General features: G+C 70.0%; 193 protein-coding genes, 3 pseudogenes and 1 riboswitch. Of the genes and pseudogenes, 117 read left to right on the plus strand and 79 right to left on the minus strand.

Translation table 11 applies throughout. The features are described 5' to 3' along the window. Positions 1-57: 57 nt before the first annotated feature. The 3 genes from EAO72_RS33485 to EAO72_RS33495 form a co-directional block, all read right to left on the minus strand. The gene (locus tag EAO72_RS33485) at positions 58-1452 is read right to left on the minus strand and encodes a maltokinase N-terminal cap-like domain-containing protein (protein ID WP_148020797.1); all 1395 of its coding nucleotides are present in this window, start codon (positions 1450-1452) and stop codon (positions 58-60) included. Between the two features lie 228 nt (positions 1453-1680). Next, the gene (gene treS / locus EAO72_RS33490; protein WP_148020798.1) at positions 1681-3387 is read right to left on the minus strand and encodes a maltose alpha-D-glucosyltransferase; all 1707 of its coding nucleotides are present in this window, start codon (positions 3385-3387) and stop codon (positions 1681-1683) included. Beyond that, positions 3384-5423, minus strand: a complete 2040-nt coding sequence (locus EAO72_RS33495; RefSeq protein ID WP_148020799.1) for an alpha-1,4-glucan--maltose-1-phosphate maltosyltransferase — start codon at positions 5421-5423, stop codon at positions 3384-3386. The genes treS and EAO72_RS33495 overlap by 4 nt, the downstream gene beginning before the upstream one ends. Before the next feature lie 766 nt (positions 5424-6189). On the opposite strand from EAO72_RS33495, the gene glgP reads away from it, so the two are divergent. After that, a complete protein-coding gene (gene glgP, locus EAO72_RS33500; protein WP_187285304.1) occupies positions 6190-8793 on the plus strand; it encodes an alpha-glucan family phosphorylase in 2604 nt (867 codons plus the stop codon). A gap of 103 nt (positions 8794-8896) precedes the next feature. Here glgP and EAO72_RS33505 read toward each other — a convergent pair whose 3' ends face one another. The 3 genes from EAO72_RS33505 to EAO72_RS33515 all read right to left on the minus strand — a co-directional run bounded on the left by EAO72_RS33505 (position 8897) and on the right by EAO72_RS33515 (position 15043). Continuing rightward, positions 8897-10927 carry a M4 family metallopeptidase gene (locus EAO72_RS33505; RefSeq protein WP_148020800.1) on the minus strand — a complete coding sequence of 677 codons (2031 nt, stop codon included), beginning with the start codon at positions 10925-10927 and terminating at the stop codon, positions 8897-8899. 346 nt (positions 10928-11273) lie between these two features. Next, on the minus strand, positions 11274-13160 hold the full coding sequence (locus EAO72_RS33510) for an ABC transporter ATP-binding protein (RefSeq protein ID WP_148020801.1): 1887 nt from the start codon (positions 13158-13160) through the stop codon (positions 11274-11276). Further along, positions 13157-15043 carry an ABC transporter ATP-binding protein gene (locus EAO72_RS33515; protein ID WP_148020802.1) on the minus strand — a complete coding sequence of 629 codons (1887 nt, stop codon included), beginning with the start codon at positions 15041-15043 and terminating at the stop codon, positions 13157-13159. The genes EAO72_RS33510 and EAO72_RS33515 overlap by 4 nt, the downstream gene beginning before the upstream one ends. A 177-nt stretch (positions 15044-15220) precedes the next feature. On the opposite strand from EAO72_RS33515, the gene EAO72_RS33520 reads away from it, so the two are divergent. From EAO72_RS33520 to EAO72_RS33535, 4 genes are read left to right on the plus strand one after another with little or no spacing between them, the layout of a single operon-like run. Next, positions 15221-16159, plus strand: a complete 939-nt coding sequence (locus tag EAO72_RS33520; RefSeq protein WP_261991709.1) for an ABC transporter ATP-binding protein — start codon at positions 15221-15223, stop codon at positions 16157-16159. Between the two features lies 1 nt (position 16160). Beyond that, positions 16161-16943, plus strand: a complete 783-nt coding sequence (locus EAO72_RS33525; protein WP_148020803.1) for an ABC transporter permease — start codon at positions 16161-16163, stop codon at positions 16941-16943. Positions 16944-16964: 21 nt separating this feature from the next. Further along, positions 16965-18239 (plus strand): sensor histidine kinase, encoded by a 1275-nt coding sequence (locus EAO72_RS33530; protein WP_261991710.1) that lies wholly within the window; start codon positions 16965-16967, stop codon positions 18237-18239. Between the two features lie 30 nt (positions 18240-18269). Continuing rightward, positions 18270-18920 carry a response regulator gene (locus tag EAO72_RS33535; protein ID WP_148020804.1) on the plus strand — a complete coding sequence of 217 codons (651 nt, stop codon included), beginning with the start codon at positions 18270-18272 and terminating at the stop codon, positions 18918-18920. Between the two features lie 16 nt (positions 18921-18936). Here the strand turns inward: EAO72_RS33535 and glgX are convergent, their stop codons facing one another. Continuing rightward, entirely contained in the window at positions 18937-21204 is a 2268-nt protein-coding gene (gene glgX / locus EAO72_RS33540) for a glycogen debranching protein GlgX (RefSeq protein WP_148020805.1), read from the minus strand. Between the two features lie 153 nt (positions 21205-21357). Here glgX and EAO72_RS33545 point away from each other — a divergent pair, with 153 nt between their 5' ends. Next, positions 21358-22590 (plus strand): L,D-transpeptidase, encoded by a 1233-nt coding sequence (locus EAO72_RS33545; protein ID WP_148020806.1) that lies wholly within the window; start codon positions 21358-21360, stop codon positions 22588-22590. A gap of 260 nt (positions 22591-22850) precedes the next feature. Then, a complete protein-coding gene (locus tag EAO72_RS33550; RefSeq protein WP_148020807.1) occupies positions 22851-24104 on the plus strand; it encodes a L,D-transpeptidase in 1254 nt (417 codons plus the stop codon). A 104-nt stretch (positions 24105-24208) separates the two neighbouring features. Here the strand turns inward: EAO72_RS33550 and EAO72_RS33555 are convergent, their stop codons facing one another. Next, a complete protein-coding gene (locus tag EAO72_RS33555) occupies positions 24209-24874 on the minus strand; it encodes a 4'-phosphopantetheinyl transferase family protein (RefSeq protein ID WP_148020808.1) in 666 nt (221 codons plus the stop codon). After that, complete coding sequence (locus tag EAO72_RS33560; protein WP_148020809.1) at positions 24871-25716, minus strand: metallophosphoesterase family protein; 846 nt, start codon at positions 25714-25716, stop codon at positions 24871-24873. Before EAO72_RS33560 ends, EAO72_RS33555 begins: the two co-directional genes overlap by 4 nt. A gap of 367 nt (positions 25717-26083) precedes the next feature. On the opposite strand from EAO72_RS33560, the gene EAO72_RS33565 reads away from it, so the two are divergent. From EAO72_RS33565 to EAO72_RS33585, 5 genes are all read left to right on the plus strand, one after another. Beyond that, entirely contained in the window at positions 26084-26524 is a 441-nt protein-coding gene (locus tag EAO72_RS33565) for a cold-shock protein (RefSeq protein ID WP_148020810.1), read from the plus strand. 126 nt (positions 26525-26650) lie between these two features. Further along, the gene (locus EAO72_RS33570; RefSeq protein WP_148020811.1) at positions 26651-27418 is read left to right on the plus strand and encodes an enoyl-CoA hydratase/isomerase family protein; all 768 of its coding nucleotides are present in this window, start codon (positions 26651-26653) and stop codon (positions 27416-27418) included. A 251-nt stretch (positions 27419-27669) separates the two neighbouring features. Beyond that, positions 27670-28185 (plus strand): ATP-binding protein, encoded by a 516-nt coding sequence (locus tag EAO72_RS33575; RefSeq protein ID WP_148020812.1) that lies wholly within the window; start codon positions 27670-27672, stop codon positions 28183-28185. A gap of 387 nt (positions 28186-28572) precedes the next feature. Then, a complete protein-coding gene (locus tag EAO72_RS33580; RefSeq protein ID WP_148020813.1) occupies positions 28573-29379 on the plus strand; it encodes a polysaccharide deacetylase family protein in 807 nt (268 codons plus the stop codon). Then, positions 29379-30569 (plus strand): YncE family protein, encoded by a 1191-nt coding sequence (locus EAO72_RS33585; protein ID WP_148020814.1) that lies wholly within the window; start codon positions 29379-29381, stop codon positions 30567-30569. Before EAO72_RS33580 ends, EAO72_RS33585 begins: the two co-directional genes overlap by 1 nt. A 52-nt stretch (positions 30570-30621) precedes the next feature. On the opposite strand, the gene EAO72_RS33590 is transcribed toward EAO72_RS33585, so the two are convergent. Continuing rightward, the gene (locus EAO72_RS33590; protein WP_148020815.1) at positions 30622-31260 is read right to left on the minus strand and encodes a GNAT family N-acetyltransferase; all 639 of its coding nucleotides are present in this window, start codon (positions 31258-31260) and stop codon (positions 30622-30624) included. Between the two features lie 142 nt (positions 31261-31402). Between EAO72_RS33590 and EAO72_RS33595 the strand changes: the two genes are divergently transcribed. Then, entirely contained in the window at positions 31403-31612 is a 210-nt protein-coding gene (locus EAO72_RS33595) for an EF-hand domain-containing protein (RefSeq protein ID WP_148020816.1), read from the plus strand. Between the two features lie 57 nt (positions 31613-31669). On the opposite strand, the gene EAO72_RS33600 is transcribed toward EAO72_RS33595, so the two are convergent. Beyond that, the gene (locus EAO72_RS33600) at positions 31670-32080 is read right to left on the minus strand and encodes an STAS domain-containing protein (RefSeq protein WP_148020817.1); all 411 of its coding nucleotides are present in this window, start codon (positions 32078-32080) and stop codon (positions 31670-31672) included. A gap of 234 nt (positions 32081-32314) precedes the next feature. Here EAO72_RS33600 and EAO72_RS33605 point away from each other — a divergent pair, with 234 nt between their 5' ends. After that, a complete protein-coding gene (locus EAO72_RS33605) occupies positions 32315-33286 on the plus strand; it encodes a CopD family protein (RefSeq protein WP_148020818.1) in 972 nt (323 codons plus the stop codon). Between the two features lie 167 nt (positions 33287-33453). Here EAO72_RS33605 and EAO72_RS33610 read toward each other — a convergent pair whose 3' ends face one another. Beyond that, positions 33454-34464 (minus strand): terpene synthase family protein, encoded by a 1011-nt coding sequence (locus tag EAO72_RS33610; protein WP_410090522.1) that lies wholly within the window; start codon positions 34462-34464, stop codon positions 33454-33456. Between the two features lie 897 nt (positions 34465-35361). Here EAO72_RS33610 and EAO72_RS33615 point away from each other — a divergent pair. Next, positions 35362-35646 (plus strand): hypothetical protein, encoded by a 285-nt coding sequence (locus EAO72_RS33615; protein WP_148020819.1) that lies wholly within the window; start codon positions 35362-35364, stop codon positions 35644-35646. Between the two features lie 136 nt (positions 35647-35782). Here EAO72_RS33615 and EAO72_RS33620 read toward each other — a convergent pair whose 3' ends face one another. Then, the gene (locus EAO72_RS33620; protein ID WP_148020820.1) at positions 35783-37129 is read right to left on the minus strand and encodes an SGNH/GDSL hydrolase family protein; all 1347 of its coding nucleotides are present in this window, start codon (positions 37127-37129) and stop codon (positions 35783-35785) included. A 500-nt stretch (positions 37130-37629) separates the two neighbouring features. Between EAO72_RS33620 and EAO72_RS33625 the strand changes: the two genes are divergently transcribed. Together EAO72_RS33625 and EAO72_RS33630 are read left to right on the plus strand one after the other, a co-directional pair. Next, positions 37630-38457, plus strand: coding sequence for an ABC transporter ATP-binding protein (locus EAO72_RS33625; protein ID WP_148020821.1), 828 nt, complete (start codon positions 37630-37632; stop codon positions 38455-38457). Next, the gene (locus EAO72_RS33630) at positions 38454-40958 is read left to right on the plus strand and encodes an ABC transporter permease (RefSeq protein ID WP_148020822.1); all 2505 of its coding nucleotides are present in this window, start codon (positions 38454-38456) and stop codon (positions 40956-40958) included. Before EAO72_RS33625 ends, EAO72_RS33630 begins: the two co-directional genes overlap by 4 nt. 71 nt (positions 40959-41029) lie before the next feature. Here EAO72_RS33630 and EAO72_RS33635 read toward each other — a convergent pair whose 3' ends face one another. Further along, a complete protein-coding gene (locus EAO72_RS33635; protein ID WP_148020823.1) occupies positions 41030-41623 on the minus strand; it encodes a TetR/AcrR family transcriptional regulator in 594 nt (197 codons plus the stop codon). A 142-nt stretch (positions 41624-41765) separates the two neighbouring features. Between EAO72_RS33635 and EAO72_RS33640 the strand changes: the two genes are divergently transcribed. Further along, positions 41766-42500, plus strand: coding sequence for an SDR family NAD(P)-dependent oxidoreductase (locus tag EAO72_RS33640; RefSeq protein ID WP_148020824.1), 735 nt, complete (start codon positions 41766-41768; stop codon positions 42498-42500). 28 nt (positions 42501-42528) lie between these two features. Continuing rightward, positions 42529-43152 (plus strand): NADPH-dependent F420 reductase, encoded by a 624-nt coding sequence (locus EAO72_RS33645; protein WP_148020825.1) that lies wholly within the window; start codon positions 42529-42531, stop codon positions 43150-43152. A 117-nt stretch (positions 43153-43269) separates the two neighbouring features. Here EAO72_RS33645 and EAO72_RS33650 read toward each other — a convergent pair whose 3' ends face one another. Together EAO72_RS33650 and EAO72_RS33655 are read right to left on the minus strand one after the other, a co-directional pair. Then, on the minus strand, positions 43270-44706 hold the full coding sequence (locus EAO72_RS33650; protein ID WP_148020826.1) for a tyrosine-type recombinase/integrase: 1437 nt from the start codon (positions 44704-44706) through the stop codon (positions 43270-43272). A 121-nt stretch (positions 44707-44827) separates the two neighbouring features. After that, a complete protein-coding gene (locus EAO72_RS33655; RefSeq protein ID WP_148020827.1) occupies positions 44828-45094 on the minus strand; it encodes a helix-turn-helix transcriptional regulator in 267 nt (88 codons plus the stop codon). A gap of 272 nt (positions 45095-45366) precedes the next feature. On the opposite strand from EAO72_RS33655, the gene EAO72_RS33660 reads away from it, so the two are divergent. Next, on the plus strand, positions 45367-45999 hold the full coding sequence (locus EAO72_RS33660) for a PDDEXK family nuclease (RefSeq protein WP_148020828.1): 633 nt from the start codon (positions 45367-45369) through the stop codon (positions 45997-45999). A 242-nt stretch (positions 46000-46241) separates the two neighbouring features. Next, on the plus strand, positions 46242-46568 hold the full coding sequence (cutA, locus tag EAO72_RS33665; protein ID WP_148020829.1) for a divalent-cation tolerance protein CutA: 327 nt from the start codon (positions 46242-46244) through the stop codon (positions 46566-46568). 50 nt (positions 46569-46618) lie between these two features. Here cutA and EAO72_RS33670 read toward each other — a convergent pair whose 3' ends face one another. Beyond that, the gene (locus EAO72_RS33670; protein WP_148020830.1) at positions 46619-47866 is read right to left on the minus strand and encodes a helix-turn-helix domain-containing protein; all 1248 of its coding nucleotides are present in this window, start codon (positions 47864-47866) and stop codon (positions 46619-46621) included. Positions 47867-48121: 255 nt separating this feature from the next. On the opposite strand from EAO72_RS33670, the gene EAO72_RS33675 reads away from it, so the two are divergent. From EAO72_RS33675 to EAO72_RS33770, 21 genes are all read left to right on the plus strand, one after another. Beyond that, positions 48122-48514: an ATP-binding protein gene (locus EAO72_RS33675; protein ID WP_261991829.1), complete on the plus strand. Its 393-nt coding sequence runs from the start codon at positions 48122-48124 to the stop codon at positions 48512-48514. 98 nt (positions 48515-48612) lie between these two features. Continuing rightward, positions 48613-49080: a hypothetical protein gene (locus EAO72_RS33680; RefSeq protein ID WP_261991711.1), complete on the plus strand. Its 468-nt coding sequence runs from the start codon at positions 48613-48615 to the stop codon at positions 49078-49080. Positions 49081-49210: 130 nt separating this feature from the next. Next, positions 49211-49465 (plus strand): hypothetical protein, encoded by a 255-nt coding sequence (locus EAO72_RS33685; RefSeq protein WP_148020833.1) that lies wholly within the window; start codon positions 49211-49213, stop codon positions 49463-49465. Positions 49466-49551: 86 nt separating this feature from the next. Continuing rightward, a complete protein-coding gene (locus EAO72_RS33690) occupies positions 49552-50244 on the plus strand; it encodes an HAD family hydrolase (RefSeq protein WP_261991712.1) in 693 nt (230 codons plus the stop codon). Beyond that, positions 50241-52088 (plus strand): hypothetical protein, encoded by a 1848-nt coding sequence (locus EAO72_RS33695; RefSeq protein ID WP_148020835.1) that lies wholly within the window; start codon positions 50241-50243, stop codon positions 52086-52088. The genes EAO72_RS33690 and EAO72_RS33695 overlap by 4 nt, the downstream gene beginning before the upstream one ends. Continuing rightward, positions 52085-53035, plus strand: a complete 951-nt coding sequence (locus tag EAO72_RS33700) for a thymidylate synthase (RefSeq protein ID WP_148020836.1) — start codon at positions 52085-52087, stop codon at positions 53033-53035. The genes EAO72_RS33695 and EAO72_RS33700 overlap by 4 nt, the downstream gene beginning before the upstream one ends. Before the next feature lie 8 nt (positions 53036-53043). Beyond that, complete coding sequence (locus EAO72_RS33705; RefSeq protein ID WP_148020837.1) at positions 53044-54762, plus strand: carbamoyltransferase family protein; 1719 nt, start codon at positions 53044-53046, stop codon at positions 54760-54762. Beyond that, entirely contained in the window at positions 54759-55811 is a 1053-nt protein-coding gene (locus EAO72_RS33710; protein ID WP_187285306.1) for a glycosyltransferase family protein, read from the plus strand. Before EAO72_RS33705 ends, EAO72_RS33710 begins: the two co-directional genes overlap by 4 nt. Before the next feature lie 96 nt (positions 55812-55907). Continuing rightward, positions 55908-56417: a P-loop NTPase family protein gene (locus tag EAO72_RS33715; protein ID WP_148020839.1), complete on the plus strand. Its 510-nt coding sequence runs from the start codon at positions 55908-55910 to the stop codon at positions 56415-56417. A gap of 31 nt (positions 56418-56448) precedes the next feature. Beyond that, entirely contained in the window at positions 56449-57300 is an 852-nt protein-coding gene (locus EAO72_RS33720) for a class I SAM-dependent methyltransferase (protein ID WP_148020840.1), read from the plus strand. Further along, positions 57297-58058, plus strand: coding sequence for a phosphotransferase (locus tag EAO72_RS33725; RefSeq protein ID WP_148020841.1), 762 nt, complete (start codon positions 57297-57299; stop codon positions 58056-58058). The genes EAO72_RS33720 and EAO72_RS33725 overlap by 4 nt, the downstream gene beginning before the upstream one ends. Continuing rightward, entirely contained in the window at positions 58055-58711 is a 657-nt protein-coding gene (locus EAO72_RS33730; RefSeq protein ID WP_148020842.1) for a histidine phosphatase family protein, read from the plus strand. The genes EAO72_RS33725 and EAO72_RS33730 overlap by 4 nt, the downstream gene beginning before the upstream one ends. Beyond that, positions 58708-59544, plus strand: coding sequence for an aminoglycoside phosphotransferase/kinase family protein (locus EAO72_RS33735; RefSeq protein ID WP_148020843.1), 837 nt, complete (start codon positions 58708-58710; stop codon positions 59542-59544). The genes EAO72_RS33730 and EAO72_RS33735 overlap by 4 nt, the downstream gene beginning before the upstream one ends. A gap of 34 nt (positions 59545-59578) precedes the next feature. Continuing rightward, positions 59579-60577 (plus strand): NAD-dependent epimerase/dehydratase family protein, encoded by a 999-nt coding sequence (locus EAO72_RS33740; RefSeq protein ID WP_261991713.1) that lies wholly within the window; start codon positions 59579-59581, stop codon positions 60575-60577. Positions 60578-60609: 32 nt separating this feature from the next. Next, positions 60610-61731, plus strand: coding sequence for an adenosylhomocysteinase (locus EAO72_RS33745; protein ID WP_148020844.1), 1122 nt, complete (start codon positions 60610-60612; stop codon positions 61729-61731). After that, positions 61728-62288: an NUDIX hydrolase gene (locus tag EAO72_RS33750; protein WP_148020845.1), complete on the plus strand. Its 561-nt coding sequence runs from the start codon at positions 61728-61730 to the stop codon at positions 62286-62288. Before EAO72_RS33745 ends, EAO72_RS33750 begins: the two co-directional genes overlap by 4 nt. 35 nt (positions 62289-62323) lie before the next feature. Next, positions 62324-63193 (plus strand): 3-deoxy-manno-octulosonate cytidylyltransferase, encoded by an 870-nt coding sequence (locus EAO72_RS33755; protein WP_148020846.1) that lies wholly within the window; start codon positions 62324-62326, stop codon positions 63191-63193. Between the two features lie 979 nt (positions 63194-64172). After that, the gene (locus EAO72_RS43490) at positions 64173-64304 is read left to right on the plus strand and encodes a hypothetical protein (protein WP_261991714.1); all 132 of its coding nucleotides are present in this window, start codon (positions 64173-64175) and stop codon (positions 64302-64304) included. Positions 64305-64750: 446 nt separating this feature from the next. Then, positions 64751-65182: a hypothetical protein gene (locus EAO72_RS33760; RefSeq protein ID WP_148020847.1), complete on the plus strand. Its 432-nt coding sequence runs from the start codon at positions 64751-64753 to the stop codon at positions 65180-65182. A gap of 244 nt (positions 65183-65426) precedes the next feature. After that, the gene (locus tag EAO72_RS33765; protein WP_148020848.1) at positions 65427-65966 is read left to right on the plus strand and encodes a hypothetical protein; all 540 of its coding nucleotides are present in this window, start codon (positions 65427-65429) and stop codon (positions 65964-65966) included. Between the two features lie 9 nt (positions 65967-65975). After that, positions 65976-67238, plus strand: a complete 1263-nt coding sequence (locus EAO72_RS33770; RefSeq protein WP_148020849.1) for an MAB_1171c family putative transporter — start codon at positions 65976-65978, stop codon at positions 67236-67238. 25 nt (positions 67239-67263) lie between these two features. Here EAO72_RS33770 and EAO72_RS33775 read toward each other — a convergent pair whose 3' ends face one another. Continuing rightward, a complete protein-coding gene (locus EAO72_RS33775) occupies positions 67264-68106 on the minus strand; it encodes a helix-turn-helix transcriptional regulator (RefSeq protein WP_187285307.1) in 843 nt (280 codons plus the stop codon). Between the two features lie 472 nt (positions 68107-68578). On the opposite strand from EAO72_RS33775, the gene EAO72_RS33780 reads away from it, so the two are divergent. The 14 genes from EAO72_RS33780 (at position 68579) to EAO72_RS33840 (ending at position 77879) form a co-directional block, all read left to right on the plus strand. Then, positions 68579-68905 (plus strand): transcriptional regulator, encoded by a 327-nt coding sequence (locus EAO72_RS33780; RefSeq protein WP_148020851.1) that lies wholly within the window; start codon positions 68579-68581, stop codon positions 68903-68905. Position 68906: 1 nt separating this feature from the next. After that, the gene (locus tag EAO72_RS33785; protein ID WP_148020852.1) at positions 68907-69926 is read left to right on the plus strand and encodes a hypothetical protein; all 1020 of its coding nucleotides are present in this window, start codon (positions 68907-68909) and stop codon (positions 69924-69926) included. Beyond that, on the plus strand, positions 69926-70630 hold the full coding sequence (locus EAO72_RS33790) for an ATP-binding protein (RefSeq protein ID WP_148020853.1): 705 nt from the start codon (positions 69926-69928) through the stop codon (positions 70628-70630). The genes EAO72_RS33785 and EAO72_RS33790 overlap by 1 nt, the downstream gene beginning before the upstream one ends. 115 nt (positions 70631-70745) lie before the next feature. Beyond that, the gene (locus EAO72_RS33795; RefSeq protein WP_148020854.1) at positions 70746-71312 is read left to right on the plus strand and encodes a WhiB family transcriptional regulator; all 567 of its coding nucleotides are present in this window, start codon (positions 70746-70748) and stop codon (positions 71310-71312) included. After that, positions 71309-72373, plus strand: coding sequence for a DUF2637 domain-containing protein (locus EAO72_RS33800; protein ID WP_148020855.1), 1065 nt, complete (start codon positions 71309-71311; stop codon positions 72371-72373). Before EAO72_RS33795 ends, EAO72_RS33800 begins: the two co-directional genes overlap by 4 nt. Before the next feature lie 102 nt (positions 72374-72475). After that, entirely contained in the window at positions 72476-72700 is a 225-nt protein-coding gene (locus EAO72_RS33805) for a hypothetical protein (protein WP_148020856.1), read from the plus strand. Then, entirely contained in the window at positions 72697-73362 is a 666-nt protein-coding gene (locus tag EAO72_RS33810) for a plasmid mobilization protein (RefSeq protein WP_148020857.1), read from the plus strand. Before EAO72_RS33805 ends, EAO72_RS33810 begins: the two co-directional genes overlap by 4 nt. Continuing rightward, positions 73362-75131, plus strand: a complete 1770-nt coding sequence (locus tag EAO72_RS33815; protein WP_148020858.1) for a relaxase/mobilization nuclease domain-containing protein — start codon at positions 73362-73364, stop codon at positions 75129-75131. Before EAO72_RS33810 ends, EAO72_RS33815 begins: the two co-directional genes overlap by 1 nt. 97 nt (positions 75132-75228) lie before the next feature. Continuing rightward, positions 75229-75633, plus strand: coding sequence for a hypothetical protein (locus EAO72_RS33820; protein WP_148020859.1), 405 nt, complete (start codon positions 75229-75231; stop codon positions 75631-75633). 164 nt (positions 75634-75797) lie between these two features. After that, a complete protein-coding gene (locus EAO72_RS33825) occupies positions 75798-76244 on the plus strand; it encodes a GNAT family N-acetyltransferase (RefSeq protein WP_148020860.1) in 447 nt (148 codons plus the stop codon). Positions 76245-76504: 260 nt separating this feature from the next. After that, positions 76505-76945 carry a helix-turn-helix domain-containing protein gene (locus EAO72_RS43870; protein WP_315986322.1) on the plus strand — a complete coding sequence of 147 codons (441 nt, stop codon included), beginning with the start codon at positions 76505-76507 and terminating at the stop codon, positions 76943-76945. Further along, entirely contained in the window at positions 76897-77142 is a 246-nt protein-coding gene (locus tag EAO72_RS43875; protein ID WP_315986323.1) for a hypothetical protein, read from the plus strand. Before EAO72_RS43870 ends, EAO72_RS43875 begins: the two co-directional genes overlap by 49 nt. A 279-nt stretch (positions 77143-77421) precedes the next feature. After that, positions 77422-77664: a hypothetical protein gene (locus EAO72_RS33835; protein WP_148020861.1), complete on the plus strand. Its 243-nt coding sequence runs from the start codon at positions 77422-77424 to the stop codon at positions 77662-77664. Next, positions 77661-77879 carry a LexA family protein gene (locus EAO72_RS33840; protein WP_148020862.1) on the plus strand — a complete coding sequence of 73 codons (219 nt, stop codon included), beginning with the start codon at positions 77661-77663 and terminating at the stop codon, positions 77877-77879. The genes EAO72_RS33835 and EAO72_RS33840 overlap by 4 nt, the downstream gene beginning before the upstream one ends. A 121-nt stretch (positions 77880-78000) precedes the next feature. On the opposite strand, the gene EAO72_RS33845 is transcribed toward EAO72_RS33840, so the two are convergent. From EAO72_RS33845 to EAO72_RS33865, 5 genes are all read right to left on the minus strand, one after another. Continuing rightward, on the minus strand, positions 78001-78231 hold the full coding sequence (locus EAO72_RS33845) for a hypothetical protein (protein ID WP_148020863.1): 231 nt from the start codon (positions 78229-78231) through the stop codon (positions 78001-78003). A 241-nt stretch (positions 78232-78472) separates the two neighbouring features. Then, positions 78473-78799, minus strand: coding sequence for an esterase (locus EAO72_RS33850; RefSeq protein WP_148020864.1), 327 nt, complete (start codon positions 78797-78799; stop codon positions 78473-78475). A gap of 90 nt (positions 78800-78889) precedes the next feature. Beyond that, entirely contained in the window at positions 78890-79102 is a 213-nt protein-coding gene (locus EAO72_RS33855; protein ID WP_148020865.1) for a hypothetical protein, read from the minus strand. An 87-nt stretch (positions 79103-79189) separates the two neighbouring features. Next, entirely contained in the window at positions 79190-79411 is a 222-nt protein-coding gene (locus EAO72_RS33860; RefSeq protein WP_148020866.1) for a hypothetical protein, read from the minus strand. Positions 79412-79478: 67 nt separating this feature from the next. Further along, entirely contained in the window at positions 79479-79820 is a 342-nt protein-coding gene (locus EAO72_RS33865) for an SPDY domain-containing protein (RefSeq protein WP_148020867.1), read from the minus strand. 218 nt (positions 79821-80038) lie between these two features. Here EAO72_RS33865 and EAO72_RS33870 point away from each other — a divergent pair, with 218 nt between their 5' ends. After that, on the plus strand, positions 80039-80305 hold the full coding sequence (locus EAO72_RS33870; RefSeq protein WP_148020868.1) for a hypothetical protein: 267 nt from the start codon (positions 80039-80041) through the stop codon (positions 80303-80305). A 655-nt stretch (positions 80306-80960) separates the two neighbouring features. Here the strand turns inward: EAO72_RS33870 and EAO72_RS33880 are convergent. From EAO72_RS33880 to EAO72_RS34020, 27 genes and pseudogenes are all read right to left on the minus strand, one after another. Continuing rightward, a complete protein-coding gene (locus EAO72_RS33880) occupies positions 80961-81803 on the minus strand; it encodes a winged helix-turn-helix transcriptional regulator (protein WP_148020869.1) in 843 nt (280 codons plus the stop codon). 24 nt (positions 81804-81827) lie between these two features. Then, complete coding sequence (locus EAO72_RS33885; protein ID WP_148020870.1) at positions 81828-82649, minus strand: hypothetical protein; 822 nt, start codon at positions 82647-82649, stop codon at positions 81828-81830. After that, a complete protein-coding gene (locus EAO72_RS33890; protein ID WP_148020871.1) occupies positions 82646-83311 on the minus strand; it encodes a hypothetical protein in 666 nt (221 codons plus the stop codon). The genes EAO72_RS33885 and EAO72_RS33890 overlap by 4 nt, the downstream gene beginning before the upstream one ends. Then, the gene (locus EAO72_RS33895) at positions 83308-83784 is read right to left on the minus strand and encodes a hypothetical protein (protein ID WP_148020872.1); all 477 of its coding nucleotides are present in this window, start codon (positions 83782-83784) and stop codon (positions 83308-83310) included. The genes EAO72_RS33890 and EAO72_RS33895 overlap by 4 nt, the downstream gene beginning before the upstream one ends. Then, complete coding sequence (locus EAO72_RS33900; RefSeq protein ID WP_148020873.1) at positions 83781-84557, minus strand: glycosyl hydrolase; 777 nt, start codon at positions 84555-84557, stop codon at positions 83781-83783. The genes EAO72_RS33895 and EAO72_RS33900 overlap by 4 nt, the downstream gene beginning before the upstream one ends. Then, positions 84554-85159, minus strand: coding sequence for a DUF4913 domain-containing protein (locus EAO72_RS33905; protein WP_148020874.1), 606 nt, complete (start codon positions 85157-85159; stop codon positions 84554-84556). Before EAO72_RS33905 ends, EAO72_RS33900 begins: the two co-directional genes overlap by 4 nt. 93 nt (positions 85160-85252) lie before the next feature. Next, a complete protein-coding gene (locus tag EAO72_RS33910) occupies positions 85253-86326 on the minus strand; it encodes a DNA cytosine methyltransferase (protein WP_261991715.1) in 1074 nt (357 codons plus the stop codon). After that, positions 86268-86690, minus strand: a pseudogene (locus EAO72_RS43880) (hypothetical protein); the annotation flags it as partial. The gene EAO72_RS33910 and the pseudogene EAO72_RS43880, both read right to left, overlap by 59 nt. Beyond that, positions 86581-87738, minus strand: a complete 1158-nt coding sequence (locus EAO72_RS33915; RefSeq protein ID WP_148020875.1) for a DnaB-like helicase N-terminal domain-containing protein — start codon at positions 87736-87738, stop codon at positions 86581-86583. The pseudogene EAO72_RS43880 and the gene EAO72_RS33915, both read right to left, overlap by 110 nt. Next, positions 87735-87974 carry a hypothetical protein gene (locus EAO72_RS33920; RefSeq protein WP_261991716.1) on the minus strand — a complete coding sequence of 80 codons (240 nt, stop codon included), beginning with the start codon at positions 87972-87974 and terminating at the stop codon, positions 87735-87737. Before EAO72_RS33920 ends, EAO72_RS33915 begins: the two co-directional genes overlap by 4 nt. A gap of 29 nt (positions 87975-88003) precedes the next feature. Next, complete coding sequence (locus EAO72_RS33925; protein WP_261991717.1) at positions 88004-88861, minus strand: hypothetical protein; 858 nt, start codon at positions 88859-88861, stop codon at positions 88004-88006. Between the two features lie 62 nt (positions 88862-88923). After that, positions 88924-90712: pseudogene (locus EAO72_RS33930) on the minus strand (type IV secretory system conjugative DNA transfer family protein). 137 nt (positions 90713-90849) lie between these two features. Next, a complete protein-coding gene (locus EAO72_RS33940) occupies positions 90850-92082 on the minus strand; it encodes an ATP-grasp domain-containing protein (RefSeq protein ID WP_148020879.1) in 1233 nt (410 codons plus the stop codon). Positions 92083-92157: 75 nt separating this feature from the next. Next, positions 92158-93420, minus strand: coding sequence for an MFS transporter (locus EAO72_RS33945; RefSeq protein ID WP_148022195.1), 1263 nt, complete (start codon positions 93418-93420; stop codon positions 92158-92160). A gap of 5 nt (positions 93421-93425) precedes the next feature. Next, the gene (locus tag EAO72_RS43500) at positions 93426-94697 is read right to left on the minus strand and encodes a hypothetical protein (RefSeq protein WP_261991719.1); all 1272 of its coding nucleotides are present in this window, start codon (positions 94695-94697) and stop codon (positions 93426-93428) included. Between the two features lie 741 nt (positions 94698-95438). Continuing rightward, positions 95439-97112 (minus strand): vWA domain-containing protein, encoded by a 1674-nt coding sequence (locus EAO72_RS33960; protein WP_148020880.1) that lies wholly within the window; start codon positions 97110-97112, stop codon positions 95439-95441. Between the two features lie 101 nt (positions 97113-97213). Beyond that, positions 97214-97987 (minus strand): annotated as a pseudogene (locus EAO72_RS33965) (AAA family ATPase); the annotation flags it as partial. Positions 97988-98182: 195 nt separating this feature from the next. Continuing rightward, positions 98183-98404 (minus strand): hypothetical protein, encoded by a 222-nt coding sequence (locus tag EAO72_RS33970; RefSeq protein WP_148022197.1) that lies wholly within the window; start codon positions 98402-98404, stop codon positions 98183-98185. A 342-nt stretch (positions 98405-98746) separates the two neighbouring features. Beyond that, positions 98747-99514, minus strand: coding sequence for a hypothetical protein (locus EAO72_RS33975; RefSeq protein WP_148020881.1), 768 nt, complete (start codon positions 99512-99514; stop codon positions 98747-98749). Between the two features lie 814 nt (positions 99515-100328). Then, on the minus strand, positions 100329-101009 hold the full coding sequence (locus EAO72_RS33985) for a hypothetical protein (RefSeq protein ID WP_148020882.1): 681 nt from the start codon (positions 101007-101009) through the stop codon (positions 100329-100331). 169 nt (positions 101010-101178) lie between these two features. Continuing rightward, a complete protein-coding gene (locus tag EAO72_RS33990) occupies positions 101179-102684 on the minus strand; it encodes an ATP-binding protein (protein ID WP_148020883.1) in 1506 nt (501 codons plus the stop codon). A 26-nt stretch (positions 102685-102710) separates the two neighbouring features. Further along, complete coding sequence (locus EAO72_RS33995) at positions 102711-103163, minus strand: DUF6238 family protein (protein WP_148020884.1); 453 nt, start codon at positions 103161-103163, stop codon at positions 102711-102713. 33 nt (positions 103164-103196) lie between these two features. Next, positions 103197-104669: an SCO6880 family protein gene (locus EAO72_RS34000; RefSeq protein ID WP_148022198.1), complete on the minus strand. Its 1473-nt coding sequence runs from the start codon at positions 104667-104669 to the stop codon at positions 103197-103199. A 135-nt stretch (positions 104670-104804) separates the two neighbouring features. After that, positions 104805-106196 (minus strand): SCO6881 family protein, encoded by a 1392-nt coding sequence (locus EAO72_RS34005; protein WP_148020885.1) that lies wholly within the window; start codon positions 106194-106196, stop codon positions 104805-104807. 27 nt (positions 106197-106223) lie between these two features. Continuing rightward, positions 106224-106913 carry a hypothetical protein gene (locus EAO72_RS34010; RefSeq protein ID WP_148020886.1) on the minus strand — a complete coding sequence of 230 codons (690 nt, stop codon included), beginning with the start codon at positions 106911-106913 and terminating at the stop codon, positions 106224-106226. Continuing rightward, positions 106913-107221 carry a DUF6112 family protein gene (locus EAO72_RS34015; protein ID WP_148020887.1) on the minus strand — a complete coding sequence of 103 codons (309 nt, stop codon included), beginning with the start codon at positions 107219-107221 and terminating at the stop codon, positions 106913-106915. The genes EAO72_RS34010 and EAO72_RS34015 overlap by 1 nt, the downstream gene beginning before the upstream one ends. Positions 107222-107316: 95 nt before the next feature. Beyond that, positions 107317-108462, minus strand: coding sequence for a C40 family peptidase (locus EAO72_RS34020; protein ID WP_148020888.1), 1146 nt, complete (start codon positions 108460-108462; stop codon positions 107317-107319). A 574-nt stretch (positions 108463-109036) separates the two neighbouring features. Here EAO72_RS34020 and EAO72_RS34025 point away from each other — a divergent pair. Then, a complete protein-coding gene (locus EAO72_RS34025; protein ID WP_148020889.1) occupies positions 109037-109783 on the plus strand; it encodes a DNA-methyltransferase in 747 nt (248 codons plus the stop codon). A 267-nt stretch (positions 109784-110050) separates the two neighbouring features. After that, positions 110051-110521 carry a hypothetical protein gene (locus EAO72_RS34030; protein WP_261991720.1) on the plus strand — a complete coding sequence of 157 codons (471 nt, stop codon included), beginning with the start codon at positions 110051-110053 and terminating at the stop codon, positions 110519-110521. Between the two features lie 878 nt (positions 110522-111399). On the opposite strand, the gene EAO72_RS34035 is transcribed toward EAO72_RS34030, so the two are convergent. After that, entirely contained in the window at positions 111400-112653 is a 1254-nt protein-coding gene (locus EAO72_RS34035; RefSeq protein WP_148020890.1) for an MFS transporter, read from the minus strand. Beyond that, positions 112650-114053 carry an NAD(P)-binding domain-containing protein gene (locus EAO72_RS34040; protein ID WP_148020891.1) on the minus strand — a complete coding sequence of 468 codons (1404 nt, stop codon included), beginning with the start codon at positions 114051-114053 and terminating at the stop codon, positions 112650-112652. The genes EAO72_RS34035 and EAO72_RS34040 overlap by 4 nt, the downstream gene beginning before the upstream one ends. A gap of 109 nt (positions 114054-114162) precedes the next feature. Between EAO72_RS34040 and EAO72_RS34045 the strand changes: the two genes are divergently transcribed. Genes EAO72_RS34045 through EAO72_RS34055 form a run of 3 tightly spaced genes read left to right on the plus strand, consistent with a single transcriptional unit; the run spans position 114163 to position 116175 of the window. Beyond that, the gene (locus EAO72_RS34045) at positions 114163-115224 is read left to right on the plus strand and encodes a flavin-containing monooxygenase (RefSeq protein ID WP_148020892.1); all 1062 of its coding nucleotides are present in this window, start codon (positions 114163-114165) and stop codon (positions 115222-115224) included. 42 nt (positions 115225-115266) lie between these two features. Then, the gene (locus tag EAO72_RS34050) at positions 115267-115641 is read left to right on the plus strand and encodes an ArsR/SmtB family transcription factor (RefSeq protein WP_148020893.1); all 375 of its coding nucleotides are present in this window, start codon (positions 115267-115269) and stop codon (positions 115639-115641) included. A gap of 12 nt (positions 115642-115653) precedes the next feature. Next, on the plus strand, positions 115654-116175 hold the full coding sequence (locus tag EAO72_RS34055; RefSeq protein ID WP_148020894.1) for a GNAT family N-acetyltransferase: 522 nt from the start codon (positions 115654-115656) through the stop codon (positions 116173-116175). An 18-nt stretch (positions 116176-116193) separates the two neighbouring features. Here EAO72_RS34055 and EAO72_RS34060 read toward each other — a convergent pair whose 3' ends face one another. From EAO72_RS34060 to EAO72_RS34075, 4 genes are all read right to left on the minus strand, one after another. Beyond that, positions 116194-117018, minus strand: coding sequence for a sulfite exporter TauE/SafE family protein (locus tag EAO72_RS34060; RefSeq protein WP_148020895.1), 825 nt, complete (start codon positions 117016-117018; stop codon positions 116194-116196). A gap of 72 nt (positions 117019-117090) precedes the next feature. Beyond that, on the minus strand, positions 117091-118158 hold the full coding sequence (locus EAO72_RS34065) for an ArsO family NAD(P)H-dependent flavin-containing monooxygenase (protein ID WP_148020896.1): 1068 nt from the start codon (positions 118156-118158) through the stop codon (positions 117091-117093). After that, positions 118155-119267 (minus strand): ACR3 family arsenite efflux transporter, encoded by a 1113-nt coding sequence (gene arsB, locus EAO72_RS34070; protein ID WP_148020897.1) that lies wholly within the window; start codon positions 119265-119267, stop codon positions 118155-118157. The genes EAO72_RS34065 and arsB overlap by 4 nt, the downstream gene beginning before the upstream one ends. Next, positions 119264-119572: an ArsR/SmtB family transcription factor gene (locus EAO72_RS34075; RefSeq protein ID WP_026328687.1), complete on the minus strand. Its 309-nt coding sequence runs from the start codon at positions 119570-119572 to the stop codon at positions 119264-119266. The genes arsB and EAO72_RS34075 overlap by 4 nt, the downstream gene beginning before the upstream one ends. 95 nt (positions 119573-119667) lie before the next feature. Here EAO72_RS34075 and EAO72_RS34080 point away from each other — a divergent pair, with 95 nt between their 5' ends. From EAO72_RS34080 to EAO72_RS34100, 5 genes are all read left to right on the plus strand, one after another. Continuing rightward, complete coding sequence (locus EAO72_RS34080; RefSeq protein ID WP_148020898.1) at positions 119668-120090, plus strand: arsenate reductase ArsC; 423 nt, start codon at positions 119668-119670, stop codon at positions 120088-120090. Next, entirely contained in the window at positions 120087-121061 is a 975-nt protein-coding gene (gene trxB, locus EAO72_RS34085; protein WP_148020899.1) for a thioredoxin-disulfide reductase, read from the plus strand. The genes EAO72_RS34080 and trxB overlap by 4 nt, the downstream gene beginning before the upstream one ends. Before the next feature lie 166 nt (positions 121062-121227). Continuing rightward, positions 121228-122001, plus strand: a complete 774-nt coding sequence (locus tag EAO72_RS34090) for a heavy metal-responsive transcriptional regulator (RefSeq protein WP_148020900.1) — start codon at positions 121228-121230, stop codon at positions 121999-122001. Beyond that, positions 121998-122312: a hypothetical protein gene (locus tag EAO72_RS34095; RefSeq protein WP_261991721.1), complete on the plus strand. Its 315-nt coding sequence runs from the start codon at positions 121998-122000 to the stop codon at positions 122310-122312. The genes EAO72_RS34090 and EAO72_RS34095 overlap by 4 nt, the downstream gene beginning before the upstream one ends. Positions 122313-122406: 94 nt before the next feature. After that, positions 122407-123414 (plus strand): arsenic resistance protein, encoded by a 1008-nt coding sequence (locus EAO72_RS34100; RefSeq protein WP_148020901.1) that lies wholly within the window; start codon positions 122407-122409, stop codon positions 123412-123414. Positions 123415-123591: 177 nt separating this feature from the next. Here EAO72_RS34100 and EAO72_RS34105 read toward each other — a convergent pair whose 3' ends face one another. The 3 genes from EAO72_RS34105 to EAO72_RS34115 form a co-directional block, all read right to left on the minus strand. Beyond that, complete coding sequence (locus EAO72_RS34105; RefSeq protein WP_187285308.1) at positions 123592-124527, minus strand: DUF5655 domain-containing protein; 936 nt, start codon at positions 124525-124527, stop codon at positions 123592-123594. A 337-nt stretch (positions 124528-124864) separates the two neighbouring features. Continuing rightward, positions 124865-125047, minus strand: coding sequence for a hypothetical protein (locus EAO72_RS34110; RefSeq protein ID WP_148020903.1), 183 nt, complete (start codon positions 125045-125047; stop codon positions 124865-124867). A gap of 59 nt (positions 125048-125106) precedes the next feature. Continuing rightward, complete coding sequence (locus tag EAO72_RS34115; RefSeq protein ID WP_148020904.1) at positions 125107-126126, minus strand: cation diffusion facilitator family transporter; 1020 nt, start codon at positions 126124-126126, stop codon at positions 125107-125109. 363 nt (positions 126127-126489) lie between these two features. On the opposite strand from EAO72_RS34115, the gene EAO72_RS34120 reads away from it, so the two are divergent. The 15 genes from EAO72_RS34120 to EAO72_RS34190 all read left to right on the plus strand — a co-directional run bounded on the left by EAO72_RS34120 (position 126490) and on the right by EAO72_RS34190 (position 139035). Then, positions 126490-126678 carry a hypothetical protein gene (locus EAO72_RS34120; protein ID WP_148020905.1) on the plus strand — a complete coding sequence of 63 codons (189 nt, stop codon included), beginning with the start codon at positions 126490-126492 and terminating at the stop codon, positions 126676-126678. Between the two features lie 72 nt (positions 126679-126750). Then, positions 126751-126897, plus strand: a complete 147-nt coding sequence (locus EAO72_RS34125; RefSeq protein WP_261991722.1) for a hypothetical protein — start codon at positions 126751-126753, stop codon at positions 126895-126897. Positions 126898-127159: 262 nt separating this feature from the next. After that, on the plus strand, positions 127160-127579 hold the full coding sequence (locus EAO72_RS34135; RefSeq protein ID WP_148020906.1) for a hypothetical protein: 420 nt from the start codon (positions 127160-127162) through the stop codon (positions 127577-127579). Between the two features lie 78 nt (positions 127580-127657). Then, positions 127658-127828 (plus strand): hypothetical protein, encoded by a 171-nt coding sequence (locus EAO72_RS42285; RefSeq protein ID WP_187285309.1) that lies wholly within the window; start codon positions 127658-127660, stop codon positions 127826-127828. 968 nt (positions 127829-128796) lie between these two features. After that, on the plus strand, positions 128797-129393 hold the full coding sequence (locus EAO72_RS34140) for a carbonic anhydrase (protein ID WP_148020907.1): 597 nt from the start codon (positions 128797-128799) through the stop codon (positions 129391-129393). A 48-nt stretch (positions 129394-129441) separates the two neighbouring features. After that, the gene (locus EAO72_RS34145) at positions 129442-130896 is read left to right on the plus strand and encodes a SulP family inorganic anion transporter (RefSeq protein ID WP_261991723.1); all 1455 of its coding nucleotides are present in this window, start codon (positions 129442-129444) and stop codon (positions 130894-130896) included. A 283-nt stretch (positions 130897-131179) separates the two neighbouring features. Then, positions 131180-131767 (plus strand): hypothetical protein, encoded by a 588-nt coding sequence (locus EAO72_RS34150; RefSeq protein WP_261991724.1) that lies wholly within the window; start codon positions 131180-131182, stop codon positions 131765-131767. Positions 131768-131852: 85 nt separating this feature from the next. Beyond that, positions 131853-132452 (plus strand): copper resistance CopC family protein, encoded by a 600-nt coding sequence (locus EAO72_RS44195; protein ID WP_410090555.1) that lies wholly within the window; start codon positions 131853-131855, stop codon positions 132450-132452. Further along, complete coding sequence (locus EAO72_RS34160; RefSeq protein WP_148020911.1) at positions 132442-134490, plus strand: cytochrome c oxidase assembly protein; 2049 nt, start codon at positions 132442-132444, stop codon at positions 134488-134490. The genes EAO72_RS44195 and EAO72_RS34160 overlap by 11 nt, the downstream gene beginning before the upstream one ends. Positions 134491-134516: 26 nt before the next feature. Further along, on the plus strand, positions 134517-135176 hold the full coding sequence (locus tag EAO72_RS34165; protein WP_148020912.1) for a DsbA family protein: 660 nt from the start codon (positions 134517-134519) through the stop codon (positions 135174-135176). Positions 135177-135196: 20 nt separating this feature from the next. Then, complete coding sequence (locus EAO72_RS34170) at positions 135197-135796, plus strand: carbonic anhydrase (protein WP_148020913.1); 600 nt, start codon at positions 135197-135199, stop codon at positions 135794-135796. 37 nt (positions 135797-135833) lie between these two features. Beyond that, positions 135834-136295: a DUF3093 domain-containing protein gene (locus tag EAO72_RS34175; protein ID WP_148020914.1), complete on the plus strand. Its 462-nt coding sequence runs from the start codon at positions 135834-135836 to the stop codon at positions 136293-136295. Positions 136296-136347: 52 nt separating this feature from the next. Further along, entirely contained in the window at positions 136348-137100 is a 753-nt protein-coding gene (locus EAO72_RS34180) for a cytochrome c biogenesis CcdA family protein (protein ID WP_148020915.1), read from the plus strand. A 634-nt stretch (positions 137101-137734) separates the two neighbouring features. Next, positions 137735-138382 (plus strand): DUF3105 domain-containing protein, encoded by a 648-nt coding sequence (locus EAO72_RS34185; protein ID WP_148020916.1) that lies wholly within the window; start codon positions 137735-137737, stop codon positions 138380-138382. Next, positions 138379-139035, plus strand: a complete 657-nt coding sequence (locus tag EAO72_RS34190; RefSeq protein WP_148020917.1) for a DUF305 domain-containing protein — start codon at positions 138379-138381, stop codon at positions 139033-139035. The genes EAO72_RS34185 and EAO72_RS34190 overlap by 4 nt, the downstream gene beginning before the upstream one ends. A gap of 74 nt (positions 139036-139109) precedes the next feature. Here the strand turns inward: EAO72_RS34190 and EAO72_RS34195 are convergent, their stop codons facing one another. The 3 genes from EAO72_RS34195 to EAO72_RS34205 are packed head-to-tail and all read right to left on the minus strand — an operon-like array spanning position 139110 to position 140799. Beyond that, a complete protein-coding gene (locus EAO72_RS34195) occupies positions 139110-139727 on the minus strand; it encodes a methyltransferase family protein (protein WP_148020918.1) in 618 nt (205 codons plus the stop codon). Further along, complete coding sequence (locus EAO72_RS34200; RefSeq protein ID WP_148020919.1) at positions 139724-140464, minus strand: cation transporter; 741 nt, start codon at positions 140462-140464, stop codon at positions 139724-139726. Before EAO72_RS34200 ends, EAO72_RS34195 begins: the two co-directional genes overlap by 4 nt. Beyond that, the gene (locus EAO72_RS34205) at positions 140464-140799 is read right to left on the minus strand and encodes an ArsR/SmtB family transcription factor (protein ID WP_148020920.1); all 336 of its coding nucleotides are present in this window, start codon (positions 140797-140799) and stop codon (positions 140464-140466) included. The genes EAO72_RS34200 and EAO72_RS34205 overlap by 1 nt, the downstream gene beginning before the upstream one ends. A gap of 265 nt (positions 140800-141064) precedes the next feature. Here EAO72_RS34205 and EAO72_RS34210 point away from each other — a divergent pair, with 265 nt between their 5' ends. From EAO72_RS34210 to EAO72_RS34220, 3 genes are all read left to right on the plus strand, one after another. Then, on the plus strand, positions 141065-141517 hold the full coding sequence (locus EAO72_RS34210; RefSeq protein ID WP_148020921.1) for a hypothetical protein: 453 nt from the start codon (positions 141065-141067) through the stop codon (positions 141515-141517). A gap of 153 nt (positions 141518-141670) precedes the next feature. Beyond that, on the plus strand, positions 141671-142777 hold the full coding sequence (locus EAO72_RS34215; protein WP_315986324.1) for a PLP-dependent cysteine synthase family protein: 1107 nt from the start codon (positions 141671-141673) through the stop codon (positions 142775-142777). Then, the gene (locus EAO72_RS34220) at positions 142774-144045 is read left to right on the plus strand and encodes an MFS transporter (RefSeq protein WP_148020923.1); all 1272 of its coding nucleotides are present in this window, start codon (positions 142774-142776) and stop codon (positions 144043-144045) included. Before EAO72_RS34215 ends, EAO72_RS34220 begins: the two co-directional genes overlap by 4 nt. Positions 144046-144100: 55 nt before the next feature. Here EAO72_RS34220 and EAO72_RS34225 read toward each other — a convergent pair whose 3' ends face one another. Beyond that, complete coding sequence (locus tag EAO72_RS34225; protein WP_148020924.1) at positions 144101-144826, minus strand: DUF1775 domain-containing protein; 726 nt, start codon at positions 144824-144826, stop codon at positions 144101-144103. A 1033-nt stretch (positions 144827-145859) separates the two neighbouring features. Here EAO72_RS34225 and EAO72_RS34230 point away from each other — a divergent pair. After that, positions 145860-146897 carry a C40 family peptidase gene (locus tag EAO72_RS34230; protein WP_148020925.1) on the plus strand — a complete coding sequence of 346 codons (1038 nt, stop codon included), beginning with the start codon at positions 145860-145862 and terminating at the stop codon, positions 146895-146897. Between the two features lie 40 nt (positions 146898-146937). On the opposite strand, the gene EAO72_RS34235 is transcribed toward EAO72_RS34230, so the two are convergent. Next, the gene (locus EAO72_RS34235) at positions 146938-147867 is read right to left on the minus strand and encodes a M56 family metallopeptidase (protein ID WP_148020926.1); all 930 of its coding nucleotides are present in this window, start codon (positions 147865-147867) and stop codon (positions 146938-146940) included. Then, positions 147864-148232, minus strand: coding sequence for a BlaI/MecI/CopY family transcriptional regulator (locus tag EAO72_RS34240; RefSeq protein WP_148020927.1), 369 nt, complete (start codon positions 148230-148232; stop codon positions 147864-147866). The genes EAO72_RS34235 and EAO72_RS34240 overlap by 4 nt, the downstream gene beginning before the upstream one ends. Positions 148233-148592: 360 nt before the next feature. On the opposite strand from EAO72_RS34240, the gene EAO72_RS34245 reads away from it, so the two are divergent. Further along, entirely contained in the window at positions 148593-149825 is a 1233-nt protein-coding gene (locus EAO72_RS34245) for an IS256 family transposase (RefSeq protein WP_148022200.1), read from the plus strand. A 789-nt stretch (positions 149826-150614) separates the two neighbouring features. Here the strand turns inward: EAO72_RS34245 and EAO72_RS34250 are convergent. From EAO72_RS34250 to gcvT, 5 genes are all read right to left on the minus strand, one after another. Further along, a complete protein-coding gene (locus EAO72_RS34250) occupies positions 150615-151508 on the minus strand; it encodes a hypothetical protein (RefSeq protein WP_148020928.1) in 894 nt (297 codons plus the stop codon). Positions 151509-152260: 752 nt separating this feature from the next. After that, positions 152261-153643 carry an L-serine ammonia-lyase gene (locus tag EAO72_RS34255; protein ID WP_148020929.1) on the minus strand — a complete coding sequence of 461 codons (1383 nt, stop codon included), beginning with the start codon at positions 153641-153643 and terminating at the stop codon, positions 152261-152263. A 167-nt stretch (positions 153644-153810) separates the two neighbouring features. Then, on the minus strand, positions 153811-155070 hold the full coding sequence (glyA, locus tag EAO72_RS34260; RefSeq protein WP_148020930.1) for a serine hydroxymethyltransferase: 1260 nt from the start codon (positions 155068-155070) through the stop codon (positions 153811-153813). Between the two features lie 19 nt (positions 155071-155089). Further along, positions 155090-155467 carry a glycine cleavage system protein GcvH gene (gene gcvH, locus EAO72_RS34265; RefSeq protein ID WP_148020931.1) on the minus strand — a complete coding sequence of 126 codons (378 nt, stop codon included), beginning with the start codon at positions 155465-155467 and terminating at the stop codon, positions 155090-155092. A gap of 102 nt (positions 155468-155569) precedes the next feature. Continuing rightward, positions 155570-156685 carry a glycine cleavage system aminomethyltransferase GcvT gene (gene gcvT / locus EAO72_RS34270; RefSeq protein ID WP_148020932.1) on the minus strand — a complete coding sequence of 372 codons (1116 nt, stop codon included), beginning with the start codon at positions 156683-156685 and terminating at the stop codon, positions 155570-155572. Between the two features lie 142 nt (positions 156686-156827). Further along, positions 156828-156922: riboswitch (glycine riboswitch) on the minus strand. 167 nt (positions 156923-157089) lie between these two features. Between gcvT and EAO72_RS34275 the strand changes: the two genes are divergently transcribed. The 10 genes from EAO72_RS34275 (at position 157090) to EAO72_RS34320 (ending at position 167974) form a co-directional block, all read left to right on the plus strand. Continuing rightward, positions 157090-157776 (plus strand): AAA family ATPase, encoded by a 687-nt coding sequence (locus tag EAO72_RS34275; RefSeq protein WP_148020933.1) that lies wholly within the window; start codon positions 157090-157092, stop codon positions 157774-157776. A gap of 103 nt (positions 157777-157879) precedes the next feature. Continuing rightward, on the plus strand, positions 157880-158650 hold the full coding sequence (locus EAO72_RS34280) for an enhanced serine sensitivity protein SseB (RefSeq protein WP_148020934.1): 771 nt from the start codon (positions 157880-157882) through the stop codon (positions 158648-158650). Positions 158651-158823: 173 nt separating this feature from the next. Continuing rightward, the gene (locus EAO72_RS34285; protein ID WP_261991727.1) at positions 158824-159630 is read left to right on the plus strand and encodes an enhanced serine sensitivity protein SseB C-terminal domain-containing protein; all 807 of its coding nucleotides are present in this window, start codon (positions 158824-158826) and stop codon (positions 159628-159630) included. Between the two features lie 394 nt (positions 159631-160024). After that, entirely contained in the window at positions 160025-161017 is a 993-nt protein-coding gene (locus EAO72_RS34290) for an ABC transporter permease (RefSeq protein ID WP_148020935.1), read from the plus strand. A 44-nt stretch (positions 161018-161061) separates the two neighbouring features. Further along, a complete protein-coding gene (locus EAO72_RS34295; RefSeq protein WP_148020936.1) occupies positions 161062-162822 on the plus strand; it encodes an ABC transporter substrate-binding protein in 1761 nt (586 codons plus the stop codon). Positions 162823-162912: 90 nt separating this feature from the next. Further along, positions 162913-163902, plus strand: coding sequence for an ABC transporter permease (locus tag EAO72_RS34300; RefSeq protein ID WP_187285412.1), 990 nt, complete (start codon positions 162913-162915; stop codon positions 163900-163902). Further along, positions 163899-164987, plus strand: a complete 1089-nt coding sequence (locus EAO72_RS34305) for an ABC transporter ATP-binding protein (RefSeq protein WP_148020937.1) — start codon at positions 163899-163901, stop codon at positions 164985-164987. The genes EAO72_RS34300 and EAO72_RS34305 overlap by 4 nt, the downstream gene beginning before the upstream one ends. After that, positions 164984-166309 (plus strand): ABC transporter ATP-binding protein, encoded by a 1326-nt coding sequence (locus tag EAO72_RS34310; protein ID WP_148020938.1) that lies wholly within the window; start codon positions 164984-164986, stop codon positions 166307-166309. The genes EAO72_RS34305 and EAO72_RS34310 overlap by 4 nt, the downstream gene beginning before the upstream one ends. An 18-nt stretch (positions 166310-166327) precedes the next feature. Next, the gene (locus EAO72_RS34315) at positions 166328-166987 is read left to right on the plus strand and encodes a trimeric intracellular cation channel family protein (RefSeq protein ID WP_148020939.1); all 660 of its coding nucleotides are present in this window, start codon (positions 166328-166330) and stop codon (positions 166985-166987) included. A gap of 120 nt (positions 166988-167107) precedes the next feature. Then, a complete protein-coding gene (locus tag EAO72_RS34320; RefSeq protein ID WP_148020940.1) occupies positions 167108-167974 on the plus strand; it encodes a thioesterase family protein in 867 nt (288 codons plus the stop codon). A 415-nt stretch (positions 167975-168389) separates the two neighbouring features. Here the strand turns inward: EAO72_RS34320 and EAO72_RS34325 are convergent, their stop codons facing one another. Then, positions 168390-169031, minus strand: coding sequence for a TetR family transcriptional regulator (locus EAO72_RS34325; RefSeq protein WP_148020941.1), 642 nt, complete (start codon positions 169029-169031; stop codon positions 168390-168392). Between the two features lie 87 nt (positions 169032-169118). Between EAO72_RS34325 and EAO72_RS34330 the strand changes: the two genes are divergently transcribed. From EAO72_RS34330 to EAO72_RS34340, 3 genes are all read left to right on the plus strand, one after another. Then, the gene (locus EAO72_RS34330; protein WP_148020942.1) at positions 169119-169298 is read left to right on the plus strand and encodes a hypothetical protein; all 180 of its coding nucleotides are present in this window, start codon (positions 169119-169121) and stop codon (positions 169296-169298) included. A 98-nt stretch (positions 169299-169396) separates the two neighbouring features. Further along, positions 169397-169783 (plus strand): DUF4190 domain-containing protein, encoded by a 387-nt coding sequence (locus EAO72_RS34335; RefSeq protein WP_148020943.1) that lies wholly within the window; start codon positions 169397-169399, stop codon positions 169781-169783. A 133-nt stretch (positions 169784-169916) separates the two neighbouring features. Beyond that, positions 169917-170927 carry a helix-turn-helix transcriptional regulator gene (locus EAO72_RS34340; protein ID WP_148020944.1) on the plus strand — a complete coding sequence of 337 codons (1011 nt, stop codon included), beginning with the start codon at positions 169917-169919 and terminating at the stop codon, positions 170925-170927. Positions 170928-171041: 114 nt separating this feature from the next. Here EAO72_RS34340 and EAO72_RS34345 read toward each other — a convergent pair whose 3' ends face one another. Continuing rightward, on the minus strand, positions 171042-174836 hold the full coding sequence (locus EAO72_RS34345; protein WP_148020945.1) for a S8 family peptidase: 3795 nt from the start codon (positions 174834-174836) through the stop codon (positions 171042-171044). A 648-nt stretch (positions 174837-175484) separates the two neighbouring features. Here EAO72_RS34345 and EAO72_RS34350 point away from each other — a divergent pair. Beyond that, positions 175485-176654: a cysteine desulfurase family protein gene (locus tag EAO72_RS34350; protein WP_148020946.1), complete on the plus strand. Its 1170-nt coding sequence runs from the start codon at positions 175485-175487 to the stop codon at positions 176652-176654. A 43-nt stretch (positions 176655-176697) separates the two neighbouring features. Here the strand turns inward: EAO72_RS34350 and EAO72_RS34355 are convergent, their stop codons facing one another. Continuing rightward, entirely contained in the window at positions 176698-177375 is a 678-nt protein-coding gene (locus tag EAO72_RS34355) for an N-acetylmuramoyl-L-alanine amidase (RefSeq protein WP_148020947.1), read from the minus strand. A gap of 61 nt (positions 177376-177436) precedes the next feature. Between EAO72_RS34355 and mnmA the strand changes: the two genes are divergently transcribed. Then, positions 177437-178573, plus strand: a complete 1137-nt coding sequence (gene mnmA, locus EAO72_RS34360) for a tRNA 2-thiouridine(34) synthase MnmA (RefSeq protein ID WP_148020948.1) — start codon at positions 177437-177439, stop codon at positions 178571-178573. Between the two features lie 91 nt (positions 178574-178664). On the opposite strand, the gene EAO72_RS34365 is transcribed toward mnmA, so the two are convergent. Next, entirely contained in the window at positions 178665-179291 is a 627-nt protein-coding gene (locus tag EAO72_RS34365) for a TetR/AcrR family transcriptional regulator (RefSeq protein ID WP_148020949.1), read from the minus strand. Positions 179292-179401: 110 nt separating this feature from the next. Between EAO72_RS34365 and EAO72_RS34370 the strand changes: the two genes are divergently transcribed. Continuing rightward, positions 179402-180232: an SDR family oxidoreductase gene (locus EAO72_RS34370; RefSeq protein ID WP_148020950.1), complete on the plus strand. Its 831-nt coding sequence runs from the start codon at positions 179402-179404 to the stop codon at positions 180230-180232. A 206-nt stretch (positions 180233-180438) separates the two neighbouring features. On the opposite strand, the gene EAO72_RS34375 is transcribed toward EAO72_RS34370, so the two are convergent. Both EAO72_RS34375 and EAO72_RS34380 read right to left on the minus strand, forming a co-directional pair. Then, positions 180439-181239, minus strand: a complete 801-nt coding sequence (locus EAO72_RS34375; protein ID WP_148020951.1) for an alpha/beta fold hydrolase — start codon at positions 181237-181239, stop codon at positions 180439-180441. A gap of 106 nt (positions 181240-181345) precedes the next feature. Next, complete coding sequence (locus tag EAO72_RS34380; protein ID WP_148020952.1) at positions 181346-181681, minus strand: DUF427 domain-containing protein; 336 nt, start codon at positions 181679-181681, stop codon at positions 181346-181348. Between the two features lie 78 nt (positions 181682-181759). Here EAO72_RS34380 and EAO72_RS34385 point away from each other — a divergent pair, with 78 nt between their 5' ends. The 10 genes from EAO72_RS34385 to gatB all read left to right on the plus strand — a co-directional run bounded on the left by EAO72_RS34385 (position 181760) and on the right by gatB (position 192789). Further along, entirely contained in the window at positions 181760-182299 is a 540-nt protein-coding gene (locus tag EAO72_RS34385; RefSeq protein WP_148020953.1) for an LOG family protein, read from the plus strand. A gap of 38 nt (positions 182300-182337) precedes the next feature. Beyond that, a complete protein-coding gene (locus EAO72_RS34390) occupies positions 182338-183027 on the plus strand; it encodes an SDR family oxidoreductase (RefSeq protein WP_148020954.1) in 690 nt (229 codons plus the stop codon). A 128-nt stretch (positions 183028-183155) separates the two neighbouring features. Beyond that, on the plus strand, positions 183156-184181 hold the full coding sequence (locus tag EAO72_RS34395) for a methionine synthase (protein ID WP_148020955.1): 1026 nt from the start codon (positions 183156-183158) through the stop codon (positions 184179-184181). 29 nt (positions 184182-184210) lie between these two features. Beyond that, on the plus strand, positions 184211-186421 hold the full coding sequence (gene ligA, locus EAO72_RS34400) for an NAD-dependent DNA ligase LigA (protein ID WP_148020956.1): 2211 nt from the start codon (positions 184211-184213) through the stop codon (positions 186419-186421). A 268-nt stretch (positions 186422-186689) separates the two neighbouring features. Further along, positions 186690-186992: a hypothetical protein gene (locus EAO72_RS34405; RefSeq protein ID WP_148020957.1), complete on the plus strand. Its 303-nt coding sequence runs from the start codon at positions 186690-186692 to the stop codon at positions 186990-186992. After that, a complete protein-coding gene (locus EAO72_RS34410; RefSeq protein WP_148020958.1) occupies positions 186989-189010 on the plus strand; it encodes a putative bifunctional diguanylate cyclase/phosphodiesterase in 2022 nt (673 codons plus the stop codon). The genes EAO72_RS34405 and EAO72_RS34410 overlap by 4 nt, the downstream gene beginning before the upstream one ends. A gap of 213 nt (positions 189011-189223) precedes the next feature. Continuing rightward, a complete protein-coding gene (gene gatC / locus EAO72_RS34415) occupies positions 189224-189520 on the plus strand; it encodes an Asp-tRNA(Asn)/Glu-tRNA(Gln) amidotransferase subunit GatC (RefSeq protein ID WP_148020959.1) in 297 nt (98 codons plus the stop codon). 5 nt (positions 189521-189525) lie between these two features. Further along, positions 189526-191028: an Asp-tRNA(Asn)/Glu-tRNA(Gln) amidotransferase subunit GatA gene (gene gatA / locus EAO72_RS34420; protein WP_148020960.1), complete on the plus strand. Its 1503-nt coding sequence runs from the start codon at positions 189526-189528 to the stop codon at positions 191026-191028. After that, entirely contained in the window at positions 191025-191267 is a 243-nt protein-coding gene (locus tag EAO72_RS34425; protein ID WP_148020961.1) for a hypothetical protein, read from the plus strand. The genes gatA and EAO72_RS34425 overlap by 4 nt, the downstream gene beginning before the upstream one ends. Before the next feature lie 13 nt (positions 191268-191280). Further along, positions 191281-192789 (plus strand): Asp-tRNA(Asn)/Glu-tRNA(Gln) amidotransferase subunit GatB, encoded by a 1509-nt coding sequence (gene gatB, locus EAO72_RS34430; RefSeq protein WP_148020962.1) that lies wholly within the window; start codon positions 191281-191283, stop codon positions 192787-192789. An 81-nt stretch (positions 192790-192870) separates the two neighbouring features. Here the strand turns inward: gatB and EAO72_RS34435 are convergent, their stop codons facing one another. Further along, positions 192871-194841, minus strand: a complete 1971-nt coding sequence (locus EAO72_RS34435) for a protein kinase domain-containing protein (RefSeq protein WP_148020963.1) — start codon at positions 194839-194841, stop codon at positions 192871-192873. 309 nt (positions 194842-195150) lie between these two features. Between EAO72_RS34435 and EAO72_RS34440 the strand changes: the two genes are divergently transcribed. The 4 genes from EAO72_RS34440 to EAO72_RS34455 all read left to right on the plus strand — a co-directional run bounded on the left by EAO72_RS34440 (position 195151) and on the right by EAO72_RS34455 (position 201779). Beyond that, positions 195151-197382 (plus strand): MMPL family transporter, encoded by a 2232-nt coding sequence (locus tag EAO72_RS34440; protein WP_148020964.1) that lies wholly within the window; start codon positions 195151-195153, stop codon positions 197380-197382. Positions 197383-197482: 100 nt separating this feature from the next. Next, positions 197483-198169 carry a hypothetical protein gene (locus EAO72_RS34445; protein ID WP_148020965.1) on the plus strand — a complete coding sequence of 229 codons (687 nt, stop codon included), beginning with the start codon at positions 197483-197485 and terminating at the stop codon, positions 198167-198169. A gap of 220 nt (positions 198170-198389) precedes the next feature. Further along, the gene (locus EAO72_RS34450) at positions 198390-198572 is read left to right on the plus strand and encodes a hypothetical protein (RefSeq protein WP_148020966.1); all 183 of its coding nucleotides are present in this window, start codon (positions 198390-198392) and stop codon (positions 198570-198572) included. Between the two features lie 57 nt (positions 198573-198629). After that, complete coding sequence (locus EAO72_RS34455; RefSeq protein WP_187285413.1) at positions 198630-201779, plus strand: helix-turn-helix transcriptional regulator; 3150 nt, start codon at positions 198630-198632, stop codon at positions 201777-201779. Positions 201780-201812: 33 nt separating this feature from the next. Here the strand turns inward: EAO72_RS34455 and EAO72_RS34460 are convergent, their stop codons facing one another. Continuing rightward, positions 201813-202124, minus strand: coding sequence for a DUF6191 domain-containing protein (locus EAO72_RS34460; protein WP_148020967.1), 312 nt, complete (start codon positions 202122-202124; stop codon positions 201813-201815). Positions 202125-202179: 55 nt separating this feature from the next. Continuing rightward, positions 202180-202835: PQQ-dependent sugar dehydrogenase (locus EAO72_RS34465; protein WP_148022204.1), on the minus strand; the 656-nt coding region annotated here is incomplete at its 5' end.

Consider the following 202835-nt stretch of genomic DNA (forward strand, 5'->3'; position numbering starts at 1 on the left):
TCTCCTCGGAGGGTGTGGGTGGGGTGGGGCGGCGGGCAGCAGGTGGTCGAGGCCGCTTCAGTCGGCGTCGGCCGCCAGGCGGTGGATCGCGGCCATCGGGACGGGCAGCCAGTCGGGCCGGTGCCGGGCCTCGTACAGCACCTCGTAGACCGCCTTGTCGGTCTCGTGGGCGCGCAGCAGCTCCGGTTCGTCGCGGGGGTCGACGCCCGCGGCCTTGGCGTAGCCGTCGCAGTACGCGGTCCGGCAGCGCGCCGCCCAGGCGGCGTTCCAGGGGCGGTGCGAGCGGGCCGCGTAGTCGAAGGAGCGGAGCATTCCGGCGATGTCGCGCACCGGTGGCTGCGGGCTGCGGCGCTCCGGGAGCGGGCGGGCCGGTTCGCCCTCGAAGTCGATCAGTGACCAGAACCCGTCGGTGCCGCGCAGTGTCTGGCCGAGGTGGAGATCGCCGTGCACCCGCTGGGCGGGCCACCCGCGGCCCCGCTGGCCCAGGGCCGTGACGGCGTCGAACGCGGCGCGCAGTCCGGGGACGTACGGCACCAGTGCGGGCACCGCGTGGGCGGCCGCCTCCAGGCGCCGCACCATCGCGGCGGCCAGTTCGTCGGTCTGGGAGCGGCGCAGCGACGGTGTGGGCAGCGCGGCGGCCAGTGCGGTGTGCACCTCGGCGGTGGCCCGGCCCAGGGCGTGGGCCTCGTGCGTGAAGTCGTCGCCCGCCGCCAGGGCGCGCAGCGCGAGTTGCCAGCCGTCCTCGGCACCCCGCAGATACGGCTGGAGCACGCCGAGCGTGAGGCGTTCCGGCGCGGCGGCCTCGAACCACGCGACCGGCGCGGGAACGCGTCCGCAGCCCTGACGGGAGAGCGCGAGCGGCAGCTCCAGATCGGGGTTGGTACCCGGGAAGACCCGGCGGAAGATTTTGAGGATGTAGGAGTCGCCGTACACGAGCGAGGAGTTGGACTGCTCGGTGTCCAGTACCCGGGGGGTCAGGGCGGCGGGGATCGGCTCGGCCCCCCGGCCGAAGCGCAGCACGCCGAGACCGCCGGGCGTGCGCAGCCGCTCCAGCAGCAGCGCGGCCAGGCGCCGGTCGTGCAGTCCCTCGTAGACGGTGCGGCCGGCCAGCGGTCCGTCCGTCACATGACCGATGAGCGCGGGCGCGAGGCGCGGGGGCAGGGCGGACCGTACGCCGAGCAGCAACTGGTAGCAGTCCGCCGGGGGCTGGTCCGCCATCGTGGGCTGATGGGCCCGTACCAGCAGGTGCAGGAGCCCCGGGCCCGTATCGACGGCGGCGGAGTCGACCGGCAGTATCTCGGTCGCCGAGACGAGCGAGAAGGCGGTGATGGGCCGCCCCTTGCCCGCGAACCACCGCTGCCGGGGCAGCCATTCGTGCAGCAGCGGTCCGAGAGACGGGAGCAGGGCTGTGCTGTTCGCCAGGGTGACCTGAGCGGATGCAGCCTCCGACATGGCATCGCGTCCTTTCCCCGGGCACACCACAGGATGCGAAGAGTGTCCCGGATTGCGGCTTTGGCTGTCCGGCTGTGCGGGACGTGTCGGGTCAGGATGGTCCGTACGGACTCGACTCGGGGTGATCGAAACGCCAGGAAGATCCAAGAACACTACGGAAGTGTTCGATATGGGAGGAAGCGTGCCCCGTGCGGGGCGGTGGAAACCGCCCCGCAGGTGCCGTTCCTCTCAGGCCGGCGGTGCGTCCTTGCGCAGCCGGAACCAGTAGAAGCCGTGTCCCGCCAGAGTCAGCAGGTAGGGCCACTGACCGATGGCGGGGAAGCGCACCCCGCCGATCAGCTCAACCGGATGACGCCCGTTGAAGGACCTCAGATCGAGCTCCGTCGGCTGTGCGAACCGCGAGAAGTTGTGCACGCACAGCACGAGATCGTCCCCGTGCTCACGGGTGAAGGCGAGCACGGCGGGGTTGGAGGACGGCAGCTCGTTGTACGAGCCGAGCCCGAACGCCGGGTTCTGCTTGCGGATCTCGATCATCCGCCGCGTCCAGTGCAGCAGCGAGGAGGGCGAGGCCATCGACGCCTCGACGTTGGTGACCTGGTAGCCGTAGACCGGATCCATGATCGTGGGGAGGTAGAGCCGCCCCGGATCGCTGGAGGAGAAGCCGGCGTTCCGGTCCGGCGTCCACTGCATCGGGGTGCGTACCGCGTCCCGGTCGCCCAGCCAGATGTTGTCGCCCATCCCGATCTCGTCCCCGTAGTAGAGGATCGGGGAGCCCGGCAGCGACAGCAGCAGGGCGGTGAACAGCTCGATCTGGTTGCGGTCGTTGTCCAGCAGTGGCGCCAGCCGGCGGCGGATGCCGATGTTGGCCCGCATCCGCGGGTCCTTGGCGTACTCCGCGTACATGTAGTCGCGCTCTTCGTCCGTGACCATTTCGAGCGTCAGCTCGTCGTGGTTGCGCAGGAAGATGCCCCACTGGCACCCCGACGGGATCGCCGGGGTCTTGGCCAGGATTTCCGATACCGGGTAGCGGCTCTCGCGCCGTACCGCCATGAAGATCCGCGGCATCACCGGGAAGTGGAACGCCATGTGGCATTCGTCGCCGCCCGCCTGGTAGTCGCCGAAGTAGTCGACGACGTCCTCCGGCCACTGGTTGGCCTCGGCCAGCAGCACCGTGTCCGGGTAGTTGGCGTCGATCTCCTTGCGGACCCGCTTGAGGAAGCCGTGGGTCTCCGGGAGGTTCTCGCAGTTGGTGCCCTCGCGCTGGTACAGGTAGGGCACGGCGTCGACCCGGAAGCCGTCGATGCCGAGGTCCAGCCAGAAGCGCAGCGCGGAGATGATCTCCTCCTGCACCGCCGGGTTCTCGTAGTTGAGGTCGGGCTGGTGCGAGAAGAACCGGTGCCAGTAGTACTGCTTGCGGACCGGGTCGAAGGTCCAGTTGGACGTCTCCGTGTCGACGAAGATGATCCGGGCGTCCTGGAACTGCTTGTCGTCGTCGGCCCAGACGTAGTAGTCGCCGTACGGCCCGTCGGGGTCGGTACGGGACTGCTGGAACCAGTCGTGCTGGTCGCTGGTGTGATTCATGACGAAGTCGATGATCACGCGCATGCCGCGCTGGTGCGCGGCGTCGACGAACTCGACGAAGTCGGCGAGGTCGCCGAACTCCGGCAGCACGGCGGTGTAGTCGGACACGTCGTAACCGCCGTCGCGCAGCGGCGACTTGAAGAACGGCGGCAGCCAGAGGCAGTCGACGCCCAGCCACTGCAGATAGTCCAGCTTGGCGGTGATGCCCTTGAGGTCTCCGATGCCGTCGCCGTTGGAGTCCTGGAAGGACCGGACGAGGACTTCGTAGAAGACGGCACGCTTGAACCAGTCGGGATCGCGGTCCTTGGCCGGGGTGTCCTCGAAGGTGTCGTGGACGGGCTCGTTGACGATCATGGTGTGGGTGACCCTCCGGTCGGCGGGGACGGTCGCAGGACCGCGATGTGCGCGGGCGTGACGCCCGGTTCCAGGCGCACATAGAAGGTCCTGCCCCAGTGATAGGAATGGCCGGTGAGCTCGTCGCGCACCGGCACGCTCTCGTGCCGGTCGAGGCCGAGTTGCGGCATGTCCAACGAGACGGTCGCCTCCTGGGTGTGGTGCGGGTCGAGGTTGACGACCGTCAGAACGATGTTCGAACCGGAGCGCTTGCTGTACACGATCAGGGCGTCGTTGTCGGACGAGTGGAAGTGCACGTCACGCAGTTGCTGCAGCGCCGGGTTGCGGCGCCTGATCCGGTTGAGTGTGGTGATGAGCGGAGCCAGTGACCGGCCCTCGCGCTCGGCGGCTTCCCAGTCCCTGGGCCGGATCTCGTACTTCTCCGAGTCGAGGTACTCCTCACTGCCGTTGCGGACCGGGGTGTTCTCGCACAGCTCGTACCCCGCGTACACCCCCCAGGACGGGGAGAGGGTCGCCGCGAGCACCGCCCGTGCCTCGAAGGCCGGCCTGCCGCCTTCCTGGAGATAACCGGGAAGGATGTCGGGGGTGTTCACGAAGAAATTGGGCCTCATGAAGGAGGCCGATTCACCGGACAGTTCGGTCACGTAGTCCGTGATTTCCTGCCGGGTGTTGCGCCAGGTGAAATAGGTGTACGACTGCTGGAATCCGACGGTGGCCAGGGTGTGCATCATCGCGGGGCGGGTGAATGCCTCGGCCAGGAAGATCACGTCGGGGTCGGTGCGGTTGATGTCGGCGATCACCTTTTCCCAGAAGATCACCGGCTTGGTGTGCGGATTGTCGACCCGGAAGATGCGTACGCCGTGATCCATCCAGAAGCGCAGGATGCGTACGGTCTCCGTGACGAGGCCCCGCAGATCCTTGTCGAAGGCGATCGGATAGATGTCCTGGTATTTCTTCGGCGGATTCTCCGCATAGGCGATCGTGCCGTCCGCCCGGTGATGGAACCACTCGGGATGCTGCTTCACCCATGGATGGTCGGGCGAGCACTGGAGGGCGAAGTCCAGCGCGATCTCCATGCGCAGGGTGCGGGCCGCCTCGACGAAGTGGTCGAAGTCCTCCAGCGTGCCGAGATCCGGATGGACCGCGTCGTGACCGCCCTCCGCGGAACCGATCGCCCACGGCACACCCACGTCGTGCGCGGCGGGGGAGAGGGAGTTGTTGGGGCCCTTGCGGTGAGTGGTGCCGATGGGATGGATGGGCGGGAGGTAGACCACGTCGAAGCCCATGGCGGCGACGGCGGGCAGCCGTTCGGCCGCCGTGCGGAAGGTGCCGCTGATGATCCGGGGTGGCTTCGGGGCCGCGGCCGCCTTGCCCGTACGGCCCTTGCGGGGCGCCTTCACCGGCTCCACCCTGGCGCCCTCGGAGCGGGGGAACAGCTCGTACCAGGAGCCGAACAGCGCGCGCCTGCGCTCGACGACGAGCGGCTGCGGGCGGGACGCGGTGACCAGCTCACGGAGGGGGTGCCGGGCCAGCGCGTCGCGCGCCTCGGGGGTGAGGGCCGCGGCCAGCCGGGCGGCGGCCGGCCGGGACTCGTCGCGCAGGCCGTCGACCGCCGCCAGCACCGCCTCGCGCCCGTCGCGCTTCGGCACGCCCTCGGCGGCCCGCTCGTACAGCTCGGCGCCCTCCGCCAGGACCAGCGCGGTGTCGATCCCCGCCGGGATCTTGATCTTCGCCGCGTGCAGCCAGGTGGACACCGGATCGCTCCAGCCCTCGACCTTGTACGTCCAGCGGCCCTCGGCGTCCGGAGTCACGTCGGCGCCCCAGCGGTCGGTGCCCGGAGCGAGCTCGCGCATCGGCGTCCACGGTCCGGGGCGCCCGCTCGGGCTCCGCAGGACGACGTTGGCCGCCACCGCGTCATGACCCTCGCGGAAGACGGTCGCGGTGACCTGGAAGGTTTCGCCGGCGACCGCCTTGGCGGGCCTTCTGCCGCAGTCGACCAGCGGGCGGACGTCGAGGACGGGAATGCGACCGATCATGAAATCACCTGGGGACTGGAGCTCGGACTCGGCAGGGCGCGAACCGGGCGCGGACGGCTGAACGCGTACGCCGCGATGGTGGGGTTCGGTCCTTTCTAGCTGCTCCGTCGACGACTGATGGGGTGTGGGCATGGCCGCTCCTGTCCGCGTTCACTCGAATGGCACTCGAATGGATGAGGTAGGGGGTCCGGTGCACGGGTGTGGACCGAATGCGTGTGTCGTCCGTACCGATTGCATACGAACCGGGAGCGGATCGCCGGTGGACAGCGGATGCATCGTGCGGGGACGGTTACGGATCGCCTTCCGCTCTCATCCGAATGCAGTCGTTCCGGGTACCGGAGAAGCCTTCCCACGGATCTCGGTAGGCCAATCCGGTGGTGTGTTAACTACTCGGGCGTATCTGTGAAGGTTCGAATGCGCCGGGCTCGACCGCGCGTACGCGGGATTGCGGGGAACCGGCGTACGCGGGGCGGTACCGGTGCCACAGGGCAGCTTTCCCTGTGGCGCGAAGCCCCACAAGGCCACACGAGGGGAGGGAATCGGCCATAACGCCTGTGACGGATGTGTCTGGATCTGCGGATGGTGCGGGACGGACCCGGGAGGGACCGGCGGTGGGGGCGGTCGGACCATCAGGGGTCGCACCACCCGCCCCGGCCGCGCGCCGTGGCTGCGGCGCACCGCGCACCGCTACCGTCGAGGGTGACGGAGCGGCGCACACAGCGGTGCGTCCGCTCGGATTCGTACGTCCCCTGTAAAGGTGGAATACGTGAAGGCCATTCGTCGATTCACCGTGCGTCCCGTCCTCCCCGATCCCCTTCAACCGCTCAGCGACCTGGCGCGCAACCTGCGCTGGTCCTGGCACACCGAGACCCGAGAGCTCTTCCAGGCCGTCGACCCGGTGGCCGGCCGGACGCCGGAGTGCGATCCCGTGCGCCTGCTCGGCGCCGTGTCCGCCGGACGCCTGGCCGAGCTGGCCCGGGACGAGCAGTTCCTGCACCGGCTCAGCGAGATGTCCGCCGACCTCCGGGAGTACCTGGAGGGCCCCCGGTGGTACCAGGAGCAACGTGCCCGGGGCGACGGGCTCCCCGCCGCCATCGCCTACTTCTCGCCCGAGTTCGGAGTGACGGCGGCCCTGCCGCAGTACTCCGGCGGACTCGGCATCCTCGCCGGAGACCATCTGAAGGCCGCCAGCGACCTGGGCGTCCCCCTCGTCGGCGTCGGCCTGCTCTACCGCCACGGCTACTTCCGCCAGAGCCTGTCGCGCGACGGCTGGCAGCAGGAGCGCTACCCCGTCCTCGACCCGAACGAACTGCCGCTCACGCTCGTGCGCGAAACCGACGGGACGCCCAGCCAGGTCGTCCTGTCCCTCCCCGGCGGCCGCTCCCTGCACGCCCAGATCTGGCAGGCCCAGGTCGGCCGGGTACCGCTGCTCATGCTCGACTCCGACGTCGAGGACAACGCCCCGCTCGAACGCGAGGTCACCGACCGCCTCTACGGCGGCGGCAGCGAGCACCGGCTGCTCCAGGAGATGCTGCTCGGCATCGGCGGCGTACGCGCGGTACGGACCTACTGCCGGCTCACCGGCCACCCCGACCCCGAGGTCTTCCACACCAACGAGGGGCACGCCGGCTTCCTCGGCCTCGAACGCATCCGCGAGCTCTCCGGAACCGGCCTCGACTTCGACTCCGCGGTGGAGTCCGTCCGCGCCGGCACCGTCTTCACCACCCACACCCCGGTCCCGGCCGGTATCGACCGCTTCGACCGCGACCTGGTCGCCCGACACTTCGGCGACGACGGCGAACTGCCCGGCGTCGCGGCCGACCGCATCCTGCACCTGGGCACGGAGACGTACGCCGGCGGCGACCCCGGCGTCTTCAACATGGCGGTCATGGGGCTCCGGCTCGCCCAGCGCGCCAACGGCGTCTCCACCCTGCACGGCGCTGTCAGCCGCGAGATGTTCGCCGGACTCTGGCCGGGCTTCGACCCGCCCGAGGTCCCCATCACCTCCGTCACCAACGGGGTCCACGCACCCACCTGGGTCGCCCCCGAGGTCTACCGGCTGCGCACCGAGTCAGGGGGCACCCCCGGCCGGTGGGACTCCGTCGCGCAGATCCCCGACCGGCAGCTCTGGGACCTGCGCCGCACCCTGCGCGAACAACTGGTCACCGAAGTGCGGGAGCGGCTGCGCGCCTCCTGGCTGACCCGCGGCGCACAGGCCGCCGAACTCGGCTGGATCGACGGCGTGCTGGACCCCGGCGTGCTCACCATCGGCTTCGCCCGCCGGGTGCCCTCGTACAAGCGGCTGACGCTGATGCTGCGCGACCGGGACCGGCTGCGGGCGCTGCTCCTGCACCCCGAGCGCCCGGTCCAGATCGTCGTGGCGGGCAAGGCGCACCCGGCCGACGACAGCGGGAAGCGCCTGGTGCAGGAGCTGGTCCGGTTCGCCGACGACCCACGGGTCCGCCACCGCATCGTCTTCCTGCCCGACTACGGGATGGCGATGGCCCAGAAGCTCTACCCGGGCTGCGACGTCTGGCTGAACAACCCGCTGCGCCCGCTGGAGGCCTGCGGTACGAGCGGGATGAAGGCGGCGCTCAACGGCTGCCTCAACCTGTCCGTCCTCGACGGCTGGTGGGACGAGTGGTTCGAGCCGGACTTCGGCTGGGCCATCCCGACGGCCGACGGATCCGCGCTGGACGAGGACCGGCGCGACGATCTGGAGGCGAACGCCCTCTACGAGCTGATCGAGGACCGGGTCGCGCCGCGCTTCTACGACCAGGGCGAGGAGGGACTTCCCGGACGCTGGATCGAGATGGTCCGCTCCACCCTGGGCACGCTGGGCCCCAAGGTGCTGGCCGACCGGATGGTCCGGGAGTACGTGGAGCGGCTGTACGCCCCCGCGGCGCAGGCCCGGCGCACGCTGGATCCCGCCGCGGCGCGGGAGCTCGCCGGCTGGAAGGCCAGGGTACGGGCGGCCTGGCCCCGGGTGGCCGTCGACCATGTCGAGGCGGTGACGCCCACCGCGCCGGGCGGCTCGGCCGAACTGGGCGCCACGCTGGCGCTGCGGGTCCGGATCAGCCTCGGGGCGCTGGAGCCGGACGACGTGGAGGTACAGGCGGTGGCCGGCCGCGTCGACTCCGCCGACGCGATCTCCGACGCCCAGGTCTTCCCGCTGAAACCGGCGGGCGGCCAGGACCTGGAGGGCCGCTGGCTGTACGACGGCCCGCTCGCCCTCGACCGCACCGGTCCGTACGGCTACACCGTGCGGGTGCTGCCGGCCCACCGGCTGCTGGCCACGGGTGCCGAACTCGGCCTGGTCGCCCAGCCGACGGAGGCGACGGGTGAGGGCGCGGGTGTGCTGATGCGCTGAACCGCACGCAGCCGCCCGGGAGGAGTGATCTCTCCCGGGCGGCTGCCGTATCAGGTGCGCGTCATGCGGTGGTGCTGCCTTCGGAAGGCCCTGAGGCCAGGGCTCAGAAGGTGAGCTTGAAGCTGTTGATCTTGCCGGTGTCGCCCGAGTAGACGTCCTGGACCTTCAGCTTCCAGGTGCCGTTCGCCACCTCCGAGGAGGCGTTGACGGTGTACGTCGTCTTGACGTTGTCCACCGAGTCGCTCGACGAGGAGTTCTTCAGGCGGTAGGCGGTGCCGTCCGGGGCGACCAGGTCGATGACCAGGTCACCGCGGTAGGTGTGGGTGATGTCCACGCCGACCTTGAGGGTGCTGGGGGCGTTGCCGGTGCGGCCGGTGACGGTGACCGAGCTGGTGACGGCCGCACCGCTGTCCGGGATGGAGACGGCCGTGGCGTTCTCGAAGACCGTGCCGCCGGGGTCGGTGCCGCCGGGACGGGTACCGACGTTGATGCCGGCCCAGGCGTTGGCGACGGCGGTGTACTCGGCGCTCGTCGTGCCGTACAGCTCGCCGGCCGCGGCGAGCGTGCCCGTGCGGGCGGCCGCGTAGTTGGTCGTGGAGGTGAACTTGGTGGTGAGCGCCTTGAACCAGATCAGCGCGGCCTTGTCGCGGCCGATGCCGGTCACCGGCAGGCCGTCGGAGGTCGGGGAGTCGTAGGAGACGCCGTTGATGGTCTTGGCGCCGCTTCCCTCCGAGAGGAGGTAGAAGAAGTGGTTGGCCGGGCCCGACGAGTAGTGCACGTCGACGTTTCCGATGCCGGAGTACCAGGCGTCCTTGGACGCGCCGTCCTTGCTCGGCTTGTCCTGGTAGCGCAGCGGGGTGCCGTCGCCGTTGATGTCGATCTTCTCACCGATGAGGTAGTCGCCCTTGTCGGTGGTGTTGTTCGCGTAGAACTCGACGGCGGTGGCGAAGATGTCGCTGGTCGCCTCGTTCAGGCCACCGGACTCACCGCTGTAGTTCAGGTCCGCGGTGTTGGAGGTGACGCCGTGCGTCATCTCGTGCGCGGCCACGTCCAGCGCGGTCAGCGGGGAGGCGTTGCCGCTGCCGTCGCCGTACGTCATGCAGAAGCAGCTGTCGTCCCAGAAGGCGTTGACGTAGTTGTTGCCGTAGTGGACGCGGGAGTACGCGCCGACGCCGTCGCCCTTGATGCCGTTGCGGCCGTGGACGTTCTTGTAGTAGTCCCACGTCTCGGCCGCGCCGTAGTGGGCGTCCGCCGCCGCGGTCTCCGCGTTCGAGGCGAGGCCGTTGCCCCAGACGTCGTCGGAGCCGGAGAAGAGGGTGCCCGTGCCGGACGTGCCGTGGTTCAGGTTGTACGTCTTGTGGTTGCCGCGGGTGGTGTCGGTCAGCGTGTACGACGGGGCGGTGCCCAGCGTGACCTGCCCGCTGTACTCCGTGTTGCCGACGCCGTTCTCGATGGCCTGCCACTCGTAGAGCTTCGCTCCGGAGGTGGCGTCGGTGATGACGTGGAGGGCGTTCGGGGTGCCGTCCTCCTGGAGTCCGCCGACCACGGTCTCGTAGGCGAGCTGCGGGGTGCCCGACGCCATCCAGATGACCTTGCGGGGCGCCTTGTCCGCCGCGGTCTTCGACGAACCGTCCGCCTTGGCGAGGCCGACGGCCTGCTTCTCGGCGGTCGCCGGGGCCACGTCCGCGGTCAGGTCGACGGCCTTGAGCTGCGCCGAGGTGGTCCTGGACGCCTTGGTGACGCTCTTGGTCGCGCCGGACTTCGACTCCTGGACGACCAGGTCGCCGCCGAGGACGGGGAGGCCGCCGAAGGTGCGCTCGTAACGGGTGTGCGTGGTGCCGTCGTTGTCCTGGATGACGTCCTTGACGACGAGCTTCTCCTGCGAGCCGAGCCCGAGCTTCGCGGCCGCGGCCGAGGTGCCGGCGCTCGCTTCGCGGATCAGCTCGGCCCGCTGCGAGGGCGAGAGCTGCTTGGCCAGTGCGCCGGGATTGGGCTGTGAGGCCGAGGGGGCGGCCTGGGCGGCACCACCGGGTGTGGCGGTGGCGGTGCCGGTCTGGACTCCTACGGCGAGGAGGGCTGCTGCGGCTATCAGAGCGCCGGTCGCGGTGGTACGACGGCTGAGCGTGGATCTCACGCGGACTCCTTCTGCGAGGGGGGTACCGGCGGCCGGGGAAGCCGTCCGGGCAGAGCAAGCAGTGCGCAGAACGGGGTGAACAGTGTCAGCAGAAGGCGTTGTCTGTCAGGACCGCGTCAACAAGTTGGCCGGAATTCGTCCGTTGCAGGAATAGTCGTGTTCGTTAAGCGGACGTTTCGCCGATCATTGCCGCGAGATCACACGGGGGCCCGGAAGCCCAAACGCGCAGGGGGAGTTGAGGTTGTGTCCGCACGTGACGTGTACGACGGGAACGTGAAGGGGCGCGCAGGTCCCACCAGGCGAGACGGCTGCGCACTGTGGCGCGTTCCGCGCCCCCGCGCCGCCCTCAGGCCAGGCTCTCCCGCCACGCCCGGTGCAGTCCGGCGAACCGGCCCGTGCCGCCGATCAGTTCGGCCGGGGCGCCGTCCTCCACGATCCGGCCGTGCTCCATCACCAGGACCCGGTCCGCGATCTCCACGGTCGACAGCCGGTGGGCGATGACCACCGCGGTGCGGCCGTGCAGCACGGTGTCCATCGCCCGCTGCACCGCCCGCTCGCCCGGGATGTCCAGGGAGCTCGTCGCCTCGTCGAGGATCAGGACCGCCGGATTGGCGAGCAGGGCGCGGGCGAACGCGACCAACTGGCGCTGACCTGCCGAGATCCGGCCACCCCGCTTGCGTACGTCCGTGTCGTATCCGTCGGGCAGACCGGCGATGAAGTCATGGGCGCCGATCGCCTTGGCGGCCTGCTCGATCTCCGCACGGGTCGCGTCCGGGCTGCCGATCGCGATGTTCTCCGCGACCGTGCCGGAGAACAGGAAGGCCTCCTGGGTCACCATCACCACCCCGCGCCGCAGCTCGGGAGTGGCGAGGTCCCGCAGATCGGTGCCGTCCAGCAGCACGCGTCCCTCGGTCGGGTCGTAGAAGCGGGCCAGCAGCTTGGCCAATGTCGACTTGCCCGCGCCCGTGGAGCCGACCACGGCGACCGTCTGGCCGGCCGGAATGGTCAGATCGAAGCGCGGCAGTACCTCACCACCCGTGCGGTAGGCGAAACGCACCCCGTCGAAGACCACCTCGCGGCCCGGATGTTCATCCACCGAGGCCGGCAGCTCCCGGGGCTCCAGGGCCTCGGGGACGGTGGGCGTCTGGGCCAGCAGCCCCGCGATCTTCTCCAGCGAAGCCGCGGCCGACTGGTAGGAGTTGAGGAACATGCTGAGCCGGTCGATCGGGTCGTAGAGCCGCCGCAGATACAGGACCATCGCGGCCAGCACCCCGAGGGCGAGGCTTCCGGACGCGACGCGGTAGGCACCCCACAGTACGATTCCGGCCACGGCGGTGTTGGCCACCAGCCGGGACCCGACGACATAGCGCGCGTTCTCCAGCATCGCGTCGCCGTTGGTGCGCCGGTGCTCGTGGTTCAGCTTCCGGAAGACCTCGTCGTTGACCGGCTCCCGGCGGAACGCCCGGACGGGCCGGATCCCGTTCATCGTCTCCGCGAACTTCACGATCACCGCCGCGATCGCCGTCGACCGCGACGCGAAGATCACCGCGGCCCGTCGCTGATAGAGCCGCACCAGCAGATACAGCGGTACGAAGGACAGGACGGCGACGGCACCCGTGCCGAAGTCGAGCCAGAGCAGCATCAGGGAGATGGAGACGAAGGAGAGGACGACACCGATCAGCTCCTGGAGGCCCTCGCTCAGCAGCTCCCGCAGTGACTCCACATCGGTGGTGGAACGCGAGATCAGCCGCCCCGATGTGTACCGCTCGTGGAAGTCCACGCTCAGCGCCTGCGCATGGCGGAAGATCCGGCCCCGCAGATCGAGCAGCACGTCCTGGTTGACCCGCGCGGACGCCTTGATGAAGGCGTACTGCATGGCGCCCGCACCGGCCGAGCAGAGCGCGTAGCCGAGGGCCACCGCGATCAGCGGCCCGTAGTCCTCGTCCCGGAACGCGGGCACCCCGCTGTCGATGGCGTACGCCACGAGCAACGGCCCCGCCTGCACCGCGGCCTGCTGGATCAGCAGGAACAGCGCGGCGACCACGACCCGGCCCCGCAGGGGCCGCAGCAACGACACGAGCAGCGCGCGGGTGGCGCCGCGCGGGGTGGGCAGGTCGTCGCGGTCGAAGGGGTCCCCGGCACGCTCGGCGGGTGCCACGGCCACCGCTTCCGGCGACCCGCTCTCCTCGCTGTCGCCCGGCTCCGTGGGACGTCCGGTCGTGGTGCTCGTCATCGGGTGCTGCTCTCCTCGGCAGGGGCGTGGGGGCCCGTAAGGTCATCGGCCATCGGGTCATCGCCCATCGGGCCCGGAGGGAACGCGTCCGCGGGTTCCCCGCCGCCCGTGACGCCCGCGCCGGACATCAGCCAGGCGTACTCGGCGTTGCTGCGCAGCAGTTCCTGATGGGTGCCGACCGCGCTGATCCGGCCGTCGGTCAGCAGCGCCACCCGGTCGGCGAGCATCACGGTGGACGGCCGGTGCGCGACCACGATCGCCGTGGTCTCCTCCAGCACACGCCGCAGCGCCGCCTCGACCAGCGTCTCCGTGTGCACGTCCAGGGCGGAGAGCGGATCGTCCAGCACCAGGAAGCGCGGCCGGCCGACGACGGCCCTGGCCAGCGCGAGACGCTGGCGCTGGCCGCCGGAGAGGCTGAGGCCCTGCTCGCCGACCTGGGTGTCGACGCCGTGCGGCAGATCGTGGACGAAGTCGGCCTGCGCGACGGACAGGGCCCGCCGCAACTCCTCCTCGCCCCCGCCGCCGGCGCCCATCAGCACGTTCTCCCCGACGCTCGCGGAGAAGAGCGTGGGCTCCTCGAACGCCACCGACACCAGCTCGCGCAACCGCTCACGCGGCATCGCGGTGATGTCCTCGCCGTCCAGCGTGATCCGCCCCGACGTGGCGTCGTGCAGCCGGGGAACGAGCGCGGTGAGCGTGGTCTTGCCGGATCCGGTGGCCCCGACCAGGGCCATCGTCTCGCCCGGCCGGATCCGCAGATCGATCCGCTTCAGGACGGGGACGGAATCCTCCTCCGCGTCCGGGTAGCGGAACCCGACGCCTTCGAAGACCATGCCTCCGGCCTCGGGCCGGTCATCACGGGCAGCGCTCCCGGACACCGAGGTGTCCTCCTCCTCCGCCACGTCCATGACCTCGAAGAACCGCTCCGTCGCCGTCGCCGACTCCTGGCTCATCGCGAGCAGAAAGCCGATCGACTCGACCGGCCACCGCAGCGCCAGCGCCGTGGACAGGAAGGCGACCAGAGTGCCCGCCGACAGACCGCCGTCCGCGACCTGGATCGTGCCGATGACCAGCGCGGCCCCGATCGCGAGTTCGGGGATCGTCGTGATGAGCGCCCAGATGCCCGCGAGCAGCCGTGCCTTGCCGAGCTCCGTGGTGCGCAGCCGCTCGGAGAGCGCCCGGAAGGCGAGCGCCTGGCTGCGGTGCCGGCCGAAGCCCTTGATGATGCGGATGCCGAGCACGCTCTCCTCGACCACCGTCGTCAGATCGCCGACCTGGTCCTGGGCCCTGCGCGCCACGACCGAGTACTTGGTCTCGAAGACGGAACAGATGATCACCAGCGGCACGACGGGCGCGAGCAGCACCAGACCGAGCGTCCACTCCTGGAACAGCAGGATCACGAAACCGACCAGGATCGTGGTGGTGTTGACCAGCAGAAACGTCAGCGGAAAGACCAGGAACATCCGCAGCAGCATCAGATCCGTGGTGCCGCGCGACAGCAGCTGACCGGAGGACCACCGGTCGTGGAAGGCCACCGGAAGCCGCTGCAGATGCCGGTAGAGGTCCGCCCGCATCGACGCCTCGACACCCGCCAGCGGACGCGCCACCATCCATCGCCGCACCCCGAACAGGACCGCCTCGGCGATCCCCAGAAGCAGCAGGAACAGCGCGCCGAGCCAGACACCGCCCGGGTCCTGATGGGCGACCGGCCCGTCCACGATCCACTTCAGTACGAGTGGGATCACCAGACCGATGCACGAGGCGACGATCGCGATCAGGGCCGCACCGGCCATACGGTTGCGGACCGGCTTCACATACGGCCACAGCCGCAGCAGGGACTGCGCGGCGGACCGGTCCTTGGGCGCTACATGTTCTTCGGGCATCAGGGGCGAGCCTACGGTTCACCACTGACATCGCTCACCTTTTTTTCTCCTCCGGGCCGAGGGGCGACGCCCCATGACCGAGGACGGTCGTAGTGCGGCATCAACCGATCGGAGGATGCCGGTTCGAGCGCGATGGCGGATGCCGCGCAGGGCCTCGCGCCCGCGATGCTCACAGGCATGGCAATCATCGAGGTGGACGGGGTGCGCAAGGCCTACGCGGGCCGCCCCGTGGTCGACGGCGTGACCTTCTCCGTGGACGAGGGGGAGATCTTCGGGATTCTCGGCCCCAACGGTGCGGGCAAGACCACCACCGTCGAATGCGTCGAGGGGCTACGGGTTCCCGACGCCGGTACGGTCCGGGTCGCCGGTCTCGACCCCGTCGCCGACCACGACCGCGTGACCCTCCTGCTGGGCGCGCAGCTCCAGGAGAGCGAACTCCAGCCGAAGATCACCGTGGGCGAGGCGCTGGAGCTGTACAGCGCCTTCTACCCGCACCCCGCCGACTGGCGCCCGCTCGCCGAACGGCTCGGGCTGCACACGAGACTCACCACCCGGTTCGCCCGGCTCTCCGGCGGCCAGAAGCAGCGCCTGTCCATCGCGCTGGCCCTCGTCGGCAACCCCCGGGTCGTGGTCCTCGACGAGCTCACCACCGGACTGGACCCGCGAGCGCGGCGCGACACCTGGCAACTGATCGAAGAGGTACGGGACAGCGGGGTCACGGTCCTGCTGGTCACCCACTTCATGGAGGAGGCCCAGCGCCTCTGCGACCGGATCGCGGTGATCGACCGGGGCAGACTCGCCGCCCTCGACACCCCGACCGGACTGATCGCCAGGGCCGGCAGCTCCACAGCCATCTCCTTCACGCCCTCCGAGCCGCTCCCCGACGCCGAACTGGCCGGACTGCCCGGTGCGCGCTCGTACGAGACCAGGAACGGACGGATCTCCATCAACGGCACCGACGAGACCGTCAACGCCGTCATCTCGCTGCTGGCCCGGCTCCGGATCACCGCGCGGCAGCTCCGCGTCGCCGAAGCCACCCTCGACGACGCGTTCCTCGACCTGACCGAGCACCCCGGCCCCGCGGACGAGCGCGGACTGACAGAACAGGCAGCCTGAGATGGCCACGGCGAACACCGTTTCCGCGCCCCGCACCGCCCCCTCGCACGCCTCGCTCGCGGTCGTGAGGTCCGAGGCCCGGCTCTTCCTCCGCGAGCCCGGCAGCCTGTTCTGGATCCTCGCCTTCCCGACCGTACTCATGACGATCCTCGGCCTGATCCCGTCCTTCCGGGAGCACGACGACGCGCTCGGCGGGCGCCGCGTCATCGACCTGTACGTTCCCGTGGCCGTGCTGCTCGCCATGATCATGGCCGGTCTGCAGGCGATGCCGCCCGTACTCACCGGCTACCGCGAACGCGGGATCCTGCGCCGCATGTCCACCACCCCCGTGCGGCCCTCCGCGGTGCTCGGCGCGCAGATCGTCCTGCACGGCGCCGCCGCGCTCGGCTCCGCCCTGCTCGTGATGGCCGTCGGCCGGATCGCCTTCGGAGTACGGCTGCCGGGACAGCCGTTCGGCTATCTGCTCGGGCTGCTGCTGGCCGTCGCCTGCGTGCTGGCGCTGGGCGCGCTGGTCTGCGCCGTCTCGCGCACCACCAAGATCGCGGCCGCCATCGGCTCGGTCGTCTTCTTCGTGACGATGTTCACCGCCGGTGTCTGGGTGCCGGTGCAGACCATGCCCGGCACACTCCGCCACATCGTCCAGGTCACCCCGTTCGGCGCGGCCTCCCAGGTGCTGGACCGCGCGGCCGCCGGCGCCTGGCCGAGCTGGGCGTACCTGGGCGTGGTGGCACTGTGGACCGTACTGGCGGCGACGGCAGCGATCCGTACGTTCCGCTGGGAGTAGGCGTTACGGGAGACTCCACCCATGAACGCGGGGGAGAGGAAGACCATGACCGGTGTGACGACGGCCGAGCAGTGGTGGGAGCGGTTCTTCCGGCACGGACCGTACGGTCTGCTCGCCCTGGCCACCGTGGTCTCCGCCGTGACCAGCGGGCTCATCATGTCCCGCACGGACGTGTACGTTGCCGCGGTGCTGCTCCCGGCCGCGCTCGCCCTGCAGTTCCTGTGGAGCCGGATCGCGGCCGAACAGGGATCACGCGCCGCCCGGGCCTACTTCGTCGTCCGCACCCTGCTGGCCTTCGGACTGACCTGGTGCAACCCGTTCTTCTCGATCTACGCCGTACTCGGCTACTTCGACGCCGGCCGGCTGCTGCCGCCCAGGGCCATGCGGGCCGGGCTGCTGGCCATCGCCGTCATCATGGCGGGGTCGCAGTCCGGCAGCGGCCTGCCGCCCGTCACTTTCATGAACTGGGTCGTCTTCGCCATCGTGCTGGCCGTGCACGTGAGCCTCACCATGGTCTTCGCCCAGATCGGCAACCGGGAGGCCGAGCAGGCGCGTACCCGGACCGACACCATCACCGCACTGGAGTCGGCCAACGCCCGGCTCGAACAGGCGCTGGCGGAGAACGCCGGGCTGCACGCCCAGCTCCTCGTCCAGGCACGTGAGGCCGGGGTGGCCGACGAGCGCAGCCGGCTGGCCGCCGAGATCCACGACACCATCGCCCAGGGACTCACCGGCATCATCGCCCAGCTCCAGGCCGTGACCTCCACGGCGGAGACCGACCCCGTCCTCGCCGGCGAGCACCTCGCGCGGGCAGCCGCTCTCGCCCGGCACAGCCTCGGCGAGGCGCGCCGCTCCGTGCACAACCTCGTCCCGTCGGCGCTGGTCCACGACGACCTGCCCGGCGCCCTGGAGAAGACGGTCACCGCCTGGTCGGAACGGACCGGGGTGCGGGCCGAGTTCACCGTCACCGGCACCGCCGAGCCCCTGCACGACGAGGTCGGCGCCACCCTGCTGCGCATCACGGAGGAGGCCCTCGCCAACGCGGCCCGGCACGCGGGAGCCTCCCGGGCCGGCATCACCCTGTCGTACATGGGCGACGAGATATCGCTGGACGTACGGGACGACGGCCGCGGCTTCGACCCCGCCGCACTGCCGCCGTACCGGGGCGCCGGCGGATTCGGGCTCGGCGGCATGCGGGCGCGCGCCGAACGCATCGCGGGCACCGTCGAGGTGGAGACCGGCCCCGGCCTCGGCACCGCCGTCTGCGCCCGGGTCCCGATGGTCCGGCAGGGCTGACCGCCGGCCGACGCAGTACGGTGAGCCGCTATGGCTCAGGAACCCGCACGCGTCATCACGCTGATCGTCGTCGACGACCACCCCGTCGTCCGGGACGGACTGCGCGGCATGTTCGAGTCGGCCGCGGAGTTCCGGGTACTGGGTGAGGCGGCCGACGGTGTCGAGGGCGTCGACATGGCCGTCCGGCTCGACCCCGACGTCGTGCTCATGGACCTGCGGATGCCGGGCGGCGGCGGAGTCGCGGCGATCACCGAGCTGACCCGGCGCGGCGCCCGTTCCAGGGTCCTGGTCCTCACCACGTACGACACCGACTCCGACACCCTGCCCGCGATCGAGGCGGGTGCCACCGGCTATCTGCTCAAGGACGCGCCCCGCGACGAGCTCTTCACCGCCGTCCGCGCCGCCGCCGACGGGCGCACCGTCCTGTCGCCCGCCGTCGCCTCCCGGCTGATCTCACGGGTGCGCGCCCCCGTCGCGCCCGGCCACGAGGCGCTGTCCGCGCGCGAGCGCGAGGTGCTCCGGCTCGTCGCCCGGGGGACGTCGAACCGGGAGATCGCGGCCGAGCTGTTCATCAGCGAGGCGACCGTGAAGACCCACCTCACCCATGTCTTCGCCAAATTGGGCGCCAAGGACCGGGCCGCCGCGGTCGCGGTCGCGTACGAACGCGGCATCCTCGGCTGACCGCTCTGCGCCGCGGCTACGACCTCACCCGCAGCAGCAGCACGGACCTCTCCGGCACCGTGAAGGGCGCGCCGCCCTCGTGGACCGTGCCCGGTGCGGCGGACTGGTCCTCCCGCGAGGTGTCCAGGACCAGTTCGTACGCGTCCGCCCACGGTGGTCCCGGCAGCAGGAAGTCCGCGGGCCGGTCCCCGGCGTGCAGGACCGCGAGGAAGCTGTCGTCGGTCACCTGCTCGCCCCGGGCGTCTCGGCCCGGGATGTCGCGGCCGGAGAGGTAGAGCCCGACCGTGGCGGCCGGTGCGTACCAGTCCTCCTCCGTCATCTCCGCGCCCTGCCGGGTGAACCACGCCAGGTCCCGCAGCCCGTCGGGTGCCTGGGCCCGGCCGGAGAAGAACGCCCGGCGCCGCAGCACCGGATGGGTGTGGCGCAGCGCGAGGACCCGGGCCGTCAGCTCGGTCAGCTCCCGCCACTGCGGCTGCTCCAGCAGCGACCAGTCCACCCAGCCGGTCTCGTTGTCCTGGCAGTAGGCGTTGTTGTTGCCTCCCTGGGTGCGGCCCATCTCGTCCCCCGCGACGAGCATCGGCACCCCCGTCGACAGCAGCAGCGTGGTGAGGAGGTTGCGCAGCTGGCGGCGGCGCAGCGCGTTGACACCGGCGTCGTCGGTCTCGCCCTCGGCGCCGCAGTTCCAGGCCCGGTTGTCCGAGGTGCCGTCCCGGTTGCCCTCACCGTTGGCCTCGTTGTGCTTGTGCTCGTAGCTCACCAGGTCGCGCAGGGTGAACCCGTCGTGCGCGGTGACGAAGTTGACGGAGGCGTATGGTCGCCGGCCGCCCCAGGCGTAGAGGTCGCTCGACCCGGTCAGGCGGTAGCCGAGATCGCGTACGTCCGGGAGGGCGCCGCGCCAGAAGTCCCGTACGGCGTCCCGGTACCGGTCGTTCCACTCGGTCCACAGCGGGGGGAACGCGCCCACCTGGTAGCCGCCGTTGCCGACGTCCCACGGTTCGGCGATCAGCTTCACCCGGCGCAGCACCGGGTCCTGGGCGATCACCGCGAGGAACGGGGACAGCATGTCGACGTCGTGCATCGACCGGGCCAGCGCCGCGGCCAGGTCGAAGCGGAATCCGTCGACGCCCATCTCGGTGACCCAGTAGCGGAGCGAGTCGGTGATCAGGCGCAGCACGTTCGGCTGCACCACGTGCAGGGTGTTGCCGCAGCCCGTGTAGTCCGCGTATCTGCGGGCGTCGGCCTGGAGCCGGTAGTAGCCGCGGTTGTCGATGCCGCGCAGCGACAGCATCGGGCCCAGTTCGCCCGCCTCGGCCGTGTGGTTGTAGACGACGTCGAGGATCACCTCGATCCCCGCGTCGTGCAGGGCGCGCACCATCCGCTTGAACTCGCCGACCTGCTCGCCCGCCGTGCCGCTCGCGGAGTACGCGGCGTGCGGGGCGAAGTAGCCGATCGAGTTGTAGCCCCAGTAGTTGCGCAGCCCGCGCCGCAGCAGATGGTCCTCGTGGGCGAACTGGTGCACCGGCAGCAGCTCCACCGCCGTCACCCCCAGGCGCTGGAGATGGCCGATGGCCGCCGGGTGCGCGAGACCCGCGTAGGTGCCGCGCAGCTTCTCGGGGATACCGGGGTGGCGGGCGGTGAAGCCGCGCACGTGCAGTTCGTAGATGACGGAGTCGGCCCAGGGCGTCTTGGGGCGGCGGTCCTCGGCCCAGTCGTCGTCGTCATGGACGACCACTCCCTTGGGGACGTACGGAGCGGAGTCCCGCTCGTCGCGCACGGTGTCGGCGACATGCTGCTGGGGCCAGTCCCTCACATGGCCGTACACCTCGGCCGGAAGGGTGAAATCGCCGTCGACGGCCCGTGCGTACGGATCGAGGAGCAGCTTCGCCGCATTCCACCGGGCACCCGTCCACGGGTCCCAGCGGCCGTGCACCCGGTAGCCGTAGCGCCGGCCGGGCCGCACACCGGGCACGAAGCCGTGCCAGATCTCATGGGTCAGCTCGGTCAGCGGGAGGCGGGTCTCGGTGCCGTCCTCGTCGAAGAGGCAGAGCTCGACGGCCTCCGCCCCGCCGGCCCAGAGGGCGAAGTTGGTGCCCGCGATCCCGTCGGGGCCCACGCGGAAGCGGGCTCCCAGGGGGGTAGGAGCCCCCGGCCACACCGCGGGCGCCCGCGGTGCGGGGCCGGTGGCCCGGCCGGATCCGGTGGCGGGCGCACGCTCCACCGCCGCCGTCCCGGACGGCCCCGTGGCCGTCCTCGGCACTGCCTCCTGCTCGGCTGCGCTCGACACCTGCTCGCCTCCCGCGGCTCATGGGACCGGCACCGGAAAGGGGGTGTGCGGCGTCCCGGCCGCGGCTCCCCGAGTGTGGTCGTCCTCTCTGTTCTGCCCACGCGGGGGCCCGCACTCACGTTTCCCCCGGACCGCCCGCGTCGTTGGGGGGACGTGAACCACGTAGCGAAGAAGGCAGGGGCGAGCCCGGCGACCGTGAAGGCCCGGTCGGGACTGCTCGCCGTACTGGCCGTACTGGCTGTCCTGACGGGCTGCTCGGGTACGGATTCGATCATCGGCGGGAAGTCCCGCTCGCCGCAGGAAGCCATCCGGATCACCCCGCTGGACGGGGCCGAGGACGTCGCGCCGGACACCCGGGTCGAGGTGAAGGTCCCCGACGGGCGGCTGGAGAGCGTCGAGGTGACCCGGATCGAGGACGCGCAGCAGCAGGAGGTGCGGGGCCTGATCGCCGAGGACGGGCGCTCCTGGTCCCCGCAGGGGGTGTCCGCCCGGCTCGGGCTCGCCGCCAAGTACAGCGTCGACGTGGTGGCCGTGGACGGTGCGGGGCACCGCTCGGCCCGCCACACCACCTTCACCACCCAGGTCCCCCAGCACCGCTTCATCGGGTACTTCAAACCGGAGAACCGGTCGACGGTCGGCACCGGAATGATCGTCTCCTTCGCGTTCAACCGGCCCGTCACCCGTCGCGCGGCCGTGCAGCGGGCGATCCGGGTGACGGCCGATCCGGCGGTCGAGATCGCGGGGCACTGGTTCGGCGACAAGCGGCTGGACTTCCGCCCGGCCGCCTACTGGCAGCCGGGCACCGAGGTGACCGTCGAGGTGGGGCTGCGCGATGTGGAGGGGGCGCCGGGGGTGTACGGCAGCCAGCGCAAGACGGTCCGCTTCACCGTCGGCCGGGAGCAGGTGTCCTTGGTGGACTCGGCCGCGCACACGATGGAGGTGCGCCGGGACGGGCAGCTCGTCTCGACCGTCCCGATCACCGCGGGCTCCCCGACGACGACCACGTACAACGGCAAGATGGTGGTCAGTGAGATGCACGAGGTGACGCGGATGGACGGGCGGACCGTGGGCTTCGGCGGCGAGTACGACATCAAGGACGTCCCGCACGCCATCCGGCTCACCGAGTCCGGCACCTTCCTGCACGGCAACTACTGGTCCGACGACGACATCTTCGGCTCGACGAACGTCAGCCACGGCTGCATCGGGCTGCGCGACGTGCAGGGCGGCAGCGGCTCCACCCCGGCCGGCTGGTTCTTCGACCGGACGCTGATCGGGGACGTCGTCGAGGTCATCAACTCCAAGGACAAGAAGGTCGCTCCGGACAACGGCCTGGGCGGCTGGAACCTGGACTGGAAGCGCTGGAAGGAGGGTTCCGCACTCCGCTGACACCCGCGGGCGTCCCCCTCGACGGCGCGGCCGCTCCGGCCGCGCCGTCCGGCGTACCGGCCCCGTGGCCGCGGCAGCACCTCCGACCAGGCGAAGTCCCGGGACGAGTTGGGACTGAACGGTGACATTCCGGGGGAGATCTGCCCGCAGTCGGTGTGATTATCTTTCGCTGAGCGCGCATGTGCAGCGTGCGGGGGTGGGAGCCTGCGGGCTTCCTGGGGCCTTGGCGGGGCCAGGCCGTGTGAGGGGAGACGACCACATTGAACGGGCAGCCGATATCGGGGGCATCGGCCGGGGCGGACAGCAGGCGGCGGGGGCGTGGGTCCACGGGTGTGCTGGCTCTGGTACTGGGTGCGCTGCTGTTGCTGGTGACGGCGTGCGGCGGGGGAGACACCGACGGCGGGAGCAAGGGCGGCAAGGCGGCCGGGGCGGGGACCGGGGACACCGCGGCCTCGCAGGCCGTCGTGAACATCGTGCCGAAGGACGGGGCCGACTCCGTCGCCACGAGCGGGGCGCTGAAGATCTCGGCCGAGCAGGGGAAGCTGGCCACGGTCAAGGTCTCCGACCCGAAGGGGGCGGAGGTCAAGGGGAAGATCGCGGCCGACGGGGCGAGCTGGGAGCCGGACCGGCACCTGGCATCGGCGACGAAGTACAAGGTCCACGCGGTCGCCAAGGACGCGAAGGGCCGTGAGTCGGCGAAGGACACCACCTTCACCACGCTGGTTCCGAAGAACACCTTCATCGGGCAGTACACCCCGGAGGACGGTTCCACGGTCGGCGTCGGCATGCCGGTCTCGATCCACTTCACCCGCGGCATCACCGACCCGGAGTCGGTCGAGAAGGCCATCGAGGTGACGGCCGAGCCCGCCGTCGCGATCGAGGGCCACTGGTTCGGCAACGACCGTCTGGACTTCCGTCCCGAGGACTACTGGGCCGCGGGTACCAAGGTGACCGTGAAGCTCGACCTCGACGGTGTCGAGGGACGTCCGGGGGTCTACGGCAAGCAGGCCAAGACGGTCTCGTTCACCGTCGGACGCCGGCAGGTCAGCACCGTCGACGCGGAGTCGCACCGGATGAAGGTCGTCCGCGACGGCAAGCAGATCAAGGACATCCCGATCTCGGCGGGTGCCCCGGCCACCACCACGTACAACGGCCAGATGGTCATCAGCGAGAAGCTCCAGGTGACCCGGATGAACGGTGACACCGTGGGCTTCGGCGGTGAGTACGACATCAAGGACGTGCCGCACGCGATGCGCCTGTCCACGTCGGGCACGTTCATCCACGGCAACTACTGGGGCGGATCGGGCATCTTCGGCGCGACCAACACCAGCCACGGCTGTGTCGGTCTCCAGGACGCGCGCGGTGCCGGTGACCCGAGCACTCCGGCTGCCTGGTTCTTCAACAACTCCCTCATCGGGGACGTCGTGGTCGTCAAGAACTCCCACGACAGCACGATCCAGCCGGACAACGGTCTCAACGGCTGGAACATGAGCTGGTCGGAGTGGACCGCGTAGGTCCCGGCCCGCAGGCCCCGCGACGACGCCCGGCTCCCGGGACCTCGATGAGGTCCCGGGAGCCGGGCGTCGTCGCGGGGCCGTGGAACGGGCGCCGTCGCCGGTCAGCCCGCCAGCACGATCGCGGTCAGGACGAAGCCCTCTCGCACGGTCCACTTCCCGGTGAACGCGTCATGGCGCCGTCCGGCCACCTCGGGGCCGGGCACCAGGAGACGGGCCGAGAACGTGCCCGCGTCCGGGTCGAAGTCGAGTTCCGCCTCGGTGAAGTCGAGCTCACGCCGGGTCAGTGGATACCAGGTCTTGAACACCGACTCCTTGGCGCTGAACAGCAGCCGGTCCCAGTGCACGTCCGGCCGCCGCCGGGAGAGCTCGGCGAGCCGGTCCTTCTCGCCCGGCAGGGCGACGACCTCCAGGATGCCGTCGGGCAGCGCCAGATGAGGCTCCGCGTCGATGCCGAGCGACACGACGACGTCGGTACGGGCGACCGCCGCGGCGCGGAATCCGGCGCAGTGGGTCATGCTGCCCGTCACGCCGTCCGGCCAGTCGACCGCACCGCGCTTGCCCGGCACCAGCGCGACCGGCTCCACTCCGAGCTCGGCCAGGGCGCGCCGGGCGCACAGCCGCACGGTGGTGAACTCGGCGCGGCGGTGCGGCACGGACCGGGCGATGGCCGCCGTCTCCGCCGGAAACAGCCCGCCGCCGTCCGTGGGCGGCAGATCACCGAACGCGTGCACCGCGGCCACCTCGGGGGGCAGGACGGCGTCGATCATGCGGGCCTCGATTCGGTGGAAGGCAGGATCTGCCGCAGCGGCGGGCGCGGCGACCGGGAACGCCACTCCCGCGGGTACCCGATCGACACCTCCTCGAAGCGGACACCGTCGTGCCAGGTGACCCGCGGGATGTGGAGGTGGCCGTAGACGACGGAGGCCGCCCGGAAGCGCCGGTGCCAGTCCGCGGTCAGTTCCGTCCCGCACCACTGCGCGAACTCGGGGTGGGTCAGCACCCGCGTGGGATCCCGCACCAGCGGATAGTGGTTGACCAGGACGGTGCGGTACCGGGGGTCGACGGCCGCGAGCCGTTCCTCGGTGAGGGCGACCCGGGCCCGGCACCAGGCGTCGCGCGACGGGTACGGGTCGGGGTGGAGCAGGTACTCGTCGGTGCACACGATCCCCGCCTCGTGGGCCACGCGCAGGGACTCCTCCTTCGTGTGGGTGCCCGGAGCGTGGAAGGAGTAGTCGTACAGGACGAACAAGGGTGCGACGGTGACCGGCTCGTCGCCGCCGTGCCAGACCGCGTACGGATCCTCCGGGGACAACACACCGAGTCCCCGGCACAGTTCGACCAGGGCGTCGTAGCGTTCCTTGCCGCGCAGCGTGACCGGGTCGGCGGGATGGGTCCACAGCTCGTGGTTGCCGGGAGCCCAGACGACCTGGCGGAACCGCTCGGAGAGGAGTTTCAGCGCCCAGGCGATGTCCTCGAACTTCTCGCCGACATCCCCGGCGACGAGGAGCCAGTCCTCGTCGGACTCCGGCTCGATCGACTCCGTGACGCTCCGGTTCTCCGGATGGGCGACGTGCTGGTCGCTGAGCGCGAACAGCTTTCCGTGGGTCACGGAGGTCAGTCCTTCCCTCGGGGGCATTCCTCGTACGGCGCCGCCACGCATCCTCGGATTCCGGATTCCAGAAATCGTGAAGTGCAGCTTCTGCCAGCCTAGTTGATGCGATTCGGCTGGTGTGCTGCCGTCCTGCGGAATCGGTCGTCCCGCTCTCGACAGCGGAATCGAAAGGCCCTGGCCCCGAGGTCCCGCAAGATGGATAGAGTGCGGGTGAGGTGCCGTGCCTCTCCGAGGCGACGGCATCCGGAGTGGTGGTCAGACGGTCGCACAGGCGTGTCCGGAGTGGGTGTACGGGGTCCGGGCGGCCTGCCGCGACAGGGGTGTCCCGGGCACGGGTCCGGGACTCGTTGAGAGGGTGTTTCCCATGGTCATTGGTCGCGTGGTGCGTTTCGACAGCGCGAAGGGTTACGGGTTCATCGCCCCCGACCATGGGGGCGAGGACGTCTTCCTGCACGTGAACGACCTCCGCATGGCCGAGGAAGCGCTCCGGCCCGGCCTGATGGTCGAGTTCGAGATCGAGCAGGGCGACCGGGGCCTCAAGGCGTCCTCGGTGCGCCTCGCCGCCGGCAGCGGCATCGCCGCGCCGGTTCCGGCGTCCGTCTTCACGCAGCGCTCCGAACCCCTGAGCAGGCAGGCCGCGGACGGCGACGATGTGCTGTGCGACGTGCTCAACGCGGAGGAGTACGTACGGGACGTCACGGAAGTGCTGCTGGAATCGGCCCCCGGGCTCACCGCCGCGCACATCCTCCAGGTGCGGCAGGGGATGCTGCAGTTCGCCAAGAACCACGGCTGGATCGAGGGCTGAACCGCTGGCCTCACGCCGCGGCCCGGGACCTGCGGTCCCGGGCCTTCGCGCTGCCGTACGGCTGTGACGAACCGCACCGGCCCCGGCCCGCCCGGGCCGGTGTTAGCGCCGGTTAACCTGCCTTCCATGACCGTAACCCTCGAAGTAAGCGGCGGCGTCGGCACGATCCGACTGGACCGTCCTCCGATGAACGCCCTGGACGTCGCCACCCAGGACCGGCTGCGCGAGCTCGCCGAAGAGGCGTCCCGGCGCGACGACGTGCGTGCCGTGGTGCTCTACGGCGGCGAGAAGGTGTTCGCGGCCGGCGCGGACATCAAGGAGATGCAGGCGATGGACCATCCTGCGATGGTCGTTCGGTCCAAGGCGCTGCAGGACTCCTTCACCGCGGTGGCCAGGATCCCCAAGCCCGTCGTCGCCGCCGTCACCGGCTACGCGCTGGGCGGCGGCTGTGAACTGGCCCTCTGTGCGGACTTCCGGATCGCCGGCGACAACGCCAAGCTGGGGCAGCCGGAGATCATGCTCGGGCTCATCCCGGGCGCGGGCGGCACCCAGCGCCTGGCCCGGCTGGTGGGTCCCGCCAAGGCCAAGGACCTGATCTTCACCGGCCGCCATGTGAAGGCCGAGGAGGCCCTGGCCATGGGGCTGGTGGACCGTGTGGTCCCCGCAGCCGAGGTGTACGAGCAGGCGCACGCCTGGGCCGCCAAGCTGGCGAAGGGTCCCGCGCTCGCGCTGCGTGCCGCCAAGGAGGCGGTCGACGCGGGACTGGAGACGGACATCGATACGGGCCTCACGATCGAGCGGACCTGGTTCGCCGGCCTCTTCGCCACCGAGGACCGGGAGCGCGGAATGCGCAGCTTTGTGGACGAGGGTCCGGGCAAGGCCAAATTCCTCTGACCGAACGCCAGTTGGGAACGCCAGGGCATGCGTTCATCCGTGTGGGCGGATTAGCTGTGCCTTAAGGCAACCTTAAGGCTCAGCCTCCCGTCGGTGCTGGCAAACCCGTTCGGACGGGGCATCCATGCAGGTCAGCGTAGGTGTGAGGCCTGGCATTCTGCCGCTGGCATATGCCTGGAGCCCGCTGCGGAATGTCTGATTCCGGGTCGGGGATTCCCGGGGAACGGCCACGGAAGGCCCGCTGTGCAGCCATGATGGTGTCCATGGCGGGCCTGGAGGGTGTGGAGCAGCCGCGACAGCGCAGCAGCGCGACAGCGGCACGGAGGATGCCGGCCGTCGAGGACGAACAGGCGTTCAAAGCGCTGGAGTTGTTCGGAAATCCGACGGAGGACGAAGTCCGGCTGCCCTCCCGCCCGGAGTCCGCGGCCACGGCCCGCAGGCTCACCTCCTGTGTGGTGCTGCGTCAGTGGGCGCTTTCCCCGCAGACCGCCGAGTATGCCGTCCTGCTGGTGTCCGAACTCGTCGGAAACGCCGTGCGGCACACCGGCGCCAGGGTCTTCGGTTTACGGATGATGCGCCGGCGCGGCTGGATCAGGATCGAGGTGCGTGACCCCTCGCGCGGACTGCCGTGTCTGATGCCCGTGCAGGAGATGGACATCAGTGGGCGCGGGCTCTTCCTGGTCGACAAGCTCTCCGACCGGTGGGGCGTCGACCTGCTGCCGCGCGGCAAGACCACCTGGTTCGAGATGCGCATCTCCGACCGCTGACGCACAGAAGCCCCCGGTCGGCCGGGGTGCGGCGCTGCGGGGGCTTCTGTGTGGGGACCGTGAAATGGGGGGTGTGTTCACGGCCGCTGATGACGACCTGGCCCGGGTCAATGGAGGGTCGTGGCTCCGACTATGGCAGACGGACGACAACATGGCCAAAGTCGCATATGCGGATACAGCAAGCCAAAGCGGGACATTTCGCCGGAGAATCGTAGGTGTGCTGAGTCACTCGCCTGGTAATCAGTGCATGTATGAGGGGTATCGCGAGTGATTCATTGACCGGCCGGGCGTGATCGTGCGCATCCGTATGACCTTCGGCGGCTGAGTGGGTCATTTGTTAGTGGGTCATTTGTTATTTTCCCGACATCACGCACTTAATGTTCTGGCATGAACGCCCCCGACCGACCGGTGCACCGCCGTGGCGCCCTGCGCGCCGGAGCCGGCGCCGCCCTCGCGGCCGCCCTCGCCACCGGCTGTGCGGATCCGGACGCCGCCGGCCCACCGGCGAAAGCCTCCGCCCGCCCGGAAGCCGGGAAACGGGTCGCCACCACCGGCGCACACGCCCCCGCGCCCCACCCGCACCGCATCCCCGGGCAGCCCGTACAGATCGACCACGGCCCCCGCGACCGGGAGTGCGTCGCCCTCACCTTCCACGGCCAGGGTGATCCCGCCGTCGCCCGCACCGTGCTCGGCGAGGCCGAACGCGCCGGGGCGAGGGTCACCGTCCTCGCCGTGGGCAGCTGGCTGGACGAGCACCCCGAGATGGCCCGCCGGATCCTCGACGGCGGCCACGACCTCGGCAACCACACCCAGCGCCACATCGACATCTCGTCGATGGACGAGACACGGGCGTACGCCGAGATCACCGACTGCGCCCAGCGGCTGCGCCGGCTCACCGGCTCCATCGGCACCTGGTTCCGTCCCTCCCGCACCCGCTACGCCACCCCGCTCGTCCAGCGGCTGGCCGTCCGGGCGGGATACCCGCACGTCCTCTCGTACGACGTGGACTCCCTCGACTTCACCTCGCCCGGCGCCGCGGCCGTCACCCGCAAGGTGGCCGGGGAGATCCGCAACGGATCGGTGGTGAGCATGCACTTCGGCTATGCGGACACGGTCGCCGCGCTGCCCCTCCTCCTCACCGAACTCGACCGCCGCCGACTGCGTGCGGTGACGACCACGGAGCTGCTGACCTGATGTCCCACTCCACCTCACGCACCGCCGCGCTGTGCGGCGGCCTCCTGCTCGCCGTCCTCACCGGCTGCGGCACCGCCCCCGCGGACAAGGCGGCGTCCGACGCCCCCATCGAGGCCGCCGCCCCGGTCAGGGCGAAGGGCGTCACCCCGCCCGCCCCGCCGGGACTGCCCGGGATGCCGCCGGTGCTCGACGCCGGCAACGTGTACGCGGCCGACGCCCCGGGAAAGCTGTCGCCGGTCGTCAAGGACTTCCCGTCCCGCGTGTACGTGCCCAACACCAACTCCGACACCGTCTCGGTCATCGACCCCGCCACGTACAAGGTCATCGAGACGATTCCGGTCGGCCGCCAGCCGCAGCACGTCGTCCCGTCCTGGGACCTCAGGACGCTCTGGGTCAACAACGACGTCGGGGACAGCCTTACCGCCATCGACCCGGCGACCGGGAAGGCGGGGAAGACGGTCGGCGTGTCCGACCCGTACAACCTCTACTTCACGCCGAACGGCAAGTACGCCATCGTGATGGCCTCGATGGACCGCGAACTGGTCTTCCGTGACGCGCACACCATGAAGACGGCCAAGACCGTGCCGGTGAGCTGCGCGGGCGTCAACCACGCCGACTTCTCCGCCGACGGCCGGTACTTCGTCGTCTCCTGCGAGTTCTCCGGCGAACTCCTCAAGGTCGACACGGCGAAGATGGAGGTCGTGGGACAGCAGAAGCTGCCGTTCAAGGGCGCGATGCCGCAGGACGTCAAACTGTCTCCCGACGGCGGCACCTTCTACATCGCGGACATGATGGCCAACGGCATGTGGGTGCTGGACGGGGAGAAGTTCACGACACCCGAGCTGCTGCCCACCGGCAAGGGCACCCACGGGCTCTACGTCAGCCGCGACGCGAAGGAGATGTACATCTCCAACCGCGGCGAGGGCTCGGTCTCCGTGTTCGACTTCGCACAGAAGAAGCTGGCCAAGAAGTGGCACCTGCCGAACGGCGGCAGCCCGGACATGGGCGGGGTCTCGGCGGACGGCAAGGTGCTGTGGCTGTCGGGGCGTTACGACGCCGAGGTGTACGCGATCGACACCGCCACCGGCAAGCAGCTGGCCCGTATCCCGGTGGGCAGCGGGCCGCACGGCCTCGCCGTCTACCCGCAGCCGGGTCGCTACTCGCTCGGCCACACCGGCGTCTTCCGCTGAGGCCGTCGGGCCGTCTTCTCGTGCCGGCCGTCTCCCCGGACCGGCCGGTGACTCAGCCCCTGACCAGCAGCGCCTCCGACCCCACCGGCCGGTAGCCCGCCGCCTGGAACGTCCGCACACTGCGGGCGTTCCCCGGCGACTGCTGGGCCCACACCACCGCGTCCGGTACCAGCTGCCGGGCCGCGCGTGCCAGCCGTGCGCCGAGCCGCCGTCCGCGCGCCTCCTCCGCCACCTCGATCGCCGTCTCCCAGCGCCCCGCGACCCCGCGGCCGAGGATCAGCACACCGCCCTCGGTCCCCCAGACCCGCACCTCGTCGCGGAACGTCACCGCCCGTGCGACCCGGGGGTGCTCCGGGTCGCGGATCTCCCGCAGGTCCAGGTCCGGGGTGCCCGGCAGCGCGGGTGCGACCGTGAGGAGGTCGATCGTGTTCATGTGCCGGCCGGTCCGGGCCATCAGGGCCCCCAGGAAGCCCGGGTTCATCGTCGCGGCGAGCGCGTCGCCCGGGGTGGCGGCGAGCGTCTCGCGCACCCACGCCGGGTCCTCGTCGGTGAAGACCACCGAGTGCGCGGTGAACGCCAGCACCCCGGCGTCCCGTCCGTTCGGCTGCCGCACCACGGCCGTGGACCCGTCCGGCGGCGGGAACCGGCCGTGCGCCGCGGCGTCCAGGATCCGTGCCAGTGCCTCGCTCATCGCGCCGTGTGCTCCCCGCTCGGGCCACCGGCCACCGGGCGGTGGGCGGCCCACCCATGATCGCCGAACGGCCGCCGCCCGGGCCGGCTGTCGCGCCGGTTAATCTGACCTCCGTCAGACAGTCATACGAAGGGGCGGAAAAGTGGCGGACATCGAGTCGGCGCGCAAGGCATTCGAGCGGTACGACCTGAACGGCGACGGGCTGATCTCGGCGGTCGAGTACAAGAGCGTCATGGCTCAGCTGGGTGACCCCTACGTCACCGAGACGGTCGCCCAGGCCGTGATCAACTCGCACGACACGAACGGGGACGGGCTCCTCACGTTCGACGAGTTCTGGGCCGCGCAGAGCTGACGTCCGCAGGACCCCCGGCCGACAGGCCGGGGGCCGCGGAGCGGCGCTCCGGGGTGCTCAGGAAACGGCCGGTGCCCCGGTCTCCGCCGCGCGGAAGACCTCGTCCGGGGTCGCCACCGGGCCGAACACCTCGTGCAGCCGGCCGGCCCGCAGCAGGCGCAGGATCCGCGGACAGGCGCAGACGAGCCAGAACCGCCCCTCGCGGTCCAGCGCACGACGGCGGGCCCGGCACAGCATCGACAGCCCCGAGCAGTCGAGGAAGCTGACCTCCGACAGGTCGACCACCAGCCGGGGTGCGCCGTCCGCCGTCGCGTCGTCCAGGGCCGGGGCGATGAGCGCGGCGGTCGCGATGTCGATCTCGTCGCGCAGCGCCACCACCGTGCATCCGTCCCGGCGGTACACCCGGCCGCACGGCTCGGGCAGCAGGGCCGGCACGGGGGCTGCCGTGGGGGCCGGCGTCTCGGTCATCTGATGCCTCTCCTCGCAGCGCCGGGCCCCGAGACGTACCCGGGCCCGCGTGACAGTCGGTGGGGGGACGGTCGGTGAGGTGACAGTCGGTGAACCTAACCCGAGGGTCCGCCCGGTGGCGACGCAGAAACGTTCGCGCATTCCCCAATGCCTCCTTCCGGGTGAACGTCCGTCGTTCACATGGACAGCAGGAGGCGATTTGTGTGGTTGTCAGTCAGGAAAGGGGGGTGGGTGATGATCCCGTCCCGTGTGCCCACAGCCGTCCGCCGCAGACCGGCGGCCGCCGTGCTGGTGGTGGCGGTGACCTGCCTTCTGGCCATGGCCGCCACGGCGGCCGCGCTGCTGGGCGCCACGGCCATGGGACACGGCACCGGCGAACTGCGCATACCCGGCGCGGGAACCGCCACCCTGCTGCGCACGGCACTCTTCGGCGCTCTCGCCGTCCACACCGGCGCGCTCGCCGCGGACGCGCTCCTGCGCTCCGTGCCCGACCGGCCCCGTACCGCCCCGCGCAGTTGGGCGGCCGCGGCCTCGGTCGCCGGCGCGCTCGCCGCCGCGGGCCAGATCGTCCGGCTGGCCCGGATCAGTGACTCCGGCCTCGTCGAGACGTACGGAACGCGGGAGGGCGGGCTGCTTCTGCTGACCGCCAACGGCTTCGTCCTCGCCGCCTGCTGCGCCGGGAGCCGACGCCCCGCCCTGGCCGCCCTGCCGCTCGCCGTGGTCATCGGCGCGGAGGCGCTGCGGGCCCACCCCGAGGCGTACAGCCCGCTCGTCGGCGCCGCGCTCACCGTGGTCCATCTGACGGCCGCCTCGCTGTGGACGGGCGGGCTCCTCCACGTCCTGCGCACCATGCGGCTGTGGCAGGCCGCGCCGGGCGCCGCCCGTGCCCTCCTCGGCCGCTACGCCCGCCTCGCCGCCTGGCTCTACGTGGCCCTGGCGGTGACCGGCACGTGCAGCGCCCTGCGCAGGCTGCCCGCGGACGTGGTCCTCACCTCGGCGTACGGGCGCACCCTGCTGGCCAAGCTGGTACTGGTGGCCGTGGTGAGCGCCCTGGCGCTTGCGGCGCGACGGCGGCTGGCCCGGGACGCGGATCCGGCGGACGCCCGCCTTTCTGCCCGTCGTGAAGCGGCCGCGCTGGGGGCGGTCGTCCTGGTGTCGGCGGTGCTGACCGTCGTACCGGACCCCCACTGGATCGGCACCCGCTGACCGTGCCCTCGACGGCCGGTCCGGGGCGTCGTGCCGGGGCGCGGTGGCCGGTTCGTGCGGCACGGTGTTCCGGCCGCCGGGAAGCGGCCGGAACGCCTCGTGCCGCATCGACGGCAATTGGCCTGAACTCGCTGTCGTGAACGCGTGCCTCCGTGACATGCGTCCCGTCAGGCGGCGAAGTTCCTTGACAGGGAAGCCTGTTCGTCGATCTCCATGAGGTCGGGGCGGGTGTAGCGCTCCGCCCGTGCGTGGTAGTCGAAGTCGCCCCGGACGAGCCCTCGGTAGTCCCGGACGCAGCGCTCCAGGGCGACGCGCGGCAGTCCTTCGATTCCAGCCGCCTCCATCTCCTCGACCAGTTCCTTCTCCGCCCGCTGGACCCGGTCGGCAATGCGGGACAGCAGAATCCCGGCTTCGTCGACGGCTTCCTGGAGCGTGCCGCCGCGGTCTCGCTGGATGAGCCGGACCGTGTTGTGCTCGTAACCGAGCAGGGCCTCCTTCTCGAAGGAGCAGATGTCATTGCAGAGCCCCGAATGGTCGGCCACCGCGTTGCGCAGCGCGATATAGGCGGGGAGGCTCCGGGCGGATTCCGGCAGGTCGATTCCCGCCGTGATCTCGTGCAGATCGAGAAAGGGCTGCATGGCCACCGAATCACGGCGGTGCTTGACGAAGTCGGCCGTGCTCGGAACGTGCCCGGCGGCCCGGTCGACCGCCTCCGCGTAATACGTCCACAGCCAGGCGGCCGTGTCGCGGCGGAACTGCCGGGCCCAGTGCGCCGGCCGGTCCGTACAGGTGCGGACCAGCAGTTCGTCCAGGGCGTGCTCCATGGGGCCGACCGGTGCCTGTGCTCCGTCGAGCACGTCCACGAGGCGGGCGATCGCACGCGCGCACACCTGCGGGTCGCGGCCGGCCGGGCCGTCGTCGAACTCGTCGTCGACGAGGAAGGCCCAGAAGAGCCACTGACAGAAGAGGTCGAGGTGTTTCTGTGACGCCTCCGGAAATATCAGGGATATCCAGAGTTCGGGGCGGGTCCGGATCATCTTCTTGCGGGCCACCGGTGACAGGACGAGATCGCTGGCCTCCGCCCATTCCCAGGCGGCTTGTCGGGTCTGCTCGATTCCCGGATGACATCCCGCGCTCTCGAACGGCATGTGGAACTCCGGAAGCGCCAACTTACTCATGCTGCACCTCGTCTGAACGTACGAACAGGGAAGGGGGATGCGCGAACAGGCCGCGCACGCACAGGCCGGAGCGGCAGACGGTGAACGCGAGGTTGTCGATCGGCGCTTCGACAAAGCCGTGTCATCGGGGGGAGCCGTCCGCACCGGCGTCGGAAACGGTCGCTACGGCCGGGAGCCGGCTGCTGCGGCGGTCACCGCAGGAGCGGATCAGGTCCGGCGGGGCGGACGGTCGCGACGGTCGACCCGTGGCGCTCTTCGTGCGCCGTGGCCGGGCCGGACGGCCGGATCCCGCCGAGGAGGCGTCACGGGAGGGGCGGCTGTCATCGCTGTCCTCTTTCCTCCGCAGGGCCGGGCCGTCGAAGCGGGCCCCGCGGGGCCCGGGCAGCGCGCACCGTCTGACGTGCACGGCGATCGCGTCACCACTCGTCACGACCAGTGAACTCCCAGTATGCGGAGGAGGGAAGGCGCCCGTGACTGAAAATGTTCGTTCACCCTGAACGTCTGCTCACTTATGGGAAGTTGGCGCACTTCTGGGGTTGTGTTCGGCGTCAGCCGGTCACCCGATCCGGTCGACGGTGCGGGCCGGCCCCACGGCGATCACCCGGACCGGGCGGACCGTCGGGCGTGGCCGTCCACCTTGCGCCGACGCCGTCATCGACGCCGGGAACGCGCCAAGCGCTCAGCGGCGCCGGGAACGCGCCCCGCGGGCGCACCACGCCCGCCGAGGCCCGCAACCCGGCGCCTTGCCCCCCGCCGGCCGCGAACGGCGACCGGGTCCGACCCGATCCGACCGGATCACCTCGGCATCATCGATTCCGATGGTGTACCGGCCGGGCGAATTCGCCGAGGCCGGAAGTATCCCGCCCCGGGTTTTGCGGATCCGCCACGTGCGGCGATTTGCGCAGCGGTCACCGGCGCACCCCCTTCGACGCCCCACCGACTCCCCTGGCCGCCGCCGGAGTGCTGTTCGTTGCCGCGTTGCTGGTCGTGCTGCTCATGCGCGGCGCGGCCGGTCCGGCCACGGTGGCGGAGGCGGCCGGATCGGCCGAGGCCGGCGACGGCCCGGCCGGCGGTTCCGAGGCCGTGAACGGCCCGGCCACGTCGGAGGATCCGGTCGGCCCGCGTGCCGCGTCGGCCGCCGCCGAGACCCCTTCCGCGGGGCCGGGAACCGGGCGCCGCTGAGGCGCTCCACGACACCGGCGTCCGCCGCCGGCCCTGAAGGGCCCGGCGCGCTTGACCGGCGACGGCGGAGCGGATCCGTACCGGCGGACGGACGGCCCGCGCACCTCACGGTGCGCGGGCCGCCTTTGTGCGCCGGTCAGTTGTAGCCGAAGCCCGCCGGGAGCGGAGACGGCCGGAACAGACGGGCGGGGACGGCGTCTGCCAGGGCCCGGTAGCCCGCGGGGTTCAGGTGGAGATGGTCGCCGACGTCCAACGAGGGTTCCAGCGCACGGGGGTTGTGCGGATCGCGCGCGGCCCGGTCGAAGTCGATGACCGCGTCGAAGCGGCCGCCGGTACGGATCCAGGTGTTGACCGCCTGCCGGGCTCCCTCGCGGTAACCGTCCGCGTCGTCGTAGCCGGTGTTGCCGCCGAAGGGCGTCAGTGTCGCCCCGTACACCCGGATCCCCAGGGCGTGCGCCCGGGTGATGATCTGGTCGTACGCCGCGATGACGTCGTCCGCCGTCCGCTTCTGGGCGGCGGGGGTGGCGGGCGCCGTACCGAGGTCGTTGACGCCCTCGAAGACGATCAGCCGGTCGACGCCGCTCTGGGACAGGACGTCGCGGTCCAGCCGGGCCAGCCCGTTCGGGCCCAGGCCGTCGTTGAGCAGGCGGTTCCCGCCGGCCGCCTGATTGACGACCGAGGTCCGTACCGGGCCCGCGCCGGCCGCCAGCCGCCGCTGGAGCACGTCCGGCCAGCGGTCGTTCCCGTTGGTGGTGGAACCCCGGCCGTCGGTCAGCGAGTCGCCGAGCACGGCCGTCGCCGAGGTGTCGCTGCCGGACCAGACCTCGACGCCGCTGAGGAGATACCAGTGGTCGGTGGTGGTGGCCCCGGGCAGATCCGGATCCTGGACGTGGTCCCCGGACCGGAGGTAGGAGGTCGTACGCGAACCGGGGTGCGAGGTGAGGGCGGTGGACGCCTGACCGGTGGCCAGATAGACCGTGGCGGTCAGCTCGGAGCCGGGCTCCAGCCGGAAGTCCAGCGGATCGGAGACCGCCTGCGCACCGGCCGGGACGGCCACCGAGGAGCTGCCCCCGAAGGTCACCGCGCGCGTGGTTCCCTCCCGGATGGCGCCGGTGCCCGCCCGGCCGTCCAGCGGCAGCGCCACGGACACCTTGGTGAGGGGCAGCACCGCGCCGCCGAACGCGTTGGAGAACCGCAGCCGGACGTGGTCACCGCCCGCCGAGACGTGGACGGTCTGCCGCAGCGTCGTGTCCGTCAGGACGGCGTCCTCCTGGGTGAACGGCGCCGGCGGCATGTTGGACGGCTCCGTCAACTGCGGCATCGACGTCCACGCGGCCACCCAGTGCGCGTTCCGCTCCCGGGGCCCGGGAGCGCGGTCCGCCTCTGCGCGCTCGCCGGCCCCGAGCGCCGGCGAGATGGCGGTCAGGGAGGCGAAGAGCGCTCCCGCGGTGATCAGGCTGATCAGTGACGATCTTCGGTTCATGGCTGTGTTCCCTCTGTGCGGTGGGGAAACGGGATCTGTGCGCTGGGCTAACGGAACTGCGGTGGGCTGACCGGACTGCGGTGGGCTATCGGATCTGCGGTGGGCTGACCGGGCTGCGGTGGCTAACGGAACTGCGGTGGGCTGACCGGACTGCGGTGGGCTATCGGATCTGCGGTGGGCTGACCGGACTGCGGTGGCTAACGGAACTGCGGTGGGGAAACGGGATGAAGCGCGACGCGTCCCCGTACGCGGACGGCATCCCGCCCATGCGCCCGCCGGACCACGCGGCAGGCTAGTCCTTCCGATAATTGCGGTCAATCATTCGAAATGTTTCGAACGGATTGGTCTCTCCCCGGCCGGTCGCGCGGAGCGGAGCCGCTCGCCTTCCGCCGCCCCCTACTGCGGTAGCACTCGCACATTGGCCCCCCGGTATGACGCCGGCCGCCCGTCCGTTCCCGCACGCTCCATCCCGTCAGCACGAGCATCGCGAAGGGCAGAGCATGAGGCTACGCAGCGGAAAGCAGCAGCAGCAGACGGACGAACGCCCGGACGCCCCCGGCACTCCAGGTCTCGCCGTCGAGCTGCGCGACGTACGGCGGCAGTACGGCCGCGGCACGGGCGCCGTGCACGCGCTCGCGGGCGTCGACCTCGCCCTCCCGCGCGGTACGTTCACCGCGGTCATGGGCCCGTCCGGGTCCGGCAAGTCCACGTTCCTGCAGTGCGCCGCGGGCCTGGACCGGCCGTCGGCGGGCTCCGTACGCCTCGGCGGCACGGAGATCACCGGAATGGGCGAGAACGAGCTCACCGAGCTGCGCCGCAGCCGCCTGGGCTTCGTCTTCCAGGCCTTCAACCTGCTGCCCTCCCTCACCGTGGAGCAGAACGTGCTGCTGCCCATGCGCCTGGCCGGACAGCGCCAGGACCGTCGCAGGGCGGCCGCGATGCTGACCCAGGTGGGGCTCGCCGACAAGGCGAAGCGGCGCCCCGGCGAGCTCTCCGGCGGCCAGCAGCAGCGCGTGGCCATCGCCCGCGCCCTGATCACCGGCCCCGACGTGGTCTTCGCCGACGAGCCCACCGGGGCCCTCGACACCGGCACGGCCACCGAGGTCCTCGGCCTGCTCCGGCACGCGGTGGACACCCTCGGCGCCACCGTCGTCATGGTCACTCACGACCCGGCCGCGGCGGCCTGGGCCGACCGCGTGCTGTTCCTCGCAGACGGCGCCTTCGCCGACCGCCTCGACCGCGGTACGCCGGACCGGATCGCGGCCCGGATGACGGCGCTCGCCGCCCGTACCTCCCGCACGGGCACGACGGCGGGGGCCGTGGCATGAGGTTCGTCCCCAATGGGCTCGCCCGGGCAGCCGTCCGCTTCAAGCCCGCGTCGTTCGCCGGGACCTTCGTCGCGCTGATGATGTCCGCGCTGATCGTCACGGCCTGCGGCATCCTCCTGGAGACCGGCCTGCGCGCGTCGGTGCCCGCGGAACGGTACGCGCAGGCGCCGGTCGTCGCGGCGGCCGACCAGTACGAGTACGTCGTGACGGGCAGCGGCGAGGACCGCGAGGAGGAAGCGGTCCCGCTGCCCGACACCGCGCGGGTCGACGCCGCACTGGCCGACCGGGCAGCCGCGGCGCCGGGCGTCGCCGCGGCCGTCGCGGACCACACCTTCCCGGTACGGACCGGGGACAGCGCGCTCACCGCGCACGGCTGGGGCGCGCACGCCTTCACCGGCACCGCGCTCACCTCCGGCACCGCGCCCCGGACCGGCGAGGTCGTCCTCGACACCGCCGCCGCCCGCGCCGCGAAGGCCGCCGTCGGCGACACCGTCGCCTTGCGGACCGCCGCCGGGCAGCAGGACTTCCGCGTCTCCGGCCTCGCCGAGGCCGGGCCCGGGGACACCGCACGCAACACCGGAACCGCGGGCGCCCTCGCCTGGTTCGCCGACGCGCAGGCTCCCACGCTCGCCGGCCACCCCGGCAAGGCGGACGCCATCGCCGTACTGGCGCAGCGCGGCACCGATGCCGGCACGCTCGCCGGCTCCGTGAAGAAGGCCCTGGCCGGCTCCGGCGCCCAGGTCCACGTCGGCGACGACCGCGGTGCCATCGAGGACCCGGGCCTCGGCTACGCCAAGGACACGCTCATCGGGATCGGCGCCTCCTTCGGCGGCATCGCCACCATCGTCGCCGTCTTCACCGCCGCCGGAACGGTGACCCTGTCCGTGTCCCAGCGCGCCCGCGAGTTCGCGCTGCTGCGCGCCGTCGGCGCCACCCCGCGCCAGATCCGCCGCGCGGTCGCCTCCGAAGCGCTGCTCGTCGCGCCGCTCGCCGGGATCATCGGCTGCCTGCCCGGCATGGGGCTCGCCCACTGGTGGTTCGGGCAGTTGCAGGACCGCGGCGCGATCCCGCAGGCCGTGCAGGTGCACGTGTCCGGGCTCCCGGTCCTCGCCGCCGTCGGCGCCGGACTGCTCACCGCGCTCGGCGCCGGCTGGGCGGCCGGGCGCAGGCCCGCGAAGATCAAGCCGGGGCAGGCGCTGTCCGAGGCGTCCGTGGAACGGCTGCGGCCCGGTGTGGTCCGGACCGTGCTGGGTCTCGGCGCCCTCGTCGGCGGCGCGGTCCTCACCGGTGTCGCGGCCAACTCCACGGGGGACGACGCGGCCGGCGCCGCCCTCGGCGTCGTCATGCTCTTCATGCTCTCCGTCGGGCTGCTCGGCCCGCTGGTGGCGCGCGTGTGCGCGGTCCTCTTCGGCCTCCCGCTGCGCGGCGCCGGCCCGGCCGCCGGACTCGCGGCCGCCAACTCCCGAACCAACGCCCGCCGGCTCGCCTCCGCGATCACTCCGATCGTGCTGGCCATGGCCTTCTCCTCGACCCTCGTCTTCATGCACACGAGCGAGAACCACGCCGCCGACCGGCAACTGCGGGCCGGTATCACCGCGGACCACGTGGTCACGGACCCCGCGGGGCTCCCGGTCGACGCGGCCGCCCGGGCCGCCCGCGCGCCGGGCGTGGACACGGCCGTCGGCCTGCTGAACACCCAACTGCTGGTGCCCGTCGGCTCCGGGGAGTTCAAGGCGCTGCAGGGCGCGGCGGTGCAGGGCGTCACCGGGTCCGGTGCCGAGCTCGCGAAGGTGCAGGACCTGGACGTACGGGACGGCAGCCTCGACCGGCTCGGCCCGGGCCGCATCGCCATCGACAGGACCCTGGCGAACTCGGCGGACGCGGCTGTCGGCGACCGCCTCCCGCTCTACCTGCCGGACGGGACGAAGACCGCCCCCGAGATCGTCGCGGTCTACGGCCGGGGCCTCGGCCTGGCCACGGTCACCATGGACCGGCCGTCCCTGACCGGCCACGTCACCTCGGAATTCGACAGCACGCTGCTGGTACGCGGCGGCTCGGCGAAGTCGCTCACCGCCCTGGGCACGGTCACCGACGCCTCCGGCTACGCCACCGAGCGGAGCCTCGACGCGGAACTCGGCGCCTGGTCCAACTACATGATGGCCGCGGTCCTCGGCGGCTTCGCCGCCATCGCCGCCGTCAACACCCTGGTGATGACGGTCCTGGACCGCCGCCGCGAGCTGGGCACCCTGCGCCTCATCGGCTCCACCCGGCGTCAGGTCCTGCAGATGCTCCGCTGGGAGAGCCTGCTGGTGTCCACGGTGGGCGTGGCCCTCGGCACGGCGATCGCCGCGGCCACGCTGATCCCGATGATGCACGGCGTCACCGGTGAGGCACCGTACGTACCGCCCCTGCTGTACGGATCCTTCGCGGCCGCCGCCGGCGGCCTGACCCTGCTCGCGGTGACGCTGCCCGCGCGGGCGGCCCTCCGCCGCTGGTCGTAGTCCACGCCACGGGGCGGGAGCCGGCGCGATGCCCGGCTCCCGCCCCGTCGGCGGGTCCTGGGATCAACTCGTCACTTCCGCCTGTCGCCGGTCGTGGCCGGGATGGCGTTGTCGACGAGGACGGCGGCGATGGCGGCCGCGGTGGGGAAGGCGTCGGCGTCGAGGACCCGGGTGCGGGCCGCGGCGCCGTCGATGAGCAGCGCGAGCTGCTCGCCGAGCTGTTCGGGGTCGGCGGCGCCGGCTTCGCGGGCGGTGTCGGCGAGCCGTGCCGCGACGGCCTTCTTGTAGTCGCGTGCGTACTGGGACGCGGGGTGCTGCGCGTCGTGGAGTTCGACGGCGGCGGCGATGAAGGGGCACAGGGGCGTGGTGGGGGGGATGTCGAAGGCGGCGAGGAGCCGCTCGCGGGGCGTGAGGTCGGTGCGGTCGAAGACCCCGGACAGCACCGAGGGGTCGAAGCGGCGCAGGTACTCGGCGACGAGTTCGTCCTTGCCGGCGAAGTGCTGGTAGGCCGTGCGCTTGGACACCCCGGCCGCCGCGCAGAGCTCGTTCATGCCCGTCCGGTTGATGCCCTGCTCGCGGAACAGCTGCTGGGACGCGCCGAGGATGCGCTCGCGAGCGCCCCGGCCGCGGCGGCGGCCCGTGGGTCCCTTCTCCAACTCCGTCATGGCCTCAGCGTACCGCACTAGGTAACGACCGGTGTACATAGTTGCGCGCCGGCTGCCCGCCCCGTAGCGTAAGCACACAGGGCGGTGTACTTAATGTCGTCGTCCCCGGTGCACACGGCACCATCGACCCGAGGGAATGACTATGGGAAAGCTCGACGGCAAGGTCGCGGTCATCACCGGCGGCACCACCGGCATGGCGCTGGCAGGCGCGAAGCTCTTCGTCGACGAGGGTGCGTACGTCTTCCTGACCGGCCGCCGCCAGGACGCCCTGGACGAGGCGGTGAAGGAGATCGGCCGCAACGTCACCGGCGTCCGGGGCGACGCGGCCGACCTGGGCGATCTCGACCGCCTGTACGACACCGTCAGGCGGGAGAAGGGAAGCATCGACGTGCTCTGGGCCAGCGCGGGCGGGGGCGAGCCCGCCCCGCTCGGCGAGATCACCGAGGCCCACTTCGACGCCGCGTTCTCCCTCAACGCCCGCGGCACCCTGTTCACCGTCCAGAAGGCCCTCCCGCTCTTCAACGACGGCGGCTCCATCCTCATGACCGGCTCCAACGCCTCCCTGGGCGCCTTTCCCGGCTGGAGCGTCTACGCCGGCAGCAAGGCCGTCCAGCAGGCATGGGCCCGCGTCTGGCTCAACGAACTCAAGGACCGCCGCATCCGCGTCAACGTCCTGACCCCCGGCCAGGTCGCCACCGCCAAGCAGGCAGAACTCTTCGACGAGGCCACCAGGCGTCAGTTCGAGTCCCTCATCCCCCGCGGTCTGATGGGCAGCCCCGACGAAATCGCCACCATCGCCCTCTTCCTCGCCTCCGACGACTCCAGCTACGTCAACGGCATGGAACTGGTCGCCGACGGCGGCACCACCGCCCTCTGAACCGGACCACCACCAGGAAGGACATCCCATGAGCACCATCAGCATCATCGGCACCGGGAACATGGCCCGCACCATCGGAGCGCGGGCGATAGCGGGCGGCAACACCGTCGAGGTCATGGGCCGAGATCAGGCCAAGGCCGCCGACCTGGCCAAGGTGCTCGGCGACGGCGCCACGACAGGGGGGTGGGGCACCGCCCCGGCCGGGGACATCGTCATCGTGGCCCTGTTGTACGACGGCGTCGTGCCCGCCGTCACCCGCTACGGGGACGCGCTCGCGGGCAAGGTCATCGTCGACATCAGCAACCCCTTCAACCCCACGTTCGACGGGCTGGTCCACCAGGAGGAGACCTCGATCGCACAGGAAGTGGCCACGGTGGCCCCGGCCGGCGCCGCAGTGGTGAAGGCGTTCAACACCGTCTTCCGCCACGTCCTGGAGAAGGGCCGGCCCGACGTCTTCCTCGCCGGCGACGACGCGCGCGCCAAGGCGCGTGTGGCAGCGTTCGTCGAAAGCCTCGGGCTGCGCCCGCTGGACGTCGGCGGACTGGGAATGGCGCACTGGCTGGAAGGAGCGGGTGTGGTCACGGTGGGCCTCGCCGGCCACGGGGTGGGCAACCTGGACTTCGCCCTCGGGGTCACCGAACTGCCCGCCTGAGCGGAGGAACCTGCCGCCGAGTGGACAGCGGAGGAAGCTGCCGCCGAGTGGACGGGGAAGGCCCCGGCCGGCGCCGAACGATGAAGTGGCGCCGGCCGGGGCCCGTCCTGCCAGGCCTCAGCACTCGATGATGTTCACCGCGAGCCCGCCGCGCGCGGTCTCCTTGTACTTCACGGACATGTCCGCACCCTGTCGCACTATGCCTTTGACCTGCATGTTCGGGGGTAGATGAGCTGCCCTGCATGCCAGCAGGGACTTCTCAGGGACTTTCGACCGGGAGGGGTCCCGCAGCCAGGCGTCCATCGCGGCGATCCCTCGGTGCCCCGCACCGGGCATGAAGTGAGCGTAGTGGTCGAGGGTGACCTTCGGTGTCGAGTGCCCGAGCCACTTGGACAGGCTGACGACCGACTCGCCGGCCTCCAGCTGCACGCTCGCGTAGGTGTGGCGGAGGACGTGGAACATGTCCTCGCGTGGGGCGGCGTAGAGCAGGACCCGGCGAACCCGGTTGCCGTCGTGCCGTACCTTCTCGCCCACGGGCTTGATCAGCCCGGCGGCGGCGAGCGCACGCTTCCAGCTGCGGTCGTTCCAGGTGCGGTAGTAGATGCGGTTGCCGTGCGACGAGGTGAGGATCAGTTCGACCGTGATCGGCTTCCGCTGGCGCTCCTCGAGCGCGGTGGTCGGGGCCTCCGGGTTCCGCCAGGGCAACGTGCAGGAAGTCGACGGGAATCGGCGGAAGTGAGCTCGGGCCCGGAGGGCGAGGTTCGCCGGCAGGGGGACCTCGCGGGTCTTGCGCCCCTTGGGGAGCGAGAAGTAGGGGCGGCCTTTGATGTCCCACCTGAGCTGGCGGCGGATGTGGACGACTCCAGCCGCGAAGTCGAAGTCCTCTTCGGCGAGACCGAACGCTTCGCCTTGGCGCAGCCCGAGGCCGATGCCGAGATCGACCGCGATCTGGTAGCGGTCCTGCAACTCCGCGCGGACAGCGTCGACGACCTCACGTGACCACGCCTTGGCCTTGCTGTCGATCGCTCGTGGGGGCTTGACGCTGTTCTTCATCTTCATCGGGTTGCGCAGCAGACGCTGGTCGTCGACGGCGCTGCCGAGGATCGAGGACAGGTGTCCCCAGATCACCTCTGCCGTCGACTCTTCGACCCTCGTGAGCAGTGTTGCCTTGAAGGTCCGTAGAGCGGACGCGTCGATCTCACGCAGGGCGTAGTCGCCCACCAACGGGATGATGTGGTTCCAGATGCGGCTGCGCATCGGGTCCGCCGTCGAGGGTTCGTCGGAGCGGCCCGCCCACCAGTACTCGGCGATGTAGTCGGCGAGAAGTATCTCGCCCTTGCGGGGATCGACGAACTCACCACGGCTGGAGTCCGTCTTGGCGATGGCGAGCCATTGCTTCGCGTCCTCGCTGGTGTGGAACGACCGGTCGTGGATGCCGGGAATCCCCTTCACTCGGTAGCGCTTCCCGGTGCCGTAGATCGCGGTCCGCTCCCGCTTCCCGGTCAGCTTGTCGGGGCGCTTCTTCAGCCATCGGTCTTCTATGTAACCCGCCATGACGGGGCCCTCCAGTGGTGCGTGATCATGAGCTGGTCGGTGCTAACGCGATCTGCGGCACGATCCAATCCCCATCCGGAGAACTTCTTCACGGGGGAGACCGGACGCGTAAGCCACCGCGCTACTTCACGGCCTTTGAGCGCCGTTGCGGCTTCCGGTTCAGCGGGTCAAGGGCGTGGTTGGAGCGGGAGTCCGCTCGCTCCTGATCGCAGACCCACTCGTCGAGCGCCGTGATCCGATACATCACGCGCCGTCCCATGCGGAAGCTGGGAGGCCCCTGTCGGCGGTGTCGCCAGACGTACAAGGTGTTGGGGGAGATACCGAGATACTCGGCGGCCCTGGGGAGGGTCAAGAAGGCGGCCTGGGATGCTGCGCGCGGCTCCGGCATGGGTCGACTCCTGTCGTGTGGGGTGATGACAGGACGAGATTCCAGGGAAAGGCCGAGTTGGACGAACCGGGTTCTTGCGATAAAGAGGGCGTCGCTGAAATGGATCTTGTGATGCCGAAGCAGCTCACGGTGGTTGTCCGCTGCGCTAAGGCCGAGGCATGGGTCTGTTAACGAGAGTGGGACTGCCCACCCGTCGGACAGCCCGGTTCATGAAGCGCGAGTTCGCGGTCAAACTGTGGGTCGGCGCATAACTGACCTGGAACGGAGACGCCGTGACGGACCTCCCCACAGACGGCCAGCCCATCGAAGCCGTACCGACGGAGTACAGCGGCACCACTTTCCGTTCTCGGCTCGAAGCCGACTGGGCCTGCACCCTCGACACCCAAAGCATCCTCTGGCAGTACGAGCCTGAGCGAATCACCCTGCCGTCAGGGGCGTACTACCTGCCGGACTTCTGGCTGCCCGAGATCGGGACATGGCTTGAGGTCAAGGGACCATCCACGCCCCGTAAGGAAAAGGCCGTCGAGCTGGGCAAGGCGCGCGCCTGCCCCTGCGACGGCCCCTGCTCCTGTGCGTGGCCCGGGGGCGAGATGGTCCTCCTTGGCTGGGTCGCGGAACGCACCCATGGCGACATCAACGCGGCTCGCAGCCGTTCGGGCTATGCCAGTTGGGCCGCCGCTCACGGGCCCAGCGCGTACTTCGTGTTGTGCCCTTGGTGCGGGCTCAGACAGTGGATCACTCTGCGCCGTCCGTGGAAGTGCCGTGCCTGTTGCCGCAGTCTGGAAAGCGAGGAGCTCTACCAGCCCCACGACCGTGTGCTGCCTTTCGGGAGCGGCTCGGTGTGGTCGCCTGCGGACATGGCGGCCATCCGCGGGGAGATCGCCGAACAGATAGCTGAGGCATAGACCGCCGACTCGGAGCGCTCTCGCAGGGCGGCCCCGTAAGAAGAGTGAGGGCGCATAATGCTCGCCCATTCGCGGGTGAAGGTCCACTCTCGGCCGGCACCGATTGGGCGCCGTGCGGCTGGCGGCAATTCGACGGCTCTCCAGGGCGGTCGGCCTGGGGTGGTCTTCCACGGACTACCACCCGCTGGCCTGTGCCGAACACATGGATAGGGTCGCGGTACCCGAGCTGGAGAGGTAGCCGCATGGACCACGAGATCGTGATCGCGCAGACGACCAGTGACAACGAGGAGCAGGCGAAGACCCTCGCCAGGGGCGCTGTCGAGAGCAAACTGGCGGCGGGCGTTCACATCGATGCGCCCATCACCGCCTTCTACTGGTGGCAGGGGAAGGTCGAGGCGGCTCAGGAGTGGCGGATCTCCTACATGACGTCGTCGGATCGCCTCCCCGCGCTAGAGGCATGGCTGCACGAGAGGCACCCTTACGACGTCCCCCAGTGGGTCACGCTGCCTGTGACCGGAGGGTCGGAGGCGTACTTGTCCTGGGTCCTCGACGAGACGCGTCCGCAGTAGAGGTCACCACCCCGGCGCTCGCCCTCACCGAGCCTGTGTGCTTGGACGCTTCACAGCGTCGCGAACGTCAGCAGGTGGCTGGCCAGATCATGCTCGGTGTCGGGGAGCTCGGCAGCGATGACCTGCGCCCGCTGACGGCCCATGGTGTTGGGCTTCGACTCCGCCGCTGCAGCGAACTGGTGCGCGACGTAGGCCCCGCGGTCTACGTCGCCGCCGCGCAGAAGTGCCGACGCTAGGTCCCCGAGGACAACTACACCGGACTCGGGTAGTTCACCGCCGAGGCGCTCGACTGCGGAGTCGGCCGTGGCCGTCAGCTCCTGACGTTTGAGTTCGCCGTAGACCGAGAGGGTTAAGGAGTCCATCCGGTACGGCGTCACGAAGCGGACCCACGCTTGCTCGCTCGTATGGTCGGCGAAGTCATAGGCGAACCTGGCCTGGTCCAGCGCGCGAAGAGCGGCAGCGTCATCGCCCGACTGAGCGGCCTCCTCCGCGTACCGGCCCAGAGCCCATGCTGCGGCGGTTGCATTGCCACGTCCGCGCACGTCCTGAGCTGCCTGCGAAAGCATCTCCAGCGCCTTAGCAGGGCTGGGGGCACCGTAGCTCGCGTAGCCCAGAGCCAGGGCACGCAGAGGGGGGTGCCCAGCCTTCTTCGCGCACTCCGAGGTCACTCCGTAGTAGGAGGTGGCCTTGTCGTGCTCGCCCAGGTCCCAGGCGACCCATCCGGCAAGAGCGGCTGTCTCTCCCGCCGCGATGGTCAGCGCTCGCTCGTGGGTTCCGGCGCGGGGAAGGGCTGCGGTGATCGCGTCCAAGTGCGCCTCGACCCGAGACTGCAGGCTGAGCGCGCTCTCGTTCAGTTCGTCCACATGCAACCGGGCCGCATGATCAATGAGCACCCCCGCTGACTCGGGGTCGATCTTGGAACCCTTGCTGAGTGCATAGGCCAGCCGGCCCCACGGCTCGGCAGCCGCAGCCGCACCGATAACCGCGCCTCCCAGCAGCGTTCGGCGTTTCACGTCGTCCAGGTCCTCTGCCTCGGCCTTGTTCTTCTCTCGCCGCCTGGCGCGGGCGGCTTTCGCCTCGCGCAGCAGCGGCTCCAGCGGGACGCCACAGGCCAAAGCGATGTTCCCCAGGGTGTGGTCCGTCGGAACGTTGGCACCGTTCTCGTACCGGTTCACCTCTCGGCGGGTCATCGTTGCCCGGCCGGAAGCGGCATTGATCGCACCGGCCTGCTCGTCCTGCGTCCGATTCGCGTTACGTCGCAGGTGACGGAGCAGCTCGGCAAATGGATCCACCGCCATGAGTCTGACCCCTATCCGTGAGAGAAGGCCAATACTCCCCTCAACTCCCCTCTGATTTTCCCCCTTGACAAAGATTTCCCCCTCCGGTTTCCCCTGTTCCGGATCGCGCAGTCACGGTGCGATGTGCGCATGACCACGCACCGGACAACAACGCCACCCCGACCTGGGGGCGACGACGGTGGCGCCCACGTCGTCGGCGCCGCGACTGCTCGGTGCCCGCTGGCTTCTCACGTCTTCGAGATGGCCATGGAGCCGATGGATGAGCACGTCGCTCAAGCACGACGAACCACGGCCACCGTTCTGAAGCGGTGGTCGTTGCCAGAGGCGCCGGCAGAGGACGCCCGGCTCGTCGTCTCGGAGTTGGTATCCAACGCGATCATCCACGGCTCCGGGGACGTCCGACTGCAACTACGACACGACGACCACGAGCTTCAAATCAGAGTCACCGACGACAGCACCGCACCAGCGAGGCGACGACGTGCAAGCGCCCTCGGCCTCGGTGGTCGAGGGCTGCACCTCGTCGCTTGCCTGTCACTGCGGTGGGGCGTCGCGGACGGTGGCCGAACTACGTACGCGGTCATCCCCACTCTCACGGAGGCACCCCCATGTCGCCGCACAACGCAGTCAAGCACGGAGCCGACGTGTTGAGCCTCGTTGCCTTTGATCGGAGGCGAGAGAAGCACACGGGCGGTGGGGCGCCGGCTGCTGGCCATGACCACCCGAGATGGGCTCGCACCTCTCCCCGAGTGAAGCGCCAGTCCCGAGCTGGTCAACTCCGAGGCTTACGGGAGCACTTCTACCGACAGGTCCTCGACGCGCGGGTCGACGAGCCGCTGCGCGTGCTGGCGTACAGCTTGGTACCGAGTCCGAGGGCCCGACCTGACGAGGACTGGGGGACGCTGCAGGCTGAGGCCGACCAGCTCGGTTACGCGATCGCCGCCCGGCTCCACGATGTGGCGGTCCCGGTGACCACGACGTACTTCCCGGCATCCAGCGCGAGCCAGGGCGTCTACACGCCGCCTTGGGATCGACCTGGCTGGCTGGAAGCCGAGCGGCAGCTCCGAGAGGGCTTGGCCGACGGCGTGATCGTCCTCGACCGGCACCACATCAGCTCCGATGACGACGAGTACCACGCCGTAATCAAACATCTGGGCGAGCACTGCCAGGCGTTTCTCCACCTCGTGATCTCCGAGGAGCCCGTCGCGCCGACTTGAAGGCGTCCACTGCTCTGGATGGACAGGAAGGGCTGGGGCTGGCGGCAGATCAGCGCCCAGATCGCCCTGATCGCCGCCGTGAGCGTCGCGCTCGCCTTCACCTTCAAATACCCCTGACCGAGGGCTGACCATGACTTTCGAGGGACACACCGATCGTGCGCCGCGCCTCCTGCCGCACCGCGAGCAGGGCGAAGCGCTCCTCGCCATCCGGGCGGCTGCCCCGTCGGCGCCCAGCGAAGAGGGCATCGATCTCTTCGCCGTGCCCGCCGGTGAGGTTCAGGGGCGTGGCTTCAACCTCTCGCGCTTTCACCGGCTCTCGCGCCTGCCGGCCGCGCCGAACGGATCGGTCTCGCCTTCGACTGACGACCCGCCGGAAGCGGCCTGACTGGCCCGGCCCGGTACCCCGAGTTGGAACTCGAACCGGCCTCGGCCCTCTGAGGCGCAACAGCCACCCCTGACGAGAGGATGATCATGACCGTTCCCACTCACGAATCGCTACCGGCTCCGGCCGCGCCGAGCGACCACAGGTCGCGCGCTCTTCTCCTCGACCTCGACGGCGTCCTGCTCGACACGCGTCCGGTGATGCGGAAGGCGTGGCAGAGGGTCCAAGAGGCCCATGGCGTCGCGCTCCCCTTCCGCGACTACGAGCGCCATCTGGGACGCGAGTTCGGCGACATCATGCAGCGACTGGGCGTGACCGACACCGAAGCGGTCCGCCAGACGTACGAGACGGAGTCCGTGGCCACCGCGCACCTCGCGGAGGAGTTCGCCGGCATCGTCGAGACGCTCCACGCCTTCGTGGCCGCCGACTGGCGGCTGGGCGTCGTGACGTCCAAGCACGTCGACCGCGCGGCCCCGCTCCTCGCGCGCCTCCGATGCCCCTTCGCGACCATCCGCACGCCCGCAGGAGCGGGCCGGACGAAGCCGGCCCCGGACCCACTCCTCTTGGCGCTGGTCGACCTGGGAGTCGACCCAGCCGCCGCCGTCTACGTGGGTGACATGGCGGTCGACCAGGAGTCGGCCGCGCGCGCCGGCGTCCCCTATGTACACGCTGCATGGGGCTATGGGCAGCCGACGGCTCCCGACCCCGAGACGGCCGCGTCGCCCAAGGAACTGCTGAGCCTCCTCCCCGCCAAGCAGCTCGTCGAGGGGAGCACGGTGTGAGTCCCCGCACGACTGGTGGCCTCGGCCTGGTCCGCTCCTCCAACGCCGGGAAGCCGACGTGGGCGCTCGTCGGAACCGGCGCCCTCGCGCACGCGCGAACCGACCACATCCACACCACGGACCTGGAAGCGACGACCGTCGACAAGCAGGTACTGCGCGCCGGCGTCGCAGACGTCATGGCCGCCCTCGACCACTACAGCGCCAAACTGGCCTCCACCCCGGGCGGAGCCGACTGGCTCCACGTCCAGCACGTCCCCGTGCGACGCTTCGTCGCTGAGATCGTGCGCAAGCTCCTGGCCCTGAACTCCTGGGCACCGTTCGCCTCGGCCCCAGGGCCCCTGGCCCTGGCCCCGTACGAAGGACTTGTGGGACTGCGTTCGAGCAGCTCGCGTGAGTACCTGGCCTACACCGTGACGTGGTCCGGCGTCGCGTACGTGCTCGGTGCTGCGGCACCGCACAACCCGACCCGCTCGGCCCAGCTCCGCAACCGCGCCCGGACGAGTACGGCGAACACGGAGCCGAGTCCGTTCCCCTCGGATCTCGGACGGCAGGACGTTCTGGCGCTGTCGTGGACCTCCCGCCACGCGGCCACGCTGACCCCGGTTCTCGCCGAACTGGCGCGCGGCGGGCAAAGGAGTCTCCTGCTCGATCTCGCCACCGATGACACCGAGCGGTGCAGCGCGGGATCGGTCACGGGTATCGAGCTGCGCTCGGCTCCGAGCGACCTCTTCACCCTCTCCGGCACTGCCGAGGGCCTCCACCGTCCCGACGACGAGCACGCCGTCGAGGTGGGAGGCCACGGCGTCCAACTTGCCCGGCTCGTACGGCTCTTGTCCGTGCTCTTGGAGACCAGCGGGGGCTGCACCCAGCCCTCGTGGCGGACGGTGGTGCGGGCGGAGAGCTGGCTCGACGACATCCTGTCGACGACCCGGCCGCACACCGTCCTGCTGAGCAACGACACCAGCCCCCTGGGCGTGCTGGCCGCGCACGCCGCCGAGCGGCACGGGGCGAACTCGGTTCACGTCCAGCACGGGGCCTGGACGGCGGAATCGGTCGCCTGGCCAGCCCTGCACAGCCGCCACATCATCGTCATGGGTGAGCGGGACCTCGCCCTGGGCCGAGGGTGGGCGCGCCACCCCGAGGCCGAGGTGAACGTCCTCGGGCAGCCCCGCTTCGACGTCCTCGCCGGCCTGAGCCGTCAGGCTCAGCGCCGATACCTGGAGAAGCTGCTCGCTTCGGGGGGCCGCCGCGCGCCCGCCCGGATCGCGGTGTGGGCCTGCCAGCCCTTCAACCCCGATCACCTCAACTCCCACGCGGACCTCCTCCTGGACGGGCTCGCCGAGGCGGACGGCGACTGGGGGCTCGTCATCGCTCCACACCCGGCGCAGGGAGCCGACGCCTTCAACGCTCTGGTGAAGCGGGCCGGCGGGACGCCCGTCGCGGTGGCCGATCCCCGGGTCGGAGCACGAGGCTGCCTCGTCGGCGCTGACGCAGTAGCGAGCGCGTACTCGACGTGCGGGATCGAAGCCGCACTGTTCGGCATCCCGGTGTTCGAAATCGGCCTGCCGGGCGAACGCACGCTGGGCCTGGCCGGTCACGGACTGGCGACCCGGTGCGAGGCCACTGGTGACGTCGCCCAAGCGCTCTCCGGCGTGCGCGGGGGCCCGGCGCCGATCCCGCGGGCGGCCCTGGACGCGGTCTGCCGGTGGCGCGGCGACAGCGCTGCTCGGATCGCCCGGCTCATCACCGACCGCGCCCCCTCCAGCCCGAGGGCCGACGACTCCACCCACCACCACCCGGGCGCCGCTGCGTCGCCCCAGGACGAAGGAGCATCCGTCCGATGACATCCCTCACGGCCGACAGCATCGCCGAGCTGTTCTCCGGCGCCGTCACACTGGCCAAATCCGGCGCGAAGATCAGCCCCCGGGGCATGGCCACCCACGAAGTCCGCGACGTGCACCTGCTGCTCACCCAGCCGCGTGCCCGCCTGCTCTACGCCCCGCCCGCCCGCATCGTGAATCCGGCCTTCGCCGTCGCCGAAACGGTCTGGCACCTGTCCGGATCCGACGCCTCGTGGATCTTCGACTACAACAAACGGCTGCGGCAGTTCGCCGACGACGGCGTCCTCCTGGGGGCGTACGGGCCCAGGATGCGGAGCTGGGGCGGCAAGGTCGACCAGCTGGCCCGCGTCGTCGAGATTCTCCAGGCCGACCCCGACTCCCGGCGCGCCCTGATCCAGCTCTACGACCCAGCCCAGGACGCCGCCGGGCACAAGGACGTTCCCTGCACCCTCGGATTCCGATTCCACCTGCGCGCCGGCCGCCTGCACATGGCGACCATGATGCGCGGCCAGGACGTGTGGATCGGCATGCCGTACGACGTGTTCTTCTACACCGTGTTGCACGAGCTGGTCGCCGGATGGCTCGACGTGGAACTCGGCGAGTTCCACCTGCACATCGGCTCGCTCCACATCTACGACGAGCACATCGAGCAGGCCGACGCGCTGACCTCGCTTTCGGCGAGCGAGGTCATGCCCGACCTGCGAACGCCGTGGAAGGGCTTCGGCGGCCTGCTCGACCAGGTCGAGGCCCGCGACGTGACCGGCCATCCTGGCTGGGACGCGATGGCCGAGACGCTGCGCAGTTACCGGCTGTGGAAGGACGGCAAGCGCGAGCAGGCGTGGCGGGCGGCCGACACGATCGACGGGCCCCTCGGCCAGGCTCTCACCGCCTGGTACGGAGAGCTGGAGCGGCGCTCGGCCAAGCGCGCCGTGACGGCCGGGGCAAGGTGACCGCCGCCATGAAGCGCATCCCCTTCGTCATCCTCGGTCTGTGCTCGTACACCCACGACTCCTCGGCCGCGCTTCTCGTGGACGGTGAACTCGTCGGCTTCGTCGAGGAGGAACGCCTCTCCGAGCAGAAGCACACCAAGCTCTACCCGTCCCGCGCCGCGGGATGGCTCTTCGACCAAGCCAAGCTGAGCGCCACCGACGTGGACGCCGTCGCCTACAACTTCCAGCCCGCCCGCTACCTCGCCGAGTCGCCCGCCGCCCTGCGCATGGCGCTCTCGCCGACCACGCGCGACCGGAGCCTGGCCCGCGCCCACGGGTTCGCCAAGGTCGCTCTGCGGACCCGGCGGCGGCTGCGCGTCCTCGGCAGCCAGTTCCCCTCGGCCCGCGTCACACCGGTCCTGCACCACCGAGCCCACCAGCTCACGGCCTTCTCCTCCTCCGGCTGGGAGGAAGCCGCCGTACTCGTGGTCGACAGCCTGGGCGAGCGGCAGACCACCACCATCGCCCACGGCCACGGCGTTCAGCGCCCCCGCGTCCAAACCCTGGAAGCGATCAACGACCCGTCCTCCCTCGGCTACGTGTACGGAGCCGTTACCGAGCACCTGGGCTGGCGGCGGGGCGACGAGGAGGGCACCGTCATGGCGCTGGCCGCCCTCGGTGACCCCGCCCGGTTCCGCCACCTGTTCACTACGGCCGTCCGCACGACGGCCACGGGCTTCCGTATCCACCCCGGCTACTTCCCGACGCGCACCCTCACCTCGGGATACCCGAGGACATCCAGGCGGTTCGTCGCCGAGACCTGCCCCGAGCGGCACCCGAGCGAACCGCTCACCGACGTCCACCGAGACCTGGCGGCTGCCCTCCAGGAGCGGACCGAGCAGGTGATGGTCCACCTCGCCCGCCGCGCCCGTGTGCTCACCGGCTCCCGGCGCCTGTGCATGGGTGGCGGCGTCGCCACGAACTGCGTGAGCATCGGGAAGATCATCGAGGCTGGCATCTTCGACGAGGTGTTCGTCCCGCCGGCACCGGGGGACGCCGGAACCGCGATCGGGGCCGCCCTCGCCGTGCACGTCGACGCGCGCACGCCTCGCCCGCTCGCCGGCATCGCCCGCCGCTGTTACCTCGGCCCCTCCTACGAGGACCAGCCCCTCGACCTGACCCCCTGGCCCGGCCTCCACCAGAAGACCCTCGGCATCGAGACCGCCGAATTCCTCGCCGACCAGCTCGCCCACGGCGTGATCGCCGGACTCTTCCAGGGAGGGGTCGAAGCCGGGCCGCGCGCCCTGGGCAACCGCTCGATCCTCGCCTCCCCACTGGAGACCGGCGTCGTCGAGCGGCTGAACGCCACCGTGAAGTTCCGCGAACCGTTCCGGCCCTTCGCCCCCATGGTCCCGGCCGAGCGCGCCGCCGAGTTCTTTACCCTCGGCCAGCCGGCGCCCTACATGTCCATGGCCTCCGGGGTGACAGACCTGACGCGCGAGCGGGTGCCGGCCATCGTGCACGCCAACGGCACCTCCCGCCTGCAGACCGTCACCCGGTCACAGAACCCGTTCATGCACGCGGTGCTGACCGCCTTCGGCCGCCGGACCGGCGTACCCGTGCTGATCAACACCTCCCTCAACGTCAAGGGCAAGCCGATCTGCGGGACACCCGAGATGGCCCTGGACTGCCTGGCCAACTCCGGGCTCGACGCCCTGCTCCTCGAAGGGCGGTGGATCACCAAATGAAGATCGGTTACAGCTTCTGGGGCTTCCTCGGCAACGGCGTCACCGACACCCCCGACGGAGGCCGCAGCCACCGCCGCCCCTTCATCGACGCCCTCGTTGCCCGCGGTCACGAGATCGTTTTTCTCCAGGCCGACCGCGATCGCCTTGAAGCCGGTGACGACCTCGGCGGCGCGTACACCTTCGACGACGGCCTGCCGGGCATCGACGCCCTGTTCCTGGAGTGGCGCTGGGCCATCCCCGGCCGCAACACCACCGTGTGCGGCAGTGAGGGGCACACCTGCGACCTCCACCGGCAGGCCCAGCTCATCAACCACTACACGGCCCGGTCCCAGACACCCACCGTCATCTGGGACAAGGACCGCACCCTGCGGGCCGAGAGCGTGTGGCGCCGTACGGCTCACACCCGCGTCTGCGAGGCCGCGCTCGCGCCGACCCCCGGCGCGCACTCGCTGCTCTTCCCCGTGGCCGAGGACCTCCTCGCCCAGGCCGACCCCCTCACCCTGGCGGCGCGGCCTCGGGATCTCGCGCTCGGCTACGTGGGCAACCAGTACGACCGCGACGAGCCCTTCGACTGCTTCTTCGCCCCGGCCGCCGCCCGCGTCGAGCACCTGGTCGCCGGGAAGTGGACGAAGACCGGCCGCTGGCCGCACGTCCGCTTCGTGGGCCGGATCCCGTTCGAGGCCGCCGCCGGCGTCTACGGTCGGTCCCTGGTCACGGTGCTCATGCTGCCCGAGCGGTACGCCGCCGTCGGGCAGATGACCCAGCGCATCTTCGAGGCCGTGCTCGCCGGCTGCCTGCCGCTGGCCCCGGCGGACATCCGCTTCGCCGACCGGTTCGTCCCGAAGGAGCTGGTCGTGCGCTCCGGCAGCGACGTGCTCGAACGCCTCTCCTATCTGCGCGAGATCGCCGGCACCGAGCAGCACGCCGCCTTGATCGCCGCGTGTGTGGACCGCCTGCGCCTGTTCGGCCTGTGCAAGCAGGTCAACACCCTGGAGTCCGTCCTGCACGGCCTCCTCCAGTCCACCGCGACCGAGCGGGGAGCTGCCTGATGCAGACCGCTCGATCGACCACGGCACACGGATCCTCCGGGCGCGTCCCGGAGGATGGGTCCGCCGGACACCCGAACCTCTCTACGCTGGAGCACCATGAAGAAGGTCGCCATCGTCGGCTGCGGAGGCAGCGGCAAATCCCACGTGGCCCGCGAACTGGGCACGATCCTCGACGCCCCGGTGACGCACCTGGACGCCGCGTTCTACGACGACGAGTGGAACGCGTTGCCCCTGGACAAGTTCACCGACGTGCAGCGCGAGCTGGTCGGGCAGCCGCGGTGGGTGATCGACGGCAACTACAACTCGACGCTGCAGGTACGGCTCGAAGCCTGCGACACGGTGGTCCTGATGGACGTGTCGACCGTGGCGGCGCTGTACGGGATCTTCTCCCGGCAGATCCGGCACGGGGCCGGGCACAAGGGCAACGGGGTGCACAACCGCATCCACTGGGGCGTGATCAAGTACGTCGCCACGTACCGGCGCAAGATGCGGCCCCGCGTGATGGCGAAGATCGAGGAGTTCGGCTCCGGCGCCGATGTGGTGCTGCTGGCCAACCGGCGTCAGACGCGCCGCTGGCTGCGGAAGGTCGCCGCCGAGCAGTCCTGACCGGTCCGCGCCCCCTGTCAGGGGGTGCGGCATGAACGAGCCCAACCCGTTCCTGGACCCCGCCCGGCAGTCGGAGTTGTACGGACACGCCTCGCGGCTGGCCGGGCGGACCAGCGCCCTGATGCGCGCCAAGACCGCCGGACATCCGGTGCCCGAGACGATCATCAGCCTGGTGCAGACCCACCATGCCCGGCCTGACCGGCTCGGCGTGGTGCTCGACATCGGATGCGGTCGCGGCACGAGCAGCCTCGTCATCGCCGAGCAGCTCCGGCCCGAGCGCGTCGTGGGCCTGGACGCCGCCCCTTCCTTGCTCGCCAATGCGCGCGAGCGCGCCAAGGACCTGCCCGACAGCACGGTGGAGTTCGTCGAAGGCGACTTCCACGACCTCCCTCTGCCCGACGGGTCGAGCGATGTCGTCGTCGCGGCGTTCTGCCTATACCACTCGCCGCGCCCCGAGGACGTCGTCGGGCAGATCGCCAGGGTTCTCGCCCCCGGTGGTGTGGCTGTGCTCGTCACCAAGGGCCTCGACAGCTACCGGGAGATGGACCAGCTGGTCGCCTCCGCCGGTCTTGATCCGCGTGCCGCCCAGCACGAGAGCCTCTACACCGTAGCCCACAGCGGCAACCTCGCCGTGGTGGCCGCCTCCTCGCTCGACGTGATCGCCGTCCTGGACGAGGAGCACGTCTTCACCTTCGACGGCCACGACCACACGTCGCAGTACCTGGCCACCAATCCCAAGTACGACCTGGTGCCCGGCTTGTACGGCAACCCCGGGGCCTTGGCGGCGACCCTGCACGAGTTCCTTCCCGACCAGCCGCTGACCACCCGGTCCCGGATCACCTTCGTCGTCGCTCAGCCGAAGGAAGGAGGTGAGCCGGCATGAGCCCCGCCTCGTTCACCAAGCGCTACGCGGAACCGGAGCGCGCGGCGGGGGCGGTGCGCCACTACCGGTGGATCACCGCGCACGCCAAACCGCTGCGGCAGCCGGCCCTCCACACCGCCGGACCGCAGTCCCTGACGTTCGAACGGATCGAGGGCCGCTCCGTACGCCCCGATGACCTCCCGCGCGTGGCGGAACTGCTGGGCCACGCCCACGGTGCCGCCTGGGCCAGCGACCTGCACTCAGCGTCGCTGGACACCCCGCACCACTTCCAGGACGGCACGCAGTTCGACGACTACCTAGGTCCCCGGAAGGTCGCCCTACGGCGACGCCACGAGCAGGGCTACCTGCCGAACAAGACGGCACTGCACGCGATGCTCGGCCTGCTGGAAGCGACCACCGAGGGACCGTGCGCCTTCTACAAGGACAGCAACCCGCGGAATTTCATCATCACCAGCACGCAGGACATCGTCGCCGTCGACACCGACGACCTGTCCCTCGCCCCGATGGGCTACGACCTCGCCAAGCTCGTTGCGACGCTCCACCTGACCTACGGGCCGCTCACGGACCAAGCCGTCACCACCGCCCTGCTCGCCTACAACGCGGCAGCCCGACGCCACGACGCCCGGCTGGGCACCACGGACCGAGGTCAGCTCGACAGCTTCCTCGGCCTGCACGCCGTGTTCACCGCCCCATACGTCGGCCGCAACGGCTACCACTACAGCCTGCCCCTCCGTTTCAGCCACCGAGGAGCCTCATGATCACCACTGAACTCGTCTTCGTCCGTCACGGCCAGGCCCAGTGCAACGCCGACGGCCTCGTCGGGGGCCCGCGCACCTGCACCGGCCTGACCAACCTCGGGTACGCCCAAGCCGAACAGGCCGCACGCCGCCTGGCCACCGAGCACCTGAAGAAGCCCTTCGACGTCGTCTACACCGGCCCGCGGATCCGCCTCGTCCAGACCGGCGAGATCATCGCCCAGACGCTCCAGATCCCCGTGCACCACGACGACCGACTCGACGGCCCGGTCCACGGCGACGCCGACGGCCGGCATTGGGACGCGGTCAAGACGGCCGCCGACGGCGGGCCGCACGCCCACCCCGACACGCCCTGGGCCAACGGCTCCGACACCTGGAACGGGTTCCTGGAGCGCGCCAGCAGGAACCTGAGCCAGCTCATCAAGGAGAACCGAGGCAAGCGCGTCGTCTTCGCCGCCCACGGGGAGACGGTGATCACCGCCCACACCCTGCTGCTCGGCATCCCGATCGGCTCGCCCGCCGGATTCACCCACAACCACGCCTCCATCACCCGCTGGCAGCACCACCGCAACCGCCTGGGCCAGACCCGCTGGATGCTCGACCGGCACAACGACACCGAGCACCTCAGTCTCCTCACGCCGGAGCCGACCCCGTGATCGCGACCTCGGACGACCCCCGGATACAACTGGCGCACCACCTCCTCGGCGCAGTCGACATCGCAGCGGACCCCGCGCTCCCGCCCCGCGTCGTACGCCTGGTCGCCGGCGACGGGCGTCAGTTCATCGCGAAGCAGCACGCGGAGCGAGACCGGTACGCGGGAGAACTCCACGCCTACGCGGCGTGGGGCAGCCACCTGACCGGCCATGCGCCGGAGTTGGTCGGCCGGGATGACGCCACCCGCACCCTGCTGCTCACCGCACTCGCAGGCGACCGCGCTGACACCTTCGCTCCGGGCTCGCCCGAGGAGGAGCTGGCCCACCACGAGGCCGGGCACGTGTTGGGCAAGCTGCACCGGGCCACGGCCATGCCCCAGGGCGGTGCCGTCGGCTCCTCGCTCGCCGAGCGGTTCCAGCGGTGGATCGACCGGGCCATCCACGCCGACCTGCTCGACGCGGCCGAGGAGAACCTGCTGAAGCACCACGCGGTGATCCTGGGCGCCAGCCACATGGACAGCGCGATCTGCCACCTCGACTACCAGCCGCGCAACTGGCTGCTCGGCGACACCTTCGGCATCTACGACTTCGAGCACATGCGACGCGACGCCCGGGTCCGCGACTTCGCCCGGCTCGAATTCCGACGCTGGCAGGCCGCACCCCACCTCCGCACCGCCTTCTTCGACGGATACGGACGCTCGCCCAACGACACCGAACGCCGCCTCCTGGAGTCCTTCGGCGCCATCGAGGCGACCACATCCCTGGTCAAGGGCCACCAGGAGAACGACGCCGCCCTCAGCGCGCACGGCAGAACCGTCCTGTCCCGGCTCACCTGACCAGCCCCTTAGACGACACCTTTCTGGAGATCCCGTGCCACAGCACGAGCAGCCCCCGACCAACGCTTCCCCCCGACGGGCCGTGGTGACCGGCTCCGCCGGATTCATCGGCTCCCACCTCGCACACGCCCTCGTCCACGCCGGCACCACCGTGATCGGCGTGGACCGCCGAGACCCCTCCACCGACCCAACGGCCGCCGCCAACCTCGCCCCGCTGCGAGGACGCCCGGGATACCACCACGTCACGGCCGACCTCCTCCACTGCGCCATCGACCCCCTTCTGATCGACGCCGACGCGGTCTTCCACCTCGCCGGCATCCCCGGCGTGCGGCCCTCCTGGGGACCGCAGTTCGGCGACTACCTTGCGTCCAACGTGCTGGCCACCCACCGGGTCCTCGAAGCCTCCACCCGGATCGGCGTCCCCCGACTGGTCGTCGCCTCCTCCTCCAGCGTCTACGGTCCGACCGACGGCGACGCGAGCCTCGAGACCGACCGCCCCAATCCCGCCTCCCCGTACGCCGTGACCAAGCTGGCCGAGGAGCAGCTCTGCCTCGCCTACGCCGAGCGCTCCGGCGGCCCCGGCGTCGTCGCCCTGCGGTACTTCACCGTCTACGGCCCCCGGCAGCGCGCAGACATGTTCACCCACCGCGCTCTGTACGCCGCCCTGACTGGACAGCCCCTGCGCTTGTACGGAGACGGCCACCAGCGCCGCGACTTCACCTACATCGACGACGTGGTCGCCGCCACGATCGCCGCCGGCGTCGTCCCGAACGCTCACGGCCCCATCAACGTCGGCGGCGGCTCGAACGCATCGCTGCTGGACGTGGTCAACATCGCCAACAGCTTCACCGGTCGCGAGATCCAGTTCCACCAGGACCACGTGCGCAACGGGGACGTCCTGTTCACGCGTGCCGACCCCAGCCGTGCGGGAGAGGTCCTCGGCTGGCAGCCGCGCGTCGACCTCCACGGCGGACTGCGCGCCCACATGCAGGCTCTGGCTGCCCCGGTTCCGGACTACAGCCGGGCTGCGTAGCCCCTACGCCTCGGAACCCGAGAGGAGTGCCCATGGAAACCCCCGAGCGAGCACGGCTGGACGCCTTCTTTAGGAGGATCACGGCACAGTTCCCCGCCGGGCAGGCGATCACGACGCTGGTCATTACCCACCTGCTCCCGGAACGACCGGCGTTCTTGCACGCCATGACCGCGGTGTCCACGATCGGCGCCGTCCTCCCCAAGCCCCGGTCGATTCACCGGCCGACCCTCGACATCGTCCGCCGCACCCTGCCGGTCCACGATCTGACCCGGGAGCGGTTCACCGACGAGACCCAGGCCCTGCACTACCTGGAGGACACGGCCGGTGGCCAGGACGTCGTCCTGGTCGACATCGGCGGGTACTTCGCGGCCAGCCTCGACACCCTCGTGAACAAGTTCTCTGGGCGCATCCTCGGCGTCGTCGAGGACACTGAGAACGGACACCAGCGGTACGCGGCTCTCGGCTCGCTGCCGTGCCCGGTCGTGTCCGTGGCCCGCTCACCGCTCAAGGACTGCGAGGACCACCTCGTCGGCCGGTCCATCGTGTTCTCCACCGACGCCCTCGTCCGCGCCCGCGGGGACATCCTGACGAGCCGCAGCGCCTGCGTCATCGGGTTCGGCAAGATCGGCCGCTCGATTGCGCAGACGCTGCGCGCCCAGGACCTGCGCGTCACCGTGTACGACAACGACGCGGTCAAGCGGGTACAGGCGCACGCCCTCGGGTTCCGCACCAGCTCGTCCACCACCGAGGCCGTCCACGACGCGGAACTTGTCCTCTGCGCCACTGGCAATCTCGCCCTCCGTCACGAGGATTTCGCCGCCTTGCGCAACGGCGCCTACCTCGGATCGGTGACCTCTTCCGAGGACGAGCTCGAACTCAGCAGCCTTGATGACGTCTACGAACGTCAGCTCGTCGGAACGCAGTTGACCCGATACGAGGTCACTGGCCACTACTTCTACGTTCTCGCCGATGGGGGTGCCGTCAACTTCGTGCACGGCGCCACCGTCGGCACCTACATCCACCTTGTCCAGGCCGAGATACTCGCCGCCACCGCCGCACTCAGCCACGCGCGACTCCAGCCCGGACTGCACGAGGTGCCGGCGGCCGACCGCGACACCATCGCCAGAATCTGGCTCCGCCACTTCGAAAGGTGACCTCGTTGCCACCCTCCACCGAACACGTCCGCGCCGTCACGGAGGCGTACCTCGCCCGCCACCCGGACGAACGCGACTCCCTGGCGCTGCTGTTCGCCGCGCTCGCCGGCGCGGACGCTCCCACCAGCCGCAAGACCTTCCCCGCCCACGTGACCTGCAGCGTCATCCTCATCAACGGTGAACGGCACGTGCTGCACATCGCGCACAAGGCGTCCGGGAAACTGTTGGCGCCCGGCGGGCACAACGAATCGGCCGACCAGCACTTGCGCGACGCCGCCCTGCGCGAACTGCACGAGGAGGCCGGCATCCCGCCCAGCGCCGTCGTCCCGCTCGCCGGCTACGAGGACGTTCCTCTCGACATCGACGTGCACGCGATCGACGCGAACCCGTCGAAGAACGAGCCGGCCCACCACCACGTGGACTTCCGCTGGGCCTTCCACTTCGGTGCGGAACATGCGGTGACACTTCAGGAGGAGGAGGTCGACGGCTACCAGTGGCGGCCGTTCGCGACCGCCGCCTCACCCACCGTCCGCGCCAAGCTCGCCCAGCTCACCTGAAGCCCCTACTCGTACCCGCCGACCAGGAGGATGACGTGGCCGCCACCACAGCCCAACCGACCGGCGTACATCCGCGCCGGCACATCGCCGTCATACCCTGCCGCTGGGGTGCTTCTCGCTTCCCCGGCAAACCACTGGCCCTCCTCGGCGACAAGCCGCTGCTCTGGCACGTCCACCAGCGCTGCCTGGAGGCCAAACGCCTCGCCGGGGCCGTCGTCGCGACGGACGACGAGCGTATCGAAGCGGCGTGCCGCGAACTGGGCATCGACTGCGTCCGCACCAGGGAGCATCTCACCGGCACCGACCGCGTCGCGGAGGTCGCCGAACGCCTGTCGGCTGAGGGGTACATCAACGTCCAGGGCGATGAGCCGTTCATCTCACCGACTGCCATCGACGACGTCTCCGAGGCCCTGGAGTACACGCCGCCGAGCACCTTGGCAGTGAACGCCTACACCGAACTGGTCGACGTCGGCGCCGTCCTGGACCACAACGTCGTCAAGGTCGTTGTCACGGCCCGCAGCGAGGCCCTGATGTTCTCGCGCCAGCCCATCCCCTATCCCAAAGGCGACCGCCCGAAGTACCTGCGCCAACTGGGCCTCTACGGCTTCACCGGCCCGGCTCTCCAACGCTTCCGTCAGCTCCAGCAGGGGCCCCTGGAGCGTGCCGAAGGAGTGGAGATGCTGCGCTTCGTCGAACACGGCCACGCCGTACAGATGGTCCCTGTCCTGGACGACGGTGTAGCGGTGGACACTCCGGAGGATCTAACGCGAGCCGAGACCTTCCTCGATCAGTACGACGGAGCGGTCCGGACGCGTGGGACCGTACGACGTTCTGCACGGTGGGACGGAATCACCTCATCCGCGACTCGTGCCCGATCTTCGGAACGCCCCCGCTCTCACTCCTAGCGAACAGCAGCTCTGAGGCCTGCCTGATCGCCCCCAGGGGCGGGTCGCTCGCTAAGGGCCGGGGAGTGAGGTTCTCCGCGGGCGGCGCCCCGAACACACGGCTCGGCACCAACCTCCGTGTCTGCCCGATGTCCCACGAGCGCGGTGGACGGCTCCACTTCGGCCAATCCCGCCGACGCTGGGAGGTCAGCGCCGGATAGCGCGCACTCGGACCCCGCCGCTGTCACCGAAAGGCGAAACACCCCCGTGAATACCCCCGTGCTCCGCGACGCGCGCTGCGACGGCGAACTGCGCCGGTACAAACTCCTGTGCTCGCGGCTGCCGGTATGGGTTGTACGCCGCGAGCGAGCCGACTCGCCCCCGGTCACGCTGCTGTGCGGCCATCACCTTAACCAAGGACTGACCGACTTGGTCCGCGACACCGGCTCGGGCCCCTACGTGGTGGTCCGCCTTGACCCGCAGTAGCCCCTCGGTTCCGAGCCATGTGTCAAAGCTGCCGGTCCCGTGTCGTAGGAAACGGGACCGGCAGTTGGCGGGGCGCCGTGTCCGTAAACCTTGGGCGGGTCGAACAGACGGCGGTTGATGCCACGCGCGGGAAAGGGACGACAAGGCGACCGACGCCGATGTTCACCGAGACCGCTGCTGGCCAAGTCGTCCGCCACGAGTGTCAGTTCGCTTCACCAATCTTCAGACCATTGCACCCTGACTATTAGTCATGCAACGGGTGGTCGCACTACGGGATAGGGCGTACGGGCATTGAGAATGTTCCAAACTCCCCGATGGTGTGAATGATCAACTTCCTCAGAGGGGCAACATCTACCCCACCCGGAAAATCAGTTCTCCGTCACTCAAGGCGCGATGGGGAGGGGTAACACCCGCCAGTCGCTCAAGATCGGTTGCGTCCTCCTGTTCATGTCATTGAAGCCCGCGGGTACGCCATGAGAGTGACGTAACTCGAAATGGAGGAGAGTGCGACGAAATGCGCAAAAGCCGCATCGGGGTGATGGTGATCAATCCCGTGCGTGTCGCGCTGGACGTCAACGACAGCAAATGCGCCCTGCGTCACACGCTATTTATTTGTGCCCATGATTACGGCATGGTTGCCCTATGAATGCAGTTGCATCGGCTGAGCCCACGCTTTCGATAGTCGCCCAGCGCCTTCTGTGCCAGCCCTCGGAGGAGGACTTCCGGACGGCGCCCGTACGCCTAGGCCGCCACGGGGCCTCCTCGACGTCGGCGAGTGATGAGTCGAAGCAGGTGCTGGCCGAGCTTTTCGAGGGCCTCGGCCTGCCATCGCAGTACGGCGGGGGAGGCGATGGCCCCGACGTTCGATGGCGCACAGAGTCACACACGGTGATTCTGGATGCGCGACGAAATGGCCGGCTGCGACTGTCGGTGCGCCGAACGGCGGCACACGAAGACTCTGAGTCCGAGAGATTCCTGAGATGCGCTGCCTCTGGACCGCAGGCCGGAGAAGGTGAGCTTCCGTACCTCTGGCGATACCAGCGAATCGGACCCTTTCAGCTCGCGCCACCTACCCCTGTCGCGAAGGACTGGGTGCAGCTGCAGAGCGCCCTGGAGGCACTCCTGCGCGCCTGGAGCCAGCACCTTGAAATGCTGGTCGGGGACAACGACGCCGGCTTCACCATCGATCACGGTGACGGTCAACTCGCCCTCATGGTCAGCCCTAGAGACGATGTCGCAGTGTTCGCGGACAGACGAGACGGAACGGACAGGGATGCCGATCACCTGGCCGTCATGACCGCGCGAGGGTGGCACTCGTTCATTCCGGTGCTCTCGTGGTGGGAGGCCGCATTCGACCGTACTCCAGCGGGTGCCACTGCTGCCGCAGGACTCGTCGTCAAGGAACTCAGGGCCCGCGGGGTGCGTACTCCTGGTGACCTCCGTCTGATCCGAGCGACCCTTGGTTCCGAGGGTGGCCGCTTGGACATACCCGGTGCCGGCATTGCCGTCGGCACGTCTGACTGACCACTCTCGGCGAGAATGCCCAGCCCTTAGGGTCCATGGCGTACGCGGCTTTCCCGCGCGTCAAAACAGACGAAGCGGGATCTGGGTGACCCCCGTGAGTGACCCGCCAGGAAGTTCGCATTTCTTCACGTGAGCGATGCTTGCGATCCGGCTTGCCCCTGTTGGTGTGCTGAAACTTCTTAGGTTCGAGACCGACGTGAGTGTCGGCTGAATGCGAGTGCTGAACATGAGGTTGCGAGGAGAAATGCGCGGGCTGCTGAAGCAGTGCGACCTGAAGCTTGCGGGTCTGTCGCTGCCTGATCCGTTCAGTATTCCTGCGCTGGTGGCGTCGATGGAGGAATCCCGAGGCCGCAGCATTGAGCTGGTGCCGGTAGACGATCAAGGAGACTTGCGAACAGCGTGCGGGTTGCGCGTGAAGGGGGATGCCGTCACGTACGTGCTCTACCGTCCGAGACCCACCCCGCATCAGACCGAGCACGTAATTCTTCACGAGCTGGCTCACGAATGGCTGGATCACGGCGCGGGCCTGACTCCCGTCTCGACGCCTTGTGAAATGGCCGAGTCGTACCGGCAGAGCAGTGGCACCGAAAGTGCTGCGCGCCAGGCTGTACACGCACGGTCCCGGTACGACAGCGTCGAAGAGCGCGAGGCGGAGCTCTCGGCATATCTGATCAAGCACCGTGTGAAGGCGTCTGTCGCCGGCGCGGACTCGATAAGCCTGCTGGAGTCGAGCCTGTCGCGTCCGCTCGGTCCGCAGCGGCGCCGTACGCTCCGGGGCCGGTGAGCGCAGGTCATGCTGGATGTTCTGCTCTGGGCCGTACCCATTGTGATGACCGCGACCGCTTTGTGGAGGCTCCCCTCCCTGTGGAACGGCGCTGCGCTACAGAGGGCGCTGTGGATGTGCTGCGCCGGTTTCGCCGCTGCGCTCTGGTGCCGGGTTCCACCGGTGAAGTTTGCACTGGACCACTCGCCGGTTACTGATCTGTCGGCTCTGCTGAAGTACCTGATGTCCCTCGCTGCGATCTTGGCAGGGCTGAAGTACATCATCGGGGTCTACGAGGGGCCGTCGGGCAGAGGGGCATCGCCCAGGCACGTGACAGTGAGCATCTGGGTGAGCCGCATCGCTCATGGCTTCGCGTTCGCATGGCTGGCGATCTTGATCGTTCTGTTCTTCACGGCGGTGGACCGGTCGGAGCCGAGTACTGACTTCGCCGCGGACCATGCGGGGCAGTGGGGTGCCGAGCTCTTCCTGACGATTGCGTACGTCTATCTCGGTGCTGCCGCGGGCGTGGCCTGCTTCCAATGGGCGAGGGCGAGCCGGCGGGCCGAGTACCGGTCGCTGCGTATCGGCCTGGCCCTCATGTCGGCCGCGATGATGATCTACACGGTCTACCCGGCACTGCGCATCATCACGGTGTGGGCCCCCACCAGGGCGAACGCCGTCACGATGCGCGCGATCGCTGATTCCGTCACGCTCACGGTTGCCCTTCTCTGGGCTGTGGGCGCTGCCATACCTTCAACTATCGTGCTCGCTGAGCGGTGGACGGCGTGGCGGACCTATCAGAAGCTCTACCCGCTGTGGTCGGAACTCATCCTGCAGTACCCGCATCTCGCGTTCCAACCGGCTGGCTCTCGGCTCAGCGAGACCTTCCGCGTCTGGGCCCCCCTGGACATCCGCCTGGACCGGCGAACCCAGGAGATTGCTGATGCGGTGGAGCAACTACGTCACCACGCCACACCCCGACTCCTGCCGTGCGCCCAGTACCTGGCCGAGATCCACGAGGACCCCGAACCTGCCGCTGAGGCGTACTGGATCAGAGCCGCTCTGGAAAGCGCAAAAGCTGGCAGGCGCGCCTCTTCACCTGTGCGGGCGCTTCCGAACAAGCCGTTGACGAACAGCCGCGCGGAGGCGTACTGGCTGGCTCTGGTCGTTGATGTGTACGTCCGTGTCGCCCCGGAGGTCGTAGATACGCTCCATGAGCGTGCGGGCCAGCCCGGGCTCGCACAGAAGAATTTGGACAGCCGCTCGGCACCGGTGCAGGCAACCGCAACATAGACCAGCGGCGTGACGCCATTTCGCATCAGGGCTGGCCGGGCGTGCGGGCCACCAGTTCGTTGAGTACGGCGAGCATCTCTGACGACACTCCTCCGTCGCCACCACGCGCCGCCAAGGCGATGTCGTGGTGGGCCGCAAGGTATTGAAGGTCGGACAGAACGCGGATCTCGACGCCCGCTCTGTCTTGCAGAGCGAGTTGGGGAACGTCGAAGAATGCCGCAATTCCGGTGAGGGCTACCTCCGCGCTTCCCTCGGCGAAGACGTCCGCCGCAGACGCCCCGGCCAGGAGGGCTTCGACCTGCGCTGCCGTGAGCCGGGTGCCCGCCTTCGCGTTGACCGCTTCCGCGAGCATCTCAGGTGCCGGAACGCTGTCGAAGGCCTTGCGCACCAGACCGTTCAGCTTCTCGGCAAGACTCGGCGGCCTCCGCGGTGCTGCCGCAGGCGCGGCCACGCCGAAGCTCTGATCCTCGGCGGCCCCGAGAGCCTCCGGATCCACGCCGTACAAGCGGGACAGTGGCGCGATCACATCAGGACCCAGCCGCCGGCGCCCGCCCTCAGCATCACCGAGGGCGAATCTACTGAGGCCCTTGACCTCCTCGGCGGCAGCACTCTGCGTGTATCCCGCGTCGCTCCGCAGATCGACGAGGTCACATGGGCCTTCGCGAGGAAACAGCGTGTCGACGTCCACGCCCAAAATGGCGGCGATACCCACCATCTTCTCCGCCGGCGGGAAACGCTCCCCCTTCTCCCACCTGGCCACGGCCACGTGAGCCGAAAGCCCCAAGCCTTGGGCCACCTGTTTCTGCGTCAGGTCGGCGCGCCGGCGGGCGGCTCGCAGCTCTGCACCGTCGAAGCGGCGTGGTGGCAAGGTGGCCTCCCAAAGTCGCTGGTCAGCAGGGGTGGATGGTGATCGATTGCCTCTTGCCTCTCGAAGGTACATCACGTAACTTCTGGAGGGGAAGTCCGGAGGTAGCACCTCCGCATGTCCACACTATTTCTCCATGAGCGGCCGTCCAGCGCGCAGCGCTTCAAGCCCAGGGGGCCGCCGCACGACGGATTGCAGCGTTGTAGAACCAAGCATGGACTTGTGGCGCCTGGTCTACGTATGTTCGGCGTCGCACGGCATCGACTCAGGGAAACGGGGGTGGGACAAGAAGTCCGAGGCGGGTGCAAACCCGCAAGGTCTGCTGAGCAGACACACAAACGAGAACGGCGCCCGGGAGCTACGAACTCCCAAGCGCCGGGCCGGCACCCCGAGGGGGCCGATTCACATCTCGCGGGCGGCGGGGCTTTTGCACGAGAACCGCCGCACCGCGCTCCTACGAACAACGGAGTATTGCATGCTCGCCACGCCGAGCGGTAGGTCCGCCTGCCCGCACGCAGAACGCCGGCACCGCCTCGCTGTCCAGCTCGCCGACATGATCCCGGGCGCGGCCACCATCCGCGTCAGTCTCAACGACCCGACACAGAGGTGGCCTCACCCGCACACTATCGTCAAGGACGAGGCCGGAAGGACGATAGAGCTGAGCCGTGCCACCGCCACGGTGGCGGCCCGCTGGATCCTTCGGGTCTGGCCGGAGGCGGACTGGAGCCATCCGTACATGTTCGACCTGGCCGAGGTGACCCTCACCCGCAGCGACCTGGTCGCCGCTGCCCGGGGCCGCTGACATGGCACGGATTCGCACCATCAAGCCGGAGAGCTTCATCTCCGAGTCGCTCGCCGAAGTGAGCGTCGAAGCCGAGCGGACCTTCTTCGGCCTGCTCACCCAGGCCGACGACCACGGTCGCCACCGCGACAACGCCGCGATCGTGGCAGGGCTGCTCTGGCCCCTGCGCGCCGAGCACACCTCGGTCCATGTCGAAGACGACCTCCACCAGCTCGCCACCGCCGGCCTTGTCTGCCGGTACACCGGCTGCGACGGCCGCCGCTACCTCCACATCGTCACGTGGTCCGAGCATCAGAAGATCGACAAGCCCAGCCAGTCGCGTCTGCCCTCCTGCCCGCAGCATCAGGCCGAGGCCCGGTGCGCCCCTTGCAAGGGTGTCTGCAGCAAGAACATCGAGAAGCTGTCGACTCCTGCCCGTGGGCTCGCCGAGCCTTCCCCGAGCCTTCCCCGAGCCCTCGATCTGCCGCCGCAGCCCGGCGGGACGCTTCCCGGCCGCGAGGCCGGGGCCCTTGCCGCTGCGCAGGAAGGCCCTGAGCGCCCGGACGGCCCACCCGGCCACGGATACGAGAAAACAGCAGGTCAGATCCCATTCTCCGAGGACTCGCCGAGCCCTCCCCGAAACCTCGGAGAGGGCTCGGCGCCTGGATCTAGGATCTTGGATCCTGGATCTTCTATCCCTACGGGGCGCGCAGCGCCCGCAGCCGGCATCTCGGTGAACCAGCTCGTCGGCGAGTACCTCGCGGCCTGCGACGAGCGTCCGCCCAGTGACGTGATCGGCCACCTCGGCCGGATCACCAAGAAGCTCCTCGGCGAGGGCATCAGCCCCGAGCACATCCGGGCCGGGCTGCAGAACTTCGCGGCCAACCCCAAGCACCCGAGCGTGCTGACCAGCATGGTCAACGAGGCCATGAACGCCCGCTCCGGCGGTTTGGCGCGGCCGGGAATCCGGCCTAACGTGCCCGCCCACCAGGCGTGGACCAACCCGGCCAACCCTGCTGCCGCCTACGCCGAGGAGCTGTGATGCGCACCCATAACCGCGAACCGCAGACCCTGGGCGAAGGCACCCTGGACCGGATGGCGCGGATCCTCGCCACTCGCAACATCGACCAGGCCGACGTCGCCGCACTGCCCGACGAGCCCGAGCCGCTCTCCCCGCTGGACGCCCTCTCGGCCGGGATGCCCCCGCGTTATCGGGCTGCCGTCGCCGACCACCTCCAGGTCCTGGCCTGGATCCGGGAGGTTACGGAGGCGGCCGTCGCCCCCAGCCCGGGAGCACGGCGGCAGGTCACCACCGGCCCCAGCCTCCTGATGGCCGGGGTCGTCGGCGCGGGCAAGACCCACCAGGCGTACGGCGCGGTCCGGGAGCTGGTCAAGGGCGGGATCGGCGTGCGCTGGCGCGCCACCACTGCTGCCGACCTGTACGCCGAACTCCGCCCCCGACAGAGCGTCGACAGCGAGCGGGACCTGGCAGTCATCAGCCGCTGCCCGCTGCTGATCATCGACGACCTCGGCGCGGCCCGGGCCACGGAGTGGACCGAGGAAATCACGTACCGGCTGATCAACCGCCGGTACAACCACATGCTCCCGACCCTGATCACCACCAACCTGCGCATCAGCGATCTCCGGGCGTACCTGGGAGACCGTGTTGCCTCCCGACTGGCGCAGATGACCACCCGGGTCGAGTTCGAACCGGTCGATCGCAGACGCTCCCGCGCCGCCGCCTGACCTGCCACAGGCCGCCGTGCCCGGCCGCGCCCCAGAGCGCCGGCCATTGACCTCCCGACCCAGCACACCTCTCCGCCGACGCCCCTGCGCGCGGAGAGCGATCGGAGCAACCAGCATGACCACCACGACGATCAGCCCTGCCCGCCACCGCCTCCTCGGCGACCAGACCTGGCAGGCAGACGCCGTCTGCCAGAGCACCGAGTACAACCCGGTGGACCCCGAACTCTTCTTCCCCGAGCCCGACGAGATCGGCAAGATCAGCGCAGCCAAGTCGCTGTGCGCCCAGTGCCCGGTCCGCCGCACCTGCCTGGACGCCGCCCTGGAAGGCGGCGACACCGACGGCATCCGAGGCGGACTGACAGAGCAGGAACGCAAGCCGCTGCACGAGAAGCTCTCCCACCGCCTCGACTACAGCCGCATCAACGCCACCATTGCCGGGCGCGACGTGCACCTCACCCAAGCCGAGCGCCGCGCGGTCGTCCACGCCGCCTACCGCCACGGCCTCACCGAGGAGCGCCTGGCCTGGCTCCTCAAGATCACCCCGGAACACGCCCAGAAGCTGTACCGGGAGACCCGACAAGCGCTCGTACACAGCGACCTGGAACCGGCCACGAAGCCCACCCTGCCCCCAGAAAGCGACGGTCAGCACCTGGACCGCGACGACTTCGGGACGGCCGCGTGAACACCACGAGCGCGCCGAAGACCGCGCACATCACCGGCTGGGACCGCATGGCCGTCATCGCCCTGGGCAGCGCGGGCTGCGCCCTGTCGTACGACGCCCTCCAGCAGATGGCCGTCGCCATCCACATCCGCGGCTTCCTGACCTACCTCTTCCCCCTGGTGATCGACGGCTTCATCGCCTACGGCATACGGGCACTCCTGGTCCTGCGCGACGCACCCCTGCGCGCCCGGCTCTACGTCTGGACACTCTTCGGCACAGCCACCGCCGCCAGCATCTGGGCCAACGCCTTGCACGCGGTGCGGCTCAACGAGGAAGCGGTCGCCGGCACGGGGCTCCGGCTGGGGGACACGGTGGTCGCGGTGCTGTCGACCATCGCCCCGCTCGCGCTGGCCGGAGCGGTCCACCTCTACATCCTCATCGCCCGGCGCCCGGCCAGGGGAAGTGACCGGGAGGACGTCGGTCAGGCCGGTCACCTCGGTCAGACTGACCGGACCGAGGGCATCGCAGTCACCCGGACTGACCGGGTCAGGCAGTGGCAACCGCAGGCCGATCAGGTCAGCGCCGGGCAGCCGGTCACTTCCCTGACCGACCGGCCGCGACCGACCCTGAACAAGCCGGCCCCGAGTCCTGGTTCACTGACCGGGGACAGCGTCCCGGCGGACAGCAGCCCGGTCGCCGGTGACCGCGAACAGCCGCACGAGGCCCCTGACCTGGTCGGACAGCCGGACACCGCGCCACCGGTCACTGACCGCGCGGTCGGCACCGAGCCGGCCACCGGTAGCCAGGACAGCCACGAGCCGGACACCGACCGGTCAGTCAATTTGCCGCAGGTCACTGAACGGGACACCCGGGCAGCCAGTGACCGGCGGAGTGACCCGGACACCGAGGAGCTGCTGAAGATTGCCCGGTCAGCGGTCAGGGCCGAGGACAAGCTGACCCGCAAGGTGGTCGCCCAGGCGATCCGAGGCCAGCAGATACCGCTGTCCAGCGACACCCTGACCGCCCTGATGGCCCAGCTCCGCGCCCAGCACGGACAGCCGGTCACCTCAGGCCGGAAATGAACAGGACAGCACGAGGCGGGTGACCGAGCCGGACCCCACGGCCGGTCACCCGCCCCCGGACACGCGCCCCACACCCTTCCGGAGCGAAGCGGAGAGCAAGCCATGCGTACCCACCCGGCCACACCCACCGAGGTCAACTCCTGGCTGACCGTCCTGCACGAGCGCGGCCACCTGCACCGGGCCCAATCCGGCCTCGACAACACCTGGACCGTGCAACGAACCCGGGAAAGTCGCCCCTGGACCCTCCACCACCCGGTCCTGGCCATGGACTGGATCGAGGAACTCGTCCGCGAGTTGCGACAGGAAAACCCGGAGACGATTCGGTGACGGCCAACGATCCGGTGGTTACCACCGCCGGACAGCAGCGTGCCCCCACGACGGCACCTGGCGGAGCAAGCTATCGCGTACGACGGTCCTACGACCCGTCGTACGCACTTGCCACCGCCCAGGAGGGCGGGGGAAGCCCGGCTGGTCCCCGAGCGAGGGCGCACGAGGACCAGCCGGGCAACCGGCACCAGGGGGCGCCGGCCACCAGGGGAGAAGCCGACCACAACGACCACCGCGAGCAGCCGAGCACGAGCACGCCCGCATTCCCCGGCCGCAAGCCGCGCCGGCGCCACCGCAACCCGACCGAGCGCACCCGCAAGACCACCACACGCCTCTCTGACGCCGAGAACGCCGAGATCACCGCCGCCGCCACCCAGCGCGGCGTCACGGTCGCCCGCTTCTTGGCCACCGCCGGCCTGAGCGCCGCCCGTGGGCACGCTGCCGTGCACAGCAACGACCAGCTCGACGCCGCCATCGACGAACTCGCCGCTCTACGCACCGCGCTGGCCCGGATTGGCAACAACATCAACCAGATCGCCTTCGTCCTCAACAGTGGTGGCCACCCGCGCGTCGGTGAACTCGAACGCGCGCTGGGCGCGCTGACCGTACTTCTCGCCCGCGTCGATGACGCGGCGAACGAACTGGTGACCAGGAGGCTGTGATGGTGCCCGACATCGGGCGCGGCTCCCGCACCCACGGACTCCTCGTCTACCTGTACGGCCCCGGACGGCGCGAGGAGCACACCGACGCGCACCTCGTCGGCTCCTGGGACGGCTTCGCCCCCGACCCCGGCCGCGACACCGGCCTCGACCCCGACCCGAAGGTCACCCTCGCCCGACTCACCGCTGCCCTCGACCTCCGGGTCAAGCAGGCCGGCGACCGCGCACCCGCCCAGCACGTCTGGCACTGCTCGGTCCGCACTGCCCCCGGCGACCGGCGATTCTCCGACGAGGAGTGGAACTCCATCGCCCAGCGCATCGTCCGCGCCGCCGGCATCGCCCCCGCGGGCGATCCCGACGGCTGCCGGTGGATCGCCGTCCGCCACGCGGACGACCACATCCACATAGTCGCCACCCTGGTCCGAGGGGACCTGCGCAACCCTCGCCTGAACTACGACTTCAACAAGGCCCAGGCCGAATGCCGGAACATCGAGAAAGAGATGGGGCTGCGCCGCCTGAACGCCGGCGACGGCACCGCAGCGAAGAACCCCACCAGCGCCGAGAAGTTCAAGGCCGAACGCACAGGTCGCCCCGAGACCCCCCGCGAATCGCTCCGCGACGCCGTCCGCCAAGCCCTCGCCGGAGCGGACGACGAAAAGGAGTTCTTCACCCGGCTTCGTGAGGCCGGCCTGCGCGTGAAAGTGCGTCACGCCCCGTCCGGTGACGCGCTCGGCTACAACGTTGCCCTGCCCGGCGACCGCAACCGCCATGGCGAACCGGTCTGGTACCCCGGTTCCAAGCTGGCCCCCGACCTTTCCCTTCCGAAGATCCGTCTCCGGCTGGCCGACGGCACTGCTGATCAGAACGTGGCTTCGACCGCCGGGCGGGCGGACTGGTCTCTTCCTGCCCGAGAGCGACGCGGGGCCACAGCCAGCGTTGAGCGTGCCGCTGTAGTCCTCGATGGCGAAGGCAGTGACGGGGAAGCCGCCGCCCAGCTCGTCGGCGTCGGAGAACTCCTGGACGCGGTCGCCCAGACCTCCCCGGCCGCCACCCGCGCCGAGCTGGCTGCCGCCGCCCGCGCTTTCGAACGGGCGACCCGCAGCCACGTCCGCGCGGAGCGTGCCGACACCCTGGCACTCCGTTCCGCGGCCCGGGGCATCATCCAGGCCGGCAGTGCCCTCGGCCGCGGCGAGGACGGCGGCACCACCGCCATGCTCCTCTCCACCTTGGTCCTGGTCACGCTCGCCGCCGCCCGCTGGCACTCCGCCCGCGGACATGCCCAGCAGGCCCACGCCTCCCGACAGACCGCCGAGCACCTGCGAACCGCCTACCGCCAGGCCGCTGCGACACCCATGCAGGCACTGCAAGACCAAGGTCGCGCCCTACCAGAATCCGAACGCCGCACCCACCAGGCCACCATTCGCGCAGCACTGCCCGAAGCCCCGATGCGATCAAACAGCTCGTCCACGAAGACCGACGCTCTGACCGCCACCCTTGCTCAGGCGGAGCAAGCAGGCCACGACCCCAAGACACTTCTCCAGCAAGCCATCGACATGCGCGAACTCGACACAGCCGACGACATCAACGACGTGCTCGTCTGGCGACTGCGCCGCCTCGCCCAGCTTCCCGCTCACCCGACGGAAGCCACGCGCCACCCGCAGGCCGACACCAGCCAGCCGAACGCCTCGATCAATGGCAACTGCAACCGAATGGCACCTGCGGCGTCAGCTCGCCGCCAGCCCGACCCACGCAACCGCCCGCCGCGCCGCTGACGAAGGCCGACGGGCCAGCCCGCCGACCTTCGAGAAAGCCCTGGACAGACACTTCCACCTGCTGTTACGGATGGAAACAGACCACCCTGATCGGGAGATGACGCTCGTGCTCAGACCCACCGACCGCCCCGCAGAACCGAACACCGTACTGCCCGTCCTCCCCGCCGGCACCGATCCCTTGCTGCAGCACGAGTACGAGGCGCAGCCGCCCAGCGGTCCCGGTGTGACGCGCTGCCTCAGCCACCCGCGTGAACTGGCACTCCGCGGAATCCCGGTGATGTGCACAGCCTGCCGTGCCCGGCGCGACTGGCTACTCATCAACCACGGCCGCAACGTCTGGGTCTGCTGCCGCTGCAGCAACCAATGGCTCGAACCCGAGATCAGCCGCGCCGAATTCGACGCCCTGATCGCCATCCCGGACGGAACGACCTACCCCACCCTCGGGCACGGCCTCACCGCGCTCGGCTTCGACGGTGCCTTCGCCGGCACCTACCTGGACTAAGGGCTGTAGGCGCGGGGGACCGGGGGCAGCGCCCCCGGGAACGATCACCGCGTGACTGGTATGGCACGCGATCAAGGTTCGGCGACACGGGACATTACGACCTGGTCCGCGATAGAGGGCCGGGGGCAGGACGGGCTTCTAGTGCGAACTGACAGCATGAGCTCATGGACGATGCAGTGGACCTCGGCGAGTTCGTTGTGCGCCGCGCGAGTGAGTCAGAGTGGGCCGCGCTGGTCGGGATCGACGCGGTCGCGGTCGAAGGTGACTTCGGGCGACAGGCGAGCATCCGAAAGTGGTGCCAGCAGGGCCAGGTGGTCGTAGCGGAGGACGAGTCTGGCCTGCTTGGCTACTGCGTGGTTGAGTACACGTTCTTCGAACAGGGCTTCGTCACCATGCTGATGGTGGCCCCATCGGCCCGCAGCAGAGGCGTTGGTCATCGGTTGCTGGACGCCGTAGCTGCCTCGTGCACGACCCCGAAGCTCTTCACCTCGACCAACGTCTCCAACCAGCCGATGCAGCGGCTGCTCCAACGCGCCGGTTGGAGCCCGGTCGGCCTTCTCCACGGCCTCGATGAGGGCGACCCCGAACTGTTCTACCTCTGCCGACCGTAGACGGGGCGGATGCACCCCGTTACCCGTGACCTGAAGCGGACCGCACGAGTTCATCGGATGTGTCGTCTCAATGGGCCCGTGCGGCCTTGTCGCATCCTGCCTTCTGCGGCATCTCCCGTGCGCATCTCGGCGGTTTGATTAAGGAGTTGGCAGGCCCGTGGCTTGCCCGGTGTGAGTCTGCACTGCGTGAGCGGCGTGGTACCGAGCGACAGAGGGACGCTGGTGCCGGACCGAAGCACGACCTGGTCTTCACCGACCGCGTGCTGGTCACGCTGGTGCATCTGCGCACCGGGCTCCCGCACGTCGCGCTGGCCGAGCTGCACGGCACAGCCCGCTCCACGGTCTCCCGGGCCATCGGCGAGATCCGCCCGCTGCTGGCAGCACGTGGCTTCGCCGTCCCCGACCGCCCCGGCGTCAGGCTGCGCACCCTGGCGGATGTGTTCGCCTATGCCGAGGCTGAGGGGATCCGTCTGCGGATCGACGGCGCCGAGACCCAGGTTCGCCGCCCGAAGGCTAGCCAGCCCGGACGACGGGCCTTCGTGTCCGGCAAGAAGAAGCAGAACACCATCAAGACCACCACTGTCAGTGATGGTCAGGGCGTCTGCTGTGGTCGGGCGCGGATCGGCCCGGTCACATGCACGACCAGACCGCCGTGCGCACCGAGGGCATCGCGGAGCAGTTCCGGCTCTACCCGGAGGTAGAGGCCGAGGTCGACGAGGGGTACCGGGGCCTGGCCAACGCATTCCCCGACCAGGTCAGCGCCCCGCCGAAGAAGCCGAAGGACGACGCGCCGCTCGGCGAGCACTACGCATGGCAGGAAATGCGCCGACGGCAGTCCTCGGCCCGGATCTGCGTCGAGCACACCGTCGAGCACACCAACGCCGAACTGCGGCAGTGACGCCCGCTCCAGCGCTACACCACCCGACGCGGGGACTACGCCGAAACCCACTGCGCGATCGCCTCGCTGGTAGCGGACCGCTCCGCTCACCGGCCAACCCGCCGCGAGCTGAGCACCGCACTGGTACTCGCCCGGCGAGACGCCTTCTAATTAACTACCAGCCAACCCGCCAGGCCAACACGTCGGGCCTCAATCGTGGACCACGCCGTTAGCGCCACCAATGCGTGCTGATTGACGACGTCGGTGACAAATAATTCGAACGTACGCTCTAATGTGGAGATGGATGCCCCCATCTTCCCCACCGACCTGATCCAGGCCCAGCACGAACTCCACGCCACGTACGACGCCCTCGCAGCACCCAGCCAGCACGGCAACACCGCACTGCGCCGCCGACTGCTCCTTCTGTCCGCCCGCATCTGGTGGCACCCTTTCTGGAACACCCGACCGGCCGGCAGGACGGCGGACCGGAGCGAGCTGCGCCGTCAGGCCCGCGGTGACCGTCGCGCAACGAGGGCGGCATGAGTGTCGACGTCCCGACCGATCGGCAGGTCCAGATTCTGCGGGTGATCAGGAACTGGATCGCGGATCACGGCGAGGGGCCCTCGATCCGTCAGATCGGAGAGCGAGTCGGCCTGTCCAGCAGCAGCTCGGTCGCCTACCAACTCGGGCGCCTGGAAACCCTGGGACTGATCAGTCGCACGGGGCGGCGCTGGCGCTCCTGCCGGCTTGGCACCTGAACTACCGTCACCGCGGTCTCGTCCGATCCGCCAGCAACTGAGGTGGGGGCTGAGACCGGCAGCATCGGCAGGAGCCGCGGTACGCGTCGGCCAGGTGGAGCCCCTCGGCGTCGCGAGCCGGTCAGCCGCGGTTTCCGTTCTTCGGCAGTCCTCCTCGGAAGTCGCAGCCGGGGCACTCGTCCTCACCCTGGATGTGCCCCTCGTACCAGCCGTGGACGGCGGCGTGGAGAATCGCGTCCTCCACCGAGGCTTCGCCGTTGCGGACTGATTCGATGGCGTTGCCGACGACCACTCGGAGCGCAGCATGGTCATGCGAAGGGAATGGAGGGGAGGGCATAGGCGAGTCGGTCATGCCGTGAGCCTAGGGGCGTCGCGGAGAGTCATTCAGTGGAATCGACGTTCGAAGGAAGCTCACTGGAACAAACCGGGCCCCAACGCTGAAGCCTGGGTGGGCGGCGACCTCGGGGTATCCCTGGAGTCGTCGGCCGTCGTGTTCCCCCTGTTCGCCGGTGATGAGCGTAGGCAACGCGCGCCTGGGCGTACGGCAAGGCCGCCCCTGCCTGATCGGCGCGGGGCGGCCTTCTGCGGTTAGGTCAGACCTGGGCGAGTTGGTTCGAGAGGTCGAGGGCGGCGGTCGCGACCGCGAGGGCGGCGCACAGCCCCAACACCTCGTGGAGGGTCGGGCGGACTATGCGCGGCCAGGCGTCCGGGGCGGCAGGCCAGGATGCGAGATGTACCTCGCCGGTGGCCAGGCCTAGGTGGGCGGTGACGTCCCACCCCGCGAGCGGGGCTGGCTCCCAGCGAAGGCGGACGCGGCCGAGGGGGAGCGTCGTTTCGGCGGTGAGCCACGTGATGTCGAGCGGTCCGTCGGGCTGGGTGGAGACGCGCTGGACCAGCGCCCCGCGTGTGCCGCTCGGCATGGGGTGTATGGCCAGGCTTTGCAGGGGAAGGAACTGCGAAGGTCGGGAGTGCGGCGAGATTGAGAGCCTCCGGAGCTGTGTTGCTGGGGGTCAGGCCCAGGCGAGGGCGTCGCTGACGGTCGCCGGAAGATAGCCTTCCTGGCCGTCGTCGGCGATGAACGCTTGGCCGTCTCGGACGATGACCTCCGCCCCGAGGTAGTGGGTGAAGGGGAAGTCCGGGTTCATGGCCAGGCGGATTGGCAGGCTGGGGTCCAGGTCCTGGAGTTGCCGGAGCAGGTGGCCGACGGTCAGATTGCTGGGCACGGGATCCTCCGAGAACGGGGCAGAACGGCATGGCGCCGGTGAGTGGACGTCAGGAGGCTGCGGGACGGGGCAGGTCGCGAGGGGTACTTAGTCCTTGGTGTGGGTGGCGAGGTGTCGCCTGCGGCTCTCGTTGACGTAAACCTTGATGGACTGCTTCATGCTCCAGCCGCCGCAGGAGCAGATGGCCTGTGTGTACGCGCGACCGGGGCAGTCCGGGTGGAGCGGCTTCGCGGAGCTGGTGTGCTTGTGGTCTGCCGGGCAGAGAGTGTCGTCGGCGTGGTGGTTGGTGAGCGGGGCGCGGAAAGTCATGGTGGGAACCCTTCTGAGGGCGGGTGGCAAAGGGAGGTCGCGCTCGGCAGGGGCCGGCTGTACGCGGTCAGGCGTGGGCGACGAGGGCTGCGATGAATCCGGCGACGGTGTCTGAAGGGGTGTGGATGCCGAACTCCTGCACCCACGGCTCGTCTTCGGTGGGCTGCACTCGGACCTGCCAGACGATGCCGCGCTTCCACGCGGCGGGGTCCTCGGGGAGCCAGCCGATGCGGACGCGGCCGTCCGGGCTTGTCGCGTGGAAGTTGGCCTCCGGGGTGTCGACGATGGCCCAGCCGAGGGCGTCAAGGAGGTCGAGCGCCGGGCCGGCACAGTAGTCGGAGTAGAGCCAGCGACGGTCTTCCACGACGGGGCGGACCTTGGCGGGCAGGAGGGTGGGGGAGGTGTTCACGGTTGAACGATCCCTTCGTTGACCTGCGGTTTTCCCAACACCCGTACGTTGGCATGCAGTGTCCCGAAGTACGTAGTCCTTTCCCGGGAAGCGGCGTCTGCCGTGGGCGAACTGGCGGCCGTCGGCGCGGGATGCTGACTCCGGGAATGGATCGGTGAATGCGGTTGTCGTACCTGGGTCGCGGCAACGGGCCGCACGGAACCGATGGGGGAGCAGGGATGGCGGAGCCGAACAGACACTGGGATGACGCAGGGCTGGAGCGCAAGATCCGCGCGGCCGGGCGAGCGTGGACGGTCGGCGACATCGCGATGGTCGCCGACGGGCAGTGGGGTGTCGGTGCGCAGTCCGACGGACCATGGGACGAGGACACGCTCGTCGAGAACCGGATCGCGGATGGGCGTCGTGTCGAGTTGACCGTGGAGGAGCTGGCCCACGCGGTGGGCGCCCGTATCGAGGATGCCCACAACGACGAGAACAGCGCCTGACCGCTCAGAGATTCGGTCGCGCAGCGGGCGCCGGTCGCCCGGACGCGGGCGCACGAACAGCCGGGCCGGGCACCTGGTCCAAGGGGTGCAGCGCGTGGGCGGTGCGGGCGACAGCGGCCTGGACCAGTGAGGGTGCCGGCGTCCGGTCTTTGGGCGTGGCGGCTTTGCCGGGGTCGATTTTCGGACTGGCCGGCGTGAAGGCTCGCCGCGGAGCCGAGGATCCGCTCCAGGTCGTAGAACCCTGGCGTGTGGCCGGTCCGGGTCAAGCCATGTAGACGGTCTCGGTGTACGGCCGTCGAGGTGTCGGTCAGGACGAGAGCCGAGCGGATGCGCATGGCTACGCGGAGAAGCGGGTCCTCGCAGGGGCTTTGAGCCGCTACCGGTTCGAGATCCGCCACGGGCCGGCCCCACGCCTTCTCGATCATGGACGTGGCCTTGGCAAGTGCGGTGGTAATGGACATGAGGGCACTTCCCCTATTCGGGGACAGAAGCGGTGTCCTGAAGGGCGGGGTCGGTCTCAGTGACCGTGACGTGGCGACGGCGAGCTGGCCCGGGGCACGGCTGGAGTCGTGGGGTTGCCCGACCTGCTCGGCTGCACGCGGGCACCGCGACAAGAACGGGATGCGGTCGGGTCTCACAGCCGCCGCCACCGCCATCACCGGTCCCGGACGGGGGTCGACTGAGCAGTCACCGCTGCTGGCACCCGCGGCTGCGGCTGTGGCGCATGGCTGAACAGGGCGTTCGGCGAGGCGGGGCTCCGGCGTAGGGCCGCAGCTGTCCGAGCACCGTCCGCCCCCAGAGGGACGACGGGGTGGGTGCGGGCGACCGCTGCGACGGGGGGCGGCGGCGACGAGGTCCGACGCCCGGCGACCGGCTCGCTCCAGTGCTCGACGCTTGCGTAGACGGCTCCCAGTGCCTGACCGGCATCGGTCAGCACGTAGGGGTCGCCGTGTCGCGAGCCGGCGCGGGCGACCAGTCCGTCGGCCTGGAGGCGGAGAAGCCGATGCCGCGTGAAGCCGCTGTCCAGGCCGGCCTCCTCGGCGATGCGGGTGAACCGCATCGGGCCGCCGGCATCGAGGGCCTGGACCACGGCGGTCGAGTGCCGAAGATGAAGCCGGCGCAGGGCGTCTTCGACGCGTTCGGCTTCGGCCATTGGGCCAAGCGACAGGTGGGCACGGGACCAGTCCGACACGGTGCCGTACACCGGGGCCAGCGACTGGCCGAGCGTGCTGAGCCGGTACGGGGCCCCGCGACGGTGGTCATCGCGGGTGACCAGTCCGTCGGCGTGCATCGTAGTCAGCCGCTTGCCGACGAACTGCTCGCTGACGAAAGGGAGCCGGGCGGCGACATCGCGCACCCGCATCGGACCGCTCTGCTGGCCCAGGGTCATCGCCGACCAGGCGGTCCACTTCGGCCCTATCAAGGCAAGCGCGTCCTCGATGCGCTGAGCATCGACGGAGGCGATGGAGAAAGAGGGGCGTTGTGCGGGGATGGACATGGGGGCGTCCTCTCTCGGAGGGAATCAGCGGGAACGGGAGGGCTTGTCGATCGCCGTGTCGACGGGCCCGGCGGCCGGGTCGGCGGTGGTTCCGTGCGCAGGGGCGTTGCTGCGACTTAGGGCAGCGGACACGCGCGGCCTCGCCGCACGCGCGGCCTGAAGGGCTGATTTCCCCTGTTGCGTCAGCGAGAGAGGCTGGCCGGGCCAGTGCATGCCCACACTGGTGTCCTGGTCGAGCAGCCCATCGGCGACCATTCGCCGCACGGTTTCGGGCCAGACCTCCGGATCGGGGCGCTGACCCTGTCCGTCGGAGAGATAGGTGTCGCCGGAGACCGCGCTCTGGTGGAAGCGCAGTCCGCCGGCCTCGACAGCTTCGAGTGTGACGAGCGGGCGATCACCGGAGATGGCCCAGTCATCGTGGCGGGCAGGTTCCTGTTCCATGCCTCGGTCCTGCGTCGCCGTCTTCGGGGCACGGGCCGTGCTCTGGTCGTGGGTGAGACGACGGAAGGTGGCTATCGACCGGGTCAGCTGTTCGTGAGCGGCTGCGCGGGAGGCGGCGAGCACTTCGACTCGCGGGGCGACGGATTCCAGGACGCCGTATCGGTTGGCCGGGACGATCTCGCCCCGACAGATTGGCTCCAGCAGTTCGACAGCGGACCGCGCGGCTCGCACGAGTTGGCCCTGCAGGCTGTCGAGGTTGCGGGCATCCTCGGCGATCATCTGGCCGACCAGGTCACGGGCGTCACCGGGCGCATGGTTCTCGGTCAGCAGCCAGGGGTCATCGACTCCGAGCTTCTCGGCGACGAGGTGAGCGCCCGGCCGTTCAGCCGGGTCATAGGGGTTCACTCGGCGGCTCCCATCCGGATGAGCAGGGAACGGACGAGAGTAGGCAGGCTGTCAGGGCCTTCACTGATCCACACGCCGTCGCTCGCCTCACCCAGGACGTATTCGGCGTCCTCCATGAGGCTGCTGGAGATTTCCATGCAGGCGTCGGTGATCCGGCATGCTGCGAGCAGGGACTCGGAGAGGACCTCGACGTATTCGTCTGGTGTGAGGCCGGCGGCCTCGGCCGCGGTGCGGATCGCCGCGAACTCCAGCGCGCTGAAGCCGAAGTCAAAGGCGCTGAGATCCATGGCGTGGGGCGGGGCGAGCGCTGGATCCGGGGCCTGGGCGGGGATGCCGACACGTGTGCAGATCTGGTCGACGGAGACGGTCAGTTCAGTAAGCGACTCGGTGAGCCAACCCAGTGCGGAGGAGTAGGAGGCGAGGGTGAAAAGGCCCGCCGGTGTTGCGGGGAGCGGTTCGCCGGCCATGAAGCCTTCGAGTCGATCGTTGAGCCCGGCAGCCACCCGAGGTCCGGCCGCGAGCGCTCCGAGCACTGGGTGCAAGTAGGAACGGGCGACGGCCGTTGGGTACTCGGCGGTGAGGATCCCGGAGACACTCTGTGCGGCGTCAGTCAGAAGTGCCGCCAGTTTGGCGCGGGCGAACGGAGTGTGGTCGGCAGTCATCGCTGGGGAGCCCTTCGGGACGCGACGGGTGTGGGCGGGGCTGCTGCGGGGTGTGTTGCCGGTACAGCGGCCGGCTGGGCGACTGCTCGGGGGGAGCGGGCACGGGCGGCCTGCACGCGGGCCTCGGTGGCCGAGGGGGCTTCGGCGTCCTGCTGGGGACTGGTGCGCAGGTGTGCCGAGCGGTAGACCGCGTAGTCCTTGCGGCTGCCGGCGGCGACGAGGTAGATCTCGCGCTTGTGGGTCGAGGTCGGCGGTGCCGGGCGGAACTGGATGACCATCCGGTAGGAAACGGACGGATCGACGTAGACCTTGTGGTAGCCGGCGAGGCGGCCCTTCAGCGGCAGGCAGTCATCGCTGCCGTGGACCAGGTTCTGCAGTTCCAGCAGTGCCAAGTCCCGCATTTCAGAGGGCAGTTCTCGAAGGTCTCCGATGGCGTCGGGGTGTGCGGCGAAGGCGAAGCGGGCGCGGCTCATATCGACCGCCCAGAGTTGGGTCGCCAGCCCGTCGTTGCCGGCGATGTGCCGTGCGGATCGATGCCGGTCCTCGGCAACGCGTAGGCGCCGGCCGACCGTGTGAGGGCGGCGGCGGTCCGCAGTGCGACCTCACCGCGGTAGTCGGGCGGTTCCGGCAACGGGCCGCTGCGCTCATCCAGCCACATTCGAGCGGCATGCTCGTCGGCGAAAGCACCCTCGCGCAGGGTGTACGTGTGAGCAGCGAGGTCACCCTCGTCGAGGAAGACACGAATCGGTGCCTTGGGGGCGATGCCGTCGCGGGTCAACGTCCATGTTTCGCACGGGTTGGAGTCCGAGGTGTAGGTGTCGAGGACCTCGTATCGCGCCCCCGATGCGCGGATCTTCTGTTCGACGACTTGCGTCATGAGATCGTCGGCGGGCTGCATGAAGTCTTCGCCGATCTGGGAGATCGGCTCAGGCGGACACCCACGCTCGATCAGCCAGTTCTGAGCGAAGGAAGCGGTGGCGTGCCAGCCCGACTCGTAGGTGTAGGTCCCCTGGTTGAAGTCCCGTGCGATCTTGATCGCGCATATCTGCGGTTCACCGGGAACGCCCCAGGTGGCTGAGCTGTCGATGGCGACGACGTAGGTCTCTGCGTCGAGGGTGCCGTGCTCCGCCAGAACGACCAGGTCACCGGGCCAGAAGTGGGCCTTTGCGTCTCCGCTGTTCGCATCGACAGGCGTGAGATCGGCAAGACCCAAGTCGAAGAGATCCGAATCGAATTCGTCGTTCATGCCGCCAGCCCCATCTGCACTGGTGCAGGAGTGGCCAGCACGCGGTGGTTGGGCCGGACTGGACTGGTCGTGCAGGCGCCGAAGGGCCCGTCGGGAGCGCGGAGATGAACCAGGGTGTGGTCCAGGTGGTCGCGGTGCCACGTGGAAGGACCGGACAGGCCGGCCTCGGCGTCGGTGAACTGCTGCCACGCGAGCCAGAGGGCGTGCAGCCGGGCGACCGCTTCCGGGTGTTCGTGCCACTGCGCGCACCAGGGGCGGCTGCTGCTGACTTCTCGTCCGTACACCGGGAGGAAGAGGTGGTTCACCCAGGTGGTGAGGGCGGCCAGTTCGACGGTGTAGGCCTCGCCGTCCAGAGCGAGGATGAACACGGAGGTGGGTACATCGCTCCAAGCGGGGTCGGCTGTCTCTGCGGCCGGCTTGTCGTTACCCGGCCGAGGCTCGGCTGAGGCGGGAGTGGGCTCGGAGCCCAGTCGGTCGAGAATGACGCCGTGCTGCCTGACCTCGGACATGGTCTTGGCGAGGGTGCTGGCGAGGTCGTCGAGGTCCCCGTCGGGGACGCGGAACGGTTCCGGTTCGGGGGTGGTCGTGCTGGTGTCGGACATGGGGGCGTGCTCCATCTGTGAGACGGCGACATGGGGAAGAGGATCCGGAGGAACCGCGGTTTGGTCCGGCCGGAATGACCCGGTAGTGGGGCGCTACGCCGCCGCGCAGTGAGGGCAGCGGGGGAAGGGAGGTGCCAACAACTGCAATGCTCGGCTGGCCTGTTGGGGTACGACTCCGTTGCCGAGTGCGGTGAGTTGTGCTGGCCGGCCGAGTCCTGGCGTTGCCGTGACCCAGCCTGGGTCCAGGCCTTGCATCCACTCCACGAACTCGGGCCGGAGCCGGCCTGCCGCATCGGTGGGTGGCGGCGCGGGGCGGGTGAGCATCTCCCATCGGGTGATGGCGGCTGCGTATGCTCCCCATCGCTGGTCGGCTCCCCGGGTTCCGGAGCCGCTTCCGTCCAGAGCGGCAGAGCCACAGCCGGCAGAGGCGGGCGCCACTCCGTGCCCAGTCGGCGTTCCGGGGTGTCCGTACGGCCGGCCTGCGATGTGGGCAGCAGCGATGCAGCCGCACTGGGCAGGGTCATGTCCCCGTTGCCGTACCGCTGGTTCGGTGAGCCCTTGCTCCCGTCCGACGCCTTCGGAGTCGGCAGCAGCCACTCGACCTCGTCGGCCAGGTTCGGGCCGTGGCCCCCGCTCTTGCGCTTCGTCGGATGCTGGGAGCCGCCGTTCTTCCCGATGTTGCTCGTCGGCGTCTTGAGCAGGGTGTCCGGCGGGCCAGGCGGCGAGGAAGGTTCGCTCGCGGCGGTGCGGTGCCCCGATGTCGGAGGCGCGAAGCACGAGCCATTTCGCGTCGTCCCCGAGGTCGGCCAGGGATCCGAGTACGGCACCGAGTGCCCGCAGAGGAGGCTGACCTGCGGTGTCTCCCAGACACCACGGGCAGAATTCCACGTCGCCAGGGGAACCGGCGGGTGAGGTGAGGAGGCCGCGCACATTCTCGATCACGACCAGGCAGGGGCGGAGGGCCTGGACCGCACGGGCGACGTGCAGCCACAGCCCGGAGCGGGTGTGGGAGTTGAGTCCGGCTCGTCGGCCGGCGACCGAGACGTCTTTGACAGGGGAAGCCCGCCGTGAGGACGCACACCCGGGGGACTGCGGACCAGTCGACGGCTGTGATGTCGCCGAGGTTCGGCACCGCGGGCCAGTGCCGGGACAGGATGCGTGAGGCATCGGGATTGACCTCTGCGTGCCAGGCCAGGGTGCCGCCGAGGGCCGACTGCACGCCCAGGTCGAGACCGCCGTACCCCGAGCAGAGCGAACCGATCGGCGGGCGGGCGAGCGCGGAGTGCATGCCGCCGGCCTCGCGCGATCCGGCCCGGGGAAACTGCTGGCGGGACGGCGCCGCGCGCAAGGCACGGACGTCCGGGCGGGGGGTGTTGTTCACAGTGACTTCCAGAAGGAGAGCGGGGGAGGACAGGGAGTAGTCAGTTGTGGCCGCGCGCCGGTGACCGCCGGGTGCCAGGGGCGGGCGCCGGGTCAGAGCGAGTCCGGCTCGGTGAGACTGGATTCGGCGCGCTGCGGGCGAGGGCGGCATGCGCTCGTGAGAGGGGTGGAGGTTCTGGGGTACGAACCGGCGGCGTAGCTGGGCGCCGGCCGGTTGTGCTGTGCCAGCGGGTCCGTACCTCGTCGAGCGGGCCGAGTGCGTGCAGGGCGTGGTTGATGAGCTGACCGGGGGAGAGCGCCTCGTCCTCCGCCAAGACCCGCACGTCGCGCGCAGCTGTAGCCGCGGTGCGGATCACGGATGAGGCCAGGACCTGTTCGCCGAGCCATTCGGCGCTGCCTGCACTCACGTCGTCGCAGATGGCGCTGAGGTGTTCTGCCGTGAGGGTGCCGTCGGCCAGAAGTCCACGGCGCTGGGCTTCCCAGAGCAGGGTGATGCGGTCGACGGGTTCTCCTCGGTGGTGCAACGCTCCGAGGCAGCGGTAGAGGTGTCCGTGGATAGGGTCGGTGAAGTCGCCCGGCCGCAGCCAGCCCACTACCTCCTCCATGGCCGTCGGCCGGTCAGCCAGGATGGCCAGGAGGAACCGCTCGTCCTCGCCCGCTTGATCGTCGGCCCGTACCGGCGACGGGTCGGCAGGGGCGTGGGCCGGGGGGACCGAGCGCGGTTCGGTCCCCCAGCGCTGGGCGAGTTCGCTGAGTACGCCGGACAGAACGTCCGCTTGAATCAGGGATCCTTCGACCCGTCCCCGGCGGGCATCGGCACGGGCCGCTTGATGCAGGCGGATCGCGTGCCGGGTGATGGTGCGGTGGATGGCGCCCTCCAGCACCATGCGGCCGTACACCGGGGCGTGGGCGACGCGCGGGCAGGCGGAGACCAGAGAGTGCGCATACACCGCGGTCAGTCCCCGGACATGGAGGCCGGCCTCGTTGACCGCGTCGGTCACCCAAGACAATGGGACGGCTCCCTCGGCGGCCAGCGCCGGATGACCGTCGCCTCGGAGCTTGCGCAACGCGGCGAACAGCGCCTGGTGGACCGGCCGGTCGAAGTGCTCAGGGGCGAGCCAGTCAAGGTGCGAGAGCTGGCCCGGGTCGAGCAGGACCGCGCCGAGTACCGCCTGCTCCGCACTCAGGAGCGGGTTCATGGCCGTTCCCCTGATGCGGGGGAGTCGCTCTGCCGTGTATGCAGTTCCGCGACCGCTTGATCGGCAGCGGTCACCGCTGTGGAGAAGTCGTTTAGCGTGCTGGTGAAGTCGGGGTCGGTGGCGAGCATCGAGCCGGCCCTGCTGACCAGCCACCACCGGCCGTCGTGCCGGACGACCGGGGAGAGCATGAGCTGCCTGGCCCGCGCCGGAGGGAAGGCGGGGTTCGGTGAGGACACGAAGGGACTCCTGATCAAGTGGGGGAGGGTCAGACCGCGAGGGTGTGATCGCTCTGGGCCGGGGTTCCGGAGCGGCAGGACCAAGGCGAGCAGCCGTCCGGCTCGCCGTTCTCCAGCTCGGCGTCCGCGAGCGCGTCGAAGATGTCGCCCTGGCGGCCGGACCACTCGTGGGCAGTGACCCGGTCGATCGGCGCCTGGTCCAGGGGGCGGCGGCTGCGGTGGAGGTATGCCTGACCGAGCAGGGGTTTGCCCTCGGCGGTGGCGCGCGCGTTACCCGATCGGATGGCGGCGTCGAAGGCGACGACGTCCTGCCACTCGTGTGGGGACTCGTCCCGCAGAGCCCTCCACTGGGCGTTGCCGTGGTACGGACATCCCAGGCACGCACTCTTCGGCGTCTGACCGAACCCGCGTGAGCGCAGGAGCCGCAGGCAGTCGGACCGGGAGAACCCGTTCTCGATCAGCGGGTGGCGGTTCTTCATGTAGGCGACGTCCGCGTCCTTGGCCCGGTGGAACTCGTCCACCGAGATGCCGATCCACTGCTCGACGTGGACTCCGGCGGGGATGCGCTGCGGGTAGGGATACCCGAGCAGCTCGCGGACCTTCTCCTTGATCGGCCGGACCTTGTACTGACTCGTGCACTGCCGCCGTGACATCCCATCGCCGCCATCGGCGTTGAGGATGTGCAAAGGCATCGACGCGAAGCGCTTTCCAGGGTCGAGCGCATCGGACCGGATGTTCCCGGAGGAGACCCGCAGGATCGGGATGCCGACCGGTTCCGCAATCTCCCGTTCGATCCGGACGAGGTGCTCGTAGACGCTGCGGGGCTCCCATCCCGTGTCCGCGAAGATCGCCACATCCAGGCCGGGCAGGTGACCCTCGGCGGCCATGAGTAGAAGGCAGGTCGACTGGACGCCAGCTCCGAGCGAAAGCACCTTGAGTGCGGGGACGTTCATGTCGACAGCTCGAAGTCGTCGGGGTCCGTGGCCTTCGCCAGAGCGCGCTCGGTGATGGCTTTCGTCGCACGGGTCGATGCCGGGCCGACCACCCTCGCGGATGGTTCCTTGTACCAGGGCTTGAGGTCGAGCATCGCGACCCGGATGCCGGTGGCCAGGAGCAACGCCTTGCCCTTGGGCAGGGCGCGGATGGCGTCAGGCGGAAGGATGCGTTCGGTGCGCATGCTCACCGAGGTGGATTTACCGCTCTCGCTGGTGGAGACCGAGGTGGTCTGGACGTCGTGGTCACCGACCTGACGGCTGAGGCGGTCGGCGAAGTCCGCGTCATCGATCCCACTACCGATGATCTTGATGGTGGCTGCGGACCACAGGGCGTCCATGCCGGCCTCGCCCCAGCACCGCTGGCCCTGGCGGTAGGACTGCAGGATCGTCATCGGGATGACGCCGCGGCTGCCCAAGTGGCTGTAGAGATCGGGGAGATCGCTGATCTTGCAGACGTTGGCTGCTTCGTCGAGGACGCACAGGGCGGGCGGGTCGAGCCGTCCGCCGGAGCGCTCGGCGACCACTACGGCTGCGCGCATCACGGCGTCGGCAGCAGCGGCGATGATCGCGGAGGCGCTGCCTCCGCCGTCCTTGCTGAGGAGGTACAAGGTGTCGCAGGAGGTGGCGAAGGCGAAGGGCTTGAACTCGTCAGCGCTCTTGCTGGGGGTGACCCACGCCGCGACCTCGGGGTCGAGCAGGCAGCTCGCATACTGCCGCGCCGTCTCGTAGATCCCGTCCCGGGTCTCGGTTGCACCGGAGACGGTGCCCTGAAGCTGGGCGGCGACCGCATCGTGGCCGGCATCGGTGAGCAAGTCGACCGGCGTCCGGTCGGCGGGGGAGGCGAGCCACGCCAAGACGTCGGTGATCGGCCGGCGCTGACTGGCGGCAGCGAGGAACAGCGCACCCAACGTGTTCGACGCGGCGGTGGACCAGAAGTCGGAACCGTTCGAGTCGTCCACGCTGGCGGCGACGAAGTGCCCGGCCAGGCGTTTGGCTCCGGCCAGGTCGCGGGCGTCGGCCAGGATGTCCCACCACATCTCGCGCGGATGGTGCGCGATTTGCTGAGGATCCAGGGTCCAGATCGTGCCGACCTCGGCTCGGGCGTCCACCGTGGCGGTGAACGCGTCGTTCGCCGCCTTGTTGCTGGTGAGCAGCACCGGGCCGGGTGCCGCGAGGATCGCCGGGATCGCCAGTCCGGAGGTCTTCCCGCTGCGCGGCGCCATGATCGCGACGAGGACGTCCTCCCAGGACGCGCGGACATCGGCTCGCCCCGGGGACAGGGTGCCGAGCAGGATGCCGCGGTCAGCCGGAGCGACCTCTTTTACTCTCCCGGCCGCTCAGGGACGGCCGCAGGCTCTTCGCCTTCACGGTGATCTCCTTGTTCAGCAGCGGCGCCAGGTCGGTCTTGCGGGCGAGTCCGGTCTTGGAGCCGGAGCGCCAGCGCGTCCACAGGACTATGCCGGTGGTGATCAGGGCCAGGGTGAGCAGGCCGGGAACGATGCGGGCGCCGAGCAACAGGGCGGTCGTGCTCAGGGCCGGCCACAGCATGTCGGGGTGCAGCAGAGCATCGGTGGTGCGGAACGGGGCCCATGGGCCTTTGCCGACAGCGGCGTTGGTGAGGTTGCCGGTCAGCCAGGCCAGGGAGCCGAAGGCCAGGGCGGCGCCGAGGACGCCGAACAGGAGGTAGAGGAGCGCGTCGGTTCCGGTGGTGGTCGACGGCGCGCTGGTGCGCGGAGAGGGCACGGTGGTTCCTTGGGTGTGCGAGCGGGCGGGGCGGGGCGCGCTCGGTTCTCGTGCAGCTCACGGGCCTACTCCTGGGGGATTCAGCGGAACGTTTCAGCGCGGACCGGTGCCGGCTGCCGGCGTACACGACGGCAGATTCACGGCGCGACCGACAGCGTCAGGTCGTCGGAAAGAGCAGCGAGTCGGTGCCGGGCCGTGTCGGGGCTGTCGGCGGTGACGATGAGGAAGCCGATGCGGCTGGTGTCGAGGTCGCCCGCCGGCGGCAGTACGACCCGCTCTCCGACCTCCCGGAGCCAGGTCACCTGGTACAGCCACGGGTGCTCCGGACCAGGGACCATCGCCAGGCTCCGCGCCAAGAGGACACCGCTGGCCGGGGGATAGACGATCTTGATCGCGGCGGTGGTGTGTGCCGTCGGCGTCAGGTCGGGAATCTGCCCGCAGGCGACATCAGCAGCGATCCGGGGCAGGTCCAGGCCGGTGGCGAGGCGGACGAGCGTGCCGATCAGGTCGCCGCCGATCCGCGAGTTGACCTCGATGATCCGCGGACCGGACGTGGTGAGGCGCATCTCCACGTGCTGGACACCATCGGTGACTCCCAGCGCCCGGACAGCCTGGATGGCTACGGGAGCGACCTCGGGAAGGAGCGGGTCACCGGCATCGACGGTATGGCCGACTTCCTCGAAGTACGGAGCGAAGTCGACCTCCTTGCGAGTGACGGCGAGCGCCGTGGTGACCCCGTGCTGGGTGACGCACTCCACCGAGATTTCCGGGCCCGACAGGTATTCCTCGACCAGTACGCCGCTGCCCTCCGGACCTTGCTTACCGGCTCCAGCAGCGGCGAACTGCCAGGCCCCGGGCAGCTCCTCGGGCGCATCGACGCGGACCACACCGATGCTGGCCGCGTGAGAGGAAGGCTTGAGAACGACCGGGAACCCGGTGCGAAGCGCGGCGACGGATGCCTCGGCCAGGGTGTCGACACGGGTGGACGTGGCCGAGGGCACGTTGCGTTCGGCGAACAGACGGCGGCTGGTCGCCTTGTCCCGGCAGGCGGTCATCGCCGACGTGGTGTTGCCGGGTAGGCAGAGGCGAGCGGCGAGTTCGGCGGCCGGCACGAGTGTGTACTCGTCCCAGGTGACGACACCGAGGATGGGGTGGCGAGCGGCCAAGGCCAGGCCGGCAGCGACCACGGCGTCCGGGTCGTGGGTGTCGGCGACCTCGTGGTCGACCACCAGGTGCTGCTGCCAGGAAGGCGGCTTGGTGTCGATGACGGCGATCGGGTACGCGGCGGCAGCCTGCTCGACGCAGTAGCCGCGATAGACGGGATCGGATCCGCCGACGACGATCAGCAGCGGGCGAGTGGATCGGAACATGGGAAAGACCTCCATGGGGCGTGGGCGGGAAGAGCGGAGAAGCGAACTGGGCGTGCGCGGTCGGGAAACGGCCCGTCAGCGCGCAGTCGCTGGCTGGGGGACCTGCTGGTGAAGTTCAGGACCCTGTGGACGGTCTGGTTCGCAGGCGGTCCGGTGCCGTCGCAGACCGGCGAAGCAAGCAGTCAGCGCTAGGCCCTGGAGAGCGGCGCAGGCCAGCAGGAGGCGTGAAATCCCGGCGGTGGGGACGATCGCGATCAGGGCTCCGGCCAGCGGGAGCGGCAGCAGCACCAGGATGATCGTCACCGCCAGAGTCGAGCCGAACGCCTGGACCGGGATGAGCCGGGACCGCAGCGTGCGCAGCACGACGGTCATCGCACCTTCGCCGGCCATGACCAACGCCACTGCTGCGGTGTATGCCCCGAAGTTCGGGGCCAGGGCAGTCGCCAGGCATGCCGCGGTTGAGACAGCGGCTGCCCCGGCGCCGACTGACCAGATGCCGAAGCGGTCGATCGCACGACGGCTGGCCCACACAGCAATCAGCGAAGCAACGGCTGCCGCGCTCCAGACCGATCCCACGGCGGCGGTGGAGTAGTGGAAGTGGTGGATGACAGTGATCGGGGCGGCGGCCTGCAGGACGCCAGTGGCCAGGTTGGAAGCGATGAGACCACCGACCAGCCAGACAAGTGCCGGTGTCCGGCGCAGGGTTGCCCACCCGGTCAGAAGACTGCCGGGCGCAGGGCGATGGTCCGTGGCCTCTGCAACGCCGGATGCGGTCGAGGCAGCGGTCAAGGCCAGCAACGCGACCACGCTCAGCAGCACGGTGGTGCCGGCCAGGAGCAGCAGGCCCCCCAGAAGCGGACCGACGAGCATCGCGCCCTGGTCGATCCCGGTCTGTGCGGCCTGCACGCGGTGGGCCGTGGTACCCGCCAGGCGGCACGACGCGGCGCCCAGAGTCTCCACCGCGACGAAGGAGACCTCCGCAACCAGCCCGGACACAGCGCCGAAAGCCAGGACAACAACCGTTGGCACTGTTCCTGCACTGGGCAGGAAGAACAAAACCACCCCGGCAACGACGACCACGGCGGTGCGGGTCAGGTTGGACATCCGGAACACACGCCCGGCGCCCCACCGGTCAACCAGTGACCCGGCGAAGGCGAAGGCAGCCAGACGAGGCGCCCATTCGAGGAGAAACGCAAGACCGGTCAAGGCGGTGGAGCCCGTGGTGACCAGGACCAGCAGCGGTATGGCGTAGGTAGCCGTCGCACTGGCCAGAGCGTCGGCGGCCCGCATGACGTAGGTGCGCGACAGCCCGACGATCCGGGGAGGCGAAGGGATCATCACGGTCACCGCGTCCGGGGGGCGGGGGCCTGCGACGGAGGTGTGATCGCGCCGGCGTTCACTGCCCCGGTGCTGAGAGTCGAGGAGTCCTTGGCCCTGGCCGCTGCGGGCGACGTGGTCAGCGCGGCGCTCTGATGGTCGGGGACTGCCGCGGACTGTGTCCGCGTCTCGGCCTGTTCCTGGGAAGCGACGCCTACCTGGAGCAGCGCGGCTCCGGAGTCGACGAGTTCGGACTGGGCGTCCCTGACGTACTCGGAGGCGTAGTCGAACCGGCGGGCGAGGTGGTATGCCTCGCTGTCGAGGTCCTGGATCTGCTCACCCGTCACCTCCAGCGCTTCCCGGACGCGTTCCAGGGCACCGTGCTCGGGGTGGAGGTGTTCGACGGCCGTCCGAAGCTCTTCACCGTTCACGGCAGACCTGATCTGATCGGTGAGTCGGAGGATTTCCGCTCCGGCTGTGTAGGGCCCGAGCGGATAGGCCTGGGCTGTCTCTCGCGTGGTGTCGAGGGAGGGGTCCAGGTCGACGCCGAATCCGGCGGCGCGCAGCAGCTGGGCCGCGTAGGTAGCGGTGGCGGGGCGCAGAGCGCGCGGGACTGCGGTGGGAAGGCGATGGCGTCGGCCGTACCAGTCCTCGATCTGCTGGAAGCCAGCGTGCTTGAGAAGTGTGGCGGCATGGTCGTTGGTATCGCCCTTCGCCGACACGCTGCCGCTGGGCTCGGCGGTGATGATGGAGGGTGCAGGCACGTGGGTCTCCTGGGCGGGGGATTCCGGGTGGACAGAGGTGGACAGGTGGCCCAGCTCGGCCGCGATGCGGTGGCACTCGGTCTCCAGGTGAAAGGCGTCGCGGTAGGCGTTGTGGAGGATGCCGTCCTCACGAGCGAGGGTCGCCACGACGTGCACCTGCCGGGGCTGATCGCGCAGGGCGATCCACCGGCAGGCGTCCGGATCCCCGTCGGGGGCGACGCCGGTGACGGCCACCAGGCGGCGGGCGACCGCGGCCCACTGCGCGTCGGTGAGATCCGGCCGTTGCGGGTTGGAACGCACTGAGCAGAACCACGTCGGCCGTTCGGGTGCCCGGGACCCGAGACGTTCGACCGGAGCGTCGAGGGCCTGGGCCAGATAGGGCAGTGAGCCAGACTCGGCGAGAAGCTCGATGGGGGCTCCACGCCCGTCACCCGCGATCAGCCTGGGGCTGATGTGACCACCGCGCTCGGCCAGCTCGTACAGGGACGAGAACAGGCCAGCGGTGCTGCTAGCGCGCTGCAGGTGGGCAATCACGTCTTCAACCTCGAACGGGGAAAGGTGAATGGGCGCCCGGAGGTTCGGGCTGTCAGGGAGAGAGGATCCGCAGGATCCGCGATTTGGCGCGGCTGGAGATCGCTGGTAGACGTCACCGATCACTCAGTCGGCATTGAGCCAGCACTGCTGCTTCGGCGGGGAGGGATGTCTGGCGGAACCTTCAGGCAGGTACAGCAGTTCGGTGTGCGCGTTGGCAGCCGCGCTCCGGAGCGGAAGGGTGACCTGTGGGGGTGTCGACGAGTTACTCATCCCTGTGCTCGAATACCACCATGGCGACACCGGGCCACGCCCCGTAACCGTGTGGGGCAATCTGCGCTTCGACTTCTCGACGGTCTCGGTAGAACTGGCGCCCAGTCCCTGACGCCCCGCGCTGGCCGCGATGGCGCGGACGTTGTCTTCGGTCCGAGGCCGAGGCCCCGCCAAGACCAGCGCAGATCGAGGCGGGGCATCGAACGGTCAGAAGCGCGGGTTATCCGTTGGCCGCTCGGCCGCGGTAACGGCCTTCAGGAGCTCGGCGAGTTCGTCGGTTCAGACGAGCGCTGGTCGATCCACCACCCCGCGCGAGTGATGGTGCGGGCGGACTCCTCTATCTCCCCCCATGCCGTGTCGCTGGTCCCGCCTTCAAGGACCAGATCGGTGCAGCCGGCGGCCAGAACCTGGTGGCGACAGCGCACACCCCAGGCAACTGCTCGTTCTGTCGCTTCCGCCTTCTGCGTCGTCTCAGCGTGTCCTGCGGATGGCGTCTGTGGCCGCGGAGGCGATAGCGACGGGAGCGCTGGAGGGCTGGGGAAGGTGCAGCAAGGTGGTCCCCGGCAAGTGGCGGGACTCCGCGGTGAGGGTGAGCTGGAGTACGGCGCAGCCGGCGGTCGTGAGCTGCTTGACGCGGGTGACGGCTTGAGCGGTTTCGTCGCTGCCGTACTGGGCGTCGGTGACGATCACGAGGAGGCGGCCGGCGCCGGGGCGGCTGAGTTCGAGGCCGTGGTCGAGTGCGTCGATGGCGTCGCCGAGGTTGTGGTGGCCGCCGCTGGCATCGAAGGTCGTCACGCGCTCTGGTGCTCGGTGGGTGGGTCGGGTCAATGCGGTGAGGTGCATGTCGTAGGCGATGGTGGCGGTGAGGGAGTCGGGGTCGGTCAGGGCTGCTGCGCGTGCCACGATCCAGGCAGCGGACGCGACGGGCGCGCAGGCGGCACGCATGGAGCCGGAGACGTCGACGGCGATCCCCACACGCAGCGGTGGGGTGGGGGAGTTCCGGCGGCGGGTGTGGGTGAACGGTTCTGCGGTGGGGACCGATCCGGCCGCGCGCTGAGCGTCGCGGGCGAGGGCCGCGCGCATGTTGAGGCGGCCGGGCGGGGTGGGGCTGGTGGTCCGCTCCTCGGTCCGCTCGCGGTAGGCGGCGGCACGCAGGGCGCGGCTCAGGCGCGCGGCGGCACTCTGCTCGGCGGCGGTGGGCCTGCGGGTGCCGGTGACCGGGTTGCCGTAGGGCGCCGGTGTGCCGTCGGGGGTGACGGTGGTGCCACGGGCGTTGAAGACCGACTTGGCGGTGGCGGCGGCTTTGCGTCGCTGGCCGGCCCGCTGGGCGCGGTTCTGAGCCTGCGCCTTGGACTGCGTGGCCATGGCGTTGGTCGCTGCGGCCTGTGCCGCGAGGTCGGCGGCGTCGGTGGCTGCCGTGCTGTCCATGACGACCCCCACGGCGCCGGACAGCAGATCGGTGAGGTTCCCTGGCACGGGCAGGGCGGGGGCAGCGGTGTCCAGAGCGTCGCACCATTTCTGAGCGTGCGCGAGCATGGTCGTGGCGTCGTGGTCGGCGCACTGGTGGGCTGCGGTCCAGATGCGGGTGAGTGTGGCCAGCAGGTCTGCGCCCAGCACCTTTTCGCACAGATCGGCGACGGCCCGGGTCTCGCCGGCGTCCAGGATGCCGACGTCACGGCGGCCGAGGACCAGGGCCGCCACGGCGGCGGCGTGCTCGATGCCCTGGAGGGTGGGGTGGGCGATGTCGGGCATGACCAGGGTTCGGGCACTGGTGCGCAGGTACGTGCGGTCCGTGGGCCGCGCGATCAGGTGTGCGCCTTCGACACGGCTCTCCTCCAGCAGGAGCGCGGCCTCGACGACGCGGGGGTCCGCTCCGGCAGGCTGCGTCCAAACGGAGTGGGCCGCGTGCGCGGCCTCGTGGACGAACACTCCCCAGGCGGCGGGATACCGCTCCTCGTCGCCCACGATCCGCGGATTGATCTCGTGGGGCTGGAGCGGGGCGAACAGGCCGGCGTCGAACTCGACCTCGCCCAGGGTGGGGAAGAACGCGGCTGGTGCGCCGCTGCGCGTGCCGGGGCGGCAGGTGACAAGGAGGTCCTGGCGGCCGGAGAGGTCGACCAGTCGGTCGCCGAGTTCGGCTCCCACGCGCAGCCACGCGTCCGGGGAGGAACGGGGTTGCGCGGGCGGGGCGCCGTCGTCGTCCCAGCGCGCGAGGTCGGCGTCGTCGTCCCGGGTGGTGGCGGGGGCCGGGACGACAGCGCCTCCGTCAACACCGCTCCGTGGACGCCGGGATTGTGGCCCGCCACCACGTAGAAGCCTGGCTCGGCCTTGATGGTCTCGCCCTTGTGGGCCTTGACCTGGATCTGCCTGCGCCCGTCCATCGCGGGATACAGCGCCGCCAGGACCTTCGGTGAGATCAAGGTGGCATCGTCGATCAGCAGGGCGCGGCCCTCGGTCATCGCGGTGACCAGCGGACCGTACTGGAAGACGTAGGCTCCCGCGTCGTCCTGCGTGTACTCGCCGATCAAGTCGCCGACCGTGGTGTCGCCGTCACCGGCGACGGTGAGCAGGTCCGGGAACGCCGCCTCGACCAGACTCGTCTTGCCGGTGCCCGGAGGGCCGTAGAGCAACACCGGCACGTCGGCGTCCCGCAAGCGATTCAACGCCTCGACGTCGGGCAGATCGGCCAGCTCCCGGGGGTGGTAGACCTGGCCCCCCGCGCGGCGGATCGGGCCGGTCTGCTTCGGCGTGGCTGCTGCGGGAATGGTCGTGCGGGCCGTGGCCGCCTTGGCGCGGGGAGAGTGGGTGCCCGGTGGGCTGATCACAGCGGTCTGCGCGGCTGCGGCGGATTTCGCGTTCGCGTGGAACTTCGGTTGTCCGGTTCCTCCTTGGTCGGCCTCGCCGCGCCGCACCAGGGTGAGGGCGGCGTTGCGGACGGCGCCGTGGGAGTGGCCCAGCTGCCTGGCCATGTCCCCGATGGTGAGCATGTCCGCCGGCCGGTCGGCCAGCAGTCGGGCCACCTTGGCCCGTAGCTCGCCGCCCTTGGTGCGCGCTGGACTGGTAGGCGTTCCGGGTGTGGTCAAAACGAGGCCCCCTTCAACAGGTGCGGGTGCGGGCGGGGTTGGCGATGCACTGGAGAGGCTGGCCGCTCTCGGAGCGGATCACGGACTGTGCCGACATCGGCGACCGGGCCAACCAGGGCGTACCGGCGGCGCTCACCGGCCGACCGAGGGCTCGGTCCAGGTGCACGGGATGGCCGGCGACGAGCAGCTCGCTGGCTGCCGAGCAGGCCCGTGCGTCCGCTCCGTACCGAGTTCCGTCGCTCGGCAGGCGCAGCCTGGCGTCTCTTCGAAGCCGGCCTGGAGCAGGATCCGCCGGGCGGCGGTGTTGTAGCCGGTGGTGGTGATCTCGCCGGTGATGGTGTGCCGGATCGTCATGAACGGCTCTGCTGGTGCTTCGGGCAAGGCGGATCTCCTATCGGTGGTGGCGGGAAAGCGGTGGGGTGTTGGGCGAAGGCGAGGCGAGCCCGGAACTTCCATCACATCAACGGTGCGTGGCTGGACCACGAACGATGCGCAATGACAGCCGACATGCTCCAGGGCGGGCCTCACCGCCCCGCAGCTACCTGACTCGCCTTTCCGCACGTTCTGATAGCCGGGTGTACCAACAGGTACGCGCTGTCGTCCGCGACGGCGGCGACGACGCCGAGGTCGGGGTGGATGCCGAAGGCCACGTCGGGTTCGGGCTGCGGCATGCGAGGTGTCCTGTCTTGGGGCGGATCATCGGGGGCGGGAGAAGGCGATGCGGGGGTCGACTGGCCGGACCGCTGCGGGCGTGGCGTCCTGGCGCTGGACCGGCGCCTTGCCGGGGAGGCCGGTGCGGGCCGGGCTGGCGGCGAGGGCTGCGGAGCTCATTGGGTACTTGGCTGTGGTGCTGCCCTGATTGCGCTCGCGGTGCGAGGCCCTCGCGGGCGCAGGACGGCGGCGCGTTGCCACGTCCTGGGCGAGGCGGGGCTCCACCGCGACCTGCAGATCGGATCGGTGTATCGACACTGTGGCGCTGGCGACCCTTTCCAGCGCCACGCTGCGGTCGGAGGCGACGGGCAGCGTGTAGATGTTCAGGTCCGGGTTCAGCCGCCAGCCGTGGTCTTCCAGGATGATCCGGCCGTCAGGCGAAGAGGAGTGGTCGCTGGTCGCCGCGACGATGCCGAGCTGAGGGTGCTCGGCGAACGCGACGTCGGGATCGGTGTGAGGGCGCTCACGGGCGGGAGCCGTATTGCTGGCGAGCGAGGGGTCGAACGCGGCATCCACGTCTATCTGGTAGCCGGCCCTGCGCAAGAGTGCGACAGCCCGTGTGGCGCGGCCCTGCCCGTCCTGTAGCTGGTTGGCCAGCGTGTACAGCGTCGGTTGGTCCGGGACAGGGTGGAAGTCGAGCACCRTCAGCATCCATGTGCTGGCGTCGAGTTGCTTGGGGCTCGTAGCGACGATGCCGTAGTCGGGGTGGCGGCCGACGGCGATGTCGGGGAGCGAGTCGTAGTGGGTGGGCATGGCAGATCCATCCGGTGGAGGCTCGGGGGCCGGGGCGGTCGAGGGCCGGGACGGTTCTGTTGCGGCGGGTCATGGAGGACTCCGAGACGGGAAGCGCGGTCAGCGACCGGGGTACGGACGAGGGGCGAGCGGGTGGCAGCGCGTGGTGCACGGCCGGCGCGGCTGGTTGCGGTGTGGGCGTCGACAACTGGGCTGTCGGAGAGCGGGCACGAGCGGCCCTCGCTCGCGGCGTGCTACAGCCCGCCCGTGGCATCACGTCGATCTGATCAAGGCGGCGAGTCGATCGCGGCGAGCAGACGTGAAACTCTGCCGCCGTGATGCGCATGCGGGCCGTCCGGCTCCGAGTCGTAGATCGCTTCGTGGACTGCGGAGTCGTCAGGATGCCCGCGGGTCACCAACCAGCTCTCCGGCTGCCCGGGTGGGTGCTCGGTCGACGGCCCCTGCGGTGGCGAGATGATCAGCGAACCACCGTCGGGGATCCCGACATGGACGATGTACTCGCTGAGGCCGTACTCGACGGTGCACCCGAGACCACGCTGCCGAAGGGGAGTGGTGACGTGTCCGTACCCGTGTTCCCGATCCGCGGCGCCAGCTGTGGACTGTGCAGGAGAGTTGCTGCTGTCCGCGGTGAGGGGCGAGCCCTCCGTTCGCAGGGACATCAGGGACTGGTCGGGGTGCGTGGGCCCTTCCTTGGCCGGGTGCCCCAGCAGCCGATGACGTGCATCGCAGACCGTGGGACGGTAGAGGTTGTGGTGTTCCGCGAGGATCCGGGTATCGGCCGGTTTGGTGCCGCCGGGACTCGGTGCTAGGGGAGTCAGCGGGAACGTCGCGGGGGCGGCGGATGGGACGCGGGCGGCGCAGTAGGCGACGCAGTGGGAGTTCCGTGCTTGCCTGGTGTGGATCGGGCGAGGGCGACCTGGGCACGTGCGGCCTGCGCAGGCCGGTCTGCGTTGTTCCGGTTTGCCAGGTAGTCGCTGGCCCGAGCGAGCGCAGGGCCTTGGTCGGACAACGCGGCGGCAAATTGCCAGCCTTCGGAGTTGCGGATCTTCTCCGCCTGGCCGGCGTACAGCTCTCGCGAACCGGGTTGTGAGGCGTCCATGAGCGCCAGTACCTGATCCCATTCGTCCCGGATCTGGGCTGCTCGCTCCAGGCTGGTGTCGATGCCGCGCAGCCGCCCGAGGTCCTCACTGATCGGCCCGTTTACATAGTCGGACCCGCAGGCGGCGGCGCGGACGCCGGCCAGTACCTCGGGACCGTGGTCGAGGAAGACCTCGACGTGCTTCCACGCTTCGGCGTCCCGCTTCACCTTGCTCTCCGGGTAATTCTCCCCGTCGATAGACCATTTGCAGGCCCCATCAGAGGAGTTGGAGGCTGCGTTCCAGGAGTCGGAGGCCTGTTTGATGCCGTCGGCAGCGGCGGCCAGCACCGGGATGTGCTGCTGCCACGTCTTGTGGCTGATGGTGGGGGCAGCAGGGGCTTCGGCGGCGGAATCCATGCGCGGTCCTTGTGTCTGGCTGGCTGCCTTTGCCACGGAGGCGGCAGCGGGCTGGGTCGTCGCCGGACGGTGGGCGATGAAGGTCCAGGTTCGGGTGGCTGACAGGGTCTCCGGCAGCAGCCCTGCGGTCCGATCACGGTCGACGTGTCCTTCGCGAGGTGAAGCTTGGCTACGAGGACATGCGGGCGTCGGTGTCGAACAGTTCGCGCTCGGCCGGGTGCAGGATGTGCTGGGTGATGAAGCTTCGGCCTGCGACCTTCCACAAGCCCCGGCCCTTGGTCAGGGCGGACACGGCCTGGGTCTCGACGCCGGTCAGGCCGAGCAGCGAGGCGGCAGCAGCGAGCTGATCCGGCTCCTGCCGGTAGATGATGCGGGTGGAGCAGTCGGCCAGCAGGCCCTCGGCCAGCACCCGGCCGCGCGAGCCGGCGTCGCCCGCGCTGAGCAGGTCGCTCAGGCGGTGGATGATCATGAGGTTCGCGATACCGAGGCCGCGCGAGAGCTTCCACTGCGACTGCATGCGCTCCAGCAGGCCGACGTGCCGCATCACACGCCATGCCTCGTCGTAGATGACCCAGCGCCTGCCGCCGTCCGGGTCGGCGAGCGCGGACTCCATCCACGCTGAGGCGCAGGTCATGGCCAGCACCAAGGCGGTGTCGTCACCCGATCCGCCGAGGCGGGAGAGGTCGATGGACAGCATGGGCGTGGTCGGGTCGAAGGCCGCGGTCGAGGGGGCGTCGAACATGCCGCTCAGGTCGCCGTGCACCAGGCGGCGCAGTGCGTGGGCGAGGTCCTGTGCGGCCGGCCCCATGTGTCCGGCCTGGTCGCCGAGGGCTAGGTCGAGACGCTCGGGCGAGCCGAGGGCGTGCGCGATCTCGCCGAGCAGCGGCACCGTGCCCCTGGCGTCGGCTTCGGAGACGACCAGGTCGAGAGCGAGGTCGAGGGCGGTGTGCTCCATCGGCAGGAGATCGCGCTTCAGCACCGTGCGCGCCAGGCCCGCGAGGAGAAGGAGGCGGCGCTTGCGGACCTCGGTCGACCAGTCGCCCTCGCTCACCGAAGCGGGCCGGGCCGGGGCATCCAGCGGGTTCAGCCGGCCCGGAAGCCCCGGCCCGAGTGCGATGCTGTAGCCGCCGAGGGCCTGCGAGACGGCCGTCCACTCGCCCTTGGGATCGCAGGGGACGTAAACCCGGTAGCCGTGGGCAATCGCCCTGGTGGCGATGGACTTGGCCAGCGCGGATTTGCCCATGCCGATGATCCCGGCCAGGACGGCGTTCGGGTTCGTGAAGCCCTCGATCCGTCCGCTGCTGTACAGCGAGAACGGGTCGTAGCAGAACGCCGCCTCCGCGTGCACGTCCCTTCCGATGAAGATCCCTTCGGCGCCCAGGCCGCCCTCCGCGAGAAACGGATAGGCGCCGCTGACGGTGGCTGTGGTCATGCGGTGGGCGGGGAGGCGGAGCTTGCCTCCCCGAGCGGAGGACGAGCCGGGGCGTCCGGACGGCTGGTAGGTCGGACGCAGCTCCGGGTCGAGGTGCTCCTCGGCGTGGTCCTTCGGCGGTGCTCCGGCGAGGCGTGCCTGGCGGCGGGCCTCGGCGAACCCTGCACGGGCGGCACGCTGATCAGCGCGTGATGCCTTACGGGGGACGAACAGGTGAGAGGCGCTGGCGCGGGTGCGGGGCATGAACGTTTCTCCAGACGGAAGAAGGGTCAGCGGCGGACGAGACCCGTGAAAGGGGTGTGCAGGTCGGCCGGGGTGGTGCGGCGGCGCACCAGGTGCGCGGTGAGCTGGTGGCGCTGGCAGATCGTCAGCTCCGGGGCCCCCTCGGGCAGGCCCGCCTGGCACAACTCGCGTTCGGGCACCTCGCCGGAGTCCGGCCGTGATGCCGCGTGATAGGCGGCGTGGACGTGGTCGGCGGCCTGCCAGATCCGGGTGCGGGTGGCGCGGAGCTGGTCGCCTTCGACCGGAACGAGCTGGCCGGTGCGGGCGGCGTGGGCATCGAACAGGCCGTGCAGCGAGACGAGATGAGCGTGCAGGCTGTCCAGCTCGGCGCGGGTGGTGACGAGGGGACCGCCCGGAATGTTGAGCGCGCGGTGGAAGTCGAGCGCGGCGGTGGCGAAGGGCACGAAGTCCTGCGTGGACGGGCTGGCGGTGCGGGACATGGGGGTGCTCTTTCGGGGGAAGAAGGGCCGGCATCAGACGGCGAGGGCGAGCGGCATGGCGGCGACGGTGAACGCTTCGGCCTGCTGCCAGGTGAGCGGCCGGAGGTCGAGCTGGGCGCCGACGGCCGCGGTCTCCACGACGGCGCAGGCGGAGCGGAGTTCGTCCTCCGAATCGGCCGAGACAGTCAGCAATCCGGTCAAGGCGACATCTGCATGGCCCGCGATGAGCTGACGCTCCCGGGACTTGATGTCCTGGTACTCGATCGAGTCCGCCTCGGAGTCGACCTGGCCCCGCCGGGCTCGCTCGGCGGCATCCGCGATCACGCTGGACTTCTTGCGCTGGACGTCTCGCAGGGCGGCGTCCAGCCCCTTCGGCTCGTATGACAGTGACAGCGTGCGCCGGACGCCGGCGGTGAACAGGAGCTGGTGCAGGAAGCCCGCCGACGTTTCGGTGCGGGGCCAGTTCTCCACCCAGTACGTGGCGTGGACGGCCGAGTCAGTCATGATGTGGTCCGACTTCTCGACGACCACGACCGGGCCGGCAGCTGCGGGCTCAGCCTCGGGATGCCCCGCATCGGACCAACGGTCGAGCGAGGCAAGGGCCTTGGGGTCGTACGCGGTGCGCACGACGGCGGCGATCTCGCGGGCGGTGAGCCAGCCGGTGGGGTTGAGACCGGCGGTTCGCGCGGCCTGATCGAAGGTCGAGGTCAGCTGCGTCAGGATGCTGAAGGACCCGGTGAGGCCGCCACCGGCCTGGTTGATCAGTCGCCGTGCAGCCTTGGCGTCCAGGGACACCGCGACGTACGCCTCGTGCGGCGCCGCGGCCGGCCCGGCGCTCTGGATCAGCTCGCTGTAGATCGCACCCGCTACGGGGGCATGGGGTCGGCCGTGCTCCTCCCAGTACCGGCGCAGTGCGTCACCGGAGTCCGGCACGGTGCGCTCGATCACCTGGATCCGGGCGACCTGGCCTGTGCGTGCGAGGGCGGCCAGTGCGCGTCCCCAGCCGTTGACGTTGGCGTTCTGGGTGCCCGGGTCGAGCAGTGCGTAGGCGCGGGAGGATACCTTGACGACGGCGGTCAGGGAGCCGGTGTGGGGGTTGTGGACCGCCCCGTATCGGCGGTCGGGAGCGGTGACCACGCGCAGGCTCGCCGCTGTTCCCGGAAGGTGGAGCAGCCCGTCGTAGACCGGGCGGCGGGAAGGCCGGGTGAGCCAGATCAACTGGCCCCGCATGCGGCGCAGGGCGTACCGGGTGGCGATCGGAGCCCAGTCGGCCAGGGCGCGGCCTCGGTAGCGGACGAAGACGAGCAGGGCGATGGCGGCCCAGACCGGAATGAGTTCGAGGGCGCCGACCACGCCGCGGGTGACAATCACGGCGAGCAGGAGCAGGCCGGTGAGGCTGACGACGATCAGTTGCGAGGCGGTCAGGCCGAGCAGGATGCCGCGCCGCGAGCGGTGCGGAAATTTGACGCTGGCCGTGGTGGCTTCGGCCTGGGGCTTGTCGGACATGGGGTTCCAGACGGTGGAAGCGGGCGAGGGCGGGGCGCGCGCCGTTCTTCTGGAGGTCATGGCAGGGCTCCGTTTCTGGTGATCGCTGGTGCGGGGGGCGGGCTGCGGCTGTAGCCCGCCCCCGGATGTGATGGGTCAGGAACCCGGCGGCGGCTGGCTGGGATACACCCAGTTCGTCGGCGTCGGCGAGCCGGTTGCCGACGGCCCCGTGGAGGACGGCGGCGTTGCGGCAGGGGCCGCCGGCGGCGCGGCGCCTGCCCGGGTCATGCTCCTGCCCGCAGTCGAAGGGGCAGCGAACTGGCCGCCTACGGAGTCTCCTTCGGGGCCTCCCGATGCGCCCTGGCTGGGTCGGGTGATGAGTGGCGGGATGCCGGGGCGCTGGATCAGGGCCTTGCCCTTGTCGCCGGTGGCGTTCGGGTCTTCGCCGTACCGGAAGGCGGTCCGGGGCTTGGGCGGTCCGCCGTCGATGCCTTCCTTGCTGAGGTTGCTGCCGACGGGATCGATCCCAGAGGCGACACCGTCGCTGCCCGCGCCGGGGACCTGGCTGGGACCCTGTGGTGCGGGGGAGCCTGTGCCGACTCGCATGGCGAGGGTGCCCGCGGTCTTCGCGGCTCCTGCGGCGACCGCCATGCCGGCCACGCTGGTGCGGTGCAGGTCGTCATGGCCGCCCCCGTCGCTGGCCCAGTGGACGAACTTGTAGGTTGCGTACGGGCAGAGCAGCACCAGGACCATCACGACGATGCCGGACATCGCGTCGGACAGCGCGGCCATTCCGCCGTGCGCATCCGACTTGCCCATAGCCGAGACACCGATCAGGAACACCACGGTCATCAACAGCTTCGAGACGACCAGCGTGGCGGTGGCCTCGATCCAGCCGCGCCGCCACCGTTTGGCGACCTCCCACCCGCCGCCGGCGCCGGCGAACACGGCGAGGGCGACCATGATCAGGACACCCACCTTGCGCGCGACCATCACGCCCCAGTACATGAACGCGCCGATGGCGCATCCCACGGCGACCAGGGCTGGGACACCCCAGCCCATGCCGTACATCACCCCCAGTTCGGTGACCTTGACCACGCGCCGGACGGCGTCGTCGATGGAGCTGTTGGCCGCCTTGAACAGGCCGTCGGACAGGGCATCGACGACCGTGATGGCGACGGAGGTGAAGGCGACGGCGCAGAAGCTGAACAGGACGCCGGTCATGGTGCCGATCGCGGCCTGGGCGAGGGCGCGTTCGTCACGGCGCCAGGCCGCGGACATCAATTGGATGCAGAACGTGCCGACGGTCAACGCGAGCCCGATGGGCAGCAGAAGCTCGTAGTTGTCCCTGAACCATCCGGCGTTCAGGTCGATGGCGGTGGTTCCGTTGACCGCCTTGGCGGCGAGATCCGCAGCAGCGGAGGCGAGTTCGCCCATCGACTTTGCGATCCACGCGCCGATGCCGTCGGTGACCGTCCCGGCCGGGTTGGTCGCGAACTCGATCGAGCCGCAGACCTTGTCCATCAGCGGAATGTCGCAGACTCCCATGGTGGCACCTCCTTTCAGGGTTCGGGGTCAGGGAGCGACGGACGGCATGACGCCGGCCAGCGCGCAGGGGCGGGAGGGGCGGCACTGGACCGCGAGGGTGATGACGCGGTTCTCCGCACCGCCGGCGCGCGAGCCCTTCCAGGCGATCGACTGCTTGCCGGAGACGGTCACGGCGTAGACGTACGCCTGCGTGATCGTTCCGGGATCCTCCTGAAGAGCCCGCGAGAACGCTTCGGGGAAGTGCCCCTCGTTCACCGTGGCGGTGGCGAACTGGCCGTTGGCGGCCATCTCCTTCCACAGCACGGGCGAGGGGACGACCGCGTCGACCGACTCGGGGTCGGCGTACTTGCGCTCTGGCGTCAGCCATCCGTGCAGGGCCGTGAGCAGCTCGGCCTGGGAGTACGCGCGGGCGTCGTAGGACCACAGTGCTGCTGCTGCCGCCTTCCCGAACACGATCGGATTGTGGGTGCTCGGCGGGACCGCGAGAGCATGCGGGGCGGGCCCCGGCTCGGGCGGCCTCGACGCGGATACGGACGGAGCTGATGAAGGTGCCGAACTCGGTCGCGCCCCAGGGACGTTGGAGGTCACCTTGTTGTCGCGGGTGAGGTAGGCGGCCAGGCCGGCCAGGACGACGAGCGCCATCAGGACGGCGGCGCCGAGCAGGGCCCGGCGGCGCACACGAGATGCGCCGCCGGGGTTCAAGGAGCGGTCAGGCATCAGTGGACCTGCGTTCCCAGCGCGCTGAAGAACGCGACCACGCCGTTCGCGGCGCCCAGCAGGAGGGCCGCGCCGGCGCTGACCATGACGCCCTTCTTGCCGTTGGCCTCGGCCTGGTGGCCGCCGGTGTGGTTGCCCCAGGCCCATACGCCCGCGCTGGCGGCGAGTGCGCCGACGGCGGCAATGATTCCGAACAGGTTGAGGGAACCCATCACCTTCCTGAGAACGGAGAGGCCGGGCAGCCCTCCGTCGCTCGGCGTAATGCCGGGGTCGAAGGCAAGCTGGATGACTGCGTCAGCGAGAAACATATAGAGCACCAGTTCGATTCAGTGCGCGCGAGAGCCCGCGAGGGCGAAGCGGCAGTACGGGAGAGAAAGAGAGGGAGGGGGAGGGGGAGCGCCGGTCAGATGACTCGGCGGGCCGCGAGAATCTGTGGCTTCCACGACGCGAGGGTCGTGATGCGGACCACGTCGCCGGTGTGCGGGGCATGGACGATCAGGCCCTGGCCGATGGCCATGCCGACGTGCTCGGGAACCTTGGCCGTTCCGACGGTGAAGATGAGGTCGCCCGGCCGCAGCGCGCCGACCGACACCGCCTTGCCCCCCTTGACCTGCTCGTACGTTGTCCGCGCCAGGGTGACCCCGGCAGCCTTGTACGCCTGCTGCATCAGGGAGGAGCAGTCGCACCGGCCCATCGGGTCCATGCCGTGGGAGGCGGTGCAGCTCCCGCCCCACTGATACGGCGTGTCGAGCTGGCCGAGCGCCCAGCGGATCGCCGCCTGGACCTTCTCCGGAACATCTGCCGGGACTGTGTACCCGGCCGGCACCGCACCGGGCGGGATGACACCGAAATTAGTCCCGTCCCTGTCGGCCGAGCACCCATCCGCGGCCATCGACGCAGTGTCGGCGGCGTCGGCCGAGCCGGACGGCGAGGGGCTCGGTGAGGCGTCACCCGACTTCGACAGAAGGGGCTCGATGGCCTGCTGCAGCGCGGTGGCCAGGGGCTCCCACTTGGCGTAGGCATCCGGAAGACCAGAGCGCTGTACGGCCTGGGCGGCCTGCGTGATGGACAGGGACTGCCAGCCCGACACCTTCTTCAGTCCCTTGTAGAACTTGGTCGAGGAGTGCACCGGGTCGAGAATCTCGCTTGCGGTGCCCCAGCCCTGCGACGGCCGCTGCTGGAACAGCCCCAAACTGTCGCGGTCGCCGTAGTTCAGGTTCCGCAGGCCGCTCTCCTGCAGAGCGGTCGCCAGGGCCACGATCTGCCCCCGGGCTGGGAGGCTCATCGCGACGCCAGTGGCCTGGATCGTCTTGGCATTGGGCACCTGCTCGGCGGGATCATCCAGTCCCGGCACGGAGACTGAACCCTTGTCGCTGCCGTCCAGGATGTCGTTCACCTGAGTGGCAACAGCTGCGGCATCCACAGATGGTGCACCGTCGGTCGAGCAGGAGGCCGAAGCGGTCCCGGCACCGATGGCGAGAATCGGAACAGCCAACAGCAAGGGAGTGCAGGCGGCAAGGCCGACGACGGCTCCGGTGGTCGCCTTCATCGTCGCCGCCGCTCACCGACGCGGCGGTGTCGGCCAGGCGACGGTGTTGGGCTGGGGCGAGGGGATGTCAGGGCATGCTGCATCGCAGCGACTCCTCGGGTGTTTGTAGGAGGCGCGGTGCTGACTTCTCGTGCAAAGCCGTCGGCACCGCGCCGTGAATTCGCCTATCAGGGCGGGCCCGGTCAGGGGAATTGGTAACTCCCAGACGTCGGTCTTGGGTTAAGCGCGGCAGCCAGCCGCGCTTGTAATCTCAGGCGGTACACCGGATCTCCTCACGGCTTATCGGACGGGGGGCTAACGGGCCCACCGTGCTGCCCATTCGGACGAGACAACACGGATAAGCACAGCTCAGCGGGGTGGAGCGCTGCTCCGTCCCGGTGGCATGGCGAGACAGTAGACCGGGATTCCGGCCGCACCTAACGGCTCTCGGACCCGCCCTCGGACGAAGGGACGGCTCGTTAGGTGCGGCCGGAATTCGCGACTAACCTCCGGCGCAACCCCGCTCGAAACGATCGCTGTTGAGCGACGTCCGGAGGGGGTCCAGTCCCGCTGTGCCCTGAAAGAGGCCCCGCACATGAGCTACACGCTGCACCGAGGCGATGCCCTCACCGTGCTCAAGACCCTCCCGGACGAGAGCGTCAACGCCGTCATCACCGACCCGCCGTACAACTCTGGCGGGCGTACCAGTTCGGACCGCACCGGTCGCACTGCGCGAGCCAAGTACGTCACCAGCAACAGTGCACACGACCTGCAGAACTTCCCCGGAGAGAACCGCGACCAGAGGAGCTATCGGAGCTGGCTGACCGAACTCCTCACCGAGGCGTACCGGGCCTCGACCGAGCACGCGGTCGCCATGGTCTTCACCGACTGGCGCCAGGAACCGACCACCTCGGACGCCCTGCAGATGGCCGGGTGGACCTGGAGCGGCACCATCCCGTGGATCAAGCCGTCCAGCCGGCCCCGCAAGGGCGGGCCGAAGCAGGACTCGGAGTTCATCATCTGGGGCGTCAAGGGATCCCTCGACAACACCCGCGACCTCTACCTGCCGGGTCATTACATCGCCTCCCAGCCCCGCAAGGGCCGGGTCCACATCACCCAGAAGCCGGTCGAGGTCATGCAGCAGCTCGTCCAGGTCTGCCCCGAGGGCGGCACCGTGCTCGACCCGTTCACCGGCAGCGGCTCCACGGGGGTCGCGGCCCTGCGCGAGGGGCGCCGCTTCGTGGGTGTCGAGCTGTCCGCGCACTACGCCGACGTCGCCGAGGAGCGGCTGCTCGCCGAACTGACAAAGGACGACTTCGAGCTGGCCGGACCGGAGGCATGAGTATGAAAGCGGAGAGCCCGGGGCCTGTTGTGACGACGCATCACGGTTGGCAAATCAGCACGCTTGTTGGCAAACGACGCCGTCGAAGCTCTGTGGTTACTCTGCGTAGCGAACAGTTGTGATCAACTGCTGCGGGGACGCTGCGTGAGCTGGTGATGTGGTGCGGTGAATCCACAGCCGGATGGCCAGGTCCGTTCCGACGGGTGTGTCCTGGACGAGCTGATGTCGCCGTACGGCAGTCTGAGTGAGGCCCGTACACGGCTGGTGATGCGGGACAACTGGGCGAGTCGCTGGACGGCCGCCTGGCAGATCAACGGGTCGGAGGTCGTCTGGCCGGTCCGGGATCTGGGTTCAGTGCCGGTGCTGTCTTCGACGCCGGTGCGCGGTTTCACGTGGAGGACGAAGCAGCAGCATCGTCCCGGGCTGGAGTTCCTGGTCTCGACAGGGCGGAAGCACGGCTTCGAATCGCTGGAGGAGAGGGCGGCCCTGCTGGCCCTGGACTTCATGACGGTGATCGAGGTGCTCCCGCAGCCCTTCGCCCTCACCTTCGAGCACGTCGACGGCCATGCCGGGCACATTCCCGACTTCCTGGCCGTGATGGGCGACGGCGGCCGCCTGCGGCTGGCACTACTCGGTGATCACCGGCTGGCGCTCGCACGTCCTCTCGGGTCTGGACGCGCTGTCGGCTCAACGGCGGCCGATGACGGACCAGCTGGGCTGCCAGCCGGTTCTTCTTGAGGCTGCCGCCGAGGGGCCGGTCACTTTCGGGGAACTGGTACAGGCGACACGGGTTCCGGCGGTGGGTCGGACGCACGCGGTTCATCTGCTCTGGCACCGCCGGCTCGGCTTCGACAGACGCCGATGGCCCAGAAGGTGTCGCGGCTGATCGACCGCCGGCTCAGCGCCAACGCCCGCAAGAAGGGGGACCCGACGCTGGCCGGCGTCATGGTCAGCGGCTGGGGCCAGCACGGGAAGACCGCCACCGTCTGCCGGGTCGTCGCCGCGTTCGAAGATCAGGCCGCTCTCCCGGGAAGACAGCAATCCGCAGAGGTATCGCAGCCCACCTCGTCCAGGCCGTCACGGGCATGTCGTTGGACGACGCAGGAACCTATCTCGGCGTCCCCCCGCCTTGGATGGCAGCCTGGGGAAGATTCCGCCCCCTGGAGGAGCGCTTGCACGGTTGCCGAGCCGATCTGTCCATGCTGTTCCAACGTCTCACCGATCACGTCGCTGACCAGCCGGCTGTGGACTACGCCGCCCGACGGAAACGCTTCGCGAACTGGACTCTCCCCGAGTCGGACCTGCAGAGGATCGTCGAGAACTACCCCAGCAGACGCCGACTCCTCGCCCGCGGCTCCCAGAGAGGCGCTCGGATACGCGTCGCGTCGGCTTCTCCGCCCTGGTCTGGTCCCGGCTCACTGGCAGTGAGTGGCGTCTGGCACCTGACCTGCAACCACTGCCCGTCGAGGGAGTCGCCATTGTCGACGCTGGAGTCATCCACCAACTCCAGGGGCGCAATCCGGACCACCAACCCTTCTACACGTATCTCCACGACCTTCTGCCGGACTACGCCAGCACGATCCTCGAAGGGGAGGATCACCACTGATCAGGCGGGGTCAATGACTGCGGGGCCGTCGTCCGGGTCGGCGGCGTACTGCGTCGGTGCCTGTCCATGGCGCGATGAGCGCGGCGGCCACGGAGACGGCGGCCAGGAGCAAGAAGAGAGGGCCGTAGCCGCCAAGGGGAACGGCCAGGGCGGCACCGGCGAACGGTGCGAGGGCTGCCGCTGTATGGGCGGGAGCAGCCAGGAGCCCGGAGAGCCGGCCGTAGTGGGCGGTGCCCCAGCGGTCGGTGATGGCGGTGGCCTGGAGCAGGGTGAGGTTGCCGCGGACCATGCCAGCCATGACCGACACGGCGATGAGCAGGGCGTACGGGCCGGGCGCGGCAGCGAAGGCGGCTGTGGCCAGAGCACCGAGCGCGATCAGAATCGTGGTGCGGGCCGTAGCGGCGGTGCGGCGGGCGAGGGCTGCGTACAGGGTGCGGCCGAGAGTTTGGCCCGCGCCGCCGATACCGAGGGCCCAGGCGGCCTGGCTGGTGGTGTACCCGCGTTCGAGGAGAAGTGGGACGAGGGCGACGACGACGGCGTACATCGTGAAGGCCGACAGGGTGAAGGCGGCGGCAAGCAGCAGGAACGGTCGGCTCCGACTGACATCGACAGCTTCTGCGGCTGTGTGGGCAGGGCTCGTTGGAGCCTCGGGCCAGGGTGCGCGCAGGGCCAGGGCGTGGGCCGGGATGGTGACGAGGGCGAGGATGACGGCGAGCACGAGGTAGGTGTGGCGCCAGGACAGATGGTCGGCGAGGGCCGCGGTCAGGGGCGCGAAGACGGTGGAGGCGAGCCCGCCGGCGAGGGTGACGATCGTCAGGGCGCGGACGTGGTCAGGGGCCCACCAGCGTGTGAGGGCGGCGAACGCCGGCTGGTAGAAGGTGGCTGCCATCGCGAGCCCGGCGAGTGCCCAACCGGCGAAGAAGACCGGAACGTTGGGGGCCGCGGCCACGATCAGGAGACTGACGACGCCGAGCACGGATCCGGTGGTCATGACAGTGCGCGGCCCGCTCCGGTCGAGGATGCGGCCGACGCGGATCCCGGCGAGGGCGGAGACGACGAGGCCCAACGAGAACGCGGCGGTGGTCGCCCCGGCCGGCCAGCCGGTCGCGGCGGTGATCTGGGGGTTGAGGACGGGGAAGGCGTAGTAGACGATGCCCCAGCTCACGATCTGCGTGGCGCAGAGGGCGGGCAGGGCGGCGCGGGGCCGCGACCGGTCCCCTGTTCCGGTCGCGACCCCGCGCGCAGGGGTGCCCAGGTCGGTCACGAGCCGCAGCAGCCGCCCGCCGGTGCCTCCTCAGCAGCGGCCCCGACCGCGGTGGGGGCGCCGAGCTGGACGAGTTGCGGTGCGGGAGCGCAGCAGCCGCCGCCGTCGGCTTCCTGGGCGCTGGGGGCGTCGAACAGGCCGGCGCCGCCGCAGACTCCGGTCTCGGGCAGGGTGAGTTCTACGCGGTCGGCGGAGGCGAGGTCGCCGGCGATCGCGGCGGCCACCGAGCGGACCTGCTCGTAGCCGGTCATCGCCAGGAACGTCGGGGCGCGGCCGTAGGACTTCATCCCGACCAGGTACACGCCGGGTTCGGGGTGGGAGAGCTCGCGGTGGCCGTGGGGGTAGACGGTGCCGCAGGAGTGCTGGTTGGGGTCGATCAGCGGAGCGAGGGCGACGGGTGCCTGGAGGCGCTCGTCGAGGCCCAGGCGCAGCTCGTTCAGGAAGGACAGGTCGGGGCGGAAGCCGGTCAGCACGATCAGCTCGTCGACCGCGTCCAGGCGGCGTCCGTCCTCGCCGACCAGGACCAGACGGCCGTCGGTGTCGCGCTCGACCGCTTCGGTGCGGAATCCGGTGACGGCGTCCGCGTGACCGGCATCGACGGCGGCCTTCGCTGCCAGGCCCAGAGCGCCGCGTGCGGGGAGCTGGTCGGCTTCGCCGCCGCCGAAGGTGGAGCCGGAGATGCCCCGGCGCAGGATCCATACGCCCTTCGTCCCAGCGCCGTCCTGGGCTTTGGCGAGGTCGGCGAGGTAGGCGAGGGCGGTGAAGGCGGAGGCGCCGGAGCCGATGACGGCAGTGCGCTTGCCCGCGTACCGGGCGCGGACGGCGGGGTCCTTCAGGTCCGGGACACGGTAGGTGATCCGGCCCGCGGCGGCCCTCTCGCCGAGCGCGGGCAGTCCGCTGCCGCCGGACGGGGACGGGGTGGCCCAGGTGCCGGAGGCGTCGATGACGGAGCGCGCGAAGACCCGCTCCTCACGGCCGTCGGCGTGGGCGAGGTGCACGACGAACGGCTGCTGCTCACGGTCGGCGTCGACGATGCGGTCCCGGCCGGTGCGCGAGACGCCGGTGACCGTCGCACCGAGGCGGACGCGGTCGCCGAGGACGTCGGCGAGCGGCTGCAGGTACTGCTCGGCCCAGTCGCCGCCGGAGGGGTAGGTGTCCGGGTCGGGCCGTGTCCAGCCGGTGGGAGCGAGGAGCTTCTCGGCGGCCGGGTCGACTACCTCGCCCCAGGTGGAGAAAAGGCGCACGTGCGCCCACTCGCGCACCGCTGCGCCGGCCTTCTGGCCTGCTTCCAGGACCAGGGGTTCGATGCCCTGGTCGAGCAGGTGGGCGGCGGCGGCCAGGCCGGCGGGTCCGGCTCCGATCACGACGACGGGCAGCTCGGTGGTGGCGGGCGCGTTCACGGCGACTCCTTGCGTGGTTCGACATCTGTCGATGGCTTGCGTGGCCCAGCATGGCACCTGTATTGATGAGCGTCAACATAGACATTCATCGAATCCAGGGGGATTGTTCATGGAGGACATCGATGTCGCCGTGATCGGCGGCGGCCAGTCCGGACTCGCCACCGCCCATGCGCTGCTGCGCCGCGGGCTGCGGCCCGTGGTGCTGGAGGCATCCGACCGTACGGCCGGGTCGTGGCCGCACTACTACGACAGCCTCACGCTGTTCTCGCCCGCCCGGTACACCTCTCTGCCCGGAATGCCGTTCCCCGGCGCCGACCGTGACCGATACCCGCACCGGGACGAGGTCGTCGCCTACCTCACCGCCTACGCAGACCGCCTGAACGCCGACATCCGCACCGGCCGGCGGGTCATCTCCGTACGACGCGACGGATCCGCATTCGACGTGGTCCTCGAAGGCGGTGGCAGGCTCGGGGCGCGGGCCGTCGTCGCGGCTTCCGGCACCTTTGGCCGGCCGCACCGGCCGGAGTTGCCGGGGCTGGCGGAGTTCACTTGCCAGGTGGTGCACGCCGCCGATTACCGCAGCCCGGCCCCTTTCGCCGGCGGTCGGCTGGTGGTGGTCGGGGCCGGTAACTCCGCCGTGCAGATCGCCGCCGAACTCGCCGGAGCCGCCAGTGTCACGCTCGCCACCCGCGGCCCGGTGAAGTTCGCAGTCCAGCGCGTCCTTGGCCGCGACCTGCACTTCTGGACGGCGCGCACCGGCCTGGACACTGCACCCCTCGGCCGGCTCCTGCCGCATCCGCCGGCGCAGCCGGTCCTCGACGACGGCCGCTACCGCGCCGCCCTGGCCGCCGGGCGACCTGATCGGCGACCGCTGTTCACTGGCGCCGACGGGAACAAGCTCATCTGGCCGGACGGAGAGCCGGAGGAGGTCGACGCGATCGTGCTCGCCACCGGCTACCGCCCCGACCTGCCCTACCTCGCCTCCCTGGATGGCGCCCTGGATGCCGACGGGAGCCCCCGGCACCGCGAGGGCCTCTCCACCAGCGTGCCGGGGCTGGCGTTCGTCGGGCTGGAGTGGCAGCGCAGCCTCTCGTCGAACTCACTGCGCGGGGTGGGCCGGGACGCGGAACGGATCGCCCGGCGCCTGGCTGCCCACCTCGCGCGCCGGTGACGAGCCTCCACACGCTGGTTCGACGTGTGTCAACATAGACGTATGTCGAATGCGAAGGTGCTGCCCCTGCTCGAACCCGCCGATGGTCAGGGCGTGGCGCCGTGCTGCCCGCCGCTGACCGAGCGCCCCATGAGTGCCGCGGAGGCCGAGACCGCCGCGCGGATGTTCAAGGCCCTCGGCGACCCGGTGCGCCTGCGGCTGTTCTCCGCCGTGGCCTCGCACGAGGGCGGGGAGGCGTGCGTGTGCGACATCTCCGACGTCGGCGTCTCCCAGCCCACCGTGTCCCACCACCTGAAGAAGCTGAAGGAGGCCGGGCTGCTCACCTCGGAGCGGCGCGGCACCTGGGTGTACTACCGCGTCGAGCCGTCCGTGCTCGCCGCGATGGGCAAGCTGCTGGCCATGCCGGCCGCGGCCTGACGACAGGACGGAATGAGGGGGGAAGCGGTGAGCGGGGCGTTGAGTGCGGTGGTAGTGCCACTGGCGGCGGAGCATGCCGAGCAGGTGCTGGCGATCTACCAGGCGGGGATCGAGGAAGGGAACGCGACCTTCGAGACCGTCGCCCCGACGTGGGAGGCGTTCGACGCGGCGAAGATGCCCGAGCACCGCTTCTCCGCTCTCGATGAGAGGGGGAAGGTGCTGGGGTGGGTCGCGGCAAGCCGCGTCTCCGACCGGTGCGCGTACGCCGGTGTGGTCGAGCACTCCGTCTACGTCCACCCCGAGGCGCGCGGGCGGGGCGTGGCCTCCGCGCTGCTCAAGGGGTTGATCAACTCCACCGAGGCAGCCGGGATCTGGACGGTCCAGTCGGGCATCTTCCCCGAGAACGCTGCCAGCCTCGCCGTGCACCGGCGGGCCGGCTTCCGTGTGCTGGGCACGCGTGAGCGCATCGGCAAGCAGCACGGCCGTTGGCGCGACGTCGTTCTCGTCGAGCGACGCAGCCTGCTCATCGACTGACCGGACGACCTCGCGGGCTCAGTTGTGGCGCGCGAGCTTGACCGAGGAGATGAGCAGGATCACCGCCAGGGCGGGAACGAGCACCAGGTCGGAGAAGACGCCGACCAGCAGTACCCCCAGCAGCGCGCCGGCGATCGAGCCCGCGGCCATCACGGCGGCGAAGCGGAGGTTGGCGCCCAGGACCGCGAAGCTGCCGTCACGGCTGTAGCGGGCGAAGGCAACCAGCATGGTCGGCAGCGATACCAGCAGGGACAGTCTTCCCGCCGTCTTGATGTCAAGGCCGAAGAGCAGCACGATCGTCGGGATCAGCAGCTCGCCCCCGGCCACACCCATAATCGCGGCGCCCACTCCGATGCCGAAGCCGGCCACCACTCCGCAGGGCACCTGCGCCCGCAGCGGCAGCGGCAGCGTCCCCACGGTGGCGAGGTGGGTGGCCAGCAGAGCGGCGGCCATGAGCACCATCAGGGCCGCCAGTACCTTGTACAGGGTGGAGCTGCGCATCCGTACCGCCCAGCTCGCCCCGGCCCATGCGCCCAGCAGGCTCCCGGCCAGCAGATTGGCCGCGACGGGCCAGTGACCGGCGAGCTCGGAGGCGGGCAACGCCGAGAGCCGGGCGGGCAGCGCCACCACGACTACGACCAGGCTCATTGCCTTGTTCAGGATGACCGCGGACAGCGCCGCGAACCCGAACAGGCTGATTAGCAGGGGGAGGCGGAACTCCGCACCGCCCAGGCCAATCATCCCGCCGAGAACGCCGATGCCCGCCCCTGCGGCGAACACCACGGGCGCGGAGCGTGCCCGGCTCCCGGAGCGCAGAGGGTCAGCGGCCAACGGTGAGGTCATGGAGGGCAGTCTGCAACGATCACGCTGTCTCGCGACACTGGGGGAAGCCGCCGAAACCGCTGGGCCGCCCTGTCACTTGCGCCCGCACAGCGCCCCGATCTCGCGGGCGGCGTCCCGCGCGGGACGTCCCACCCCGATCAGCGTGGCCGACGCCGGGCCGGTCCAGTCGCCGTATCCGAGCAGGTGCAGCCGAGCCTCGACCCGAGCGCGGGTACCGGCGGTGGGGATGTGCCCGCGCGGGCCCCGCAGATTCAGCGGGGCGAGGTGGGACAGCGCCGGGCGGAAGCCGGTGGACCAAATCACCGCATCCGCGCCGCTCTGACTGCCGTCCTCCCACCGGACGCCGTCGGCAGTGAGCCGGGAGAACATCGGCTTCACTGCCAGGAGTCCGGCACCCCGGGCTGTGCGGACGGGCGGCACGACGACGATGTCGCCGAGCGAAGCCACTCCGCCGGTGTCGCTGCGGCCGGAGTCGAGCGCGCGGCGGCGGGCGGTGGCCACGTCGAACAAGGCGCGGCCGTCGATGTCGTCGGCCAGGAACCGCGGCGGACGCTGGGTCACCCACCTCACCTCGACGCGGCCGTCCAGGGCGAGGTCGGCGGCGATCTGGGCGCCAGAGTTCCCACCGCCGACCACGACGACCCGCTGCCCGGCGAAGTCGGACGGGGAACGGTAGTTCACCGTGTGCAGCTGCCGACCGGCGAAGGTGCTGCGGCCGGGGATGGCGGGGAGGAAGGGGCGCGACCAGGTGCCGGTCGCGCTGATGACCGCCCGGGCCCGCCAGGTGCCGGTGTCCGCCTCGACCAGGAGCCTGTCGTCGTCACGGCGTACGGCGTCCACGCGTGTGTTGTGCTGGACGGGCAGGTCGTAGCGCTTCTCGTAGTCGGCGAGGTAGTCCACCACGTGCCCGGCGTCCGGGTAGGTCTCGCCCGCCTGGGCTGGCATGAGCCGCCCAGGCAGCGAGGAGTACTCCGCCGGGGAGAACAGGTGCAGGGAGTCCCACATGTGCCGCCAGGACCCGCCCGGCGCCGGATCGGCGTCCAGGATCACGAAGTCGAGGCCGCGCCGGCGCAGGTGGTAGCCGGCGGCGAGCCCGGCCTGGCCGCCGCCGACCACCACCACGTCGGCCCGGTTCGTCACGGGGCCGTCGTCACCGCGTCGGCGGCGAACTTCCTGCGCCAGGCGAGTGCGACGTAGACGAGGCCGATCAGGACGGGGACTTCGATGAGCGGTCCGACGACTCCGGACAGGGCCTGGCCGGAGGTGACGCCGAAGGTCGCGATGGCGACCGCGATGGCCAGCTCGAAGTTGTTGCCCGCCGCGGTGAACGCCAGCGTCGTGGTGCGGTCGTAGGCCAGGCCCAGGCCCTTGCCCAGGAGGAAGGTCCCGAAGAACATGATCGCGAAGTAGACCAGCAGCGGCAGCGCGATCCGCACGACGTCCAGCGGCTGCGAGGTGATGGTCTTCCCCTGGAGGGCGAACAGGATGACGATCGTGAACAGCAGCCCGTAGAGCGCCCACGGGCCGATCCTCGGAAGGAACTTCGCCTCGTACTTCTCGCGGCCCATCTTCTGCTCGCCGATGCGGCGGGTGAGGAAGCCGGCCAGCAGAGGGATCCCGAGGAAGATCACGACGTTCAGCGCGATGTGCCAGACGGACACGTCCAGGCCCTGGCCGTCGCCGAGGTTCATCCAGCGCGGCAGCAGGTCGAGGTAGAACCAGCCCAGCAGACCGAACGCGAACACCTGGAACACCGAGTTCAGCGCGACGAGGACGGCGGCGGCCTCCCGGTCGCCGCAGGCGAGGTCGTTCCAGATGATGACCATGGCGATACACCGGGCGAGACCGACAATGATCAGGCCGGTGCGGTACTCGGGCAGGTCCGGCAGGAAGATCCACGCCAGGGCGAACATGACTGCGGGCCCGACGATCCAATTGATGACCAACGAGGAAACCATCAACTTCTTGTCGCCGGTCACGCGGTCGAGCCGGTCGTAGCGGACCTTCGCGAGGACCGGGTACATCATGACGAGCAGGCCGAGCGCGATCGGCAGGGAGATGCCGCCGATCTCGATCTTCGCGAGCGCGTCGTTCATCCCCGGGATCAGGCGGCCCAGGCCCAGGCCGACAGCCATGGCGAGCAGGATCCACACCGCGAGGTAGCGGTCGAGGGTGGAGAGCTTCTTGACGATCGAGTCGTCCCCACCGCCAGCCGGAGCGAGAGCGGTGGCGGGCTTTGCGGAGGTCACGGGCAGGCCCTCTTGTTCTCGGAAGCAGTACGGGCGGAGTCGGCCAGCGCGGCGAACTGCTCGGACAGCCCGGCCAGGACCTCGGGCTTGAGCTTGTAGTAGGTGAAGCGGCCGCAGGGCTCGGTCTCCACGATCCCGGCCTCGCGCAGCACCTTCATGTGGTTCGACAGGTTGGTCTGCTTGGCTCCGGTCTCCTCGACCAGGTGCGTCGTACAGAGCGTCTCGCGCGCCAGCAGGGTCACGATCTGAAGGCGGAGCGGATCGCCCAGCACCCGGATCACATCAGGATCGACTGAAGTCAGCATGCACTGATACTCTCACATCACCACTCGCTGACACCAGCGGGAGCTGAAGTCATTGGCGGCTGGGTTCCGCCATGCGACGAGAGAGAACGATCACCATGGCTGACAAGCCGTCCGTCCTGTTCGTCTGCGTCCACAACGCCGGCCGCTCCCAAATGGCCGCCGCGTGGCTGACCCACCTGGCGGGGGACCGCGTCGAGGTCCGCTCCGCCGGCTCCAACCCCGGCGACCAGGTCAACCCGGCCGCCGTCGAGGCCATGGCCGAGGTCGGCATCGACATCTCCAAGGAGACGCCGAAGATCCTCACCGTCGACGCGGTCCGCGAGTCGGACGTCTGCATCACCATGGGCTGCGGCGACACCTGCCCGGTCTTCCCCGGCAAGCGCTACCTCGACTGGAAGCTGGAGGACCCGGCCGGCCAGGGCGTCGAGGCCGTGCGCCCGATCCGCGACGAGATCAAGACCCTGATCGAGGGCCTGATCGCCGAGATCGCCCCCGCCAAGCCGGAGGCGACGGCGTGAGCGACATACGCGAGGTCGTCATCATCGGCTCCGGCCCCGCCGGATACACCGCCGCCCTCTACACCGCCCGCGCCCAGCTCAAGCCCCTGCTGTTCGGCAGCTCCATCTTCGTCGGCGGCTCGCTCACGACCACGACCGAGGTGGAGAACTTCCCCGGCTTTCCCGAGGGCGTCGACGGCCCGGTCCTGATGGAGAACATGCGGGCCCAGGCGGAGAAGTTCGGCGCCGAGATGATCGACGACGATGTCGTGTCCGTCGATCTAACCGGCGACGTCAAGCTCCTCACCGACTCCGCAGGCACCACTCACCGCGCCAGGACGGTGATCGTCGCGACCGGATCCGGCTACCGCAAGCTCGGCCTGCCCAAGGAGGACGAGCTGTCCGGCCGCGGCGTCTCGTGGTGTGCGACCTGCGACGGATTCTTCTTCCGTGACCGCGACATCGTCGTGGTCGGCGGCGGCGACACCGCCATGGAGGAAGCCACCTTCCTCACCCGCTTCGCCCGCTCCGTCACCGTCGCCCACCGACGCTCCACCCTGCGCGCCTCGAAGGTCATGCAGGACCGGGCGTTCGCCGACGACAAGATCTCCTTCGCGTTCGACAGCGAGATCGCCGAGATCAAGGAGACGAACGGCATGCTCGCCGGAGTCGTCCTGCGCGACGTCTTCACTGGTGCCACCCGCGACCTGGACGTGACAGGGCTGTTCATCGCCATCGGCCACGACCCGCGCACCGAGCTGTTCACCGGCCAGCTCGACCTCGACGGCGAGGGCTACATCAGCGTCGCCTCCCCGTCGACGCGTACCAGCCTGCCCGGCGTGTTCGCCGCCGGTGACGTCGTCGACCACACTTACCGTCAGGCCATCACCGCCGCCAGCACCGGTGCGGCCGCGGCCCTGGACGCCGAGCGCTACCTCGCCGCCCGCAACACCACCCACATCGAGCAGGAGCCGGCCGCGGCCCCTGCCTGACCGACTGAGCCGCGGCGCGGGCCCGCCTGGAACCATGCTGGCGGGCCCGCGCCGTGGGGGCATCGGCCGCAAAGGAGCGATGCCGTCCTCCTCGCGCGCCGGGCCCTGGGCGCGGTGGGGCGAACGCTTGACCTTCGAGTCGGGTTGAAGGTTTACCTTCGGTGGCGTGACGACCTACCGCATCTCGCAGCTGGCCGAACGCTCCGGCGTACCGGCCACAACGCTGCGCTTCTACGAGGACGCCGGTCTGCTGCCCGCCGACCGCACACCGTCCGGGTACCGGGTCTACGGCGAGGATGCGGTGGAGCGCCTGGCCTTCATCTCCTCCGCCAAGATGCTGGGCCTGGCGCTGGAGGAGATCCGCGAGCTGCTGGATGTCCGGGAGGAAGGGGTGTGCGCGTCCGTACGGGCGCGGATGCTGCCCCTGGTCGCCGACCGGATCACCCAGACCGACGGCCGCATCGCCGAGCTGCGCGCGTTTTCCGCACACCTGGCCGGTGTCCACGCTGATCTGTCCGGCCCGGCGCCCGCAGGGGCGTGCGGTCCGGACTGCGGCTGCACCACATCCAGCACCACGGCGGCCGGGCCCGTGCCCATCACTCTGTCGCCGACCCGCAGCGAGCAGGCCACGGAGTCCTGGCGGGAGGCACCGGTGGCCTGCACGCTGGGCGGCGCCGAGCTGGGGATGCGCACCCAGCAGTGGCAGCGGCTGGTCGACAAGGCAGAGGGACGCGAGGAGATCGACGACGGGATCCGCCTGTCCTTCCCCGTCGGCGCCGACCTCGCCGGCGAGGTCGCGGCCCTTGCCGCGGCCGAGCAGGGCTGCTGCGCGTTCTTCGACTTCCGTCTGCACCTGACCCCGACCGCGCTCCAGCTGGAGGTGCGGGCACCCGAGTCCGCCGCCGGAATGCTGGCCGACCTTTTCGGAGTGCCCGCATGACCACCCCGCCCTCTGCTTCTCGCCCGTCCCGGCCGTGGGGTGCCGTTGGCGCCGGCTCGGCCGCGATCGCCGCCTGCGCGGTGTGCTGCGCAGGCCCGCTCCTGGCCATCCTCGGCGGCATCGGCGTCACCTCCGCCATCGGAGCCCTGTGGGTGCCCGCACTCACGGTGCTGGCCATCACTGCCGGGCTGGGCGTTCTGATCGTGGGGCGGCGCCGCCGGACAGCAGCCTGCCGGTCCGCTCCGGCACGAACCGACCTCGGCATGCCAGCCCTCCGCCCGAGCCCGGACAGCGGCAAGACCCCTCACTGACCAGGAATCGCGGTCAGACCGCGCGCAGTGGCCTGTGAGGATGGAACGCACGACCGCTACGAGGCGGCCGGCACAGCACGAAGGAGCAGTTCGGATGTCGCAGCAGGGACCGCAGGGCCTGGTCGATCGGATGGAACACCACCAGGTCGCGATCTACCTGGCGGCACTCGCCGCCGGGGGACTGCTCGGCTGGGCGGCCCCCGGCCTCGGGCCGGGGCTGGAGCACTCGATCAACCCGGTGCTCGGGGCGCTGCTGTTCGTCACCTTCCTCCAGGTCCCTGCCGCCGAACTGGTCCGCTCCCTGCGGGACGGACGGTTCCTGTCCGCCGCGGTGCTCGTGAACTTCGTGGCGGTGCCGCTGGTCGTCGCCGCGATGTTCACGTTCCTGCCCGACGACCAGGCGGTTCGCCTCGGTGTGCTGCTTGTTCTGCTGTGCCCGTGTGTGGACTACGTCATTGTCTTCTCCGGGCTGGCCGGCGGCTCCAGCCGACGCCTGCTGGCCGCCACCCCGTTCCTCCTGGTCGCGCAGATGCTGTTGCTGCCGGGCTTCCTCTACCTGTTCATGGGCTCGGAGCTCGCCGACATCGTCGAGGTCGGACCGTTCGTCGAGGCGTTCGTCGTCCTGATCGTCATCCCGCTCGCCTTCGCATGGGCCCTGCAGGCGTGGGCCGGACGCCGCCCGGCCGGGCAGAAGGTCTCCGACGGCGCGACCACCACGATGGTGCCGCTGATGGCTGCCACGCTGCTGGTCGTGGTCGCCTCCCAGGTTCCCAAGCTCGGCGACAACCTGACCGACGTCGCCGCCGTCGTCCCGTTCTATGCGGCGTTTCTCGTGGTGATGGCGTTCGCCGGGAAGGCCGTGGCGCGCCTCTTCCGGCTGGACGCCTCCGCCGGGCGGGCGATCGTCTTCACCGGGGCGACCCGCAACTCCCTCGTCGTCCTGCCCCTCGCCCTGGCTCTGCCCGACGACCTGGCCATCACCCCGGTCGTCGTGGTCACCCAGACCCTGGTCGAGGTCCTCGGCATGGTCGTCTACGTCCGACTCGTCCCGCGTCTGATGCCCGGCCGGGAGCGGCCCGCGAACGAGCCGGTTGCCCCCTGACCGTCCTCAGCGCGGCTACGCAAGCCGATCACATCCTGTGACCACGGCTTGCCAACTAACCTGCCGCGTCTTTGCCAACTACACAGCAGCACATCCATCTACTCAGCGACGTCCCGCACCGCACTTTGCCAACAAGGCTGCGTTGTCACAGATGCGCCAGCCGCCCTTCTGTTTGCGTCAAGCCGCCTCGAACGCCCGTCGGATCAGCGGCGCTGCCTTCTCCAGGTCGGCCGCGGAGGCGAGCCGTACCTCCAAGTCGCCCGTTCCGAGGTGCCCGATGCCGCGCATGTCCCGGGTGAAGCCCTCCTCCAGCTCCACCGTGTCCGGGTCAAGTCTGAGATAGACCAGGATCGCCTCGTGCTTCGGACGGAAGATCACCGATGCCACGTTCACCAGCCGCCGGTAGGCGATGTAGTGCCGCAGCAGCGCCACCTCGACCTCGCCCCACGCCGCGAGTGCGTCGTCCACCTCCGCGTACAGGTCCCGCAGGCACTCCGGGACGAGGCTGGCACCCGCCGGCGAAGAAGCCACCGGGGCCGCCGCCGCGATGTCGACCGCCGTCTCCCGCTCCCGACTTCGCCGGGACGAAGCGGCGCTCGGGAAAGCCGGAGAGGAGTCGACGAGCAGCAAGCTCAGCAGACCGCCCTCGAAGATCCGGTAGCGCACCAGGTCGATCCGCTCGGGCAGCCGCTGCACGGCCACACGGTCGTGGTGGGAGAAGCTGGCCGCGATGCAGACCATCCGCGGACGACGCCAGTCGATCGACTCGGCGGCCTCCGTGCCCAGCACCTTCCGCACGAGCGCCTCGAACTCGTGGTGCGCTGACTCCAGCCAGGACAGGTATGAGACGGCCTGTGACAGCACCCCGCTGTCAGAGCCCTTCTTGAACTCGATCACTACCGGGCTGCCGTTCTCGTCCAGCCCGAGCGTGTCGATTCTGCCCCGGTGCCACGGACCGGTCGGGTACTCCGACGCCAGGAAGCGGATGCCGAGCATCGCTACCAGGCCAGCCTCGACCCGCCGCTGGAGTTCGACCTCCAGCGCCACCGTTGAACCGGGCACCCCGACGTCCCGCCCGCCCGCGTCTCGCCGAAACAACATCAGCTCGGCCACTAGCGTCCCCCTCCTGTGCTTGCTGTACGAGAGCAATCGAAACGGGATACATATTCCAGAACGGGGGTCTGCCAAACGAGCGGTGTATCTCGGGTTGTTGAGGGTTACTGGCGGGCTGCGGAGAGGCGGCCGTCGGGCACAGCGACGGCCAGGCCGCAGTCGCGCAGGCACGCCAGCCCCCAAAAGTACATCTTGTGCTGAATTCAGAGTTTCGTGAACTGGCGGTGTGGCCGGGCGGGTAGGGACTGTCAGCCCTTGCCCTCGGTGCTGCCGTTGCTGCGCGGTGTGTTGAGCCCGAGATGGGCGACGGCCGGGTCGGTCTCCCACCAGGGGCGCATCATGCGACGTTGCGGCGCCACGGCCACTGGGTGCCGCGACGCCGGGCGGTGATCACGGCTGCGGTGTAGGCGGCGGTGAGGGCAATGCCCGCCGCCAGCAGCGCCGCATCGAGGTGCCGGTCGGTGAGCATGCGGGAGACGGTCAGTTCCGGCGGTCCGTGGTAGGCGGTTGGGCGGGTCAACCGGGACAGGTCCTTCTGTGGTCGCGGTCGCCGGCCGGTGTTGGGCGGCTGGCGGGCGGTCAGTGCGAGTGAGGTCCTGGCCGGTGCACGGGGCCGTGGGTGTCCTCGTGTTCGGGGCCGGGCTGCGTCGGTGGTTCGCCGATCTGCAGCAAGGGGCCCGTGTCCCGGTCGTCTTCGCCGACGTGGTCGACCTGGAGGGTGGCATGGGTGATGTTGTAGTCCCCGGCGAGCTGCTTTTGCAGGGTGCGGCGCACAGCGTGGCAGTCGCCGCCGGGAACGACCAGGACGTGGGCGGACAGGGCGGGCTGGCCGGAGGTGATCTGCCAGATGTGCAGGTCGTGGACTTCGACGACCTGCTCGAGGCGGGCCATGGCATCACCGACCGTATCGGGGTCGACGCCTGCGGGTGCGGCTTCGAGGAAGATGCGCCCGGAGGCGCGGATCAGGCCGATGCCGGCCTTGAACATGAGGGCGACGACGACCAGGGTGGCGATCGCGTCCGCACGGGCGAAGCCCGTGGTCAGCACGATGGCGCCGGAGATCGCGGTGCCGATGAAGGCGTACAGGTCGTTGAGGATGTGCTGGAAGGCGCCCTCGACGTTCAGTGAGGTTCGGTTGGCCCTGGAGATGCACCAGGCGGCAGCAATGTTGACCACGATCCCGGCCAGTGCGGTGACGAGGACCAGACCGCCCTCCACTGCTGGCGGGTCGATGAGACGCCGCACGCCCTCGTAGCCGAGCCAGGCTCCCAGCAGCACCAGGGTGAGGCCGTTGGCCTGGGCGGAGAGGATCTCGGTGCGCTTGAAGCCGTAGGTATAGGGGCCGCGGGCCGGGCGGGCGGCCAGCCGCATCGCGATGAGCGCCAGGGCGATGGAGGCCGCGTCGGTCAGCATGTGTGCCGCGTCGGAGATGAGTGCCAGGGACTGGGCCAGGATGCCGACGACGACTTCGGCGGCCATGAATCCGGTGATCAGCGTCAGGGCGATGCCGAGCCAGCGGCGGTCCGCGTCGGCGGCCACGCCGTGCGAGTGGCCGCCGTGACCCCCGGCCCCGTGGTCGTGCGTGTGCTCGTCACTCATCGCCGTCGTCCTCCCGTCGCGCCCGCCCGGCACGGATGCTGCGGGCAGCGAAGCACACCTGTGACCATGGAGCCAAAGGCTGCATCGGTGACCGTTGTCAACACCAATAGTGACCACTGTGACCTGCGCTTTTACGGTTTCATGGCTGTGGGGCGGGCGGGCGGCATGCCCTTGGAGCCCAGGCCGAGGGTGGACGGATATGCCGGTGAGCGACGGCCTGCGAAGGGCCGCAACGATGGGAAGGCGCCGCGCCATGCGGCCAGCAGGGCGGGGCCGGGCGGCCGGTTCGCGCGTGTGGCGGCTTTCGCCTGCACCTCCGCGGCCCTGGTCGCCGCCACTCATCACGCCGCCTCAGGCCAGCCGGTGCCAGCCTCACGCGCCAGGACATCGATGGCCTGCCAGGAGCTGTCGAGCCAGCTCGATGCCCTGTACGAGGCCGACTGCGACGGGGCCCTCCCCGAGCAGATCGGCACCCGGAACAAGGTGCAGCCCGAGCCGGAGGTTGCGCTAAGGCTCCAGCAGACTCGGGTCGTCGATCGCGGCGACGGGTAAGGCGGGGACGGACGAGATGGGCGCCGACACCGTCAACCGGGAGCTGTCCATCGCGCGCCAGGTAATCGGCTGGTGGCAGCACCAGGGCTGGATGAAGGCGCTCCGACGATCGACATCGAGCGGCGTGCGGCACCGCCCGACCGCACCAGGGCCCTGGCGGAGGATCAGATCGCCACCCTGTGGAACCTGGACGTCGTCCTCCGGGAGAACACGCAGTGAAAGATGCTCTACGAGTGCGCGCACGCGCCGATGAGTGCTGTGGCAGTCCGGCACCGCCCAGTTCCCGCCCCGACTCATCGCTCGCCGCACCCGCGACCCGCCGTTCCTCACAGACCGCAAGGCCCCAGCCGGAGCACCGAGGCCCAACGCACATCCTTCTACCGGGTGACACATGGCATCCGATCGCGTGGCGCGGCTCGTGCCTGCCGTCGGCAGAGGTGACGATGCCGGGAGAGCTATGCGTAGAGGGCGGAGGAGAGCGATGCCGACGACCTCCCGCCCCCGCGCCCGGTCGGGGCTGACGCGTGTCGCGTTCATGGTCCTCGCTCTGGCCGCTCTCGCCCTGCTGCACGCCCTGCTCACCCCGGCCGGCACCCACCTGGCCGCAGAAGACCCGGGATGTTCGCACGACCGTCGCGGCTTTACGGCCGACCGCTGCCCGCCGGCCGTCGCCATGGCGCCGCCAGGCGGGCAGCAGCATCCCGAACACGACCCGGCCGCCCGGGTCTGCGAGAGTGCCGCGGCCAAGCGGCCGACGCATCCCGCGCCCCAACCGGCGATCTCCCTCGTCGCGCCAGCGCTGTCGCCGCTCGACGCGTTCGGCCCCACACGCTCCTTGGGGCTCGGCCCGATCCAGGATGGCGGAGTTCCGGCCGTTTCGCGGCAGATCCTGCGCTGCTGACCGGGCCGGGCCGCCCCGCGCACCGCTGGGGTCTGCCCCGAAGCCCGGTCACCCCCACCCACATGCAGCAGGAGAACCATGCCCAGCGACGCCTACGCCGTCATCGCCGCCCTGGTCCGCGCAACTGCACTCCGTACTGACTACGACGCCCGCGAGTACCGGCCCACCGAAGAGCCCGTCACATCGGCCCACGAGCAGCAGGCCGCGCGGGAGGAGACCCGCTGCGAACGGTGCGCACCCAGGGCCTGAGGGGCAGGTACCACCGGTTCGTGGCCGGTGCGCGCCAGGGCGGCGACGGGCAGTTCACCCACCGCCTTTGCCACGCGCAGGCGGGGATCGTCTGGTCGCAAGAGGGTGGCCGGTTTCGGTCGGCTCCTGCCACCCACCGTCCGCTCGTAACGCGCTGTTTACATCCGACTTGGAACTGTTACCGACAGCGGATCGTCGGACTGATCGACGGCTTTGCGAGGCGTCGCGCCGGAAGAGAGGGCAAGGAGTGTCAGGGAGCAGGTATGCGGTGCGCGCTGTCGCGGCCCTGCTGACCGCTGTCCTGGCGGTGCTGTTCTTCTCCCATGCCGCTGCCGCGGCGCCTGCACATGAACGTGTGTCGCAGGGTTCCGGGCCTGTGGCCGTTTACGAAGCGCACCTGTGCGACGCCGCCTTCCGGCCAGAGGAGGCTGCCGGGCACTGGGCGCGAGTCCGTGAGAACAGCCCCCCGGCAGGTCATTCCGGGCCGACTAGTCCCAGGGCCGGCTGTGCGTCGGCGGCGCCGTACGACTGCGGGCCCTTCCGGCAGGTGCCGTACGAGCCGGTCGGACAGCCACCACCCGTTTCACCTGCCCTGTTGCAGGTCTTCCGCTGCTGACAGTCAGGCCCCATTCCACGCTCCGCTCGTGCTGGAGTCGTGTCCGCTCCTGGCGTGCCGCTGAATCTCAAGCGCCTGTGAGACGTGCCCGCGTGCCCGCAGGTGAATCGTCACCCGCGAAGGCCGGCATGTCCGCCACTGACCGTCCGAGTCCGGTCAGGCCGTCCGGGGTGTGAGGAACGGGACCCGCCTCACGAGCAGACCTTCTCCTGCGAACCCTGCAAGGCGGTGCGGCGTCCTCTTCGCCCACCCGCGCCGGGCGGCTTCACGCTGCCCGCCGCTTCCCTCCAGGGCCCGCAGCCCCCAATCCATCACATCGACGCCCCCTGCCGGGGCGCAGGAGGTACCTGACATGCGAACCCTGATCGACCACGCTCGTTCCTTCCGCCATCAGGCCGCCGGGGAACTCGGCCGGCTGGCCGTCGGCCAGCAGCCGCAGGCCCTGTTCATCGCCTGCTCCGACTCACGCGTCGTTCCCTCCCTGATCACCGGCGCCGGGCCGGGCGAGCTGTTCGAGATGCGCACCGCGGGCCATATCGTTCCCCCCTACCGCCTGGAGGGCCCGTCCGGTGAGGCGGCCACCATCGAGTACGCCGTCGAGGTCCTCCAGGTTGCCGACATCGTGGTGTGCGGCCACTCCCACTGCGGCGCGGTTGGTGCTCTAGTACGCGGCGACGACCTCACGGCCGTCCCCGCCGTGAAGGGCTGGCTGGCGCACGCGGCCTCCTCGTCCCTGCAGGACGGCAGCACGGGTGGGGAGCCTGCCGCGGATCTCGCGGGCCCGGTGCAGCGCCATGTCCTGAAGCAGTTGGAGCGGCTGCGCGGCTATCCGGGCATCGCCCGCCGACTGACCGAGGGGCAGCTGCGGCTGCACGGCTGGTTCTACGAAATCCACACCGGGCTGGTGTGCGAGCACCGGCCGCAGGACGACGCATTCCTGCCGCTGTGACCCCGCGCGCGATCCGACCTCTGGCCCCCACACTTGCCAAGGACCCCCGTGAATCCGGACATCCTGCGGCGTGACGTCGCCGCCTCCCTCGTCGTCTTCCTCGTCGCCCTCCCGTTGTGCGTGGGCGTCGCCGTCGCCTCTGGCGTACCAGCCGAACTCGGCCTGGTCACCGGTATCGTCGGCGGCCTGCTCACCGGCCTGCTGCCGGGGAGCAGCCTCCAGGTCAGCGGCCCTGCCGCGGGTCTTACCGTCCTCGTCTACGAAGCGGTCCAGACCTACGGCCTGCCCGCCCTCGGCGTGATTGTCCTAGCAGCGGGCCTGCTCCAGCTGGTGCTGGGCGCCCTGAAGTGCGGGCGCTGGTTCCGCGCCATCTCCATCGCTGTGGTGGAGGGCATGCTCGCCGGAATCGGCCTGATCATCATCGCCGGTCAGCTGTACGCCATGGCAGGCGTGGCAGCACCCGCATCGGGCACCGGCAAGATCGCCGGTCTTCCCGGCTTGGCCGGTGACGTCTCTACCTCCACCACGATGTGGACCTCCTTCGCGATCGGGGCGGGCACCGTGGCGGTGATGCTGCTGTGGCAGCGCCTGCCCGCGAGAGTGCGGGTGGTGCCCGGCGCGCTGGTGGCGGTGTCCCTGGCCACCGGCGCGACCTGGCTGCTGGACCTGTCGGTGAAGACGGTCGAGGTCCGCGGCTTGCTCGACTCCATCCAGCCGCCCGGAACCGAAGTGCTCGGAAGGCTTGGCATTGGCGTACTCGGCACCGTGATCGCCTTCACCCTCATCGCCTCCGCCGAGTCGCTGTTCAGCGCGGCCGCGGTGGACCGTCTGCACGACGGCCCGCGCACCGACTACGACAAGGAACTGATGGCTCAGGGCGCGGGCAACATCGTCTGCGGAGTGCTCGGCGCCCTGCCAATGACCGCGGTCATCGTCCGGAGCGCCACCAACGTCCAGGCCGGTGCCAAGACCAAGGCGTCCCGGGTCCTACACGGGCTGTGGCTGCTGCTGTTCGCCGCCCTGCTGCCGGCCGTCCTCGCGCTCATCCCCATCGCCGCGCTCGCCGGCATCCTTGTGCACGCCGGCGTCAAACTCCTGCCCGCCAAGCAGTTCCCCGCCCTGTGGCGCGGCCACCGTGGAGAGGCCCTGATCCTCGCGGCGACCGCCTTGGCCATCGTCACCATCAACATGTTCGAGGGTGTCCTTATTGGCCTGATCCTGGCCGTGGTCAAGGCTGCCTGGCAGACCTCGCACATCAAGCTGGAGGTGATAGACCAAGGAGCCGGCTCGGTCCAGGCATATCTGTCGGGCAACGCGACCTTCCTGCGCCTGCCGAAAATACTGGACGAGCTGGGAGCACTGCCCAAGGACCGGCCCGTCGAGCTGGACCTGTCTGGGCTGCACCACCTTGACCACGCCTGCCACGCTGCCCTGATCACCTGGGCCGAACGGCACAATGCCGAAGGCTCCCAGTCGGTACGGATGTCCCCGGCCCTGACATGACACGCCCGGCCCCGGCCTCCTGCGCAACCGGTGGCGCCGCCGCACCCCATCCCAAGTGCGGCGGCGCCACCGGCGAAGCCCGGGGGCAAGCCCTGGCGGCGGAGCCGGTACTGTGCAATGGCGTACAGCGCGAGTCCGCGCCCGCCCTTTTGCCTGCTACGTCTGAACGACGGGCCTCTCGGAAAGCCACGACGTCATGCCACGTACCGGTCCGACACCACCTGCCTCCCCGGCTATGGGGGCGCTGCGCGGGTTGCGGGCGGGCGCGCTGGCGGTGTTGTGCGTGCTGCTGCCACTGGCTGGCCATGCCCTGTCGCAGGGCCACGCGCCGCGGTGGACGATCGTGGCTGGTGTGGCCGGAGTCATCATTCCCGGATCGGTGTTTCTGACGCGGCACCGGTTGTCGGATACCCAGCTTCTGGGTGTGCTGGCCGGGGCTCAGTTGGCGTACCACATCGCTTACTCCCTGCCCGGCGCCTGCGCGGCCATGACTGACCCTGTCGGGTTGCCTGGCCTGGTCGAGCACGCTCCCGTCGTCGGCACCCCGCCCGAAGTCCTGTTGGCCGGGCATCTGGTCAGCCTGGTGATCGCGGCGCGGCTGTTGGGTGTCACCGAGCAGATCCTTTGGCAGAGCAGGCCGCTTCTGAGAGCTGTGCAGCGCCTGCTGCTGTTCGTGTGGCCGCATCTGCGATTCGCACATGATCCATTGTCGGAGTTGCGCCCCGATAGGAACGTCTCTCTGCCCGCGTCGGCGGTCCCGGCTCGCTGGCATGCGGGCAGAGCGCCACCGCATGCCCGGCGTGGCGTATCTGCGCCCGCCGCCTTCGCACTGACCGGGCCGACGCCCTTCGGTGGTCCCTGCATGCCCTGACGGGCGCAGTCGCGGGTGCCGCCAGGGCCGGCACCTCTTGCCCGGCCCTGCCGGGAACCACAGGAAGCCCCCTCCTATGCATGCCATGAACTGGCGTGCCGCCCGCGCGGCGGCACGCACTCTCGTCGTACCTCTGGCCGGTGGCCTGCTGTGGGCAGCCGCCCCGACGGCAGCTGCCCACACGGACCTCCTGTCGAGCAACCCGGCCGACGCCGTTTCCCTGGGGCGCATGCCGGACAGTATCCGGCTGACATTCAGCGATGAGATGAGCCAGCTTTACGCCAAAGTTGCTCTGACCTCCCCGGACGGGACCCAGGGGGGCGCAGGGCGGCCAGAGGTAGTGGGGAAGACCGTCACGCTCGCCGTGCAGCCCGGCCTTCCCCCAGGGCGGTACACGGTGGGTTACCGCGTCGTCTCCGCCGATGGGCACCCGGTCGCCGGTTCCTACCGCTTCAGCGTGAGGGAACAGGCAGCAACCCCCCTTGCGTCAGCCGCTCCTGCGCCGTCGTCTCCCAGCAGCAGCAGCAGCAGCAGCAGCCCGGCAGCCCGTTCGAGCGATGTCTCGCGGAGGGCCAGCACAGCATCGTCCTCCGGGCTTCTGCCCGCTCTTGCCGTAGCCGGCGTGCTCGTCGTCGGAGTTGGCGGGGTCGCCCTGTACCGCAGGAGGTCAGGCCATGGCGGTTGAGTTCAAGCACGCGGTACGCCCGCCTCTCCTAATCATGTCGGCGCTCGGCGGCGCGATGGCCGTGACGGTGCTCGCTCTGCGGGGCGCGGGGTCGGCGGCCGAGCAGGTACCAGGAATCGCGGGCGCCGGGGAACTGACCGCGTGGGCACTGCCCGTCGCCAGGATCGTGACGGACGCCGCAGCGGTGGGAACTGTCGGCGCGCTGCTGATGGTGACGGCGCTGCTGCCCGGTGGCCGGCGGCTCACCGACGCGCAGCTGCGCTATATGACGTGGGCCGCGGTCACCGCCGCGGTGTGGGCGGCGGCATCCGCTGCCCTGCTGATATTGACCTTGTCCGATCTCTTCGCACAGCCAGTCGTTGAGATCCTTCGCCCCTCGGTGCTGGCCGACTTCGTCGTCACCGATACCCAGGGGCGCTCGTATGCCGCGATGACGGCCGCCGGGATGGTCTTGGCGACCGTATGCCTGGGCATCAGTACCGCTCGGTGGGGGCGGGCCGCGCTGGTGCTGGCGTTGGCCGGGCTGCTGCCACCCGCCTTCACCGGTCACTCCTCCGGTGCGGGCAATCATGACGCCGCGGTCACGAGTCTGGCCTTGCACCTGCTGGGTGTGGCGATGTGGGTCGGCGGCCTGATCTTTCTTCTCGTCGCCGCCCTGAAACGGGAGGATGCCGCCGCAATGGCGGCCCGCCGCTTCAGTCCACTGGCGGGCGCGGCGTTCCTCGCGGTTGCCGCCTCCGGCCTCGTCAACGCGGCCGTCCGCCTGCCATCCGTCACGGACCTGTTCAGCAGTCGGTACGGGCAGATGGTGCTCCTCAAGGCCGGCGCCCTGATCGTTCTCGGCGGCGTGGGATGGTGGCACCGCCGCCGCACTCTTGCCCGACTGCTTGAGGGTTCGCGGCGGCCGTTTCTGCGGCTGGCGTGCGGAGAACTTCTGGTCATGGCAGCCGCGATGGGACTGGCGGTGGCGCTCGCCCGCACGCCCCCGCCCCGCACGGGCGCCACCTCTCTCACGCCCGCCGAAGAGTTGCTGGGCTTTGCGATGCCGCCGCCTCTCGGTGACTTCCCTTGGACGCCGCTGTTTACGCAGTGGCACTTCGATCCGTTGTTCGCCTTCGGCACGGCCGGCGCAGCCCTGCTGTATCTGGCCGGGGTACGCAAGATGCGCGCCCGTGGTGACGTATGGCCCGTCGGGCGCACGATCGCGTGGATGCTCGGACTGGCGATCACAGTGCTGGCCACCATGAGCGGCCTGGCCGTGTACGGCAAGGTGCTCTTCAGCGTGCACATGGGCCAGCACATGGTCCTCGCGATGACCGTGCCGATCCTCCTGGTCCTGGGCGCACCTGCCACGCTTGCCCTGCGGACGCTACCCAGCGTCCCGAAGGGCGGCCCGGACGGTCTCCGCGAGTTGCTTCTGAAGCTTCTCCACAGCCGCTACGTCAAGGTCATCTCACACCCGGTGGTTGCGAGCGTCTTCTTCATCGCCAGCGCCTTCGCCGTCTACTACACCTCGCTCTTCGAAACGCTGATGCGGAGCCACCTCGGCCACACTTTGATGCTGGTGCACTTCCTCGCGGTGGGGCTGCTCTTCTTCTGGGTGATCATCGGAGTGGACCCCGGGCCCCGCCGCCCACCTCATCTGGGCCGGCTGTTCGCCCTGATGCTGACCATGCCCTTCCACTCCTGGTTCAGCATCTCCCTCATGAGTTCCACCGAGCTCATCGGCGACGGATGGTGGGCGGATCTGGGCCGGACCTGGGGCGCCACGTTGGCAAAGGACCAGTACAACGCGGGGTCCATTGCCTGGGCCACCGGTGACATTCCCGTACTCATTACCACGATCATCCTCGCCGCTCAGTGGGTCCGCTCCGATGCTCGCGAGGCACGCCGGATCGACCGCCAGATCGAACGCGGCGACGCCAACAACCCTTTGGCCGCTTACAACGCGTACCTGGCCGGCCTGCGCGCACGTGACCGCATTTCGGGTTCAACGGCGCCACCCGCTGCCCAACAGCAGCCCCCGCCCAGCGAATGAAACCGTCCGAATCCTCACGAGGAACTATGAAAAAGCACCTGTACGTCGGGGTAGTAATCCTGGCCGCGCTCGCCGCCGCCTTCGGCTCCGTTCTCGCCTTCTCACCTGACGGCCCGAGATCCGCCTCCTTCAACGCCGAACCTGCAGCGGAGGCTCAGCCCGTTCGCACATCCAGCCACCGCCTTACCCAGCCCAAGAACAGCGAACTCACAGTGGTCGAGTTCCTTGACTTTGAATGCGAGGGATGTGGGGCAATGCACCCGGTCGTCGAGCGGCTCCGCGAGGAGTACAAGGACCGGGTCACCTTCGTCGCCCGCTACTTCCCGATGCCGGGTCACCGCAACAGCCAACCGGCTGCCCAGACAGCCGAAGCGGCAGCCCAGCAAGGCCAGTTCGAAGCGATGTACGGCAAGCTCTTCGCGACGCAGAAGGAGTGGGGGGAGGCGCAGGAGTCCAAGGCTGCAGTCTTCCGTGGTTATGCGAAGGAGCTCGGCCTCGATCTGAAGAGGTACGACGCCGCAGTCAAGGATCCGAAGACCGCTGAGCGCGTCCTGGTCGATCAGGCTGACGGCCTCAGCCTGGGAGTGCAGGGCACGCCCACCTTCATCGTCGACGGGGTCCGGGTTGCCACGCCCGGCTCGTACGAGGCATTCAAGGCCCTGATCGATGAACGGCTCGCCCAGTGAGTCGGCCCGAAGACCGGTCGATGATGGCGTACTTCGTCGAGCAGACGCGCAGCTATGCGGCACGTGCCGCGGCGCACGGCGTCGACCTGGACCAGTTCGCGGGCGGGCAGGCTCCGCAGGTGCTTTTCATCTCCTGCTCGGACGCGCGACTCGCGCCTGCTTGGCTCACCGGCAGCCGGCCGGGCGAACTCCTCGAACTGCGCACCCACGGCGGGACGGTCTCCCGCTACCAGCCTGAAAACCCCTTGCCGGACGCTGTGACGATCGAGTTCGCCGTGGAACGCCTCAACGTGGCCGACATCATCGTGTGCGGACACTCTCAGTGCGAAGTCGTCAGGGCTGATGTTTTCCCAGGAACGAACAGTCACCCCGGGAGCGAAGATCCGTCGGCCGGGGCAGTGACGACCGACGTGCAAGTGCCGCAGGACATTACGACCGGTGACGTCACCGCCGCGGGACACTTGCACGTCATTCGGCAACTGGACGTGCTCAGCGACTATCCCTGCATCGCGCTCCGTATGGCCGACAACAGCCTGCGCCTGCATGCCTGGTTCCACGAAGTCGAAACGGGCGCCACCCTCCAACACCGGCCGACCGCGAACGCGTTCCTCCCGCTGTGAACCAATCCCACGAAGACCACTTCATGAAGGTGCGCACATGACAGCCACGGCACAGCCCACATACGACGAACGCCTGACAGCGCCGCGCTCTTGGTGGTTCATCGCCCTGCTCGCCGGGGTCGCACTGGGCCTGATCGTCCTGCCGTACGGACCGCTGCCCATGATGGGCGGCCTCGTCGTCGGTACCGCGATCGCCTGCACATGGGTCAGCGGGCAGGGCTCCTCGCGTATCCGTGTCATCAATGGCCTGCTCATCGCAGACGACGCCAAAATCCCGGTGCAGGCACTGGGCGCTCCGGAAATCCTGGAGGGAGAGGAATCGCGTGCCTGGCGGACGTACAAGGCCGACATGCGGGCCCACATGTTGATGCGCAGCTACATCACCACGGCGGTGCGTGCCGAGGTGGTCGACCCCGACGATCCCACCCCCTACGTGTACCTCTCGACGCGCAGTCCCCAGCGGTTGGTCGAGGCCCTTGCCGCCGCGCAGGCGGCCTGAACCCGTCATGAAGACCGTAATTGCGCAACTCTCTCCGAAGGAGGGGTGACTCGTGCTGATCGCTTCCGCAACGGATTCCGCTGTGCTGAGCGGCTCGTTGCTGCTGGCCCTGCCGCTCGCTGCCCTGGCGGGCGCGATCTCGTTCTTCTCGCCCTGTGTACTGCCCCTGGTGCCCGGATATCTGTCCTATGTGACCGGGATCAGCGGCGCGGACCTGGAAGCGGCACGCCGTGGCCGCATCGTGGGCGGAACGCTGCTGTTTCTGGCGGGATTCACTGCCGTGTTCGTCTCCTGCGGCGCTGCATTCGGCTACGTGGGCAACACATTGCTGGCGTACCAGGACCCACTGATCCGGATCCTCGGGGCGCTGACCATCGTGATGGGTCTGTCTTTCATGGGCGTGTTGCCCGGGATGAACCGGGAATGGCGCATTCACCGGCGCCCGGCAGCCGGTTGGGCCGGTGCTCCGATGCTGGGAGTGCTCTTTGGCCTGGGCTGGACTCCGTGCATCGGCCCCACGCTGGCCGCTGTGCAGGCGCTTGCCCTCAGCGAGGCCAGTGCGGGTCGGGGAGCTGTCCTCACTGTCGCTTACTGCGCGGGGCTGGGCCTGCCCTTCCTCGCTGCAGGGCTGGCTTTTCGGAAGGCGCTCGGAGTCTTCGACTGGGTGAAAGCCCACTACACATGGGTGATGCGCGCAGGCGGCGTCATGATGATTGCCACCGGCGTGCTGATGGTCACCGGTGTTTGGGGTTACCTGGTCGGCCAGATGCAGTACTGGGCGGCGGGCTTCACCGTTGGCATCTGAACCGGTGCGCCGGCCCCGTCGCCTGAGCGTCCCAACCTGGATGCCACGAGGCGCGTCAGGACGCATTGCCCCGCCCATGGAAATCGCTAGGATCTGCGCACGATGACGAGACAGTGGACCAGCGCCCCGCGGGCCGTCGGCCTTCGCCTGCGCTACGTGATGAGCTGGGCGGTCAGCCTGGCCATCGCTCTGATCGCTCTCGTGGCGTGTGCTCAACTGGAGTCCCGCGCAAACTCTATGGCCCCGTTTGCGGTGACGTCCGTCGCGGCGCTTGCCCCGTCTCCTCTGCTTCCTGACGGGTGCGCAGATCACCAGCCTGGTGGTCCAGAGCACTGCGCGAGTGCCCTGCAGCACATGGGCAAGGCATTGGCGCCTGCCCCGGACATGGGCGAACCCTGGGCGAAGGGCAGCAGTATCGCGGCACCGTCACTGTCGGTCCCCGATCTGGTTTCACCGCCGTGCACCCCCTCGCCCGTTGTTGATCTTCATGTGCTGCAGGTGCAGCGGACTTAGGCCGGATCGTCCCTTTCCGCAGAACACATCGGGCGCCTTGAACCACGCCGGTGAACGAAGTGACGACCAATCGCCATCCGCTACGCATCCGCCGCCACTCCGGCGGCACAAGGGACATCCCATGGGCACTGCCAAAGCAAAATCAGCGGCCACCGCTCGACGGGCCAAGCTGGACGAACTTCGACGCGTCGAGCGGGCACGTGAACGCCGCAACAAGATAATCACCGTCGTCATCTGCGCGGTGATCTTCGTGGTTCTGGCCGGAGGGGCGGGCTATCTGCTGTTCACGATCGAGGGCGAGGAGAAGAAGCAGGAGACAGCCCGCACCTCACCCATCAAGGGGGAGAAGACGTGGAAGAAGCTCACGCAGAACCACGTGGCCAAGCCCGTCACGTATCCCATGACACCGGCTGCCGGGGGTGACCACGCCCAGGCGTGGATGAACTGCAATGGGGACGTTTACGCCAAGGAAGTGCGCCAGGAGAACGCCGTTCACGCTCTGGAGCACGGCGCGGTCTGGGTCACCTACAACGACAAGACCCCGGCGTCCGATGTTGCGACGCTGAAGCAGAAGGTGTCCCAAACCCCGTACACGCTGATGAGCCCGCACTCCAAGCAGACAGGTCCGATCACCTTGACGGCCTGGGGCAAGCAGCTGTCTGTGGACAGTGCCTCCGACCCGCGCATCGCCACCTTCTTCGACAAGTACGTGCAGGGTGAGCAGACCCCGGAGCCGGGTGCCGCGTGCACGAACGGTCTGACGGCGTGAGTCCTCGCCGCCCGGTACCGCGCTGGTTCGTCGTGTCGGCCCTGCTGCTGGGCCTCTGTGGTGCTGCCGGGGCGATCGCTGTCGCGATCCCGGGCCGGACGCAGGCAGCCCAGCCGGTTCCGGCAGGCGAGTCAGCTGACGCCGGTTTCGCTCGCGACATGGCGGTGCACCACCAGCAGGCCGTCGAGATGTCGTTCCTCGTACGCGACAACACCCGCAACGAGGAGTTGCGGCGGCTCGCCTTCGACGTCATCAACACGCAGGCCAATCAACGGGGCATGATGCTGGGCTGGCTCGACATGTGGGGTGCCTCCAAGGTCTCCAGCGATGGTCCGATGCGCTGGATGAAGGGCCACTCTGTGCCGGGCGGTGCGGGGATGCCGGGAATGGCCACCCGTGCCCAGCTGGAGCGGCTCAGGTCGGCCAGAGGCAAGGCGGCCGAAGTCCTCTACCTGCAGTTGATGATCCCGCACCACCAGGGCGGCGTCGTCATGGCCAGAGCCGCAGCTCAACAGGTCAAGAGCAGCCCGGTTCGGGGCCTCGCCGCGGGCATCGTCCGCGCCCAGAAGTCCGAGATCAGCCTGATGCGGGACATGCTCGCCCAACGTAGCGCCTCTCGGTCTCCCACGGCTTCGCCTTCGCCCCACCACTGACGGCAGTTACGGCCAGGCCCGGTCCGGCATCGATACGCCGCACCGGGCCTGGGTTGTGACCACGGGCTCGAGCCTCAGGCATCCTGGCGCCGGCCGACTCCCGGAAGGAAGCGACCCGTGCGCGCCGAATAGAGGCCGTATGCCTGACCGTGCACGCCGGAAAGGTAGGGCTCCTCGACGACGCGGACCTGCAGCTCAATCGCGAACAGCAAAAGCCCCAGGGCGATTACAGCGATCACGTTGGGCACCATCAGCGCCAGGCCGACGGCCGTGGCGGTCATGGCGGTGAAGACGGGGTTGCGTACGTGAGTGAACAGGCCAGTGGTGACCAGGTCCGTGCGTTCTGCGGCGTCCACGCCCACGCGCCACGAGGCACCCATATTGGTCTGCGCCATCAGGGTGGCCCCGATGCCTGCCAGGGCGATCACCAGTCCCGCCCACCGCACCGCAGGCATCTCATCCCCGGAGAGTGCGGGCAGGCCGAACAGGGCGGCGACAGGAGCTGCGGCCCCACCGAGCAGCGCGAGAACGAAGAGCACCCCTGCCCACCAGGGTGGTGAGCCGGGCCTGCCGGAGATGCCGCGGAAGCCGGTATCTCCGGTACGGCGTTGCTGCATAGCACCGCGTACCCCGAAGGCGGTCATCGTCCACGCCACGTACAGAGTCAGTGCCGTTAAAGCCCAGCCGTTCATCTCCGGCCCTCGCTTCCCTCCGTGGTGCAGCAGGCGCATTCCGGGGCGCAGCCGCAGGCATCGCCTCCGTCTTCCGCACCTGTGATCGAAAGGGTCGTGGCGGGCGCCGCGCAGCAGCCCTTGCCCTGCCACGCGTCGCGGCCTTCCTTGAGGGCGACGGCTGCGATGACCAGGGCGGCGATCGGATCCGCCCAGGTCCAGCCGAGCGTGGCGTTGACTATGAGCCCAGCTAGGAGCACGGCAGACAGGTAGGTGCACAGCAGCGTCTGCTTGGAGTCCGCGACCGCCGAGGCTGAACCCAGCTCGCGCCCGGCCCGGCGCTGGGCCGCCGACAGGAACGGCATGACCGCAAGGGACAGTGCCGCGAGCGCAATGCCGGGGATGGACCGATCGGCCTCACCGGTGCCGCCCAGGACACGTATCGCGTCGACTCCCACGTATGCGGCAAGAGCGAAGAAGGACACGGCGATGATCCGCAGGGTGGTCTTCTCGCGCGCCTGACGTACAGCGTGATCGCGGGCGGAGAACTGCCAGGCCACCGCACTGGCGGAGGAGACCTCGATGACCGAATCCAGCCCGAACCCGACCAGCGCGGTAGAGGAGGCGACGGCGCCCGCGGTGATCGCCACCACGGCCTCGATGACGTTGTAGGCAATCGTCGCGGCGAGCAGGAACCGGATGCGGCGGGCGAGAGCTTCACGGCGATCCGGGGACGGGCTCAGGGATATGACGGCCATCAGCAGCAGTCCTTCTCGTCTGCTTCGGCACAGGTACGGTCTGCTGCGACGGCCACGACGGCCGCGCGCAGATCGTCCAGGGCGTGCCCAAGACGCGGGTCGGCGAGCTCGTAGCGGGTACGCCGGCCCACCGGCACGGCGACCACTAGACCGCAGTCGCGCAAGCAGGCCAGATGGTTGGAGAGGCGCGTACGGGAGATTCCCAGGGCCTCGGCCAGATCTGACGGATGAGCCGGAGTCTCTCTCAGGGCGAGGAGGAGCCGGCAGCGGATCGGATCGGCCAGCGCGCGGCCGAAGCGGGCAAGGACGTCGATGTCGGAGGCAAGCGTCAACACCGCGTGAACGATACACGTTCCCCTGAATTCAGGGAACGATGTACTGACACATGGGTAGGCGGCGAGCATCTCGGTCCGGGTAGGGCGAGGAGTCTCGGCGCAACCAGGACAGGCGGTGAGGGTCACTTCGTCGCTGCCGGTGGACCCCGCGACGGGCTGGCCGCCGGGAACCGACAGTCACGCGCCCATGTGTGAAAGTGGCTGGATCACCCTCACTCGTACGGGGGGACGCGTGACTTCCCAGGGCTGCACACAGGGTAGCGTCATGATCACTGTGCGAGATCGAATGTGGTGGGTGCGCGAGGACCGCGGCAGCATCGTGGTCGCCTTGGTGGTGGCTGCGCTGGCCGTGCTGCTTCTCGGTGTCTGTGACAGCGGGGGCCACCATCGCCTGGTCGGGGTCAAGGTAGACGAGCAGGCGCTCCCCGTCGCGTCGGCTGCACCGTACGAGCCGCACGCACCAGAGATCCTCCCGGCTCTCACCCGGGCTTCCTCCGTCGGTTGCCAGGGCGGTGATCGTGACCACTGCTCTCCCGTGGCCGAGCAGCATGTCGCGACCCAGGCGGAGGATCGTCGCTTCCTCCAGGAGCTACCGGGGACCGCCGCCGGGAAGTGGGCAGCCGCAGCCCCGGTCTGGTGCAGCGGTATCCAGGAACGCGAGTTTCCTGTCACGGCGGGGCGTGATGTGTTGAACCGGTTGTGCGTGTCCCGAAGGTGACGAGGTCAGGCCGTGTACGAGCGGCAGTTTCTGCCGCTGTCCGGCCTACTGCCTGATTCAGCCCCCTCTCCCCTCGTGGGGCCGAGGCCGCACGTCGAGTTGTAGACGGCTATGCGCCGCCATCGTGCCCCAACGCACGAAAGACACCCTCACATGACTGGACTTTCCCTGCCCGAAAACCTGAAGGCTTCCCCACCCAGCGTCCTGGAGGCTGTCGGCGGCACTCCCGTGCTGTGGGTGGACGAGCCGTTCGCCACCTCACCCGGAGGCTTCTGGGCCAAGCTCGAAGGATTCAACCCCGGCGGTATCAAGGATCGCGCAGCCCTGCATATGGTCGCCCGGGCCCGCGAACGCGGAGACCTCCGCCCCGGATCCCCGATTGTGGAATCCACCTCCGGCACCCTGGGGCTCGGCCTGGCGTTGGCCGGTGTCCTGCACGGCCATCCGGTGCATCTGGTGACCGACCCCGGCATGGAGCCGATCATGGAGCGGATGCTCACCGCCCACGGTGCCACCCTCTACATCGTCGACCAGCCTCACCCCGAAGGCGGCTGGCAGGAGGCGCGCCGTCAGAAGGTGGCCGAACTCCTTGCTGCCTTGCCGGGGGCTTGGTCGCCCGACCAGTACAACAACCCCGACAACGTGGCCGCCTACGCGGGGCTGGCCACCGAACTCGCCGACCAGTTGGAACACATCGACATCCTCGTCTGTGCAGTCGGCACCGGAGGGCACTCGGCCGGCATCGCCCGGGGTCTGCGTCGACGGATGCCCCAGCTGCGGCTGGTCGGGGTCGACACCATCGGATCGACCATCTTCGGCCAGCCCGCACGGACCCGCCTGATGCGGGGGTTGGGCTCCTCGATCTATCCCCGCAACGTCGACTACACGGCCTTCAGTGAAGTCCACTGGGTCGCCCCGGGCGAAGCCGTCTGGTCGGCCAGGTGCCTGGCCGCACGCCAGTTCGCTACCGGCGGCTGGAGTGTGGGAGCGGTCGCCCTGGTCGCCGGCTGGGTGGCCCGCACCCAGCCGGCAGGCACCCGCATTGCCGCCGTGTTCCCCGACGGGCCGCACCGCTACTTCGACACCGTCTTCAACGACGACTACTGCCGCGCCCACGATCTCCTCAACACCCCACCGACCACCGGGCCCGACACCATCGACGCCGCCGGATTGCGTGAGGTAACCCGGTGGACACGCTGCACCACCGTCACCGACCCCACGAAACCCCCGACCTCGATCAACGCCGGAGCCCACCAGTGAAGACGACGTGGCGTCAGGCCCGCTCCTTCGACCCCACCGTGCAGCTGCTGCTGATCAACCAGCTCAGCATCAACCTCGGCTTCTACATGCTCATGCCCTACCTGGCGGCCCACCTCTCTGGCACCCTGGCTCTGGCAGCCTGGGCCGTCGGCCTCATCATGGGTATGCGTAACCTCTCCCAACAGGGCATGTTTCTCATCGGCGGGGCCTTGGCCGACCGGCTTGGCTACCGGCCGCTGATCATCGCCGGATGCGCACTTCGCACCGTCGGCTTCACCGCCCTCGCCTTCGCCGACACCCTTCCCGCACTCTTGGCCGCCTCCGCCGCTACCGGGCTGGCAGGCGCACTGTTCAACCCGGCCGTCCGCGCCTACCTGGCGGCCGAATCCGGCGAACGACGTGTCGAGGCGTTCGCCCTGTTCAACGTCTTCTACCAGGCCGGGATTCTGCTCGGGCCGCTGATCGGGCTGGCGCTGACCGCAGTGGCGTTCCCTGTCACCTGCCTGGTGGCTGCCGTCCTGTTCGCGGCCCTGACTCTGTTGCAGATGCGCCGACTGCCGGCCCGGACCGGCGCAACCGCAGGCGAGGGGACAACCCTGCGCGAGCAGGCGGCCGTAGTCATGCGCAACCGGCCGTTCTGGCTGTTCTCCGCAGCCATGACCGGTTCCTACGTCCTGTCCTTCCAGATCTATCTGGCCCTGCCCCTGGAGACCAAGCGCCTGGTCGGTGACGGCACAACAGGGACTGCAGCCACCAGTGCACTGTTCGTCATTTCTGGGTTGGTTGCGCTCGGTGGACAGATGCGCATTACCGCCTGGTGCAAAAAATCTCTGACGCCCCAGCACTGCCTGGTGGCCGGGCTCGCACTGATGGCGATCGCGTTCCTGCCCCCGATGCTCACCTCCGGCCAGCACCTCACCTCAGCCGGATGGCGCACCGCGGTCATCATGCTGCCGCTGCTCGCCTGCGCGGCCCTGCTCGCCGCAGCGACCGCGGTGCTGTACCCGTTCGAGATGGATACCATCGTGGCCCTGTCCGGCGGACGCTGGGTCGCCACCCACTACGGCCTCTACAACACCGTCTGCGGTATCGGCATCACGTTGGGGAACCTCGCCACTGGCGCGGTCTTGGACGCCGCCCGCGATGCCGGCCTCGCCGCCCTGCCCTGGGTCGTCCTGGCCTTGGTCGGCGCGTGCTGCGCAGCCGCTGTCGCAGCACTCGCACGCAGCGGCAACCTCACCACCACCCCAGTCCCAGTGCAGGTCTGACATGAGCGTGCTGGTGCGCAGCCCAGTTGCTTCTGCGCACCAGCACGCTGGGTGCCTACGCCCGGCTGCGGTTGCGGCGCGTCCACCACACAGTTGCCCCGGCGACCGCGACCAGCGCGGCCGCGATCAGCCCAACCAACAGGCCGGTATTACTGCCAGAACTCTTCTTGCTTTCAGGCTGTGCGGAAGGCGATGACTCGGTCGCCGGAGTGGACGCTGCCGGTGACGGCGTGCTGGCACTCGGCGTCGGCGAAGGACTTGGCGCAATCGCTTTGGCTCCCGGGGCCGCCGCCTTCAGTTCCAGGACCGGGGCGGGGTTCTCCACCTTCTGACCGTTGCTGGGCACCTCGATCCAACGGGAGACCTTGCCGTCGCTGTACGTCTCAATGGTCTTGAACGCCAGCGACTTCGCGTCGGGCAGCTGCCGAACCGTGATGCTGTGCTCGGCGTCCGTCCCCGCAGTCAGTGCTGTGCCGCCCACGGTGTACCCGTCGTCTGTGGTGCTGAGCGCCCAGCCCTTGGGGGCCTCCTTCAGCGACACAGCGTCCGGAGCGATGCCTGCGGGCAGCACGACCCGCAGCTCCTTGAATCCCGCAGCGTCCGACTCCGCCTCCGAGGTAAACGTAAGCGTGACGTTCTCCGCCAGAGCGCGGGCGTCAGAAGCGCTGACTTCGGCGTGGGCAGCGGCAGTACCCGCCCCCGCCGCAAGGACAGCAGCGGTGACTGTCGCCGCAATCCCTATCCGGCAAAGGCTGCGGCAGGTACGTGATGTGTTCGCCATGAATGAAACTCTTCTCGTGCAGGTGGGGCCGGCCGTCGGTGAGCAGCCCGCTATGGATTGGCAGCGTCTACAGCCGCACCCATGGCGGGCCCCTGCGGACCACGGCGTGACACAGGACCACCTGCAATGCAGACTTCCCCGGTCTGGCCGGCAAGGGGCATTGCGCGGGCAGGGCAGCCGCTGTGCGCAGTGGCTGCGGCCCCAAAGGCCCCAGTGCGGCAGCAAGGGCAGCGATCGCGGTCCGTGTCCATCTGCTGGCAGTCTGTGGAAGCTTGCTCAGAGCCTGATCCGCGCGATACATCAGCACCGCCACCGCTACAGCAGCCAGCCAATGCACCGACGTCATCACGAACGGACTGTGATGAGCCGAGTATCCGGAGCCTGACATGGCGTGCATTTCGTGCTGCCTGCCCATGACAGGGGCTGAACTGGCCAATGCCGCGTGCAGCAACGCCTGGGCGCAACCGGTTGCCGCAGCCACCAGCCACCACGAGCGAGGCGTACCTGCCGACATTGCGGATACGGCGAACACGGCAGCCGCTGCGGCGAGCAGTTTCAACCAGGGGACAGCACTCTCGGCGACCAGGTGATGTCCCACGACCGCGAGGACGCTGCTGATCGCCGTGAACACAGCAGCCCGGATCCACCGACCCCCTCGCCACATGCTCGAAGTCTTCTTCTGGTTCGTCGTTTCTCTGAGCCTGTCCATGCCGCGCCCATCATCCCCGGAAACCTCGCTTGCGGTCTCCGCCCCCTGAGAAGTGCCGCACTCGAGTGCGCTCATTCGACCGACCGGTGTGGCCGCGTCGCCGTCCTTCGGTCGGTGGCGGCCCGGCTTCCCTGTCTGCGCAGTACGGCACTCGCTGCAGTTGAAACTAAGTAACTAAGTAACTTAGTCTCCGAGTGCCCTTCGTTGACCGGTCGCCCGCTCGGGGTGACGGCGAAGGCGCTGCCGCACCGTGTCTCCCGAAACGGACCGCAGGGCAACAGAACGTCCCGCGGCCCGCGACCCAGGAAGTAGGAGTCAGACTCCGTGGCGTCCCACCGTCGTCCCAAGCAGGCCAGTCACGCGTATACGACCGCGCTCACCGCGACTGCGGCTGCCGCCGTTGCCTTCTCGGCGCAGACTGCATCAGCCGATCCGCTGCCCGACCCGTCCAAGAAGGGCGTACAGGCGCAAATTGACCGCCTGTATGAAGAGGCCACGCAGGCAACAGAGAAGTACAACGGGGCTAAAGAAAGGGCCGAGCAGCTGGACAAGCAGGTCAAAGACCTGCAAAGCGCCGCAGCCCGCAAACAGAGTGGCCTCAACACACTCCGGAATCAACTGGGTGCAATTGCTTCCGCTCAGTACCGCAGTGGCGGGCTCGACCCGTCCGTGCAACTGCTGCTGTCGTCGGACCCTGATGAGTTCCTCGAAGGGGCGGCAGCGCTGGACCGTCTCGGCGCGCATCAACTCTCCGCATGGCAACGCTACGCGAAGCAACAGCGCGAGTTGCAGCAGCAACGCACGCAAGCCATGGCAAAGGTCAAGGATCTGGGCAGTACCCGTACGGAGCTGGGTGTAAAGAAGAAGGAAATCCAGGGCAAGTTGGCGAAGGCGCGGCAGCTGCTCAACAGCTTGACAGCCAAAGAGCGTGCAAAGATCGCCGAGGACGAAGAGCGAGCGAACCGGTCGAGCGAGCGCACGGAGTTGGGCAACGAGGCCAGTGGCTCGCAGCGCGCCGCTTCGGCGTTCAGCGCCGCCCAGAGCCGAGTCGGCCTGCCGTACGTGTGGGGCGCCACGGGCCCCTCTTCCTTCGACTGCAGCGGTTTGACTTCATGGGCCTTCCAGCAGGCGGGCGTCTCTATCCCGCGGACTTCGCAGGCTCAGGCCGGGGTCGGTACAAGGATCAACTCATTGAGTGCGTTGAAGCCTGGCGATCTGATCATCATGCGGACCGACCTGAGCCACGTCGGCTTCTATGCCGGCAACGGACAAATTCTGCACTCTCCCAAACCGGGCGCCCAGGTGCGCTACGAGTCCATCGCGCGGAGCGGCATGCCGTTCATGTGGGGCGTACGCATCTGACGATCGGGTCGGCGCGGACAGCAGGATTGACGCAGCCGGGCTACAGAGGCAGAAGCGCGAAGGTGGTGCTCAGGGCGAGGCTCGGAGGGCAAGCGACGAGCACGGGAAGTAGCGGCACCACCATCGCGGCCGTCGCGATGCAGCAAAGCATGGCCAGGTTTGCGCTCGGGACTGGAATGAGAATGCGCTGGAGTCTGACCGCGACGCCATGACCTCCGACCCCTAGCGCACCGTCCGGGACGCTGGCGGTGGCCATCTCGTACATGGCGGTAGCCAGCACGTTACGTCCTGTCCTGCGAAGCGCCCGGTCGTCGGCAATCATCTCCAGCAGGAGCGGAATTTGCTCCCGCATCACAGAGGCGAGCGGGAGCCCGCGAAAGACGGCGGCGAAGGCTTGGGAAGCCGCTAGGAGCAAGTGGTGCCGGCCGGCGATGTGCGCCCGCTCATGCTCAAGAACCGCGCCGAGTTGCTTGCTGGAGAGGAGCTCGACAGCGCCCCTGCTGACGACGATCCTGGGTCGGTATCCGGGAAGGCAGTAAGCCGTCGGTGCGGCGTGCTCCAGCACAGTGGCTCCCAATACCGCCGACCGGCGACCTACCAGGTCCAGCACTCTTCTGTGCCGCTTGCGGATAGCCCGAGCGCGCCGTACGCAGATGGTGAAGGTGACCACCAGAGCGGCACCCACAGCTCCCGCCCCTACGTAGCCCGCGTAGTTGGCCCTGGTTGAGCTCGGCGCATCAATGCCCAGCGCGACTCGGCATGTGTAGATGATGCCGTGAAGGTGCGTATGGGGACTTGCCAGATGGAGGGCACCCAGCGCAAGGCAAAGCGAGAACGAGCAGGCGAGCGTCAGCCAGACGGTCACGGCCAGAGCCGGAGCCCTGTGCGGCCAGCTGCTGCGCGCCATGATGCGCGGAGCAAGCGTCCCGACCGCTGCGGCGTAACCCAACAGGGCAGGCGCTGCGTTCACGGGGTGAGGTCGTGTCCGGCGGCGCGAAGGGCATCGCGCAGAGCGGATACCTCGTCATCGGACATGCCGCGGACGAAGTGAGCCAAGGCCACCGACCGGTCCTCACTGGCACCCAGAGCATCTTCCATCAGCGCAGCCGAGTACGCCTCCCTGCTACGCACCGGCGTGTAGAGCCAAGCGCGCCCCTGCTTCTCGCGCGTGAGCCAACCCTTGTTGTAGAGGATTGTGGTGACCGTCATCACGGTGGTGTAAGCGGCGGGGCGTCGCGCGTTGATCGAATCAACCACCTCTCGGACCGTGGCGGGTCTGCCCCATGTCCAGAGGCAGTCCATGATCTCGGCTTCGAGATCTCCCAGCCGCCGCATACCCAAGCCTTTCCTGCTGCCACAGTCTCACCGTCCCGCAATACTAGGACGCTGTCCTAACCTTCCTGCGTGCCACGGCCAGTCCCCACCCCCAACACCAGTCATCCTGAGCCTGCAGTGTCCAGACTCGGGCAGGGGACCGCACCCGCGACGACATCCACCAGCACGGAGGCGGCTTCGCCTTGCGCCGGCGTGCGAGGAGCATTCGTCGGGGGACTGTCCTAAAGATTGTGTATGCCCGGGTGTGACCCGTCTGGCATGAGGTGTGGCCTCTGCCGGGAAGGATCACTGATGGGCATCAAGGGTGAGCGCCCGCACGACAGCGCGAACATCGTACGCACGGGGGCTGAGTTGGCACGACTGACCGAGCTGGACCGGGACCTGGCCGAGCAGTTGGTCTCCCGGGCCCGCAGCGAGGGCCTGAATCTGGTCGGGGAGAACGGGCTGCTCAAGGGGCTGGTGAAGCTGGTCCTGGAGGGTGCTTTGGAGGCCGAGATGAGTGAACATCTCGGCTACGAGAAGGGGGATTCGGCGGGCGCCGGGTCGGGTAACTCCCGTAACGGGACCTCGCGCAAGACGGTCCTCACTGATGTGGGGCCGGTGGAGCTGGAGGTGCCCCGGGACCGTGCCGGCGACTTCGCACCGCAGATCGTGCCCAAGCACAGCCGTCGGGTCCAGGGTTTCGACGCGGCGATCCTTTCGCTGTACGCCAAGGGGCTCACGACCGGCGAGATCCAGGCTCATCTGTCCGAGATCTACGACATGGAGGTTTCCCGCGATCTCATCTCCCGTGCCACTCACCAGGTCAGTGCGGAGCTGGAGGCATGGCGCAACCGGCCGCTCGACCGCGTCTACGCAGTCGTGATGATCGACGCGATCTTCGTGAAGATCAGAGATGGCGCGGTCGCGAACCGGCCCGTCTACGTCGCGGTCGGGATCAACCTCGAGGGCGAGCGGGACGTCCTGGGCATGTGGGTCGGCAAGGGCGGCGAAGGCGCCAAGACGTGGATGACCTGGCTGGCCGAGCTCCGCAACCGCGGTGTCGAAGACGTCCTGATCGCCTGCTGTGACGGACTGAAAGGGCTGCCGGACTCGATCCAGAACACCTGGCCGCAGACCGATGTGCAGCTGTGCGTGGTCCACATGGTCCGCGCCAGCCTCAAATACGCCTCCACCAAGTACTGGGCGCAGATCGCCAAGGAGCTCCGCCACGTCTACACCGCCGCCAACGCGGATGCCGCCGAAGCCCGCTTCGCTGAATTCGAGGCCGAGTGGGGCGACCGCTACCCGGCGCTGGTCGGAGTCTGGCGCCGGAACTGGGAACACTTCGTCATGTTCCTCCGCTTCCCGCCCGAGATCCGCAAGGTCGTCTACACCACCAACATGATCGAATCTCTCAACGCCCGCTTCCGCCAGGCCACCCGACGACGCGGCCACTTCCCCGACGACGACTCCGCCCTCAAGGTCCTCTACCTCGTCATCCGCGACCGCCAGCCCAACCGCCCCAACGTCACAGGCCGGACCCGTAACTGGAAGGAAGCCATCAACACCCTCGCCGGCTTCTACGGCGACCGCGTCACCGAGAACCAGTAGCAATCGACTTCAGCTCAGAGCAAGCGTCAACACCAGGGCATACACAAAGAAAAAGACACTCCCTTCGTCGGCGCATGCTTTGCAGGCGGTGGCCCAAGCGGTGAGCAGGGCGCGGGCGGAGTTCCCCCCGCGAGCCGGACAGCGGGTGCTTGCGCTGGCGGGGCGAGGTCCTGCCTGAGCAAGGCTCTCGTCTCGAGCGGGGTGACGTACCCGTAGTCGAGGGTGCCGACGGAGGCGGCTGCGGTTGTACTCGACCTCGACATAGCGGAAAACGTCGGCCCGGGCAGCCTCGCGGGTCTCCCACACGTTTGTCCCGATCTCCGCTTTCGGGATGGCGAACCAGCGCCCTTGAAGTTCTAATGCTTCATGGGTCCGTATTGCCACCCGTGCTTTTCGGCTTTATCGCGAAGAACGCTGGCGCGCCTCTGTTGGAGTTTCTTCGAATCAATCAGTTTGTAATCGACGTACGCATGGGCAGGTGGGCGGGTTTCTCCGTCATCGATTTGGGCATCGTCAATGACTCTTAGACCCGCTTCGTTAACTTCGCCTACCTCTACACAGAAAACGCCGACCGACGCGTAACCCAGCGTCCCGGTGTGATGGTGGTGCGCTGCTTCAGGGGTGACCAATGAAGACCTTGTCACCGATACTTCACCGGTATCCTTAGGTGTGGGTCGAAAGAGTTGGCTACTGACCCGGCCGTCATGGACCCAGCTAGGATTCACTTGGCGCCAAAGTTTCTCGTCCTGGGTCGATATTTCAAGCTCGCCGGGCCGAAGATTTGGGCCGTCAGTCGCCATACTGGGTGATCCCCCCGGTCACGAATTCTGTGATGCTTTCTAGGTTCCGCCAGTGGAACGTCTTAGTGCTGTCGGTGTCGTCTTCCTTCGAAAAGGCATATACGTCCACCTTTTCTTCTGGGAGAATTACTAGCGTGACCTCGCCTCGGGTGAAAGGCCACTCTAGCTGGACCCCACCCTCCTCGGTCGGATAAATGTATGGGCGCTCGACCTGTGCATCAAGGAGTTCAAGAAGAATGGATTCGACTTGGCGCAGTAGCTTTCTGCTCACTTCCTTGCCGATGCCATCGAGCCAGCCATTTTCGAGAGTCTGCAATGTCAGGAGACGTTCTGACCACTCAGGCGGCAGAACCGGTTCGATCGACAGAATGTCCTGAATCTCGATATAGTCGCCATCTAGTGACTGAATTGCTACGGCGTTAACGGCGACCGTGGGGGCCATTGTTGATCGATCTAGGTATTGCTTAAGGTCCACGACGATGTCGTCGGAGGAGAAGCGCCCCAGTACCTGTTTCCCGCTAGATAGGCGGAAGTCGAATGTGCCCTTTTCTGCGTTTACTCCGATGACCTGCCCTGCGATGAGCGTTTCAATCTCGAATCGCTCAAGGCGCGCCTTCTCGTGAATCAATCGGCGGACTGATTGCGAGTAGATCACTTCGGATGGGCTGCCACTGTCGAAGACGATTGATTCGTCATCCTGCAAGCTGCGTCCGAAGCGTGAGAATTCGCGAAGTGCGTGCGGCGGGAAGGTCCGCGGAATGCCGGATCCGGACTGGATGGAGCGCAAAGTGTCTTGAATTAGGATGCGTGCCTCGTCGAAGATGCCTGAGTCCTCGTCGAAGAGGGTGTCAGTCTCATTGGTGGCACGCTCAAGAATGGGCACCACGCTTCCGGCTTGGATGTCCGAAAGGCGGAGAGAGAAAGAGGACGCGAAACCCCTAGGAACCCTCTGTCGCGTGGCGTGTCGCTGCTTGTACAACCCGCGTGCCACGTCGACCACGAGACGCTCATACCTGGCGAACTCTGCCAAGACCTCAACGGGCAAACCCTGTTGCTCGTAGCGGCCACCTCGAAGGCGCCAAGATCCAAAAGTGCGACGATCCGTCCCCATGTCCCCACCCTACTGAGACGGCACCTTCCCCATGACGTCCACACTTGAGTAGAGCAATTTTCCTCCCTATTGGCTCCAGAAGCAATCGGGTTGGAGCTCTCTGCCTGTAGCGATTGGGACACGGCGGTTAGAGGCCGAGACCAGCAGCACCGTGGTCTCGGTACCTGCTCCGTCCGGGAGCGTCCGCCACCGTCCGCATGGGTGCGAGTAGGCGCCTGTTCAGCCGTTGGGTGCGAGGGGCGGACGGTGGCGGATGCTCGCGGAGCGAGACCGGACAACTCGTCATGCGTAGGTTTCGCTACCTGGCATGTAACCACTACCTGAGTCGGCCGTAAGAGCGCCAGATCAGCCTGGAAGTTGGCCTACCGCAACGGCGATCAGCCAAGTCCTACGGGGACATCCCAGGGACTTTTCAGGGACTTTCACGTCTGTCCCAGGGGGTTTCCAGGGACTTTCCACCCCGTAGGCAGGGAAGGCCCTGACAGCGCTGAAAGAAGCAAACGCGCTGGTCAGGGCCTATCCGACTAGCACTCGATGATGTTCACCGCGAGCCCGCCGCGGGCGGTCTCCTTGTACTTCACGCTCATGTCGGCGCCCGTCTCCTTCATGGTCTTGATGACCTTGTCGAGGGAGACCTTGTGGCTGCCGTCGCCGCGCAGCGCCATCTTCGCCGCGGTGACGGCCTTCACCGCCGCCATGCCGTTGCGCTCGATGCACGGGATCTGGACGAGGCCGCCGACCGGGTCGCAGGTCAGGCCGAGGTTGTGCTCCATCCCGATCTCGGCGGCGTTCTCGACCTGTTCCGGGGTGCCGCCCAGGACCTCGGCGAGGGCGCCCGCGGCCATCGAGCAGGCGGAGCCGACCTCGCCCTGGCAGCCGACCTCGGCGCCGGAGATGGAGGCGTTCTCCTTGAACAGCATGCCGATGGCGCCGGCCGCCAGCAGGAAGCGGACGATGCTGTCGTCCTTCTCCGCCTCGGTGGCGCCGCCGGCCGCGAAGTTCATGTAGTAGTGCAGCACTGCCGGGATGATGCCGGCCGCGCCGTTCGTCGGGGCGGTGACCACGCGGCCGCCCGCGGCGTTCTCCTCGTTGACCGCCATCGCGTAGAGGGTGATCCACTCCATCGCGTGGGTCTGCGGGTCGCCCTCGGCGCGCAGCTGGCGGGCGGTGTTCGCGGCGCGGCGGCGGACCTTGAGGCCGCCGGGCAGGATGCCCTCGCGGGACATGCCGCGGGAGACGCACGCCTGCATCGCGCGCCAGATGTCGAGCAGCCCGGAGCGGATCTCGTCCTCGGTGCGCCAGGCGCGCTCGTTCTCCAGCATCAGGGAGGAGATCGACAGACCGGTGTCACGGGCGAGGCGCAGTAGTTCGTCGCCGGTGCGGAAGGGGTGCCGGAGTGCGGTGTCGTCGGGGACGATCCGGTCCTCGCCGACCGCGTCCTCGTCCACGACGAAGCCGCCGCCGACCGAGTAGTACGTCTTCTCCAGGAGCGGGGCGCCCTCGTGGTCGTACGCGAAGACGGTCATGCCGTTGGCGTGGTACGGCAGCCTCTTGCGGCGGTGCAGGACCAGCTGCTTGTCGGCGTCGAAGGCGATCTCGTGCATGCCGAGGAGGTTGATCCGGCCGGTGGCGCGGATCGCCTCGACCCGGTCGTCCGCCGTCTCGACGTCGACGGTACGGGGCGACTCGCCCTCCAGGCCGAGCAGGACGGCCTTCGGGGTGCCGTGGCCGTGGCCGGTGGCGCCGAGCGAGCCGAAGAGTTCGGCGCGTATCGAGGCGGTGTGGGCCAGCAGGCCCTCGTTCTTCAGCCGGCGCGCGAACATACGGGCCGCGCGCATGGGGCCGACCGTATGGGAGCTGGACGGGCCGATGCCGATCGAGAACAGGTCGAAGACCGAGATGGCCACGGGGTGACTCCTAAGGGTTGGTAGACGCCGTTGTCTGCCGGGTGGTGCGGTACGGGCGGGGTGGGCCCGGAGAGCGGGACAAGGGAGCGGGGGCAAGGGATGGGGCACCGCGCTCACTGTTCAGTGTGCGTGGTGCCCCGCCCTCATGTGCAAATGAGCCGGTCCGGCTACTTCACACCGGGGTACAGCGGGAACTTCTCGGCGAGCGCGACGACGCGGGCCTTCAGGTCATCCGCGTCGTACGACGGCTTCAGCGCCGACGCGATGATCTCGGCGACCTCGGTGAAGTCCGCCGCCTGGAAACCGCGGGTGGCGAGCGCCGGCGTGCCGATCCGCAGACCCGAGGTGACCATGGGCGGCCGCGGGTCGTTGGGGATGGCGTTGCGGTTGACCGTGATGCCCAGCTCGTGGAGCCGGTCCTCGGCCTGCTGGCCGTCCAGCTCGGAGTTGCGCAGGTCCACGAGGACCAGGTGCACGTCCGTACCGCCGGACAGGACGGAGACGCCGGCCTCGGTGACGTCCGGCTGGACCAGGCGCTCGGCCAGGATGCGGGCGCCGTCCAGGGTGCGCTGCTGGCGCTCCTTGAACTCCTCGGTCGCCGCGACCTTGAACGAGACCGCCTTGGCCGCGATCACGTGCTCCAGCGGACCGCCCTGCTGACCAGGGAAGACCGCCGAGTTGATCTTCTTGGCGAGCTCCTGGGTGGAGAGGATCACGCCACCGCGCGGACCGCCGAGGGTCTTGTGCGTGGTGGTGGTGACGACGTGGGCGTGCGGCACCGGGTTGGGGTGCAGGCCCGCGGCGACCAGACCGGCGAAGTGCGCCATGTCGACCATCAGGTACGCGCCGACCTCGTCCGCGATGCGGCGGAAGGCGGCGAAGTCCAGCTGACGGGGGTAGGCGGACCAGCCGGCCACGATCAGCTTCGGCTTGGACTCCTTGGCGAGGCGCTCGACCTCGGCCATGTCCACGACGCCCGTGTCGTCGACGTGGTACGGGACCACGTTGTAGAGCTTGCCGGAGAAGTTGATCTTCATGCCGTGGGTCAGGTGACCGCCGTGGGCCAGGTTCAGGCCCATGATCGTGTCGCCCGGCTTCAGCAGCGCGAACATCGCGGCGGCGTTGGCCTGCGCGCCGGAGTGCGGCTGCACGTTCGCGGCCTCGGCGCCGAAGAGCGCCTTGATGCGGTCGATCGCGATCTGCTCGACCACGTCGACGTGCTCACAACCGCCGTAGTAACGGCGGCCGGGGTAGCCCTCGGCGTACTTGTTGGTCAGGACGGAGCCCTGGGCCTCCATGACCGCGACCGGAGCGAAGTTCTCCGAGGCGATCATCTCGAGGGTGGACTGCTGACGGTGGAGCTCGGCGTCGACAGCGGCGGCGACGTCCGGGTCCAGCTCGTGGAGGGAGGAGTTCAGAAGCGACATCAGGTGGTCCCTTGGGGTCTCAGTTGCCGGAGAACGCGGTGTACTCGTCGGCGGAGAGCAGATCGGCGGGCTCATCCGTGACGCGTACCTTGAACAGCCAGCCGCCTTCGAACGGAGCGGAGTTCACCAGGGACGGGTCGTCCACGACGTCCTGGTTCGCGGCCGTGACCTCGCCGGTCACCGGCGAGTACAGGTCGCTGACCGACTTGGTCGACTCCAGCTCGCCGCAGGTCTCACCCGCGGTCACCGTGTCACCGACCTCGGGAAGCTGGGCGTAGACGACGTCACCGAGCGCGTTGGCCGCGTACTCCGTGATACCGATCGTGGCCACACCGTCCTCGACGGCCGACAGCCACTCGTGCTCCTTGCTGTACCGCAGCTGCTGGGGGTTGCTCATGACCTGAATTCTCCTGTACGCGGGGGAGTGCTGATGAACGATGGTCTTACGGTGTGAGACAGGACTGCGTCACGTACGCGGCACCCGTCGCGCCCTGTGCTTCTACTTCCGGCGCTTGTAGAACGGCAGCGCCACGACCTCGTACGGCTCGTGGCTGCCCCGGATGTCCACGCCGACACCCTCGGTGCCGGGCGTGGCGTGCGCGGCGTCGACGTACGCCATGGCGATCGGCTTGCCGAGCGTGGGTGACGGCGCGCCCGAGGTGACCTCGCCGATGACCTGGCCGTCCGCTACCACCGAGAACCCGGCGCGGGGCACCCGGCGGCCCTCGGCCACCAGGCCGACGAGCTTGCGGGGCGGGGCGGTCTCGGCGCGCTCGGCGGCGGCCTCCAGGGCCTTGCGGCCGACGAAGTCGCCCTCCTTCTCGAACTTCACGACCCGGCCGAGACCGGCGTCGAACGGCGTCAGCGCCGTGGTCAGCTCGTGTCCGTACAGCGGCATGCCGGCCTCCAGGCGCAGCGTGTCGCGGCAGGAGAGACCGCACGGGATCAGGCCACGCGAGGCACCGGCCTCGGTGAGGGCCTTCCACAGCTGCTCGGCGTGGACCGGCGCGACGAACAGCTCGAAGCCGTCCTCGCCGGTGTAGCCGGTACGGGCGATGAGCGCGGGAACCCCGGCGACCGTGCCCGGCAGCCCGGCGTAGTACTTCAGGCCGTCCAGGTCGGCGTCGGTGACGGCGGCCAGGATGGCGGGGGACTCGGGGCCCTGGACGGCGAGCAGCGCGTACGCGTCGCGGTCGTCGCGGACCTCGGCGTCGAAGCCCCCGGCACGGGCGGTCAGCGCGTCCAGCACGATCTGGGCGTTCCCGGCGTTGGCGACCACCATGTACTCGGTCTCGCCCAGCCGGTAGACGATCAGGTCGTCCAGGATGCCGCCGTCCTCGGCACAGATCATCGTGTAGCGGGCGCGGCCCACGGACACGGTGCCGATGTTGCCGACGAGCGCGAAGTTCAGCAGCGCGACGGCCTCGGGGCCGGTGACGGTGATCTCGCCCATGTGGGAGAGGTCGAAGAGCCCGGCCTTCGTGCGGACGGCGTTGTGCTCGTCGCGCTCACTGGCGTAGCGCAGCGGCATGTCCCAGCCCGCGAAGTCGGTCATGGTCGCGCCCAGCGCTCGGTGCAGGGCGTCGAGTGCTGTGAGACGGGGGGTGGTGCTCATGGACAAAGGCTCCCAGGGCATGACGACGAGGACGATCCCTCCCCATCTGTCATCGGAACCTGAGAGGTTCGCCGAGAGACCCCGCAGGGGTTCGGCTTGCACCTTGGGTGGAGCCGCTGAGCGACTCGCTTTTCAGATCTGCCTCATCCACGCGGTACGGGGCCTGAGAGATTCAAGGGAGGATCTTGCTCCTTCGGCGCCCGGCCACGGGGGCCGGGACTCTCCCGCGCGGATTCGAGCGGCCTTTATGCAGTTGACGGGGTCATCATCGCACGCATTGCGGGAGAGTGGGGGGCCGGTACCGATGCCGGTCTCCTGCGGGATCCGGCGGGTCGGACGGTTGTGCCGCATTACCTTTTCTTTACACTTCATGGGCAGGTGTGGGTCAGCGACAGGGGGAGGCGATGACGTTGCAGCGGTACGCGACGACCGCGGGGGTCGCGCACGGCGCACTGCCCGCGCAGCCGGGGGCGCCGGCCAGGGAGATCCTGGGCCCGCACGCGCCCGTTGTCCGGGATCTGCGGCAGCGGGACGGGCGCAGCCCGCGCGGACTGCACTTCGCGGCGGGCGATGTGGTGGTGGTCTCCGGGCTGCCCGGCAGCGGCAAGTCGACGCTGATCGCCCGGGCCGTCTCGGCGCACGCCATCGACTCCCAGGACACCAGGGACCGCTGGGCGGCCCGGCTGCCCCGCTTACTCCCGTACGCCCTCTACCGTCCGCTCGTCCGCGTCGCCCACTACTGGGGGCTGTGGCGGGTGCTGCGCTCCGGCGCCTCCGTCGTCGTCCACGACTGCGGCACCCAGGCCTGGGTGCGCGGCTGGCTGGCCCGCGACGCCCGGCGCCGCGGCCGCACCCTGCACCTCGTCCTCCTCGACGTCACCCCGCGGACGGCGAGGGAAGGACAGCGTGAGCGCGGACGCGGAGTCTCCGGGTACGCGTTCGCCCGGCACCGCAAGGCCGTGGGGCGGCTGCTGCGGGACACCGAGTCGGGCCTGCTGCCGCTCGGCTGCGCCTCGGCGGTGCTGCTGGACCGTGAAGCGGCGGGCCTGCTGACGCGGATCACATTCGCAGACGCACAGAGTGAGGCCTGAAAACGACCTGTCCGATGGCTGGACAGCCCGTGTGCGACTGGCGGGTATCCGGGGCCGCGGCGTTAACCTCTTGCTGCACGACATGGGGTGAGAGAGGGAACCAGTGGACATTCCGGCACCGGCCGGGCCCCATCCGCAGGGCGGATGGCCGGCCAACGAGCTCGAAGAAGTACTGAGCGCCTCGCTCGGCAGCCCGGAGGCGGGCGGCCGGCTGGTGGAGGTGCTCGGCCGCAGCCACCTCTGGGTGCCGCTGCCCAACGGCGGCTCGCCGGACGCCACCGACCTGGATCTGCCGACGCTGGACGTCGAGGGCGCTCCGTACGTCCCCGTGTTCAGCTCCGAACACCAGTTCCTGACCTGCGTCGGCGCGCACATGTCGTTCACCGTGGCCCCCGCACGCGAGTTCGCCCGGGGCCTGCCCCCGCAGCTCGGCATCGCGGTGAACCCAGGCGGCGCGGTCGGCATGCCGCTGCCGCCGCCCGCCGTCGCCGAGCTCTGCCGGGCCGGGCGCACCGTGCTGGACGGGCCCGCCAGCGGCGGCCGGGTCCGGCTCTACGAACCGGACTGGCAGCAGGACCCCGTCGACTTCCTCTCCGCCGCGGCCGGTGAGTTCGAGGAGAGCGYCGTCGTACTCAGCGCCCGCCGCGCCCTGGCCAGCATCGAGGGCGGCGACCCCGTCCTCTTCGTCGGCATCGAGTTCTCCACCTGGGACGGCGCCGGACGCAACGCCCCCATGGACGCCCTGGGACGGGCCCTGGGGCGCGTCGAGGTGCCGTGGCCGGTCAACCTGGTGCTGCTCGACGTCGCTCAGGACCCGGTCGCCGACTGGATGCGGGCACGGGTGCGGCCCTTCTACCAGCGCGCCGCCGAGTAGCGGCACGGCACGGGGACCGGCGCCGCGAAACGACGGCCCGGTCCCGCGGAGTCAAGTCGGTGTCAGGGCCGCCGCATAAGCTGGTTTGATGGCTGGTGCCTCGGCACCGAGCCGTCCCCGAGAGCCCGGGAGCGGCAGCCGAGACGTTGGATCGAAGAGGGGCGGGACCCAGGGTGAGTGCGGCAGGCAGCGCGGCGGCCGGGCAGGTCGAGCACATGCTGCGCCAAGTGACGCCCGGGCGCTACGACGCGTACGAGGCACTCCTCCAGGCACTGGCGGCCGACCGGATCTGGATGCTGCTGTGGCACGGCCGGGCCGGCTCGCCCGACGCCCAGTACGGCAACATGGAGATCGAGGGCCTCGGCTACGCCCCCTGTGTCACCTCGGCCCAGGAGCTCTCCGCCAGCGGCTGGAACCGCGACCACGAGGTCGTCGGCGGCCGCGACATCGCCCGCGCCCTGTTCCCCGACCGCTGGGGCATCTGGCTGAATCCGCACGCCCCCGGCGGCGGGGTCGGCATCCCCTGGCTGGACCTGCGCCGGATCGCCACCGGCCTGGACCGGATGCCCGCCGGTCCGCTGCGGATCAGCGAACCCGCCATCGAGATCCCGCAGTTCTACGCGCAGCTCACCCAGCACGCCCACCACACCCCCGCGATCCGTTCGCTGCGCCGCGCCTGGGTGCAGCCCGCGCTCGGCGTTCCGTACCTCGCCATCGGTCTCGATCTGTACGACACGAGCGGCCCGTCCGTCGACGCCGTGCGGGCGATGATGCAGCAGTCCATCGGCACGGTCCCGGAGGGACTCCCGGTGTCCACCGTGGCGATGGCCGACGAGTACGACCCGGTCGCGATGTGGCTGCGCGTCAACTCGCGTCCGTTCTACGACCGCGAGCCGCACGCCCCGGCCGGCCGGGGCGCGGTCGTCGCTCCCGGTTACGGATACCCGCAGGCGCCCGGCCCCGCCCCGCGCGCCTACTAGGCCCCGTCCGGGCCGGCCCCAGGACCGGACAAACGGCTCCCCGCCGGACAAGGTGCCCGTCACGGTCGCCCAAATCGCTACCCAATAGCGCTTGTTGGGCGTCATGTCCGTTCTGGTGGATTAGCGGCCGAGTGGTCCGCTCCCTCGATCAAGCTGTCCGGATAACGGAAGATCACTCAACGCATCACGGTTGAGCAAACATTCACCGTCAGGTCTGGCGGGTGATCGCAAAAGGGCTGAAGACTCCACGGAGCAGGTGCTCCATGCCCTTCGCGCCCCACTCACGAGCAGGGGCCGTTCGGCCGCGCACCGTCGCACGATTCAGGTTTTGAAGAAGCCGCTACAGCGGCGGTCATGGGCCGGCCACCGCCGGCCGAGAGGGGTCTCCAGCGCAATGACGGCACCTATCGAGACCACCAGGGCGGATGCACAGCCCGAAGCGGTGCTGGAAGGCGCAGGCCGTAAGGAGATCGAAGGCCGCTCGCTCGGCCGCATCGCCTGGACCCGCTTCAAGCGGGACAAGGCGGCCATGGCCGGTGGCATCGTTGTCGTGCTGCTGATCCTCGCCGCCGTGCTGTCCAAGCCGCTCCAGTCGCTCCTGGGGCTCGACCCCAACGCGTTCAACCAGAGCCTGGTCGACCCCGTCATGCTGGCGCCCAAGGGCGACTTCGGCGGGATGAGCCTGGACCACCCGCTCGGTGTCGAGCCGCAGACCGGCCGCGACATCCTCGCGCGCATCCTCGAAGGCTCCTGGGTCTCCCTCGTGGTCGCCGTCGGCTCCACGATGCTGTCCGTCGTCATCGGTGTCGTCATGGGCGTCGTGGCGGGGTTCTACGGCGGCTGGGTGGACGGCGTCATCAGCCGGCTGATGGACACCTTCCTCGCCTTCCCTCTGCTGCTCTTCGCGATCTCCATCTCCGCCTCCCTCCAGGGCAACGCCTTCGGAATGGAAGGGCTCACGCTGCGGATCGCGGTCCTGATCTTCGTGATCGGCTTCTTCAGCTGGCCCTACATCGGCCGCATCGTCCGCGCGCAGACCCTGTCGCTGCGGGAGCGCGAGTTCGTCGAGGCGGCCAGGTCGCTGGGTGCCCGCGGGCCGTTCATCCTCTTCCGCGAGCTGCTGCCCAACCTGATCGCGCCGATCCTCGTGTACGCGACGCTGCTGATCCCCACGAACATCCTCTTCGAGGCGTCCCTGTCCTTCCTCGGCGTGGGTATCGCGCCGCCGCAGGCGTCCTGGGGCGGCATGCTCACCCAGGCGGTCGACCTCTACGAGGTGGACCCGATGTTCATGGTCATCCCCGGTATGGCGATCTTCATCACCGTGCTGGCCTTCAATCTGCTGGGGGACGGGCTGCGTGACGCACTCGACCCTCGTGGCAAGTAATCGCGGCAATGCCGCACTGGACTAGCGAGGGGGCTTTCCTCACCATGCAGAACAGAAAGACAGCAGCCGCCATAGCGGTGGCCGTCGCGGTCTCGCTCGGCGCCTCGGCGTGCAGCGGCAGTGACTCGGACAGCGGCGGCAAGAGCGGCGGCGGCAGCGCCAAGGCGGACGCCGGCCTGTCGACCATCGTCAACGCGAGCGACAAGAAGGGGGGAACGGTCACGTACGAGCACACCAGTGGCCCGGACTCCCTGGACCCCGGTAACACGTACTACGGCTGGGTGCAGAACTTCGCCCGTCTGTACGCGCGTTCGCTGGTGACCTTCAAGCCGGCCGCCGGCAAGGACAGCCTGCAGGTCGTTCCCGACCTGGCCACCGGCCTCGGCAAGGCCAGCGCGGACGCCAAGACCTGGACGTACACGCTCCGCAAGGGCGTGAAGTTCGAGGACGGCACCGAGATCACCTCGAAGGACGTCAAGTACGCCATTGAGCGCTCCAACTTCGCGCCGGAGGCCCTGTCCAACGGCCCGACGTACTTCAAGGCCTACCTCGAAGGCGGCGACAAGTACAAGGGTCCGTACAAGGACAAGTCGCCCGAGGGCCTCAAGTCCATCGAGACCCCGGACGACCAGACGATCGTCTTCAAGCTGAACAAGCCGTTCGCCGACATGGACTACCTCGCCGCCTTCTCGCAGACGGCGCCGATCCAGCAGAAGGCCGACACGGGCGCCAGCTACGTGCAGAAGATGGTCTCCTCGGGTCCGTACAAGTTCTCGGCGTACGACGAGAGCAAGGGCGCGACCCTCGTCCGCAACCCGCAGTGGGACGCCAAGACGGACCCGATCCGCAAGGCGCTGCCGGACAAGATCGAGCTGAAGTTCAACATCAACCCCACCACGGTTGACGACCACCTGCTCAACGACGTCACCACCGCGGACATCGCGGGCACGGGTCTGCAGTCCAAGACCCAGCCCAAGGTCCTCGTCAAGGCGTCCGAGAAGGCGAAGACGGACAACCCGTACGCCGGCGCCCTGCAGTACCTGGCGCTGAACGTCAACGTGAAGCCGTTCGACAACGCCGAGTGCCGCAAGGCCGTCCAGTACGCCGTCGACAAGCAGAGCATGGTCGACTCGATCGGCGGCTCGGTCAAGGGCGACCCGGCCAGCACGGTCATCCCCCCGACCGTCGCGGGTTACAAGAAGTTCGACCTGTACCCGAGCGAGGGCAGCAAGGGCGACGCGGCCAAGGCCAAGGAGCACCTGACCAAGTGCGGTCACCCGGAGGGCTTCAAGACCACGCTGACGGCGCGTTCCGACCGTCCTGACGAGGTCACCGCCGCCACGCAGCTCCAGGGCAGCCTGAAGAAGATCGGTATCACCGCCGAGATCAAGCAGTTCCCGGCGGACAAGTACTTCACCGACTTCGCGGGTGTCCCGAACTGGGTCCACAAGAACAACGCGGGCATGATGATGATGGCCTGGGGTGCCGACTGGCCGACCGGCTTCGGCTTCCTCGACCAGATCGTGAACGGTACGGCCATCAAGCCGTCCGGCGGCACGAACCTGATGGAGCTCAACGACAAGGGCATCAACGACCTCCTCGTCAAGGGCATCGGCACCGTCGACACCACGGCGCGCAACGCGACGTGGGGCGAGGTCGACCAGAAGGTCATGGAGAACGCCTCGGTCGTTCCGCTCTTCTACCGCAAGAACCTGCTGTACCGCCCGGACTCCGCGGCGAACGTGACCGTCACCGACGCGTACCTCGGCATGTACGACTACGTGCTCATGACGTCCACCAAGTAACACCTGTTCATCAAAAGCATCCCCTGAAAGGCAGGTGAAGGCGCCGGGCCGGCGGGCGTGACCCGTCCGCCCGCCCGGCGCCGCACGGCTGTGGCTGCGTACATCATCCGACGCGTATTCGCCGCGGTGTTGCTGCTGCTGGTGGTCAGCGCAGTCACGTTCGCGATCTTCTTCCTGGTGCCCCGCCTCGGCGGGCAGACCCTCGACTCCATGGCCGCCCAGTACGTCGGCAAGAGCCCCGACCCCGACGTCATCGCAGCGGTCAAGAAGAACCTGGGGCTCGACCAGCCCCTGTACCTCCAGTACTGGCACTTCATCAAGGGCATCGTCGTCGGCGCCGAGTACCAGTTCGGCCCCGACCCGGTCACCTGCAACGCGCCCTGCTTCGGGTACTCCTTCAAGACGCACACCGAGATCTGGCCCCAGCTCGTCGACCGCATCCCGGTCACGCTGTCGCTGGCCGTCGGTGCCGCCGTCATCTGGGTGATCTCCGGTGTCGCGATCGGTGTCGTCTCCGCGCTGAAGCGGGGCTCGTTCTTCGACCGCATCTCCATGGGCGTCGCCCTCGCCGGTGTCTCCCTGCCGATGTTCTTCACCGGCCTGGTGGTCCTGGCGCTCTTCGGCAACGGGGAGTACGTACCGTTCACCGACGACCCGGTCGCCTGGGCGAGCAGTCTGGTCCTGCCCTGGTGCACCCTCGCCCTGCTCTACTCCGCGCTCTACGCCCGGCTCACCCGGGCCGGAATGCTGGAGACGATGGGCGAGGACTACATCAGAACGGCGCGCGCCAAGGGCCTCAAGGAACGCAAGGTCGTCGTCAAGCACGGGCTGCGCTCCGCGCTCACCCCGCTGGTCACGATCTTCGGTATGGACTTCGCGCTGCTGCTGGGCGGCGCGGTCATCACCGAACGGGTCTTCTCCTTCCAGGGCCTGGGCGCCTTCGCCATCCAGGGCGTGACCACCGCCGACCTTCCCAAGGTGATGGGCGTGACGCTGGTCGCCGCCTTCTTCATCGTCATCTGCAACCTGCTGGTGGACCTCGTGTACGCCGCGATCGACCCCCGGGTGAGGCTCTCATGAGCGGCGCAACCAAGAAGGACTCCCAGGCAGCGGACGCCGTACCGGCCCCGCGGTCCGGCGACGACCACGCGTTCCTCTCCGTACGCAACCTCAGCGTCCACTTCGACACCGACGACGGCCTGGTCAAGTCCGTCGACGGCGTCAGCTTCGACCTCGAGGCCGGCCAGACCCTCGGCATCGTCGGCGAGTCCGGCTCCGGCAAGTCCGTGACCTCACTGGGGATCATGGGCCTGCACACCTCGGAACGCGCCCGGATCGGCGGCGAGATCTGGCTCGACGGCGAGGAGCTCATCGGTTCGGGCCCCGAGCGCGTACGGAAGCTGCGCGGCCAGAAGATGGCCATGATCTTCCAGGACCCGCTCTCCGCCCTGCACCCGTACTACAGCATCGGCGCGCAGATCGTGGAGGCCCACCGGGTCCACAACAAGGTCGACAAGAAGACCGCGAAGAAGCGCGCCATCGAGATGCTCGACCGCGTCGGCATCCCCGAACCGCACCGCCGTTACGAGGACTACCCGCACCAGTTCTCCGGCGGTATGCGCCAGCGCGCGATGATCGCGATGGCCCTGGTCAACAACCCGCAGCTGCTCATCGCCGACGAGCCGACGACCGCCCTCGACGTCACCGTCCAGGCGCAGATCCTCGACCTCATCCGCGACCTGCAGAAGGAGTTCGGCTCCGCGGTCGTCATGATCACCCACGACCTCGGTGTGGTCGCCGAGATCGCGGACAACCTGCTCGTGATGTACGCGGGACGCTGCATCGAGCGCGGCACGGCCGAGAAGGTGTTCTACGAGCCCCAGCACCCCTACACCTGGGGCCTGCTCGGCTCGATGCCCCGCATCGACCGTGAGCAGACGGAGCGGCTCATCCCGGTCAAGGGATCGCCGCCCAGCCTCATCAACGTCCCGTCGGGCTGCGCCTTCCACCCGCGCTGCCCGTACGCCGACGTGCCGCCCGACAACATCACCCGTACCGAGCGTCCGGAGCTGCAGCAGGTCAGCGACGGGCACTACTCCGCGTGCCATATGTCGCGCGAGCAGCGCGAACGGATCTGGACCGAAGAGATTGCGCCGAAGCTGTGACTGAGCTGAACAAGAAGACTCCCGCGCCCGCCGCGGCCGGGTCGGACGGGTCCGGTCCCGAGCCGCTCCTCAAGGTCGACGGCCTGGTCAAGCACTTCCCGATCACCAAGGGCATCCTGAAGCGCAAGGTCGGCGCGGTCCAGGCCGTGGACGGGCTCACCTTCGACGTGCGCCCCGGGGAGACCCTGGGCGTCGTCGGTGAGTCGGGCTGCGGCAAGTCGACGATGGGCCGGCTGGTGACCCGGCTGCTGGAGCCGACCGGCGGCAAGGTCGAGTTCCAGGGCCGCGACATCACGCACATGTCCGCGGGCAAGCTCCGGCCGATGCGCCGTGACATCCAGATGATCTTCCAGGACCCGTACGGCTCGCTGAACCCGCGCCACACGGTCGGCGGCATCGTCGGCACGCCCTTCCGGCTCCAGGGCGTCAAGCCCGAGGGCGGCGTGAAGGCGGAGGTCCAGCGGCTGCTGGAGCTGGTCGGTCTCAACCCCGAGCACTACAACCGCTATCCGCACGAGTTCTCCGGCGGCCAGCGCCAGCGCATCGGCATCGCCCGGGCGCTCGCGCTGAAGCCGAAGCTGGTCGTCGCGGACGAGCCGGTCTCGGCGCTGGACGTGTCGATCCAGGCGCAGGTGGTGAACCTGCTGGACGACCTCCAGGACGAGCTCGGGCTCACGTACATGATCATCGCGCACGACCTCTCGGTGATCCGTCACGTCTCGGACCGCATCGCGGTCATGTACCTCGGCAAGATCGTCGAGCTCGCGGACCGCAAGTCGCTGTACGAGGCGCCGATGCACCCGTACACGAAGGCGCTGATGTCCGCGGTGCCCGTGCCGGATCCGCGCCGGCGCGGTGCCAAGAGCGACCGCATCCTGCTCAAGGGCGATGTGCCGTCGCCGATCTCGCCGCCGGCCGGCTGCCGGTTCCACACCCGGTGCTGGAAGGCCACGAAGATCTGCGGGACGACCGAGCCGCCGCTGCTCCAGCTGAAGACCGGACACCAGGTGGCCTGCCACCACCCGGAGAACGGCGAGGACTTGGCACCCGGGGACGCTCCGCTCGTCGCGGACGTCATCACGGTGAAGTCGACGGCCGCGTCGGCGCCGGCCGCGGAGACGGAGGAAGCGGGCGCTCCGGCCGAGGAGGCCGAGGCGCCGGTGGAGGCGGAGGCGTCCGAGGAGGCCGCCGCGTCCGAGGAGGCGTCGGTGGAGTCCGTGGGGTCCGAGGAGTCCGCGCCCGACGACGGCGACGCCGAAACCGGTGGCAAGGCCTCCGCCGCGACACCCTCGGCAGCCTCCGAGGACAGCGCCAAGGAGTAGGACCGGCACAATTGCCCGGTGCTCAACGAACTGTTCACGCCCTCCGTCCAGCATGCGCTCGACATCGTCGGAATCTTCGTCTTCGCGATCTCCGGCGCTCTGCTCGCCGTACGCAAGAACTTCGATGTCTTCGGCATCGCGGTCCTCGCCGAGGTGACCGCGCTGGGCGGAGGGCTGTTCCGTGACGTGATCATCGGTGCGGTGCCGCCCGCCGCCTTCACGGACCTCGGGTACTTCACCACCCCGCTGCTCGCCGCCGGCCTGGTCTTCTTCCTGCACCCGCAGGTCGAACGCATCCAGGTCGGCGTCAACGTCTTCGACGCGGCCGGCCTCGGGCTGTTCTGCGTCACGGGGACGGTGAAGGCGTACGACTACGGCCTCGGACTGACCGCGTCGGCGGCGCTGGGGCTGACCACCGCGGTCGGCGGCGGTGTGCTGCGCGACGTGCTGGCCAACGAGGTGCCGTCACTGCTGCGCTGGGACCGCGATCTGTACGCGGTGCCCGCCATCGTCGGGGCGGCCATGATCGCGCTCTGTATCCGCTTCGACGCGCTGAACGCCTTCACCAGCGGCTGCGCGGTGGTCACCGCGTTTACTCTGCGGATCCTGGCGCTGCGCTACCACTGGCGCGCCCCGCGCGCCTACAACCGGCGCTCGGCGACGCCGGACGAGGGGTAGGGCGCGTGCTGAGCAGCTCCCACGGGTCCCACGGGTCCCACGGGTTCTAAGAGACCTGCCAGACCTGCGGGTAAAAGAAAAAGCTACCGCTCAGTAATGAGATCGATGTACGGTGCTTGCATGGCACAGGCAGCAACGCAGGCGGCACCGACCGCCCAGGCATCCATCGGGGACAGCGAGTTCGACCGGGACACCGCCGTCACCTTCCGCGAGGAAGGCGTCTACGACGCCGAGCTCTCCGCGGGCTGGACGATCATCCGCGCCGTTAACGGCGGCTATCTGCTGGCCATGCTCGGCCGCGCCCTCGGCGAGGCCCTGCCGCACACGGACCCCTTCTCGGTCTCGGCGCACTACCTCACCGCGTCCGTTCCCGGCCCCGCGGTGATCCGTACCCAGGCCGTCCGCAGCGGGCGCACCCTCTCCACCGGCCAGGCGTCCCTCTTCCAGTACGCCGAGGACGGCACCGAGGTCGAGCGCATCCGGGTCATCGCGACCTACGGTGACCTGGACGCCCTGACCGACGACATCCGCACCTCGGCCGAGCCTCCGGCCATCCCGCCCCGCGAGCACTGCCTCGGGCCGTCGGACGGCCCCGCCCCGATTCCCGGCAGCTCCGCCATCACCGAGCGGCTCGACATCAAGCTCGACCCGGCGACCATCGGCTGGGCCATCGGGCAGCCGTCCGGCAAGGGCGAGATGCGCGGCTGGTTCGGGCTGGCGGACGGCCGCGACGCCGACGCGCTCTCGCTGCTCCTGACCGTGGACGCTCTGCCGCCGACCTCGTTCGAGCTCGGGCTCAAGGGCTGGACCCCGACCATCGAGCTCACCACCCACATCCGCTGCCGCCCGGCACCGGGCCCCCTGCGCGTCTCCATCACGACCCGCAACCTGGCGGGCGGCTTCCTGGAGGAGGACGCGGACGTCTGGGACAGCGCGGACCGCCTGGTCGCCCAGTCCCGCCAGCTCGCCCGCGCGCCGCGCGGCTGACGTTCCCGCACCGGGCCGGGGGTCGGAGGGCGCTGGTCCGGCGAAAGCCGACCGGCTGCCTTCGGCCCTGTCGCTGCTCCAGACCGGCGGGCTGATCCCGGCCGCCGGGCCGACCGGCGCGTCGCCGCCGTCGGCGTCGCCCTCGTCCTGCGGCTGAACGCGGGCATGCTCAGGGCGTGCTCCCTGCGCTCCTCCGGCCCGGACGTCGAGGTGCCCGCTCCGTAGGAGCCCGCGCGGTGCCGGCCGCGCACGCGGCCGCGGCCAGGGTCCTGTACGGCCACCCGGAGCCGGAGATGTCCGTGGGAAGCGGGCGAGCGCGGCCGTCAGCTCCGCCGGTGCGTCCTCCTGCACGGAACGTACGGCCCAGGACCCATGCCGCATCGCTCATGCGCCACAGCCCATGAGCTCCGCCCCTTCAGGCTCCGGTGGCCGGCTCGGCCCCGTCCAGCCAGTGCCGGCGGCCGAGCGTGACCAGACGCAGCCGGCGGCGGGCGACGTGGGCCACCTGTTCGTCCCCGTCCGGGCCGGCGTCCAGCATGGCCGAGGCGGTGATGACCATGTGGTCGACGTAGAGGCCGCCCAGCATCAGCAGATCCTCCTCGTCCCAGCCCCGTGACTCGGGCTCGTCCGCGAGCGCCGCCGCCACCTCCTGCGCGAACCGCCGGAGCTGGGCCGCTATGGCCTCGCGGACCGGGCCCACGCCGCCGTGCTGCTCACGGGCGATGAAGCGGAAGTGGGCGGGCTGCTCCCGGACATGACGGGTGATCAGCTCGACACTGCGGTCCAGCCGGACCTCGCTGTCGCCGGTCCCGGCGAGGATCGCGCCGATCATTCCGTGCAGGCTGCCCAGGGTCTGTTCGACCAGGGCCACCCCGAGCGCGGCGATGTCGTCGAAGTGCCGGTAGAAGGCCGTGGGCGTGACTCCCGCGGCCCGCGTCACCTCGCGCAGGCCCAGGCTGCTCAGGCTCTGGTGCTCCAGCAGTCCGAGGGCCGCGTCCAGGAGTGCCTGCCTGGTCTTCAGCTTCTGGGTCTGGCGGATGCCTGCGGTGTGACTCATGCCATTCAGTAAACAACTGTTATCCGGGACGGGGAAGAGGAGTGCGGGTCTAGACTGGCAAGTCAGTGCACAGTCGTACTCTCAATCATGGAAAGGCTGACCATGATCGTCCTTGTCGCCGCCTTGCTCCTGCTGGGGATCGTGCTGGGAGCTGTGGTCCAGATCCCGCTTCCGCTGTCGCTGACGCTCGCCGCCCTGATCGGCTGCTGGCTGCTGGTCTTCGCCGTGCGCGAACGGTCGGGAGCGCGGCGCCGCTCGCGCACGTGACCGGTCCGAACGCTGTCCGTCCCGGCGTATCCAGACCCGACCGATCCCACCGATCCCACAGATCCGACCGATCCGACCGATCCGAAGGAGTCCGCACGATGACACTGACCGCACTCGCCCGCCGCTCCGAAGCCACCGCCCCGACCGGTACGCCGGGGCCGGCAGGGTCCGCCACCCCGACCGGAACACCGGAGCCGGCCGGGTCCGACGGCCGCGACGCCACCGTGCCCGCCTCGCCGCGGCGCTCCACCCGTGACGCGGACGGTCTCGCCGTCGCCTCGTTCGTGCTCGGCCTCGTCGGTCTGCTGGTGATGAACATCCTGCTCGGCCCGGCCGCCATCGTCATGGCGCTCGTCGCGCTGGCCCGCTCCACCGCCCGCCGCGGCCGTGCGCTGCTCGGGCTCGCGCTCGGCATCGCCGACCTGGTGATCCTGGCCTTCCTCGTCACCGGAAACGGCGTCGTCGCCTGGAACTTCGGCGGCTGACAGGGCGCGGAACCCGATACTCCTCCCGCCCGCACGACAACTGATCCATTGCCAATGCCGCCCGCATCCCGTTCGATCATGGATGGCACAGTGGGCGACCGCTCGGGGTGGGCTGCGGCAAGGGGGAAAGCGCGTGCTGGAGATAGCGGGGATCGGGGCGGCGGAGGAGCGGGTCTACCGCCTCCTGGTGGAGGTGCGAGGCGCGAACGTGGACGAGATCGTCCAACGGCTCCACATCCGGGAACGCGAGGCGGCGTTGCTGCTGTCCTCCCTGCACGACAAGGGCCTGGTCGGCCGACTGCCTGGTGACGGCGGCATGCGGTACGTACCCGTCCCGCCGGACGTGGCGCTGCAGCCCCTGCTCGCGCGCGGCCAGGAAGCGCTGGAGTGGGCGCGGCGTGGAGTGGAACAGCTGGCCGAGGAGTACCGGGCGGGTGGCCGGCGCCATGACGCCGGGCAGCTGGTCGAGGTGATCACCGGAACCGGCGCCATCCGTCAGCAGCTGCGTCAACTCGCCTACGGGGCCCGCAGCGACCTGCGGTGGTTCTGCAAGGCCGAGCCCGTGGCGCTGCGCGCCCAGGACAACGACGAGGAGTTCGAGCTGCTCACCCAGGGCATCCGCTACGAGGCGATCTACGAGCGGGCCTGCCTGGAGGAGCCCGGCATGGTCGACAACGTCGCCCAGGGCATTCGCGCCGGTGAAGTGGCCCGCGCCACCAGTACGCTCCCCGTGCGCATGGTCATCGTCGACAGCTCTGTCGCCGTCTGCCCGCTGGTTCCCGGCAGCGCGACCGGCGCCCGCGGCGAGCCGACCGCCGCGATCATCCGCAGCAGCAGTCTCCTGGACGCCCTGGTCGCCCTGTTCGACATCCAGTGGGCCGCGGGGACCCCGCTGCACGTCACGGAGACGGGCCAGCTGGCCGACTTCGCCGGCGGCATGGGATCGGGCGGCAGCGTCGCCGACGACGAGCGCTATCTGCTCTCCCTGGTCGTCGCGGGCGTGGCGGACAAGGCGATCGCCACCCAGCTGGGTGTCAGCCACCGCACGGTGCAGCGACGGATCACCGCGCTGATGCAGCGGGCGGGCGCGACGACGCGTACGCAGCTGGTGTGGCAGGCGGCGCGGCGCGACTGGCTGTCGTAGCGCGTGTTCCGGAAGTCCCGCTTGCCCGGCGGCGCCCGGCACTCAGGCCCGCGGCGTGTTCGGCCGTGCGGAAGCCGCGACCGGGACCGGTCGCGGCTTCCTGGATCTCGCGTACTACCTCAGCGCGTACGCTCGCTCGATCTCCTGCGTCACCTCGTTGCCCGCGTCGTCCCAGGCGCGGACCCGCAACGTGACGTACCCGCTGGTGCGGGCAGCCCCGGGGTGGGTGACCCGGACACGGTAGGCGCCGTCGCCCCGGGCGGACGTCGCCGCGGCCCGCCAGTGTCCGCCGTCGTCGTATGAGACGGACACCTCCATGCCCTTCACGGAACGGCCTGTCAGGCCGTCCTGGTGGCGGGCGCTCACACCGAAGACGAACGCCCCGGAGTCAGGAGCGGAACCCCGGAGGTCCGTGGCCACGTCGTAGTCGAGCTGGAGGAGCGGAAGCAAGGACTCCTTGCCCTCGGCCGGGCGAGGAGCGGTGAACGACCAGCGGGTGCTGGTAGCCCGCGAGAGGGTGCCCTCGGGGCTGGTGCGCTTCACGTCCAGGTCCAGCCGATAGCGGCCGTCGTCCCCGCCCGCGGGGAAGGCGCCCCACGCCCGGGGGCCTTCGGCGAGGACCTCGCCGTCGCGACGCAGTACGGCGCGGGTCTCGTCGGGGTAGGGGGTGCCGGCGTCCTTCCCGGGCAGGGCGTAGCCGTAGTGGCCGGAGGCGGTGTCGGCGAACTCGGGGATGGAAATGGCCAGCTGGTCGTCCTTGCGGTAGGCGAGTCCTTCGACCCCTCGCGGGATCGCCGGGCGCACCACGGGGGCGTACCAGCTCTCCGTGGCGTGCTCACCGGGCCGGTAGGTGCGCACGGGGCCGAGCATGCCGGTCCCCACCGCTTGGTACGCCCAGGTGTTGCGGGGGTTGACCCAGTGCAGCCACCGGGTGTCGGCGGGACCGCTCAGGTACTCGGTCCGCACCTGCCCGGTGCGGACATAACGCGCTTGCATGGAGAGGTACGTGCCCTCCCACGGGCGCCAGGAAGCCCGGTTCTCCGCGACGTAGCGTGCCTCGCTCGTGTCCGGGTAGCGGGAGACCACTGTGGCCGTGTTTCGCGGGACGACCTTGTGGACCACGTGCTCGGGCACGCGCTGTTCGGAGAGCTGCACGACGTCGTAGAGGTAGGGGCTTTCCGGGGTTCCCTCGAGCTTCAGCACGGTGCCCGGCGCGCGCAGCCGCTGAGCGGTGGCCCGGGAGGCGTACAGCCCGATCGCCGGCAGCCGCGCACTCACCGGCTGCCAGGTCGCGGTCGCGTACTCCTTGGCGGTGATGACGGCGGCCACTGCTCCGGCCCGGGCGGCCGAGGTCACCGCCTCGTCGTACTCCACCCCCTCCAGTTCCACGAGGACGGCTGCTCCGCGGACGTCCGTGCCCCGTGCGCGCAGCGCCTCGTAGTCCTCGGGGCGTCCGTGACCGGCGTCCACCACCCGCAGGCGCCGCACGCCGTCCACGGCGGGGGAGTTGTGGATCAGACGGAGGGCGACGCCGGCTGTGGCGGTGGAGGAGACCGCGCGTGCGCTGATCATCGGCGCAGCCAGCTGCCAGCGGGAGGAGAACTCGAAGGTGCCCTCGGTGAACTCGTCGGTGGGCGTGACGTAGAGGCGCTGTCCACCGCTGTGTCCGCTGGTGTAGTAGCTGGCGAACTCCCGGTCGCCGGTCTTCCAGCGGGTGGAGAAGACCAGCGGGCCCCGCTGCTCGGCCCGCTGGGGGGTCCGGATCTCCACGGGGACCGCCTTGCGCGCGTCGAGCACCAGGTCCGCGTCGCCGCGCACCCGCAGACGGGGGTCGACCATCACGCTGTAGGTGTTGTTGTCCTCCGTGTACTGCGCGATGACGCCGTACAGGTAGTACACGCCGTCGGGCACCTCCACCGTCAGGGTCTGCCCCGCGGGCACAGCCTGAACGACGTCGAAGCGGCCCGTGGGACCCAGCAGGATCAGCGGGTCGACGGTCGCGGGCTGCCCGGCGCGGTCGATGCCCCGCACGGTGAGCTTGTGCTTGACCGGGTCCTTCGCCGCGGAGAATACGGTGTGCGTGACGGCCTTTCCGTCGGCCGAGGTGGCGGTGATGCGGCCGCCGTAGACGCCCTCCGGAAGTGCGGGTGCGTCGAGCGTCACGGTCACGTCGGTGGTGCCGTGGGCGGGCACGTCGACCTGCGCGGGCGTGCCTATGACGCCTGCCGGGGCCGAGGAGCCGTAGAGCTTGTCGAAGGTGGTGTCCAGGGTGAGCGATACGGGCGCGTCACCATCGTTGGTGTAGGTAATGCCGACCTGCTGCGCACCCGCGTCCGGTCCCAGGCTGCCGAAGGCGGTGGTGCCGGTGGCGCGCACCTGCTGGCGCACCGAGCGGGCCACGTCCACCCGGCCGGTGCCCTGTTCGTAGACGGTCTGGCCGGGGCCGGTCCGCGTCGTGCTCATCAACGCGTCCTTGAGCTCCCGGCCCTTCCAGTCGGGGTGCTGCCCGGCCAGGATCGCTGCCGCGCCCGCCACATGCGGGGTCGCCATGGACGTACCCGACGCGGCGGTGTAGGCCGCGTCCACCGGGCTGCCCATGGCCGTGCCGGCCGCGCGGGCGGCGACGATGCCGACGCCGGGAGCGGTGAGGTCGGGCTTGAGGCCGTCGTCCCCGACGCGCGGACCGCGGCTGGAGAAGGAGGCCAGCTTGTCGTCGCGGTCGACGGCGCCCACGGTCAGTGCGCTCGCCGCGGAGCCTGGGGAGCCTACCGAGTAGTCGACTCCCGAGTTGCCCGCAGCGACGACGAAGAGGGTGCCGGTCTTCTCGCTGAGGTCGTCGAGGGCGAGGCTGAGTACGTCGGTGCCGTCGGTCGGCTCGCCGCCCAGGCTCATGTTGACGACCTCGGCGCCCGAGTGGGCGGCCCAGTCCATGCCTGCGATCATGGAGGAGTACGAGCCGGAGCCGCTGTGGTCGAGCACCTTGCCGATCAGCAGCCGTGCCCCCGGTGCCACGCCTTTGCGCGAGCCGTCCGAGGCGGCGCCGCTGCCGGCGATGGTGGAGGCGACGTGGGTGCCGTGGCCGTGGCCGTCGTTCGCGGTGGGGTCGTCGGTGAAGTTGCGTACGTCGTCGAGTTTCCCGGCCAGGTCGGGGTGGGTGGCGTCGACGCCGGTGTCCAGGACGGCGACGGTCGCGCCGTGTCCGTCGTAGCCGGCCTGCCACGCCTCGGGCGCGCCGATCTGCGCGGTGCTGCGATCGAGGGAGGCGTGGACCTTCGCGTCCAGCCACAGCTTGTCGACGCCGCCCTCGAACGCCGCGTTCCTGAAAGCGTTCCTCGCGCCGCCCTCGGAGTGGTTCCCGGCGAGTGCGTCGTCGTCGATGGCCTTCCAGAAGCGCCCGGCCTGCTTCTTGTCCGCCTTCAGCGCCGATCCGCGCAGGCTCTTGATGACCAGGCCCTTGCGTGATCCGGTGGGCGCCCCCTTGGACGCGGGGTCCGTGCCGCCCGTGTAGCGGGCGATCAGCGGGATGGCGGCGGCGTGGGCGTCGTCGTAACCCTGCTTGACCAGGGAGGTGATGTTGAACAGCTGCCGGTCCAGCTTGCCGGAGGAGATGTACGGCATCGCGGCGCGGGGCAGCACGTATAACTGCTTGTCGATCTCCAGCTGGGTGAAGTCGGCCTGCGAAGCGCCCGAGGCCGGCTCGACGGAGACGGCCTTCCGGCCGTTGGGGAACGTCTGAAGCCGTACCCGGTCGCCCGTGACGAGCGTGACGGAGACGACCTGGGGGCGGCCGGCGGCATCCGCGCCGGGGGAGGCGGGCGCCGGGGCGGCGCTTGCGCTGGAGGTGGGGGCCAGAGTGGCGATGAGGGCGCCTGCCGCCAGAACGGCGGCAGGGCGAAGCCGTATGTGCATCGGAACCTTTCCATGGCAAGGAAACGGACACGCGGTGCGGCTCCAGACTGGGGCCGCCCTTGATCGCCGCACCAGCCTTTTCGGTGCCGCGCTTGCGACATGTCGTCAAGACGACACCGTGCGCTCCCTCGCGTGTACCGGCGGTATCAGCGGGCCCCAGCACCCGCGCGCCCGCTCGCACGGCCTCTCGGGAGCACGGTGCGAACGCCGCAGCAGGCGGCTGCCGCGATCGCGACATGTCGCTTCTACGACACGCGACTTGCCCCGATACGCATGGGATGCCCGACTGTGCGACGCTCTGGCGAGCGGCCGCGTCGATGGGCGGCGGGTTGCGCTGTCCGGAATCGGGGTTCTTGTCGTCGGGAGTGCCGGGTCCGCTGTCCGGGGGCGGTCGGTGCTGTCGTCAGGACTGCCGGCCCTGGCCGTCAGTCGGGACTGCCGGTCTGGTCGCCCTCGCAGTCCTCGCTGCCGCCGGAGACGTCCTCGCCCGGGGCTCAGGCCGCCGGCCGGGCGCGGATCCGGGCACTCCCTCCACCGGATCGGGCTCCGGTCGGGGGTGGCAGAACCCCGTTTTACGCGGTGCGCGGGCACCTGGACCCCATGCGCCCGCCGTACGCCCCGCAGCGGGCTCGTAGAATCGAGTCCACCATGGCTTACCTCGACCACGCCGCGACCACGCCGATGCTGCCGGAGGCGATCGCGGCGATGACCGCGCAGCTCGCCGTCACCGGCAACGCGTCCTCACTCCACGCCGCCGGGCGCCGGGCCCGCCGTACCGTCGAGGAGTCCAGAGAGACCCTCGCCGACGCCCTCGGCGCACGCCCCAGCGAGGTGGTCCTCACCTCCGGCGGCACCGAGTCGGACAACCTCGCGGTGAAGGGCCTGTACTGGGCCCGCCGCGACGCCGACCCCCGCCGCACCAGGGTCCTGGCCAGTCCCGTCGAGCACCACGCGGTGCTGGACGCCGTCGACTGGCTCGCCGAGCACGAGGGCGCGACCGTCGAGTACCTCCCCGTCGACCGCTACGGCCGCGTCCACCCCGACGCGCTGCGCGAGGCGCTGGACCGTAACCCCGACGATGTCGCGATGATCACCGTGATGTGGGCCAACAACGAGATCGGCACCGTCCTGCCGGTACGTGAACTGGCCGAGGTGGCACGCGAGTTCGACGTCCCCATGCATGCCGACGCGGTACAGGCCTTCGGACAGCTCGATGTCGACTTCGCCCGTTCCGGGCTGGCCGCGATGACCGTGAGCGCGCACAAGATCGGCGGCCCGTTCGGCGTCGGCGCGCTGCTGCTCGGCCGCGAGTACACCCCCGTACCCGTGCTCCATGGCGGCGGGCAGGAACGCCATGTGCGCTCCGGCACGCTGGACGTACCCGGCATCGCCGCGTTCGCCGTCGCGGGACGGCTGGCCGCCGACGGCCGCGAGGACTTCGCCCGGGAGATCGGCGGGCTCCGCGACGCACTCGTCGATGCCGTCCTGGCCCAGGTGCCCGACGCCGTACTCGGAGGCGACCCGGCTCCCGGCGGCCGTCTCCCTGCCAACGCGCACTTCACCTTCCCCGGCTGCGAGGGCGACTCCCTTCTCCTGCTGCTGGACGCCCAGGGCATCGAATGCTCCACCGGATCCGCGTGCACCGCGGGGATCGCCCAGCCCAGCCACGTCCTGCTGGCCACCGGCACCGATCCGGACCTGGCCCGCGGCACCCTGCGCTTCTCGCTGGGCCACACCTCGACCAAGCAGGACGTCGAGGACGTGGCACGGGCGATCGGCCCGGCGGTGGAGCGGGCGAGGACGGCGGGGCTCAGCTGACGACTCCGGGGGCCCGGCTTCAGGCGGCCCACACCGCTCCGTCTCAGGCCTTCGCCGCCCGGACCAGCTTCATGTACCGGTCCCAGTCCCAGTGCTTCCCCGGGTCCGTGTGGTCGGTCCCCGGGACCTCCACATGGCCGATGATGTGCTCGCGGTCCACCGGGATGTCGTACCTCGCGCATATCGCAGCGGTGAGGCGGGCGGATGCCCCGTACATCGCCGCGGTGAAGCCCTGCGGGCGGTCCACGAAGCCCTCGTGCTCGATGCCCACGCTGCGTTCGTTGTAGTCGCGGTTGCCCGCGTGGAACGCCACGTCCAGCTCGCGGATCATCTGCGTCACATGACCGTCCTTGCGCACCACGTAGTGCGCCGCGGCGCCGTGTGACGGGTCCTGGAAGACCCGGACCGCGCTGCTGAAGCTGCCCTGTGTGATGTGGATGACCACGCGGTCGATGTCGTAGTCGTCGGGCCGGTCCGCCCGCCGCCAGTTCTCCTCGGAGGCGGCCGTCCACGTGGCCCGCGCGTAGTCCACCTCACCCGGCTTGCGCGGCTTCTCCACTCCCGGCAGCCGCCACCAGGCCCTCTTCAGTTGGTCCCGCGCCAGCGCCGCCGTACCCGCCGCCGTGACGACACCGCCGATCAGCACCGCGCGCCGGCTGACGCCGCTGCCCGTTCCCGATCCCGCGGGGCCCTTGGCGCCCGCCGTCCCCTTGGTCCCCATGTGATCGACAACGCTTATCCGCGAGCTTTCGGTTCCCGGGGACCCGTACCCTGGTGGAGCTATGACTCAGACTTCCCAGCGCCCCCTCCGTGTGCTCGCCGCCATGTCGGGCGGTGTCGACTCCGCCGTCGCGGCGGCCCGCGCCGCCGAGGCGGGCCACGACGTGACCGGCGTGCACCTCGCGCTCTCGGCCAATCCGCAGTCCTTCCGGACCGGAGCCCGAGGCTGTTGCACGATCGAGGACTCCCGTGACGCCCGCCGTGCCGCGGACGTCATCGGCATCCCCTTCTACGTCTGGGACCTCGCGGAACGCTTCCGCGAGGACGTCGTGGAGGACTTCGTCGCCGAGTACGAGGCCGGGCGCACCCCCAACCCATGCCTGCGCTGCAACGAGAAGATCAAGTTCGCGGCCCTGCTCGACAAGGCCCTGGCCCTCGGCRTCGYCGCGGTCTGCACCGGCCACTACGCCACCGTCGTCCTCGCCGACGACGGCAGCCGCGAGCTGCACCGCGCCTCCGACATGGCCAAGGACCAGAGCTACGTCCTCGGCGTCCTCGACGAGCGCCAGCTCGCCCACGCGATGTTCCCGCTCGGCGACACCCTCACCACCAAGGACGAGATCCGCGCCGAGGCCGAGCGCCGGGGCCTCGCGGTCGCCAAGAAGCCCGACAGCCACGACATCTGCTTCATCGCCGACGGCGACACCCAGGGCTTCCTGGCGGACCGCCTCGGCGGCAAGGCCGAGGGCGACATCCTCGACGAGTCCGGTACGAAGCTCGGCACCCACGAGGGCGCCTTCGGATTCACCATCGGCCAGCGCAAGGGCCTGCGCATCGGCCACCCGGCCGCCGACGGCAAGCCGCGCTACGTCCTGGACATCTCCCCCGTGAACAACACGGTCACGGTCGGCCCCGTCGAGGCCCTCGACGTGACCGCCCTGACGGCGATCAAGCCCCGCTGGTGCGGAACCCCGCCGTCCGGCCCCGGCACGTACACCGCCCAGCTCCGCGCCCACGGCGGCGAGACCGAGGTGAGCGCCGAGCTGCTCGACGGGACGCTCCACGTCACCTTCACCGAGCCGGTCCGGGGCGTGGCCCCCGGCCAGGCGGTCGTGCTGTACGACGGGACGCGTGTGGTCGGCTCGGCCACGATCGCGACGACGGTGCGCCGGGAGACGGCGGCGGCGCCCGCCAACTGACCGAGCGCGCGGTCCGGTGGCCCGGCCCTGGCCCGCGTGCCGGCGCAAGGGCCCGGCCACCACGCGCGGACCGCGCTGCCATGGGCCGGTTCTACGGCGTCCGGGCGGCACCGGACGGTGACTCGGCGGGGGGCGCGGTCAGCCCGGCGGTCACGAAGGCGATGACGGTGGCCGCGCGGGGGAACGGGGCCGCTGCCCGGGGCGGCCCGGACAGCGGCCGCCCGTACGTCTCCAGGATGAGGCTGACCGCGAGCCCGTAGCGCTCCGCGACCTCGTGGACCGGCAGTGCCGGCAGCGCGCGGCCGAGCATGACCTCGAACGGGGCCGGCAGGAACTGCGCGGAGACGTTGGGGAGCTGCCCCGTCGGCAGGGCGGCCCGGGCGAGCAAGTGGCAGAGCATGCGTCCGTCCCCGGTGCTCACCAGTTCCGCGAACGGCTCGACGAGAGCGGCCACCAGCTCGCGCACCGAGGGCGCGGCGGTCACGCCGTGCAGCAGCTGCGCCATGCGATCGGTCCACAGAGGCCGCAGCTCCTCCTCGAGGAGTGCGGCGATCAGGCCTTCCCTGGAACCGAAGTGGTAGTGCACCGCTCCGGGATTGAGGCCTGCCTCCGCGTTGACGGCGCGGACGGACACCTGGTCGGGAGTCTTCTCCAGGAAGAGCTTCTTCGCCGCGGTCAGGAGTCGCTCGCGGGTCGAGGAGTCGGGTTGCTGGCTCATACGCACATTGCAGCACAGGCGATGGCAATACCTTCCAATCACTGATTGAGTTATGTTTGAACCTGAAGGTTCGCAAAGGTCGCGGACGCACCGCACAGAGGAGCACCGCCATGGGCACCATCGTCGTCACCGGATCCGCGTCGGGAATGGGAGCCGCGAGCGCCGAACGGCTGCGCGCGGCCGGCCACCGAGTGATCGGCGTGGACCTCCGCTCCGCCGAGGTCGTCGCCGACCTCGGCACCTCGGCGGGCCGGCAGACGGCAGTGGACGAGATCCTCGAACTGAGTGGTGGTGTCCTGGACGGGGTGGCGGCAGTCGCCGGCGTCGGACCGAACATGCGGGACGCGGCCGCCGTGGTGTCCATCAACTACTTCGGCCCCGTGGCGCTGCTGAACGGGCTGCGCGGTGCGCTGGAGCGCTCGGACGCCCCGCGGACCGTGGTGATCAGCTCGAACTCGGCCAGCACCGTTCCGATGATCGATGACACCCTGGTGCAGCTGATGCTCGACGGTGACGAGGACGCCGCCCGCGAACACGCCGCAGCCGCGCAGAGCGCCCTGCCTCCGAGGTTCGCGGAGACGAGCCCCAGCATTTCCGCCTACGCCACGTCGAAGCTGGCCCTCGCGCACTGGGTACGCCGCACGGCTGTCACCCCCGAGTGGGGCCGCAACGGCATTCTCCTCAACGCCATCGCGCCGGGTGCCGTCCTCACGCCCCTGATGAAGGGCTCCACGGGGACCGGCAAGGACTTCGACCCGGACTCCTTCCCGACCCCCATGCCGTTGGGGATCTTCGGCGAGCCGGAGGACATCGGTTTCTGGGTGGAGCAGTTCCTGCGCCCCGAGGCACGCTTCACCACGGGTGCCGTGCTCTACGTCGACGGCGGCACGGACGCCGCGATGCGCCCGACCGCCCAGCCCACCGCCCTGCGCCGCCCCTGACGCCGAGCGTCTCGTCGCAGCCGCGGGCGGGAGTACGGGGCGTCTTCGGTGACGGGCTGTTCGGCGCCTCTGAGCCCGAGCTCTGGCGTGGGGCGGTCCGGTGACCCCGTGACCGTGGATGCCGCTTCGGCCCCGCGCGGCAACGCCCGACCCCTGTACGGGCGTGGCCGCGCGGGGTGCTTGGCCCCCCGGCCCGCCCGGGCGTCTCAGGACGCCTGGCGCACGTACACGTCCCGCGTGAAGAACTCCGCCAGCACCGGCGCGACGGCCTGCGGTGCCAGTTCCCGCATCTGGCCCGTCAGGGTGCGGTGCCGGCCCCGCGGCAGGGCGTCGGCCAGCAGCCGGGTCGACGCCCTCGCGGTGGCCGGGCTGAAGCCGCCGCAGACCACCAGGGTCCGCGCCGTCACCGAGGCGAACCGCTCGGCCGGGACCGCGCCGTCGCCCAGCACCGCGTCGTCGTAGGCGAGTGTGTGTGCCACGGACTCCAGGGTCCGCCACAGCGGCGCCCGCCGCATCCTGGCGATCGTGTCGGCCGCGACCCCCGTCATGGCCAGGAACAGCTCCACCGCCCCGCCCCGGTCGCCGGCGGACAGCAGGCGGTGCAGCCGGGCCGTGCAGCCGGCCTTGAAAAGAAGGCCTTCGGCGCCTGGGGTGTACGGCGGCTCGTAGACCGCGAGCCGGGCGGCCGGGAGCCCGGCCGCCAGCGCTTCCAGGGCCAGCGCGCCGCCGGCCCCGACGCCGAACACCGAGGGCCGTCCGCCCACCGTCTCCGCGAGCGCCGCCAGATCCTCGATCTCGCGCTCCACCGCGTAGGGCGACCCGTCGCCGCTGGCGCCCCGGCCACGCCGGTCGTACGTGACGACCTCGAAGCGCGGCGCGAGGAGCCGGGCCAGCGGGGCCTCGGTCTCCGCGGTGCGCAGCGCCCCGCCCACCAGGATCAACGGCGGGCCTTCGCCCCGGCGCCGGTAGGCGATCAGGGTGCCGTCGCGCGAGAGAGTCTTGTCCATGTGGAGGTGGACTGCGGGGCGTGCGGAAACTCATCGTTCTCCGCGAAAACTTTCTGAACTTTCTCTTCTCCGCAGCTCAGCAGGGGTGTTGGGGCCGTGCCGGTTCTCAGGCGGTGACCGTCTCGGTGTCGTAGAAGCAGAAGTGGTCCTTGATCGAGGCCACTTCGGGCTTCGGCTCCGGGTACGCCCAGACGAGGTCGGCCGCCTCCGGGCGCGACCAGTAGGCGGCATCTCCCTTGAACGGACAGTGGGTCCGGGTCTCCGACGGCGTCAGCAGTTCGGTACGGACGTCCTCGGGCGGCAGGTAGTAACGGACCGGGCAGCCCGTCTCGCGCAGTACGAGCGGGCGCCGGCTCTCGGCGAGCAGCACTCCGTCCCGGACCACGCGCACATGCGCGGTGCCGGGCTCGACGGTGATGCGGTGTCCTCGGGTGGCAGTCATGTCTCTGTTCAGCCCCGCCGCCCGCCGGATTCTTCCCCGGATCGGGCACCGTCAGTGGCGGGATCTAGTGTGGCAGGCATGAAGATCTGCGTTTTCCTCTCCGCCGCCGACCTCGACGACCGCTACACCGTGCCCGCCCGTGAGTTCGCCGAGCTGATCGGCCGCGGCGGTCACACCCTGGTCTGGGGTGGCTCGGAGAGCGGGCTGATGAAGGTCGTCGCGGACGGTGTGCAGGAGACGGGCGGGAAGCTCGTCGGGGTGTCGGTGGACTTCCTGGCCGCGAAGGCGCGGACCAACGCGGACGAGATGGTGATCGCCCGGGACCTCGCCGAGCGCAAGGCGCTGCTCCTGGAGAAGTCCGACGCGGTCGTGATCATGGTGGGCGGCACCGGCACACTCGACGAGGCCACCGAGATCCTGGAGCTCAAGAAGCACGGCAGGACCACCAAGCCCGTCGTGCTGCTCAACACGGCGGGGTTCTACGACGGTCTGCGCCAGCAGTTCCAGCGCATGGAGGACGAGGGCTTCCTCCCGCTCCCGCTGACCGACCTGGTGTTCTTCGCGAAGGACGGGGTCGGCGCCCTGGCCTACCTGGAGGAGTGGGCCGGCCTGCAGTGACGTGCGGGCGGTGAGACACCGGGTGCGACGATGGGCGCATGTCCACTCACCTCATCACCGGTGCCGGTTCCGGCATCGGCGCAGCCGTCGCCCGCCGTCTCACCGAGCGCGGCGACGAGCTCGTCCTGCTGGCCCGAGACGCGGGCCGCGCCAAGGAACTGGCCGCGCTCCACCCCGGCGCCCGCACACTCGTCGGCGACCTGTCCAACCCCGACCGGCTCTCCTGGGCCTTCGGCCAGCAGCCGATGCCGGAGCGGCTCGACTCGCTGCTGCACATCGCGGGCGTCGTCGAACTCGGCCGCGTCGGCGAGCTCACCCCCAAGGCCTGGCACTTCCAGCTCAACGCCAACCTGATCGCCCCGGCCGAACTGACCCGCCTCCTGCTGCCCCAGCTACGGGTCGCCCAGGGCCATGTCCTCTTCGTCAACTCCGGTGCCGGGCTCTCCGCGAGCCCCGAGTGGAGCGCGTACGCCGCCAGCAAGCACGGGCTGAAGGCGCTCGCCGACTCGCTGCGGCACGAGGAGCACGCGAACGGGGTGCGGGTGACGTCCGTGTACCCGGGCCGTACGGCCAGCCCCATGCAGGCCAAGGTCCACCAGCAGGAGGGCAAGGAGTACGACGCCTCGCGCTGGATCGACCCCGAGTCCGTCGCCACCACGATCCTGATGGCGCTCGACCTGCCCCGCGACGCCGAGGTCAACGACCTCACGGTGCGCCCCGGCCGCTGACGATCGGGGCCGCTGACGATCGGGGGTGCGGCCGATGACGGGCGGCCCGCAGGGGGACCGGCCGCCGACGGCGCGGGTGCGCCCCGGCCGCTGACGGCCCGGGCCGCGCACCGCCGTAGGCTTCCCGCGTGAGCGAGAAGAGCAAGTTCAGCGGGTGCCCGGCCACCGGAATCGGTTCGATGCCCGGAGGCGACGCACGGGAGGCGGCCAAGACCGTCACCGGCTCCTTCGGGGACGGCCAGGGCGTGCCGTATCTGGCGGAACTGCCCGCGCGCGGCCCCGGCGCGGACATGATCGGGCGGACCATCGGCCTGCTGGTCGAGATGTACGGACACGTCGAGCCCAGCGGCTGGCGCATCAGCGACCGGCCGGGGCGCGACACCCGCCGGGCCCGGTCCTGGCTCGGTGAGGACCTCGACGCCCTGGAGGAGTTCACCCAGGGGTACGAGGGCCCGCTCAAGGTGCAGGCCGTCGGGCCGTGGACGCTGGCCGCCGCACTGGAACGCCGCAGCGGCGAGGCCGTCCTCGGCGACCCCGGAGCCTGCCGCGACCTGGCGGGCTCGCTCGCGGAGGGGCTGCGCGACCACCTTGCCGAGGTGCGGCGCCGGATGCCCGGTGCGCGCGTGATCCTCCAGCTCGACGAACCCTCGCTGACCGGGGTCCTGCTCGGGCGGATCCGGACGGCGAGCGGCTACCGCACCTACCGGGCCGTGGACCGCCAGGTCGTGGAGGACACCCTGCGCGAGGTGCTCGCAGTGGCCGGCGACGCCGCCACGGTCGTGCACACCTGCGCGCCCGACGTGCCGTTCGCCCTGCTGCGCCGGGCCGGGACCGACGGAATCTCGTTCGACTTCTCCCTGCTCACCGAGCGTGAGGAGGAGGCGATCGGGGAAGCGGTCGAGGGCGGGACCCAGCTGTTCCTCGGGGTGGTGCCGGGCACCGACCCGGCTTCGGGCGGATTGTCGGACCCGGGCGGTAGCGTCATGGGTGTCAGGACGCTGTGGCGCAGGCTGGGGCTGAATCCGGGGACTCTGACCGAGTCCGTGGCCATCACTCCCTCGTGCGGCCTCGCGGGTGCCTCGCCCGCGTACGCCCGTGCCGCGCTCGCCCACTGCGCCCGGGCCGCGAAATCGCTCGCAGACAACCCTGAGTAACGGGGTACTGGTAACGGGAGGACGGGACGATGGCCGGCGAACAGCAGACGTCACTGCCAGGCGAACAGGAGACGGCGGTGCCGACGGAGGCACGGGAGCGGCACGCGCTTCTGGCCGAGCAGGTCGAGGAGCACCGCTTCCGCTATTACGTGAACGACCAGCCGGTCGTCAGCGACGCGGAGTTCGACCGGCTGATGCGTGAGCTGGAGGCCCTGGAGGACGAGCACCCGCCGCTGCGCACGCCCGACTCGCCGACGCAGAAGGTCGCGGGGCCGTACCGGACGCAGTTCACCTCCGTCGCACACCGCGAGCGGATGCAGTCCCTGGACAACGCCTTCGACGACGAGGAGCTGGCCGCCTGGGGCGAGCGGATCGCCCGGGACGTGGGCGCCACCGGCTACCACTTCCTGTGCGAGCTCAAGATCGACGGCCTCGCGGTCAACCTCACCTACGAGCACGGGCTGCTGACCCGGGCCGCGACCCGCGGCGACGGCCGCACCGGCGAGGACATCACGCCCAACGTCCGCACGATCGCGGAGATCCCGCACCGGCTGAAGGGCGACCGGATCCCGGAGCTCGTCGAGATCCGCGGCGAGGTCTTCTTCCCGATGGACGCCTTCGAGGAGCTGAACGCCCGGCTGGTGGAGGCCGACGACAAGCCCTTCGCCAACCCGCGCAACGCGGCGGCCGGTTCGCTGCGCCAGAAGGACCCCAAGGTCACCGCCAACCGGCCGCTGCACATGGTGGTCCACGGCATCGGCGCCCGCGAGGGGTTCGACATCGACCGCCTCTCGCACGCCTACGAGCTGCTCCACGAGTGGGGCCTGCCCACCGCCAAGTACAACAAGGTGGTGGACTCCCTCGCCGGGGTGCGGGAGTTCATCGCGTACTTCGGCGAGCACCGGCACTCCGTGGAGCACGAGATCGACGGAGTCGTCGTCAAGCTCGACGAGATCCCGCTCCAGGGCCGCCTCGGCTCGACCTCCCGCGCCCCGCGCTGGGCGATCGCCTGGAAGTACGCGCCGGAGGAGGTCAACACCAAGCTCGTCAACATTCGCGTCGGCGTCGGCCGCACCGGTCGCGTCACTCCGTACGCCCAGGTCGAACCGGTCGAGGTGGCGGGCTCCGAGGTCGAGTTCGCCACCCTGCACAACCAGAACGTGGTGCGCGCGAAGGGCGTCCTGATCGGCGACACCGTCGTGCTCCGCAAGGCCGGCGACGTGATCCCGGAGATCCTCGGCCCCGTCGTCGACCTCCGGGACGGCACCGAGCGGGCCTTCGTCATGCCCACGCACTGCCCCGAGTGCGGGACGGAGCTGCGGCCGATGAAGGAGGCCGACATCGACGTCCGCTGCCCCAACGCCCGCTCCTGCCCGGCGCAGCTTCGGGAGCGGGTCGCCTATCTGGCGGGCCGCAAGTGCCTGGACATCGACCATTTCGGGTACGTCGCCGCCGCGGCCCTGACCCAGCCGCTGGAACCGGCCGACCCGCCGCTGCGGGACGAGGGCGATCTCTTCGGACTGACCGTCGAGCAACTGCTGCCCATCCGTGCCTATGTCCTCGACATGGACAGCGGGCTGCCCAAGCGGGACCCGAAGACCGGCGAGGAGAAGATCGCGACGGTCTTCGCCAACCAGCAGGGCGAACCGAAGAAGAACGCCGTCGCCATGCTGGACGCCATCGCCGCGGCGAAGGAGGCCCCGCTGGCCCGGATCCTCACCGGACTCTCCATCCGTCATGTCGGGCCGGTCGCCGCCCAGGAGCTGGCCCGCCAGTTCCGGTCGATCGACCGGATCGAGGAGGCCACCGAGCAGGAGCTGTCCGACGCCGACGGCGTCGGGCCGATCATCGCCGCCTCGGTCAAGCAGTGGTTCGCCGAGGACTGGCACCGCGAGATCCTGCGCAAGTGGCGGGAGGCCGGGGTCCGGATGGAGGACGAGGGCGCCGGCGAGGACGAGGGGCCGCGGCCGCTCGAAGGACTCACCGTCGTCGTGACCGGCACCCTGACCGGGCACACCAGGGACGGTGCGAAGGACGCCCTGCAGAGCCGCGGAGCGAAGGTCACCGGCTCCGTCTCGAAGAAGACCTCCTTCGTCGTCGTCGGCGACAACCCCGGATCGAAATACGACAAGGCCATGCAGCTGAAAGTGCCCGTGCTGGACGAGGACGGCTTCGCCGTACTGCTCGACCAGGGACCCGACGCGGCACGCGAGGCCGCCGTTCCGGCCGAGGAGCAGTAGGGAGCAGTACGGGGAGCGTGCCGGCGGTGCCGGAGGGTGAAGAGGAGGTGACACACCGTCGGATTCACCCGATCGGCGCATAGCAGATGCTGACGAGTGGTCGGTCCGCATTCGGGCAAGAGCGGTAGACCGCTGCCCGTGGACCCCCTCGGCGGCCTACTGTTGGGAGACGCGCCCGCGGTACCCGCTCACCGCAGGGGACGGGGCGCCGTGGCACGGAACGGAACCATCGGGTGACATCGGCACCGCCGGCTGTGAGAGGGACGGAATGAAACCGACCGAGAACGCCGCACCGGTGTCGCGGCTGCAAGGTTTCACCGGCCTCACGCCCAAAGTGGGCGCCGTCGTCGTGGCCGTCGCCACGGTGCAGCTGGCGACCGGTTTCTACCGGACCGTGAGCAGCGGACACGCCCTCTTCCCGGACGGGAGGGCCGGCTGGTCGCTCGCCGTCCTCACCGGGATCGTCGTCGGTCATCTGGTCGCGCTCGGCCGCGACCGCTGGTGGGGCGGCACGGGTTCCGGAGCCGCCCTCACCCTCGCGGCACCGCCGGCTGTGAGAGGGACGGAATGAAACCGACCGAGAACGCCGCACCGGTGTCGCGGCTGCAAGGTTTCACCGGCCTCACGCCCAAAGTGGGCGCCGTCGTCGTGGCCGTCGCCACGGTGCAGCTGGCGACCGGTTTCTACCGGACCGTGAGCAGCGGACACGCCCTCTTCCCGGACGGGAGGGCCGGCTGGTCGCTCGCCGTCCTCACCGGGATCGTCGTCGGTCATCTGGTCGCGCTCGGCCGCGACCGCTGGTGGGGCGGCACGGGTTCCGGAGCCGCCCTCACCCTCGCCGTGCTCCTCCTCTACGGCTGGGTACCCGCGGGCCTGGTCAGCCTGGTCGTGGTCGTGCTCGTCGGTGTGGCCCGCAGACACCGCTGGTGGCAGGGGCTCCTGCACGGGGCGGTGGACATCCTGGGCGTGGGCGCCGCGGCGCTGGTCCTGGCGGCGTTCGGCGAGGTGCAGACCGTCGAGTCGCCCTGGCAGCCACTCGACTGGGGTATCGACGCCGTTCCGGAGGTCCTGCTGGCGGCGTCCACGTATCTGCTCGTCACCCGGGTCCTGCTGTGGTACGCGCGGTCCCCGCAGGGCGGCGGACTGCCGACGGTGGCCCGCACCGCGCTGCTGCGGCAGGGGCTCGTCGCCGTCGCGCTCCTCGGTATCGCGCCGTTGATCTGCGTCGTCGCGATCGCCATGCCTCTCCTGCTGCCCCTTTTCGCGGTCCCGCTGATCGCGCTGGACTCGACGCTGTGGATCGCCCGGGCCCGGGCGGAGGAGCAGCTGCGGGACCCGCTGACCGGGCTGCCGAACCGGCAGTGGCTGCTGGAGCGGACCTGGACGGCGCTGGAGGAGGCCGAGAGCCTCGGCAGCCGGGTCGGCCTCGTCCTCATCGACCTCGACCGCTTCCGCGCGGTCAACGACACCCTCGGCCACCTCGCCGGGGACCGGCTGCTGCTGCAGATAGCGGACCGGCTGCGCCTCGCCCTGCCGAAGGGCGCGGAGGCGGCCAGGCTCGGGGGCGACGAGTTCGCCGTGCTCCTGCCGATCACGGACTCCACCACCAGCACCCAGCGCGTCGCCCGCCATCTGGTCGCCGCGCTCTCCTCCCCGCTGGACCTCGACGGACTCACGCTGGTGCTGGAGGCCAGCGCCGGAGTCGCCGTCCACCCCGACCACGCACTGGACGCGGAGGGCCTGCTCCGGCGGGCGGACGTGGCGATGTACCAGGCCAAGCGCGACCGGACGGGCGTGGAGGTCTACGAGTCGAAGCGGGACAGCAACACCCCGGACCGGCTCGGCCTCCTCGGCGACCTGCGGCGCGCGCTGGACGCGGGCGAGGTGGAGCTGCACTACCAGCCGAAGGTCCGCTTCGACGGTCAGGTGGCCGGTCTGGAGGCGCTGGTCCGGTGGGTGCATCCGGAGCGGGGAAGAGTGCCCCCGGACGAGTTCATCGCCATAGCGGAGTCGTCCGGGCTGATGCCGCACCTCACGGAGTACGTCCTGGAGACGGCGCTGGCCCAGGTCGCCCGGTGGCGGGCGCAGGGCCTGTTCGTCCCGGTCGCCGTCAACGTGTCCCCGCGCGATGTGCACACCCCGGGGTTCGCGGGCGGCGTCGCGGCCCGGCTGGCCCGGCACGGTGTCCCGGCCGGCGCCCTGCAGCTGGAGATAACGGAACACGTGCTGCTGGAGGACCCGCAGCGGGCCGCGGACACCCTCGCGGGGCTGACCGGGCACGGCGTCAAGATGTCCCTGGACGACTTCGGCACGGGGTACTCCTCGCTGGTCCACCTGCGCAGACTGCCGGTCAGCGAGCTCAAGATCGACCGGTCGTTCGTGGCCCGGCTGGCCATCGACCACGAGGACGCGGAGATCGTCCGCTGCACGATCGACCTGGCCCACTCGCTCGGTCTGGTGGTCGTCGCCGAGGGTGTCGAGGACGACGAGACGTGGGAGCGGCTGCGGGACCTGGGCTGCGACGCGGTCCAGGGGTGGCTGGTGGCGGCCGCGATGCCGCCCCAGGAGACGACCGCGTGGCTGCGGTGAGGTGGTCGGAGGTGCCCGGTGGCCGCTTTGTCCTCAAGCGCCGGACGGGCTTGAAGTGCGTGCGGTGGTGGCCTCGGCATGGGGCGCCGGGCCGAGGGGGATTCCGCCCTGCGGCCGCTTCACCGAGCGGGTGTTCCCCGGGTGGCCGTACCCGGTACGGCCGACCCCATAGGATTGGGCCAAAACCACACACCAACCCCTGAGGATCGCTGCATGCCTGGCATCACGCGCGAGGAGGTCGCCCACCTCGCCCGGCTGGCGCGTCTGGAGCTGAAGGGCGAAGAGCTCGATCACTTCGCCGGTCAGCTCGACGACATCATCGGCGCGGTCGCCCGCGTCTCCGAGATCGCCGACCAAGACGTACCGCCGACCTCCCACCCGCTGCCGCTGACCAACGTCATGCGCGCGGACGAGGTCCGTCCGTCGCTCACCCCCGCGCAGGCGCTCTCCGGCGCCCCGGCCCAGGAGCAGCAGCGTTTCAAGGTGCCGCAGATCCTGGGGGAGGACTAAAAGTCATGACGGACATCAGCACCATCATCAAGCTCACCGCCGCCGAGATCGCCGAGAAGATCGCCTCGGGCGAGCTCACGGCCGTCGAGGTCACCGAGGCCCACCTGGCCCGGATCGAAGCCGTCGACGAGAAGGTCCACGCCTTCCTGCACATCGACCGCGAGGGCGCGCTCGCGCAGGCCCGCGCCGTCGACGCCAAGAAGGCGGCCGGCGAGAAACTGGGCCCGCTGGCCGGCGTCCCGCTCGCGCTGAAGGACATCTTCACCACCGAGGACATGCCGACCACCGTCGGCTCGAAGATCCTCGAAGGCTGGGTCCCGCCGTACGACGCGACCGTCACCAAGCGGCTGAAGGCCGCCGACGTCGTCATCCTCGGCAAGACCAACATGGACGAGTTCGCCATGGGGTCCTCCACCGAGAACAGCGCCTACGGCCCGACCGGCAACCCGTGGGACCTCACGCGCATCCCCGGCGGCTCCGGAGGCGGCTCCTCGGCCGCCCTCGCGTCGTTCGAGGCCCCGCTCGCCATCGGCACGGACACCGGCGGCTCCATCCGCCAGCCCGCCGCCGTCACCGGCACCGTCGGCGTCAAGCCCACCTACGGCGGCGTCTCCCGCTACGGCATGGTGGCCTTCTCGTCCTCCCTCGACCAGGGCGGGCCCTGCGCCCGCACGGTCCTGGACGCGGCCCTGCTGCACGAGGCGATCGCCGGGCACGACCCGCTCGACTCGACGTCCATCGACGCCCCGGTCCCGCCGGTCGTCGAGGCCGCGCGCAACGGCTCCGTACAGGGCATGCGCGTCGGCGTCGTGAAGCAGTTCTCGGGCGAGGGCTACCAGGCCGGTGTCGTCCAGCGCTTCAACGAGTCCGTCGAGCTGCTGAAGTCGCTCGGCGCCACGATCGTCGAGCTGGACTGCCCGTCCTTTGACCTCGGCCTTTCGGCGTACTACCTCATCGCGCCGTCCGAGTGCTCCTCGAACCTCGCCCGCTTCGACGCCATGCGATACGGCCTGCGGGTCGGCGACGACGGCACGAGGTCCGCCGAGGACGTCACCGCGCTCACCCGCGAGGCCGGCTTCGGCGACGAGGTCAAGCGCCGCATCATCCTCGGCACGTACGCACTGAGCTCCGGCTACTACGACGCGTACTACGGCTCGGCGCAGAAGGTCCGCACGCTGATCACGCGGGACTTCGAGAAGGCCTTCGAGCAGGTCGACGTCATCGTCTCGCCGACGACGCCCACCACCGCCTTCCCGATCGGCGAGCGCGCCGACGACCCGATGGCGATGTACCTCGCGGACCTGTGCACCATTCCGACCAACCTGGCCGGCAACGCCGCCATGTCGCTGCCCTGCGGCCTGGCGCCGGAGGACGGTCTCCCCGTCGGGCTGCAGATCATCGCCCCCGCCATGAAGGACGACCGGCTGTACAAGGTCGGAGCCGCCGTCGAGGCCGCATTCGTGGAAAAGTGGGGACACCCGCTGCTTGAGGAGGCTCCGTCGCTATGAGCGCAATGGCTAAGAAGGCCAAGAACTTCAAGAAGTCCAAGACCGGCGCGTACGTATCCATGGGTACGACCGCCTTCGGCGCGCTCAGCGTGTTCAAGCAGGTCAAGATGGCCCGCCAGGACAACGACACACTGCGGCTGATCGACGCCGCCGTATCCGCCGCCGCGATCGTGACCGGACTCGCCATCCTTTACCGCGAGCTCAAGCGTCTCGGCGACGACGACGTCCTGCTGGGCTGAGAGGGAAGTTTCAGTGACTGTCATTGACCTGGAGTCGTACGAGGACGCCCTCGCGACGTACGACCCCGTCATGGGCCTCGAAGTCCATGTCGAGCTCGGCACCAAGACCAAGATGTTCTGCGGCTGCTCCACCGAGCTCAAGCAGGACGCCAACTCGCAGACCTGCCCGGTCTGCCTCGGGCTGCCCGGCGCGCTGCCGGTCGTGAACGAGATCGGCGTCGAGTCCGCCATCAAGATCGGTCTCGCGCTGAACTGCGAGATCGCCGAGTGGTGCCGCTTCGCCCGGAAGAACTACTTCTATCCGGACATGCCGAAGAACTTCCAGACCTCGCAGTACGACGAGCCGATCGCCTTCGACGGCTATCTGGACGTCCAGCTGGAGGACGGGGAGATCTTCCGGGTGCAGATCGAGCGCGCCCACATGGAGGAGGACACCGGCAAGTCGACGCACGTCGGTGGTGCCACCGGCCGCATCCACGGCGCGTCCCACTCCCTGCTCGACTACAACCGCGCGGGCATCCCGCTCATCGAGATCGTCACCAAGCCGATCGAGGGAGCGGGCGCCCGGGCCCCCGAGGTCGCCAAGGCGTACGTCGCCGAGCTCCGCGAGCTCATCAAGGCGCTCGGCGTCTCGGAGGCCCGCATGGAGATGGGCCAGATGCGCTGCGACGTGAACCTGTCGCTGCGCCCGCACGGCCGCGAGGCGTTCGGAACCCGTTCCGAGACGAAGAACGTGAACTCGCTGCGTTCCGTCGAGCGTGCCGCCCGCTTCGAGATCCAGCGCCACGCCGCGGTGCTGAACTCGGGCGGCACGATCGTGCAGGAGACCCGGCACTTCCACGAGGAGGACGGCTCCACCACGGCCGGCCGCATCAAGGACAACGCCGAGGACTACCGCTACTTCCCCGAACCCGACCTGGTGCCGGTCGCCCCGGCCCGGGACTGGGTCGAGGAGCTTCGCAAGGGGCTCCCCGAGCTGCCGCGGCTGCGCCGCGCCCGGCTCAAGGAGGAGTGGGGCGTCTCCGAACACGACATGCAGTCCATCCTCAACGCCGGCGCGGTCGATCTGATCGTGGCCACGACCGAGGCGGGCGCTCCGGCGGACCAGGCCCGCAAGTGGTGGATGGGCGAGCTCGCCCGTAACGCCAACGAGACCGGCCGCGCCCTCGACGAGCTGGGTGTCACCCCGGCTCAGGTCGCCCGGGTCGCCGAGCTCGTCGCCTCCGGCGACCTCAACGACAAGCTGGCCCGGCAGGTCCTGGAGGGCGTCCTCGCGGGCGAGGGCGACCCCGACACCGTCGTCGAGAAGCGCGGCCTGAAGGTCGTCTCCGACGAGGGCGCGCTGTCCACGGCCGTGGACGAGGCCATCGCGGGCAACGCCGCCATCGCGGACAAGATCCGCGGCGGCAAGGTCGCGGCCGCCGGTGCGCTCGTCGGCGCCGTCATGAAGGCCACCCGGGGCCAGGCGGACGCGGCCCGGGTGCGCGAGCTGATCCTGGAGAAGCTCGGCGTCGAGGGCTGAGGTCCTCCGTACGTCCCCGAAGGGGCGGTGCAACCGGTTCTCCACCGGTTGCACCGCCCCTTCGTGCGTGACCCGTCGGCGTCACCTCTTGAGCGTCGGGGCCCCGAGGATCAGGTTGCCCATCTCGCAGTCGTCGGCGGGGTCGGCGTACGAGATGCTCAGCCGGAGCACGCCGGTGACCGGCACCGAGATGGTCTTCGGCTTGCCCAGCAGCACCTCACCGGTGAAACCGGGCTCGCCGTCGATCTCGATGGTGACCCGGGCGGACTTGTTCGACGAGTTGTCGTCGACCCCCGCGAGCATGGTCAGGGTCTTCCACTCGCGGCTCAGGTTGTACTCGGCGGACCCGTTGCACCCCGCGTCACCGCCGTCCGGCACCAGGGCCGTGTCGTAGTACTTGCTGTTCAGGGTGCCGTTCCCGACGGCGAGGGCCGCGTACTGGCCGGTGGCGACGGGGTCCAGGGTGGTGAGCGACTTGGTGTCGGACTCGGCGGCCTCCGGGGGAGTGCCGGTGCCGTCCGAGGCTTCCGGGGAGCCGCTCGGTGTCGTCTCCGAGCCGTCGGGCTGCGCGGCCGGCTCCGTGGTCGTGACGGTCACGGTCGGCGTGGCCTTCGCCCCCTTGTCGTCCCCCTTCTCGTCGTCCCCGGCCCGAAGGGCCTGGACACCGATCGTGGCCAGCGCGGCCACCAGCGCCAGCGAGAGGAGCGGTACGAGGACGGGCCGGCGCTTCTTCGGGGCGGGCACGGCCTGCGCCGCGCCGTCCTGCTTCGTCGGGAACGGCGAGTCCTGGCGCAGGGACTGCGCGGGGACGGGGCCGGGTGACGCCGGTCCGGACGGCGCCGGCTGCGACGGACCGGGGTTCACCGTCGTCGGCAGCGGAACTCCCGGATCGGAGGAGGCGGTGACCGGCGGCGGGAAGGCGGGCTGGGCGTCCGGCCTTCCGGGCGGGGCCACGGGGCTTCCCGGTCCTGCGGGGATTCCTGACCGTGCGGGACCTCCCGGTCCTGCGGGGCTTCCCGGCGCTGCGGGGCTTCCCGGTCCTGCGGGGTTTCCCGGCGGGAGCAGCGGCGGCGGCGGCACGGCGGCGGGGACGGCCGCCGGCGGTGTGTCCCGGAGGGACTCCGCGGGTGGCGCGGGTCGCACCGATGACCCCGTGACCGTGGTCGACACCACGGCCGAGCGCACGTCCTTCACCCACGCGGACAGGCTCTCCGGCCGCCCGTCCGGTTCCGCCGCGCAGACGGAGAGGATGCGCTCACAGCGCTCCGGCGTCGCGGCCGCCACCTGGGGGAGTGCCCGCAGGGCGGCGCGCAGCTGCTCGGGGGTGCTGGGCGGGGCCTGGCCGCTGAGCAGGAAGTAGGCGATCGCGCCGAAGGCGTACCGGTCGGTGTTCGGCGTCCGTTTGCCCTCGAAGACCTCGGGCGCGGCGTACCCGGGCGTGAACCAGACCTCCGCCGTCTGATGGTCCGCGGTCAGCTTGCTCAGCCCGAAGTCGACGAGCGTGGCCTGGCCGTGCCCGTCGACCATGACGTTGCCGGGGGAGAGGTCGCCGTGGACGACGGTGCGCCCGGACGGCGTCGCCCGGCCCGAGTGCAGCCAGTCCAGCACGTCCGCGAGCTGTTCCAGCGTCCGCAGCACCTCCCGGCGCTCGGCGTGGCCGGCGAGGGTCCGCTCGGCGCGCCAGTCCCGCAGGTCGAGGCCGTCCACATGGTTCATGACCAGGACCAGGGCCCGCCCGGCAGCGGTCGAGGCGTCCCCGGCGCCATGGATCGGCGGGCCCTCGAAGTGCTCGCGCACACCGACGACACCGGGCCGGTTCACGAACCGCAGCAGCTCCGCCTGCTCCTGCCACTTCGCGCTGAGGCGCTGGAACTGCTCGATGGTGATCGTGGTCTTCGAGTCCAGGACCTTCACGACGACGGTCTCGGGGGCCCCGTCGAGCTCTATCTCCGCGCGGTAGAGGACGGCCTCGCCGCCCCGGCCGATGGAATTGAGCAGACGGTATCTGTCCGGAGTCGCATCCGGTCCGATGTGGTGCGTCGCGCTGTTCAAACTATCCCCCCAGGGACGGTAATTGACGAGTCATAAGATAGCCGGGTCGGTGCTTTCCCGGTCAACGGAGGCAGAGGACGGGCTCCCGTCCGCCGCTGCCTTCCCGCCGGCGGGGCCGCGTGCGCGCCTCCGCCGTACGGCGGTGCTCATGTCGCTCATATGTGGACCTGATCCCTGTGAGTAAGGCCACGAAACGGACAAACGATCACAGTTGGCTGCCAGAGTGACGGTTCTCAAGGTCATGCGTTCTCACACGGACGGTTCTGCCGAACCTCCGTGGAGACCACGAACCCGCAGGGAGTACGTCCCTTGGCTGCCATCGCCCGCTGGTGCGTCACGCACCGCCTCCTCGCCGTGCTCATCTGGCTGCTCGCCCTCGGCGGCACGGCGGCCGCAGCGGGGTTCGCGGGTTCCGCCTACTCCAACGACTACGAGGCCCCGGGCACCGAGTCGGGACGCGCGGCCGAGCTGCTGAAGGACGGCTTCACGGATCTCGGCGGTGACACCGACACCATCGTCTGGCACACCGATGACTCCACCGTGCGGGCCGCCGACGTGACCCAGAAGATGACCGCCACCCTGAACGCCGTCGAACGGCTGCCCGGCGTCGGCGCCGTCACCGGGCCGTACACGGACCCCGGATCCGGGCAGATCAGTGCCGACGGACACACCGCCTACGCCACCGTCACCTTCGACCGGCAGGCGGACGACGTACCGGCCGGGCAGGCCAGGGCCGTCGTCGATACCGCCAAGGCCGCCGCGGGCGACCACCTCCAGGTCGAACTGGGCGGCTCGGCCATAGCCCTCACCGAAGCACCGGGCGCGCACCTCAGCGAGGCCGTCGGGGTCGTCGTCGCCGCCGTCGTGCTCTTCCTCGCCTTCGGTTCGCTCGCCGCGAGCATGCTGCCCATCGCCACCGCCCTCGTCTCGGTCGGCACGGCGTACGCGGGCATCGTGCTCCTCGGACACGTGATGACGGTCGCCGACTTCGCCCCCATGCTGGGCATGCTCATCGGACTCGGCGTCGGGATCGACTACGCGCTCTTCATCGTGACCCGGCACCGCAGAGGGCTACGGCGCGGCATGTCCGTCCCCGAGGCGGCGCAGAACGCGGTCGCGACGACGGGGCGGGCCGTCGTCTTCGCCGGGGCCACCGTCTGCATCGCGCTCCTGGGGATGCTGATCCTGCGGCTGAGCTTCCTCAACGGGGTCGCCATCGCCGCGTCGCTCACCGTCGTCCTGACCGTGATCGCCTCGGTGACCCTGCTGCCCGCTCTGCTGTCCCTCATCGGCATGCGTGCGCTGAACCGGCGCGAGCGCCGGCGGCTGGCCGAGCACGGTCCGCAGCCGGATCCGGCCACCGGTTTCGCCGCCCGCTGGTCCGCCTTCGTGGAACGGCACCCCAAACTGCTCGGCGCTCTCGCCGCCGTCGTGATGCTGGTCCTCGCGCTCCCCACCTTCTCGCTCCACCTGGGCAGTGCCGACCAGGGCAACAACGCCCGGTCCTCGACCACCCGGCAGGCGTACGACCTGCTCGCCGACGGCTTCGGCCCCGGTGTCAACGGCCCCCTGACCGTCGCCGCGCATCTGGACGGTGCCGACGACCGGCTCGCGATGAGCGCCCTGCCGGCGACGCTGCGCGCCACCGACGGGGTGGCCTGGGCCTACCCGGTGACGTACAACTCCAGCGGCGACACCGCCTACGTCACCGTCGTCCCGGACTCGGAACCCCAGTCCCGGCAGACCAGCGAGCTCGTCGAGCGGCTGCGGACGGACGTCCTGCCGAAGGCGTCCGAGAACACCTCGCTCCAGACCCATGTGGGCGGCGTGACGGCCAGCTACGACGACTTCGCGCAGATCATCATCGGCAAGCTCCCGCTCTTCATCGGCGTCGTCGTGGGACTCGGCTGTCTGCTCCTGCTGATCGCCTTCAGGTCGGTCGGCATCCCGCTGAAGGCCGCGGCGATGAACGTGGCGGCGGTGGCCTCCTCGTTCGGTGTCGTCGTCGCGATCTTCCAGTGGGGCTGGGGGAGCGAGCTGCTGGGTCTGGGCAGCGCGGGCCCCATCGAGCCGTTCCTTCCGGTGATCATGGTGTCCGTGCTCTTCGGCCTCTCCATGGACTACCAGGTCTTCCTGGTCGGCCGGATGTACGAGGAATGGCTGGAGACCGGTGACAACCGGCGGGCGGTCAGGGTCGGCCTGGCCGAGACCAGCCGGGTGATCAACTCGGCCGCCGTGATCATGATCTCGGTCTTTCTCGCCTTCGTGCTCAGTGGCGACCGGGTCATCGCGATGTTCGGCATCGCGCTCGCCGCGGCCGTGGCCCTGGACGCGTTCGTCCTGCGTACGCTGCTGGTCCCCGCCCTCATGCACCTGCTGGGTGGAGCGAACTGGTGGCTGCCCGGCTGGCTGGACCGGCGGCTGCCGCGCATCAGCATCGAACCGCCCGACTGCGGAACCCCGCGAGCGAGGATCCCGGCGGCGTACGCGGGCGAGTCCGGGAGCGACGAGGTCACAACGGCCGCACAGCGCGTTCACTGACCGGTGCGGTGCGGTGCGGTGCGGTGCGGTGCCTGAGCCGTGGTCCGGCGCGAACGGGCCGTTAAGAGGGTTCTCATCTGCTCCGCCTAGCGTGCGGCAGATGAACTCCACGACCCCCACGACCACCACCACTCCCACCGACCCCGTCGCCGAGGGCGACGGCGAGGCGAGCACCGCCGGGAAGACGACCGCCGGGAACACCACGGAGAAGGCCGCCACCGACGCCGCCGCGACCGAGGGGACGACGACGCGGCTCGACAAGGCGGGCCCGGAGTCCGGCGCCGACGCGGAGCAGGACCTCGACCGGGAAGGTCACGACGACGCCCTCGACCCGGACCTCGACGTCGACCTGGACGACGACGAGTCGCACAAGGAGTCCGCGGGCCTCGGCACCGCCGCAGCGGCCGTCGTCTCCGTCGGGCTCGCCATCGTCTCCCTCAGCGGCGCCTGGAGCGGCCGGGTCGCCGCCGAGCGCGAGACGCTGATCGGGCAGTTCAAGACCTCGTCCGGCGCCACGGCCTCGCAGCAGATCTCCGAGATCTACGGCGACGCATGGCACGCCACCGCGCTGGTCAACGGCCTCTTCGGCCTGCTCGCGCTGCTCGTCGGCGTCTACGTCCTGGTCCGCCCGGCGTTCGGTGCCCCGTCCGCACACCCGCAGCCGGGCTGGATCCGCGCGGTCGCCAAGGGCGGCATCGCCCTGGGTGTGCTGGGCGTGCTGATCGCCGTGTGCATGTACTTCGACCTCATCGTCGCGCTGCCGACCGCGCCGGCCGCGGCCGGCTAGGCCGTCGGGGCCCGTACGCCGGCCCGTGGCGCGGTCTAAGGCATCGGTGAGTACCCCGGGCCGGCCCGTGCGGTGGCGTAAGCCCCTCCCTAAGGCCCCCGGGCGCCACAGATGCGGAACTCGCCCGATGCGGCACCACCCCCTGGGGGACGACAGTGGTGGCACGGCAGAAGCACTGCCGCCACCGAGGCCCAACGGGCCCGTCCCCAGGGGGAATCACATGTACGAGCTGGAACTCCACAAGATCCGGGCAGCCGAATTCGTCCGCCGTGCCGCCGACGAGCGGCTCGTCCGGGAGGCCCGCCGCGCCCGTAAGGCGGCGGCCCGCGGTTCCGCGCGCCAGGAACGCGAGAGGACGGTGAGTGCGGGCACGGACCGGGAGCGGTTCGCGCACGCCGCTTGAGGGCGGGCGACCGTGACGGTCCGGCTTCCCGGCTCCGCGCTGTCGGACCCGTGTGCGATGCTCGGCGGCGTGGAGACCAGGTCAGTCAGTCCCGTGTTCGTCGGCCGCACAGGTGAACTCACCGCGCTCACCGACGCACTCGCCCGCGCCACCGCCGCCGGCACCGCCCCGTCCGGCGGTGGCGGCGGCGAGCCGCAGGCCCTCCTCGTCGGCGGCGAGGCGGGCGTCGGCAAGACCCGTCTGGTCGAGGAGTTCCTCGCGGTGGCGGTCCGCCGCGGGGCCGTCGTCGGGGTCGGCGGCTGCGTCGAGATCGGAGCAGACGGCCTGCCGTACGCCCCGTTCTCCACCGCCCTGCGCGCCCTGAACCGCATCCTGCCCGAGGAGATGGCCGAGGCCTGCGCGGGCCAGGAGGGCGAACTGGCCCGGCTCCTTCCGGAACTCGGCGAAGCCGGCCGGGAGGCGGCCGACGAACACGGCACCGCCCGCCTCTTCGAGCTCACCGCCAGACTGCTGGAGCGCATCTCCGCGGACCGCACCGTCGTGCTCGTCCTGGAGGACCTGCACTGGGCCGACTCCTCCACCCGGCATCTGCTCGCCTACCTCTTCCGTACGCTGCGCAGCGGCCGCCTCGTCGTGATCGGCACCTACCGCGCCGACGACATCCACCGCCGCCATCCGCTGCGCCCCCTGCTGGCCGAGCTGGACCGGCTGCGCACCGTGCGCCGCATCGAGCTCGCGCGGTTCAGCCGGGCCGAGGTCCGCCGCCAGCTCACCGGCATCCTCGCGGGCTCCCCCGAACCCGCCCTGGTGGACGAGATCTTCGAGCGTTCCGACGGAAACGCCTTCTTCGTCGAGGAGCTCGCCTGCAGCATGGAGTGCGGTGACGGGGCCGCCGGGCTGCCCGGCTCCCTGCGCGACCTCCTCCTCGTCCGCGTCGAGGCCCTGTCCGACGACGCCCAGAGGATCGCCCGCATCGTCGCCGAAGGCGGCTCGGCGGTCGAGTACGAACTGCTGGCCGCCGTCGCCGGCCTCACCGAGGACGAGCTGATCGAGGCCCTCCGCGGAGCCGTCGGCGCCAATCTGCTGCTCACCACCCCGGAGGGCAACGGCTACCGCTTCCGGCACTCCCTGGTCCGCGAAGCCGTCAGCGACGACCTCCTCCCCGGCGAACGCTCCCGGCTCAACCGGCGCTACGCCCAGGCACTGGAGGCCGACCCCACCCTGGTCCGAGACGGCGAGCGAGCCACGCGCCTGGCCAGCTACTGGTACGGGGCGCACGATCCGGCCAAGGCCCTGCCCGCCGTCCTGAAGGCCTCGGTCGAAGCCCGCCGCCGTAACGCCTACGCCGAGCAACTGCGGCTGCTGGAGCGGGCGATGGAGCTGTGGGACGACGTCCCCGACACGATACGCGCCACCCTGCGGCCCATCGACTACGCCGAGGTCTATCCGGCCTGCGGCAGCCACGACGGGTCCGCCCCGCTGAGCCATCTCGACCTGCTGGCCGAAGCCACCGTCGCCGCCCGCTTCGGCGGTGAACGCGAACGGGCGCTCACCCTCTGCAAGAAGGCCCTGCGCGTCCTGGAGAGCGAGGACGACGCCCTGCGCGCCGCCTGGTTCTGGGTCCAGCGCTCCCGCCTGGTCCAGGACCTCACCCGGGGCGACGGCTGGGACGAACTGGCCACGGCGGAGGAGCTCGTCCGCGGCCTGCCCCCGTCGGCCGTGCACGCGGACGTCCTGACGAGTGTGGCCGGCTGGGGCGCCCTGCACCGGCCCGGCGCCGGGACGCTCGCGGCAGCCGACCGGGCCGTGGAGTACGCCCGGCTGGTCGGCGACGAGTCCATCGAGCTGCACGCGCGGCTGACCCGCGCCTGGCTGAACGCCGACGCCGGGGCCGTCGACGAGGGCATCGCCGAGCTGTACGCCGCCCGTGACCGGGCCGAGGAGCTCTGCCTCGTCGGCGTCATGGGCCGGGCGGCGATCAACCTTCCCTCCACCCTCGAATCCATGGGCCGGTCGCTGGAAGCGGTGGCCGAGGCGGACCACGGCATCGAGGTCTGCCACAGCCACGGTGTCGCGGACATGGAGTCCTGGGCCCGCACCAACCAGGCGATGTCGCTGTTCTCCCTGGGCCGCTGGGACGAGGCGCTGGCCACGACCGAGGCGGCCTCCCGCACCGCGCTGTCCCGGAAGTCCCAGGGACTCGTCGCGGCCCGCCGTACCGAAGTCGCCCTGGCGCGCGGTGAACTCGCCGATGCCGAACAGCAACTGGCCCTGGCCCGAAGGTGTTTCGGTTCCAGCGATCCTCAGCCGCAGCACTTCATCAACATGGTCCGCCACACCGTCGTCATCGCCGTGCAACAGGGGAGGCTGCCCGAGGCGCGGGCCGCCTTCGAAGCCCAGGCGGAGCAGGGTTTCCCGCCCGGCACCCAGCGGTACGCCTTCCCGCTGCTGCACGTCGTCGCGGCGGCGGAGGCCGACGCCCGGGGCCTGCCCGCCACGGAACCGGGCCGGCCGGGCATCCTCGCGCTCGTCCGCAGCCACCTCAAGCGGCTGCCGGCACTCATCCCCGTATGGGCGGCCCACGGTGTCCTGATCGACGCCGAACTGGCCCGGGCCGAAGGCCTCGACACCCCGGACCACTGGTCCCGCGCCGCCGAGGCCTTCGCACCCCTGCACCGCCCCTACGAACTGGCCCAGATCCGCCATCGGTGGGCGGAAGCCCTCCTCATCGCCTCGGGCGACCGCACGGCGGCCACCGCGCTGCTGCGCGACGCCCACAGCACCGCCCGACGGCTCGGGGCGCGCCCGCTGGCCGAGACCATCGAGCTGCTGGCCGGCCGCGCCCGCATCACCCTCACCGGTCCCGGCCAGGAGGCCCTTCCCGGCCCGGACGAGGACATCCCGGTGGCTGTCACCGTCCCGGACCACGGTGACGAGCAGGGCGGCCGGGACCGCTCGGAGGAACAGCTCAGGGCCGCGGCGGCGGCTGCCGTGCAGTCCTTCGGGCTGACCCCGCGCGAGCAGGAGGTGCACCGGCTCGTGGCCGCGGGGCACACCAACCGCAAAATCGCCGAGGAGCTCTACATCTCGCCCAAGACCGCGAGCGTGCACGTCTCCAACATCCTCGCCAAGCTCGGCGTCACGGGCCGCGGCGAGGCCGCCGCGCTCGCCCACCGGCTGCGGCTGTACCGAATGCCGAAGGAGTAGGGCCGCTCGTCCGGGCGGGCGGGGCGAGCCGGGTCAGGCCCCGTCGCCCCCATCACCGTCGCCGCCCGATCCGCCGCCCCCGTCACCGTCCGCACCTGCCCCGTCGCCGCCCGATCCGCCGCCCTCATCCGGCTCGTCGCCGTCGCCGGTCCCGTCCGGCTCGCCGGGGTCCCCGTCGCCGTCCTCGTCACGGCGGCGGACCACGACCTTGCCCGAGGTCAGGTCGATGGGGCCGCGCGCGGGGTCGCCGACGCCGAGATCCACCCGGGTCAGCTCCAGCCGCTTCTGCTCCTCGGCGGTGTGCTTACGACCGGGTGCGAAGAGTTCCTCGAAGAAGTTGAACACGGGCCGCGCACCCTTCCGCCACGTGTGGCCGCCAGGACCTCTCGGCCGAGAAGTCCTACCGCACCTCGACCACCAGGATCTTGTCGTCCCCCGGCTTCGGGGTGCCACGTGAGTCCGTCTCGCTCGTCACGAGCCAGAGCTTGTTTCCGCCCGCCGCCAGCACGGTGCGCAGACGGCCGTACTTTCCCTCCAGGAACGACTGGGGTGCCGCCAGAGGTTCCTTGTCCGCCGTACCGGACAGCGGGATCCGCCAGAGCCGCTCACCCCGCAGACCGGCCATCCAGATCGAGCCCTTGACGAAGGCGATGCCGCTCGGGGACGCCTCCGACGTCTTCCACTGTGCCACGGGGTCGATGAATCCGGCCTTACCCGCCTTGCCCTCGACCTCGGGCCAGCCGTAGTTCCCGCCCGGCACGATCCGGTTCAGCTCGTCCCAGGTGTCCTGGCCGAACTCGGCCGCCCACAGTTGCTTGTTACCGTCCCAGGCCAGCCCCTGCACATTGCGGTGACCGTACGAATACACCACGGAGTCGGCCTCCGGATTGCCGTGCAGCGGCTCACCGTCCGGGGTCATCCGCAGGATCTTGCCGGCCAGGGACTCCTTGTCCTGCGCGCGGCCGTCGTCCCCCGTCTCACCCGTGCCCGCGTACAGCATGCGGTCCGGGCCGAAGGCGATCCGGCCGCCGTTGTGGATGGCGCCCTTCGGGATGC

Origin of the sequence: Streptomyces sp. OR43, from assembly GCF_008042275.1 — a bacterium.
Taxonomy (GTDB): domain Bacteria; phylum Actinomycetota; class Actinomycetes; order Streptomycetales; family Streptomycetaceae; genus Streptomyces.

What these genes read in the sequence shown, in the direction of transcription:
- EAO72_RS34025 (WP_148020889.1), top strand. Translation starts at nt 109,037, where the DNA reads ATGAGCTACACGCTGCACCGAGGCGATGCCCTCACCGTGCTCAAGACC.
- EAO72_RS33610 (WP_410090522.1), bottom strand. Translation starts at nt 34,464, where the DNA reads ATGAGTAAGTTGGCGCTTCCGGAGTTCCACATGCCGTTCGAGAGCGCG.
- EAO72_RS34350 (WP_148020946.1), top strand. Translation starts at nt 175,485, where the DNA reads ATGGCTTACCTCGACCACGCCGCGACCACGCCGATGCTGCCGGAGGCG.
- EAO72_RS33650 (WP_148020826.1), bottom strand. Translation starts at nt 44,706, where the DNA reads ATGGCGGGTTACATAGAAGACCGATGGCTGAAGAAGCGCCCCGACAAG.
- EAO72_RS33575 (WP_148020812.1), top strand. Translation starts at nt 27,670, where the DNA reads ATGATGGTGTCCATGGCGGGCCTGGAGGGTGTGGAGCAGCCGCGACAG.
- EAO72_RS33820 (WP_148020859.1), top strand. Translation starts at nt 75,229, where the DNA reads ATGACGCTCGTGCTCAGACCCACCGACCGCCCCGCAGAACCGAACACC.
- EAO72_RS34165 (WP_148020912.1), top strand. Translation starts at nt 134,517, where the DNA reads ATGAAAAAGCACCTGTACGTCGGGGTAGTAATCCTGGCCGCGCTCGCC.
- EAO72_RS34380 (WP_148020952.1), bottom strand. Translation starts at nt 181,681, where the DNA reads ATGACTGCCACCCGAGGACACCGCATCACCGTCGAGCCCGGCACCGCG.
- EAO72_RS33860 (WP_148020866.1), bottom strand. Translation starts at nt 79,411, where the DNA reads ATGACTTTCCGCGCCCCGCTCACCAACCACCACGCCGACGACACTCTC.
- EAO72_RS33605 (WP_148020818.1), top strand. Translation starts at nt 32,315, where the DNA reads ATGATCCCGTCCCGTGTGCCCACAGCCGTCCGCCGCAGACCGGCGGCC.
- EAO72_RS33570 (WP_148020811.1), top strand. Translation starts at nt 26,651, where the DNA reads ATGACCGTAACCCTCGAAGTAAGCGGCGGCGTCGGCACGATCCGACTG.
- EAO72_RS33580 (WP_148020813.1), top strand. Translation starts at nt 28,573, where the DNA reads ATGAACGCCCCCGACCGACCGGTGCACCGCCGTGGCGCCCTGCGCGCC.
- EAO72_RS33485 (WP_148020797.1), bottom strand. Translation starts at nt 1,452, where the DNA reads ATGTCGGAGGCTGCATCCGCTCAGGTCACCCTGGCGAACAGCACAGCC.
- EAO72_RS33915 (WP_148020875.1), bottom strand. Translation starts at nt 87,738, where the DNA reads ATGAACCCGCTCCTGAGTGCGGAGCAGGCGGTACTCGGCGCGGTCCTG.
- EAO72_RS33895 (WP_148020872.1), bottom strand. Translation starts at nt 83,784, where the DNA reads ATGAGCCGCGCCCGCTTCGCCTTCGCCGCACACCCCGACGCCATCGGA.
- EAO72_RS34055 (WP_148020894.1), top strand. Translation starts at nt 115,654, where the DNA reads ATGAGGGGGGAAGCGGTGAGCGGGGCGTTGAGTGCGGTGGTAGTGCCA.
- EAO72_RS34445 (WP_148020965.1), top strand. Translation starts at nt 197,483, where the DNA reads ATGAACTCCACGACCCCCACGACCACCACCACTCCCACCGACCCCGTC.
- EAO72_RS33635 (WP_148020823.1), bottom strand. Translation starts at nt 41,623, where the DNA reads ATGACGGAGTTGGAGAAGGGACCCACGGGCCGCCGCCGCGGCCGGGGC.
- EAO72_RS33525 (WP_148020803.1), top strand. Translation starts at nt 16,161, where the DNA reads ATGGCCACGGCGAACACCGTTTCCGCGCCCCGCACCGCCCCCTCGCAC.
- EAO72_RS34390 (WP_148020954.1), top strand. Translation starts at nt 182,338, where the DNA reads ATGTCCACTCACCTCATCACCGGTGCCGGTTCCGGCATCGGCGCAGCC.
- gatC (WP_148020959.1), top strand. Translation starts at nt 189,224, where the DNA reads ATGCCTGGCATCACGCGCGAGGAGGTCGCCCACCTCGCCCGGCTGGCG.
- EAO72_RS34425 (WP_148020961.1), top strand. Translation starts at nt 191,025, where the DNA reads ATGAGCGCAATGGCTAAGAAGGCCAAGAACTTCAAGAAGTCCAAGACC.
- glyA (WP_148020930.1), bottom strand. Translation starts at nt 155,070, where the DNA reads ATGTCGCTTCTGAACTCCTCCCTCCACGAGCTGGACCCGGACGTCGCC.
- EAO72_RS33905 (WP_148020874.1), bottom strand. Translation starts at nt 85,159, where the DNA reads ATGTCCGACACCAGCACGACCACCCCCGAACCGGAACCGTTCCGCGTC.
- EAO72_RS33785 (WP_148020852.1), top strand. Translation starts at nt 68,907, where the DNA reads ATGGCACGGATTCGCACCATCAAGCCGGAGAGCTTCATCTCCGAGTCG.
- EAO72_RS34210 (WP_148020921.1), top strand. Translation starts at nt 141,065, where the DNA reads ATGATCACTGTGCGAGATCGAATGTGGTGGGTGCGCGAGGACCGCGGC.
- EAO72_RS33805 (WP_148020856.1), top strand. Translation starts at nt 72,476, where the DNA reads ATGCGTACCCACCCGGCCACACCCACCGAGGTCAACTCCTGGCTGACC.
- EAO72_RS43490 (WP_261991714.1), top strand. Translation starts at nt 64,173, where the DNA reads ATGCGCAAAAGCCGCATCGGGGTGATGGTGATCAATCCCGTGCGTGTC.
- EAO72_RS33700 (WP_148020836.1), top strand. Translation starts at nt 52,085, where the DNA reads ATGACATCCCTCACGGCCGACAGCATCGCCGAGCTGTTCTCCGGCGCC.
- EAO72_RS33995 (WP_148020884.1), bottom strand. Translation starts at nt 103,163, where the DNA reads ATGTCCCGCACCGCCAGCCCGTCCACGCAGGACTTCGTGCCCTTCGCC.
- EAO72_RS34160 (WP_148020911.1), top strand. Translation starts at nt 132,442, where the DNA reads ATGGCGGTTGAGTTCAAGCACGCGGTACGCCCGCCTCTCCTAATCATG.
- EAO72_RS33535 (WP_148020804.1), top strand. Translation starts at nt 18,270, where the DNA reads ATGGCTCAGGAACCCGCACGCGTCATCACGCTGATCGTCGTCGACGAC.
- EAO72_RS33565 (WP_148020810.1), top strand. Translation starts at nt 26,084, where the DNA reads ATGGTCATTGGTCGCGTGGTGCGTTTCGACAGCGCGAAGGGTTACGGG.
- gatA (WP_148020960.1), top strand. Translation starts at nt 189,526, where the DNA reads ATGACGGACATCAGCACCATCATCAAGCTCACCGCCGCCGAGATCGCC.
- EAO72_RS34195 (WP_148020918.1), bottom strand. Translation starts at nt 139,727, where the DNA reads ATGAACGGCTGGGCTTTAACGGCACTGACTCTGTACGTGGCGTGGACG.
- EAO72_RS33630 (WP_148020822.1), top strand. Translation starts at nt 38,454, where the DNA reads ATGAGGTTCGTCCCCAATGGGCTCGCCCGGGCAGCCGTCCGCTTCAAG.
- EAO72_RS33765 (WP_148020848.1), top strand. Translation starts at nt 65,427, where the DNA reads ATGCGCGGGCTGCTGAAGCAGTGCGACCTGAAGCTTGCGGGTCTGTCG.
- EAO72_RS33555 (WP_148020808.1), bottom strand. Translation starts at nt 24,874, where the DNA reads ATGATCGACGCCGTCCTGCCCCCCGAGGTGGCCGCGGTGCACGCGTTC.
- EAO72_RS33970 (WP_148022197.1), bottom strand. Translation starts at nt 98,404, where the DNA reads ATGACGATCCGGCACACCATCACCGGCGAGATCACCACCACCGGCTAC.
- EAO72_RS33845 (WP_148020863.1), bottom strand. Translation starts at nt 78,231, where the DNA reads ATGACCGACTCGCCTATGCCCTCCCCTCCATTCCCTTCGCATGACCAT.
- EAO72_RS34290 (WP_148020935.1), top strand. Translation starts at nt 160,025, where the DNA reads ATGACGGCACCTATCGAGACCACCAGGGCGGATGCACAGCCCGAAGCG.
- EAO72_RS33625 (WP_148020821.1), top strand. Translation starts at nt 37,630, where the DNA reads ATGAGGCTACGCAGCGGAAAGCAGCAGCAGCAGACGGACGAACGCCCG.
- EAO72_RS33590 (WP_148020815.1), bottom strand. Translation starts at nt 31,260, where the DNA reads ATGAGCGAGGCACTGGCACGGATCCTGGACGCCGCGGCGCACGGCCGG.
- EAO72_RS33530 (WP_261991710.1), top strand. Translation starts at nt 16,965, where the DNA reads ATGAACGCGGGGGAGAGGAAGACCATGACCGGTGTGACGACGGCCGAG.
- EAO72_RS34095 (WP_261991721.1), top strand. Translation starts at nt 121,998, where the DNA reads ATGACCACCCCGCCCTCTGCTTCTCGCCCGTCCCGGCCGTGGGGTGCC.
- gcvH (WP_148020931.1), bottom strand. Translation starts at nt 155,467, where the DNA reads ATGAGCAACCCCCAGCAGCTGCGGTACAGCAAGGAGCACGAGTGGCTG.
- EAO72_RS33495 (WP_148020799.1), bottom strand. Translation starts at nt 5,423, where the DNA reads ATGATCGGTCGCATTCCCGTCCTCGACGTCCGCCCGCTGGTCGACTGC.
- EAO72_RS34140 (WP_148020907.1), top strand. Translation starts at nt 128,797, where the DNA reads ATGCGAACCCTGATCGACCACGCTCGTTCCTTCCGCCATCAGGCCGCC.
- EAO72_RS33870 (WP_148020868.1), top strand. Translation starts at nt 80,039, where the DNA reads ATGGCGGAGCCGAACAGACACTGGGATGACGCAGGGCTGGAGCGCAAG.
- EAO72_RS34375 (WP_148020951.1), bottom strand. Translation starts at nt 181,239, where the DNA reads ATGGACAAGACTCTCTCGCGCGACGGCACCCTGATCGCCTACCGGCGC.
- EAO72_RS33780 (WP_148020851.1), top strand. Translation starts at nt 68,579, where the DNA reads ATGCTCGCCACGCCGAGCGGTAGGTCCGCCTGCCCGCACGCAGAACGC.
- EAO72_RS34115 (WP_148020904.1), bottom strand. Translation starts at nt 126,126, where the DNA reads ATGAGTGACGAGCACACGCACGACCACGGGGCCGGGGGTCACGGCGGC.
- EAO72_RS42285 (WP_187285309.1), top strand. Translation starts at nt 127,658, where the DNA reads ATGCCCAGCGACGCCTACGCCGTCATCGCCGCCCTGGTCCGCGCAACT.
- EAO72_RS33730 (WP_148020842.1), top strand. Translation starts at nt 58,055, where the DNA reads ATGATCACCACTGAACTCGTCTTCGTCCGTCACGGCCAGGCCCAGTGC.
- EAO72_RS33900 (WP_148020873.1), bottom strand. Translation starts at nt 84,557, where the DNA reads ATGAACGACGAATTCGATTCGGATCTCTTCGACTTGGGTCTTGCCGAT.
- EAO72_RS33910 (WP_261991715.1), bottom strand. Translation starts at nt 86,326, where the DNA reads ATGCCTCACGCATCCTGTCCCGGCACTGGCCCGCGGTGCCGAACCTCG.
- EAO72_RS34050 (WP_148020893.1), top strand. Translation starts at nt 115,267, where the DNA reads ATGTCGAATGCGAAGGTGCTGCCCCTGCTCGAACCCGCCGATGGTCAG.
- EAO72_RS33880 (WP_148020869.1), bottom strand. Translation starts at nt 81,803, where the DNA reads ATGTCCATCCCCGCACAACGCCCCTCTTTCTCCATCGCCTCCGTCGAT.
- EAO72_RS33645 (WP_148020825.1), top strand. Translation starts at nt 42,529, where the DNA reads ATGAGCACCATCAGCATCATCGGCACCGGGAACATGGCCCGCACCATC.
- EAO72_RS33690 (WP_261991712.1), top strand. Translation starts at nt 49,552, where the DNA reads ATGACCGTTCCCACTCACGAATCGCTACCGGCTCCGGCCGCGCCGAGC.
- EAO72_RS34015 (WP_148020887.1), bottom strand. Translation starts at nt 107,221, where the DNA reads ATGTTTCTCGCTGACGCAGTCATCCAGCTTGCCTTCGACCCCGGCATT.
- EAO72_RS33795 (WP_148020854.1), top strand. Translation starts at nt 70,746, where the DNA reads ATGACCACCACGACGATCAGCCCTGCCCGCCACCGCCTCCTCGGCGAC.
- EAO72_RS34100 (WP_148020901.1), top strand. Translation starts at nt 122,407, where the DNA reads ATGTCGCAGCAGGGACCGCAGGGCCTGGTCGATCGGATGGAACACCAC.
- EAO72_RS34410 (WP_148020958.1), top strand. Translation starts at nt 186,989, where the DNA reads ATGAAACCGACCGAGAACGCCGCACCGGTGTCGCGGCTGCAAGGTTTC.
- EAO72_RS34240 (WP_148020927.1), bottom strand. Translation starts at nt 148,232, where the DNA reads ATGCGGCGGCTGGGAGATCTCGAAGCCGAGATCATGGACTGCCTCTGG.
- EAO72_RS33715 (WP_148020839.1), top strand. Translation starts at nt 55,908, where the DNA reads ATGAAGAAGGTCGCCATCGTCGGCTGCGGAGGCAGCGGCAAATCCCAC.
- EAO72_RS34370 (WP_148020950.1), top strand. Translation starts at nt 179,402, where the DNA reads ATGGGCACCATCGTCGTCACCGGATCCGCGTCGGGAATGGGAGCCGCG.
- EAO72_RS33890 (WP_148020871.1), bottom strand. Translation starts at nt 83,311, where the DNA reads ATGACTGCCGACCACACTCCGTTCGCCCGCGCCAAACTGGCGGCACTT.
- EAO72_RS34075 (WP_026328687.1), bottom strand. Translation starts at nt 119,572, where the DNA reads ATGCTGACTTCAGTCGATCCTGATGTGATCCGGGTGCTGGGCGATCCG.
- cutA (WP_148020829.1), top strand. Translation starts at nt 46,242, where the DNA reads ATGGACCACGAGATCGTGATCGCGCAGACGACCAGTGACAACGAGGAG.
- EAO72_RS33510 (WP_148020801.1), bottom strand. Translation starts at nt 13,160, where the DNA reads ATGACGAGCACCACGACCGGACGTCCCACGGAGCCGGGCGACAGCGAG.
- EAO72_RS34170 (WP_148020913.1), top strand. Translation starts at nt 135,197, where the DNA reads ATGATGGCGTACTTCGTCGAGCAGACGCGCAGCTATGCGGCACGTGCC.
- EAO72_RS34135 (WP_148020906.1), top strand. Translation starts at nt 127,160, where the DNA reads ATGCCGACGACCTCCCGCCCCCGCGCCCGGTCGGGGCTGACGCGTGTC.
- EAO72_RS34325 (WP_148020941.1), bottom strand. Translation starts at nt 169,031, where the DNA reads ATGAGTCACACCGCAGGCATCCGCCAGACCCAGAAGCTGAAGACCAGG.
- EAO72_RS33585 (WP_148020814.1), top strand. Translation starts at nt 29,379, where the DNA reads ATGTCCCACTCCACCTCACGCACCGCCGCGCTGTGCGGCGGCCTCCTG.
- EAO72_RS33815 (WP_148020858.1), top strand. Translation starts at nt 73,362, where the DNA reads ATGGTGCCCGACATCGGGCGCGGCTCCCGCACCCACGGACTCCTCGTC.
- EAO72_RS33770 (WP_148020849.1), top strand. Translation starts at nt 65,976, where the DNA reads ATGCTGGATGTTCTGCTCTGGGCCGTACCCATTGTGATGACCGCGACC.
- EAO72_RS33675 (WP_261991829.1), top strand. Translation starts at nt 48,122, where the DNA reads ATGGATGAGCACGTCGCTCAAGCACGACGAACCACGGCCACCGTTCTG.
- EAO72_RS34335 (WP_148020943.1), top strand. Translation starts at nt 169,397, where the DNA reads ATGACACTGACCGCACTCGCCCGCCGCTCCGAAGCCACCGCCCCGACC.
- gcvT (WP_148020932.1), bottom strand. Translation starts at nt 156,685, where the DNA reads ATGAGCACCACCCCCCGTCTCACAGCACTCGACGCCCTGCACCGAGCG.
- EAO72_RS33705 (WP_148020837.1), top strand. Translation starts at nt 53,044, where the DNA reads ATGAAGCGCATCCCCTTCGTCATCCTCGGTCTGTGCTCGTACACCCAC.
- EAO72_RS34225 (WP_148020924.1), bottom strand. Translation starts at nt 144,826, where the DNA reads ATGGCGAACACATCACGTACCTGCCGCAGCCTTTGCCGGATAGGGATT.
- EAO72_RS33790 (WP_148020853.1), top strand. Translation starts at nt 69,926, where the DNA reads ATGCGCACCCATAACCGCGAACCGCAGACCCTGGGCGAAGGCACCCTG.
- EAO72_RS33710 (WP_187285306.1), top strand. Translation starts at nt 54,759, where the DNA reads ATGAAGATCGGTTACAGCTTCTGGGGCTTCCTCGGCAACGGCGTCACC.
- EAO72_RS33620 (WP_148020820.1), bottom strand. Translation starts at nt 37,129, where the DNA reads ATGAACCGAAGATCGTCACTGATCAGCCTGATCACCGCGGGAGCGCTC.
- EAO72_RS34215 (WP_315986324.1), top strand. Translation starts at nt 141,671, where the DNA reads ATGACTGGACTTTCCCTGCCCGAAAACCTGAAGGCTTCCCCACCCAGC.
- EAO72_RS34450 (WP_148020966.1), top strand. Translation starts at nt 198,390, where the DNA reads ATGTACGAGCTGGAACTCCACAAGATCCGGGCAGCCGAATTCGTCCGC.
- EAO72_RS33725 (WP_148020841.1), top strand. Translation starts at nt 57,297, where the DNA reads ATGAGCCCCGCCTCGTTCACCAAGCGCTACGCGGAACCGGAGCGCGCG.
- EAO72_RS33520 (WP_261991709.1), top strand. Translation starts at nt 15,221, where the DNA reads ATGGCAATCATCGAGGTGGACGGGGTGCGCAAGGCCTACGCGGGCCGC.
- ligA (WP_148020956.1), top strand. Translation starts at nt 184,211, where the DNA reads ATGGCCGGCGAACAGCAGACGTCACTGCCAGGCGAACAGGAGACGGCG.
- EAO72_RS33940 (WP_148020879.1), bottom strand. Translation starts at nt 92,082, where the DNA reads ATGTTCCGATCCACTCGCCCGCTGCTGATCGTCGTCGGCGGATCCGAT.
- EAO72_RS34345 (WP_148020945.1), bottom strand. Translation starts at nt 174,836, where the DNA reads ATGCACATACGGCTTCGCCCTGCCGCCGTTCTGGCGGCAGGCGCCCTC.
- EAO72_RS34320 (WP_148020940.1), top strand. Translation starts at nt 167,108, where the DNA reads ATGGCACAGGCAGCAACGCAGGCGGCACCGACCGCCCAGGCATCCATC.
- EAO72_RS34295 (WP_148020936.1), top strand. Translation starts at nt 161,062, where the DNA reads ATGCAGAACAGAAAGACAGCAGCCGCCATAGCGGTGGCCGTCGCGGTC.
- EAO72_RS33835 (WP_148020861.1), top strand. Translation starts at nt 77,422, where the DNA reads ATGGATGCCCCCATCTTCCCCACCGACCTGATCCAGGCCCAGCACGAA.
- EAO72_RS33850 (WP_148020864.1), bottom strand. Translation starts at nt 78,799, where the DNA reads ATGCCGAGCGGCACACGCGGGGCGCTGGTCCAGCGCGTCTCCACCCAG.
- EAO72_RS33990 (WP_148020883.1), bottom strand. Translation starts at nt 102,684, where the DNA reads ATGCCCCGCACCCGCGCCAGCGCCTCTCACCTGTTCGTCCCCCGTAAG.
- EAO72_RS34020 (WP_148020888.1), bottom strand. Translation starts at nt 108,462, where the DNA reads ATGAAGGCGACCACCGGAGCCGTCGTCGGCCTTGCCGCCTGCACTCCC.
- EAO72_RS33925 (WP_261991717.1), bottom strand. Translation starts at nt 88,861, where the DNA reads ATGGCCGCCGAGGGTCACCTGCCCGGCCTGGATGTGGCGATCTTCGCG.
- EAO72_RS33840 (WP_148020862.1), top strand. Translation starts at nt 77,661, where the DNA reads ATGAGTGTCGACGTCCCGACCGATCGGCAGGTCCAGATTCTGCGGGTG.
- EAO72_RS33745 (WP_148020844.1), top strand. Translation starts at nt 60,610, where the DNA reads ATGGAAACCCCCGAGCGAGCACGGCTGGACGCCTTCTTTAGGAGGATC.
- EAO72_RS34185 (WP_148020916.1), top strand. Translation starts at nt 137,735, where the DNA reads ATGGGCACTGCCAAAGCAAAATCAGCGGCCACCGCTCGACGGGCCAAG.
- EAO72_RS33985 (WP_148020882.1), bottom strand. Translation starts at nt 101,009, where the DNA reads ATGGATTCCGCCGCCGAAGCCCCTGCTGCCCCCACCATCAGCCACAAG.
- EAO72_RS33670 (WP_148020830.1), bottom strand. Translation starts at nt 47,866, where the DNA reads ATGGCGGTGGATCCATTTGCCGAGCTGCTCCGTCACCTGCGACGTAAC.
- EAO72_RS33720 (WP_148020840.1), top strand. Translation starts at nt 56,449, where the DNA reads ATGAACGAGCCCAACCCGTTCCTGGACCCCGCCCGGCAGTCGGAGTTG.
- EAO72_RS34005 (WP_148020885.1), bottom strand. Translation starts at nt 106,196, where the DNA reads ATGGGAGTCTGCGACATTCCGCTGATGGACAAGGTCTGCGGCTCGATC.
- EAO72_RS34000 (WP_148022198.1), bottom strand. Translation starts at nt 104,669, where the DNA reads ATGTCCGACAAGCCCCAGGCCGAAGCCACCACGGCCAGCGTCAAATTT.
- EAO72_RS33515 (WP_148020802.1), bottom strand. Translation starts at nt 15,043, where the DNA reads ATGCCCGAAGAACATGTAGCGCCCAAGGACCGGTCCGCCGCGCAGTCC.
- EAO72_RS34330 (WP_148020942.1), top strand. Translation starts at nt 169,119, where the DNA reads ATGGAAAGGCTGACCATGATCGTCCTTGTCGCCGCCTTGCTCCTGCTG.
- EAO72_RS34045 (WP_148020892.1), top strand. Translation starts at nt 114,163, where the DNA reads ATGGAGGACATCGATGTCGCCGTGATCGGCGGCGGCCAGTCCGGACTC.
- EAO72_RS34030 (WP_261991720.1), top strand. Translation starts at nt 110,051, where the DNA reads ATGCGGGACAACTGGGCGAGTCGCTGGACGGCCGCCTGGCAGATCAAC.
- EAO72_RS33655 (WP_148020827.1), bottom strand. Translation starts at nt 45,094, where the DNA reads ATGCCGGAGCCGCGCGCAGCATCCCAGGCCGCCTTCTTGACCCTCCCC.
- EAO72_RS34385 (WP_148020953.1), top strand. Translation starts at nt 181,760, where the DNA reads ATGAAGATCTGCGTTTTCCTCTCCGCCGCCGACCTCGACGACCGCTAC.
- EAO72_RS34010 (WP_148020886.1), bottom strand. Translation starts at nt 106,913, where the DNA reads ATGCCTGACCGCTCCTTGAACCCCGGCGGCGCATCTCGTGTGCGCCGC.
- EAO72_RS33600 (WP_148020817.1), bottom strand. Translation starts at nt 32,080, where the DNA reads ATGACCGAGACGCCGGCCCCCACGGCAGCCCCCGTGCCGGCCCTGCTG.
- EAO72_RS34365 (WP_148020949.1), bottom strand. Translation starts at nt 179,291, where the DNA reads ATGAGCCAGCAACCCGACTCCTCGACCCGCGAGCGACTCCTGACCGCG.
- treS (WP_148020798.1), bottom strand. Translation starts at nt 3,387, where the DNA reads ATGATCGTCAACGAGCCCGTCCACGACACCTTCGAGGACACCCCGGCC.
- EAO72_RS33825 (WP_148020860.1), top strand. Translation starts at nt 75,798, where the DNA reads ATGGACGATGCAGTGGACCTCGGCGAGTTCGTTGTGCGCCGCGCGAGT.
- EAO72_RS34175 (WP_148020914.1), top strand. Translation starts at nt 135,834, where the DNA reads ATGACAGCCACGGCACAGCCCACATACGACGAACGCCTGACAGCGCCG.
- EAO72_RS34275 (WP_148020933.1), top strand. Translation starts at nt 157,090, where the DNA reads ATGACGTTGCAGCGGTACGCGACGACCGCGGGGGTCGCGCACGGCGCA.
- EAO72_RS33685 (WP_148020833.1), top strand. Translation starts at nt 49,211, where the DNA reads ATGACTTTCGAGGGACACACCGATCGTGCGCCGCGCCTCCTGCCGCAC.
- EAO72_RS44195 (WP_410090555.1), top strand. Translation starts at nt 131,853, where the DNA reads ATGAACTGGCGTGCCGCCCGCGCGGCGGCACGCACTCTCGTCGTACCT.
- EAO72_RS33945 (WP_148022195.1), bottom strand. Translation starts at nt 93,420, where the DNA reads ATGATCCCTTCGCCTCCCCGGATCGTCGGGCTGTCGCGCACCTACGTC.
- EAO72_RS34080 (WP_148020898.1), top strand. Translation starts at nt 119,668, where the DNA reads ATGGCTGACAAGCCGTCCGTCCTGTTCGTCTGCGTCCACAACGCCGGC.
- EAO72_RS33640 (WP_148020824.1), top strand. Translation starts at nt 41,766, where the DNA reads ATGGGAAAGCTCGACGGCAAGGTCGCGGTCATCACCGGCGGCACCACC.
- EAO72_RS34305 (WP_148020937.1), top strand. Translation starts at nt 163,899, where the DNA reads ATGAGCGGCGCAACCAAGAAGGACTCCCAGGCAGCGGACGCCGTACCG.
- EAO72_RS34200 (WP_148020919.1), bottom strand. Translation starts at nt 140,464, where the DNA reads ATGGCCGTCATATCCCTGAGCCCGTCCCCGGATCGCCGTGAAGCTCTC.
- EAO72_RS34060 (WP_148020895.1), bottom strand. Translation starts at nt 117,018, where the DNA reads ATGACCTCACCGTTGGCCGCTGACCCTCTGCGCTCCGGGAGCCGGGCA.
- EAO72_RS34405 (WP_148020957.1), top strand. Translation starts at nt 186,690, where the DNA reads ATGAAACCGACCGAGAACGCCGCACCGGTGTCGCGGCTGCAAGGTTTC.
- EAO72_RS34455 (WP_187285413.1), top strand. Translation starts at nt 198,630, where the DNA reads ATGCTCGGCGGCGTGGAGACCAGGTCAGTCAGTCCCGTGTTCGTCGGC.
- EAO72_RS34355 (WP_148020947.1), bottom strand. Translation starts at nt 177,375, where the DNA reads ATGGGGACCAAGGGGACGGCGGGCGCCAAGGGCCCCGCGGGATCGGGA.